The organism is Acidithrix sp. C25 (assembly GCF_904848545.2).
Map to the genome: position 1 here is coordinate 1,003,529 of NZ_CAJHCI020000006.1, position 230,686 is coordinate 1,234,214.

General features: G+C 48.6%; 162 protein-coding genes, 13 pseudogenes and 1 riboswitch (2 of these 176 cut by a window edge). Of the genes and pseudogenes, 93 read left to right on the forward strand and 82 right to left on the reverse strand.

Translation table 11 applies throughout. The features are described from left to right. The 3 genes from ACIDITHRIX25_RS73555 to ACIDITHRIX25_RS73565 all read left to right on the forward strand — a co-directional run. Nucleotides 1-1,885: the 3' portion of a bifunctional transaldolase/phosoglucose isomerase gene (locus ACIDITHRIX25_RS73555; protein ID WP_201732659.1), read on the forward strand. 947 nt of this gene lie to the left of the window's left edge; only the last 1,885 of its 2,832 coding nucleotides appear in the window; its start codon lies off the left edge, out of view; it ends in the stop codon at nucleotides 1,883-1,885. 132 nt (nucleotides 1,886-2,017) lie between these two features. Next, nucleotides 2,018-3,067 carry a class I fructose-bisphosphate aldolase gene (locus tag ACIDITHRIX25_RS73560; protein WP_052607062.1) on the forward strand — a complete coding sequence of 350 codons (1,050 nt, stop codon included), beginning with the start codon at nucleotides 2,018-2,020 and terminating at the stop codon, nucleotides 3,065-3,067. Between the two features lie 202 nt (nucleotides 3,068-3,269). Continuing rightward, nucleotides 3,270-4,679, forward strand: a complete 1,410-nt coding sequence (locus ACIDITHRIX25_RS73565; protein WP_201732660.1) for a sugar porter family MFS transporter — start codon at nucleotides 3,270-3,272, stop codon at nucleotides 4,677-4,679. Nucleotides 4,680-4,864: 185 nt separating this feature from the next. Here the strand turns inward: ACIDITHRIX25_RS73565 and ACIDITHRIX25_RS73570 are convergent, their stop codons facing one another. Together ACIDITHRIX25_RS73570 and ACIDITHRIX25_RS73575 are read right to left on the reverse strand one after the other, a co-directional pair. Then, nucleotides 4,865-5,341: a transposase gene (locus ACIDITHRIX25_RS73570; protein ID WP_201732661.1), complete on the reverse strand. Its 477-nt coding sequence runs from the start codon at nucleotides 5,339-5,341 to the stop codon at nucleotides 4,865-4,867. A 118-nt stretch (nucleotides 5,342-5,459) separates the two neighbouring features. Beyond that, entirely contained in the window at nucleotides 5,460-5,588 is a 129-nt protein-coding gene (locus ACIDITHRIX25_RS73575; protein WP_283770398.1) for a hypothetical protein, read from the reverse strand. 262 nt (nucleotides 5,589-5,850) lie between these two features. On the opposite strand from ACIDITHRIX25_RS73575, the gene ACIDITHRIX25_RS73580 reads away from it, so the two are divergent. The 10 genes and pseudogenes from ACIDITHRIX25_RS73580 to ACIDITHRIX25_RS000000104230 form a co-directional block, all read left to right on the forward strand. Next, nucleotides 5,851-7,413: an MFS transporter gene (locus ACIDITHRIX25_RS73580; protein ID WP_201732662.1), complete on the forward strand. Its 1,563-nt coding sequence runs from the start codon at nucleotides 5,851-5,853 to the stop codon at nucleotides 7,411-7,413. A 63-nt stretch (nucleotides 7,414-7,476) separates the two neighbouring features. After that, nucleotides 7,477-9,867, forward strand: a complete 2,391-nt coding sequence (locus ACIDITHRIX25_RS73585) for a glycoside hydrolase family 65 protein (RefSeq protein ID WP_201732663.1) — start codon at nucleotides 7,477-7,479, stop codon at nucleotides 9,865-9,867. Further along, nucleotides 9,864-10,682, forward strand: a complete 819-nt coding sequence (locus ACIDITHRIX25_RS73590; RefSeq protein ID WP_201732664.1) for an HAD family hydrolase — start codon at nucleotides 9,864-9,866, stop codon at nucleotides 10,680-10,682. Before ACIDITHRIX25_RS73585 ends, ACIDITHRIX25_RS73590 begins: the two co-directional genes overlap by 4 nt. A 244-nt stretch (nucleotides 10,683-10,926) precedes the next feature. Then, nucleotides 10,927-11,127 (forward strand): hypothetical protein, encoded by a 201-nt coding sequence (locus tag ACIDITHRIX25_RS73595; RefSeq protein ID WP_201732665.1) that lies wholly within the window; start codon nucleotides 10,927-10,929, stop codon nucleotides 11,125-11,127. A 38-nt stretch (nucleotides 11,128-11,165) separates the two neighbouring features. After that, nucleotides 11,166-12,590: pseudogene (gene zwf / locus ACIDITHRIX25_RS73600) on the forward strand (glucose-6-phosphate dehydrogenase). Nucleotides 12,591-12,689: 99 nt separating this feature from the next. Further along, complete coding sequence (locus ACIDITHRIX25_RS000000104225; RefSeq protein ID WP_502756212.1) at nucleotides 12,690-12,938, forward strand: hypothetical protein; 249 nt, start codon at nucleotides 12,690-12,692, stop codon at nucleotides 12,936-12,938. 1,948 nt (nucleotides 12,939-14,886) lie between these two features. Next, a complete protein-coding gene (locus ACIDITHRIX25_RS73605; RefSeq protein WP_201732668.1) occupies nucleotides 14,887-15,201 on the forward strand; it encodes a hypothetical protein in 315 nt (104 codons plus the stop codon). 61 nt (nucleotides 15,202-15,262) lie between these two features. Beyond that, entirely contained in the window at nucleotides 15,263-15,412 is a 150-nt protein-coding gene (locus ACIDITHRIX25_RS73610; RefSeq protein WP_249685650.1) for a hypothetical protein, read from the forward strand. Next, nucleotides 15,403-16,464 (forward strand): IS3 family transposase, encoded by a 1,062-nt coding sequence (locus ACIDITHRIX25_RS73615; protein ID WP_283770412.1) that lies wholly within the window; start codon nucleotides 15,403-15,405, stop codon nucleotides 16,462-16,464. The genes ACIDITHRIX25_RS73610 and ACIDITHRIX25_RS73615 overlap by 10 nt, the downstream gene beginning before the upstream one ends. A gap of 79 nt (nucleotides 16,465-16,543) precedes the next feature. Continuing rightward, a pseudogene (locus tag ACIDITHRIX25_RS000000104230) lies at nucleotides 16,544-16,696 on the forward strand (transposase); the annotation flags it as partial. Nucleotides 16,697-16,738: 42 nt separating this feature from the next. On the opposite strand, the gene ACIDITHRIX25_RS000000104235 reads toward ACIDITHRIX25_RS000000104230, so the two are convergent. After that, on the reverse strand, nucleotides 16,739-17,680 hold the full coding sequence (locus ACIDITHRIX25_RS000000104235; RefSeq protein ID WP_502756199.1) for a Mu transposase domain-containing protein: 942 nt from the start codon (nucleotides 17,678-17,680) through the stop codon (nucleotides 16,739-16,741). A 103-nt stretch (nucleotides 17,681-17,783) separates the two neighbouring features. Beyond that, nucleotides 17,784-18,308, reverse strand: coding sequence for a hypothetical protein (locus ACIDITHRIX25_RS73625; protein ID WP_201732669.1), 525 nt, complete (start codon nucleotides 18,306-18,308; stop codon nucleotides 17,784-17,786). Between the two features lie 105 nt (nucleotides 18,309-18,413). On the opposite strand from ACIDITHRIX25_RS73625, the gene ACIDITHRIX25_RS73630 reads away from it, so the two are divergent. The 8 genes from ACIDITHRIX25_RS73630 to ACIDITHRIX25_RS73665 all read left to right on the forward strand — a co-directional run bounded on the left by ACIDITHRIX25_RS73630 (nucleotide 18,414) and on the right by ACIDITHRIX25_RS73665 (nucleotide 34,831). Continuing rightward, a complete protein-coding gene (locus tag ACIDITHRIX25_RS73630; protein ID WP_201732670.1) occupies nucleotides 18,414-22,427 on the forward strand; it encodes a PAS domain S-box protein in 4,014 nt (1,337 codons plus the stop codon). 1,019 nt (nucleotides 22,428-23,446) lie between these two features. Beyond that, entirely contained in the window at nucleotides 23,447-23,959 is a 513-nt protein-coding gene (locus ACIDITHRIX25_RS73635; RefSeq protein WP_201732671.1) for an NADH-quinone oxidoreductase subunit B family protein, read from the forward strand. Continuing rightward, nucleotides 23,956-25,968, forward strand: coding sequence for a proton-conducting transporter transmembrane domain-containing protein (locus tag ACIDITHRIX25_RS73640; protein WP_201732672.1), 2,013 nt, complete (start codon nucleotides 23,956-23,958; stop codon nucleotides 25,966-25,968). Before ACIDITHRIX25_RS73635 ends, ACIDITHRIX25_RS73640 begins: the two co-directional genes overlap by 4 nt. 7 nt (nucleotides 25,969-25,975) lie before the next feature. Continuing rightward, the gene (locus tag ACIDITHRIX25_RS73645; RefSeq protein ID WP_201732673.1) at nucleotides 25,976-26,914 is read left to right on the forward strand and encodes a respiratory chain complex I subunit 1 family protein; all 939 of its coding nucleotides are present in this window, start codon (nucleotides 25,976-25,978) and stop codon (nucleotides 26,912-26,914) included. Between the two features lie 131 nt (nucleotides 26,915-27,045). Further along, complete coding sequence (locus tag ACIDITHRIX25_RS73650; RefSeq protein ID WP_201732674.1) at nucleotides 27,046-27,585, forward strand: hypothetical protein; 540 nt, start codon at nucleotides 27,046-27,048, stop codon at nucleotides 27,583-27,585. Next, nucleotides 27,585-29,117, forward strand: a complete 1,533-nt coding sequence (locus ACIDITHRIX25_RS73655) for a proton-conducting transporter transmembrane domain-containing protein (protein WP_201732675.1) — start codon at nucleotides 27,585-27,587, stop codon at nucleotides 29,115-29,117. Before ACIDITHRIX25_RS73650 ends, ACIDITHRIX25_RS73655 begins: the two co-directional genes overlap by 1 nt. A gap of 3 nt (nucleotides 29,118-29,120) precedes the next feature. Next, nucleotides 29,121-30,557: a hydrogenase large subunit gene (locus tag ACIDITHRIX25_RS73660; protein ID WP_201732676.1), complete on the forward strand. Its 1,437-nt coding sequence runs from the start codon at nucleotides 29,121-29,123 to the stop codon at nucleotides 30,555-30,557. 626 nt (nucleotides 30,558-31,183) lie between these two features. Further along, nucleotides 31,184-34,831: an MFS transporter gene (locus tag ACIDITHRIX25_RS73665; protein ID WP_201732677.1), complete on the forward strand. Its 3,648-nt coding sequence runs from the start codon at nucleotides 31,184-31,186 to the stop codon at nucleotides 34,829-34,831. Nucleotides 34,832-35,047: 216 nt separating this feature from the next. On the opposite strand, the gene ACIDITHRIX25_RS73670 is transcribed toward ACIDITHRIX25_RS73665, so the two are convergent. The 5 genes from ACIDITHRIX25_RS73670 to fdhF form a co-directional block, all read right to left on the reverse strand. Further along, entirely contained in the window at nucleotides 35,048-35,755 is a 708-nt protein-coding gene (locus ACIDITHRIX25_RS73670) for a hypothetical protein (RefSeq protein WP_201732678.1), read from the reverse strand. Nucleotides 35,756-35,765: 10 nt separating this feature from the next. Continuing rightward, nucleotides 35,766-36,164 carry a hypothetical protein gene (locus tag ACIDITHRIX25_RS73675; RefSeq protein WP_201732679.1) on the reverse strand — a complete coding sequence of 133 codons (399 nt, stop codon included), beginning with the start codon at nucleotides 36,162-36,164 and terminating at the stop codon, nucleotides 35,766-35,768. A 245-nt stretch (nucleotides 36,165-36,409) separates the two neighbouring features. Then, nucleotides 36,410-37,285, reverse strand: coding sequence for an ATP phosphoribosyltransferase (gene hisG / locus ACIDITHRIX25_RS73680; RefSeq protein ID WP_201732680.1), 876 nt, complete (start codon nucleotides 37,283-37,285; stop codon nucleotides 36,410-36,412). Between the two features lie 124 nt (nucleotides 37,286-37,409). Next, nucleotides 37,410-37,832 carry a helical membrane plugin domain-containing protein gene (locus ACIDITHRIX25_RS73685; RefSeq protein WP_201732681.1) on the reverse strand — a complete coding sequence of 141 codons (423 nt, stop codon included), beginning with the start codon at nucleotides 37,830-37,832 and terminating at the stop codon, nucleotides 37,410-37,412. Nucleotide 37,833: 1 nt separating this feature from the next. Further along, on the reverse strand, nucleotides 37,834-40,785 hold the full coding sequence (gene fdhF / locus ACIDITHRIX25_RS73690) for a formate dehydrogenase subunit alpha (protein WP_249685652.1): 2,952 nt from the start codon (nucleotides 40,783-40,785) through the stop codon (nucleotides 37,834-37,836). A 161-nt stretch (nucleotides 40,786-40,946) separates the two neighbouring features. Between fdhF and ACIDITHRIX25_RS73695 the strand changes: the two genes are divergently transcribed. Together ACIDITHRIX25_RS73695 and ribD are read left to right on the forward strand one after the other, a co-directional pair. After that, entirely contained in the window at nucleotides 40,947-41,432 is a 486-nt protein-coding gene (locus tag ACIDITHRIX25_RS73695) for a MogA/MoaB family molybdenum cofactor biosynthesis protein (RefSeq protein ID WP_201732683.1), read from the forward strand. A gap of 45 nt (nucleotides 41,433-41,477) precedes the next feature. Then, nucleotides 41,478-42,515: a bifunctional diaminohydroxyphosphoribosylaminopyrimidine deaminase/5-amino-6-(5-phosphoribosylamino)uracil reductase RibD gene (gene ribD, locus ACIDITHRIX25_RS73700; RefSeq protein ID WP_201732684.1), complete on the forward strand. Its 1,038-nt coding sequence runs from the start codon at nucleotides 41,478-41,480 to the stop codon at nucleotides 42,513-42,515. Nucleotides 42,516-42,580: 65 nt separating this feature from the next. On the opposite strand, the gene ribH is transcribed toward ribD, so the two are convergent. Next, a complete protein-coding gene (ribH, locus tag ACIDITHRIX25_RS73705; RefSeq protein ID WP_201732685.1) occupies nucleotides 42,581-43,051 on the reverse strand; it encodes a 6,7-dimethyl-8-ribityllumazine synthase in 471 nt (156 codons plus the stop codon). A gap of 232 nt (nucleotides 43,052-43,283) precedes the next feature. Further along, entirely contained in the window at nucleotides 43,284-43,910 is a 627-nt protein-coding gene (locus tag ACIDITHRIX25_RS73710; RefSeq protein WP_201732686.1) for a TetR/AcrR family transcriptional regulator, read from the reverse strand. A 78-nt stretch (nucleotides 43,911-43,988) separates the two neighbouring features. Here ACIDITHRIX25_RS73710 and ACIDITHRIX25_RS73715 point away from each other — a divergent pair, with 78 nt between their 5' ends. From ACIDITHRIX25_RS73715 to ACIDITHRIX25_RS73725, 3 genes are all read left to right on the forward strand, one after another. Next, nucleotides 43,989-46,208 carry an MMPL family transporter gene (locus ACIDITHRIX25_RS73715; RefSeq protein ID WP_201732687.1) on the forward strand — a complete coding sequence of 740 codons (2,220 nt, stop codon included), beginning with the start codon at nucleotides 43,989-43,991 and terminating at the stop codon, nucleotides 46,206-46,208. Between the two features lie 132 nt (nucleotides 46,209-46,340). Then, nucleotides 46,341-46,526, forward strand: coding sequence for a hypothetical protein (locus ACIDITHRIX25_RS73720; RefSeq protein WP_201732688.1), 186 nt, complete (start codon nucleotides 46,341-46,343; stop codon nucleotides 46,524-46,526). Between the two features lie 301 nt (nucleotides 46,527-46,827). Continuing rightward, nucleotides 46,828-47,058 carry a transketolase C-terminal domain-containing protein gene (locus ACIDITHRIX25_RS73725; RefSeq protein ID WP_283770414.1) on the forward strand — a complete coding sequence of 77 codons (231 nt, stop codon included), beginning with the start codon at nucleotides 46,828-46,830 and terminating at the stop codon, nucleotides 47,056-47,058. 286 nt (nucleotides 47,059-47,344) lie between these two features. On the opposite strand, the gene ACIDITHRIX25_RS73730 is transcribed toward ACIDITHRIX25_RS73725, so the two are convergent. Both ACIDITHRIX25_RS73730 and ACIDITHRIX25_RS73735 read right to left on the reverse strand, forming a co-directional pair. Further along, nucleotides 47,345-47,581, reverse strand: coding sequence for a hypothetical protein (locus tag ACIDITHRIX25_RS73730; protein ID WP_201732690.1), 237 nt, complete (start codon nucleotides 47,579-47,581; stop codon nucleotides 47,345-47,347). A gap of 982 nt (nucleotides 47,582-48,563) precedes the next feature. Then, a complete protein-coding gene (locus ACIDITHRIX25_RS73735) occupies nucleotides 48,564-48,881 on the reverse strand; it encodes a hypothetical protein (protein ID WP_201732692.1) in 318 nt (105 codons plus the stop codon). Nucleotides 48,882-49,286: 405 nt separating this feature from the next. On the opposite strand from ACIDITHRIX25_RS73735, the gene ACIDITHRIX25_RS73740 reads away from it, so the two are divergent. Then, nucleotides 49,287-50,624 carry a UDP-glucose dehydrogenase family protein gene (locus ACIDITHRIX25_RS73740; RefSeq protein ID WP_201732693.1) on the forward strand — a complete coding sequence of 446 codons (1,338 nt, stop codon included), beginning with the start codon at nucleotides 49,287-49,289 and terminating at the stop codon, nucleotides 50,622-50,624. Nucleotides 50,625-50,684: 60 nt separating this feature from the next. Then, a complete protein-coding gene (locus ACIDITHRIX25_RS73745) occupies nucleotides 50,685-51,617 on the forward strand; it encodes a UDP-glucuronic acid decarboxylase family protein (RefSeq protein ID WP_201732694.1) in 933 nt (310 codons plus the stop codon). A gap of 649 nt (nucleotides 51,618-52,266) precedes the next feature. Here the strand turns inward: ACIDITHRIX25_RS73745 and ACIDITHRIX25_RS73750 are convergent. Next, the gene (locus ACIDITHRIX25_RS73750) at nucleotides 52,267-54,030 is read right to left on the reverse strand and encodes an FkbM family methyltransferase (protein ID WP_201732695.1); all 1,764 of its coding nucleotides are present in this window, start codon (nucleotides 54,028-54,030) and stop codon (nucleotides 52,267-52,269) included. Between the two features lie 144 nt (nucleotides 54,031-54,174). Between ACIDITHRIX25_RS73750 and ACIDITHRIX25_RS73755 the strand changes: the two genes are divergently transcribed. Further along, the gene (locus tag ACIDITHRIX25_RS73755; protein ID WP_052604138.1) at nucleotides 54,175-55,116 is read left to right on the forward strand and encodes an IS1595-like element ISAxf1 family transposase; all 942 of its coding nucleotides are present in this window, start codon (nucleotides 54,175-54,177) and stop codon (nucleotides 55,114-55,116) included. 158 nt (nucleotides 55,117-55,274) lie between these two features. Here ACIDITHRIX25_RS73755 and ACIDITHRIX25_RS73760 read toward each other — a convergent pair whose 3' ends face one another. The 5 genes from ACIDITHRIX25_RS73760 to ACIDITHRIX25_RS73780 all read right to left on the reverse strand — a co-directional run bounded on the left by ACIDITHRIX25_RS73760 (nucleotide 55,275) and on the right by ACIDITHRIX25_RS73780 (nucleotide 64,099). Then, nucleotides 55,275-58,442, reverse strand: coding sequence for an alpha-(1->3)-arabinofuranosyltransferase domain-containing protein (locus ACIDITHRIX25_RS73760; protein ID WP_201732696.1), 3,168 nt, complete (start codon nucleotides 58,440-58,442; stop codon nucleotides 55,275-55,277). Then, nucleotides 58,439-59,278, reverse strand: coding sequence for a glycosyltransferase family 2 protein (locus tag ACIDITHRIX25_RS73765; RefSeq protein WP_201732697.1), 840 nt, complete (start codon nucleotides 59,276-59,278; stop codon nucleotides 58,439-58,441). The genes ACIDITHRIX25_RS73760 and ACIDITHRIX25_RS73765 overlap by 4 nt, the downstream gene beginning before the upstream one ends. A gap of 541 nt (nucleotides 59,279-59,819) precedes the next feature. Further along, nucleotides 59,820-60,929 (reverse strand): glycosyltransferase family 4 protein, encoded by a 1,110-nt coding sequence (locus ACIDITHRIX25_RS73770; RefSeq protein ID WP_201732698.1) that lies wholly within the window; start codon nucleotides 60,927-60,929, stop codon nucleotides 59,820-59,822. A gap of 3 nt (nucleotides 60,930-60,932) precedes the next feature. After that, nucleotides 60,933-62,999: a glycosyltransferase gene (locus ACIDITHRIX25_RS73775; protein WP_201732699.1), complete on the reverse strand. Its 2,067-nt coding sequence runs from the start codon at nucleotides 62,997-62,999 to the stop codon at nucleotides 60,933-60,935. Between the two features lie 146 nt (nucleotides 63,000-63,145). Further along, on the reverse strand, nucleotides 63,146-64,099 hold the full coding sequence (locus ACIDITHRIX25_RS73780) for a ligand-binding sensor domain-containing protein (protein ID WP_201732700.1): 954 nt from the start codon (nucleotides 64,097-64,099) through the stop codon (nucleotides 63,146-63,148). 840 nt (nucleotides 64,100-64,939) lie between these two features. Here ACIDITHRIX25_RS73780 and ACIDITHRIX25_RS73785 point away from each other — a divergent pair. From ACIDITHRIX25_RS73785 to ACIDITHRIX25_RS73795, 3 genes and pseudogenes are all read left to right on the forward strand, one after another. Next, on the forward strand, nucleotides 64,940-67,123 hold the full coding sequence (locus ACIDITHRIX25_RS73785; protein WP_213333410.1) for a hypothetical protein: 2,184 nt from the start codon (nucleotides 64,940-64,942) through the stop codon (nucleotides 67,121-67,123). 1,272 nt (nucleotides 67,124-68,395) lie between these two features. Then, nucleotides 68,396-68,764 (forward strand): annotated as a pseudogene (locus tag ACIDITHRIX25_RS73790) (MMPL family transporter); the annotation flags it as partial. A gap of 132 nt (nucleotides 68,765-68,896) precedes the next feature. Beyond that, entirely contained in the window at nucleotides 68,897-69,130 is a 234-nt protein-coding gene (locus tag ACIDITHRIX25_RS73795) for a hypothetical protein (protein WP_201732703.1), read from the forward strand. Nucleotides 69,131-69,414: 284 nt separating this feature from the next. Here ACIDITHRIX25_RS73795 and ACIDITHRIX25_RS73800 read toward each other — a convergent pair whose 3' ends face one another. The 9 genes from ACIDITHRIX25_RS73800 to ACIDITHRIX25_RS73840 all read right to left on the reverse strand — a co-directional run bounded on the left by ACIDITHRIX25_RS73800 (nucleotide 69,415) and on the right by ACIDITHRIX25_RS73840 (nucleotide 82,218). Further along, nucleotides 69,415-73,026 carry a beta strand repeat-containing protein gene (locus tag ACIDITHRIX25_RS73800; protein ID WP_201732704.1) on the reverse strand — a complete coding sequence of 1,204 codons (3,612 nt, stop codon included), beginning with the start codon at nucleotides 73,024-73,026 and terminating at the stop codon, nucleotides 69,415-69,417. A gap of 680 nt (nucleotides 73,027-73,706) precedes the next feature. Beyond that, nucleotides 73,707-74,828, reverse strand: a complete 1,122-nt coding sequence (locus ACIDITHRIX25_RS73805; RefSeq protein ID WP_201732705.1) for a galactokinase — start codon at nucleotides 74,826-74,828, stop codon at nucleotides 73,707-73,709. Then, a complete protein-coding gene (gene galT / locus ACIDITHRIX25_RS73810; protein WP_201732706.1) occupies nucleotides 74,821-75,810 on the reverse strand; it encodes a galactose-1-phosphate uridylyltransferase in 990 nt (329 codons plus the stop codon). The genes ACIDITHRIX25_RS73805 and galT overlap by 8 nt, the downstream gene beginning before the upstream one ends. Continuing rightward, entirely contained in the window at nucleotides 75,803-75,967 is a 165-nt protein-coding gene (locus ACIDITHRIX25_RS73815) for a hypothetical protein (RefSeq protein WP_201732707.1), read from the reverse strand. The genes galT and ACIDITHRIX25_RS73815 overlap by 8 nt, the downstream gene beginning before the upstream one ends. A 77-nt stretch (nucleotides 75,968-76,044) precedes the next feature. Beyond that, nucleotides 76,045-76,839 carry a DeoR/GlpR family DNA-binding transcription regulator gene (locus tag ACIDITHRIX25_RS73820; protein ID WP_201732708.1) on the reverse strand — a complete coding sequence of 265 codons (795 nt, stop codon included), beginning with the start codon at nucleotides 76,837-76,839 and terminating at the stop codon, nucleotides 76,045-76,047. Between the two features lie 52 nt (nucleotides 76,840-76,891). After that, a complete protein-coding gene (locus ACIDITHRIX25_RS73825) occupies nucleotides 76,892-78,913 on the reverse strand; it encodes a beta-galactosidase (RefSeq protein ID WP_201732709.1) in 2,022 nt (673 codons plus the stop codon). A 5-nt stretch (nucleotides 78,914-78,918) separates the two neighbouring features. Further along, on the reverse strand, nucleotides 78,919-79,815 hold the full coding sequence (locus ACIDITHRIX25_RS73830) for a carbohydrate ABC transporter permease (RefSeq protein ID WP_201732710.1): 897 nt from the start codon (nucleotides 79,813-79,815) through the stop codon (nucleotides 78,919-78,921). After that, the gene (locus tag ACIDITHRIX25_RS73835; RefSeq protein ID WP_201732711.1) at nucleotides 79,812-80,804 is read right to left on the reverse strand and encodes a carbohydrate ABC transporter permease; all 993 of its coding nucleotides are present in this window, start codon (nucleotides 80,802-80,804) and stop codon (nucleotides 79,812-79,814) included. Before ACIDITHRIX25_RS73835 ends, ACIDITHRIX25_RS73830 begins: the two co-directional genes overlap by 4 nt. Before the next feature lie 139 nt (nucleotides 80,805-80,943). Next, nucleotides 80,944-82,218 (reverse strand): ABC transporter substrate-binding protein, encoded by a 1,275-nt coding sequence (locus ACIDITHRIX25_RS73840; RefSeq protein ID WP_201732712.1) that lies wholly within the window; start codon nucleotides 82,216-82,218, stop codon nucleotides 80,944-80,946. 442 nt (nucleotides 82,219-82,660) lie between these two features. Between ACIDITHRIX25_RS73840 and ACIDITHRIX25_RS73845 the strand changes: the two genes are divergently transcribed. The 10 genes from ACIDITHRIX25_RS73845 (at nucleotide 82,661) to ACIDITHRIX25_RS73890 (ending at nucleotide 93,809) form a co-directional block, all read left to right on the forward strand. Next, on the forward strand, nucleotides 82,661-84,130 hold the full coding sequence (locus ACIDITHRIX25_RS73845) for a glycoside hydrolase family 36 protein (protein WP_201732713.1): 1,470 nt from the start codon (nucleotides 82,661-82,663) through the stop codon (nucleotides 84,128-84,130). 104 nt (nucleotides 84,131-84,234) lie between these two features. Next, complete coding sequence (locus ACIDITHRIX25_RS73850) at nucleotides 84,235-85,230, forward strand: aldose epimerase family protein (RefSeq protein ID WP_201732714.1); 996 nt, start codon at nucleotides 84,235-84,237, stop codon at nucleotides 85,228-85,230. 173 nt (nucleotides 85,231-85,403) lie between these two features. Continuing rightward, nucleotides 85,404-86,345: a UDP-glucose 4-epimerase GalE gene (gene galE, locus ACIDITHRIX25_RS73855; protein ID WP_201732715.1), complete on the forward strand. Its 942-nt coding sequence runs from the start codon at nucleotides 85,404-85,406 to the stop codon at nucleotides 86,343-86,345. Between the two features lie 335 nt (nucleotides 86,346-86,680). Continuing rightward, nucleotides 86,681-88,099 carry an aldehyde dehydrogenase family protein gene (locus tag ACIDITHRIX25_RS73860; RefSeq protein WP_201732961.1) on the forward strand — a complete coding sequence of 473 codons (1,419 nt, stop codon included), beginning with the start codon at nucleotides 86,681-86,683 and terminating at the stop codon, nucleotides 88,097-88,099. A gap of 324 nt (nucleotides 88,100-88,423) precedes the next feature. Further along, the gene (locus tag ACIDITHRIX25_RS73865) at nucleotides 88,424-88,789 is read left to right on the forward strand and encodes a hypothetical protein (protein WP_213333412.1); all 366 of its coding nucleotides are present in this window, start codon (nucleotides 88,424-88,426) and stop codon (nucleotides 88,787-88,789) included. A 50-nt stretch (nucleotides 88,790-88,839) separates the two neighbouring features. Further along, nucleotides 88,840-89,481 (forward strand): peroxiredoxin-like family protein, encoded by a 642-nt coding sequence (locus ACIDITHRIX25_RS73870; protein ID WP_201732717.1) that lies wholly within the window; start codon nucleotides 88,840-88,842, stop codon nucleotides 89,479-89,481. A gap of 238 nt (nucleotides 89,482-89,719) precedes the next feature. Further along, nucleotides 89,720-90,388 carry a haloacid dehalogenase type II gene (locus ACIDITHRIX25_RS73875; RefSeq protein ID WP_201732718.1) on the forward strand — a complete coding sequence of 223 codons (669 nt, stop codon included), beginning with the start codon at nucleotides 89,720-89,722 and terminating at the stop codon, nucleotides 90,386-90,388. Between the two features lie 433 nt (nucleotides 90,389-90,821). Further along, a complete protein-coding gene (locus ACIDITHRIX25_RS73880) occupies nucleotides 90,822-91,802 on the forward strand; it encodes an aldo/keto reductase (RefSeq protein WP_201732719.1) in 981 nt (326 codons plus the stop codon). 446 nt (nucleotides 91,803-92,248) lie between these two features. After that, nucleotides 92,249-92,737: a hypothetical protein gene (locus ACIDITHRIX25_RS73885; RefSeq protein ID WP_052604628.1), complete on the forward strand. Its 489-nt coding sequence runs from the start codon at nucleotides 92,249-92,251 to the stop codon at nucleotides 92,735-92,737. Nucleotides 92,738-92,747: 10 nt separating this feature from the next. Beyond that, nucleotides 92,748-93,809 carry an IS3 family transposase gene (locus ACIDITHRIX25_RS73890; protein WP_283770417.1) on the forward strand — a complete coding sequence of 354 codons (1,062 nt, stop codon included), beginning with the start codon at nucleotides 92,748-92,750 and terminating at the stop codon, nucleotides 93,807-93,809. Between the two features lie 122 nt (nucleotides 93,810-93,931). On the opposite strand, the gene ACIDITHRIX25_RS73895 is transcribed toward ACIDITHRIX25_RS73890, so the two are convergent. The 5 genes from ACIDITHRIX25_RS73895 to ACIDITHRIX25_RS000000104240 all read right to left on the reverse strand — a co-directional run bounded on the left by ACIDITHRIX25_RS73895 (nucleotide 93,932) and on the right by ACIDITHRIX25_RS000000104240 (nucleotide 96,820). After that, nucleotides 93,932-94,264 carry a hypothetical protein gene (locus ACIDITHRIX25_RS73895; RefSeq protein ID WP_152625793.1) on the reverse strand — a complete coding sequence of 111 codons (333 nt, stop codon included), beginning with the start codon at nucleotides 94,262-94,264 and terminating at the stop codon, nucleotides 93,932-93,934. A 531-nt stretch (nucleotides 94,265-94,795) separates the two neighbouring features. Continuing rightward, a complete protein-coding gene (gene istB / locus ACIDITHRIX25_RS73900; protein WP_201732634.1) occupies nucleotides 94,796-95,590 on the reverse strand; it encodes an IS21-like element helper ATPase IstB in 795 nt (264 codons plus the stop codon). Further along, complete coding sequence (locus ACIDITHRIX25_RS73905) at nucleotides 95,583-96,305, reverse strand: Mu transposase domain-containing protein (RefSeq protein WP_201732720.1); 723 nt, start codon at nucleotides 96,303-96,305, stop codon at nucleotides 95,583-95,585. Before ACIDITHRIX25_RS73905 ends, istB begins: the two co-directional genes overlap by 8 nt. Nucleotides 96,306-96,359: 54 nt before the next feature. Further along, nucleotides 96,360-96,632: a hypothetical protein gene (locus ACIDITHRIX25_RS73910; protein WP_052604141.1), complete on the reverse strand. Its 273-nt coding sequence runs from the start codon at nucleotides 96,630-96,632 to the stop codon at nucleotides 96,360-96,362. Further along, nucleotides 96,629-96,820, reverse strand: coding sequence for a helix-turn-helix domain-containing protein (locus ACIDITHRIX25_RS000000104240; protein ID WP_201732636.1), 192 nt, complete (start codon nucleotides 96,818-96,820; stop codon nucleotides 96,629-96,631). The genes ACIDITHRIX25_RS73910 and ACIDITHRIX25_RS000000104240 overlap by 4 nt, the downstream gene beginning before the upstream one ends. A 246-nt stretch (nucleotides 96,821-97,066) precedes the next feature. Here ACIDITHRIX25_RS000000104240 and ACIDITHRIX25_RS73915 point away from each other — a divergent pair, with 246 nt between their 5' ends. From ACIDITHRIX25_RS73915 to tpiA, 3 genes are all read left to right on the forward strand, one after another. Continuing rightward, nucleotides 97,067-97,360, forward strand: coding sequence for a hypothetical protein (locus tag ACIDITHRIX25_RS73915; protein ID WP_201732721.1), 294 nt, complete (start codon nucleotides 97,067-97,069; stop codon nucleotides 97,358-97,360). Between the two features lie 253 nt (nucleotides 97,361-97,613). After that, complete coding sequence (locus ACIDITHRIX25_RS73920; RefSeq protein WP_201732722.1) at nucleotides 97,614-98,297, forward strand: PRC-barrel domain-containing protein; 684 nt, start codon at nucleotides 97,614-97,616, stop codon at nucleotides 98,295-98,297. 118 nt (nucleotides 98,298-98,415) lie between these two features. Continuing rightward, nucleotides 98,416-99,189 carry a triose-phosphate isomerase gene (gene tpiA, locus ACIDITHRIX25_RS73925; RefSeq protein WP_201732723.1) on the forward strand — a complete coding sequence of 258 codons (774 nt, stop codon included), beginning with the start codon at nucleotides 98,416-98,418 and terminating at the stop codon, nucleotides 99,187-99,189. A gap of 470 nt (nucleotides 99,190-99,659) precedes the next feature. On the opposite strand, the gene ACIDITHRIX25_RS73930 is transcribed toward tpiA, so the two are convergent. Both ACIDITHRIX25_RS73930 and ACIDITHRIX25_RS73935 read right to left on the reverse strand, forming a co-directional pair. Next, on the reverse strand, nucleotides 99,660-101,522 hold the full coding sequence (locus ACIDITHRIX25_RS73930) for an HD-GYP domain-containing protein (RefSeq protein WP_201732724.1): 1,863 nt from the start codon (nucleotides 101,520-101,522) through the stop codon (nucleotides 99,660-99,662). A gap of 159 nt (nucleotides 101,523-101,681) precedes the next feature. Beyond that, nucleotides 101,682-101,873: pseudogene (locus ACIDITHRIX25_RS73935) on the reverse strand (ATP-binding protein); the annotation flags it as partial. A 178-nt stretch (nucleotides 101,874-102,051) separates the two neighbouring features. Here ACIDITHRIX25_RS73935 and ACIDITHRIX25_RS73940 point away from each other — a divergent pair. From ACIDITHRIX25_RS73940 to ACIDITHRIX25_RS73980, 8 genes and pseudogenes are all read left to right on the forward strand, one after another. Beyond that, nucleotides 102,052-102,486, forward strand: coding sequence for a hypothetical protein (locus ACIDITHRIX25_RS73940; protein ID WP_201732725.1), 435 nt, complete (start codon nucleotides 102,052-102,054; stop codon nucleotides 102,484-102,486). 170 nt (nucleotides 102,487-102,656) lie between these two features. Next, entirely contained in the window at nucleotides 102,657-103,244 is a 588-nt protein-coding gene (locus tag ACIDITHRIX25_RS73945) for a DUF6431 domain-containing protein (RefSeq protein WP_201732726.1), read from the forward strand. 26 nt (nucleotides 103,245-103,270) lie between these two features. Next, nucleotides 103,271-104,624: pseudogene (locus ACIDITHRIX25_RS73950) on the forward strand (DDE-type integrase/transposase/recombinase). Beyond that, nucleotides 104,621-105,433 carry an ExeA family protein gene (locus tag ACIDITHRIX25_RS73960; RefSeq protein WP_052604286.1) on the forward strand — a complete coding sequence of 271 codons (813 nt, stop codon included), beginning with the start codon at nucleotides 104,621-104,623 and terminating at the stop codon, nucleotides 105,431-105,433. The pseudogene ACIDITHRIX25_RS73950 and the gene ACIDITHRIX25_RS73960 overlap by 4 nt, the downstream one beginning before the upstream one ends. Nucleotides 105,434-105,467: 34 nt before the next feature. After that, nucleotides 105,468-106,559 carry an RNA-guided endonuclease TnpB family protein gene (locus ACIDITHRIX25_RS73965; RefSeq protein WP_201732728.1) on the forward strand — a complete coding sequence of 364 codons (1,092 nt, stop codon included), beginning with the start codon at nucleotides 105,468-105,470 and terminating at the stop codon, nucleotides 106,557-106,559. A gap of 34 nt (nucleotides 106,560-106,593) precedes the next feature. Next, nucleotides 106,594-106,788, forward strand: a complete 195-nt coding sequence (locus tag ACIDITHRIX25_RS73970) for a hypothetical protein (protein ID WP_201732729.1) — start codon at nucleotides 106,594-106,596, stop codon at nucleotides 106,786-106,788. Nucleotides 106,789-107,074: 286 nt separating this feature from the next. Then, complete coding sequence (locus ACIDITHRIX25_RS73975) at nucleotides 107,075-109,195, forward strand: putative transposase (protein ID WP_201732730.1); 2,121 nt, start codon at nucleotides 107,075-107,077, stop codon at nucleotides 109,193-109,195. 42 nt (nucleotides 109,196-109,237) lie between these two features. After that, a complete protein-coding gene (locus ACIDITHRIX25_RS73980) occupies nucleotides 109,238-109,843 on the forward strand; it encodes a GAF and ANTAR domain-containing protein (protein WP_249685707.1) in 606 nt (201 codons plus the stop codon). 87 nt (nucleotides 109,844-109,930) lie between these two features. On the opposite strand, the pseudogene ACIDITHRIX25_RS73985 reads toward ACIDITHRIX25_RS73980, so the two are convergent. Further along, a pseudogene (locus tag ACIDITHRIX25_RS73985) lies at nucleotides 109,931-110,249 on the reverse strand (reverse transcriptase N-terminal domain-containing protein); the annotation flags it as partial. A gap of 1,025 nt (nucleotides 110,250-111,274) precedes the next feature. Here ACIDITHRIX25_RS73985 and ACIDITHRIX25_RS73990 point away from each other — a divergent pair. Then, nucleotides 111,275-112,291 (forward strand): hypothetical protein, encoded by a 1,017-nt coding sequence (locus tag ACIDITHRIX25_RS73990; RefSeq protein WP_201732732.1) that lies wholly within the window; start codon nucleotides 111,275-111,277, stop codon nucleotides 112,289-112,291. A gap of 775 nt (nucleotides 112,292-113,066) precedes the next feature. Here ACIDITHRIX25_RS73990 and ACIDITHRIX25_RS73995 read toward each other — a convergent pair. After that, entirely contained in the window at nucleotides 113,067-113,309 is a 243-nt protein-coding gene (locus ACIDITHRIX25_RS73995; protein WP_052604213.1) for a hypothetical protein, read from the reverse strand. Beyond that, nucleotides 113,306-113,596 (reverse strand): type II toxin -antitoxin system TacA 1-like antitoxin, encoded by a 291-nt coding sequence (locus ACIDITHRIX25_RS74000; protein ID WP_052604214.1) that lies wholly within the window; start codon nucleotides 113,594-113,596, stop codon nucleotides 113,306-113,308. Before ACIDITHRIX25_RS74000 ends, ACIDITHRIX25_RS73995 begins: the two co-directional genes overlap by 4 nt. A gap of 903 nt (nucleotides 113,597-114,499) precedes the next feature. Between ACIDITHRIX25_RS74000 and ACIDITHRIX25_RS74005 the strand changes: the two genes are divergently transcribed. Next, entirely contained in the window at nucleotides 114,500-114,664 is a 165-nt protein-coding gene (locus ACIDITHRIX25_RS74005) for a hypothetical protein (RefSeq protein ID WP_213333414.1), read from the forward strand. A gap of 435 nt (nucleotides 114,665-115,099) precedes the next feature. Here the strand turns inward: ACIDITHRIX25_RS74005 and ACIDITHRIX25_RS74010 are convergent, their stop codons facing one another. Next, a complete protein-coding gene (locus tag ACIDITHRIX25_RS74010) occupies nucleotides 115,100-115,576 on the reverse strand; it encodes a LapA family protein (RefSeq protein WP_052604216.1) in 477 nt (158 codons plus the stop codon). Nucleotides 115,577-115,736: 160 nt separating this feature from the next. Further along, nucleotides 115,737-116,861 (reverse strand): zinc ribbon domain-containing protein, encoded by a 1,125-nt coding sequence (locus ACIDITHRIX25_RS74015; protein ID WP_201732504.1) that lies wholly within the window; start codon nucleotides 116,859-116,861, stop codon nucleotides 115,737-115,739. A 295-nt stretch (nucleotides 116,862-117,156) separates the two neighbouring features. On the opposite strand from ACIDITHRIX25_RS74015, the pseudogene tnpA (ACIDITHRIX25_RS74020) reads away from it, so the two are divergent. Next, nucleotides 117,157-117,594: pseudogene (gene tnpA / locus ACIDITHRIX25_RS74020) on the forward strand (IS200/IS605 family transposase). Between the two features lie 544 nt (nucleotides 117,595-118,138). Here tnpA (ACIDITHRIX25_RS74020) and ACIDITHRIX25_RS74025 read toward each other — a convergent pair. Continuing rightward, nucleotides 118,139-118,804, reverse strand: coding sequence for a GNAT family N-acetyltransferase (locus tag ACIDITHRIX25_RS74025; protein WP_200891318.1), 666 nt, complete (start codon nucleotides 118,802-118,804; stop codon nucleotides 118,139-118,141). Between the two features lie 785 nt (nucleotides 118,805-119,589). On the opposite strand from ACIDITHRIX25_RS74025, the gene ACIDITHRIX25_RS74030 reads away from it, so the two are divergent. Together ACIDITHRIX25_RS74030 and ACIDITHRIX25_RS74035 are read left to right on the forward strand one after the other, a co-directional pair. Beyond that, entirely contained in the window at nucleotides 119,590-120,861 is a 1,272-nt protein-coding gene (locus ACIDITHRIX25_RS74030) for a lactate racemase domain-containing protein (protein ID WP_201732735.1), read from the forward strand. Further along, nucleotides 120,854-121,366, forward strand: coding sequence for a gluconokinase (locus ACIDITHRIX25_RS74035; protein ID WP_052606921.1), 513 nt, complete (start codon nucleotides 120,854-120,856; stop codon nucleotides 121,364-121,366). Before ACIDITHRIX25_RS74030 ends, ACIDITHRIX25_RS74035 begins: the two co-directional genes overlap by 8 nt. 312 nt (nucleotides 121,367-121,678) lie before the next feature. On the opposite strand, the gene ACIDITHRIX25_RS74040 is transcribed toward ACIDITHRIX25_RS74035, so the two are convergent. Then, entirely contained in the window at nucleotides 121,679-122,719 is a 1,041-nt protein-coding gene (locus ACIDITHRIX25_RS74040; protein WP_349632149.1) for a LacI family DNA-binding transcriptional regulator, read from the reverse strand. 953 nt (nucleotides 122,720-123,672) lie between these two features. Next, a complete protein-coding gene (locus tag ACIDITHRIX25_RS74045; RefSeq protein ID WP_201732736.1) occupies nucleotides 123,673-124,797 on the reverse strand; it encodes a zinc ribbon domain-containing protein in 1,125 nt (374 codons plus the stop codon). 295 nt (nucleotides 124,798-125,092) lie between these two features. On the opposite strand from ACIDITHRIX25_RS74045, the pseudogene tnpA (ACIDITHRIX25_RS74050) reads away from it, so the two are divergent. Continuing rightward, nucleotides 125,093-125,530 (forward strand): annotated as a pseudogene (gene tnpA / locus ACIDITHRIX25_RS74050) (IS200/IS605 family transposase). Nucleotides 125,531-125,728: 198 nt separating this feature from the next. On the opposite strand, the gene ACIDITHRIX25_RS74055 reads toward tnpA (ACIDITHRIX25_RS74050), so the two are convergent. Together ACIDITHRIX25_RS74055 and uidA are read right to left on the reverse strand one after the other, a co-directional pair. Next, nucleotides 125,729-126,895 (reverse strand): PTS transporter subunit EIIC, encoded by a 1,167-nt coding sequence (locus ACIDITHRIX25_RS74055; protein WP_201732737.1) that lies wholly within the window; start codon nucleotides 126,893-126,895, stop codon nucleotides 125,729-125,731. Between the two features lie 469 nt (nucleotides 126,896-127,364). Continuing rightward, entirely contained in the window at nucleotides 127,365-129,164 is a 1,800-nt protein-coding gene (gene uidA / locus ACIDITHRIX25_RS74060; protein ID WP_052606798.1) for a beta-glucuronidase, read from the reverse strand. Between the two features lie 616 nt (nucleotides 129,165-129,780). On the opposite strand from uidA, the gene ACIDITHRIX25_RS74065 reads away from it, so the two are divergent. The 3 genes from ACIDITHRIX25_RS74065 (at nucleotide 129,781) to ACIDITHRIX25_RS74075 (ending at nucleotide 133,613) form a co-directional block, all read left to right on the forward strand. After that, nucleotides 129,781-131,052, forward strand: coding sequence for a hypothetical protein (locus ACIDITHRIX25_RS74065; protein ID WP_201732738.1), 1,272 nt, complete (start codon nucleotides 129,781-129,783; stop codon nucleotides 131,050-131,052). A gap of 547 nt (nucleotides 131,053-131,599) precedes the next feature. Next, on the forward strand, nucleotides 131,600-132,448 hold the full coding sequence (locus ACIDITHRIX25_RS74070; RefSeq protein WP_201732739.1) for an SDR family oxidoreductase: 849 nt from the start codon (nucleotides 131,600-131,602) through the stop codon (nucleotides 132,446-132,448). A gap of 538 nt (nucleotides 132,449-132,986) precedes the next feature. Continuing rightward, nucleotides 132,987-133,613 carry a class I SAM-dependent methyltransferase gene (locus ACIDITHRIX25_RS74075; protein ID WP_201732740.1) on the forward strand — a complete coding sequence of 209 codons (627 nt, stop codon included), beginning with the start codon at nucleotides 132,987-132,989 and terminating at the stop codon, nucleotides 133,611-133,613. Between the two features lie 54 nt (nucleotides 133,614-133,667). Here the strand turns inward: ACIDITHRIX25_RS74075 and ACIDITHRIX25_RS74080 are convergent, their stop codons facing one another. Then, the gene (locus ACIDITHRIX25_RS74080) at nucleotides 133,668-133,865 is read right to left on the reverse strand and encodes a hypothetical protein (protein WP_052606789.1); all 198 of its coding nucleotides are present in this window, start codon (nucleotides 133,863-133,865) and stop codon (nucleotides 133,668-133,670) included. 732 nt (nucleotides 133,866-134,597) lie between these two features. Between ACIDITHRIX25_RS74080 and ACIDITHRIX25_RS74085 the strand changes: the two genes are divergently transcribed. Further along, on the forward strand, nucleotides 134,598-135,026 hold the full coding sequence (locus ACIDITHRIX25_RS74085; protein ID WP_201732741.1) for an IS1634 family transposase: 429 nt from the start codon (nucleotides 134,598-134,600) through the stop codon (nucleotides 135,024-135,026). A 484-nt stretch (nucleotides 135,027-135,510) separates the two neighbouring features. Here the strand turns inward: ACIDITHRIX25_RS74085 and ACIDITHRIX25_RS74090 are convergent, their stop codons facing one another. Beyond that, on the reverse strand, nucleotides 135,511-135,843 hold the full coding sequence (locus ACIDITHRIX25_RS74090) for a DUF3024 domain-containing protein (RefSeq protein ID WP_502756200.1): 333 nt from the start codon (nucleotides 135,841-135,843) through the stop codon (nucleotides 135,511-135,513). Between the two features lie 337 nt (nucleotides 135,844-136,180). Between ACIDITHRIX25_RS74090 and ACIDITHRIX25_RS74095 the strand changes: the two genes are divergently transcribed. Next, the gene (locus tag ACIDITHRIX25_RS74095) at nucleotides 136,181-136,660 is read left to right on the forward strand and encodes a glutaredoxin domain-containing protein (protein ID WP_201732743.1); all 480 of its coding nucleotides are present in this window, start codon (nucleotides 136,181-136,183) and stop codon (nucleotides 136,658-136,660) included. Between the two features lie 320 nt (nucleotides 136,661-136,980). Here the strand turns inward: ACIDITHRIX25_RS74095 and ACIDITHRIX25_RS74100 are convergent, their stop codons facing one another. Both ACIDITHRIX25_RS74100 and ACIDITHRIX25_RS74105 read right to left on the reverse strand, forming a co-directional pair. Then, the gene (locus ACIDITHRIX25_RS74100; RefSeq protein WP_201732744.1) at nucleotides 136,981-137,571 is read right to left on the reverse strand and encodes an RloB family protein; all 591 of its coding nucleotides are present in this window, start codon (nucleotides 137,569-137,571) and stop codon (nucleotides 136,981-136,983) included. A 23-nt stretch (nucleotides 137,572-137,594) separates the two neighbouring features. Then, nucleotides 137,595-138,689, reverse strand: a complete 1,095-nt coding sequence (locus ACIDITHRIX25_RS74105) for an AAA family ATPase (protein WP_201732745.1) — start codon at nucleotides 138,687-138,689, stop codon at nucleotides 137,595-137,597. Nucleotides 138,690-140,430: 1,741 nt separating this feature from the next. Between ACIDITHRIX25_RS74105 and ACIDITHRIX25_RS74110 the strand changes: the two genes are divergently transcribed. From ACIDITHRIX25_RS74110 to ACIDITHRIX25_RS74135, 6 genes and pseudogenes are all read left to right on the forward strand, one after another. Further along, on the forward strand, nucleotides 140,431-140,706 hold the full coding sequence (locus ACIDITHRIX25_RS74110) for an SHOCT domain-containing protein (protein ID WP_152626139.1): 276 nt from the start codon (nucleotides 140,431-140,433) through the stop codon (nucleotides 140,704-140,706). 92 nt (nucleotides 140,707-140,798) lie between these two features. Then, nucleotides 140,799-140,951, forward strand: coding sequence for a hypothetical protein (locus ACIDITHRIX25_RS74115; RefSeq protein ID WP_160291890.1), 153 nt, complete (start codon nucleotides 140,799-140,801; stop codon nucleotides 140,949-140,951). Between the two features lie 33 nt (nucleotides 140,952-140,984). Beyond that, the gene (locus tag ACIDITHRIX25_RS74120) at nucleotides 140,985-141,509 is read left to right on the forward strand and encodes a hypothetical protein (protein WP_052606782.1); all 525 of its coding nucleotides are present in this window, start codon (nucleotides 140,985-140,987) and stop codon (nucleotides 141,507-141,509) included. Between the two features lie 447 nt (nucleotides 141,510-141,956). Then, nucleotides 141,957-144,140, forward strand: coding sequence for an IS1634 family transposase (locus tag ACIDITHRIX25_RS74125; protein ID WP_201732746.1), 2,184 nt, complete (start codon nucleotides 141,957-141,959; stop codon nucleotides 144,138-144,140). Between the two features lie 79 nt (nucleotides 144,141-144,219). After that, nucleotides 144,220-144,534: pseudogene (locus ACIDITHRIX25_RS74130) on the forward strand (cupredoxin domain-containing protein); the annotation flags it as partial. Then, nucleotides 144,523-147,180: pseudogene (locus ACIDITHRIX25_RS74135) on the forward strand (heavy metal translocating P-type ATPase). The pseudogenes ACIDITHRIX25_RS74130 and ACIDITHRIX25_RS74135, both read left to right, overlap by 12 nt. A 217-nt stretch (nucleotides 147,181-147,397) precedes the next feature. Here the strand turns inward: ACIDITHRIX25_RS74135 and ACIDITHRIX25_RS74140 are convergent. Then, a complete protein-coding gene (locus tag ACIDITHRIX25_RS74140; protein WP_152626138.1) occupies nucleotides 147,398-147,961 on the reverse strand; it encodes a hypothetical protein in 564 nt (187 codons plus the stop codon). Nucleotides 147,962-151,183: 3,222 nt separating this feature from the next. On the opposite strand from ACIDITHRIX25_RS74140, the gene ACIDITHRIX25_RS74145 reads away from it, so the two are divergent. Further along, complete coding sequence (locus tag ACIDITHRIX25_RS74145) at nucleotides 151,184-152,164, forward strand: aldo/keto reductase (RefSeq protein WP_052606776.1); 981 nt, start codon at nucleotides 151,184-151,186, stop codon at nucleotides 152,162-152,164. A gap of 742 nt (nucleotides 152,165-152,906) precedes the next feature. Here ACIDITHRIX25_RS74145 and ACIDITHRIX25_RS74150 read toward each other — a convergent pair. Beyond that, on the reverse strand, nucleotides 152,907-153,305 hold the full coding sequence (locus ACIDITHRIX25_RS74150) for a low affinity iron permease family protein (RefSeq protein WP_052606774.1): 399 nt from the start codon (nucleotides 153,303-153,305) through the stop codon (nucleotides 152,907-152,909). A 1,322-nt stretch (nucleotides 153,306-154,627) separates the two neighbouring features. Here ACIDITHRIX25_RS74150 and ACIDITHRIX25_RS74155 point away from each other — a divergent pair. Then, complete coding sequence (locus ACIDITHRIX25_RS74155; RefSeq protein WP_201732748.1) at nucleotides 154,628-155,437, forward strand: hypothetical protein; 810 nt, start codon at nucleotides 154,628-154,630, stop codon at nucleotides 155,435-155,437. A gap of 1,016 nt (nucleotides 155,438-156,453) precedes the next feature. Beyond that, a complete protein-coding gene (locus ACIDITHRIX25_RS74160; RefSeq protein WP_052607051.1) occupies nucleotides 156,454-157,233 on the forward strand; it encodes an SDR family NAD(P)-dependent oxidoreductase in 780 nt (259 codons plus the stop codon). A 660-nt stretch (nucleotides 157,234-157,893) separates the two neighbouring features. On the opposite strand, the gene folE2 is transcribed toward ACIDITHRIX25_RS74160, so the two are convergent. The 14 genes and pseudogenes from folE2 to ACIDITHRIX25_RS74230 form a co-directional block, all read right to left on the reverse strand. Beyond that, nucleotides 157,894-158,709, reverse strand: coding sequence for a GTP cyclohydrolase FolE2 (folE2, locus tag ACIDITHRIX25_RS74165; protein ID WP_052607052.1), 816 nt, complete (start codon nucleotides 158,707-158,709; stop codon nucleotides 157,894-157,896). Further along, on the reverse strand, nucleotides 158,709-159,065 hold the full coding sequence (gene queD / locus ACIDITHRIX25_RS74170) for a 6-carboxytetrahydropterin synthase QueD (RefSeq protein WP_052607053.1): 357 nt from the start codon (nucleotides 159,063-159,065) through the stop codon (nucleotides 158,709-158,711). Before queD ends, folE2 begins: the two co-directional genes overlap by 1 nt. Continuing rightward, on the reverse strand, nucleotides 159,065-159,700 hold the full coding sequence (gene queE, locus ACIDITHRIX25_RS74175) for a 7-carboxy-7-deazaguanine synthase (RefSeq protein ID WP_052607054.1): 636 nt from the start codon (nucleotides 159,698-159,700) through the stop codon (nucleotides 159,065-159,067). The genes queD and queE overlap by 1 nt, the downstream gene beginning before the upstream one ends. Continuing rightward, nucleotides 159,697-160,404 (reverse strand): annotated as a pseudogene (locus ACIDITHRIX25_RS74180) (7-cyano-7-deazaguanine synthase). Before ACIDITHRIX25_RS74180 ends, queE begins: the two are co-directional and overlap by 4 nt. A gap of 955 nt (nucleotides 160,405-161,359) precedes the next feature. After that, the gene (locus ACIDITHRIX25_RS74185; RefSeq protein WP_201732749.1) at nucleotides 161,360-162,589 is read right to left on the reverse strand and encodes a GGDEF domain-containing protein; all 1,230 of its coding nucleotides are present in this window, start codon (nucleotides 162,587-162,589) and stop codon (nucleotides 161,360-161,362) included. 41 nt (nucleotides 162,590-162,630) lie between these two features. Continuing rightward, nucleotides 162,631-163,056, reverse strand: coding sequence for a BLUF domain-containing protein (locus ACIDITHRIX25_RS74190; protein WP_201732750.1), 426 nt, complete (start codon nucleotides 163,054-163,056; stop codon nucleotides 162,631-162,633). Nucleotides 163,057-163,275: 219 nt separating this feature from the next. Further along, nucleotides 163,276-163,401 carry a hypothetical protein gene (locus tag ACIDITHRIX25_RS74195; RefSeq protein WP_268749160.1) on the reverse strand — a complete coding sequence of 42 codons (126 nt, stop codon included), beginning with the start codon at nucleotides 163,399-163,401 and terminating at the stop codon, nucleotides 163,276-163,278. A gap of 1,086 nt (nucleotides 163,402-164,487) precedes the next feature. Next, complete coding sequence (locus ACIDITHRIX25_RS74200) at nucleotides 164,488-165,312, reverse strand: N-acyl homoserine lactonase family protein (RefSeq protein WP_201732751.1); 825 nt, start codon at nucleotides 165,310-165,312, stop codon at nucleotides 164,488-164,490. A gap of 6 nt (nucleotides 165,313-165,318) precedes the next feature. Then, nucleotides 165,319-166,449, reverse strand: a complete 1,131-nt coding sequence (locus ACIDITHRIX25_RS74205; RefSeq protein WP_052606452.1) for an agmatinase family protein — start codon at nucleotides 166,447-166,449, stop codon at nucleotides 165,319-165,321. 104 nt (nucleotides 166,450-166,553) lie between these two features. Next, nucleotides 166,554-167,627, reverse strand: coding sequence for an ABC transporter permease (locus ACIDITHRIX25_RS74210; protein WP_201732752.1), 1,074 nt, complete (start codon nucleotides 167,625-167,627; stop codon nucleotides 166,554-166,556). After that, the gene (locus tag ACIDITHRIX25_RS74215; RefSeq protein ID WP_200891287.1) at nucleotides 167,627-168,475 is read right to left on the reverse strand and encodes an ABC transporter permease; all 849 of its coding nucleotides are present in this window, start codon (nucleotides 168,473-168,475) and stop codon (nucleotides 167,627-167,629) included. The genes ACIDITHRIX25_RS74210 and ACIDITHRIX25_RS74215 overlap by 1 nt, the downstream gene beginning before the upstream one ends. Continuing rightward, nucleotides 168,472-170,451, reverse strand: a complete 1,980-nt coding sequence (locus ACIDITHRIX25_RS74220) for a dipeptide ABC transporter ATP-binding protein (protein ID WP_201732753.1) — start codon at nucleotides 170,449-170,451, stop codon at nucleotides 168,472-168,474. Before ACIDITHRIX25_RS74220 ends, ACIDITHRIX25_RS74215 begins: the two co-directional genes overlap by 4 nt. A gap of 25 nt (nucleotides 170,452-170,476) precedes the next feature. Further along, nucleotides 170,477-172,231, reverse strand: a complete 1,755-nt coding sequence (locus tag ACIDITHRIX25_RS74225; RefSeq protein WP_201732754.1) for an ABC transporter substrate-binding protein — start codon at nucleotides 172,229-172,231, stop codon at nucleotides 170,477-170,479. Between the two features lie 76 nt (nucleotides 172,232-172,307). Continuing rightward, a riboswitch (guanidine-I (ykkC/yxkD leader) is annotated at nucleotides 172,308-172,401 on the reverse strand. Between the two features lie 1,552 nt (nucleotides 172,402-173,953). Next, nucleotides 173,954-174,859: an EamA family transporter gene (locus tag ACIDITHRIX25_RS74230; RefSeq protein ID WP_201732755.1), complete on the reverse strand. Its 906-nt coding sequence runs from the start codon at nucleotides 174,857-174,859 to the stop codon at nucleotides 173,954-173,956. A 263-nt stretch (nucleotides 174,860-175,122) separates the two neighbouring features. Between ACIDITHRIX25_RS74230 and ACIDITHRIX25_RS74235 the strand changes: the two are divergent. Next, nucleotides 175,123-175,500: pseudogene (locus ACIDITHRIX25_RS74235) on the forward strand (HipA domain-containing protein); the annotation flags it as partial. A 559-nt stretch (nucleotides 175,501-176,059) separates the two neighbouring features. Here the strand turns inward: ACIDITHRIX25_RS74235 and ACIDITHRIX25_RS74240 are convergent. Beyond that, the gene (locus tag ACIDITHRIX25_RS74240; protein WP_201732757.1) at nucleotides 176,060-177,715 is read right to left on the reverse strand and encodes a putative transposase; all 1,656 of its coding nucleotides are present in this window, start codon (nucleotides 177,713-177,715) and stop codon (nucleotides 176,060-176,062) included. Here ACIDITHRIX25_RS74240 and ACIDITHRIX25_RS74245 point away from each other — a divergent pair. Next, nucleotides 177,699-178,034, forward strand: coding sequence for a hypothetical protein (locus ACIDITHRIX25_RS74245; protein WP_201732758.1), 336 nt, complete (start codon nucleotides 177,699-177,701; stop codon nucleotides 178,032-178,034). The two genes, ACIDITHRIX25_RS74240 and ACIDITHRIX25_RS74245, sit on opposite strands and share 17 nt — an antisense overlap. Here ACIDITHRIX25_RS74245 and ACIDITHRIX25_RS74250 read toward each other — a convergent pair. Beyond that, nucleotides 178,020-178,253: pseudogene (locus ACIDITHRIX25_RS74250) on the reverse strand (helix-turn-helix domain-containing protein); the annotation flags it as partial. The gene ACIDITHRIX25_RS74245 and the pseudogene ACIDITHRIX25_RS74250 overlap by 15 nt on opposite strands. Before the next feature lie 30 nt (nucleotides 178,254-178,283). Continuing rightward, on the reverse strand, nucleotides 178,284-178,445 hold the full coding sequence (locus tag ACIDITHRIX25_RS74255) for a hypothetical protein (RefSeq protein WP_160291920.1): 162 nt from the start codon (nucleotides 178,443-178,445) through the stop codon (nucleotides 178,284-178,286). A gap of 1,232 nt (nucleotides 178,446-179,677) precedes the next feature. On the opposite strand from ACIDITHRIX25_RS74255, the gene ACIDITHRIX25_RS74260 reads away from it, so the two are divergent. The 5 genes from ACIDITHRIX25_RS74260 (at nucleotide 179,678) to ACIDITHRIX25_RS74280 (ending at nucleotide 183,978) form a co-directional block, all read left to right on the forward strand. After that, nucleotides 179,678-181,072, forward strand: coding sequence for a ferredoxin reductase family protein (locus ACIDITHRIX25_RS74260; RefSeq protein WP_201732760.1), 1,395 nt, complete (start codon nucleotides 179,678-179,680; stop codon nucleotides 181,070-181,072). Nucleotides 181,073-181,088: 16 nt separating this feature from the next. After that, the gene (locus ACIDITHRIX25_RS74265; protein ID WP_201732761.1) at nucleotides 181,089-181,631 is read left to right on the forward strand and encodes an FMN-binding protein; all 543 of its coding nucleotides are present in this window, start codon (nucleotides 181,089-181,091) and stop codon (nucleotides 181,629-181,631) included. 20 nt (nucleotides 181,632-181,651) lie between these two features. After that, on the forward strand, nucleotides 181,652-182,356 hold the full coding sequence (locus tag ACIDITHRIX25_RS74270) for an FAD:protein FMN transferase (protein WP_201732762.1): 705 nt from the start codon (nucleotides 181,652-181,654) through the stop codon (nucleotides 182,354-182,356). A 745-nt stretch (nucleotides 182,357-183,101) separates the two neighbouring features. Then, nucleotides 183,102-183,350, forward strand: coding sequence for a helix-turn-helix domain-containing protein (locus ACIDITHRIX25_RS74275; RefSeq protein WP_052605479.1), 249 nt, complete (start codon nucleotides 183,102-183,104; stop codon nucleotides 183,348-183,350). A 127-nt stretch (nucleotides 183,351-183,477) separates the two neighbouring features. Continuing rightward, nucleotides 183,478-183,978, forward strand: a complete 501-nt coding sequence (locus ACIDITHRIX25_RS74280) for a transposase (protein WP_283770399.1) — start codon at nucleotides 183,478-183,480, stop codon at nucleotides 183,976-183,978. A gap of 2,284 nt (nucleotides 183,979-186,262) precedes the next feature. Here ACIDITHRIX25_RS74280 and ACIDITHRIX25_RS74285 read toward each other — a convergent pair. Then, nucleotides 186,263-186,568 (reverse strand): hypothetical protein, encoded by a 306-nt coding sequence (locus tag ACIDITHRIX25_RS74285; RefSeq protein ID WP_201732374.1) that lies wholly within the window; start codon nucleotides 186,566-186,568, stop codon nucleotides 186,263-186,265. Nucleotides 186,569-186,849: 281 nt separating this feature from the next. Further along, nucleotides 186,850-187,704: a transposase gene (locus ACIDITHRIX25_RS74290; protein ID WP_201732764.1), complete on the reverse strand. Its 855-nt coding sequence runs from the start codon at nucleotides 187,702-187,704 to the stop codon at nucleotides 186,850-186,852. Between the two features lie 790 nt (nucleotides 187,705-188,494). Here ACIDITHRIX25_RS74290 and ACIDITHRIX25_RS74295 point away from each other — a divergent pair. Continuing rightward, a complete protein-coding gene (locus ACIDITHRIX25_RS74295) occupies nucleotides 188,495-190,135 on the forward strand; it encodes an APC family permease (protein WP_201732765.1) in 1,641 nt (546 codons plus the stop codon). A 1,670-nt stretch (nucleotides 190,136-191,805) separates the two neighbouring features. Here the strand turns inward: ACIDITHRIX25_RS74295 and arfB are convergent. The 5 genes from arfB to ACIDITHRIX25_RS74320 form a co-directional block, all read right to left on the reverse strand. Then, on the reverse strand, nucleotides 191,806-192,201 hold the full coding sequence (gene arfB / locus ACIDITHRIX25_RS74300; protein WP_201732766.1) for an alternative ribosome rescue aminoacyl-tRNA hydrolase ArfB: 396 nt from the start codon (nucleotides 192,199-192,201) through the stop codon (nucleotides 191,806-191,808). A 1,212-nt stretch (nucleotides 192,202-193,413) separates the two neighbouring features. After that, a complete protein-coding gene (locus tag ACIDITHRIX25_RS74305; protein WP_201732767.1) occupies nucleotides 193,414-194,742 on the reverse strand; it encodes a hypothetical protein in 1,329 nt (442 codons plus the stop codon). A 1,275-nt stretch (nucleotides 194,743-196,017) separates the two neighbouring features. Further along, nucleotides 196,018-196,986 carry an aldo/keto reductase gene (locus ACIDITHRIX25_RS74310; protein WP_052605952.1) on the reverse strand — a complete coding sequence of 323 codons (969 nt, stop codon included), beginning with the start codon at nucleotides 196,984-196,986 and terminating at the stop codon, nucleotides 196,018-196,020. Between the two features lie 343 nt (nucleotides 196,987-197,329). Continuing rightward, entirely contained in the window at nucleotides 197,330-198,307 is a 978-nt protein-coding gene (locus ACIDITHRIX25_RS74315; RefSeq protein WP_201732768.1) for a glycosylasparaginase, read from the reverse strand. 636 nt (nucleotides 198,308-198,943) lie between these two features. Further along, nucleotides 198,944-200,566: a hypothetical protein gene (locus ACIDITHRIX25_RS74320; protein WP_201732769.1), complete on the reverse strand. Its 1,623-nt coding sequence runs from the start codon at nucleotides 200,564-200,566 to the stop codon at nucleotides 198,944-198,946. 548 nt (nucleotides 200,567-201,114) lie between these two features. Between ACIDITHRIX25_RS74320 and ACIDITHRIX25_RS74325 the strand changes: the two genes are divergently transcribed. The 3 genes from ACIDITHRIX25_RS74325 (at nucleotide 201,115) to ACIDITHRIX25_RS74335 (ending at nucleotide 204,742) form a co-directional block, all read left to right on the forward strand. After that, nucleotides 201,115-201,810, forward strand: coding sequence for a hypothetical protein (locus tag ACIDITHRIX25_RS74325; protein ID WP_201732770.1), 696 nt, complete (start codon nucleotides 201,115-201,117; stop codon nucleotides 201,808-201,810). After that, the gene (locus tag ACIDITHRIX25_RS74330) at nucleotides 201,810-203,468 is read left to right on the forward strand and encodes a serine/threonine protein kinase (protein ID WP_201732771.1); all 1,659 of its coding nucleotides are present in this window, start codon (nucleotides 201,810-201,812) and stop codon (nucleotides 203,466-203,468) included. Before ACIDITHRIX25_RS74325 ends, ACIDITHRIX25_RS74330 begins: the two co-directional genes overlap by 1 nt. A gap of 341 nt (nucleotides 203,469-203,809) precedes the next feature. Next, entirely contained in the window at nucleotides 203,810-204,742 is a 933-nt protein-coding gene (locus ACIDITHRIX25_RS74335) for an LLM class F420-dependent oxidoreductase (RefSeq protein WP_201732772.1), read from the forward strand. A gap of 1,469 nt (nucleotides 204,743-206,211) precedes the next feature. Here ACIDITHRIX25_RS74335 and ACIDITHRIX25_RS74340 read toward each other — a convergent pair. After that, nucleotides 206,212-206,871 carry a TetR/AcrR family transcriptional regulator gene (locus ACIDITHRIX25_RS74340; RefSeq protein WP_052605958.1) on the reverse strand — a complete coding sequence of 220 codons (660 nt, stop codon included), beginning with the start codon at nucleotides 206,869-206,871 and terminating at the stop codon, nucleotides 206,212-206,214. Nucleotides 206,872-207,004: 133 nt separating this feature from the next. Here ACIDITHRIX25_RS74340 and ACIDITHRIX25_RS74345 point away from each other — a divergent pair, with 133 nt between their 5' ends. From ACIDITHRIX25_RS74345 to ACIDITHRIX25_RS74380, 8 genes are all read left to right on the forward strand, one after another. Then, nucleotides 207,005-208,528, forward strand: coding sequence for an MFS transporter (locus ACIDITHRIX25_RS74345; protein ID WP_082058692.1), 1,524 nt, complete (start codon nucleotides 207,005-207,007; stop codon nucleotides 208,526-208,528). A gap of 1,125 nt (nucleotides 208,529-209,653) precedes the next feature. Continuing rightward, a complete protein-coding gene (locus tag ACIDITHRIX25_RS74350) occupies nucleotides 209,654-211,765 on the forward strand; it encodes a DEAD/DEAH box helicase (protein WP_052605947.1) in 2,112 nt (703 codons plus the stop codon). Between the two features lie 1,448 nt (nucleotides 211,766-213,213). After that, nucleotides 213,214-213,819 (forward strand): hypothetical protein, encoded by a 606-nt coding sequence (locus tag ACIDITHRIX25_RS74355; protein WP_201732773.1) that lies wholly within the window; start codon nucleotides 213,214-213,216, stop codon nucleotides 213,817-213,819. Nucleotides 213,820-214,239: 420 nt separating this feature from the next. Next, nucleotides 214,240-214,821, forward strand: a complete 582-nt coding sequence (locus ACIDITHRIX25_RS74360) for a signal peptidase I (protein WP_152626046.1) — start codon at nucleotides 214,240-214,242, stop codon at nucleotides 214,819-214,821. A 1,420-nt stretch (nucleotides 214,822-216,241) separates the two neighbouring features. Further along, nucleotides 216,242-217,198: a carbohydrate ABC transporter permease gene (locus ACIDITHRIX25_RS74365; RefSeq protein WP_052605943.1), complete on the forward strand. Its 957-nt coding sequence runs from the start codon at nucleotides 216,242-216,244 to the stop codon at nucleotides 217,196-217,198. A 26-nt stretch (nucleotides 217,199-217,224) separates the two neighbouring features. Further along, nucleotides 217,225-218,124 carry a carbohydrate ABC transporter permease gene (locus ACIDITHRIX25_RS74370; RefSeq protein WP_160291836.1) on the forward strand — a complete coding sequence of 300 codons (900 nt, stop codon included), beginning with the start codon at nucleotides 217,225-217,227 and terminating at the stop codon, nucleotides 218,122-218,124. Further along, entirely contained in the window at nucleotides 218,124-220,538 is a 2,415-nt protein-coding gene (locus tag ACIDITHRIX25_RS74375; protein ID WP_201732774.1) for a glycoside hydrolase family 31 protein, read from the forward strand. Before ACIDITHRIX25_RS74370 ends, ACIDITHRIX25_RS74375 begins: the two co-directional genes overlap by 1 nt. A 214-nt stretch (nucleotides 220,539-220,752) precedes the next feature. Then, entirely contained in the window at nucleotides 220,753-222,129 is a 1,377-nt protein-coding gene (locus ACIDITHRIX25_RS74380; protein ID WP_201732775.1) for an ABC transporter substrate-binding protein, read from the forward strand. Nucleotides 222,130-222,352: 223 nt separating this feature from the next. On the opposite strand, the gene ACIDITHRIX25_RS74385 is transcribed toward ACIDITHRIX25_RS74380, so the two are convergent. Continuing rightward, nucleotides 222,353-223,348, reverse strand: coding sequence for a hydroxyacid dehydrogenase (locus ACIDITHRIX25_RS74385; protein WP_052605939.1), 996 nt, complete (start codon nucleotides 223,346-223,348; stop codon nucleotides 222,353-222,355). Between the two features lie 158 nt (nucleotides 223,349-223,506). Between ACIDITHRIX25_RS74385 and ACIDITHRIX25_RS74390 the strand changes: the two genes are divergently transcribed. Further along, a complete protein-coding gene (locus tag ACIDITHRIX25_RS74390) occupies nucleotides 223,507-224,547 on the forward strand; it encodes an Ldh family oxidoreductase (RefSeq protein ID WP_201732776.1) in 1,041 nt (346 codons plus the stop codon). Here ACIDITHRIX25_RS74390 and ACIDITHRIX25_RS74395 read toward each other — a convergent pair. From ACIDITHRIX25_RS74395 to ACIDITHRIX25_RS74415, 5 genes are all read right to left on the reverse strand, one after another. After that, nucleotides 224,544-225,452 (reverse strand): dihydrodipicolinate synthase family protein, encoded by a 909-nt coding sequence (locus tag ACIDITHRIX25_RS74395; RefSeq protein WP_052605937.1) that lies wholly within the window; start codon nucleotides 225,450-225,452, stop codon nucleotides 224,544-224,546. The two genes, ACIDITHRIX25_RS74390 and ACIDITHRIX25_RS74395, sit on opposite strands and share 4 nt — an antisense overlap. 391 nt (nucleotides 225,453-225,843) lie before the next feature. Continuing rightward, a complete protein-coding gene (locus ACIDITHRIX25_RS74400) occupies nucleotides 225,844-226,635 on the reverse strand; it encodes an SDR family NAD(P)-dependent oxidoreductase (protein WP_201732777.1) in 792 nt (263 codons plus the stop codon). Further along, nucleotides 226,632-228,350: an IlvD/Edd family dehydratase gene (locus tag ACIDITHRIX25_RS74405; RefSeq protein WP_201732778.1), complete on the reverse strand. Its 1,719-nt coding sequence runs from the start codon at nucleotides 228,348-228,350 to the stop codon at nucleotides 226,632-226,634. The genes ACIDITHRIX25_RS74400 and ACIDITHRIX25_RS74405 overlap by 4 nt, the downstream gene beginning before the upstream one ends. Continuing rightward, nucleotides 228,347-229,819 (reverse strand): NAD-dependent succinate-semialdehyde dehydrogenase, encoded by a 1,473-nt coding sequence (locus ACIDITHRIX25_RS74410; RefSeq protein WP_201732779.1) that lies wholly within the window; start codon nucleotides 229,817-229,819, stop codon nucleotides 228,347-228,349. Before ACIDITHRIX25_RS74410 ends, ACIDITHRIX25_RS74405 begins: the two co-directional genes overlap by 4 nt. A gap of 2 nt (nucleotides 229,820-229,821) precedes the next feature. Next, nucleotides 229,822-230,686, reverse strand: partial view of a UxaA family hydrolase gene (locus ACIDITHRIX25_RS74415; RefSeq protein ID WP_052605934.1) — the 3' portion only. Its footprint extends 293 nt past the window's final position; the window shows 865 of its 1,158 coding nt (coding positions 294-1,158); the start codon falls outside the window, past its right edge; its stop codon occupies nucleotides 229,822-229,824.

Below are 230,686 nucleotides of genomic sequence, written 5' to 3' on the forward strand. Positions count from 1 at the left end.
CTTGGATAGCTTGAGCGGCCAAGGGGTAGAGCTCTCAGAGGTGCTCGATCAGCTGCTCAAAGAGGGGGTAGAAAAGTTCTCGGTCGCCTTTCGTCAGCTCTTGTCCTCGGTGGAAGAGGCTCTCGCAGATAAAAGCGAAAGAAATAACTGGAATCTCCACCTTTCTTTGCCGATCGATATAGCCAATCAAGTGGACGCGACGATCGATGAGTGGCGAGCAAAAGGGAAGGTGGCCCGGCTCTGGGCTCATGATTCAACGGTTTGGACTGGCCACGGCGAAGACGCTTGGCTAGGTTGGTTAGGCATAGCACGTGACCAAGCTGCACATACCCATCGTTTTGAAGCGTTGGCCACAGAGATCCACAAAGCGAAATTCACCGACGCAGTAGTGCTGGGCATGGGTGGATCGAGCCTATGCCCAGACGTCCTGGCACACACTTTTGCCCCACTAAAAGGATTTCCCAAGCTCCACGTTCTCGATTCCACCGACCCCGAACAAATCAAGGCAATGGAGGAAAGCATCGACTTAGCCCATAGCCTCTTTATCGTATCCTCCAAATCAGGCACCACATTGGAGCCTAACATCTTTGCTGCCTACTTCTATGGGCGCATGATCGAAGCTGTGGGCATCGAGAAAGCCGGCTCACACTTTGTGGCTATCACTGATCCAGGCTCTCCTTTGGAGGCCGTGGCAAAGAGGGATGGCTACCGTAGGATATTCTTCGGCGTGCCTTCAATTGGCGGTCGATACTCAGCTTTGTCGGACTTTGGCATGGTGCCAAGCGCGGCCTGCGGGCTAGATGTTGGGCGCCTGTTCGCCTCGGCGGAGATAATGGCACATGCATGTTCTCCATCGATGCCAGTCCGCGACAACCCCGGATTGGCACTGGGCGCAGTGATAGGCACCTGCGTAAATGCCGGTTTCGACAAGGTCACCCTAGTCCTATCTCCTGGAATTGCTCATCTTGGCGCCTGGCTTGAACAACTTTTGGCCGAATCCACTGGAAAGCAAGGCAAAGGCGTTGTGCCGATCGACCAAGAACCACTCGGCAAGCCCTTGGTCTATGGCTCCGATCGTCTTTTTTGTTATATAACACTCGCCGGCGACGACGATCCTGAGCAAGCAAAGAAGGTTTCGGCACTCACAAAGGCTGGCCATCCCGTCCTGCGCATCGAGGTGTCCGACCCCTACAGTCTGGGAGGTGAGTTCTTCCGTTGGGAGTTTGCTACCGCGGTAGCTGGTTCGATAATCGGCATAAATCCCTTCGACCAGCCTGACGTCGAAGAGGCCAAGGTGCTCGCTCGTCAGTTGACAGACAACTACGACACAGAAGGTTGCCTACCCGTACTGTCGCAGTTATGGGATGGCCAAGGGGTGACGCTCTATGCCGACGACAGAAACGGTGCTGAGCTAAATTCCACTGTCAAAGGAAATCTGGATCTCGTCTCCTATCTAAAGGCACATATAAGCCGCGCTGGCGCTGGTGACTATGTAGCGCTGCTCGCCTATGTACAGATGTCACCTGCTCACCAGGCTATCCTAACGCAAATGAGGACGATGGTGCGAGATATCCTCTTTGTGGCTACATGTGGCGAGTTTGGACCCCGCTTCCAACACTCGACAGGCCAGGCCTACAAGGGTGGACCCAATACCGGAGTTTTCCTTCAGATCACCTGCGATGACGCCGTAGGTTTGGTTGTTCCTGGCCATCGCTATAGCTTCGGGGTTGCAAAGGAGGCCGAGGCCAGAAGTGACCTCGATGTATTGGCCACGCGTGAGCGGCGGGTTTTGCGGGTCCATCTTGGCCCTGAAGTGACCCGCGGGCTGGAACAGCTTCGTGACGGGCTAGGCGAAGCACTCAGGACGATCTCCCTAAATCAATAAATCCCTTATCTTTTTGATCCACCATCGCTTGACACCCGATGGTGGATCTCCAATTCGTACAAGTATTGAGGCAATGGACAGATTTTCCGAACAGGCCAGCATTCTCACTACCACAAAGACCAAGGAACTAAAATGGATATTCAACAGCTACTAGGGGATGAAGCTAATTCCCTGCTCGGTCACACATGCAAGGGGATTTCCAAAAAATCCCTCACGCTGCCAGGTCCGAACTACATTGACCGAATCATGGCACAGAGCGACCGCTCTATAGTTGTCTTGCGCAACTTGGCGCACATGTACAATCATGGTCGGCTTGGTGGCACAGGTTATCTATCGATACTGCCAGTTGATCAGGGGGTTGAACATTCTGGCGCCGCTAGCTTCGCTCGAAACCCAGCTTATTTAGACCCCTCAAATATTTGTGAATTAGCGGTCGAAGGCGGGTGTAATGCCATAGCCTCTACCTTGGGTGTGCTTGGCATGGTCGCTCGACATTATGCCCATCGAATACCTTTCATCGTCAAGCTCAACCATAACGAGCTACTTACCTATCCAAACCACACTCGCCAAATCTTCTTCGCCTCTGTGCAACAGGCCTTCGATCTCGGAGCGGTAGGTGTAGGGGCGACCATCTACTTCGGCTCCGAAGACGCCGACCGTCAGTTGGTCGAGGTGAGTGCGGCCTTCGCCGAAGCTCATCGACTGGGATTGTTTACCGTACTGTGGTGCTACCTACGAAATGATGCCTTCGAACATGACGGAATAAACTACGAGACCTCAGCGGACCTAACCGGACAGGCCAACTACCTGGGCGTGACCATCCAAGCCGACATTATCAAACAAAAACAGGCCACATGCAATGGAGGCTATTACGCGGTGGACTTCGGAAAAACCGACCCTATCGTCTACTCAGAGCTCACCACAGATCATCCCATCGACCTCACTCGATGGCAAGTGGCCAACTGCTATTTGGGTAGGATCGGACTCATCAACTCCGGAGGCGGATCGGACGGACCCAACGACCTAGCCGGAGCCGTGCGCACAGCGATCATCAATAAGCGTGCTGGAGGAGTCGGGCTCATTGTCGGTCGTAAGTCATTTGAGAGACCTTTGTCTGATGGCATTGAGCTCCTCAATGCAGTCCAAGACGTCTTTCTCGACCCCTCAATCACGGTGGCCTAGACTATGGATACCGTCGTATCCGTAACTATTGATCCGACCCGATTCAGTAGCTTTAGACAAAGGCGGTCTTCCTCAGTGGATTTTGCCTCCACCGCCACCAGTCGCACTCTGATTCCAGAGCGCAATAACACTCCAACTCTTGGCGCCTTGGACGAATCTTTAGCGCCTTTTATCCTCTGTCAGAACTTGAGAGGAAGCCGTCATGAAAACTAACCCATCTGCAAGAGTCACTTCTGAGATAACTACCCAAACGATACGCCGCCATGTCTTTTGGGCTGCTGCCATTACTGCACTTGGTGGACTCCTTTTTGGATATGACACCGGAGTTGTATCAGGTGCATTGCTCTTTTTGCACGTCGATTTTGGGAGAATATCATCTCTCGACAAGGAACTAGTAACAAGCCTCCTCCTTGTTGGAGCGATGGTTGGGGCATTTTTTGCGGGCAAGCTTGCCGATACTATCGGGCGGCGGCGAACTGTTCTTATAACAACGGTACTCTTTATGGTCGGAGTCCTTGGCGCTGGGTTCTCACCCAGTTTGCTAGTTCTGATCATTATGCGCTTTGTGATTGGTGTTGCTGTAGGTTCAGCTTCAATGGTCGTTCCGCTCTACATTGGTGAGGCGGCTCCGCCTAACCTTCGTGGCGCCCTTGTCAGCTTCAACCAGTTGGCAATCACCTCTGGTATTCTCAGCGCCTATCTAGTTGACTATGGACTCTCCTACACTCAGAACTGGCGGCTCATGTTTGGCCTTGCCACCATCCCCGCTGCTGCCCTATTTGTCGGCATGCTCTTTCAAGCGGAGAGCCCTCACTGGTTGATCGCACAAGGTCGAGAAGACGAAGCTCGAGCTGTACTAAAGCGAGTACGAGCCAGCGGTGAGATTGAAGCCGAGATTACTGAGGTACGAGAGCTCAGCCAAAAGAAGACCCATGCCAGAGATCTCTTGAATCCTAAAGTTCGCGGGGCATTAACCGTTGGGATTCTTCTAGCGGTCTTTCAACAGGTGACTGGTATCAATACCATCATCTACTATGCCCCTACCCTCCTTCACGGTGCGGGACTGGGTAATTCTGCATCACTGCTTGCTAACGTAGCAAACGGGGTGATAAACGTCGCAATGACTATCGTTGCTATTCGATTGATCGATCGAGTTGGTCGTCGACCCCTACTGTTGGTAGGAACAAGTGGTATGGCTATCTCCTTGGTTGTGCTTGCATTAGCATTTGTCGTAGGTGGGAATCACCTCACAGGTGCGACGGCAATTATAGCTATTATCGCTTTACTCCTCTACACTGGATCCTTTGCAGTTGGCCTTGGGCCTACCTTCTGGTTACTAATTAGCGAAATCTATCCGGTTGGTATCAGAGGTCGAGCCATGAGCGTTGCCACGATTGCCAACTGGGGTGCGAACTTTGTTGTTACGATTTCCTTCCTAACACTGCTAAATGCCATTCACGGATCGGGAACGTTCTTCCTCTTTGGCTTTTTGACCATTGTCGCACTTGTGTATTTCCAACGAAAAGTGCCAGAGACCAAGAATCGCAGCCTACAGGAGATAGAACGAGATCTCTTTGGAGGTGAGAGTTCCAAGGTGGGGGGAGAAAGATAACTAAACTACAGTGTTATGTCGATCGGTAACGACTCAAGCTGAACTTTGGTCCTCGATAGTTTGATTCACAACCTTTCCACACAGGTATGGTCGGTTTTGCATCTCTCGCGTCGAGGGGCAATGGTTGGTTTACAAAACGGTCATCATCGCTCCATGGTGAGTCGACAGAGATCAAGCTATAGGTTTTAAACATTATTTGAAGCAAATGGCGGTCTCCATTTAGTGGTCCAAAATGGGTCTTGCATCCAAAGAGTCTCCAATAAATAGGTCACCATCCCGATCGGCGCCGTGACTTGAGTCAATGACGGTATCAGCCTGAACCTCACCAAAGTGTTGCCAGCAACATAGGCGTAACACACGCCAGAATAGGCCAATACACCTACGAAGATTGAGGCTTCAAAAGTTACCTTCTCAGATGTCATGGAGCTATAGATTGGAACCCTATCTCCGCCAAAGTCAACGAACAACTTGTAACCAGGTAGATGTTCAAGATGCATAGTTAGAGAGTTGACCACCTTGAGCGAACGCATCAGAACACAAAACTGTGAGTAACTGTAACTTTGATCGCCAAATTGCTCTTTGTATTCATCCCAAAGCACTTTGCGTGTGAGAGATGGGTGTTTGGCCATCTCTTTGATCAGTCCATCGAAGTCAGGGGTCACCTTCTCCTTAGAAACTGGTCCTGATGCCTTTGGGTATTAGATCTCCTTCAGCTCTTGATCGCTAAGTTCAAGGCCTTGAGCGATACTTAGACCGCATTTGACAATTGCGTTTAGATGTTTAGATACTTCTCTGGTGTGAAATCGACAGCGATGTCCCGATTTCACGAAAGGTATAACGATCTTCGTTAGCCAAACGAAGAATATCTCTGATTACTTTCAAATCAATCTCCCATTTTTTCCTTATCATTTCCTGGTTTCTCCTGGTTTCTAAGCCATCGTTATTGATGGCTCAAAAACCGAGTCTTACCTAAGAAATTCACCTGGTCGCAAGTCTTGATATTCAGTGGTCGAAAGATTGAAAAATAGTCAATTCCAGTGATGGTGGTCACCACAATTACGACGAGATAGATTGACAAATCACATCAAGAGAGTTAGTATTTGAAAAAGGAAGCCCAGACCCCGCATCCCTTATCAACAGAAATTTCTTTCTCGATGGGACGGTATACGCGATGGCGAAAACGGAGTCCGAACCGATCAGCACGCTCATACCGGCGCGTATAGACCGCCTTCGCTGGTCGCCCTTCCATACGCGCATGGTGATCGCCTTGGGCGTTGCCTGGGTGCTCGACGGGCTCGAAATTACAATTGCGAGCGACGTGGCTGACCTCCTTCAGAGGAAGAGTACACTTAGCATGTCCCCACGAGCGGTGGGCGACATAGCGTCGGTCTATCTCATTGGCGAGGTGGTCGGAGCTCTTGTCTTCGGTCGACTTTCGGATAAGCTCGGGCGGCGGAAGCTCTTTCTCGTAACGCTAGGCGTGTATCTTCTGGGCTCAGGTCTCACCGCCGCCACGCTTGGTCACGGTAGTGGATGGGTGATTTGGCTCTACGCCACTCGATTTATCGCCGGCATGGGTATCGGCGGTGAGTACGCCGCCATCAACTCCGCCATCGACGAGATGATCCCCGCGCGATACCGAGGTCGAGTGGACATTGCAATCAATGGTACATATTGGGGTGGCGCCCTAATCGGCACCTTGGCCGAGCTCTATATCCTCAATTCTTTCTCCGCCACCGTGAGCTGGCGACTCGGCTTCCTCCTCGGGCCGGTACTTGCCGTGGCAATCATCTTCGTTCGACGTAATCTCCCCGAAAGCCCCCGGTGGCTAATCATGCATGGGCGAGAGAAGGAAGCCGAAGTAGCGATCAAGCGAATGGAAAAAGAGTCTTCGGGTGGCGGAGATCTGCCACCGTTCGACGAATCGAAAGCACTCGTCATCAATCCGATCTCCGACCTCGGATACTATAGGCTGGCGCGTGTGCTGTTCACCCAGATGCCGAAACGAAGCATCTTGGGTGCGACATTGATGATAACCCAGTCCTTCTTTTACAACGCGATCTTCTTCACCTACGCACTGGTCCTCGCGACGGTCTACCACGTGTCAAGCGGCTCAATACCGCTGTACTTCATCGCCTTCGCTGTCGGTAACCTTGCCGGCCCCCTCATCCTCGGTCGGCTTTTCGACACAATCGGTCGACGGTTCATGATCAGCTCTACCTACCTGCTGGCTGGCGTACTACTGGCGTTAAGCGCGTGGGCATTCGACGCCAACCTGCTCGACGCGCTGACCCAGACCATCGCTTGGTCGCTGGTCTTCTTCTTCGCCTCCGCGGGAGCTAGTGCAGCGTATCTCACCGTGAGCGAAATCTTCCCGTTAGAGGTTCGAGCGAAGGCGATCGCCGTCTTCTTCGCCATTGCTCAGGCCTTTGGCGCACTGGGGCCTAACATCTATGGCGGCCTGGTCAACAACCACCGTGGACTCTTTTTTGCTTACCTGGTTGGGGCCGGGGTCATGATCATCGGCGGCGTCGCGGAGTTGGTGTTCGGCGTCGCAGCCGAGCAACAGTCACTCGAAGATATCGCAATGCCGCTCTCAGCCGTGGGAAACAATAGTGGCGGGACGATCACGACTGCAGTACGACCAGGATTCGCCCGCGGCGGACCTCACGATTCCGTCTACCCAGAACGCACGCATCGACCGACAGATGATGGGGGACGGGATGATCGGTGACGCCAACCTATGGGCTGCCGACCTAGAGCCTGCACGCATGGTCTTCGATATACGAGCCCTCCGGTGATTCAACATCCGGCCTTTACAATTGAGCCATGGTGCCTGCGCGAAACCGAATTGAACCTCAATATCTTGGCGCAGACCGAGTCGCTGTTCGCATTGTCCAACGGACACATCGGCTGGCGGGGCAATCTGGACGAAGGTGACCCATACGGTCTTTCGGGAAGCTATTTGAACGGCGTGCACGAACTCCGACCACTTTCCTACGCCGAAGCCGGTTACAGTTATTCTGAGCGCGACCAGGTCGTGGTAAACGTCACCGACGGAAAACTGATTCGACTATTGGTCGACGACGAACCGTTCGATGTTCGTTACGGCGAGTTGCACAGCCACGAACGCGTCCTAGATTTTCGCGCGGGGGTCCTCGACCGACGGGTCGAATGGTCGTCACCGTCTGATCGAAGGGTGCGGATAGCTTCTACGCGTCTAGTGTCCCTCGTCCAAAGGTCTGTTGCGGCGATTCGTTACGAGATCGAAGCCGTCGACCATGAAGTACGTGTAGTGGTTCAATCCGAGTTGGTTACGAACGAACCGCCACCGCCGCCGAGCGGTGACCCCCGAGTTTCGGCGGTACTAGATAGTTCGTTGCAAGCGGTAGGCTACGCCAACGAGGGGACTCGCTGCGAATTAGTGCACCACACCAAACATAGTGAGATCACCGTCGCGGCAGCTATGGACCATGAGGTGGAAGGCCCGGATTCGACGGAAGTGGTTGCTGAATGCTCCGACGATCTCGGACGCTTGACGGTTGCGGTCACGCTCGAACCAGGAGAGTGTCTGACGATCGTTAAGTACGTCACTTACGGATGGTCGGCTACTCGTTCGGAGAAGGCACTGCGCGATCAAATAGATGCGGCTCTCTTGGTCGCCTCGAGGACCGGCTGGGAAGGACTCCTGGCGGAACAGCGCAAGTTCCTAGAAGATTTTTGGGATCGCGCTGACGTCGAGGTAGACGGCGACGATGAGATCCAACAGGCCGCACGCTTCTCGCTCTTTCACGTGTTGCAGTCGGGAGCTCGAGGTGGACGTCGCGCGATTCCCGGCAAGGGACTGACCGGCCCGGGTTACGATGGACACGCGTTCTGGGATAGTGAGACGTTCGTGTTATCGGTACTTACTTACACAATGCCTGACGCTGTGGCACACGCCTTGTCGTGGCGCCATGACACGCTCGCATCAGCGAAAGCTCGAGCATCAAATCTCGGTCTCAAGGGAGCACTATTTCCTTGGCGAACTATTACGGGAGCCGCGTGCTCGGCGTACTGGCCAGCGGGCGTGGCGGCATTTCACGTCAACGCCGACATCGCCGATGCCGTCATTCGATACGTAAAAGCGAGCGCTGACGAGAAGTTCGAGCGAGGCGTTGGTCTGGAGTTATTGAGTGAAACGGCGAGGCTATGGTATTCCCTCGGTCACTTTGTTCGCGACGGAGGATTCCGTATCGATGGAGTAACCGGTCCCGATGAGTACAGCGCGATCAGTGATAACAACATCTACACCAACCTCATGGCGCAGAGAAATCTACGGGCCGCTGCCGACGTGGCCGAGCGTTACTGTGAATCATCGCGCGCACTCGAGATCGAAGAGGCGGAGATCCTCGAGTGGCGTCGTGCCGCTGACGCGGTGGTGATTCCCTTCGACGCAGTTCTTGGCGTTCATTCGCAGTCCGAGCGTTTCACTGACCACCAGGTATGGGACTTCGCGACCACGTCGAAAGAGCAGTACCCACTCTTTCTCAATTTTCCTTACTTTGACCTCTACCGCAAGCAGGTCATCAAGCAGGCCGACCTGGTGCTGGCCATGTACTTACGCGGTGACGCATTTACCCTCGAACAGAAGAGACGAAACTTCGAGTACTACGAGAAGCTCACCGTGCGCGACTCTTCCCTCTCAGTTTGCTGCCAAGCCATCATCGCGGCCGAAGTCGGCTACCTGGCGTTAGCGTACGACTACCTCGCCGAAGCCGCCCTAATGGACTTAGAAGATCTTGAGCACGACACCCGCGACGGTCTGCACGTAGCGTCGTTAGCGGGAACGTGGATTGCGCTGGTGGCCGGATTCGGAGGGATGCGCGAAAGCAACGATACGCTAACATTCGCTCCCCGTCTCCCCGAAGGGATTACTCGACTAGCCTTCAACATGGAGTTTCGCGGCCGACGCCTACGCGTCGAGGTAACACCATCGATGGTGAGTTACGTCTTGACCCATGGGGACGATCTGGAACTCTTTCACTTTGATAGGGCGATGACCGTGTCCACGAGTGGTCCCACTGTCTTTACGTTGACTCACGACCACTCGCGTCAATCGACACCCTCGATGCCGAGCCAACCCTTCGGGCGGACGCCCCGGCATCGCGTCACTACCAGTTCTCACGAGCAACAGGAGGCACCATGAGCGCGCCAAAGAAGGATGATCAAGTCAAGGACGTAGACTTTGCCGCCTACCACGCGTGGTTGTTCGACATGGACGGCGTATTGACGAACACCGCGTCAGTACACGCAGGTGCATGGAAGCAAGCATTCGACGAGTTTCTCAAGACAGAGGCGACTAACACGGGAAAGACGTATGCACCATTCGACGCCGAGGGCGACTACGAAAAGTACGTCGATGGTGAACCTCGTGACGACGGGGTTCGCAACTTCCTCACCGCGCGTGGCATCACCCTGTCCGAGGGCGCTGACGATGATCAATCTGACGCAGGCACCATCAAGGGGGTGGGTAAACGCAAGAACGAGCTCTTCCTGGAGGCCCTGAAGAAAGAGGGGGTGAAGGTCTTCGATGGCGCGGTGGCGCTCGTGAAGGAACTTCGCCTTAAGGGCGCCAAGGTGGCTGTCGTCTCGGCCAGCGAAAACACTAAGACGGCTCTAGTGGCAGCCGGTATTATCGATCTCTTTGACGCGGTCGTCGACGGACACGTCGTCAAGGATCTCGATCTGAAGGGGAAACCTGCACCCGACAGCTATCTCCAGGGAGCGAAGGTCCTGGGAGTGGATGCAGATACCGCCGTGGTCCTCGAGGATGCCCTGGCTGGTGTCGAAGCGGGTCGGGCCGGACGATTCGGCTTAGTTGTCGGTGTCGACCATCACGACGCGCCCGGTGTGCACGACTACGCCGATGGACTTCGCGCCCACGGTGCCGACGTCGTCGTGACGAGTCTCGCCGAGCTGATGACCCATGGATCGCACGCCGCGGGCGACAACCCGCAGTAGTGGCGTGGGTGGAGAATCCCAGCCGTGCTGGGAGTGACACGATTTCTGCGCTTCATCGACCTAGATGCACGACGGTGGCGAAGTTGGTGCGCGAAGTGCGGACGTTCGCACGGCCCACCGATCTCAAAGTTCTTTCACCATATTTCGATAACTCGCATGAAACAATGATATACTCACAAAGGACGCCCAGACCTCGCATCTTTCTCGACCAACAATGGTCGGTTTCAAAATGAAAGTGTGCGGGATGGCCTACATGGACGGCGAACTTAATTCGGTAGCGACGACGTCGCCTTCACGTCACTTTCACTTTCCCAAAGAATTCCGCGAGTACCCTGACGACATGGGTAGGCCGTCGCAGTTCTGGGCGCGGAAGACCACTCGTCGACAGGAGTCCGCCCCCCATGGACTCCCGTCGACGACGATTACTCGGTTGGTGGCGACTTGACTAGAAGCTTGCGCGGAGTACGGCCCGATAAGCAAGGCATGGCTAACGTGAACCACCTTTCGCCGTGCGCCGCCGACTCCCTCGTCATATTCGGCATCACGGGAGATCTCGCCAAGAAGATGACCTTCCAGGCGTTGTATCAACTGGAGTTGGCTGGCGAGTTGAACGTTCCGATCATCGGCGTAGCCGAGGAGGACTGGTCCGTCGATCACCTGCGTTCCTCCGTACTCGCGGCATTGAAGTCGGGTGACGAAGTGGTCGACAAAGGGATATTTGACCGCCTAGCGAAACGGTTCAGGTACGTACAGGGCGACTTCAACAACCCCGCCACCTACCAGGCGCTCGCGAAGGATCTGCAGAGGAGTTCACACTCCTTGTACTACCTAGAGATACCACCCGGACTATTCGCTCCGGTGGTCGCCTCTCTAGACGAGGCAGATCTCCTCCAGGGCGCCCGGGTGATGATCGAAAAGCCCTTCGGTCACGATCTAGCGTCGGCCCGTGTACTTAACAACGATCTCCATCGTGTGCTCGACGAAAGTCAAATTCTCCGCGTCGATCACTTCTTAGGAAAGCAGCCGGTGACTGACATCTCCTACCTGCGTTTCGCGAACACGATCCTCGAGCCGGTATGGAACCGCGAACACGTGGCTGGTGTCTACGTCACACTGGCCGAGAACTTCGGAGTCGATGATCGCGGCGCATTCTACGATCCCGTCGGTGCGATGCGCGACGTGATCCAGAACCACCTCATGCAGGTCGTGGCGTTGATTGCCATGGAGGCGCCCGCAGGGCCGGGACATGCTGCGCTCTGGGACAAGAAGGTGTAGGTATTCCGAGTGATGGCCAACGTCGAACCGACTGCTTGTGTGCGAGGTCAGTACACCGGGTACCTCGATGTTCCCGGCGTCAAAAAGGGGTCAGAAACGGAGACCTACGTGGCCCTGCGATTGGCCATAGAGAACTGGCGATGGGCCGGGGTGCCGTTCTTCATCCGGTGCGGTAAGGAATTAGCCGAAGCGGTTACCGAAGTGAGGGTGGTCTTTAAACGTCCGCCTCGCTTGGCGTTTCTGGATACTCCCCAGCACACCGATCCGAACCAGCTGATCATTCGCGTCAGTCCCGATCCCGGCGTACGAATGGCTCTGTTGTCAAAGGGCCCCGACGGTAGGGCGACGAGGGACGTGCAGTTGGACCTTTCCTTTGTCCACGAGTTAGGCAAGCCGTCCGGGGCCTACGAGCGTCTCTTTCACGATGCGTTAAACGGCGACCAGTCACGCTTCACTCGGGAGGATGTCGTCGAAGAGACGTGGCGAGTCTTACAGCCGCTGATCGACCAACCGCCCTCGATCGATAGATATGAGCGCGGGTCATGGGGACCAAAGAGTGCCAACGACCTCCTGCGGGGTCACACGCCTTGGCAGTTGCCGTGGCTCGCGACTTCGAAATCCGGGAATTCATAACGAGGCTCGCTACGAAAGTTTGAAGGAGAAAAGGATAGTGATTACAGAGCAGCTATCGCAAATCAGCGTCGTCGGGCTAGGACGAATGGTACGAACATCATTCGAACACTGACGGGCGACGGCCATACGTGCGTCGTCTTCGACGTAAAACCTGACGCCATCAAGAATCTCGTGAAAGACGGGGCGGCTGGGGCATGTTCGGTGGTCGACTTCATGGAGAAGCTCACCGGACCCAGCGCGGTGCAGGTCAAAGTGCCCTCGGGGATGTCATCGGCGAGACCATCGATGGTTTCGCCTCCAACATGGAACGGGGTGACACCACCACTGTTGCCAGCAACCTATTTTTGACCCACGAGCAGCAACCTATTTTTGACCCACCCCACCCATTCATGGTAGTGCGTTTGAGCAGATTGAGATATCGCTGGTTGTAGATTTTTGAATTCTCTTGGGTCAAAGTCCAATGCGATAACCGACATTTGCCACTGGGTTAAATCTTGACTGGTTGAATTGGATTGCTTGGAAAACTTATCCATTTAGGCGTTAGGACTTAGGCAAGGCACTGGTTGTCGTATATCCATGGATCAACTCGAGGCTCTATGGCTTCATAGCTATAGTCTTTGGCCCAAACGGTCATGATCCATAAGTATTGGTCTTCGAATTAATTGGATTGTTGGTTCTAGGACGTGGGGCTAATGCTACGGCAGCATCTTGATGATTAGGAAAGAAAGAACTTTTTGTTGATTTAGTAGTAGCTACGGGCTGTGGGTCTTGTTGACCAAGAGTCGCCGATTTCAACTCGGTAGGCGAAAGTTACAAATTTGACTATCTGTAATACTCTTGGTCCACAAATCCACAGTCCATTAGGACTTGTTGTAGTCATAGGATCTTAATATGTAATAGAAATATCTCAGAGTGCATTTTGGCAATCACTGATCACCTGTGATTGGGATTGGGTTCTCAGCTTTGGAATGATCCTCTTGTTATCTCAAGGTCCATTAAATCATAGACCAAGTGCTCTTGGGGCTATTGAGTCGAATGACTATTTTCAATCTTGTGGTGACTATCAGGACGATTGATACATCCATTTAGTGTCTCGATTGATAGTTGCTGGTAGCAAGTGCCACCAACATCGGAGTGATCTCCGTTTCTCATGAATCAAATGACCAAACCTAGATCTCACATCTTTTCTGCCCAATCCCAGTGGAGCCAATATGACCGAGGTTGATAACCACGGCGCTTGAAGCCTAGGAGACAATTGCGAAAGTAGATCCTTAGCTGTTTTGGATTTAAAGCTCCGAACTTAATGCTAGATAAGGCATAGCAACCCCACTCCGAGTCAAAAAATGCCACCCGAAAGAGTTGATTTCCGAATTGTGCAATTGTCTCTTAGGTGATCTCGAAGGTGCGCTTCATCGACGATGAGTCACAGCACTGACTAGTCAGAAACCCGCCATGGCCATTGGAAGCAATCACGTAACCCCATCTAAGCGAAATTGAACTACTCCATAAAGCTGAACTTGTCGACATTGTCTTGATAATCGATAATGACTGGGCTACGGGGCCTACTGAGAGTTGAGTCCTTGTGGATAATCCTGATTCATTAATGGGCCTTGGGATCGATGGGAATCTGGCGGTAGTACTATAGCTAGCCCTATAGCTTTGGATTCCTCAGGAATCGACCGACACCAGCGCAATTGTGAGATCCTCAGATATCTACGTGAAGCTCTTGGCCCAAAGCCTCAAAGGTGAGGGTCGCTGTGGCGAATATGGTAGTGGCGAATATGGTTGTGGATCGGTATTCCTCAATCTTTAGAGGTCATGGACCACTAGTTGATAATCTAGAGGTGACTCAGAGACAAAAGTAAGATATTCTCTCCGGCTGCTTTGGCTGCTTTGGCCATAACGATTCACATCCACATTGTTATGGCCTAGGCATGGCCTTTGGCTAAAGCGATGACACTTTGAGATCGCCAAAGCCTAAAGGCTGCAAAGGGGCTATGGATTTGTGGACCAAGAATGCGGGCTAACCCAAAGCTATGGCTTTCACCCATCGATTTATCATTAGTTACTCTTGGTCAACAGGATCCACAGCCCGTCACTACTACCAATTAAACAAAAGATTCTTTATTTTTTGATCCTGCTCTAAATCGTCATAGCTAAAATTCCAGCTCAAAACAGCAACGATTCGATTTAGTTGGAAGGAAACCTAATCAGCTGAGAGTACTTACCCCTCTCTGCCAAGATTGTTGTCACCTAGCTTGATTTTTGTTTATAAGAGGGCGAAGATGGAATGGTCATGAAAAGGTACCCCAAAGAACTAAAGCAAAAAGTAGTTGCAGCACTATATGAGCTCGACAATTCAGGAGATGCTACACCTGGTGCTATCGCCAAGATTGCAAGGGATAACGAAATCAATGCAAACGTTGTCTACCAGTGGAACTCGGAACGCAAGGCTAGTGCAAATGCAGCCAGCGATAAGATCAACAAGATTAAAGCTGTTGTTGACACAGCTGCGATGAATGAGCACGAACTCGGTTCATGGCTGAGATCAAATGGAGTTCTAGCAGAAGACACAGCCCCTACGGCGAAATACCTTAGAGTCAGCTCTTGACAACAAGAGTGCTGCTAATAGGGCTCACCAGGCGGAACTTGATAAAGAGCGCAAAGCCAGAGTGCGAATTGAAGCTGAACTAGCTAGAAAAGAAAAGGCACTAGCAGAAGCTGCTGCCCTATTGGTTCTTCAAAAAAAAGTACAAGAGACAGAGCTTGTTATGATCCACGGGGGAAGAAGGGGACGTTTAGTCTCTCCCCTCTGTATCTAGATCACAACGTTCGAGCTCAAGCTGTAGCCCTCATCAGTGAAGCAATAGATGCAGGTGCTAGATGTTACAAAGCCTGTGAAGTTTTGAAGATATCAACTCGTACATTTCGGAGATGGGAATCTGGTGCTACAGATCGCCGGCGAGGAGCTGTACACAAACGTCGCTCTAATGCACTATCGGAGGAAGAGAGACATGAGATCATCGAAGTATGTACTTCGAGTAAGTTCTCCTCTCTTACTCCTGCCCAGATTGTGCCTAAACTCGGCTGTAAGGGCAGATACATTGCATCTGAGAGGACCTTCTATCGAGTACTAAAGGATAGCAATCTAAACAAGCACACGAGCAGGACGAAACCGCCGAAGAAGAGAGCTAGACCAGTGCACACAGCAGTAAAACCAGGTGACATCTGGACACTTGATATCACCTGGCTAAATGGACCAGCTAGGGGGATCTACTACGCATATGTGATCATTGATCTGTACTCACGCAAGATAGTCGGATGGGAGATATACGAATCTGAAAGCTCTGAGCAGCTAAAGAGAGTCGTAAAGCGAGCAATGGCTAGAGAGAATATGGTCCCGAAGGTGATCCATAGTGACAATGGATCACCCATGAAGGGGTGGTCACTAGTTGAGTACTTATATGAGCTAGATGTAAATATATCAAGGTCACGGCCTCGGGTATCTAACGACAATGCTCATATTGAGTCGCTCTTTAAGACGGTGAAGTACTTTCCAACCTATCCCTATGGAGGATTTGCAACCATCGATGCTGCACGCAGGTGGATGAGTGAATTCGTTGATCACTACAACAACGACCACCAGCACTCTGGTATCAAGTTCGTAACCCCACAACAGGCACACAGTGGAGAACACATCGAGCTACTAAATAGACGGCGCGAAGCTGTAGGTGGGAGCAACGCAAATCCAAACCAGGACTTCTGGATCTCAGGCAAATGCAGAGACTGGGATCCAGTATCAGAGGTACCAATTATTCCTACGAATAAGTCGGTTGGAGATGGACCAAAAGGGAGACGAAAGGAGGTAGCTTAGATGGTGCGAAAGTGACAACTTCCTTGGCAGGCTCCTTGCAGTTGAGTTCATCTCATTTCTAGATCTCATTGACAAAGAAATACCAAAAGATCTAGAGGTCCATCTCATTATGGATAACTACGTTACCCATAAGACCGATACAGTGTGTAAATGGAACCTTGAGCATGAACGCTTTCACTTTCACTTTACTCCCACCTATTCATCGTGGATGAATCTTGTAGAGCGATGGTTTTCTGAACTAACTACCAAGATGTTGCAGAGGTCAACACACAAGTCAGAAAAGCAACTTATTGCAGCTATTACAAAATGGACTGAAACCTGGAATGAGAATCCTCGTCCTTTTAGATGGCATAAGACGGCTGACGAGATCTTTAGATCCATGGAGAAGTACCTCGGACCATTTACTAAGTGAATTTATGACTAGTGACACTAGATATTCTCGAGCTTTGATCTCAACATAGGAAGCCTTGGGGCTATTCATCTCAAGTGCACAATTGATACCAGCTACTATTGCTACTTTTGGAAGTCTTCGACCAATGAGTAAAACCGATATCATCTCAAATACACCGTCGCGCTCCCCATACTTTTGGGTTGCAGCAGCTAGAAAGCTAGCGTGTTCAGCCCAAAAGGTACCTTTCTTTTTCGCTTGATCTAATGGCACCGCTGAGGCAAATGCACCTGGTTTACGGGTAAATGCCTCTAGGTAGTGATCGAGTATCAAGGAGGAGTCTCCCCTGTGGATAAGGCGATCATGACGTGCAACCACCTTGCCCTTATGAACTACTACTAGATCGCTAGCAGATAGTGCCACCTCGACTGACTTACCAATAAGGCTCACCGGTACTGAGTAATGACAGCTGCGGACTGAGATGCGCGATTTAGCATCGACTTTTGGAAAAAGTATCTTGGCGCACCCAAAGGGTTCGCTAACCAATCTCATCAGGTGTTTCTTCTCTTCAGTAAAATCTGTATGCACTGTGGTGCGACGGTAGCTGATATGGCGGGTCTTATCGTCGTTGTCTACTCGTAGATGAAGCTTGTCGTTGATCTCGCCAAGTGTTTGACCATGGGGAAGCGGTACGAAGTATCGGCGCCTTGCTCTCTTTACCTCTCCCTCGATTCCACCTTTTTCATGAGCTCCATCGATTCCAGGAGTACAAAAGGACGAGGTGAAACCATAGTGAGACCTAAATGCCACGAATCGTTCGTTCTCCATCCTCTCTTTACCAGATAGTACCTTTTGAACAGCACTTGTTAAATTGTCATATCTGATTACTTCAGGGATGCCCCCAAAGAATTCAAAGGCTTTTTCGTGCCCATCAAAAAAGCACTCTTCTAGACTCGCCGCTATAGACCATATGAAATGCTTTACCGGAGTGAGATAACCTCATAGCAAACATCTTCGCCTTGATCTTTTCTCCATTGACATAGACAAGTACATCACCAAAGTCAACATCTGCACTTTTACCCGGTAGGTGAATTTGGGGGATCATCGCTGTAGGAACTGGCAGGTCTATCTCAGCCCGTAGTGCCTTTACCATTACTCGTACGGCTGAGACTGAAACATCAGCTTGACATTCATCAACGAGGCGTTGCCAGACACGAGTTCCGGTGTGTCGCTGCTTGGGAGCTACATTACAATCGTCTTCGAGCCACTTACGAACTACCAGTTCGTATTGACCTAGCTTTGGTCGACTAACAGCGCTTACGCTTCTCTCGGGCGGCATTGCATTCATCAGAGCCCGTCGAACCACTCTTCGATGAACTTTGAACTTATTTGCAGCACCTCTAATCGAAAAGCCTTCTTTATTTACCGCAACTCTGATATTCTCGTAGAGTTCCACTCTTAGCATCCTTTTTCTGTCTTTTGAGTCGTTTTTCATAAACTCAATGATAGGAATTAATGTGTCTAAGAGTGGGGCCACTTGGTCAAGCTAACTGGGGCCAGTTTGGTCCGTTGTTTCCACCGAAGTGACTCCCCTTCAGGAATGGGGCCAAGCGGAAAGGCGTTCCGTTCTGGTCGAGTCGAAACCTGTGATTCAATTGCGACAGACCCAGGAATGGGCCCTTGGAGGTCTGATCTACTTTCGATCAATTTGCGTTCCGGAGTTGGCATTCCAGTTGTAGCTGCAAGTGGCGATGTCGTTGCTGTTATCAATGGATATTCGAAGGTACTCAGTTACTTTGGTGTAAATAGAAGACGGCGAACATTAGAGCATGTAGCACACATCTTTGGAGCTGCGCTGTCTCGTCTCGATACTGGTAATCAGATAATTTCCCATAGTGATCGAAGTCTCTTCCGATCCCTACTCTATGGTGGCGGGCTAGAAATCGTCTACCAGCCAATCGTCAATCTCAAAAGTGGTGACCTCTATAAGGTTGAAGCCTTAGCTCGGCTTAGAGATTCCAATGGGGATCTACTATCTCCTGCGCAATTCCTTCGAGCATTTGGATCAGATGACCTCTTCTATCTATTTGACCAAGGCCTAAATAAAGGCCTATCAGCCATTTTGGCTTGGAGAAGCCACGGATTATTTAGCGGTCTAGGCGTAAACTTCCCTCCACAGGGGATGTTCGATGATCGATATATCAGAAGTATCGAACGCAACCTTGAAGAGAGCGGGGTGGATCCATCTCTGCTTACCCTTGAACTTACGGAGGACGAGGAACTGCTTCAGGGCAATGGAACGTCGCCTACAGTACTTCAGCGTGCTCGAAATATGGGCGTCCATTTAGCGCAAGATGATCTCGGTGCTGGATATAGCTCTCTATTACGCCTTGAAAGCGTCGGTTTCGACGAGGTCAAGATAGATCAAGAGTTGGTTCGTTCTCCAGCCGAGGTCGCCCATTCCGTGGACCTAGTAGCTCACTTGACCGATTTAGCCCATGACCTTGGGATGAACGTCGTTGTCGAGGGGTTAGAAGATGATGCTTTGGTGGAGGCAGTTGCAATCTTAGGCGCGGACTACGGGCAGGGATATGGCCTTGGTAGGCCAGTCGATTTCGAAGCAATCATCGATTGGTACCACTCTTTTAGATACAACGAGCCGGTTAGTACCGTTCGAACTCCTCTTGGAGCATTGGCATATTTACGCAAATGGTCCCGTCGTATTATTGCGATGGAGACATTTCTATATTCAATTGACGTAACAGATCTAGTTGCAGATCTCAGGTTGATGATAGGAGGATCAAACGACTATCTGATTGATCAGCGAATTGCGCAATTTCTCGTCGACTCTAGGAAAAATGCAGGACTTGGTTCACTTTTGCGCTTAGAGGAAGACCTCGCACGCATTATCAATCTCAAATTGGATGGTGTTCGGCCCCTTCCTGTTGATGATGCCACAGAGCCTTCGGCTGCCAGGCCAAATGCCTTGAATTCGATTTCCCTTCGTCAAATGAAGGATATATATTTACTCCAAGGTCGCCTTTTAGGTGAGATCGAGAAGGGGCTTTCGGCTTCGGAAGTCATCAATAAGGCACTTATTGAAGTCGAGATATTGATTCCGCATTCAATAGGTTGCGTCTCGCTCCTCGATAGCTTTGGCAAAGCAAACATAGTTTGGGCTCCAAGTTTACCTTACGAAACATGGCCTTTACTTACGGATGTATCGAATGCGACGAGCAATGGTTCAGATGCGACAGCAGGCTTCAGTGAGCGGGCGGCCTTCGAAAGTATCGTGCGATATGACCCAAGATGGAGCCAATTTGGAGAGGCAGCACAGGAGCTTGGAGTCTCAGCGAGTTGGTCAATTCCGCTTCGGGATCAATCATTGAAAACAATTGGGATACTATCGGTCCTCAAGTCGCGGGAAGGTCTAGCTTCAGAGTTCGACTCGATGCTGCTTGAGACGATTGGCTCAATCATCTCGCTCTGTTTGAAGCTCAAGCAAGTTGACGAAGTTCAGACACGAAGGCAAGAATATCTCTCAGAACTCTTCGAACTTCCGACTTCCTATAAATTCTTGATCAACTCAGCCACCGGAGAAATTGCTAACGCAAATCGTGAGGCAGTCGATCGCTCAGGTTACAGCAAGGACGAACTACATAAATTATCGTTCTTCGACTTAGCTCCCCAATTAGACAGAGAAGTCCCACTTTATTTGCAGTTGAACTTTGATATCACTAATCAATGGGCTGGGGAGTTGACTGTTCGCGACAAGTTTGGTGAATTTTGCGTAATGCGATACCACGCCATGTTCCGAGGACTGGGAAGGGAGCCTGAACTTTTCGTTGCACTATACGAGGGTCGAGATGGCGACGAACTAGTAGTGCAACTTCGGCACGAACGAACATTGAACGATCGAATTATGGATTCAGTTGCGGCTGCGGTAATGGTGGTAAACGAAAAGGGGCAAATAACGCGGTTCAACCGCGGAGCAGAGCAGTTGACTGGTTTCACGAGTCTCGAAGTATTTGAAAATCCAACTCTTTGGAGATATTGGATCGACGAAGGCGACCAATCCCTCGTGGTGGAAACATTTTTAAGAGTACTTGAATTTGGGGGATCAGCCGTAAATGAGATTTGGCACCACCACCGAGATGGAAATAAGCGCCTAGTTGAGATGCACTACAGCTCTGTTGTGCGGGATAGAAGAGATACAAATGCGGCAGTTGTGCTCTACGGCGTCGATGTCACTCAAAGGAGCAGAGATGCTGCACTGGTACGTGAAGACCTTGACTTTGTCGCTCAAGTGATTGAGGCGATTCCAAGGCTGATCTATGTTCTAGATCGCTCATGTCGGGTAATACGTTGCAACAGAGCTGTCTTAGATTTCACCGGTGCGAAGCTCGCCGAAATAGGAGAGGCACCCTTTCAGATAGTGGAATACTTTGCTCCGGATGATCGACCAGCAGTTCGAGCTTGGTTTGCCGATGCATTGGCCGGAACCGTCCGCGAAAAGGCAATTTCAACTTGGGTTCGCAGAGACGGCGTTCATCGGATAATCGAGTGGCACAGTAGCATCATCTACGGCCACGATGGAAAAGCCTCATCCTTCGTTGTGGTAGGCACCGACATAACAGAGCAAAGGATCGCCGAGAGTCAGCTCAGGAAGGCGGCTGTAGTATTCGAACACACCGCCGAAGCAATCGTGATAATTGACGCTAACTCGCAAATAATTGACATCAATCCCGCCTGTATTCGGATGACCGGCTTTGAGCGGGAAGACGTGATCGGAAAAACATCCCGATTCTTCGCGCCCAACCCCGAGAACGAAGTGCTCTGGGAATCGATGAACGACGCATTGCGAACCGGTGGACACTGGAGTGGATCTGTGCAACAGCGCCGCAAGGATGGTTCGGTCTTCGCGACATTCGTCAATATATCTACAATATTTGGCAATCTAGGTCAGCCCGATTTCTACGTTGCCCTATTTTCTGACATTACCGACCTGATGGACTACCAGGATAAATTAGCGAAATTGGCCTACTTTGATTTTCTCACCGAGCTTCCAAATCGGAGCTTCGTGGGTGAAAAGATGGCTGACCAATTGGCAATAAATAGGCGCTTCGGAGGAATGACTGCATTGGCATTTTTGGACTTGGATAACTTCAAGCCGGTAAATGACAGATACGGCCATAAGGCTGGCGATACGCTACTGATCACCCTGGCTAGGAGGATTAAAGATGCGGTCCGTGAAATTGATACGGTAGCTCGCATTGGCGGCGACGAGTTCGTATGCATCCTTGGGTCAATCGATGAATTTGATACTGCTCGGGGCGTAATTGGACGGATAATGGAAGCAATTGCCACCCCAATCTCTATCAGTGAAGACCGCACCGAATGGGTTACTATCACCGCGTCGGTCGGTGTGGCATTTTCTAAAACCGCAAACGACGACCTAGATTCGCTACTGCGCCGTGCGGATCTTTTGATGTACGAAGCAAAGGCTCGCGGAGGCAACTGTTATGTACTTGAAGGGGAAGACCTAGGAACGGCTAGCCAAAACTTCTCTATCTAACTGTGCCTGCGCCGAACTATGTCTTCGCCTAAGGTTCTGTTTTGTTACGTTAGGATTCGGTCAGCAACACTTTCAATCTGGTCATTCGTGGCTCTCGTTCGATTTCTATTTGCGGGTGCGTCGGAGGCGAGCCAAATCCATGATTGGGTTATGCCCGATACTCCGATGATTATTGGAATAATGGTCTAAAGATTCCTGCGCGATCCTTGGCCTAAGAGTGGATACGGAACCTACCAATCAAGTTGCTACGTTCACGCAATCTAAACTATCTTCCTCATCGTCAAGGCGAACATGCCTCACAGTGAACATATGACAAGAACCACGAGGTCACACGACTACGTGCAATAGCCAATCGATCACCACATGCTTTAGCCGTAGTGCAATAGGCTTCGCTGATAGCGATCAAAGCCAAAACTAGTGCACTTGAGGTTGGCAAACCTACCGACACAAGAATTTTTGATGAAATTCCTTTCTATCTTAGGACCATAAACGGTTCCTAAAATGAGGACAATCTAATTTTTAATATATGATATGAACTAATTTAAACCGGGTGCATTTTGAAAAATCGTATCAACTTTAATTGATGATTAAGATTTCATATTTTTCAATTACAGATAAGGCGCTCCAGCGCACAGGCCCTAGAGCGCGACAAATTCACTAAATTTATAGCAATACGGCCAAAAAATTGAATTTCTCGCGAAAAGTTGATATATTTTTTATAATTGCGCGGAAGATTTTGTTTGGTTTTGAAGATGTTATGTTTTAGCCCTGGTTTTGATTATTTTTCAGATAACGACGACAATTTTGTGAAGCGAGGAATACCACCGCTCACAATGGTGAAAGATCAAAAATCTAGGCCTCGAGACAATTCCCTAGTTTCCAGGAAAACACCGAAAACCAAAGCCACACCGACTGAACCTAGCCCCATATTAAAGTTCAAAGAATTAATAAGTACAACTTCCGTTGCGATCCTCTACCCGCCGCGCGTCGCGGGCGACGACATAAGGGCGTAGCGGACAGTGACAGTACGCAAAGTTTCAACGATACTTCGCCAGAACCTTCGTCTGAGCAAAAATTATTTGCCGGTTCCAGAGGAAGCGACCCAAGTCACTTCCAACGTAGGCAATCGATCGGTACGCAACGCCCTCAATATTCGCTACGTCGACGTCGGTGGTGGTCAAGACTGCGCTAACGAACTCCTAGCCGCATTCGGACCAGATTACGACCTCGAGCAGTACGGAGTTCGCCTTGTAGCATCTCCTCGCCACGCTGACGTGTTATTAGTTACAGGATGCGTAACTAAGAAGATGGCTGATCCGCTGCGTAAAACCTACGAGGCGATCCCTAACCCCAAAATCGTTGTCGCCTGCGGGGATGCGGCTATCACAGGAGGCGTCTTTGCCAACGCTAAGTACTGTCTCGGTCCAGTTTCAACAGTGATACCAGTGGACCTAGCGGTGCCCGGAGACCCGCCAAGTGCGGCAACATTGGTCGAAGTTTTTCGACAAATCTCAGGGCGATATAAAAGATGAAATCCCTGTTCGCCGCAGCGTCAATACTTTATATCACCTCTATCGCTTCAACGATTTTGCCAATCCCTGCCCGAACTTCGCTCCGACTATCTTCGACACTTAACTTTTCGCTCGCCACGATTGGACTTATCGCAGGATGTGCACGAATCGCAGGAGTGGGATCGACCTCCGTCCTAATTCACCTTGGCAGCAGGTGGATGACCCTCTCCTACTCCCTCTCGTATCTTGGTGCCCTATTTTTGGTTCTACTCTCCTTTGTATCGGCAATTACTGTCGCTTACGGCGCCGCCCAGCCTCACACCGACGGATTTGCCTCATCGAAGTTGGCACGATCTACCTTCATATTTTCGATGATGACGGTAGTCGCAGCCGGGAACGCACTCTCATTTACTATTGGATGGGAGCTGATGACAATTAGCTCCGCACTACTTGTGGTTGTTGAGGTAAAAAAGTATCCGTCGGCTAAGAGCGCACTCATCTGGTACCTAACTATGTCGCAAGTTAGCGCTATCTCGCTGATTCTTGGTTTCTCATCACTTTCCTCAAACGGGTCCCTTGGGAGCTCACTGTGGTGGCCTGCTTTGTCAACAATTGGCCACAAGCCCATTTCTGCAATTGGTATCGGGCTCTTATTGCTTGCTTTCGGAATCAAAATGGGGCTGCTACCGGTTCATGTTTGGCTACCCAAAGCTCACCCCGCCGCCCCAGCCGAGATATCGGCCCTTATGAGCGGTGCCATGGTAGCAATGGGTGTTTACGGGCTCTTACTAACCGTGACCCAACTTGACAGAAGTTTGAACATACTTTGGGGCGAAGGGCTGATCGTCGTTGGAGCGGCGACCGCTGTCTACTCGATCATAAGGGCGGCAGTAGAGGATGACCTCAAAGTCTTACTCGCCCAGTCTACGAGCGAAAACATGGGTCTCATCGCAATTGCAGTAGGCACTTACATCTGCGCCCTGAGATCCCATGAGGACTACGTCGCTAATTCCGCCCTATTAGCTGCAGTACTCCTGACCTTCGCACACGCCTTCTTCAAGCAGAGCCTCTTCATGGCGGCTGGGTCGATCTACCAATCCAGTAAGACAAAGAGGATAAATGAGCTTGGCGGCATTGGCTCGAAGATGCGGTTCACGACCGCAACGTTCGCATTGGGTGCGGTTGGAGCAACAGCACTACCTCCAACATTAACTTTCGTCGCCGAATGGCTATTGCTACAGACGCTCTCTCACGCAACTTCAGTAAACGCCAAAGTTTCAATTGTACTCAAAACCCTCTTTCCAATCGCAGTTGCGGCGATAGCGCTAACCACCGGACTCGCCGTTGTAACGTTTGCCAAAATCGTCGGGGTTGCACTACTCGGTATACCTCGCTCGAAGACTGCATCAAAAGCTAGAGAGGTTTCGCCCAGCGTATGGATCGGTCCTCTCGTCGCATCAATCGCGATATTCGCACCGGCCTTATTGATCGGCCTCGTAGCTCGTCAAATCAATCGAATCCTCGACCTAAAACTGTCAATCAGTTCAACTTCGATCTTTACCCTTGACCTACCCGTGTTTCGGGCGTCGATAACACCTCTAGCGATAGTTGGGGTCTTCCTTGGAGCTGTTGCCTCACTCTGGATTTTCACAAAGGTCCTTACAAGAAGGGCTCCAAACCGTATCGTTGAAGTTCCTTGGGGATGCGGCCTTATTGCAGTCGATCCAATGTTTCAGTCGAGCGCTTCGGGCTTCACCGAGCCCGTACTTCGCATCTTTGACGATGTGATCAATCCCGGGCGAGATATTGAAGTTAGCCACGGATCAGAGTCCACGTATTTGAGCCAACGCCACCTCCGCGCCAACTTAGCCAAATCTGACCTCTTTGAAGATCGCCTTATGCGCCCAGTAATCTCAACGGTGGAAAAGGTAAGTTCGAGGGTGCGGGTAATCCAAGGCGGAAGCATCCACCTCTACTTGATCTACGCCTTCATAGGCCTTATCAGCGTCATAGCACTTTCGAGTCTTTGAGGGATAGATGATTACCAAGATCGTATCAGCACTTTTGCAAGCACTCGTTGTCGTGGCAATTTCACCGCTTCAAATTGGAACCATAAGGGCTACGAAAGCACTCTTAGAGGGGCGGCGTGGCGGTAGATTATTCCAACCGTGGCGCGAGATAGTAAAGCTACTTAGAAAAGAGACCTTGCGCTACCGAAACGGGTCAACCCTTGTCGCAATGGGATCGGTAGCAGTGCTCGCCTCATCCTTGACACTCGCCTTGGTCATACCGTCAGTTACGTTCGCGTCAGCTATTCCACCTGACCTTTTTGTAATAGTCTCAATTCTCACGGTCAACGCAGTGGCGCAAGGTCTAATCGGTCTAGCCAATGGAACATCTTTCGGCGGGATGGGATCGAGCAGGCACGTAACACTGCTCGCACTTGCTGAACCGACCTTGTTGATAGCTATCTACGCTCTCTCAATCGAAGTTCGTACCTCAAACCTCGCGTCGATCATTCAAATTCGAGCTTCGAACCCGAGTCAAATAGTCTCACCGGTTGGAATACTGGTCGTCGCATCTCTGGTAATTGCAGTACTCTCCGAAACTGGCCGACTTCCCGTTGACAATCCAACAACTCACCTTGAACTCACGATGATCCATGAAGCGATGACCCTAGAGAGTTCCGGGCACGATTTAGCGTTTCAAGAACTCGCATCTTGGATAAAGTTGACAGTTCTAACTTCGCTCCTTGCAAATTTGCTTCTCCCGTGGTCTATTGCCTCCACCCTCTCGCCAGCAATGATTCCAGCCGCACTATTCCTAATCGCTAAAGTGGCCATAATAGGGGCGACACTGGGGGTCGCCGAGGTCTTTCTAGCCAAAGTACGTCTCTTTCGCGTCCCTGAATTGCTCGCTGGATCGCTCGCCATAGCCTTCATCGCCGTAATCATCTCGGGAGTAACAGCAAAATGATCTTCACTCTTCAACTTTGTGCCGGAACCCTCCTCATCAGCACGATCGTTATCGTCTGGCGACGATCGCTAAAAAGCACGGCAAGGCTCCTTTCAATTCAAGGCTTAGCCCTTGGAGGGGGCTTGATGGTCGTGGAAGTAAACAGAAGCAAGTTAACCGGTGTAATGATCGCACTTTTTGTGCTCACGTTGAAGGCAATAGTTCTTCCCGTACTGATTCAACGGCGCTTAAAACTCATTAATGCAGAGTCAAAACAGGGGGGCAATCGCAGCGACGTGATGCGCGATGATACTTACCTCAATCCAACTGCAGGGATCTTCATATCATCACTCCTTATAGGAGGATCATTCGTAACAACAGGTCCGCTCTTCGTGAACGTTGGTTCGATATCTTCATCACTCTCGCCAACCGGAATTGCGGTCGTTCTCATAGGATTTCTTATCATCGCATCACGAAGGCGTGCAATTTCCCAGTTGATAGGGTTTGTCGTTGTCGACAATGGCATAACAGCCACCGCACTCTTTGTCTCAGGAGGTGTTCCGACGCTCGTAGAACTTTCGGCCTCAGTCGATGTACTACTCGTCGTCCTCATCCTCCAAGTCTTCACACATCAACTTCGCGGCCACTTTGGCCACACAGACATTAGCCAGTTGAGAGAGTTACACGACTGATGAATAACCTTCTTCTCCTGCCCCTTGCCGTAGCGATCGCCTCCGCGGCTACCACTTACCTAGTGTCCTCTGCCAAGCTAAATCGAATAGCGCCGACGCTTACAAGTGCAGTAATTTTCCTCTCTGGGATCACCCTTATCCACTCTCACTACCCATACGAAGTTGCTCTTGGCGGAGTCTTGAGAGTTGATCCCCTTAGTGCGTGGATGCTTACAACAGTTGGTGCAGTTGGCCTAACGGCTATTGGCGCTGGTCTCGACTCAAACGTAAGTCGTGAATACAGCGGACTCTTGAATGGCTTTATCTTCGCCATGTCCCTAGCGGTTGAAGCCGACAATATTGGCGTAATGTGGTTTGCGATTGAAGCTACGACAGTAGCAACCGCCTTCTTAGTGAGTAAATCTGGCACAAGAAAGTCCGCCGAGGCCGCTTGGAAGTATGTGGTAATCGCATCTAGTGGTATCGCAATTGCACTTTTGGGCGTGGTGATCATATTCGGAGCAAGCGGAGGAAAGACGCTGTCATGGATCTTGCTTATCCACGACCACCAGCTAAACCAAGGCTTGCTTCGACTCGGCATCGCCCTTACGGTTTTGGGCTTTTCCACCAAGGTTGGACTATTTCCTATGCACAGTTGGTTGCCGGATGCCCATAGTCAATCACCATCGCCGGTTTCGGCACTAATGTCGGGAGTGCTTCTTTCGGTTGCACTCTATGCAATCCTGCGAATGCGACTCTTGAGCGAAGTAGGTATGGCAAGCGCCGAAATTAAAGGGATTTTAATTGCGATGGGGCTAGCATCTGTCGCACTCGCCTCGCTCATGATGGTCAGGCAACGCGATATAAAAAGGCTTCTCGCATACTCGTCAATGGAACACATGGGAGTCATGGCCTTAGGGGTCGCGATCGGCAAAGGTGCGACAGCAGCAGTCCTGATTTACATCCTTGCCCACGGACTCATCAAGTCGTCGTTGTTTATACTTGTCGGCAGAGTTGTCAATAAAACTGGCACCAGTGACATAACCGAGATATCACTTTCGGGGAGTTTCGCAGGAGTAACCAAATACCTCACCATTATCGCTATGATCGGCCTTCTCGGACTACCTCCATTCGCAATCTTCTTCGCCGAAATTCAAATATCCGTAGCCGGATTCACCTCCGGCCTTGGGGCCTACATTGCTACAGCCTTCATCTTCGCCCTAGTGGCGTTTTCATCAATTATCCGTTTAATTGCAAATCTCGCCTTCGACGGAGCTATCAACGGCGTCAATAAGACGCCGATAGTCGAAAATCACCCCTTTACCGAAGTACTGGTAGTTCAAAGAAGTACAAATAGTGGACCAGAGGCCATAGAGTCCTCCCCAGCACTACTGCTGCCTGCAGCTAAGTCGACTACGTCACATTCGCCGCATCTTTCGAACTTTCTTATCGTTTTATCACTGGTAGGAGCAACGGTCTTCCCTCTATTCTCCCAAGCATCGCTAAATGCGATTCAATTTACAATCTCAACGATTACAGGAGGTAGGAGCTAGATTATGCGCCCGATATTCGTCGAAGCCGTTCCAATCGACCTCGTTAAGATCTCCACCAATTTGGCAGAGGAGGGCTATCGATTGATGACAATCACGTCTACCGCTGCGGATGAAACTTACGTCATTCACCACATCTTCATGTCCTTCTGCCATTCAGACGAACCCTTGATCGATATCAGGACCCAAATAGATTCCAACTGGGCTGGATTAATTCCAAGTGTGAGCGAAGTCTTCATTCAGGCAACTCGATTTGAATCCGACCTTACAGCTGCAACTAATGGTGATGTCCATTTTGAATCTAAATCGAAATCGGTTACCACGAACTCAGCCATAGAGGAGGTGGCCGGTGTATCTCAAATTCCAGTTGGACCAGTACACGCTGGAGTTATCGAGCCTGGACACTTTCGATTTTCAGTTATCGGCGAGTCGATCTTGAATCTAGATATCGAATTGAACTATCTCTCTAGGGGCGTCGAAGATACATTTATTGGCGCTAGAGCAGAAGAAGGGCTCAACTTAGCTGAGCACGTGACCGGTGATTCCATCGTCGCCCACGGTCTTGCATTCTTGAAAGCCTATGAATCCTCGCTTTCAATTGATGTAGGTGAAAACGAGAGAATACGGCGATCGCTTCTCCTTGAACTAGAGCGAGTGGCCTGCCACGTCACTGATATCGGAGGTCTTGCAAACGACACCGCCTTTGGATTGGCAAATACGCAAGCTCAGCGGATTCGAGAGTCACTTTCTGGGATCAACTACCGCCTAACGAACCACCGAATCTTACGTGGATCGTTGAGCCTGCACCAAACAAAACTCTTTGAACTACCGTCACAAAGCACAATCGATCAGATCAAACACCATGTGATTGAAGTTAGCCAGCTCATAGAAGAGCACGGAATTGTACGCGATCGCATGATAGGAACCGGAGTCCTCTCGCGCGACGATGCTCAACGACTATCTGCTTACGGATACGTCGGCCGAGCATCTAACCACCCTTGCGACGTGCGTCAATACTTGCCGTACAACCACATTGAAGCCGACTACCAGGAGATACTAGAGTCCTCCGGTGATGTAATGGGACGGTTTCTGCTTCGACGGAGAGAGGCTCTCTCATCGCTTGAGCTCATAAAGCGATATCTCAATTTTCTTCGCGATGATGGTACGAAACCCGACAAAAGCGCCATGCCATCGACCCCGAAATCTATCGATGACCCAGCACCTGCGGCAAATTTCGGATTTGGCTGCGTCGAGGGGTGGCGTGGCGCAACTTGCTACTTCGTCGAAACGAGTGAAAATGGAGCGATAAAGAAAGTCAAAATTACTGATCCATCCGTCAACAACTGGGCGGCACTTCCAATCGCTCTCCACGAAGCGATCGTGCCCGATTTTCCGCTCGTCAATAAGAGCTTCAACCAGTCGTATGCAGGAAACGATTTATAAAAAACACTCCTCAAAAGAGAGGAGCGCAAACCATCCTCGGTGCAAATAGGGCAATGGGTATCTAAACGGCACAATGCAACGTAAACCGCTTTTTTAACGAACGAACACGATCATTCCCCAAAAGCGTCGAATATCATTCCCCATCCAACACCTTAAATCAATATATCCAAATCGTAAATTTTTGATTTATTTAGCATTAACAAAGCGCAAATCACATGTGCTTCTAATACCTAAAATTTAAATATTCACAAAGAAACGATGCTTGAAATATTTCTTTAAACCTTGGTACGGGTGCAAAACTTAAAGTAGCGATTTTCAAATCGCTTCCAGATTCAAAGTACCGTAATTCGCAGCTATCACCAATTATCCCCCTTGAAGTGGTTAAACTTCCAAAACTATTTTTGGGGATCGGCATTGCACCCGCTTAAAAATGGAGAAATATGAACCAATTTTCATATTTCGCTACCGAAATTTGAACTAAGGCATCATAAAGTTTTACAATGAAACTCTGCCGTAATAAGGTAGTCTTTTGAAATATACACTAAATCCAACTAACGACCTTGTCGATTCAATAAAGTACGCACGATGAATTATGTAGATATCATTAGGGAAGCTGGTATAAAGTTTTGTCTGTCGCCAACCCATCCATTACTACTGCTCTAAATGATGCACCACTACGTCGCTTTCACCTACGAGCCGCGGCGATAACGAGCGTAGGATTTTTCACAGATGCCTATGACCTTTTCGTCATCGGAACTGCCATGGCACTTTTAAAAGCACCTTGGCACCTCACGCCCTCAAAAATTGCCCTAGCGAGCGCCATCTCCCTCCTTGGAACTGCGATCGGGGCGCTACTTTTGGGTTACCTAAGCGACCGCTTTGGAAGGACGAAGTTATACGGTATTGAATCGGCGGTAATGGTGATCGGCGCCGTTGCATCCTTCCTCGCCAACGGCATCGAACCACTCTTGATCGCGCGATTCGTACTAGGGATTGGAATAGGAGGCGACTATCCGGTTTCGGCAGTTCTAATCTCTGAGTACTCGAATTCAAAGGATAGAGGGAGGCTCGTTTCACTAGTATTTTCGACGCAAGCCATCGGTCTCGTCGTCGGTCCCACCCTCGCACTACTACTTCTAACAACTCACCTGTCTCACGTAATGGACGCCAAAATTCTCCTAGGCGCAGGGGCGATACCTGCTGCTTGCGTCCTATATTTTCGCCGCAAGATGCCAGAATCACCTAGATTTACGTCGAAGATTTTAGGGAAGAACGAACTTGCAATCCAAGACATTGAGTCTTTTTCTACGGGCACAATCAGAGCCTTTCCGACGGGTAACCAAATTCACCGCATAGGGCTACTCCGCTTCCTCACCAACCGCCACTACCTAAAGCTACTCCTTGCTACAGCCGGCACATGGTTCTTCCTGGACTACGCGTACTATGGGAACACCATCTCGACACCGTTAGTCCTTGCTAAGTTATCTCCGAACAGCACGATCTTCGAACACACTCTCACGAATCTCATCGTCTTTTTAGTCGTTGCTGTTCCCGGGTATCTATTGGCTACAGCCTTTCTCGACAGAATCGGACACCGACGCCTTCAAGTAATTGGCTTCTTTGCGATGGCAGTAATCTTTACTTCTCTAGGTGCCATCTCCTCGTCCCTAGCAAATGCTGATGTATTTTTTGTCCTCTTTGCCGCTTCATACTTTTTTATCGAATTTGGACCAAACGTGACCACCTTTGTCATTCCATCTGAGGTATTTCCAGTCGGTGCCAGAGCGACAGGCCACGGCATCTCTGCTTCGATCGCAAAGATTGGGGCATTCATCGGCGTCTATGCCTTTCCATTAATCACCAGAGACCTCGGTCTCAAGGGAGCGATTCTTTTTGCTGGTATGGCAGCCATGGTCGGCCTAGGCCTGACGCTCCTCCTACCAGAGCCAGCACGTCGCTCCTTGGAGGAGGTCTCAAATGAAGATGACGTTGCGGCGCTACTTGCCGAGAGCGCCTTTGCACTCGCTCTAGAGAGAGACGAGAGGCGCAGGGCAGAGCTACTAGCAGAAGCTGCGGGGGACTTCAGCAGGAGGCTGGAAGAAGATACCCTGATCTCAATCTTCGCAAATCATTCCAAATCCGCAATTGGAGCGACCTACTCTTTCTCATTACACCTCGACGCTCAAAGCGGCGCAATCATGAACGTCAGTGGTAACACCGAGATACTTATGCGCGATATCATCATGGAGAAGGTCGACCACCTCGGCCTAGTTTCTTGGAGCCTGATTCGCACGCCTCAATATCTGCGCCGTGACGAGTTCGCACCGGCGTTACATGGCCTCATTAATCAAGATGTCCTCGGTGCTTTCATAGTTAGCATTCGAACCACCCGTAGAAGTTACGCAATTACGATCTGTGCTGACCGTTTTGTTCGCAGAAATACCCAGCGCGAAATTGACTCGCTAATCGCCCTTCAAGGTCAAGCCGAGGCTGCACTTGAAAATGCAGCGCTTCATCGCCAAGTCTCCGAAGCTGAAATCCGTTATCGAACTCTCGTTGAACAAATACCTGCAGTTCTGTACATCGAATCGATTGATAAAGACGCACGGCTGACCTATGTTTCTCCTCAGATCGAACGCTTAGTCCACCTAGCTCCGGGAGAATTTCTCACTCAATCCGGGCTACGAAGTACTATTACCCACGAAGATGATCGCCCCATGCTTCGCGAAGCTCGAAGCTCCCTCAGAGGTGGGGAGGTTGACTATTCAATCGAATATCGGATCCTTGACGCCGAGGGGCATGAAAAGTGGGTTAGGGACGATGCGGTAGCAATTCGAAGCGCTGACGGAGAAATACTAGCTATCCAAGGAATCCTGACCGACATTACTGAGCGCAAGTTAGCCGAAGAGCAGGTAACCAACCTCGCGTTTTCTGATCCTCTGACTGGGCTAGCAAATCGCAGATCATTTATAGACGCCACAACAAAGGCGATCGAAGAGGCTCGACGAGCTAACCGATCATTTCTCGTTTTATTTTTAGACCTGAACCACTTCAAAGCTATCAATGACGGATATGGACATCGAGCAGGCGATGAGCTCCTAGTAGAGGTGGCGCGAAGGCTACGCGAAGGTGTTCGTCAAGGGGATGTGGTGGCGCGACAGGGTGGGGACGAGTTCTTAATCCTCCTTCACGACATCAAAACAGACGACACGGTAGACGGCCGAAATTTTGTGGTCATGACTTCTATCAGCCGCATAAGGGAACACTTCAACGAGCCCTTCGAACTCAGCGAAAGTACTGTAGCGATGACGTCATCGATTGGCGCGGCCATCTACCCATTTGATGGGTCGAATCCATCTGAACTGATCGAGAGCGCTGACTCGTCGATGTATCGAGACAAACAGACTGGCAACCCCACCAATGACAAGGGTTTCAAGGCAATCTCTTCGAATGCAAGAAGTACCCTCTCTATGGCGACGAGACTGCGTACCGCCTGTGCAAACGATGAGTTCGCACTCCTCTATCAGCCGATAGTTGACCTTTCAACCGACGTTACTGTTGCGGCAGAAGCCCTTATTCGCTTGAAGGACGGCTCAGGGGGGCTAATCTCACCTGTCGAATGGCTCACCATCGCCGAGGATATTGGAATAATGGACGACATCGTATCTTGGACTCTCGAACGTGTCTACATCGATCAGCAGCAGTGGATAGCAAAAGGAATCGATACCACCGTTAGCGTAAACCTCTCGCCGCGCCAGATTCGCAGCAACCAATCAATGCGAAGACTCAACGCCGACCTAGGAAACGTCAATCTGCCCGCGACGCGGCTCAGCTTCGAGATTACCGAGTCCTCTCTTCTAGATCACGATCCTTGCGTGCTCCAGACGATCAATGAACTTAGGGCCAATGGTTACACCTTCGCAATCGATGACTTCGGAACTGGATACTCCTCGCTCTATCGCCTCAAATCACTCCCGTTCGACTCGATCAAGATCGACCGCTCGTTCATAAGCGACATCGATGATCCAAAGGGGCAACGCCTCGTTGATGCAATCATTTCAATCGCTCACAGCCTCGAGATAAAGGCAGTCGCCGAGGGAGTTGAAAAGTCGGAACAGCTAATCCTACTTGAATCCATGGGGTGTGATCTAGCCCAAGGCTACTTCCTAGGTCTACCTTCAAACGCCTCTGACTTTGCCAAACTATTCGACACAAAGCCTATAAATTTGTCAAGCGAATACTCAGAGGCATCAGGCCAACTCGATAGGATTTGAACGAGGTAGCAATCTTTGCAGATATTAGCATTCACGGTTGACAAGATACTGCCCACCAGAGGGCTCCTCCGGTGGGCAGTATTGTAGTTCTTTATCTACCGTCGAAATCGATCTCCAACGGTCGAGGTTACAAATCGATCGTTCGGGTCTTTGCTTTTTTCAACCTAGAGTCAAATTAACAAACGGAGTATCGAGTTTTGCTGCGAACGAACCTGCTCACACATTTTTCATGATTGTAGAGATATCGCTTCGAGCTGTCTTAATGTTCGCCGAAGCACCCTTCAACTGTTGCCAGTCGTTAGTGATCGTGGTGTGAGTGCCAGTCGGATCAGTGTTGTAGATAGTTGGCGTAAGCGAGACAGCGTAACTCCCGAGTCCACTTGCCGTCGATTGTGCTTGGGCTGCACTCGTTACCAAGTTAGCGTACGCGGCAGTAGCGGTCGGATTATTTCCATTCGAGGCAATGAGCGAGTTCAAAGTTGGTTCTAAGTTGATCAGCTCGGACGAGATAGAGAGGATCTGATCTTGGGCAATCGTCAAGTCAACTTGAGGACCGACCACTGCGTAGATTCGATAGTTGTCATAAAGCGTCTCATAAGTCAAATGCAGTTGACCTTCGGTCGTAATCGATGGAACGCTTGCTAAAAGACTTTGCATTGCGGCGATGTCACCGCTACTGCTACTTCCCACCACACCTGCGAGGGTTGCTGCGTCACTTTGGGTGAGCGTCTTTGAACTTTGAATTCGGCCGCTCAACGTATCAAGGAAGGTAATTCGAGCGTTGATATCGCTTTGCAGCTGAGCAATCTGAGTCGGAGTTACCGCCGACGTAGGGGTTGAAGACGCAAACGCAGGCGCGGCTGTGGAAGCTACGGCGGCGAGAGACGCCAATGGTACTCCGATATAACGAATGATCCTTTTCATTTCTTTTCTCCTAATTTCCATTCGACGAATTTGCTATGTCGCCGTTACCGGCGCTCTGAGTATTGTTCAAGTTATTGATTTGGGAATCGATCTGGCTTAGCGCATTATTTACCGCTGCCACTTGAGAGCTTTGGCTAGCTGAAACCGGACTCGTAGTAGCGGGTGGAGTTTGGGCTCCTCCGCTATTGGCTAAAGACGAAGGGGTAGGTGGGACTTGACTCGAAGTGGATGGGGTCGTCGACTCAACGGCTGAAGAGGCCGTTGAGCTAAGCGAACTTTGATAGACCACCTTCGAAGCCGTAGCTTGGGAGGTTGTTGGCGCAGTCGAAGTCAACGCCTCTGTCGTCCCACAGGCACTTACCCCGACCCCCAGCAGTAGGGCTGAAATTGCCCAACGCTTCAAATTCATAACATCTCATTCCTTTCAACCGAGAGAGCTTCACACGGTCTGAATAAACGGGATCACGATTCCCGTCTTTATGAGGATGACAAGAGGATGTTATGGATCGATTATGGCGAAAATCTGACTCTAAAAAACCCAATTAAAGTTTGCAGCCCCAGTTGATGTTGGGGCTGCAAAGGTTATATAGGGCTTTGATATTTTTGCCTAAGAGGTGGAATTACTTCGATTCGCACCTCTAGATGTTGAGGTGGCTACTCGATTATCTTGCTCAGAGGTAACTCAAGAATTCCGGTGGCACCAGCATCTTTCAATTCTGGGATGAGCGTATTAATACCCTCGCGCGCTACGACAGTCTCAACAGCGTAGCCTGCGTGGCCGTGAAGCTCAGAGACCGTCGGAGCCTTCATCGAAGGAATAAGAGCTATCACTTTCTCAAGGTCATCGGCCGACACGTTGAGCTTAAGAAGAACCTTGCCCCGCGCCGTCAAAGTCCCCGAGAGCAGCGTAAAAATTTGCTTCATTGCGTGCAACTTTTCCGGATCATTGGCTGCTTCGGGATTCGCCAATAGCTCCGTATGCGATGTCAGGATCGTATCTATAATCCTTAGCCCCGCCGCTCGAATGGCACGGCCCGTCTCCGTAATCTCAACTACGGCATCTGCAATATCTGGGATCTTAGCTTCGGTCGCTCCGTATGACAGGAAGACATTCGCCTTTATGCCATTTTTTTCAAAGTACTTCTTCGTTAGAGTGGGATACTCGGTTGAGACTCTTACTCCATCTTTCAGATCGCTAACCGAGGTTATACCTGATCGTTCCGATACAGCAAGAACAACACGAATTGGATTCGTAGTCGCCTTTGAATAATGCAGCTGGCCAATGGAGACGAGATTTGACTCGGTCTCTTCAACCCAATCACGTCCAGTTATTCCAAGGTCGAAAAGACCATCTTCTAGATAGGTCGGAATCTCTTGGGGCCTCAAAATTCTAACATCTGTGATTCTTGGATCTTTGATGGTGGCACGATAGTCCACCTCTGAAGAGCGCACTATCGATAGATCAGCGGCTGAAAAAAGGTCGAAGGTCGATTTTTCCAACGAACCTTTTGGTAGCACCAAGCGCAACATCGCATTCCCTTTGCATAAGACTTCTCCTATACATTAGCGGAAGTTGTACACCGCCTAGAGCTACCGGTACCAGATCATCCACACCTACCGAAGGTGAGTGCGGATGATTCACGAAGCTTTGAACCTATCTGCTCTTGCCGATCCTAAATGCCAGCGAGAGCACTATGTCTAAGCTTCGCCTGACTTCGGGAGTCCTCACCTTTTTGAATAGCTGCCTTAGGGATGGGGGTTCGCTGCGATCCAGGGCCTCTGCTGCACCTCCCAAGCCATCGCTTAATGCCTTTAGAATCCTTGGGTCGAGATTTCCCGCTATCGACAGAAACCGAACGAGGTTTTCAATCCCCTGACGCGTCTTTTCGTTGTTCATCTTTTCGAGGATGGCCGAACCAGCGTCGCAGCCTTCTTCGAGAATGCCATTCAAAAGATCGATCAGGTCTGAGTCCCTGAGGTTCTCAAGCAACCTCGCTAACTGGTCTATTTCGACTTGATCGTAGTTAATCGACGGTCGAAGTTCAGCTACCTTATCCAAACCAATTGGTTGAGCCACCTTACAGTCCCCCTCGTCTACGCGGCGCTGCGACAAAGACGTAGTCTTGCCTCTGCCACTTTCGTTCCACCTCAACACCGTTTTGAGGATTCGAAATTGCATTTCTAAAATTTTTCTTCGGGAGAGGATTCTCTCCGGTGGCCGAAAGTACTTCCATTTTGACTGCTAGTTCCTTGTAGGCTGGCGTATGCGTGGTCCTGTCGGTGTGCGACGAAGTCAAAACGTTAATCGCAGATTCGTTATCTCCACTATTCATCGGCATGTACAACTCTTTGCCGCTAACACGGGTCGTCACGAGTGCACGTGCCTTGATCTTGCCGCGCCTAGATATCAACCGAACCAGAGATCCACTCTGTACGCCTCGCTCAGCAGCCAACTCAGGAGAGATCTCAATGAAGGTACCTGGAGTACGTGATCTAATCCCCTCCGACTTATAGGTCATATTTCCCTCATGAAAGTGTTCAAGAAGTCTTCCATTGTTCAAATGAAGATCGAACTCATCGTCGACTACCTCGCTTGGCTCTATGTAGCTGACATTGTAAAGTTTGGCTCTACCATTTGAAAAACCAAAACCATCCAAAAACAGAAGCGGTGTATCCTTGCCATCGCTTGACACGGGCCACTGAAGCGAGTCAAAACCTTCGAGCAGATCATAAGATACACCCGAGAAGATCTCTGCTAACGATGCTGCCTCAGCCATCACGTCTGCCGGACTCGAATAGTTCCACCCGGCTCCCAGCGCATTCGCAATCGCAATCGTCCAAATATAGTCAGGACGCGAATTGCCAAGCGGATCGAGCGCGGCGTATAAACGCTGAATCCTGCGTTCGGTATTTGTAAAGGTACCATCCTTTTCCAACGACGGAGATGCTGGCAAAATCACATCTGCAAACTGCGCCGTCTTCGAAAAGAAGATGTCCTGCACAACGAATAGGTCTAGACGTTCAAATGCCCCTTGGACGTGAAGGGCATTGGCGTCAACGAGCCCCATATCCTCGCCAATGAGGTAAAGGCCTCGCAAATTACCTTCGTAGATGGCATCGACCATCTCGTGGTTATCCAAGCCCTTATCTGACGGGAGTTCGACGTTCCAACCAGCAGACCACTTGGCTCGGGTGGCATCGTCGTTGACGAACTCATATCCAGGGAAGCGATCTGGCATTGCACCGAAGTCAGATGCACCTTGAACGTTGTTATGGCCACGCAATGGATACGATCCCGCCCCTTCACGTCCATAGTTACCAGTTACTAGCAAAAGATTCGAGATCGCGGTAGAGGTATCAGAGCCACCGTTGTGCTGGGTCACTCCCATGGCCCAACAGACCGCCACACCATCAGCGGCAACTATCTCGTCGGCGACCGCCTTTAATTCATCTACCGAAATCCCGGTCAACTTAGCGGTACTTTCCAAGTCAAACGGGGAAAGGGAGGCGTAGTAGTCGTCAAAGTTATCGACGTGACTATCGATAAAGTCAACGTCATGGCGGTTGGTATCGATAATGTACTTAGTAACCGCACTTAGCCAAGCGATGTCACTGCCTGGTTTTGGATGGATGAAGATATCGGCTCTTTCGGCCATTTCGTGGCGGCGCAGGTCGGCTACTATCAGTCGCTTTCCGCCGCTCTTGTGCGCTCTCTTGATACGTGTGGCGATAACTGGGTGGCTCTCCGCCGTATTCGAGCCAACGATTATCACTAGACCCGCCTTCTCCAGGTCCGTTATCGAGCCGGAGTCGCCTCCAATGCCAACCGTGCGCCAGAGGCCCATGGTTGCTGGAGATTGACAGTACCTAGAGCAGTTATCAACGTTGTTAGTACCAACAACCGCTCGTGCCAACTTTTGCATCAGATACGACTCTTCATTGGTGCACTTTGAAGAGGAGATAAAGCCGAGTGCATTCGGACCCGACTCTTCTCTGATCATCCTCATTCTCTCGGCGACGTAGTTTACTACCTCCTCGAATGTCACCTCTTCAAAGTGATCCCCTCGCCGTATCAATGGTTTGGTAATCCGCTCCTTTGAGTTAACGTAGTCCCATCCAAACTTTCCCTTGACGCAGGTTGAAACTGCGTTAGCCGGGCCATCTGAGGGCTCGATCTTTACAATTTTTCTACCCTTCGTCCAAACTTCAAAAGAACAACCAACGCCACAATAGGTACAAACGGTCTTTGTCCGCTTGATTTGAGCCTTCCTCAGGCGTGCCTCTGCCTCAGAGATCGCCATGACGCTTTGAATTGAGGTTGCAGGCTCGGCGGCCTTCGTAAGTGCGATCATGGGATCTTTCATCGTCTCAGGCAGGGAAGAGAGGTAACCAACTTCGCCGAGCATCGACTTTTCCATAAGCGCATTGCATGGACAGACAGTAACGCAGTGGCCACATCCCACGCACGAAGATTCGCCAGCTGGTACGTCTTTATCCCAGATAACCCTGGGACGATAACGCTCCCAGTCGATGGAGAGAGTCTCGTTTACCTGCAGCTCTTGACATGCCTGAACGCAGCGGCCGCAGAGGATACATTGATTCGGATCGTAACGATAAAAGGGGTGAGAAGCGTCGATCTCATAGGGCTTCTTCTCGAATTCGTAGGAGGGGTGCGCTATCTCGGAGGCTGCGACTGTATTGTGCACCACGCAATTGCCATTGTTATTTTCGCAAAGGGTGCAGTAAAGGTCGTGATTTTTTAAGATCCGACTGATGCCCTCGAGTTGAGCATCCTTTGATCGTACCGACTTTGTCTCAACGACCAATGAGGCGCGAACCTTCGTGTCGCAACTACGAACTAGCTCTCCTCCAACCTCAACAACGCAAGTGTCGCAGCTCCTTATTGGGCCAAGGACCTCGTTGTAGCAGATCTGAGGTAAGTCGCTCACGACTCTATTGATGGCCTTTATCAGTAGCTCGCCATCTTGAGCTACCACCCTCTCGCCATCGATAGTTATTTCAACGTCCAACTCAATACCTAACCTACTCATATCAGTTCAATTGCATTGTCTAAAATGCCATTTCAATTCACGTACCCTTAGAAACTATCAAAAACCTGCCAATAATCAAATGGCAATAGCGCATTCGCCTATGGCAATCACATCTTTGGCCTGTAATATCTCGACTTAGTATGACAAAACACTTTGCTAAAGTCCTCACAGTGTCGGATGGTTGCTACTACGGAAAGAGGCAAGACACCTCAGGCGAGGTACTACGTCAGCTCTTGCAAGATCACGACTTCGAAGTAGTTGAATCGCGAATAAGCCCCGATGGCATCGACTCTGTGAGCTCACGCCTAATTGAGATGAGCGGCAACTTTCATGGTTTGATCGTTACGACTGGGGGTACCGGCTTTACAAGTCGCGATCTAACCCCTGAAGCCACATTGAAGGTAATTGAACGTGAAGCTCCGGGGATCGCTGAATACTCTCGAAGCGTCAACAAGCTTGGAATACTATCGAGGGGGCGCTGCGGAATTCTCGGGCAAGTGCTCATATTTAACGTGCCTGGCTCACCCAATGGAGCACGTGAAATGGTGGAGTCAGTAATCGACACGATAGGCCATGCGATCGATCTACTGAGAGACGCAACCGCGGAACATCCGACCAATGAATAGTAACCTCGGCGACAAGTGCACCAAATTTGAGAATAAGGGTCGCAAATGAATCAATTAGCCCTCGACCGTGATAGACGAGCGATGCGATTAGCCATATTGGCGAGCAGAGAGGCTCGCAAGATTGCACGGCCAAACCCATGGGTCGGTGCTGTCTTCGTTGCCGCCGACGGACGAGTCTCTTCCGGTTCAACGAGGCCACCAGGCGGTGACCACGCTGAGGTCGTTGCACGGGATCGTGCAAAATTTGATTTGAGGGGTTCAACCCTTTACGTAACCCTCGAGCCGTGCTCTCATCACGGCAAGACGCCTCCCTGTGCTGAAATGCTCATACGTGAAGGGGTATCAAGGGTCGTAATCGGGTCATTGGATCCTGATGAACGAGTAAGTGGCATGGGGATAAAGGTACTGCAAGAGGCGGGCGTCCAAGTAGAGATTGGCCTCCTTGCCTCAGAAATCAAAGCCGACCTCGCGCCGTATTTGGTCCATCGACAGCTAGGGCGACCATTCACTTTTTTAAAGGTTGCCGCAACTTTAGACGGATACATAGCAGCTCGCGACGGCAGCTCTAAGTGGATAACTTCGGGCGCTTCGAGGGAGGAGGTTGCACGCCTTAGGGCTTACGCTGATGCGATAATTACCGGTGCTGGCACAGTCCGTAGCGATGATCCATCGATGAGAGCTCATGGATTAGAAGATAAATCCCCTCGCCGAATTGTCCTCGGCCAGATTCCGGAGTCAGCCAGGATTTTGCCCGCTAGAGCATATAGTGGCGATATCAGTGAGTTGATGACCTCTCTCGCCGATGAAGGTGTTGTTGTGGCAATGGTCGAAGCGGGGGCGAAGGTTGCCAAGTCGTATCTCGACGCGGGGCTAATCGACCAGATCAACCTCTTCCTCGCCCCCAAGTTCATTGGTGGAACTGATGGAATCAAAATCTTCGACGGTGTAGGCGCTGGCTCTATTGCCGAGGCCTTTGATTTTGAGATCGCCTATAGCAGGAGGTGGGGGCCAGATATCGAGTTGATATTGCGTTCAAAGTGGCTTGCTAACTTCATAGGCGATGAAGAGGCCGAAAAAAGCTAAGCACTTTTGAGCGATTTCGGTAGCAACTCTGCATATGAGCTTCGAAACTGGCGTAACGAATTAGATCAGGCCTTCGAACCTAACTGCCTTGTTACCGAAACCATCTCGATGGCACCAAGTGCTGCCTCATATCCTTTGTTTCCAGCCTTGATGCCAGCACGATTTAGCGCCTGCTCAACTGTGTCAGTCGTCAATATTCCCATTAATACTGGGGTACCAAAGTCCATGGCAACTTTGGCTAGACCGTTGGTGGTTATACCTACGACAACGTCGTAGTGTGAGGTGTCACCACGGATAACCGCACCTAGGGCAACGATCGCATCGTAACGCCCAGATTCTGCTCCCACCTTGGCTAGTAGTGGGAGTTCGGCTGCTCCAGGACAGTACGCCACGTCATAAGACAAGTCGGAGATTCCCACCATCGCGAAGGCTCCTTTGGCTCCTTCAACTAATTTGTCGACGACAAACTCATTAAAGCGGGATGCAATGATCAGGAAGTTACCTTCAACGATGTCAAAATTTCCCTTATAAATCATTCCCACTCCTACGAAATCGAGTCACATTCACTCGATAAACACGACATATGCAGTCTTAGCTTGTTATTGATAATAATCTAGGCAACAACTTCGACAACGTTTTCCACCAAACGCTTCAAAATCACATCTCTCCAGGCCAACGACGGACCTAGGCATAATGGCCACCTCAAGGAGGTTCAACGGTAGTCGCAAAGCGGAGAAATAGACCATATCGAATCTTCGACCAAAAAATCTAGGTCAGTGGAGGAAGTTCAGGATTTAGAAGCTTGATGATCCTATTCATGTGCTCTGGAACAGATGGAAGCGAGAGTTCGGCACTGGAATCCAATTCTTCCCGAGCGTTCATCATAGATCGAAAGGCATTGAAGATAAATCGAGCCAGGACCAGCGCATAGGTATCTCGATCCAGTTGTCCGAGGTAAGGATTGCTTATTGCAATTCTTCGACCTATCTCTGCGGCGAACTCAAATTCGAATTCGACGATCAATCGAACAACGTCGATAACGACTTCACCCGCAATTAATTGATTGGCAATCGCTCTCATATTTTTCATTCGGGGCAGCGATGCAAGATTGGTTAGTTCGACGGCCCTTGCGACCGCGTCCATTACTTGAACCTCGTCGTCGACACCGCGTAAATTGGACAAGAGGTCCGCAATTACACCTCTTAAATTTGGAAAGAGTAGCTCGTCTTTGGTTTCGAAGTAGCGATAAAAGGTACGCTCAGAGACTCCAGCGGCCAATGCAATCTCTCGAATATTAGTCTCACTATAACCCTTGGTCACAAAGAGTTGATGAGCCTCCTCAATCAACTTTGCCCGAGTCGCCTCTTTCTTAGCTCCCCTTAAAGATGATGTCATTAACCATCCATTCTACAACGTCAACGAAAGTTGACGCAAAAAAGTGTCAGTTATGCCATATTTATGTTATGATCATAAATGTCAGTTCTGCCAAATTCCAAGGAAACGATACCAATGGGTGTAGAAGAGATCGAAGCTTTAGAGACAAAGCAGGATACTACGGGTCTTATGTGGAGGATCGGCCATTTTATGGTCGTCCATCGCAAGAGTGCCATTACCATCTGGATTATTGCACTCATTGCAATTGCAACACTGTCGACAAAGTTCGGTGGCTCCTATGTCAACAACCTCTCGCTCCCAAATAACGAGGCTGCGACTGGACAAGCGATTCTTGCCGCTAACGATGCGGGCAAAGCAGCCGGATTTTCATCGCAAATAGTGGTCGTCGATAAGGCGTCGGTCGCATCTCTCTCTAACCAAATCAATGAGGCGGCAGTCAACCTCTCAAAATTACAGAACGTGACCGGAGTTATAACGCCGGTACAAAATCCTAAAGCCATCGATTCAAATGGTCAGAGTGGCTACTTGACGGTCCAATTTTCAGTAAATCCAGTAACGTTTGCGCCTAGTTACTTCAACATGGTTGAGACGGCGATGAATCCCGTAACGAAAGCTGGGGCCAAGGTTTACTACGCCGATCCCATCGGCCAACTTTCAAACCCAAAGGCATCTGATCTTCGCTCCGAATTGATCGGGCTGCTTGTTGCTATCGCGGTGGCACTTTTTGCATTCAGATCGCTATTTGCAGCAATCATACCGATCCTCACGGCCTTAGTGAGCGTGCTAGTTGGCTACTTCGCAATCTCCCTAATCGGAAGAGGTATCACCTTTGGCACCTCCGCTCCAACCCTTACAGTAATGATCGGACTGGGGGTTGGAATTGATTATGCCTTATTTCTCACCACTCGTCACCGACAACACTTGAGGGAGGGCTCCAACTCGATCGACTCTATCGCTAAGACCGTAGCCACCTCGGGGCGTTCAGTTATCGTTGCTGCTATTACGGTCGCCCTCGCACTCCTCGGCCTGTACGTCTCAGGGATCACATTTATCGGAAACCTTGGCCTTGCAGCATCCATCGGCGTTGCAACCTCGGCGATCGGGGCGCTAACCCTAGTACCGGCAATTTTGGGAACGTTCGCTGAAAAGATTGACAGGGTCAGCCTTGGCGAGGCGATAGCCGAATCCCACGGTGGCGACGACTTCTGGCACAGATTTGCCCGCAAGGTACAAAGTAGACCGATCGTTTTTCTCCTAATCGGAGTCGTCCTAGGCTCCGTGCTGGTTATTCCCCTCTTCTCAATTCAAATCAACCACCTCGACGCATCTACAAACCCCTCGACCTACACAGACGCAAAGGCTTTCAATGCGATCTCAACCGGCTTTGGGGCAGGTGCAAATGCACAGTTGACCGTCGTTGTTGAGATGAATTCGACCATCTACTCGAGTGAAAATAGCGTTCAAAGCCTGGAAAAAAGTGTTACAGGTGCCATCTCTTCACTTCCTAATGTGGTCGCAGTTTCCCAACCAGCACTCACATCCTCCGCCAAAGCATTCACATTGAATGTCATACCCAAGTTTGGTCCATCAGATCCCACAACTAAAACCCTCTTCGACTCGCTTACTACCAGTACACTTCCAAAGACAATAGTTAGTAGCGGCAGTGGTTACGTAATTGGCGCAACGGCATCTGCAATAATCTTCGTCGAAACCGTGGTATCCAAACTTCCACTAATCATCGCTTTCGTAATTGCAACTGCATTTATCGTTCTCCTTGCTGCATTTAGAAGCATTTGGATACCGATAAAGGCTGCGGTTCTCAACCTCTTTTCTATTGGTGCTGCCTACGGCGTCGTAGTCGCAGTCTTTCAATGGGGCTGGGGATCAAGCCTTCTCGGAATGTCTCAAAAGGTGCCAATCGAAAGTTACGTACCCATGATGATGTTCGCTATTACATTTGGACTTTCGATGGACTACGAAGTATTCCTGATCTCACGGGTAAAGGAAGCCTATCTCTCGGGTATGGATGCAGACGACGCCGTCGCAAGTGGCCTCTCGGCTACCGCTAGGGTTATTTCGTCTGCCGCCGCGATCATGATATCTGTCTTCTTTGCCTTTATTGGATCAACAGCGCCCGTCATCAAAATGCTCGGTCTTGGCCTTGGCGTTAGCGTATTGATAGACGCTACGATTATCCGCCTCACCTTAGTACCGGCAGTAATGACACTTCTAGGAAAGAGGGCATGGTACATGCCAAGGTGGCTCGATCGTATCGTCCCAACGATCTCTGTGGAATAGAGTTTTGTCCAGCCACTAATAACGGCTTCTCTGTTGAATCGAGGGTTCAATTCGATCGAGGCAACCCTCGAGTTACGAATGATGAAGCAATTGATCGTGCCACCTCAATCAAAGATGACCATGGAGGACTCCATGGTTAATGAAGGCGATTTCATTAAGGTCGCAAAAGAGGTCGGCGCACAAGGTGGTGTTTTCAAAACGACCTCTGGTTTGATTGAAAGATTCAGCCACTCGCGAGTAACCGAGATCCCACTCACAGAATCATCAGTAGTCGGATTTGGAGTTGGAATTGGCTTTTTTTTAGCACGAAGCCGATAATTGAGATTCAATTTGCAGACTTCGACTGCGCCGTATTCGACCAAATTGCCTCTGAAGTTGCGCAAATTTCCTACCGGACCAATGGCCGATTCCATCCGCCTCTAGTTGTAGTGCTCCATATGTTGCTGGAGTTCGCAGGGGACTTTAACACTCCCAATCCTTGAAAGCGATACTTGCACGCATATCTTTAATCGAGGTAGTGATTCCATCCTCAGTTTCGAACGCCTAACAGCTTCTTAGGTATGCAATTGACGATCCAAACCCTGTACAATTCATAGAGCCCAAAATAAGCTGCCATGGCATACGATCTGTTCGATACAGCGGGGACGAAGCAGCAAAACTAGGGAAAACACAGGTAGTGTGTACTGGGCGAGATCTAACGATCCTTACCCATGGAGCTCAGGCCCAACTTGCACTGTCAGTTGCCGAATCACCGAGTCGTCGCGCTTCGATTGAAGTCGTAGAACTTCAAACAATTTCTCCGCTGGATAAAGCCACATCATTGAATCCGCTAAGAGATACGCGAAGGTGACGGTTGCATGCGAGGACAATATGATCTTTGGGGGTTGGCGTAGAGGTAGCGACCATCGTCGCCAAAGTTGTCCTTAATGGACTTAGATGGTCTTGTTCGCTTCGCATCGCCGTATATTTCCCATATTCCTTACTCTGCATCACTAGATGCATTCATTAGCTATTACCGGGTCGTGATTGTCAGAACAAGTGCTGAAGCTTCTTGAATCGTAACAATAGATGCGGAGACTGCCATAAAGTTGTCACTTTTGCACGAACTAAGCTACCTCCATTCGCCTGCCTTTTGATCAACCTCCAACCGACTTATTCCTATGGATAATTGGACACCTCTGGGATAGGTTCCCAGTCTCCGCACTTACCCGATAATCACCGTTCAGGTGTAATTTTACGTTGCTCTTGCCTACAACTTCGCGCCCCTTAGCGAGTAGTTCGATGTGTTCGCCGCTGTAGGCCTGATAGGGAGTTGCAAATCTGAAGCTCTCGTATTGATGATCGTTGTTGTAGTGGCCAACGAAGTCATTCATCTACTTCCTTGCATCTTCATTCGTTGTAACGCCCCCGTGGGATCCGTTGGGAAGTATTTGGCTCCTACTAAATGGCGATTCTATGTGACCGTTATCGTTCGATACCCGAGACCGTGACCTCGATATATTTACATCTAACTCATACAAGTACTCAACTAGTTAACAGCCCTTCTTGGGAGGGTCGTTTATCCTATGAATAACCTTTGGAGCCATATTCTCTCTGGCGATGGCTCTATGCACAACGCGCTTGAGCTGCTCGGACGACTCAGATTCCGATATTTCCCAACGAAGAGATCTTCCTTGAGCGCAGTTCAATAATCACATGGGCATAGAAGTAGATGCCCCTGGCTGGTCCACTTAGCCTAGTTATATCAAGCGTCCAAATCTCACCTGGTCGACTTACCATGCGAACCGGCCTAGACCTCTTCTTCTATGGCTTTGTTCTGCTCCTCCGCTTATTGAGCTTACGGTCACTCAACACCGAAATGGAAGGTTTCTCAGAGGCAATATATCTGCCCTTGCCGCCAAGCTTTGGCACTATCTGGGCTGGAGTTAGAGACGAGTACTCTGTGGTCGCACTTACGTTTATGATCTCGTCTCTTTTTCTCCGATGACGCATTTGAGTCACGCCTACGTTAAGTCCCACTCCTACGATCTGTTAAACCAGATCCCCATCGTCTAAATGTACGAGTTGATATCTTCAGCACTTCACAGGCCTTGCAACTCCTTGCACCTGCATCTTTCGCTCCACCAATGAGAGTGACTGCTAATTGTCGATCCGAGGGAGAGACCAAACGTCCCCTTCTTCCCCCGTGGCTACTAGTAATCACAGTCTCCTCTGCTTTCTTCGAAGAATCTATTAGAGCTTCAAGCTTCTGCTAGTGCCTATTCTTTTCGAGCAATTTCAGCTTCTATCGCTATTCTGGATTTGCGTTCTTTATCAAGCTCTACCTGGTAACTTCTAACAAAGGCACTCTATGCCTCAAAGGCTGACGCTAAGGTGTTGCGCCATTGCTCTAGGTCGCCTGCTAAAACACCATTTGCTCTCAATCACCCTTCCATCGAGCTCATGCTCGTTCACAGAAGCAGTATCACCAACTGGCTTGATCCTATTGATTGACTCACTTGCGTTGAAGACTCTGGCTTTTCGTTCAGAATTCAACTGGTTCACGACATTTTCATCGACGAGGTGATCTCGCGCGATCTTGGCAATAGCGCCAGCTTTCGCTGGCTTTGAACCATCTAGCTCAAATAGGGGCGTTAGTACCATTTTTATTAGATCTTCTGGAGACCTTTTCATAGCTTCTAAGTCTTCACCCTGTTAGGAAACCAAATCAAGTTAGGTGGCAACAAAATTGCAGGAGACGAAACCGCTCGAGTAGACCGGAAGAGCGATCTCACATGTTCAGGCTAATTCGAGATAACGAGGAAGAGACAGCTACCTTCGGGCCTACTAGGAACATTGTAAAGCATCTTCCTACTACGTTAGATGAATTTATCCACTGAAATATACAGATCTCCAGTGCCTTGGGAAGAGGCACTTTTATCGGTACGAACAACTATTATTTAGCCCACTTGGTCGGATCAATTATTTCCGCTTTGGGCACGACAAAAATACGTCGATGTTAACGGTATTCCCACCTTGAACTCAGGTGGTGGGTGACGCAGCGGCGTAAATATAGTAGAGGGAAGCTGGTCAATTCGGATGAGAGTATCGGTTTTTGGCGCAGGGTACGTGGGACTCGTAACGGCTGTTGGCCTGGCAGAAATCGGTCACTCCGTGACCGTAGTTGATATCGACCCCAAGAAGGTTATGTCCGTTCAAGAAGGCCGTGTTCCTTTCTATGAGCCTGGCCTCAGCGAAATGCTCTTCCGTAACCTCCAGCAGGGACGGTTTCGTATAACCAGCGATTCATCTGAAGCTCTCAATGGGAATGCTCTTATCTTCATTGCAGTAGGAACTCCTCAATACGATGACGGTTCACCCAATCTCGATTACGTCTTCGGTGTCGCTGAACAGATTGGCAATCTTATCGCTGACGCGTCAACGATTGTCGTAAAGTCCACGGTTCCGGTTGGAACGTGTGACGTCGTATACTCCAAGATCAACGAGGCGATTCGAAAGCGTGGGCTTGAATTTGAATGCGACGTGGTCTCTAATCCTGAATTTCTCAAGGAGGGCTCGGCACTTGAGGACTTTATGAAGCCAGACCGAATTGTCGTAGGCTCAGACTCACCAAGCGCACTGGTTAAGATGCACGAACTCTATGAGCCATTTCAACGTCGGGAGCCGGTCCTTATGGAGATGCAGACGCGGTCTTCAGAGCTCACGAAATATGCCGCGAACGCAATGCTTGCAACCAGAATCAGCTTTATGAACGAGATAGCGCATCTCGCTGATGCAATTGGCGCAGACATTGAAGACATACGCATGGGCATTGGTTCAGATCCTCGCATTGGATCATCGTTTCTCTACGCAGGTGCAGGCTATGGTGGATCGTGCTTTCCCAAAGATGTCAAAGCCCTCATACATTCCTTTGATAGGGTTGGTCTTGATCCGATGTTGCTCAGATCTGTCGATACCGTCAACAACCTCCAAAAAGAACTTCTCTTCGAACTAGTGTCAGATTACTTTGATGGCAGCCTACTAGGCAAGACCATTGCCATCTGGGGTCTAGCGTTCAAACCAGATACGGACGATATGCGAGAGTCTGTCAGCATACCGCTCATTCAAAGCCTCGTCAATGGGGGTGCCCGGGTCAAGGCCTATGATCCTGTTGCAATGGAAAATGCTCGCACTATTTTCTGCGACGCGACGAATCTTGAGATGGTTGATGCCATGTACACAGCAGTTGAGGGTGCTGACGCTCTAATACTCGTCACCGAGTGGAAGCAGTTTCGTGCTCCTGACTTCGAACTCATAAGCAAGCTTATGGTTTCGCCAGTGGTCTTCGACGGGCGTAACCAGTGGAATCCTGCGAAGTTAGCATCACTTGGATTCACCTATAGAGGAATCGGCAGAGGCTCTAACACGCTGTCATAGGGGGGTTCCCTGCCAGAAGTACAGCTACCAAGGATATTGTCCAGAACCATCTAAAGGAGTATGACATTGAGAAACCTCGTCACCGGTGGCGCAGGATTTATTGGATCCCACCTCTGCGATTTACTCATTGCTCAGGGCGAGTCAGTCATTTGTTTAGATAACTTCAGTACAGGTCGGATGGAAAATATAGAACACCTGATTGACCACCCTCATTTTGAGCTACTGGAGTGGGACGTCGAAACCCCATACGAGGTTGAAGTAGGCAGGATCTATAACATGGCCTGCCCGGCCTCACCGCCTCACTACCAGAGCAATCCAATCAAAACGACTAAGACGAGCGTCTTTGGTGCGCTCAACGCTCTTGAGCTTGCGACTCGTACGGGTGCTCGAGTGCTCCAAGCCTCAACTAGCGAGGTCTATGGAGATCCCTTGGAACACCCACAGACCGAGTCGTACTGGGGTCATGTGAATCCAATTGGCATCCGTTCATGTTACGACGAGGGGAAGCGGGTTGCTGAATCGTTATTTTTCGATTACCACCGGACGCATGGGACTGACATCAGAGTGGTGAGAATATTCAATACGTATGGACCAAGAATGAGGGAAGATGATGGTCGTGTCGTAAGTAATCTCTTGTCTCAGGCTGCAAGAGAGCTTCCACTGAGCGTCTACGGATCTGGACAACAAACGAGAAGCTTCTGCTATGTAAGCGATCTCGTTCGAGGTATTTATGGAGTGATGGACGCTAGTCGTGTCCCTGGTCCCTTCAACGTGGGCAATCCCATTGAACGCACGATCCTCGAGATGGTTGAATATGCCAAGAAACTCTCAGGCAAGGATCTATCAACCACATACATGGACCTGCCACTCGATGATCCCAGGAAGCGGAAACCTGACATCTCCCTCATATCCAAAGAGATCAGCTGGGAACCAGTTGTCTCCCTTGAAGACGGCCTCGCACTCACATACGAATATTTTGCTGGAAGGGTTTGAAATGAAAGTTAGCATAATTATTCCCTGCTACAACGAGCTCGCGACGATCGAGGAGAGGGTCTTAGTCACAAGGATCAACAGAGGGCGGTTTCAAATAGATAGCGCAAGGAATTCTTCGCGGAGCTGGAGCACGCAATTTACCCCAGAAATGGTCTCGAGACTCAACGAGAGGAGACTATCCCTTATTGCGTCAGCCGCACCACGGTTCACTTCACCGCCGAGACCCTAGTTTTACTTGCTAAAGATAACCTCAACATAGGAAAACCGCTTTACACTCCTCGATCGAGCCATCGATCGATACAATGTCAACCGCCCTGGTTCTCAACCCTAGGCGGTTTTGAACCAGGTGCTTCAGTACAATCCGGTAGTTCGAAGCTTGATTTATTTTTTAACATAACAACGTTCACTAATAGGGTCAAGTCGAGCTTCATTGTGGCATCAGAAAGGTTAACCCATGTGTCTTTCATGCTCATCCATGCGACAAACGACCATGTCCCAAAATAAAGACGCTTCTCTACATGCACTACTCAGCACAGTGAGACCGACATGAAACAAATATCCGAGACAAGCGTTCCATAATCCTTCTTGGCCAAGAAGCAAGCATCAATGCATCGAGACTCTAAGGGCTGGTAGTTGAATAACAGTAACCTCAGAATCCAGCTTTCACCTCTTTCTTGCGGGTATAGTATGCTATACCCAAGCCAATGATCCTACTAGGTTGATGCCAAACTTGCATCAAGCCGAGATCGATAAGCCGCTTGTGAATGGTATCGAAATGTTGATCTGGCACCGGGTGGTATTCAATGAAGAGGTGGTTTACGCTTTCCCAACAGGAGTCGGGCGACGAATAAATCGCCTCGTATTCCCCTCCATCACAGTCCATCTTTACGATTTCAGGTGCCATCTGACATTGACTCACTGCGGTAGCAAAACTAATAGTTCGAATCGGCACAGGATGAGAACCAGGAAAAGCATACGTCGAGGAGATACAGGATGCCTCACCCTCCTCAAAAAATTTAGTCTCACCGTCCTCGGAAGCAATTGCGGCACCTAACACTCGCACGCGATCAGCAATACCATTTGCGGCAAGATTACGTTCCAGCCAGTGACGAGTCGAAACAGACGGCTCCACACATGTAAAACTCGCATCCGGTAGGTAGTCGGCTAGGACGCAAGTAAAAGCTCCGACATGCGCTCCGATATCAAGTACCGATTTCACGGAAGGAGGCAAATCAAGGTCTCGAAGCCGATAAACATCATTGCCAACAATTTCGTAGATCGGCTCGCAAGCGAGAGTATTTGGCGACCGTAATTCAACACCTCGACGGGTGCGCAATATGAAAACATCATCCGGCTTATTCCACCCAAAACGCCGTTGAATGGTCGATGACAGCACGTTTGGCCAGTTTCTAGTGTGCTCAACGATTTTGAGCGTAAGGCAGGACTTGGTGTAGAACAAAGCGGCACGCTGAACAATACCGCTCGCGTTTGCAGAATTCACCTTAGTAGAATCTGTAGGAATCCACTGGCTGGTGAATCGATTCCCACGGAAGTAATGTCTGAGCATGGCAACAAGCCTAGCAGCCGCATAGGCGACCGCCCAATGAGGCTTGCGAACTGCCCTGGTTGCCAGCACTATCCACCGGTCTCGAACTGCAGTCCTGAGTTTTTGTTCAGGATCAATTTCTCTAGAGACCGACACATCTTGGAAGAAGCGATATGTCTGAAGATAAAAATCCCTGTAATTTCCGGCCGGTGTTACCAAGACCTTAGCATCCCAGGCTGAAAAAACTTTTAGTTGATGACGCCGGACAAAGTCAGCCAATTGGACATCGTCCGTTATGACTGAGCTCGACCCCCACGAAAAATCCTTGAGTCCACCAACTCTATAGCCAAAGAACCTACCGTATACTCGGGGAGCAGTGTCCCCACTACGGCGAGCAAGTGCCGTAACCGCTTCAAGTTGGAAAAGTGAGCTCCACCGCCCAAAAACGGCGCCTTCTGGACGATCAACCCCCCACACAACTGCTAGCTCAGAATCAGTAGCGAAGGGATGCAAAAGGGCTTTCAGGCTCTCCTTCTCAATTCCGACGTCAGCATCAACCACTACCACAACATCCTCATAAGGTGCGGTAGCCACAAGACTCTTGTGCCAAGATCCAAGGTTCTCTGCTTTACCTCGTCTTCTAGGCGAAACGACAATCCGCACGGCAATTCCCGAATGGATAGACGACCATGCCTCAACTGCCTCTACCGTACCGTCATCGCTGCAATCGTCGAGTAGCACGAACTCAGCCCAGCTCCACCCAGTTGGTAACGCTGCGGAAACGGCTGAATCAAGACACCTCGTGATACTCGCAACTTCATTAAATGCTGGTATCACGAGATGACATCTCCGAGGCGTAATGTTCATGTCTTTACCACTTTCAAGTCCGAACATGGTGAAAACTCTAACAGCAAAAAGCATCATACTTATCAAGTTTCGTAAGTTTCGCCTCCACCGAGACCAGATTGGAGCTAATCTTTAGTAGAACAGATGTTCGATTAAGGAGGCATGGTGGATATCTCAGGCTTTATGGTACGCTTCGCTTCAGAGGAAGCATGTGAAGATCATTTGATCAAATTGCGGTGGAAAGAGGGATTTAGATGCCCAAAGTGTGACTCTGACCAGTTTACCTTAATCAGGCCAAACCATCGAAGAAATGCAGCATCTCGAGCTCCACTTTTTCAATGTAAATCTTGTCACCGTCAAACTAGCGTTACCTCCGGAACCATCTTCCATCGAAGCCATATCTCTTTATCCAAGTGGTTCTCCGCTATCTATCTATTGTCCAACGACAAGCGTGGTCTTTCGGCTACTACCATTGCTAAATTCGTTCAAGTATCTTATTCGACTGGCTGGTTGATGCTAAATAAGCTACGAAAAGCAATGGCTGACCGAAATGGTTTATATAAACTTGGAGGAAACGTCCAGGTAGATGAGTTCTTTTTAGGTGGTGAGAGCCATGGCGAAGGCAGAAGAGGAAAGGGAACAAAACAAACCAATGTCCTAATTGGAGTGTCGATTAGCAATGGTGCTCCTACTCATTGCTTCATGGAAGTAATCAAAGATACCACTGCTAAATCATTCAAAGATGTTTTTGTGAGACGTTTAGATTCCGATACCAAGCTGATAAGTGATGGTAACCCAAGTTACGGGGTATGTGCTCGAGACCTTGGACTAGCGCATTCGATCACTCTATCCAAAGACGAACAAGCACATGTAACATTCAAATGGCTCAACATCCTGATAGGGAACTGCAAGAAATTTATCGACGGAACATACCACGGACGTGAGGAACATAAGCAACTTTACCTCGAGGAATTCGCATACCGATTCAACCGAAGGCACTTTGAAATGTCCTTGGTAGAGCGACTTCTCAATACATGTGTGTTTGCGTCTCCACATCCGCTACTCCGCGAATCTGATTCCAAAATGGCTCTTGCTTACGAAACTTGATAAGTATGAAAAGCATTTCCAATCAACATAATAGTCATCGCCATTCAGCATGATATGCTCGCAAACGCGATTATAAGGAAGGTGAATTCATCCCGTTTCCTACAGATTCACAGCTGACAGTTACGACAAAGGCTCAACTCAGAAGACACCAACACCACCTATGCGCCTGGTGGTACCCCGTTCCGAATCTTTCGCCTACGTTCTCCCCACAAAAGCGCTGCGGCAGGGAATAACATCACGACCGTCAGCAGAATAGAGTCCTTGAGTTCAGCCCGCGCTGGAATACGAGAAACGATGGAGGCTATCACTCGCACGTTATCGGTTGTCAACCATCCATTCCGTAGTCCATCCACTATAACGTGTGTTGTGCCCAGAGGAGACGGAAATGACGAAGCATACCCTTCGTTTCCAATCACCAGGTGGAGAGAATTAGAAGGCCGCCTAGGAAGTCCTATTGCATATACAGACGGAACCTCACCGACTGAGCGCGCTATGAAGTTTGCATATTGAGTAACCGTTTGCGTACCGATCGTAGGTGCATCGGCATAGACGAAAAGAGAAATGGATTGAGCACCGGAGTCGGGTGTCACAATCGACGTATTCGAGCGCCAGGTAGCTCCCGGCGACACTACGGATGACGAGATAGCTTGAACAGAGGCACACCGTCCGATCGGCTCCTCCCAGAGGCAAATACGTGGAAGACTTCCCGAAAGCGATCGGGCCGTATACCGAAGGAAAATATTGCCGCCGTGCCAATTAAGTAATGTAGATTCACAAGCTGCGTCAATGGAAGCATAAAGGGTGAGGGCGGGCAATCCATTGGGTGTTTGATTCCTTACTACGTGTGCACCTAGTTGTTGAGCTGAGCGAACTGGCAGGAAATTGTCACAATTTCCCACCTTTCCCCATTCTCCACTTCTAAAGTCCCCGTTGGAGATCAGAGATTCTCCAAGCGGATACGAAACTGTAGCAGTTCGTTGACCGTGATTCAGCGCCGATATGTTCACGTTAGGAGAAGCAGCACGGGGCAGAGTTCCTACCAAGAGGGGCTTAAACGTCCACTCAGTTGGGCTAGGGAGTACGATCCTTCCGACCAAGTCCGACGATGTTACGACGTCCGAAGAAAGCGGAGGGAACTTCACGATTACGTCATGTCCAACGAGTGGCGACGAATTCACTAAAGCAATGTGTCTTGGCAACAAAGCTAATAACGCAAGATCAGGGGACGCAGATGAAATTGTAGCGAACCCAGTCGCAGGCTGGTCGAATGAATTGCTCAACCCATAAATTGAAAGCTGCCCAAAACGACGAATCAGGTGCATTGCAGGATCGTTTGCCAAAGCTGAGTTGAGTGCTCCTGGAGAAGAAATATTCCGACCGGAAAAATGACTTTCTATGTCACCTCTTACGAGAACGTTCGGAGTACCAACGGCCAAGAGGATACGAGCCGCTTCAGACCAATTATGAGCCAAGAGAGCAGAATTCTCGACCTTCACCGCGCTCAGAAGTTCGTTTGAAACGCTGAAGTACCCTTGCCCGCTCGGAACAATGACGTGCCTATCTAAAAGATTCACAATAAACCCATCATTTCCATAATACCACGTATAAGGCATTTGATAGAAATCGTCCGGAGGAAGAACTAGGAGGGAGCCTCTGGGTGCTGCCTTTGAATTCAAATAGGAAGCAGCCGTTTCCCAATATTTAGGGACAGCGACATGTGTCGATGGGAAACCCTGCCTAGGACCAGGCACAACAGAACCTGTCCACAGGGGGAAAGCCGACAATAATGCGACTATCACTGCTCCAATAGCAAACCAAGGTACGACAGATACTTGGAAATAACGTCTCCCAACCGTACTCCAATGAACAGGCAGTGCACGTACAGGAGCATAAGTTCGATCTATGAGAATGCCAATCAAAAGCGCATATCCCAGTGCTGCGACGAGCAAGAACCTGCCAGGCTCCCGAAGAAGCCATCCGTATGGAAGATGGTAAAGAGGGTCAAAGAGTATAGAGCCAGGCGGCCGAGTACCATTGCTAAGAAAAATAAGGCCAAGCACGGAAATCGCGAGTAAGCCTCCCAATCGAGTCAACTGCAAAACACCTAACCGGTCTCCAACTTTACGGCGCAAAGCGAGCTGCAAAAATGCCAAGCAAGGGATCAATGACCGAAGGAGCGATAGCGGGACATTCCTAAACAGATGGGAGTACGGAAAGTACGCGCTGTAACTCCACGCCCATGAAGTATTGAGCCAGAACGCATTTGCCAGAGTCGAACGAGACTCAGTAAAAGCCCATGCCGACAGCCCCGAAAGACCTCCTACATTAATCGACGAAGTCGATAATAAAGCAGGGATTAGCCAGTACGACGACGCCGCTCCAGCAAAAAATCCCGCAACAAGAAGACCAAATAAAGCTTTCGCCGCAGCTGAGCGGCCGAAGCGTACCCAGACCAAAAGCGGCGTCGCCATAAGAGTAAGTCCCAACATACCAACCAACGGTGGATTGGCGTAAGTAAATCCAATCAGCGGAGAAGCAATAAGAAAAGCCAAGATGAGTTGCCATCGCCTAAATGATCCTCGTCCGTAGGCAATTACAATGGCGGGAAGCCCTGCAGTCAAGACCATCGCAACAAGAAATACGACATTAATCCCAACCAGAGTCAGCGTCAGCGGGTTGAAGAAGTAAAAAATCGCAACAACCACTCCGGCCAACGGTGACATCCCTAGGCTCCGGGCAAGGCCCGAAGCAGCTACCATAATTCCTGCAACAAGAAGTGAGAGTCCTATTCGCTGAGCCAACGCCCCTGAACCGCCAGCTAGGTGCACAATCTTAAAGAGTGCAGCGTAGGGAAGCTGGTTTTGATTGGAAACTGGTCCGCCGAGGTTACTTCCTGACCAGCCGTAAGTATCAAAAATACGCCCAATCCAAGCCGTACCGATTGGCGGCGATATATCCCCTCCTGCAATCACAGTTCCCGCACGAAACCAGGCTTGGCTTATTATCAGACCAAAACCAGCCAGTCCCACAAAAGTCCAGCGCCAGGGGAGCGCTCGAGCTTGACTCTGAGGTAGCGAAATCTCTGAGGTTGGAACTTTATCAAGATTTGTTCTTCGAGCCACCAAGAGAACGGCCGAAACCAGCAGAGCAAAGAACCCCAAATCCGAAAGCGCATACTGTATCGGTCCGGATCGGAGTTGCTCAGAAATCACGATCGCAACAAGGCCAACAGCTCCGATAATCCGTCGAAAATAATCCTTATTTTCAACCAACCTAGCCCTAGGAGATTCCGGACTAATATCTATTGAAGTCTGGGTCGTACTCAACCATTGCCCCTAGCAAGGCGCCTCTTAACGACCTGAAGTGACACCGATAGCTTCCTGAATTGATGTATCGAAATCGCCACCAAGACGGCAAATGCTTCACCGATCTTTAGCGCAAGTAGTCCCAACCCTAGAAGAGAAGTGTAGGTACTTGGCTCCTTCAACCACGGTCGCCGCGAAGCCGTGACTATGCCAGAAGCACCATGCTTGGACGCATAACGCAACAGGCCGACCCCATAGTACGCCTTTTTCTTACAGGCATCGAAATATCGAACTCGCCCTTCGTCATGAAGAATTACAGTTTCCACTCTCGAGCGTGGTCCCTCGGAGTACGATCTAAGACCAAGGTCCCAATCCTCCGGGCCTGTCAACGATTCATCAAATCCCCCTACTAAGTCAAAGACATCCTTTCGATAAAATCTTGGTGCTTCGATGGCATCGTTCCCCAAATAGAAGCTACGTTCGTACTCCCTGACCTCCGTCCAATAGCCCTGGCCGATGGTTCGTTCCGGTACGGTCACGCTTACCGCACCTTTGCCGACTTCGATCAGCACTTTCTCAACGAGATCTGAGGGACAAATCATATCCGAGTCAATAAAACCCAAAATCTCCGCAGGTGCAGCAGATGCTCCAATATTTCGTTGAGCAGAACGTTCTGGTCCGCTATCGATGACGACATCTGCAAGCTCCAATGCAATATGCCGACTCGAGTCTAACGAAAAATTATCCACTACCACCAGCGTACAAGGGTTACTTTGATGGCGAATGGACTCCAGACAAGCTCGCAAAGTCCGCTCAGAATTACGAGTAGGGACAACGATCGTAACTTTTTCAACCACCTGGTCTCCTAGTCCTACTGATTTATCAAAGATCCAAAGAGATTGTTGCAACCGACCTTCGTTCATCAGATCATCAATATACCTTACTCCTTCGCAGAACGGGGCTTAGCAGGGCCTTGCTTACGAATTTTGTATTTCAGGAAAAGTAGCAGTAGCAAAATACTGGTCCTGATAGTCGACGATTGTTGAATTGTGTGTAAGCGCTGCGCGCTTATGCAAATTTCAATAGCCGTCCTTGAACAAATTGGCCGTACTATGAAGTAATCAAAGGGTTAAAGAGTTCACAATCGTCCAAAAATTACCCCAAAGTCGCTAGATCTTGCAACTACTCCGAACTTTATTCAAAATTGGTGAAATTACTACCAATTGGGCCTAGGAATTCAGCTATGTTGAAATCTGCATTGTTAAGCGGAGTGCCGTGTCGCGTTTGGTGAGTAGTTCCAATTTGTTATAATCAAGTGGTGAGTGGGGCCAATCCAGTCAAGCATTTCCAGGCAGCTTAGAATGTGTGAAGGAACTAATTTATTGGAAGGCTCCGTCGCTAATCCAACGGTGAGAAACTGTCCGCTTCAGGTTTCTGCTGCAACTCAACTAGAGCACCCTCACTATTGGCTAAAATCATTTCAGCCACCTTTGACCATTCGACAACACCATCGACGAAGACATTCTGGGCGCAATTTTCGTCGAAATAATGCCCAATTTTCATTGCTAGATCTGTCGTCTTCGGTTCAATTTGAAGACCACCAGAAGCAGCAATAGAATCCCTCAAGCCCGCCACATCGTAGCCGATAGAAACAGTTCCGACGGATGCCGCCTCTGTTACCACGAGCCCCCAGCCTTCCCTCACTGACGTTACTAAAAGTGCGTGTGCCCGACCCATAAGTTCGAACTTCTCCTCCTCGCTAACGCGACCATGAAATACAACATCCTCGGAAGCCCGTCGACGAAGTCGGCTCTCCATCGGCCCCGTTCCAACAACCCACATCTTCGCGGAAGGAATATCCCTCTTAACCCTCTCAAAAGCCGCAATAGCATGATCCGGCCTTTTATTTTTGGACAAACGCCCAACATAGATCAACGTTGGGACTTCTTCTTTCTCAAAGAGCTTGGGACTCACCCGCAACAAGTCCGAGCCTTCTGGCACCACAACAACATTTCGAAGCCCATACTCTTCAAGTGATTCCTTGGAAGATTCCGAAACCGTTATCGTCAAAACATCTCTATAGCTCGACAACCATTTTGGCTCTAAAATATATCGACCCACGGAGGAAATGGGGAATGGGTACTCATAACCCCACACTTCCTTACAAACTTGGTGTATCAAAGCCATAATTGGCACATTCTTTACAAATTTTGGCGTCATGAATGGACGTGTATTTACTTCGTCGATCACCAGATCAAAGTTACCGATACCCTCATTCAACCAAAAGCGTCGTGCCTCTCGATACACACTGTGCTTAGTTCCCCGACGCACAATGTTGTATCCGCCAGCAGCAAGATCATGCTCTAGCAGATCTTCAACAGCCGCACAAAATAGAGTTACATCATGGCCCATCTTGACCCACTCAGTCGCAACGCGGTCGGTATAAACCTCCGCGCCACCACTTCGAGGATTTGATAAGTCTTTCCAATTGAAAATAAGAACCCGCACGAATTAAGCCTCCGAAGGCATGATCAGTTGAGAATTTGATGATTCTCGATAAATTAATCCACGTTCCACTTGGTCGTAGTAGCGGACGAAATGAAGTCGATAGAAAATGCCCAGCGTGTCGAGTAGCATTCCTTTGACCGCACTCAAAGAAACGGTCGACGATATACGATCCCTAATGACGACAGGCATATCAGCCACATTGACGAATCCCAGTGTTTTCGCAACGACGAACATCTCTAGGTCGAATGAAAAACGCTTCTCTACCATGAGGGGGAGCACCGCTTCAACAACCTCACGCCGCGCAAACTTGATGCCAGTCTGAGTGTCAGGAACCGATATCTGGAAAAGAGCTCTAACTAGCTGTTGATATCCCCACGAATAGATTCGCCTTATTGGGGGATAAACAACCTGTGAATCCGTATGTCTTTTATTGCCGACTACAAAATCTACATCTGAGCTTCGCATTACTTCGACGAAATTTAATACCAATTCGGCTGGTATATCGCCATCTGCATCAATAAACCCTAGGTATTTTCCGACACCTCTCGACAGGCCAGCACGCAACGCATCGCCCTTGCCACAGTTCTTTACAAATTCAACAATCCGGACATTATCCAATGCGAGATCAGAGAGCGCTCTACAAGAACCATCTGTAGAACCATCAGACACCGCGATGATCTCAAACGATACTTCCGCACCTACGAGAACATTGACGAGCTCCGAAACGTGAGTAACGAGTGCGTTTCCTGGATTGTAAAAAGGAACCACAATGGATAGGTCGATCTCCGACGAATTGCTCAATGGGGCAGGAAATTCCTGCGTATCAGGATCCACCTTCAAAGGGGACGACAACATTGCGTGGATCAAAGGTACGAACATCGCGCCAAGAACAACAAGGGATACAATAAAAACCCCAAGCGCCAGGGAAGTCATTGTGGGCTTCACAAAGAACTGCAACAAAACATTTAGAGGAATCGCCGCCCAGGGAAGCAAGGCAAGGAGTGAACGTCGAGCTATAAACGTATAACTCAACAAGCCAATTACACCTAAGATGGCTGCCTCAAACGCCAGTAGGCGTAGTGCGGTCGTACCTACAAGAAATTGGTGACCAAACAAAACACCCAGAACCAACGACGGAAGCATGAAGATGACCAAGGCGGTTGCGAATCCCACCAAACTGACACCTACGAGCGCCCATCTAATCGCCCTACGTGCATCATGAGTATCTCCGCTTCCCCCCGTTATTCGAGGTAGGGCCACCATGGCGATTGCACCTGGCGCAAAGAGGGCAATTCGACTCGCAGTTGACGAAGCGGCATAGATTCCCGCTGTGTGGCTACCAAGGTAATGCCTCGCAAGAAAAGAGTCAACGCTTGCCATAGCCCAATAACCAGCTAGTGCTCCAATTGAAAGAAGTGCATCGACGACCGAAACCCTCAACTTAACGCCACTCTTTTTTCTCATCGAAACAGAGAGAACTGGTACGAGCAAAATTAACGTCAGCAAGGTTTGGCCAAGCACACTCGAGAACAAGGCGCCATCTAAGCCAAAGCCAAAGTGTACGAGCAGAACCCCAAAAAAGAGTCGACCGATAATCGTGCCGAGAAAATTAGCGGCTGCTACCCATCCAAACCGATTTTGCCCAATCATGACACCTTGTAAAGTGGCACCTAGAACACTCGGAGCCAACGAGGAGAGTGTCAAGAGCATCGGAAACAACGTTCCAATTTGGAGGTACCTATTAAAGATTGGCGCTCCTAGCGCTAAGACTAAGACCGAAACAATTCCAAGTGCAATTGACTTCAGAAGAAGAGGATTCGGGTTGAAGTCTTCTCCAGCGCGCACAGCCTTTGACACTCTTGAGGTCACTGCGACTTGCAGAGCACCAATTGGGACACTCAAAACTAAGGTCACATTTAGTAAGGCACCTAAGATGCTGTAATTAGATGGACCGATAGATCTGCTTATAACAGCGTGAAAGATAAAATTTGAAAGACCCACGGCGCCTGAGGCCGCAAAGAATGCCAAAGCACCCTTGTCTACGGTACGTAATCGGTTTAGGATAACCAATACATCCACTCCACTTTGGGAACAAAGATCTGAGGGTCCTTTTGTGAACCGTCTCAGGTAAGAATTAAGTTGTGATTCAGCATCGCTGAAATTAGCTGGCTTGGCATACGCCTCCTGCGGAAACGTATGCCAAGCAAACCGAAAAGCTAGTCAGCTATACCGACAACTGGAGAGTTAAGCTTGGTTCCGCCTTCGGAACCTGCATAAGGTGCATCACCAAAGGAGAAGATGCCGCCATCAGATCCGACGAGCCAGTAGCCCATTCCGTCTGAAGTTGGCAAAATCCCTTTTACGGGTGCATTCAAAGTCTTACCACCCATTGAACCGAAGTAGCCGGCATCACCAAAGGTAAATACACCACCGTCGGAAGCTACGAGCCAGTAGCCCTTGCCATCTGGGGTAGCTGCAATGCCTACGACTGGATTATTGAGCTTCGTGCCGCCCATTGAGCCCATGAATGGTGCATCAAAGGAGAAGACACCACCGTCGGAAGCTACGAGCCAATAACCGCCTGTGGCTGGATCGCTTACCATTCCAACGATCGGCTTATTGAGCGAAACGCCGCCCAATGAACCGTGAAATGCTGCGTCACCAAAGGAAAATACGCCACCGTCGGAAGCTACGAGCCAGTAACCCTTGCCGTCTTGAGTAGGTGCAAATCCTACGATTGGCTTATTGAGCATTTGACCGCCCATTGAGCCATAAAAACCAGCGTTACCAAAGGTAAATACGCCACCGTCAGAAGCCGCGAGCCAATATCCATTACCAGCAGAATTGGTCGTGGTCGAGAGTGTATCAGCCCCACCTACAACCGGCTTATTGAGCATTTTGCCGCCCATTGAGCCATAAAAACCAGCGTTACCAAAGGTAAATACGCCTCCGTCAGAGCCAAACAAACGATATGAAACCGTACTTTGCGTTGGAGCAGGTGGCGTTGCCGTCGTTCCATAACCATATGGCGAGCCGTATCCAAAGAAGGTAGGCGTAGCGGAAAATGCCCCTGTGAATATCAGCGAAGCACCGCTACCAATAACTAATGCTCCTCCAGCAATCGATAGCGCCACGTTTCGCTTTAGCAACTTGATCATACTATTGAACAAACGGTCCTCCCATTAACAAACGTCCGAGGGACAAATTTTCCCAAGAAACCAAAGACTGACCTTATACTAGCGACAAAACGCCTTTGCAACGTCCTAATTAGTCAGCAAATATATTTTAAAAAAGTAAACATTACACATCAATATGATTACATAATAAAACTTATGATCGCTCCTTTACGTTGGATCGAACAATGGGCGGGGCCCACCAACAAAGGCTTTACCTTAAACAATTAACCGCTATCTACAGTCGTCTACCTTTTAGGTAGCTTGAAGCCTCTTGGGCAACTGAAACAGCTGATGCGGGTTCCGAAAATCTGATCACACAATCCACACCTTCCGCCCGCGATGTCAAGACGGACCTCTAGAATTCCCCATTTACTCCAGCTGGTGGCCTTTGAGAGTGGAACTAACTTATTTTTCCAAAAACACTATCGCTCCTGACGTGGATAAACGGCTTAAGGCAATTATTTACGACGCCACTGAAGGCACCTACCTATTATCGACTGAATTCCTTCAAAGATTTAGCAAAGCCTTTCCTTATCTTTTGTTACAACCATCTACCAAAGTGATGAATCAGACGTCGAGCACTTCTTGATACTTCCATACTTGAAAATCGTCTGAATACACGAAATATTGATCATGACTAAAGGAAATGTTGACATTCGAAGAACCTTTCAACGGCCTAAAGTAAGTTCTCATTAGCAACTAACTTTGAAATGAAATAGAAACCTAAAAGAGGTCCTTCGATATTGACCGATTCGAAATCAAACCCACCCAAATACGCCATTTCACTACACGTGGATGGATAGGACGCCCCTCGACAATTAGCATTGGGCACAAATGACTCCCGATTTACAAGACATGAACCAAATTGACAGGGAAAAAAGACGGTTTTCCGATTATGTACTCGAAGGAAGCGGCGACAAGGGCATCGCACTCATAACTGCTCTTTTGCTTTTTATCCTCTTCGATGCACCCCTCTGGTTGCATTCGAACCTATTCTTGCTCGATTGGGTACTTCCAAAAAGACAGCCATTACTAGACCCGACACTCCTTGGCCTGAATACAACGGGCATTTCCAGCGGTGCGGTGTTTTCCACGCTCATAAAGGTAGTTCAAATCTTCGCTGGAGGCTACACGACGGATCTGGTCCTCTTAACCACTTTCATCTGCGGATCCTTAGGAATTTTTAAACTCATCAGCACTCGCTCGCCTTCAGCGAAGATAGCTGCCACAACCCTATTCCTCTATAACCCGTTTGTCTTTGATCGCCTTTACGTAGGGCAACTCTCGCTTCTTGTTGGATATTCACTTCTGCCGCTATCGTTTGTCTATTTGAAGTCAATCACCGACAAAAGGGGGTGGCTGAGGTTCGGAGTCGTATGGTCAATTATGATTCTTGCAAGTCCTCACTACTTTTGGATCGTTGGCATAGTCGTACTCGTCTTCATGATTGCGAGCATCAAAAGAGGCGAAGTCATCGTTGGCACTTTAAAGGCTGGGGTTTTTGTAGCCGCCTCGATGGTCTATCAGTTGATTACCGTCCTTATAAGTGGTGCAAACGGCGTCGTCACATCCGCAAATCTATCGGCGTATAGAACTTCCGGTTCGACCTGGTATGGCGCATTAGGCAACCTAATAGGACTCTATGGTTTTTGGCGGCGCGGCCCAAAACTCGCCCGAGATATCATCGTTGGCTGGCCGCTTATTCTCGTCTGCATCTTATCCATCGCGGCGTTAGGCATCTCTGTAATATTTGCGAAGAGAAAGTCGATCGATGATGGCAGGCCAAACCATGTAAATGTGCCAAACTACCGTTTCGAAAAAATCCTCCTACTATCATCGCTCTTTGCTATCGTGCTGGCTCTCGGGTCACAAGGTCCTTCAAAGCCGCTCTTCGACACGCTCTTTCGCTATGTTCCAACGTTTGGAGCAATGCGCGAAGCGCAAAAGTTCGATGTCATATGGGCGGTAACTTTGGCCTACTTCTTCGGTATCGGAGTCGATACACTGCTCCTGCGATACGAAGGTAAACACCGTTTCAAAGTAGCAATCGCAATTATTGCCGTCGCACTCCCCTTTGCATATGAACCAGTTGAACCATTCGCCCTAAATGGACAGATTGCATCTTCCAACTTTCCTTCCGATTGGTCGTCCGCTTACAACATTGTTTCAAAGGGAAGCGGCTATTCGTTGTGCCTACCATGGCACCTATACGAAGAATTCAAATTCAGCGGTGGGCGTGTGATAGCAAATCCGTGCGCCAACTACTTTGGGCCAAATACAATCTCGAGCCAAGACGCCGAGTTACCCGGCCTTCTTACTACTAACACCACCTACTACTACGCCTACCTCAACTACCTAATTACCAAAAGCAACTACTTCGCCAACTTCGGTGAAACCCTAAATTCGCTTGGAATCCAATTTGTGATTTTATTCAAGACGGCTGACTTCAAGAACTACTCCTGGCTCAATCACCAATCCGATATGAAACTAGTCTTTGATGGCCCCACGATAGAGATCTACAAGAACCTTGACTTTCAAACGAGCCGCCCCGTAGTCAAAGAGCCCGTCACTGTTAGTTCGTGGGGCTCACTCATCTCCATGGAGCAGACCCAACGCCTTGCCAATACTGTGACTGTGACATCGAGGTTTGAATCTGGTCCAATTACCCCACCAAAATCACCAACCAATCCACAAGTCGTTGGTCGGGCAAAGGTGCGGATCGACCCATACGGTTCAATCTCAGTATCGTCTTCGTCCAACGGATATGTTGAAGTGCCGTTGCCTTGGATAAGGGGTTGGACGTATCAAAACAATGAAGTGCTACCCTCGGCAAGTGGCCAGATCTACCTCTACGTTCACGCCGGTATCTCCTATATAACGTTCAAACCTAAGCACCTGTCACTGATCGGCGATGCAATTTCACTGATAACGTTTGCTTTCGGAGTTCTCTACTTAGTTGCGGATCGTCCGTTTAGGAAGAGACAAACTATTTCATCTGAAATACCGCAACCGAACTAATCTTCAAGTAAGTGGACCTCCCAAGCAAACTTTCGATATTCGACTATGTACCCCCAGTTCATAGAGGTGAAATTTGTCTATCGGATACTTCCAAATGGACGGCATTAGTCATTCGGCCGCGAAAGGAGTTCCGTACTGCGGGGATCCGATAGATCACTTTTTGCACAGGATCGGCAAGAGAAGAGACTTTTAGGTGATAGGTGGCGTCCGATACTTAGGTTAGAACGATGGCATTGCGCATATGGATTGAAAGTTTCCTCTTTGAGCGCGAACCACCTTCTCGTGTCGTCCCTTCGTCGCGCGGTTAACTCGGTTGCAAACAGCAGGCGATCGGCCACAGGCCACGGATCGAGATGAGGTGATATGTCTCTGTTTGCCTTGAAAGCAAGATGGTAGAGAGCGCTCTCACTCAGTCCAAGACGCCCTATGGCGCCCCAAATGGGTCTTGCCACTTTTGCAAGCGTCAATCGGTTTCTCATTGACAGCGACTTCGCTATGGGTAGTTTCGATCACACAGCACTCAGGATCTTCTTAAAAGGCAACGGGGTTATCTATCGACCCCAGAGGACTTCTTCGCCGCAACGTAGCTGATAACCTTGTCGAAACGCTCTCCCTTGATTATCTATCCGTGGTTTTCGTGACATATGAAGACAATCGCGTAGCTTGGCGCCACACTTGAGTACTCGGACATGGTCCGCCTTCGCCTATCATTAACTAATGGATTACTAGAGGTGACGCTTCTTTGGATTGGTGCATCTAGCGTCACGTATTATTCGCGGAATCTCAAAGAGACTGGCAATTCATTGCCGTCTCTTTCGCTTCTCTTCCTTCGCCCTTGTTGGAGTACCGCGGTGGCGTACCGGTGGCTTCAATCTGCTTGAGCGATCCATGCGAATCTGCAGCCTCTGTTATTTCGGCGAGGCAAGACGATCTTCAATAAAGTGGCTTCTTATTGCTCAATCAATGAAGAACTAAAACCCTATTATCTCGAAGCATTGCAATATTGGCTTTTAGAGACATTGATCTGCACGTGACAATGGTCGGGGCAACTTCGCCAAATAGCATTCTGACTTCCAGATCGATAAGGCAATTCAACGCATCGTCAAGACTTCTCGATTCAGAGGTGTCTCTTTCGAAGGCCACTGAATCTACGAGAATCTCCAACCATCTAACACGGGGCAAAGCGACACCAAAACACAACTCTAAGTCCCTCTCTTTGGCGTGGCAGTATCTGACGAGAAGGTTTGCTTTGTCACCGCCTTTGCAAGCTAAGTACCCATGATGATGTTAGCTATTACATTTGGACTTTCGATGGACTACGAAGTATTCCTGATCTCACGGGTAAAGGAAGCCTATCTCTCGGGTATGGATGCAGACGACGCCGTCGCAAGTGGCCTCTCGGCTACCGCTAGGGTTATTTCGTCTGCCGCCGCGATCATGATATCTGTTTTCTTTGCCTTTATTGGATCAACAGCGCCTGTCATCAAAATGCTCGGCCTTGGCCTTGGCGTTAGCGTATTGATAGACGCTACGATTATCCGCCTCACCTTAGTACCAGCAGTAATGACACTTCTAGGAAAGAGGGCATGGTACATGCCAAGGTGGCTCGATCGTATCGTCCCATCGATCTCTGTGGAATAGAGTTTTGTCCAGCCACTAATAACGGCTTCTCTGTTGAATCGAGGGTTCAATTCGAACGAGGCAACCCTCGAGTTACGAATGATGAAGCAATTGATCGTGCCACCTCAATCAAAGATGGCCATGAAGGACTCCATGGTTAATGAAGGCGATTTCATTAAGGTCGCAAAAGAGGTCGGCGCACAAGGTGGTGTTTTCAAAACGACCTCTGGTTTGATTGAAAGATTCAGTCACTCGCGAGTAACCGAGATCCCACTCACAGAATCATCAGTAGTCGGATTTGGAGTTGGAATTGGCGTAGAACCCTACGGTAAAAAGCCGATAGTGGCCTACTTCAGGTATAACTGTCTACGGTCGGAGTACCTCTGAAACTCAACCCTATAGGTAACTTCGATCAGACGAAGGTCGGAACGGGAAACAAAATGCAGTTAAACAGACCGATGGCCGAACCAAAAGTAGCTAAATATTCGACAGACAATCAACCCTTTATGAACCCAACTACAAAAAACTAGTATCTAGCTTCATCGAAAATCACCACGAAATCCACCAGCGATAAACAATGCTCACCATGTGCTAGAGGTCAGTAAAACACTCTATCGACTGCAAAAGAACCTTATCTATAGTTACCCAGCGCAGTTCTTCTGCTAATACACCTACCCAGCCAGTGCAACACTTCGTATGGAGTCTGCTGGCTGGTTGAGGTTGAGATTCGCTACTGAACCTAAGAAGGTAGCATCACCGAAGGAGAAGACTCCACCATCTGATGCAACTAGCCAGTAGCCTTTTCCATCTGGGGTTGAGGTGATCCCTACTATTGGTTTGTTGAGGGTCATGTTGCCGGTTGAACCGTAGAAGATAGCGTCACCGAAGGAGAAGACTCCTCCATCTGATGCGACTAGCCAGTAGCCCTTTCCATCTGGGGTTGAGGTGATCCCTACTATTGGTTTGTTGAGGGTCATGTTGCCAGTTGAACCGTAGAAGATAGCGTCACCAAATGAGAAGACTCCTCCATCTGATGCAACTAGCCAGTAGCCTTTGCCATCTGGAGTTGCTGTGATTCCTACTATTGGTTTGTTTAGAGTCATGTTGCCGGTTGAACCGTAGAAGGTAGCGTCTCCGAAGGAGAAGACTCCTCCATCAGATGCGACTAGCCAGTAGCCCTTTCCATCTGGGGTTGAGGTGATCCCTACTATTGGTTTGTTGAGGGTCATGTTGCCAGTTGAACCGTAGAAGGTAGCACCACCAAATGAGAAGACTCCTCCATCTGATGCAACTAGCCAGTAGCCTTTGCCATCTGGGGTTGAGGTGATTCCTACTATTGGCTTGTTGAGATGTGTATTAGCTAGAGAGCCATAGAAGTTTGCACTTCCATAGGTAAATACTCCACCGTCATTTGCAGCTATGTAGTATCCGGGGTTTGCTAGTACAGATGGGCTTTGGATAGGTGTTGCCGTGGTTGTTGAAACCTCATTTGAGGCTTTTGAGTTACCAGTTCCGTTTTTAGCTACTACGTCGAAGTAGTAAGTCGCAGATGGGTTGAGTCCTGTTACGGTACAGGTTGTCGTTGTAGTAGTTGTACAAACTGGAGATGTTGACTCTTTAGCAGGTGCTGTTCCTTCAAAGACTTGGTAGCTAGTAATTGCTGTTCCGCCATCACTAGATGGAGCTTCCCACGAAATCGTGATCGATGACGTTCCATTAGCGGTCGCATTTGGAATTAGTGGTTGACTCGGATAGTTGTTGGCAATCGTACTCACCTCACTAGATGGTACGGAATTCCCATAGGTAGCGCTATTTGCAACTACATAGAAGTAGTAGGTTGCACCTAGGGTACTTGGCGTAAAAGTACAAGATGTAGTTCTTGAATCTGCACACTTAATTGCGAATTTTAATTCATTGCCTGAAGTAGAACCTACATAAACCGAGTAGCTATCGGGGCTTTTGCCAAGTGCATTTGTAGATGGTGACCAAGAGAGATCTATCTTGTTTCCCGTTGGGATAGCTGTAAGGTTTTGTGGCTGAAATAGCGCAAGGGTTTGATCTTGATAGGAGCCAATTGAACAGTATGAAGCAGATGTCGTTCCATCTGTGACAATACGAGGGTTACCTACTTGATCTGTAGATGGGATGTTGATTCCAGGTTGACCCGTGACAAGGACAACGCTATTACCACCTGTACAGAGGAGGGAGGTCGATGGGATCACATCAAAGGCTGGAGATAGTGGTGCTATTGGGATTACTTGGGTGCTACCAACGGTGATAAGAGTTGGGAGGGTGATTGTGGTACTACTAAGTGAATGTTTTGATGAAGTTAGGCCACACGTTCCATCACTATCTAGGTTGTAGCCGGCATCGGTGATGGTGCCACCATTCACAGTACAGTTACCACCGGAGTTTTGATCGGCGATTATAGAGGCTGCGAGGGTAAGGGTACCGCCGCCGTTGTAGATGCCGCCGCCGTTGCCGTAGATGGCTGTGTTGCCGGAGATGGTGTCGTTGGTGGCGGTTAGAGTACCGCGGTTGTTGAAGATGCCGGCGCCTTGGCCGGCTGTGTTGCCTGAGATGGTGTCGTTGGTGGCGGTCAGGTTGCTGCTGTTGAAGATACCACCGCCGCTGGTGGCTGTGTTGCCTGAGATGGTGTCGTTGGTGGCGGTGAGGGTGGCGGTGAGGTTGCTGTTGTTGAAGATGCCGCCGCCGTCGCCGTTGGTGGCTTTGTTGCCTGATATGGTGTCGTTGGTGGCGGTGAGGGTGCCGGAGATGTTGAAGATACCACCGCCGTTGGGGGCTGCGTTGCCGGAGATGGTGTCGTTGGTGGCGGTGAGGGTGCCGGAGTTGTAGATGCCGCCGCCGTTGCCGGAGATGGCTGTGTTGCCGGAGATGGTGTCGTTGGTGGCGGTGAGGGTGCCGGAGTTGTAGATGCCGCCGCCGAAGTCGCCGGATGAGTTGCCTGAGATGGTGTCGTTGGTGGCGGTGAGGGTGGCGGTGAGGTTGCTGTTGTTGAAGATGCCGCCGCCGTCGCCGTTGGTGGCTTTGTTGCCTGATATGGTGTCGTTGGTGGCGGTCAGGTTGCTGTTGTTGAAGATACCGCCGCCGGCGCCGTTGCCGGCTGTGTTGCCTGAGATGGTGTCGTTGGTGGCGGTGAGGGTGCCGGAGTTGTTGATGCCGCCGCCGCCGCCGTAGATGGCTGTGTTGTTCGAGATGGTGTCGTTGGTGGCGGTGAGGTTGCTGTTGTTGAAGATGCCGCCGCCGTCGCCGTTGGTGGCTTTGTTGCCTGATATGGTGTCGTTGGTGGCGGTCAGGTTGCTGTTGTTGAAGATACCGCCGCCGGCGCCGTTGCCGGCTGTGTTGCCTGAGATGGTGTCGTTGGTGGCGGTGAGGGTGCCGGAGTTGTTGATGCCGCCGCCGCCGCCGTAGATGGCTGTGTTGTTCGAGATGGTGTCGTTGGTGGCGGTGAGGGTCCCGGAGTTGAAGATGCCGCCGCCTAAGCCGGCTGTGTTGCCGTACTGAATCGTCATTGCTGTGATGGTGGCTGTGATTCCTGAGCTTACTGTAAAGACTGATCCAGAGACCATGTTCGATGTTGAAGTTCCACCAACGAAGGTAGATGATGCACCTTGGCCAGTGATTGTTAGGTCTTTGTTGACAATCACTGTCTCTTGGAAGGGGCTAGTTGCAGTTGATGATCCAACGTTGATGGTGTCACCGCTTGATGCATTTGAGACTGCCTGACCAATAGTTTTACACGTGTTGCTATGAGTACCGCAAGTACTCGAATCTGTGCCACTTTGAGCGACGTAGAGGATTGGGGTTGCATTTGGGGTTGCAGTTACTTCATTTGAAGCAGCTGATGTATTTGAAGATGAATCTACTGCTTTGATGGTGAAGTAATAGGATTGCTTCGCTGTTAGTCCGGTTACTTGATAGCTAGTTGTGGCTTGCGATAACGGCGTCGTATTTACAGCCGTAGCTGACTCTCCGTTCGTTGAGGTACCTTCATAGACGTTGTATCCAGTGACAGTGGAACTTGCAGAACTACTCCAATTGAGGGTTACGGAAGTTGAGTTGTCTACAACTGGGGTTAACTGAACTGGTGCTTGAGGAGGATTAGTAGTAGTAGTAGGAGTAGCTGAAGCTGGCGTTATCCCTCCCGTAAAGAGTGGCAATATGCCAAGGCTAAGGATCGTAGCTGTGAGGATTGTAGTTAGTTTTACCAATCGATCTCTCATGGCAGATGAGATTCTTTTTCGGACAGAAAGCTGCGACACCTTGTAATGCTCCGTTTGTCTATATGTAACCCACAACCACTACACCCAAAGAGAAACAGGCTCTCTTTGGGTGTAGTGATCAAGTTGATAATTACGTGAAGAAAATTATTATTGCGACCAAAAAAATATATCAAACGTAAATTGACAGATAAGAGGTTTGGGGGAGAAATAGCAACAATTAGTTCAGATATACAGCGCTCAACCCAAAGTTAGCAGAATCCCAACGATGGGAAATGGTCGTTTAGCTCCACTTTCTAAAATTAGCGGAATTCGCATTCATTTCGAATCTCCACCATAGGTCATGGAATATGCCGATTCCTCGAAATGACCCTAACCTATAGTCGACGTTGTTACTTTCATTTTGATTATGACATAAGCGACGCATTCAGGAATTGCAAGCCTGAGACAGCGAATAATCGGAGGAAGGAGCATCTTCAAAAAAACCGGACAATCACTTAAAACTAAATTCAGGTGGGTTTTTTCTAACTAATGGCATCTACGGGGGCAAGTACGTCGCATCGATGACATCGGAGCGCATTAAATATCAGCCACCGCCGAGGAAAATCAACCACGGCGACCATGAAGTAAACCGAAATATCTTCAATAAGTTGAGATCTACATGATATCAAAAATGCAGATCGTACGACCTATAAAGGGTTAAACAGGGATAACTCTTCAAATCAATGCACTTGCCGCAAAACGCCACTCAAGCCGGCCCGAAAGAGAGTGGGCTGGGAAAAACCGCGGCTAGCGAAGTCATTAGAGACCACAGCCTCTAAAGCTTCAAAGTCACCGCCGACTACTATGCAAGATCCACCGAATCCGCCACCGACCATCCTTGCGCCTTCAGCGCCTGCCCTAAGCACACTTTCGACGATGAGATCGGTCTCGGCGCAGGAGACTTGAAATTGATCACGGAGCGATTCATGCGATTCAACTAGATAACTTGCACCGGTCTTCCCATCGTCAAAAGCCCTTGCCACACTTCGAACCCTTTCATTTTCAGATATAACGTGCATCGCACGCCTCCGTAGATCCAAATCCTCAAGGGATTGTGCCTCTTCGAGGGTCGCCTCTGAGATAAAGCGATGGTTCAGGGTTTTGGCAGCTAACTCACACTCGAGCCGCCGCTTGCCGTAACCCCCTGCACTTATTGAGTGGTGGACGTTCGAATCAACGACGATCAAGTCACTAAAGGGCATCTCACAGCTATGGTACTTCATGGTTGCAAAGTCAATTAGCGTAGCGCGATTAGGAGTTGCATACCCGATGGCAAAGTGATCGAGATAGCCAACGTTGGCTCCCGAATAGCTACTCTCGGCTCGATGGGCTAACTCGACAACTCTATCTCGAGGCAGATCGAGGCCATTGTGAAGGCTCAACCCGAAGATAACAGCTAGTAAGAGAGCAGCACTTGAAGATAGCCCCGATCCAAGAGGTAGATCAGACGATATAGCGATATCAGCACCCCGTAGGGCAAAACCCTCGTCTAGGAGGACCTTAACCGCACCTAGGAGATACCTCGACCAACCTTCGAAGGAGTCCATGCGAACTACATCGTCGAGGCCAACTTCTACCAGCGTTGATTGACTCTGAGATATCGCTCGAATCTTTGAACCTTGCGAACTCTTTGTGATCACCATAGATATACCGCGATCAATCGCGACGGGCAGTGCGAGGCCACCGTTATAGTCAGTGTGCTCTCCGATGTAATTGATCCGCCCTGGTGCTTCTACTACAATTTCGGGGCTGGATGAAAAGCTACTCCGCGCAAAGTCAATCGCATTAGCAGGATCAATCATTCACGGTGCTCCATCGCTCTCGGAGCAGAGTCGCCGCGCTCTCAGGGGCAACGTCTGAGATGAAAGCCCCTCCGGCAGACTCTGATCCTGCCAGAAACTTCAACTTATCCGCACTTCTGTGTGGTGGCGTGAACTCGACGTGCAGATGCGAAAAGTCGTTCCACCGCATATCACCGTCGGTCGGACTTTGATGGAACCCCATGATATAAGGTAGAGAGAATCCAAAGAGTAGATCGTAGTTCTTAGCTACACGCAGGAGTGCATCGGCAAAATCTTTCCGCACCTCATCTGACAAGGTCGCCAAGTTAGGTTCATGGTGTTTGGGGGCAACGTGGACTTCATAGGGGTACCTAGCCCAGAAAGGAACCCAAGCTACCACGAAGTTGTTTTGAAACACGATGCGGCTCCCATCGTGCAATTCACCTTGTATTGCATCGCACTCTACGCACCGATGGTTCTTTTCGAAGTAATCCTCCGCCGTCGTCAACTCTTTTAGCGGAACAGGAGGGATAAACGGGTAGCCATAGATCTGTCCATGTGGGTGAGATAAGGTGGTGCCAACCTCTTCGCCTTTATTCTCGAAGGGCATGACATAAGCTATATCATCCTCGGAACCAAGCACCTTCCAACGGTCAACCCATACGTCAACCAACATTCGAACCCTCGCTGACGTCAAATCAGAGAAGGTCAAATGGTGATCGTCTGAGTAGACGACAACTTCGCACCTACCATTGGCCGGAGCAACCGGATGAAATTGCGTAGACGATACACCTGGCTCCGGAGCCGTCGGTGAAAAGGCTGGGAAGCGATTATCAAAAGTTACAATCTCGAACGTCTCGCGATCGATCTCAGTCTTTCGCGCGCCACTCTTGGTAGGACACAAAGGACAAAAGTCGGCCTTTGGCTTGTAAGTTCGGTCTTGACGGTGGGTCGCAAATGTCACCCACTCATTTCTGGTAGGGTCAAAACGACGTTCAGTCACCGCTCTTACCAACCTCTAATCTCGTGTAAAACGTCATTCGCCTTCCATCAATTTTGAATGAGGTCTCACGCTTGATCAAAGATTCAATCCCACCCATTTCGATAACTTCCGTGGGTGGGGTCGCAGCTTTGCTACCTTCAGCTTGCTTTTCTGGCATTACTAAACTCCCGCTCATAGCCCAACTACCAACAACTTTTCGCTCTACTTGACCTAAATGGGGCAGCAATTCAATACTTAACTCGACAACTCCATACGTTCACCCTCGACCATCGCCACCGTAAGGTCCCCTACAGAGTCCGCAAGGGAGATCCGTGCCTCGTCTGAAATACCATCGTCAGTAATCAAAACGTCTGCGACAGATATGGGCGCAATCCTTGCCATTCCAATCTTTCTCCATTTAGTGTGATCAGCCAGGACAACGACTCGTCGAGCGTAGCGCAAAAGCGTCCTATTAGTCTGCGCCTCGGCAAGGTTAGGAGTAGTCAAACCTGCCTCTGGATCCATGCCGTGAACACCCAAAAACAGAACATCAACATAAAGTGACTCAATTGCGACGTCGGCGACTAGCCCAACGAGAGCACCCGATGGGGTAGGTACTCCGCCGGTCATTATCAACGGAAGCATTGGGAACTTGTCGTGCAACTCGACCCCAAGGCTGAGACTGTTGGTAACTACAGTCACATTTGGAACTGTCGGAAGCAACTTCGCAAGAGCCCAGGTCGTTGAACCCGCCGACACCGCAACTGAATTTCCCGGGGCGACGTACTTAATCGCCTCCCGTGCGATAGCCGCCTTTTCGGTGGCCATCTGCAATACTTTGACCTCAAAACCCGGCTCTTCGGCACTCTTATCCGATACCACGGCTCCACCGTGTACCTTCACAAGGAGACCAGACTCCTGCATGAGGTCCAAGTCTCTACGCACGGTCATCTCAGAGACACTGAAAAGGTCCGCGAGTTCTACGACACGAACCGAACCGCGATTACGCAGTTCTTCAAAGATTCGACTGCGCCTTTGACTAGGTATCATCAAACACACCTGCCAGAACTGCACGTAGAACCAAAACCATCTCAACCCCTACCTAGACGTCCTCTAGAACGAGGACATCGTACGGCTTCAAGCTAACACCTTCAGCGAGTTCCATTCCCGAAAGAAGATCCCTACATCTACGATTTAACGAAAATTCAACATGGCCGCCGTGGTTTATGACAAATGTGAATTCTCCGCGCTGAACGACCTCAACATTTTCGTTCGTAACGCCATCTCCGCCTTCGCCGAGCAACCTTTGAACCACTAGATCCAAGAAGTCGTCCTCAACCTCTGTCGATAAGTACAGCGCCCTACCGTTGCCAAATTGATTCTCAAAGAGAACACCACTCGTAGGGTCCCCAGGGATACTCTCGACATCTCCAAGCTGGACAGCTTTTGCTAACACACTCGCAGTAGTAGCTCTAACAATCTCACTCCAAATCGTTCCCCGCCGAACGACGGGGTTATTCGCGAAGGTAAATTCAAAACTTTCCCCTGGACGAAGGGGAGAAAACTCTTCCACAACAACACCAAATACATCTCTCAGGTAACCTGGATAGCCACCTAGAACGATGTGGTCGTTTTCGTCAACGATGCCCGAGAAATACGTTCCCAAGACAGAGCCTCCACCCTCGACGTAGCGCGCTATCCGTTCAGCAAAGTCATGAGAGCAAAGATACAAATTCGGAGCAACTATTGCTTTGTAACTGGAAAGGTCATCGCTAGGAGATACAAAGTCACAAGTTACACCTAAGCGTTGAAGAGATCCGTAGAACTTACGAATGGCCAGGAGGTAAAGTACGTGATCTGTTGGGTGACTATCGAGTTCAATTGCCCACCAATTGTTCCAATCGAATACAATCGCCACCTCAGCATTTACTTTGGCACGAACGACCGAAGAAAGTTTGGTGAGGTCTTCGCCGAGTTGGGTAACTTCTCTATAGATACGGCTATCTGGACCAGTGTGAGGCAACATCGCACTGTGGAACTTTTCTGCTCCCGCCTTTGCGGCTCGCCACTGAAAGAACATCACGCCATTTGCACCTCGTGCTACAGCTGACATACTCAACGCCCGCATCTGGCCAGGCTTCTTCACGCCATTTATTCCGCGCCAATTCACAGCACTTGGAGCCTGCTCCATCAAAATCCAAGGCTCACCCTCTGCTACGGATCGAGTTAGATCGTAACCCGCAGCGCAATCAACATGAACTTCTCCCGCGTGAGGATCGGGGTAGCTATCGAAAGAGACGAAGTCTCCCACGCCCCTCCACGCAAATTGATCAACTCCCTTGAAAAAGCCCATGTAGTTCGTAGTTATCGGCTTAGAAGAACGACGTCGAATGATCTCTGATTCCATCTCGTAGAGTTCTCTGATTGAGTCAGAAGCAAAACGGTAGTAGTCAAGCTGTTGCGTTGGATTCGCAAATGTCGGTGCTATTCGCGGAGGATTTACCTCGTCAAAGTTACCGTACAGTTGGCTCCAGAAGGCACTTCCCCAAGCGTGATTTAGTAGATCAATACTTCCGTAACGCTTCAAAAGCCAGGAGCGAAACTTTGCCTCGCAATTTTCGCAATAACACCTTGAGACGTGACAACCGTACTCATTACTAACATGCCACATCTTCAAACCCGGAAAGTCGCTATAGCGATCGACTAGACGTTCAACAAGTGACGAAGCTGCCGACCGAAAGCTCTGCGAATTGGGACAATACGACTGCCTAGCTCCAAAACTCAATCGCCGACCTTCATGGTCTACGGGTAGGACCGTGGGGTCTTTTTTGATCAACCACGCAGGGGGAGACGCGGTCGCCGTTGCTAAGTCAACGTAGACCCCACGGTCGTAGAGGAGCTGAAGTACTTCATCTAGCCAAGCAAAGTCAAAGCGGCCCTCTTCAGGCTCCAAGCGGGACCAAGAGAAGATACCCACCGAAACGAGGTTTACTCTTGCTCGCGCCATGAGTTCAACATCCTCAAGCCAGGTCTCTCGATCCCACTGCTCAGGGTTATAGTCTCCTCCAAAAAAGATTCCGTCATTCACCAAAGGATCTTTGACCCTACTCTTACTGCTCTCCATATCGATTATGCCTTTACGCTTCCTGAAGTTAGACCTGTCTGCCAAAAGCGTTGCAGTGATAGAAACGCAATGATCAGCGGAATCACCGATATCAGGGCGCCTATAACTACGTAAGCGATTAGCTGAGGAGCTTGCCCGTATTGGTTATCCCACGAATAGAGCCCAAGTGTCACCGGATATAGATTTTGGTTTGAGAGCATCACTAATGGCAAGAAGAAGTTATTCCAGATGGCCACAAATTGGAATAGGAAGATCGTTACCAGCGCGGGTGACATAATCTTGAGACCAATTGACCTAAAGATCTTAAATTCGCTCGCCCCGTCTATGCGTCCAGCATCTATCAATTCATCTGGGATAGATGCACCTGCATATACACGAGAGAGAAAAACGCCAAAGGGAGAGACGAACGCAGGAAGAAGCACAGACCAGTAGGTATCAGTCAAGTGCACCTTTGCCATCAACAGATATAGAGGAAGTGCCAACGCCGTGCCAGGTACTAGGACGCCTCCGAGTATCACCGAGAAGACCGCCTCTTTGCCGACGAAGTTATACTTCGATAGCGCATATCCAGCCATTGAAGCGATCAAGGTCGCGACTGTCGCACCGACGCCTGCATACAGCACTGTATTTAAAATCCAACGAACAAAGATTCCGTTGCTGTAGCTAAAGAGGCCCGAAAGATTCGAAAAAAATTGGAAGTGGCTAAACCAAAACCCCTGCGAGCCATAGAGGGTCGCCGGCCCCTTGGTAGACGATATGATTAACCAGTAGACAGGGACCAAAAAGTAGGTAGCCATCACGAAGAGGAAAGCCATAGAAATGATTGAGGTACGAGAGGTAAGCCTCTCTGCTCCGGTCGGGCCCTTCTTTCTAGTGGGCTTTTCGACGTCTAATATTGTCATAGCTCAACCTCACTAAATGCCCGCCTTTGAACGAGCTTCAGAAATCCAAACGAAAGAATAAAGGTGCCAAGTGCCAATATCACAGCTACAGCAGCAGCGGTATTGGGATCATTTTCCACAAATGCCTTGGTATAGGCGAGAAGATTAGGAGTAAATGATGACGAGATATTCGTCGTTACTGCGCGCAGCACTTGCGGCTCTGAGAAGAGCTGGAGGGTTCCAATGATCGAAAATACCGCTGTCAGAACTATCGAGGAAAAGATCAGGGGAAGTTTGATCCTAAGCGAAACCATTATCTCACTAGCACCATCGATCCGTGCCGCCTCGAAGAGACTTGGAGGAATTGCCTGCAGGCCGGCGTAGATAATCAACATGTTGTAGCCGGTGTACTCCCAGGTGATAATGTTTGCAATCGACCATAGGACACTGTGAATCCCCAAGAAGTTTTTCGTTCCAAAGCCTGCGCTTTTGAGGACCGAAACGATTGGACTAAGGCCGGGCAGATAGAGGAACGACCATAAGATCGCAGCGATTACACCTGGAACACCATATGGAAGGAAGAATGCGAGTCGAAAAAAGCGCTTGAGGCGAACCGTCGCTGAATCTAGAAGAAGTGCAAGCAGGGTTGCCAGCACAAGCATAATCGGCACTTGAACGATCCCAAAAAGGATAACTCTTCCAAGGCCTGAAAAAAAGCTGTGGTCATGAAGGACCGAAGAAAAGTTACTGAGTCCGACAAACTTCGTAACCGTGGAATTTGGACCTAGCCCCAATCCAGATACTTGACTGTGGTAAAGGCTTTGGTAGATCGCGTAACCGATCGGCAATAAGAAAAAGATCGCGAAAAGAACCATAAACGGCGTGAGGAACATCAAAGGTGCAACCTTGTTTCCCCTAGACCGCTTCATACGTTCCTTTCCCGCAACAGCCTTTCCTTGCTTTAAGTTCGCGGGTTCGCCTGCCCTTCCAGGAAGGTCTATTGTTGTCACTTGTATGCTCCCCCTCTAGCATTGAACGTGGCATGAAAAGCTCTCTGTCAAGGTTCAACCTTCCATGGGAGCTCAGGTAGCGGGTGGGGCCACCAGAGCTCCCGAAGGTCAACGCTCTAAGAGCCTGAGATCGTGGCGCCTATCCAGCCGCTACTGTAAATCCCTGCTGTTTCATAGTTGAAATCGTAGAGCTTTGCGTAGTGTTGACGGCATCTGCTAAGGTTCCAGACCCTGTGGTCGCCTTGGCAAAAGCGTCATTTAGCTGTGTAAAGGTCGTCGACATCACAGGACCCCAGAGGAAGCTTGTGTTGACTGCCTTCGAACCCTGAGAAAAGACCTGCCAGATGTTTTGACCACCGTAGAAGGCTACCGGCGTATTTGCCGCCGGCAATTTCTGGCCTGCGAGCGATGCAGGATAAAGACCACCAGTAGTAATCATGTTATTGATACTTCCGGAATTAGTATTCAGCCACTCTGCAAATTGAGCTGCTTGAGCTGGATACTTTGTATCTTTGAATACTGCGGTAGTAGAGCCACCCCAGTTACCGTCCACTGTCGTCGTTCCCCAGTTTGGCATCGGTGCAACTCGCCAATCGCCTGAAGTGGTTGCGGCATTAGTGGCAATTGTATTTTCGCCCCAGACCGCTGTTGGCCAAGTCAAAATCGTTCCGTCTGAAAGATCCTTATACCATCCGGTAGAAAAGTCAGGTTCGACCTTAACTAATCCCTGAGCGATCATGGTCTGCCAAAGATTCGCTACCTGCTGCGTCGCGGGATCAGCCATGTTGACCACCCATGAATTGCCTTGGGTATTGAACCACTTGGCTCCTGCCTGCCACGCGAGTGCAGAGAACCAAGCTGAGTCAGATGCCGGAAACGCCGCGATGTAGGCATTTGGATTTTGCTGATGAATCTTTTGTGCGTCAGTTAGATATTCGGCCCACGTCGTAGGTACAGTTAAGCCGTACTTGGTAAATAGATCTGCCCTGTAGAACAAGCCCATAGGACCGGTATCTTGAGGGATAGCGTAAACTCCACTACCTTGTGAAACTTGGTTCCACGTCCAAGGCACAAATTGGCTCTTAATGGAATTCGCTCCATATTGAGCCAAGTTCACGAGTCCACCCACATGCTCAAAGTTCGGAAGAATTGGATATTCAACCTGACCAAGGTCGGGTGCGTTACCGGCTTGCAAAGCGGAGAACATCTTCGCATATGTGCCAGCGGCGCCCGAAGTCACCTCGTCGAGCTTGACTTGAATGTTCGGATGTGAGCTATTCCACATGTTTACAGACGTCTGCAGACCGGGCACCCATGACCAGAAGGTCAAGTGCACTACACCAGCAGATGTAGTTGGTGCAGAGGTACTGCTACTTGATGCGGTTGAGCCGCAAGCGGCTGCCAATGTAGCCACTGACAAGCCTAAAGCTATGCCCTTACTACTGCGTTTGAAGAATCGTGAGATTGAGCCTTGATAGCCCATCTTGATTTCCCCCCTTTTACTTATCGCGATGCTAACCCCAGCATCGCAGCCCATTTAGAGCGTTGCCCCATTCGAAGTTAACACGTTGGAAAACAATTTGCAACGCAGAAGCAACAAATTTGTTACTTTTTCTAACATTTTCCCACATTTGCTCGAGGCTCCGCAACGTCTCATTGCCTCGCCAGCTGATCGCTGTATCTAGAAACACCACTACAAACGAGTATTTATGGGGAAATCGTCGGAAATGGATGCTCAATACTTCAATCACCCAGCTGAAAAATTTTTGGAAATGTCCATAATTCTCACAAAAAGTATCAAAGAGTAACATTTACTGATAGATTGAATTCAATTTCGCGCACACGAGGATCCACCTATGCCATCTGAGACGAAACCGGCCAACTTTCTTCTACCGATCGATTCCAATTCGGCCCAAGTCTTTGAATTAGGTTGGCAGTCCTGGAGCCCTTCGGCAAGCTACTCCACACTTTCAACTTCACCTAGGCCAAAACGAGAGATCTGGGAGACTATGGCCTTTCGCCCCGGATTTGTCGATCCTAGCGGGCCGGGAAGGTTCGTCTCAGACGGATGGCTTATTGTCGATCCAGGTGACGGTACGCCAATCCTTTCATTTGAAGGAGTTGACCTTCCGCGCTTGGTACCACACATCACCGCAACAGTAATAGAAGATAGTTCGGGCATTCCGCATGGTAACTTCACTGCACTTGGGCGTGAAATGAATACCATAGCCACCTCCTCAGCGCTTTTAGTGGAATCTACAAGTGCAATCGAAGTACGCGCTTGGCCAGCATTAACCTCAATTCCAAGTGTTTTAGATGCACTGTCACGCGACTACGCGCTGCGCCTTCAGGTTAACTTCAAATCCGCAATTGAGCCTGCTTGGTGTTCATGGTACTGCTATTGGACGAATGTGACGGCGGCAGATATCACCTCCGAGGCCGAAAAAATTGCCGCTCTCAAATTAAATGTAGATACCATTCAGATCGATGACGGATGGCAGATCGATCTCGGAACTTGGAGGCCCTCTAGCCGATTTGGGGACCTCGACGCCACGATAAAGACCGTAAAAGATATTGGGTACAACGTTGGAATCTGGGTAGCCCCATTTCTCATTGGGGAAAAATCTCAATCCGTGATTGACAATCCGTCCTTCATTGCACCAAACCAAAGTGCTGGCTACAACTGGCAACAAAGGCTCTTAGTTACCGATCTCAAAAACTCGAATGTGAGAAGCTCAATCTTCGATACGTTCAAGTACTTAGCCGATAAGGGGATTACCTACTTCAAACTCGACTACCTCTACGCTGGCTTAATTTCAGACGACCCAACAACAGAGCCTTATCGCGAAGTTCTCAGCGGAATCCGCGAAATCATTGGCAGTGAAGCGACACTAGTCGGCTGCGGAGCACCGATTCTTCCATCGGTCGGCCTATTCGACGCTATGAGGATTTCGCCCGACATCGCTCCGCATTGGAATCCCCCTCTTCAGGACGTTAGCCAGCCTGGAAGTCGGGCAGCGGTACTGAACGCTCGAAGCAGGGCTCCGCTCCATGGAAACCTATGGATCAACGACCACGACTGTGCGCTCACAAGGCCTTCAATCATGGCGCGGGAACTAATCGCTTCTGCAATGGAAGCAAATGGTGGCCTTAGAACCTTCTCTGATCCGATAGACACCCTCGACGAGTGGGCACTCTCTAGGTTGAAAGACCTACTTCAGACGTCGAGCCCTCGCAATACGGCTACGGCGACGACATTAGACATCTCAAACGCGGCCTACAACAGTTCAACTTCGACGATTGCCGATCACGAGAAGAACGTTTGACATCCCTAAGATGCAAATGAAATGCCCGCTAAATGACGAGGCGGGCATAACCTTCGTCGAAATAGAAGGTAATCGATGCGATTGAGTCAAAGAGGGAGTTCAAATTGACCACGAACAGAGAGACGTTCCACCCAACTGGAATTCAGTACCATCTCAAAAAGGGTGAAACCTCCGCGATAATTTCTTCCGTCGGGGCAACTCTTCGGTCATTTACATTCCAGAATGAAAGCTATGTAGAAGAGACTCCGATCGACGAGATGGTCTCAAAGGCCAGAGGTCAGATGCTCATTCCATGGGCAAATAGAGTCGCTGACGGCAGATACGACCACCAAGGAGTCTCGTATCAGTTACCGATCAATGAGATAGCGTTGAATAATTCAATTCACGGCCTTGTGCGATGGCAGGAGTTCGATCTTATCTCTCACAGTGTTGACACTCTCGCACTTCGCTATCTCCTAGTACCAAGTCCCGGATGGCCCTTCATTCTTGAGACGACGATCACCTTCGAGCTCAAAGATGCATTGCTACTTATATCGATAAACTTCGAAAATCGGGGAACCAACTCAGCTCCCCTTGTATTTGGATCGCACCCTTACTTAAAAATTCCAAATAGACCGGTTCAGGAGTGCTCTTTGTATATTCCAGCCAATCAACTATGGCTGGTGGACGAGAGAAAGAATCCAGTTGAGAAGGTATCGGTCGACGATTCCGCTTCACTCAAAGCACTCGTTGGACCCTCCGCCGACATCGTCGATCTCGACTTTAGATCTCCGCGAAGGATTGGGGAGACCTACCTTGACTATGCATTTACAGATCTCATCAACTCCAGCGGCCAGGCGCGGCAATCCACACCAGATCACGCAATGTTGGATTCATTCGATCGAGCCTACATAACTGATGGCACTCGCAAGTGCGGCATCTTTTACGATCAAAACTTCGACCATGTTCAGGCTTACTTTGACTCTTCAAACCCCTCAAATGCTTCGATTGCCCTTGAGCCTATGACCGGTCCACCTAACGCATTCAACCTCGAGCCTGATAGCCATTTGCTTGAACCATTTGAGACAAAAGATCTTCAATGGGGGATATTCATCGAATGACCAGCGACGACCTATCGAAACTTAGCCAAGAAATTGAGTTGCAGCTCTGACGTCGCCGTAACTCAAAATTACAAATTGGACCCAAATGGACACGAATCCATCTGAATTGAGTATCACAGGAAGTAGTTGTCCGTCCACACGCGAGACCAACACAAGAATGCCAGGAGGTAAAAATGGAGATCCTAATTACCGGCGGCGCCGGATATATCGGAAGCGTCATGACCGAGTACCTTGTCTCACAGGGCCACGACGTCGACGTTCTCGATAATCTTTCTCGTGGATATCGAGACGCCGTAGCCGTCAATGCGAACTTCATCGAAGGCGATATTTCCGACGCCCTCAACATATTCGATGAGGGGAAAAAATTCGATGGAATAATTCACCTCGCTGCACATTCGCGTGTCGAAGAGTCGGTTCAAAACCCAGCACTCTACTGGAAAAATAACGTAATCGGAACACAACGCCTCTTAGAGTTTGCTCGAATAAGGGAGATCCCACGTTTCGTCTTTGCCTCAACGGCGGCGGTATATGGGGTGTCAGCTGCTTCACCTATCACGGAAGATACTCCGCCATCACCGGCCAACACATATGGAATGACAAAGTTAACGATGGATATGGCGATTGAATCTTACGCCAAGGCGTACGGAATCACCGGTACCAGCCTTCGGTTCTTTAATGTCTCAGGCACCTTTAGAGGTCGAAGCGAACGACACCTCCCGGAGACTCACCTTATTCCGGTGGCGACAGCGCGAATCCAACGAAACGAAGCAGTTACCATCTTTGGCTCCGATTATCCCACCCGAGATGGAACTTGCGTAAGGGACTACATCCACGTTGTCGATCTAGCACGTGCCGCCGAGTTAGCGCTAGGGCGCTCAACGGATGGTTCGTACAAAGTATTTAATCTAGGAAATGGAAACGGTTACTCGAATTTAGAAGTGGTAAAGACTATTGGTGATCTACTGGGGGTAGCTCCACAGATTGAATTTGCCGACCGGAGGAGCGGTGACGCACCCGAGCTAGTCGCAAGTTCACTGCGGATCACAGAGGAGCTCGGTTGGACTCCTTCGATACCGGCCTTAATCGAAATCGTCAAAAGTTCACTCGAAGCATAGGATCGTCCACCTGAAGATTTCTACCTTCAATTTCAACGAATTGACACAATCGAACTTCAAGTGTGATCCAAGGCCGAAATTTGGCCCTGCGCTCGTCATACCCTGCTGGGCTCAACGATAAACCTTCCGTACTTCTAGAGCCATCAAAGAGTCGTTTTGATCTTCGGTAGCTACCTGCCCTTTTGACGACGAAACGAAATGCGCTATTTCATTACCAAATACGGATCTAGCCTCAAAATGATACGATTAGGGGAGAAATTAGCCCGAGGGGTCGTTGGCGTACGCCGCGACACGGCATATCTCCAATATTAAAAATTTTCAAGAAGGGGAAGATGATGATAACAAGAGACGCCATCTACGTCGATGGATCGTGGATTAAATCCACCTCAACATCGACTATCGAAGTAGTAAATTCCACGACCGAAGAGGTCATGGCGACGGTACCCGAAGGTACCGCCGAAGACGTCGCGACCGCTGTTCAGGCAGCCAAACGAGCATTCAATACGTGGTCAAAGGTGTCAGTTGAGGAGAGGTCTAAGTACTGCACCAGAATTGCTGAAGGACTTCAGGCTCGCCTCGACGAAATATCTACGATCGTCTCTCAAGAGGTCGGAATGGTCAAGAATCTAAGTTCTTTGATCCAAGTTGGCCTACCAATCAATTCTTTCAACACTGCTGCCGCGATCGCGTCAGATTTTGAATTCGAGGAGCGCTCGGGAAATTCAATCATCGTACGTGAGCCGATCGGTGTCGTCGGTTGTATCACGCCTTGGAACTATCCACTTCACCAAATTGCGGCCAAGGTTGCCTACGCGATCGCTGCTGGTTGCACTGTCGTGTTGAAGCCATCCGAAGTAGCACCCTTGAACGCCTTTCTTCTCGCGGAGATAATCGATGAAGTTGGACTGCCAGCTGGCGTCTTTAATCTCGTATGCGGGGTTGGACCAGTCGTTGGCGAGGCAATCGCCAAACACCCTGACGTTGACATGGTCTCTTTCACAGGCTCCACACGCGCGGGACGACGCATAGCCGAAATCTGCGGCTCGCGAATTGCAAAAGTCGCCCTCGAACTAGGCGGGAAGAGCGCAAATATTATTCTGGAGGACGCAGATCTCGATCGAGCTGTCGCAGATGGAGTGTCAAAGGCATTTCTAAACTCTGGGCAGACTTGCTCGGCGCTAACAAGAATGCTTGTTCATCGCAGCAAACTTACAGAGGCAGAGCAGATCGCCGCAAATGCAGCTGAAAAGATGACCGTTGGCGATCCATTTGCTAGGAGCTCGCGCCTTGGTCCCCTAGTATCACAGGCACAATGGGATAGGGTTCAGCGCTACATCTCAATCGGAATCGAGGAGGGCGCTACCTTGGTAACAGGCGGTTCTGGAAAACCCGAAGGGCTCGAAACTGGCTACTTCGTCAAACCAACGATCTTTTCGAATGTCACCTCAGATATGACCATCGCCAAGGAGGAGATCTTCGGCCCGGTTCTTGTGATCATGCCATTTGACTCCGAAGAAGAGGCTATTTCGATTGCAAACGACTCTGACTACGGTTTGGCGGGAGGAGTGTGGGCCTCGACTCAAGATCGAGCCAGGTCCATTGCGCGCGAGATTCGAACTGGTCAAGTGGAGATAAATGGAGGAGCTTTCAACCCCAACGCCCCCTTTGGCGGATATAAAAAATCTGGAATCGGTCGCGAGTTCGGCCACCATGGCTTTGAAGAGTTTCTCTTGGTCAAAGCTATACAAGAGTAGCCAACAAATACCTAAGCACATTTAATTTCAATTAATCGCGCCAAACAGACCGAGGCAGGTTCAAATTACCATTCCGCCTGCCTCGGACACTTTGGGTCGACTCACTTGCATCAGAAGGTTCAAATTATGCCAAGTCCACGCACATAGGAACCTGAAAAACCTTTGCGATACCTTCAACAGCCCAATTACTACGTTTGTGAGTCGTCAAGCACTCTCCCTTTGGACCTCCGCGCGCAACCTGAAGCTCTTCTGAAAATCCCTTTCATCACTATGGCTACGGTTAGGTCAGTCTAAGCAGATTCCTAACTTAGGGGTCGAAGCTTCATGTACAAAGTGGACTCAAAAGAGGCGGCAATAATTATGACAATCTTAATCTTCGTAGCACTCTTGCTACTTTTCATAACGCTCGCCATAGCTCCATTGATTGCTGATCTACCTCAAAAAAGTAGCGAACGAGCTAGAAGGCGCGCGAAGGCTTCCCATCCATCTTCACAAGGCAAGATAGTTGTAAAGGTCCATAATGTGCGAAGTGGAAGCTCTCAATCGAAAGATACGAATTCAAGGGGTACGAAATCAGATTTAACGACTGAATTGACGAACTACTATTCGAAGTTGTCATATCTCTCAAGCAACCAATCACCGACTAACAATCGGATAGAGCTCGACCGAGAGAAATTTATCAGCCTTTAGACGGTTATATAACTCTGATAATTGATTCGAAGTTTCTCCGGAGGTTTTAGTTGGCACTCGTAGACGACTTACTTTTTTACAACCAGAGGGCTCGAGAGAGAATTGATACAGAGACTCTTGCCGTGATGGATCGAGCAACTCAGCTGCTCAAAGATAGCGGCTTTGGCGAAGGAATTGTAAAGGTCGGCGACAAGGTTCCGAGCTTCGAACTAGACCTTAGCGATGGCTCGAAATTTTATTTGGAGGACGCTTTGTCCAAGGGTCCGGGAGTTATCAAGTTTTACCGAGGCGGGTGGTGTCCGTACTGCAACATGGAGCTTCAGAGCTACCAGCAATTGATTCACAAATTCGAAGAACAAGGGTTGTGGCTGCTAGCGATCGCACCAGAAGAGATCGACCGTATAGGTGCGACGATCCAAAAGAGGGAACTGACCTTCCCGATTGCCGCCGATCCAAGCCAAAGTGTAGCTAGATCGCTCAACCTAGTGTTTTCACTACCCAAAGACCTAATAGATGTCTACGAAAAGCTTGGCCTTGATATCATGCGTACAGGCGAAGGAATCGAACTACCGGTACCTGCAACCTTGATAGTAAACCGCGACTCCACCGTCGTCGCAAACTTCTTCGACCTCGACTACACCAAGCGCAAAGATCCGTCGGCAATTCTTGAAGCGGCTCGAGCGCTCGTATAAGTTCCGAGGGTCTTGAGAGCGCTAGTTTCGTAGTTCCGCAGTGACAAATGTTGCCTCTAACAATTACTCAAGGGGGCACACTTGTTGAACTTGAAGTCCTTCAGCCACAATCGATTGCCTAGGGGCTACATAGAGTCGATTTCGAAAGTATTCTTACAGACGAGAGCTAGTTAATTCGAGATTGTGACACTTACTAGAAGTAATGGTCCTCGACAATCTAGTTCGATCGGAGTATGAAATGAACTACAAAGTAATCGCCTTCGACCTTTACGGAACTCTGCTGAATACCGATGGCACCAAAGATGCATGCGTTCGCTACTTTGGCGACAAAGGTATAGAACTTGTATCACTTTGGCGGAGATTTCAACTGGAGTTCACTTGGTTACGATCACTTACCGGAGACTTCAAGGACTTCGATGAAATCACGGCCGATGCACTCGTCTATTCAATAGAACTTCTCGGCCTCGACCATACCAACGAATTAGTTGAGGACATTGCGCGATCGTATCTTGACCTTCCCGCATTCGACGAAGTTGGTACCGTTCTTGCCCGACTCAATAGAAACTTCGAAACGATGGTTGTATCCAATGGAACTCCGTCGTCTATCAAGATCGCCGTCAAGAACGATGAACTGCACTCCTCACTCAATTATCTTGTCTCGGCTTCAGCGGGAGGCGTCTTCAAACCTAGCCCAATCGCATATGACCAAATATTCGGCTTTACCGCATGTTCAAAGGCTGAAATCCTCTTTGTATCATCTAATAGTTGGGACATAAATGGTGCCTCCACCTACGGTTTTGACACATTTTGGGTAAATAGACGTCGAGCTCCATTCGAAAACCTTGGCGCAAGAGCAAAGTATGTTGGGCAAGATCTAAACGACCTTATGATTCTCCTCGACGCCTAGCAAATCAATCGAATAACTGTACTTCCAAGGTATACCGTTCAGCTCATAGCGCCGAAACTGTCTAGAAACTGAAATCGCGACCGACCTCCACGGTGCATGAATCAATACAGCCGTCGGTGACTCACTAAAGATCAAAGCTAAATCAAGGACCGCGGTGGAAGCCGAGATGAAGTTATGGTTTTCCATTGCACCGACGGCGTTTAAGGTAACCGCCTTTCACGGTCCGACCAAGTTTGGATGGATCGATAGCTATGAGCCAAAACCTCCTCATGAGAACTACCATCTCGAGCGTCTTCGCCCTAAGTGAGCTCCTCCGCATCAGCCGCAGTGGCCCCTTCCACAAGCAGATTCCATCAAATCCTCCTCTCCCTTTGTCACTTTCTAAAAAGGGCAGGAATCTGATCAATGGCTGCACTTCACTAGGGTATTAATCATGGAAAATAGACAGATACAGCGAGCGAATTTTACAGTTTCTGCACTTGGTCTTGGCACGTGGCAACTAGGCGGCGACTGGGGGGATGTATCAGAAGAACAGGCACTTGAAATACTAGGCAATGCCTATGGGGCCGGCGTCAACTTCTTTGACACCGCCGACGTCTACGGCGATGGAAGGAGTGAGCGCATAATCGGCTCATTCCTCAAGACTATTGACAAAGATAAGGTCATTGTGGCCACCAAGATGGGGCGAAGGGCTCCTCTCGACAGCTCCTTTTACACCTACGAAAACTTCTCCGCGTGGATCGATCGTTCGCGGACAAATTTAGGAGTCGATAGCCTCGACTTGACACAATTGCACTGCCCACCAGACGAGGTCTTCGATATTGAAAGTGTCTATGACGACCTTGATCGCCTCGTTGACGAAGGCGCTATCAAAAAATACGGCGTCAGCGTAGAAACTTGCTCTCAAGCCTTAAGAGCGATTAAGAGGCCGAACGTGGCAACAGTTCAAATCATTTTCAACGCCTTCAGACTAAAACCCCTCGACGAGGTACTTCCAAGCGCCAAAGAGGCTGGAGTTGGGATAATCGCAAGAATTCCACTAGCGTCAGGGCTATTGAGCGGCAAGTACACAAAAGAGACCATCTTTAGTCAAGACGACCACCGCAACTACAATCGGAAGGGCGAAGCTTTCGACGTAGGAGAGACCTTCTCGGGAGTGGACTACGAAGTAGGCCTCCAAGCAGCCAAGAGGTTTGCCAACCTACAGAACGCAGTTGCGCCCGCTACAGCGGCAATAGCTTGGATTCTCTCTCATGACGCAGTATCAACAGTTATCCCTGGTGCGCGAAATATCAGCCAGCTCAAGGGAAATTTAGCAGCTACTGACTATCTCGATCTGGGAGCATCAATAGATACCGGCGTAGTTGACATCTACGACCAGTATCTAAGATCATCTATTCATCCACGCTGGTAATCGAAAGAAGTACAACGGAGATGAGCGCCACATGAAAAATTCGATCTCATGTCGGCATCGCTGTCGTAATCTTCCGACTTACCTCACGAGCCTACGCATTTAACTTTGACTTCAAAAGACGTTCTCAGGCCACCTCTAATAGGTGGCCTGAATTGATTGCGGCAATAGCTAAAACGACCTACGTGTCCTATTCTCCCGACTTCCCACTTCGATCCTTAGCACTTTCACCGATCTTAGCGGTAGCTAAAAATTCACTGACGTCGCTCTGCTGAAACCGAAGTTAGATGGCAGATGTACAGCGGAGGCACCTTGGCACTAACACGCCTGAGGCTGATCTCAACCTTGGATCTTTCTACCACCCTCACAACCCTGAACTAGCCCTCTCTGCCAAGATTGTTGTCATCTAGCTTGATTTTTGTTTATAAGAGGGCGAAGATGGAATGGACATGAAAAGGTACCCCAAAGAACTAAAGCAAAAAGTAGTTGCAGCTCTATATGAGCTCGACAATTCAGGAGATGCTACACCTGGTGCTATCGCCAAGATTGCAAGGGATAACGAAATCAATGCAAACGTTGTCTACCAGTGGAACTCAGAGCGCAAGGCTAGTGCAAATTCAGCCAGCGATAAGATCAACAAGATCAAAGCTGTTGTTGACACAGCTGCGATGAATGAGCACGAACTCGGTTCTTGGTTGAGATCAAATGGAGTTCTAGCAGTAGACCTGGAGGAGTGGCGCAACACCCTAGAGTCAGCTCTTGACAACAAGAGTGCTGCTAATAGGGCTCACCAGGCGGAACTTGATAAAGAACGTAAAGCTAGAGTACGAATTGAAGCTGAACTTCGACGGAAAGAAAAGGCGCTAGCAGAAGCTGCTGCTCTATTGGTTCTTCAAAAAAAAGTACGAGAGATCTGGGGGGAAGAAGGGGACGTCTAGTCTCTCCCCTCTGTATCTAGATCACAACGTTCGAGCTCAAGCTGTAGCTCTAATCAATGAAGCAGTAGATGCAGGTGCTAGATGTTACAAAGCCTGTGAAGTTTTGAAGATATCCACTCGTACATTTAGGCGATGGGAATCTGGTGCTACAGATCGCCGGCGAGGAGCTGTACACAAACGTCGCTCTAACGCACTATCGGAGGAAGAGAGACATGAGATCATCGAAGTGTGTACTTCGAGTAAGTTCTCCTCTCTTACCCCTGCCCAAATAGTTCCAAAGCTCGCTGATCAGGGCAGATACATTGCATCTGAGAGGACCTTCTATCGAGTACTAGCCGATAGCAATCTAAACAAGCGCAGGAGCAGGACGAAACCGCCGAAGAAGAGAGCTAGACCAGTGCACACAGCAGTAAAACCAGGTGACATCTGGACACTTGATATCACCTGGCTAAATGGACCAGCTAGGGGTATCTATTACTACGCCTATGTGATCATCGACCTTTATTCGAGGAAGATAGTCGGATGGGAAGTATACGAATCCGAAAGCTCTGAGCAGCTAAAGAGAGTCGTAAAGCGAGCAATGGCTAGAGAGAATATGGTCCCGAAGGTGATCCACAGCGACAATGGATCACCTATGAAGGGCTGGTCACTAGTTGAGTACTTATATGAGCTAGATGTAAATATATCAAGGTCACGGCCTCGGGTATCTAACGATAATGCTCATATCGAGTCGCTCTTCAAGACCGTGAAGTACTTTCCAACCTATCCCTATGGAGGATTTGCCACAATAGAAGAATCGCGTAAGTGGATGAGTGAATTCGTTGATCACTACAACAACGACCATCAGCACTCTGGCATCAAATTCGTAACTCCACAACAAGCACACAGTGGCGAACATATTGAGCTACTAAATAGACGGCGCGAGCTCTACGAGGGAGCTCGCAAATCCAAACCAGGACGGTGGATCTCGGGCAAATGCAGAGACTGGGATCCAGTATCAGAGGTACCTATTATTCCTACGAATAAGTCGGTTGGAGATGGACCAAAAGGGAGACGAAAGGAGGTAGCTTAGATTGTGCGAAAGTGACAACTTCCTTGGCAGGCTCCGTTACCCTAAAAGCTGTGGTGTCCTGGTCCCTAATATTTACAGGAAAGCAATCCAACGCGCGATAGTAGCTTTTGGTGGTCTTATCCTCAAATGAGATCGATGAAGGCTACTACTTCATCACAAGAGGGACAGAGTCCACCTGTTCCGACCTTCTTACAGAACAAGCCACAGTCGTCACATCGCTGGACTCCTAGGTATCTTGTTTCACATTGCGGACATTCATAGACGGTGCAATCTTTTCTCTTATTGCCCTTTGGCAATTTCGCTATGGGGACCTTGTTTCTATTACGGAGCTTCCATGCATTTACTCGACATCTGTCGCTACAGTAGATTCTTGGCTTAGTACCAGTAATTGCATTCCCACAGTAATGACATACTGGCGTTGCCATAGCGTTGCCTAGGGGGATTTTATCTTCCACTTACATCTCCTTATGGATAGTTGTGATTGGGTGCCAAGGAAACGTCTCAAGTAATTCCTGGCCCTTGGTGATGGCTATTAGCAATCATGGGTGAATGCGGACAACTAAGGGTTTTTACACATTCACCCAGACTGAGATTGACTAAGAACATCCCACTGCAGCCATGGTGGTGACATCGGGGAGTTATCTGGGTGAGGCCCATGAAGATGCATATGGGTATGGTTACCCATATGCATCTTCATGGGTGCTAGCTATTGCTGGCAACACTAGCTAGGCGTTCTCAAATGGTCATTGACTAGAGCGAACTAATCGTCTGTGATCATTGGAGGTCACTAGCGCTAAATGGATCGCTTTATGAATTCAATCGTCAAAACAAGAGCCAGCCTCTCTGTCGTTGTCATTCGACGAAGGGCTGGCTGTGATCCTTGAAGCTCAAGTAGGCCTAAGAGTCAACCGTAGGATCCAAAGACCCACTAAAGAGGCTCGAATTGAAGATTTCTAGTCGCTAAGGTGAAGTTGGCTATCAACTAATCACCGCTCACTTGTCACTACTTCTCCTTGTCTATGAGCTGCAGCTGCCTGAGGGCTGGTGTAGATACCTTGGGCTACACGATCACGTAAGCGATAGGAGTTTCCTTTGATATTGATTACCGTGCAGTGATGTAACAGACGATCCAAAATTGCTGTTGCTTGGATGACATCAGGAAATATTTCACTCCATTCTCCAAATCCTTTATTTGAAGTGAGAATTATCGATCCAGTTTCGTACCTGGCGCTAATTACCTCAAAGAAGGCATTGCTGGCTACATGGTCGATGGCTCGGTATCCGATTTCATCGATAATTAGTACTTTTGGAGTGATGTATTTTCTAAATCTAGCTCCAGATGTCCCATATGACAGATCATCGGCGATTTTAGATAGCGTTGTAAAGTAGACGCTGTATCCGCCAATGATGGCTTCCATTCCAAGACCTATAGCGATGTGGCTTTTACCAACCCCAGGAGGTCCAAGTAGGACTACGTTTGACGAAGTTGCCACGAATGCCAATGAGCACAAGCCATCGATTACTGCTTTATCGAGCGAAGGACAAAAGGAAAAGTCGAAGTCAGATATACGCTTTTTGGAAGGTAAGCCTGCCGTTCGCATTCGAACTTCAAAGGCTCGTTCGCGCCTAGTCGAGAGCTCATGGCTAAGTAGATCTTTACCAAATGCCAAATAGGAGTAGTTCGCCTCAGTGGCACTTGTAAGCTTGGACTCTAGGATTTCTGCTGATCGGCTCAGTCCTAATTCAATAAGAATCAAACGAAGTTCTTCTAACTCAAGCATTTAGGCTAACCTCCTCGTAAACCCCAAGTGAACGTTGTTGTACTTGGGTGTTAACGTATTGCCTAGCAATTGGAACAGGCCCTATGAAAGATCCATGTCGCTCTATGCCTTTATATTGTTCGGGCAGATAAACCATGGAGCGCTTTTTGTAAGAGAGTGCGTGAGTAGCAATTAGCTCTTCATCTAAAAAGACCAAAAGAGCATTGTTCTCAACAATCACGCTGACAACCCTATGGGAAAACCGCCAAGGAACTCCATATCTAACTCCGGCGAAAGAAAAGAATCCGTCAGCACCAACTTTTCTAAACTGACGTTCAAATTGATAAAGTTCACTTCGTTTCGGAAGAGGCCGAAGATAGGGCGACTCATTGGCAAATGCTTCTAGGGGAGTCTCGCCAAGGCCATTATGTACTCTCGTATCAGTTTGTCGACACCAAGAAAGAGCCTGTTCATTCAAGTCGGCTAAGTTGGTAAAAGTACGTGCTGGCCAAAAGTTATCCTTGGCGTATCGTATTCCTCGTTCTACTTTGCCCTTTGTCTGGGGTCTTCTCACTGGAGCTAACTTGATTGATATACCTAAATATTTAGCCAAGTCGCTCGTGTGACTATTTAGGTCCCATCCTTGAGTGGTTGAGCCACCAAGGACAACTGTTTTCATGTGATCGGTAAGAAATGCATCGGTTATGCCACCAAAGTAATAAAGAGCATTGATCAAACAGGTAGAAAAGCCATAGATGTCAGCTGTTAGGGCAAACTCTAGATAGACCCTTTAGCTATAACCCATTGTCACCATAAGTCCAGCGATGTTTCTCCTTGTTCCTCGGTGATCGTCATAACCAAAGAGTCCCCAATCAAGTTGAATCTGAGCTCCCGGTTTGCTTTCATAGCGAATGGTCGCCTTGGCGTGAGGTCGAATATTTGGTTTGATAGATTTTACGTAATTACGGATCGTCGTTTCTTTAGAGCTATAGCCCAAAGGTTCTATTCGAGAGAGTATCGCTGGAGCACTGATCAATCCGTCTTTGACAAAACCATCAATCATCTCCTTATAGAGGACCTAAGTTTTGATCCCCTAGGGGCTCTAGGTGGTTTAGTTTCGCACATTGCTCCATCACGAACGTACTTGCGTACAGTATTCCTAGATACACCGGCAAGTTTAGATATTTCGTGATAGCTGTGTCCTTGTGATCTTAATTCAATTAAATTCATTAATGTCCTGCCCTTCAGCATTTGATGACTCCTCCGTGGTTTTGAATGTTCCACAGACAAGTCTTACTGGAGGGTGGGTCAATTTAATGTTGCTGATCCTGGGTCAATTTAATGTTGCTGGCAACAACCATCATCATCATCGACGGCGGAAACTCGTAATACCGAGTTGATACGACCCGCGCCACGAATCTATTCAGCCAAGGAATTCATCGCACTGATCGCGGAACGCGTGGCGGCGTGTGGGACATTGAACGGGGCGACTGTCTCATGATTGAGGGTGAGACCGAAGTAGTCAAACGCCTCGAGCCGATCTTTTTAATCGTTGCGCCCGGTATGGACTCTGCGCCTCGAACGCTAGGACGAACCGGCAGGTCCACCACGCAAGAGCACGGGTACCTGCACTGTGGCCACAACGGCACAGGACACTTTATGAAGATGGTCCACAATGGGATTGAGTACGGGATGATGGCGGACCTCGCCGAGGGCCTCAACGTTTTGCATAGCGCCAACGCCGGTCAGCGCCCAGCCGACAATGAAACAACCGGTGAGGCAAATAAATGAACAGCTTCTACGACGATTATTCAATAACTCTGAACGGACTACAACTACGACAACGCCCAATGCTAACTATCAGCCAAAGGCCAAGGTCTTTGAAAAATGGAGTCAGTTCGAGACATTCAAATCGGATCAATCAGAAAATTACTTTGGTCCGATTTGTGTCTACCAACCATTCGGCTACTACTGAGTCGGAACCACTACAGAAAGGAAACAATATGACAACTCTTCAAGACTACAGAAAGACGAGGTGCCTATCATGAGCGAGAACACGGAGTTCATTATTGGAAGCAACGTGTCGTGTAGCGATGGCACATGCGGAGAACTGCGACGTGTCGTCGTCGATCCCGTCGCCCGAACGCTCACTCATTTGGTCGTCGAGGCGAAGCACCGGACGGGAATGGGCCATCTCGTTCCGATCGATCTCGTCAGCTCTTCTGGAGCCGAGATCAACCTAAACTGTACCGTAACTCAGTTCGAAAATCTCGAGGATGCTGAAGAAACCCAGTTCCTGTCTGGAGCATATGGACCGTGGGACTACAAGCAGGACCAGATGCTCTCTCATCCCTACTACGGACTTGGCATGAGTGGGATGATTGGGACGAGCACAATGGATGGAACGAGCACAATGGATGGGGTGGGCGTGAACGCTAGTCCTCAGGTAATCGTCTCCGACCGTGTTCCAGTTGGTGAGGTTACGGTGCGCCGTGGCGAACCCGTACGCGCCACCGACGGATCTATCGGACAAGTACAAGGACTGGTCGTTGATCCCCATGATCATCATGTGACCCATGTACTTCTCAATGAAGGGCACCTTTGGGGCAAAAAACAGGTCGCCATCCCGATCGGCGCCGTGACTGGAGTTAATGACGGTATCAGCCTAAACCTCACCAAAGACGAAGTGGGCGACCTGCCACCGGTCGAACTCGCCGACCAAGGGTAAGCTCCATCGACATCGGCGCCAACCCGATGGTCGCCTATGGACAGGCCGAAGCCCGGCGTATGAGGGCGAGAAGAGGATTGACGGCGGCACTCATTTCAGATATAGAAAGGACATGACAATGGGCGACCAGCGTGTGATACTCATAAGCGCCAACTGGAAAATGCATCTGAACAACGTCGAGGCGCTTAGTTTGGTGCAACAGTTCGCTGCGCACTTGAGTGCCTCGCCTATTCCGCCAGGGCGCGAGGTGAGCATCCACCCGCCGTTCACCTCCTTGGCCACGGTGAAGGCCGCCATCGAAACCTACCGCCTTCCTGTTGTGCTCGGTGCGCAGACCTGCCACTTCGCCGACTCAGGTGCCTATACCGGTGAGGTGAGCGCAGGAATGCTTGCCTCGCTGAACGTTCGCTACGTGATTGCCGGGCACTCCGAACTGCGTGCGCAGTGCGGCGAGACCGACGAGGTCGTGCGTGACAAGGTCAGCGCCATCTATCGGCACGCAATGCGGCCGATCCTCTGCGTTGGTGAGACCACCGCAGAGCGTAACAGTGGCGTTGCTGAAAGGAAGGTTCGCCGGCAGGTGGCCTCGGCGCTCGGCGACCGGCCAGCTGAGTTGGTTGCCGCGGCAGTCATTGCCTACGAGCCGCTCTGGGCTATCGGTGCTGGGGTGACCGCCACGCCCGACGATGCGGCGCAGATGTGTACAGCGATTCGAAACGAACTCGGAAACTTAGCCGGAGTAGATGAAGCCGCGATGGTTCGCATCCAGTATGGCGGCTCGGTCACAGCTGAGTCCTCCGGGGCGTTACTCGGTGCGGAGAACGTAGACGGGTTCCTCGTAGGTGGGGCGAGCCTCGACGCCGAGCAGTTTAGCACCATCGTGACCGGTTGATTCGGGCCGCGATGCTGGACAACTCGTCCCTCTCCAGGACAGGGTCGAGGCTGGCCTTGTGAGCAGCGCAACGACGATGGTCGTGTCTCCCGACGCCGTCAAGCCAATTGCTCTGATGGTTGCCTGGCTGGCCTGTTTGCTCCTCGGCACCCAAGTGCCATGTGCCACCTGGAGATCGCACCGCTCTCTGCCCGCGCCTGAGTACTCCAAAAATCTGTACCAGTCATTCCAGTAATTATTTACCAATCCTTTCAACCTACCACAGGAGCCATTGCGGAATGGCCTGACTATTCCATAACTTGCGACCACGCAATATTGAAAACTGCGACGTGCGTCACGAATAGGTGGCGTGGGTCAAAAATATCTTGCTCGTAGTGAGTCAAAGATAGGTTGCTGGCAACAGTGACCAGGGAGATGCTCGTCATTCAGCTGAATCTCGCGGCCCATCCGTCTTCGGTGAATGGGTAGCGTTAGCTTTGGTGCCTTGGCGTCACAGTTTCCGGCGATGCTCCAGCCGGTAACGACGCTGCATGGCTGACCGCCGCGTTCCCAGATGTCGTTGTGGTCGCTATTGTGCCCGCTGTTGTCGCCGGTAACGACGCTGCATGGCTGACCGCCGCGTTCCCAGATGTCGTTGTGGTCGCTATTGTGCCCGCTGTTGTGCCCGCTGTTGTCGCCGGTAACGACGCTGCATGGCTGACCGCCGCGTTCCCAGGTCTTGTGCCCGCTGTTGTCGCCGGTAACGACGCTGCATGGCTGACCGCCGCGTTCCCAGGTCTTGTGCCCGCTGTTGTCGCCGGTAACGACGCTGCATGGCTGACCGCCGCGTTCCCAGGTCTTGTGCCCGCTGTTGTCGCCGGTAACGACGCTGCATGGCTGACCGCCGCGTTCCCAGATGTCGTTGTGGTCGCAGGATTCAAGTCGGAATATGTCGGGCGACCGTGAGTCGTACCTGAAGAGCTTGCAGACGCAGCGCTGCCGTTTGATGTGTCTGGCGGTGCTACCACCGAACCTCGGTCGAGTTCGTATCCCTGGTACTCCTGAGCTGGGAGAGAATTCTCCTGTGAGCTCGTTCTGGACGCTGGAGCGGGAGTCATAGTGCTACCTGTTGCGCTTGCAGTCGTGTTCGCAGTCAGTGCTGATGCTGCAACCTTGCTTGCAGGGCCTGCTTGCGTGACGAGTACCGACGGAGCAACACCGTGCACGAATGAGACGAGTGCCATCGTTTTTCCGACAGTTCCAACCACGGCGGGGAGACCCACAGGGGCCGTCCATCCGAGGAAGGGCAGTTGAGCAATCCAAGCAGCAGGGCCCGACATAAACCGAAGGCGCCCAATTGAAATGTTTAGAAAGGCACGTACTACATCAGGATCAAAGTGCGTCCCAGCACATCTCACTACTTCTTGACGGGCCTCCAATATAGACATTGGCCTCTTGTAGGACCGTGCGGCTGTCATGACTTCGTAGGCATCGGCAAGTGAAACGATGCGCCCAGGGAGGGAAATATTGTTCCCGGATAGACCTAACGGATAGCCTTGGCCGTTCCATTTCTCGTGATGCTCCCATACGGCGTTCGCAAATGGACCCATCCACCCCAGAAGTGGCTCCAAGAGTTTCTGGCCCTCAAGGGGATGTCTTCGTATTTCTTCCCACTCGGCAGGCGAAAGAGCCCCACCTTTGTTCAGGATTTTAGTGGAGACAGCCACCTTCCCTACGTCATGAAGCAGTGCGGCCCACACGAGTTTGTTGCAGTCACTCTTTGATAGGCCGACTTCCTGTCCTATGAGCAGTGCATAGGCTTTCACTCGTTCAGCATGACCTCTGGTTCTACGGTCATGGTACGTGAGTGAAGCGACCAGTTCGATAACTGAAGCAGCATCTGTCGGCGTCTTGAATTCCTGAGCCTTCATGTCGACAGCCTTGACACGCTCTTCGAGTTTTCTCACGGATCCAGCACGCATTGCTGACTTGAACCGAGACGGTGCCTGGTCAGGAAAGATCATCGTCAGTTTCAAGAGGGCGACTAACGGTAGAAATCTCCGGGTCTGCCTCTCCACCACCAACAAAAGTAATGACGAGGAGAGCAATAGCGAAGCCAACCATGCCAACTGCGAGATTGTCGTATGTGGCTCTCGGATGATGTGGCTGAAGACGATGCTGCTCATCACTGCGCTCGCTATAGGTATCAGAAAGAGACCTAGATGTAACAGCAATGCATGCCGGGGCTTCGCTGCCCATTCACGGGGTTTTGCTGGCTTGTTGGGCTCAGTCGTCGTTCCCTGATCTATTAGTGCTGCCGTTGCTTTTCCGAGGCCGGTATCTCTTAGTGGCAAAATATTTCGCCTTGATAACACTACTCTGAGTGACATGACGTGTATATCGGTCTTTTTAGTGAATTACTTTAAGTGATTTGTAACGATGGACGATGCTCGAAAACTAAACACTTACAACGCTCGAAAAGTGAACAGTTTCAGACACCCCAGCTCTTGTCTTCAGCGGTCAGCATCACGCTTGGTAAAGCTTTCGATGCCTCGTTCCCTCAATCGATAATTAGCGCCTTTGAGGGCGAGCACGGCGGCATAATGGACGATGCGGTCGATCATCGCAGCTGCGACTACTTGGTCCCCAAAAACACCACCCCAGCCTGAAAACGCCAGTTTGCTGATGAGAATGAGTGAGGCATGCTATTGATGCGGTGTGCTCATGATCGCAGTAATGCGGACAAAAGCACAGGCTCAGAAAGTGTCCGAACTAACTGGGTGTAAAGTTCTTCTTGACGAAGGTAACCCAACAAGGAAGATATCGCTCACCGGAGATTTCGAGCAATACCGAGATATGCACTAGAGTCAGTCAGCGTACTATTTGCAGCTATGTGACGATACCGGCGAGAAGGTTCCAACTGGTTGGACGGTCACAGGGGCTTCGATTGAGGTCGAGTGGCCAAAAGATCCACAGGTAGCATCTGGTATCCGTTCTCACTTTGGTGCTAGACGCTTCGCCTACAACGGAGCGCTAACCAAAGTAAAGTCAGACATGGAAGCCAAGAAAGAGAACTCAGACCATAAATCGACGCCGTGGACTCTTGAGGCACTTCCTAAACAGTGGAACCAAGGAAAGAACGGGATCGCTCCTTGGTGGGGTGATAACTCCAAAGAGGCATATGCCTCTGGCATAGCTGACCTCGTACAGGCGCTATCTAACTGGTCTAGCTCTAAACACGGCAAACGAAAGGGCAGGAAGGTCGGCTTCCCTCAGTTCAAGTCCAAGAGAAAAGATGTAGGGCGACGCTTTCGTTGATTACGCGGGGGTATCAAGGCGTCACTGAAGCTGATGATGACGTAGAGGTGGCTGTGTAGTTGCGTTGTCGCTATCTGTTAGGGCAAACTAGGGAGTCCGAATAAAATGGGACCCCCTCGCTGTTTTTTGTCCGAACTACAAGAGGGTCCCCCAGAGATGCCAGAGGCACCATGACCTTAATTGTATCTAGTGATCCCGACGTTGTGGAAGCTGAATTGTTGGGTGGAAAACTTTTTTGTCCATCCTGTAACGGAGTGCTTCGGAAATGGGCACATGCGAGGTCGAGAACCATTCGTATGCGTGACTGCACTAAGACGCTTTGTCCACGAAGATCGCGCTGTAGTGATTGTTTTAAGACCTCGGTTCTCCTGCCCGATTACCTTTTAGTTCGCCGGGTGGACGAAGCAGCGGTAATCGGGTCAGCTTTAGTTCAAAAGGCTGAGGGACTTGGACATAGAAAGATCGCTGCAAATATCTGTCGTCCCGAGACAACCGTCCGAGGCTGGCTCAGACGTTTTAGAGAAAAGTTGGAGATACTCCTAGAACGCTTCACCAATTGGGCTCTGGTTTTAGATGTCACATTGTCTGAGATTGCCCCAGCGGGATCTCTATTCGCAGATGCCCTAAGTGCAATTGGGATTGCTGTTCGTTCTCTAAGCATCCGCTTTGGTCCTAGTCCCCCATGGTCCCAGATGTCAGTTATGTGCGGAGGAAGACTTCTTTCCAACACCAACTCACCCTTTCCAGCACCTTCATAATCAGTAATGATTCTTTTTGTCATTTATTGGCACGACAAAAAGGAGAAAAAGTGACAACGGATCCACTGGAAGAGCCAAAACATCACCGAGCGGAAGATATAGCACTATTTCGCTACGGGATAGTTCGTGAAGCAGCAGATGAAACCCTCTCTAAAACAAAGCGGGGGCAACTTGTACGCGAGTTGGCTTATACCACCCATATTGGTATTGACGGAGTTCCGGTAGTGGTATCGCGCCAAAGCATCGACCGCTGGATCCGTACCTACAGAAAAGGCGGCTTTCAAGCTCTTCACCCTTCAGCACGCCATGTTGAGCCCCGTACCCCGGAGCATCTGCTTTCTTTAGCATGTGAGCTTAGAAAAGAAGATCCTTTTAGAACAGCAGCCCATATTGCCCAGATCATCAGAACTCAAAATGGATGGTCACCTAATGAAAGAACTCCACAGCGTCATTTCAAAGCTTTAGGACTCACAAGATCCCAGCTGAGCGGTCAAAACATTGCATTTGGGAGATTTGAGGCAGACTATCCAAATGAGCTCTGGGTGGGAGATGCTTTACACGGCCCGGTAATTGCCGGAAAGAAGGCAATCTTGTTTTGTTTTTGTGACGATCACTCCCGATTGGTTACAGCTCACCGCTGGACATATTCTGAAGATACTCTTTCAGCTCAGGCAGCGCTACGACGTGGAATACTCTCAAGAGGTATACCGGGTACCGTGTATCTCGACAACGGGAGTCCATTTGTCTCGCGTCAACTGCTAAGAGCCCTGGCAGTTCTCGGGATTCGGCTAGTGCACTCGAAACCTGGGCGTCCAATGGGTCGTGGAAAAATTGAGCGTTTTTTCATCAACGGTAAGAGACCAGTTCCTAGTAGAAGTAGCCCACAGCGATATCTCTTCGCTGGAAGTTCTCGAAGAACGCTTCCAGGGGTGGGTGGAACAGGTCTATCACCGACGGATTCATTCTGAAACCGGCCAGACACCACTTGAACGGTTCTCCATTCTGCCAAAGATACCAGATCTTTCTCTTGTGAGGGAGGCATTTCTATTCTCTGAATCAAGAACTGTTACAAAAACTGCAACGGTTTCCCTCTATGGGAACGACTACGAAGTAGACCAGGCTCTGGTAGGTAGGAAAGTAGATCTGGTCTTTGATCCATTCGATCTCTCAGCTATCAATGTGCGGTATATGGACAGAGACTTTGGTAAGGCTGTTATTCATAAAATCTCCCGCCATTCGCATCCGATGACCATTGCCCACTCGCCAGAAACCATAAAACCAACCGGAATTGACTATCTATCCCTGGTGGATAAACAGCACAGGAAATACCTTGGATCTCCAATTGGCTACAGGGAGCTAAACGCAGAGGAAGAGAAATGAGCATAGATCAGATACGTTCACATTTTGGATTTACAAAGATGCCATTTACAAAAGAAATATCCCCGTCTGATCTCCACCCCAACCAGGGGCACTTAGAAGCAGTTGCCCGGATTGGCTTTTTAGTTGATGAATCAGCTATTGGAGTGATAACCGGAGAAGTTGGATCTGGCAAAACAGTAGCAGTGAGAAAAGCAGTGTCACTGTTAGAGCCATCGAGACACAGTATTATCTATCTGGCTAATCCGGCACTTGGAACTAAAGGGATATATTCAGGGATCGTCTCTCATTTAGGCGAGAGTCCCTGTTTTTACAAAACACCGCTTATCTCCCAGACAATCTCGCTGCTTGCATCTGAATCGGAAAAGGGACGAAAGGTGGTAGTGGTATGTGACGAGGCTCATCTCTTGGAAGGTTCCCAGTTAGAAGAGCTGAGATTTCTTACCAATAGCGATATGGATTCATCCAGCTCTTTTGCTCTGGTTTTAGTTGGTCAGCCAAATCTAAAGGCACGGCTGCGACTTTCAACCTTTAGCGCACTTGAACAGAGAATATCGCTTCGCTATAGCGTTCCACCAATGAAATCGGAGGAAACCAAAAGCTATACGCTACATCACCTGAAGCTGGCAGGTCGAACGGATGCTCTATTTTCAGATGAAGCGTTGGGACTGATTCATCAGGTTTCCAGAGGTCTGCCGAGAGCGGTCAACAACCTTGCCCGTCAAGCACTGATAGCCACATTTGCAAATAAAAGCGCAATCGTAGATGAGAAATCGGCACGCCAGGCAATATCAGAAGTTGATTCAGAGTGAGAATGAGAAAGTTAGCGACAACCAGAGGACCGCCGTGACCACCATCAGTGTCACTGGCGACATAGCGATCACACAACATGATCAGTTACTATGTCGTCTGCATGATCAGCTTGGCTGGTGGGCAACAAAAGACCGCAACAGAGTACGTTTTACGACTGGCACTATGGGTTTTGAGGACGATCATCGAACAATCGTGCTGCCGATGATAGGTGCGCTACGCTCTATGGAGAACACGCGCAGAATACAGCGTCACCTAGCTAAGAACAATGCTCGTCTACTCAAGCGCACTCTATCACAGAGATGGGGTCGGTTGTTCGTCTCCTGCCAGCTCGCGATCAAGACAAGCGTAGTTACTCCACCGTCTGCAACTATGTCCAAGAAAGACCCCCGCGCCGGTGTCGATCTAGGACTAAGGTCACTTGCTACTATCGCAGACAGCAATGGTAGCATGACAGCTATTCCTAACCCCGCTCCGCTCAGAGCTACTATGAATGAGCGTCGTAGGGTTGGACGCAATCTCATCCGACGGATACCCGGATCACACGGTCACAGGCAAGCGAAAGCCAAGCTTGTCAAGTTAGACCGTAAAGCCGTATACGTCCGTCGTGAAAGTATCCATCAGTTAACCTGTTACCTGGTGGATAACTACAGCGAAGTTAAGATTGAAGACCTTAACATCGCTGCCATGGGTCGAAGTATGGGAAGACGGGCATTGCGCCGTTCGGTATCTGATGCCGGACTCGGAGCCTTCAAACCAACGCTTACCTATAAGGCCGAACGTGCCGGAGTCAAGGTAGTCGTTGTAGATCGCTTCTTTCCCTCGTCGCAAATCCACCACAACTGCACAGGCAGACTCACGGGTGCAAAGCTCGCAAAGAGACTTATCTGTGATACTTGTCATGTTGAGGTGGATCGAGATGAGAATGCTTCATTGAATATCCGTGACTGGTCGGTTATCAGTTGTGGGCCAGTTGGGTCCAGCGCCCTGCCCGTTCCCAGGCCATTTGGTACAGGCGGCAGTTGCGATGATGGGATGACTCATCATCGGCCGCGCTGTTCTTGTGATGCAAGCCGGTGTCCCCAGAGGCGCCATCGCCAACGAACTCCAGGGCCAGTCCACCTTTGATTTCTCCGTGCACCAAGCCTCGGGGATACTTTCGGTGCAGACTAAGCTTTCGGTGAAAGACGCCCTGATCATGCTTCGCGCACACGCGTTTGCTGTGGATATATCTCCATCCGAACTCGCGCATCGAATCATCGACCGTGGCACTCGGTTTGACTTTCAGTCTAGGGTCTGGCTAGAAACAGACCCGAAAAACAGGGAATATGAGGAATACGAGGAATATGGGAATTAGTGTAGAGGCATCCGGTAGTTCATCCTCAAGGGTCGCCGACCGTTCTTGGGGGAACCCAGCAAGACGAGGGAATTATGAGTAGAGAATCACTGATAGTCAGCACGCTGGTCGAGTTGGCCGACAATCTCGTTGACAGCTTCGACATCATCAACATCCTCACGACCCTGAGTGATCGCTGCGTCGAAGCCTCAGACCTCCGGTAGTTGAGCCACAATCCCTGTTTTGAACAGGGATTTCTTTTATGTTAGGAATTGCATAAGTCGTTCAATAGTGCCATGATAAGGAGATGAGAAAACGCCGAGAACAAATCGAATTGCTTCCGGGTATGCCTGCGCCATTCAAGCTCACTAAGACGATGGTAAACGGCGAGATGGTGGTGAGCTGGGGGCCTCGGGCAGTTTTCGTCTACGATCCAGCGGACCTAGGAATGCGAAACTTGGCCATCGTGGCACTTACTTCGGCAGGAGCCTCGGGCTTAGAGGTGGCTGCTCTCTTTGAGTTGCGACCCGAATACATCTCGAGATTGCGGGGCAGAGCATCCAAGGGCGGTTCCGCCGCTTTGGTCCCACCTATGGGACGACCCCGGCTTCTCAGTGATGAGGCGATTGCTCAGGCCTATGCCATGGCGGATGCAAACCGTCCAGGGACCGAGATCGCCGCTGCAATTTCGGTCTCGACCGCCACTGTGAGCCGTCTTCTGGCACGGCGAGTTCGCCCTGAGTCCGAACAACTACGCCTCAGTGTCATTGATGGGGTTGAAAAGCCCGATCAAGCAAACATAGAAGCCGAATCCGCCATAGTAAAGCCCGATCTTGGAAACAGTAGCGACACCGACAATCTAGTAGTTACCCGCATCAGCGATGGGATCCGCCAAAGTGCCTATGCAGGGGCGATGCTTTTGCATGGCTTTTTTGATCGAGTGGGTGCCAGTGCTGTGTTCGGTGTGTTGCCATCAGGTAGCGCACGCCGCTACGACGTGAGCGCCACGTTGCTTGTTGCAACCTTTGGATTCGCACTTGGTGCATCGTCACTAGAGGGAACCAAGCACCTATTGGACACTGACGCCGGAGCACTGGTCGGCTTGGAACGCTTTCCTCATCTTCGAACCCTGCGCCCCCGGCTCGCTGGCCTTGCCGATGAGATTGATCCTCTTAGAGTACAAGTAGCTCTAGCCAAGGCAATGCTAGAGGCCGACGATAGCGCTCCGGAAGTGTTCTTTGTTGACGATCACTTCGTTGCCTATACCGGGTCTGCTCCACTGGCTAAAGGTTGGAATACCCGCCGACGACACGGCGAGCCAGGTAGGAACGACACGTTAATCGTCGATGAGAATTGGCGGGCCATCTGTTTTTCATCTGGAGCACCGTCGTCGCTCTCCAAAACCATGTGGGGTCCTCTTGAACAGCTACGGGTCATCTGTGGGGACCGCCCGGTGATGGTCGGCTTTGACCGGGGTGGTGCCTACCCCAAGGTCTTTGCCGAGTTGAACAAGGCCGGCTTCGACTGGGTCACCTATCGCCGTGCCCCTCTTGAGGTACCTAGTGTTTTACCTAAACACTCATGGGTAACCATAGATGGATATCGACACTACATCCAAGTAGCATCAGAGACTCTTCATCTAGAAGATGTCGGAGCGCTCCGCCAGATCAGCATCTATGAGGATGGTCAGGTGGCATTGCAGATCCTCACCTCTGATTTGGTGAGCAGTGCTGCTCGCCTAGCACACACCCTGAGATCGCGGTGGCGCATCGAAAACAGCTTCAAGTACTTACAAGACCACCACAGCATTGGTTGGTTGTGTGACTATCGCATGGATCGCCGCCCTAATGTAGCCAAGGTAACCAATCCCATGCGCACTCAAGCCCATAACGCACTCAAGAGCGCTGAATTAGCTGTTGCAGAGCTTGAGAGATCTATTGGAAGAAACGCTACTACCCAAACTGTCGACATCAAAGAGAAAAACAACACTCTTGATAGTCTCTCGCGTCAACTCGAGGTGGCACGTGTGGTCTTCGAGGAAGCAAGAGTTGCACTCAAAGCTATCCCCGCCAAGATCCCCGCTACCGATATCGATCCCAACGCCACTAGAGCTTGGCCTGTCACCAATCGCCGGGCCTTACAGATGGTCTGTAGATTGCTCGCTTACAACGCAGAACTTGACTTGGCTCGAACGCTCAACAACTATCTCTGTGATCTAAATGAGTACCGGAGCATTACTCGTAACTTGCTTCATCAGCCCGGTGAGATCCGCTATAGCCCAAGAGCAATTACCGTTACCATTCGTCAGCCTGATGCTCCCCGCATCAATCGAGCCCTTAGTCTGCTCATAGAACAACTCAACGCTAACCCACCGCGCCTTAGCGGTGACAACCGACCAATTACTTATCAGATCGAGCCAAAATCTTGACATCGATGTACTTCGCTATTACCGGAGGTTTGAGGCTTGGAGGTGGACGCCGCTGGGGTCTTGCTGGCTTCACCCGGTGGAGAACTGCAGTTCGTAGCTTCCTCGAGCGAATCGATGCGCGTGCTTGAGCTCTTCCAGATCCAAACGAATGAAGGTCCGTGCATGGACTGCTACCGGAGCGGTGTAGCCGTAGTGAATGTGGCCCTCAGCGAGGCGAACGGACGTTGGCCGCTCTTTGCACCGCGAGCAATCAAGCACGGCTTCCACTCGGTGCACAGCCTTCCCCTGCGACTGCGGGGACGTACCATTGGCGCTCTCAATCTCTTTCGAACATTGCAGGGACCGATGGAAGACGGAGACATTGCCGCCGCGCAAGGCCTCGCTCACGTGGCGACCATCGCCATCCTTCAACACCGCGCGATGCTCGACGCCACCTCGCTCAATGAGCAACTCGATCACGCTCTCACCAGTCGCATAGTCATCGAACAAGCGAAGGGCATCATTGCCGAAGCGACGCAGTGCAGAATGGACCAAGCGTTTGGGCGACTCCGTGCTCATTCACGCAATCACAACGAAGGTATCACTTTGGTCGCCTCGGCCATCGTGGCGGGAACGCTTCAAGCGAATGATTTGGACAATCCGACGTAACGAAGTTCGGGGTACTGTGGAGAGTTCGCAAGATGTTTCGCATCACGGTAATCGTCAGTGTATTTGCTGGAAGTGACAATTATATATCTCAGCTACTGGGTCGAGGGCTAGCTTGTATCGAGCCCGCATAGTCCTATCTTTCATAGGAGGAATACCGAAAGGCCTCGTTTTGCTGCTTTTCTTAGCTATATATAACCGGCGAAGTGGCAGATGCTGATAGCCCCGGTGCGTCACCTGTGTTATGGCATCTGCCTTTGATTTGGGTGTTGACCAGATTATCTTGTCCACACCCGGGGTTTTATTGCCTTTATTTGTTGTCACTAATTTAGCAGCAAGTGCCTTGCTGCTAAATGAGTGAGTGAGGAATCAGATGTTGAAGGACTTTCACCTTGTTCCATCTGCCTTGGAAAGTGTTGCCTTTACGACGTAGGCTTCGTCAGTAGGGCCACACTGTGGCGTTAGCCATTTTCATTTGCCTTCCTAGCCTATGAGGTTCTACGGCCCATCTCGCAACTCTGGCTATTTCACAACTGCGACCAAGGAGAAGTCTGCTTGGCTTTGCACCTGGTAATCTCTCAACAGGTAATGTCTCAAGGTGTATCCGTCTCATTAACAAGAGCGCGTTTCGCGCTTTCTCTCCAATCCTTGTGCCCCCCATCCCCATCGGCCTTCCTTAGCTTTGGCTTGCCCAATTGCTTGGGCTGGGATACGGGCTTAGAAATGTTCCGCCGAAATAACATACGTTGGGGTTAGGGCCTGCCTTTTCACCGGAGGGAATTGTTGTCAGCGCGCATCTATAGGACAATGATGCGACCGTTCCAGATACCTTTTGGTCCAAGCCCATCAGCAACTTTGGCTTGTTTGCAATAACGATCTTTAACCAGCAGTTCACATATGTTGCTCATACCCAGCTAGGCCTACCTCCGTGCCGCCTGGCCCTTTAGGGCCTTTTGGTTGAAAGTGTTGGCTTCTCCTCACGGATTTGGCCTATTAGATTTCCCGCGGGTACTTTTCCGACAGCTCCATACCAGAGAATTACTCCTCTGGCATGTGTCGGTGGGCTTTGCCAGCTGAATGACAAGTTCCTCCTTTTGGAACAGTTTTACCAGGCAACTACATTTCGCACCTATTTATTGATGCAAGAATCAAAGAGGTCCCTAAGCCCAAGTTTCTCAGCAAGCGCGATAAGGAAGTATTAATCCGCCGTTGGAAACTGCGTTCGAATCGTCAAAGGTGGCCTTCAAACGGTCTAAGCTACTAGTAGATGCTTGCATCTAAAAGGTGCTACTTGAACTGGTTGTTTTTAGTCTATTTTAACCTAAAGTTTACCAGTTCAAGCAGCACCTTTTCCACGCCAAAATCAAAGTCGATTGCCTAAATTTTCGGTGTCTCCAGGATTACCGCCAAAGGAAGGTGTGAGGTCAGGCAACTTTGAAGCATTTACTCGCGAAACTAATCTCATCGAGCCGTCGAGTCATTGCTACTGAGGTCTCCGTTGTCGTTGTCATCATTGCGGCAATCGGAGTGAGTCTCAGCTTCGGTGGCTCGGCACGGATTCCACCACCGAGTCGGACTACCACGACGAAGTCGTTACCCACGACAACGGCAGTTCCGCCTACTACTACTAGTACTACAACGACGATGCCACCAACTACGACAACGCCGTTAGCCGAACCAGGAGGTGGCCTGACCTTGTTCCCAGGAAAGCGCATCGTTGCCTTCTACGGTGCTCCCGGCGGTGGGGTGCTTGGAGTGCTCGGGCAGACCTCGCCAGAAGTTGCGTGGACGGCTCTCGCACAACAGGCAGCGCCATACGCACAGCCGGGAGTACAAGTGATACCGGCCTTTGAATTGATTACCTATGTGGCCCAACATGCCCCCGGCCCCGGTGGGACCTACTCTCAGGAAATCTCTCCTCAGGCTATTCAGCAGTACCTCGACGTTGTCCAGGCACACGATGGACTTTTGATCCTAGATATTCAACCCGGTCGCGGGGGATTCTTGGCCGATGCAAAGACGCTTGCCCCATTCCTAAAGCTACCTGACGTCGCGTTAGCTCTGGACCCAGAGTGGGAAGTAAACAATACACAAGTGCCCGGTCAGGTTATTGGTCATACGACGGCAACTGAAATCAACCAGGTTGCAAGTTGGCTACAGTCCCTCACGACCGCCTATAATTTACCGCAAAAGCTGCTCCTTATTCATCAGTTCACGCAGACCATGGTACAGAACAAGCAGGATGTACAACCGCAGGCCAACGTGCAGATTGTCTTCAACATGGATGGATTTGGGAATTGGCCCGTGAAGGTCTCGAGTTATCATCTTTTGGCATCTGACCCGCGTTTCGGTCTTGGTATAAAGCTCTTCTACCAACAAGACAAACCGTTGCATCCTCCATCCGACGTTCTTGCTCTCGTCCCTCAACCCGATGTCATTGAGTACCAGTAAGTTCGATCCACCTTATGTGAAGTAAACGATTATGCGAAGTTGAAGGACATACCCGCATTTCTCAGTGTACCTACGGGTGCACTAGCTTCGCGTAACCGGGTATCAGTTCCTCAAGAACATGTCAAGAAGGCAAGGATATCGGCATAGTCCTTCCATCCGGGCAAATCTAGCGAGATCATGTTGGGACACGCCTTTTCGAGCGCTTCGCATTTAAACTCGGTATCGGCTCGGGCATAAATCTCGGTAGTGAAAATATCTACATGTCCCATGCGATCACAGATGTAGATCAAGTTCACTCCTGCTCAGAGCAAGTGCATTGCCTTAGTATGACGAAAAACATGGGGCATTATAGCTTCCGAAACGATTGGTTGCACCAATCGTTTCGGAAGCTGCGTATTTGTCGAGAATATAAGCCATCGCTACTCGAACTGCCATCGCCTCTTCATGTCGGATCCCCCTATCATTGTTCACGACGGGGGCGGCAAACAGGTCAACCGTTTACCTTAATTCTGTAAATCACTATTTTTCAGAGCAGTATTCACTTCGCTGGTTTTGCGTACCAGGCGGCGGGGATTAGGGCAGGACCGAAAACCATAGCGGCGGTAGAATAGCATCGCCGCATCATCGATGGCATCGACAACTATAAACCGTGCCGCAGCTCTAGTGGATGCGTCCACAGCCCTCTCCAGTGAATCAAAAAGAACTGACCACCCAGCTCCTGACCTTGAAGGGAGTGATCTAAAGCCAGTGGAGCCAACAAGATCGCTGGGATTACCTAGGACGAACCGTGTGCGATTCCCTTCGGTGCCTCGACTCGACGCAGGAGATGGGCAGCCAAAGTGAAGTAGCCGACAACCACCGAAGATGTCGGATCGACCCACACAAAGGTTCGTCCGCTGTTGGTGGCCTCGGCATGACGGGCGAACCGTCGGAGCCAATCATCGAGAGCCGAACTTCCACAATCAAAAACATCGAGTTTATGATCAGCCGAAAGGTGCTCCGACTGGTATTGGATCACCTTCGGATAAAGTAGCGAGGATGGCTTGTAAGCTCATGTAGAGCACTTGGCACTTCGTCAGGAGCATCGAGTGCTGCAATAAGACTGTCAAAGAAGTCCGCGGGTATGAGTGTCTCCCGTTCAATAACAAGCTCCTCCTCCTCTGCTGCCCTTGTCGCTGCTTGCACAACGAAACTGGTCACTGACTCACCCCGAGCTACTGCAGCTCGGCGAATCAGTTCCGCTCCTCTGACGAGACTCGCATCTCCATCCGTTCCATAAATGCCATACCGTATAGCATACGGCACCTTTTTAGCCTGCTGATATTGTTGCGGCAGAATCCGCTAATAACTAACCATGAAATACATCGAGAAACCTCCGCAGGCATAAATGACCTTGCCGATAGCCGGATTCCCACTATCGCTATGCACTTGGTTAGGCAGAATCCCCACATGACGCATCCAGGGAAGAAGATGGCCAAAGGTGAGGGATAGATTGGCAACTCTGCACCAAGACGAGTCTTTCTTCTTGGATCCGGCTTTTCAAAAGCAATTTCTAATCTAATGCCTGATACAAATGAATTGGGATGATTGCTTGCGGAAAACCTGGAGATACCGTCGAATTTTACGCGCGGAACCTTCGAGGACTGGCTATCGCGACTTGTTGAGTTTCAGCCAGATGTGCCACATGCAGATAACTTTCAACGCCAAAACTACTTTCACCAGATAGTCGAGACCATCGGCATCCCACTCAAGGAAAACAAAATGAGGTTGTCGTCAGGAGGGAGCTTTACAATCGTGGTTGTCCCGATTCGTTGTCCTTAAGCGCTTCTGGCAATCAACCTTGATTTCGTTCACAGTCAGGAACGCAGCAACTGACATCGTTGGACGCAGGCCTATTAGGCAACTACAAGCCTCCAATTAGAGCTAGACCACGTTAAAAACTGAAGAGCCATAAATGAGATCTCGGCCTTGCGGGCAGACGTAGGAAACCTAGAGGTGAAGCATAATCTCGACTCTTTTCTCAACTAGTGCTCCCACGTGGAGACAGATTTCTCCATGGTCAAAAGCATCTGAATCGGTTGGGATCAAACTCTTAGCTACCACACATGGGACGACCCCGAATGTACAAGTCAAGATCCCGGAATCGAGATTGGTTGCACACAAAGTGGGTCTATCAACAAAGAGACAGTGAATACAACGATCTGGGCTGTGAATAGGCAGATAGGGGTAGCTACGGGTAATACGTATTTTGCGATCTGGCAGTGCTACGCCGGGGAAATTAGTGCAGAACAAGAGAGAGACTCCTTGTTGCTCCCTGTGAGTGATGATACTACCTGTGTAAGGGCTCGTATCGCCTGTTTTGCACTGACCTGAGCTGGGAAAGGACAAGGTTCAACAGGTATTGGGACCGGTATTTCCCTGTTGCCATTTTGACAGAGAACGGATCGTTCGTACTAGCATCGTTCATCTACCAGGAGTCCTACCATTTGTCTTCGATGCGTCAGGTCTTAAGCGAATTGGATGCTCTGGAGATAAATAGGGACGAGCCACTTCCCTCCACGGGCGACTGAAGGCATGACTATCGCACCGGGAACACCAATGGACGCATTGGCATCTATCGGGCATCAGGAGAAAGCGGCACCAAAACTTTGACGCCATAACGACGCAATAGGCCGCCTGGTTACAGGGATCCCGGTCAAACAGACCCTTTGGTCAAAATTTTCTACCTCAACCCATGGATCAGCCAAAACGCAACTTTTCCCAATAGAGCCAAACATCCCAAACTAGCCACTTTATGTCAGCCAAATGTCATCCAAAATGACGGCCACTGCCCTTGGACTCCTTTGTCTTACGACGAAGCTGCCGCCTAAGTTGGAGGATACGAACTGAACCCAACGCTAGCGTCATCAACACGCCCAGGATAACTGAGCCAAGGATTGCCACCGAGAGCGGGAGTGTGCCAGAAAAGGTGAGAATGCTCACCTTCACGTCCTTAGGATTCTGAAAGACAAACACCAAGATAACCACCAAGACGACCAGTGCGGGGAGTAATCGTACCCACGCCCTCGACGCTCGAGTCGACAAGATAACCTCGGAAATAGGAGTTACGTGTGAACTAGGCTCAACTACATCCTGGCTTTGGACAACTTGTTGCTCTGGCTCAACTGCAGGTATGTCATCCTCATGATCTGATTGGTTTCCCATCAAAAGCCCCCAATCTGCCCCTAAGGCGAGACGCATCAAACCAAAAGAGCCTCTGCGACCGTTCTTGCGGACGAACGACATTTACACTCCTCATTATACGGCATGGATGACCCGATCAATGAGGTTGTCCCTATCTTTTGATGATTGACAGCAGCCCACTTTTACCACGTGAACCTCCCCGCCCTTACGGACGGGGCTTCTGGCTCCGCCGTTTGGTTGGGGTTACCAAGCATCGCTCCCGTCACGCCACCACGACCAACTGGTCTGGTACCGATGAATCGGTACTGGTGGATGAGTTTGCTAGCTTCGGCTTGCTAATCTGAGTTGCCTCAGACAAGGCCCGGTTCTGGGCACTACTTCGGGCTCTGGCCTTGCGGCACTGCACCTTGGGGTGTGCTTCACGTTGATCAAGTGACCAGCGCTCGACAGCCCGGAGATACGTGACTCGGACTTTTATGTCCGGTCCAATTGGAGTGTATTCCCCGCATAACGCCTTCTGGAGGATATTGATCGCTCCTACAGCGTCTCGATGACAAGTAAAACCACAAATAGGGTTCTTGCATCGGTAGGGCCGACCTGATGGTCGATTGCGTGTCAAGCACGCTGGACAGGTCTTGGTTGAACCTGATTCGTTCAGGAAATCTAGGTCTAATCCGGTCTTGTCTTTGAGGTAGCGTTCCTGTCGACCCCTTGACCACTGGGAGAGTTGTTGACGACCGTGGCGGCCCATGCGCCGCTTGGACTTGGTCTCCTTCTCAATACCCCTCACGTCACCAACTATAACTCTGGCGGTGTTGTGGCTAATGACGTGATTGGCCGCCTTGTTGGAAACCTGATGATCAAAGTCACGAAGCGATAGCTTTGCTTTGGAGTTGATCTTCTTCTTCGCAGTTACCAGCCTTTTATGCTTCTTAGATCCATTCTTGCACTTGCTGATCTTGTGCTGTAGTTGACCGACGGCCTTGTTTCTTTGTCGTTTGATAGCTGGAGCTTCGCGTCCATTGATAATCGTTACGTCTATGGTCTTGTCATCTACCCAAGTAGCTAGCGCCATAGAGTTGATGATTCCTTCGTCGATGGCACTCAAAGCATCACCCACCGAGACTTCTCGGAGAGTCTCATAAGGGATATGCAGACTGAATCGTCTTTTATCTCGATCCCAGCACAGTTGAATCTCACCCCATAGCCCAGGGTCAACCTCTTCGCCAGTTGCAGAATCTAAAACGGTGGGAATAGAAAGATCTATACGCGGACGGCCCCTACCTAGTGACAGGTGGAGTTGACCTTTGGAGATACGCCAGCCAGAGTTCTTCGAGAACGATAGAGGCCGGTAGTTCTTCTTACGCCAAGGAGATCGGATCTTCATACCCTGCATGCGGTTTACCCTAGCTGTGGTTATGGCCTCTGAGAGATCGTGAGCGATTGTCTAAAGTGGTATGGGCGTGTAATGGACGGTCTTGGCGAGGTATCGAGTTGAGAAACCCTTGAATGTCGTACTTATTAGGAGAGCGCTTGGCTTTCCATTCGCCATGGACCCAATTGACCGCTTGGTTCCATAACAGTGCTGCCCTATGGCACGAGTCATGGGCTAGACGATAAGAGGCCCCTGTCAGAGTGACGGGCACGATAGCTGTTGTATACTCTGTGCTTCTACTAGCCATTTGATAACTAATATAGCATTATCTACTAAGGACTATATTTCACTACATGACGATGATTGGCGCAATGGAAGGCATGTGGTATATCAATTACATGCACACATCGTCTTGGTACCTAAATATCGACGTAATGTCATGACCGAGAGAGTTAGTGACGAGATCAGATCTGCCCTCATTGAGGTGTGTACTCGTTTCGATTCCACCTTCGATGCTTTCGAAACAGACGGCGATCATGCCCACCTACTGATCACCAACGCAGCTACTGATCACCTACCCACCTACTGATCACCTACCCACCTACTGATCACCAACGCAGCTAAAGTTGCCCTGTCGAGACTGGTGATGTCCATGAAGACACTTATCGCCATGAGAGTAAGGGCAAAGAACTGGCCGGAAGTCCGAGAGGCTTTGTGGGGGGAGCACTTTTGGTCGCCCTCCTAGTCGATAGTGTCTTGTGGTGGAGCCCCATTAGAGGAAGTGAAACAGTACATAGAAGACCAGAAACTCCCAAGAGGTAAATCAGGTAGACCGAAAAAGAATTAGGTCGCTTGACCCCTCCCTTACGGAAACCGATTGCGCTCCCGTTGGTTCAAAAGGATCGACTACGAAAAAGTGTTCATACCCCCGGAGAGCTCGCGATAAAAAAGCTTTATCATCAATAAAGGGCGTTTGGAAATCGCAAAACCTATCTGACGCGTTTGTAAATCTCCACAAGATATCGACCCATCGACCAAGTTGATTGATCAATCAAGTAAGTGGCACCGTTTGATTAGAAATTGAGGCCGTTCGAATTCTGACCACTCAAACCACTTTCCACAGCCAGTATTTAGAGCCACAGCCAATATCTAGAGCCAATAATTCGGCGAGGGATTGAGTTGCCCTAAAGCTTCTCAGCCCAGTAGCCCTCCACTCGCATCGTCAAGACAGAGGTCACTAAATCTCATTATAGTTTCAAAATCCCACTCAATATCAAACGATAAGAATCTCAGCTATATGATTTGGCGGGCCGCCACATTGTCGTTACAACATGCCCCGATGGAACAATGAAACTACCATGAACGCTAAAGCCGACACTCTTATAACGTTCATTGTTGGCTGGATTAGTCGACTCAAGGTATGCACAAGCACCAAGCTCATCTATTCGAGCCAAGTTCTCGCGCAGAAGAGCCATTCCCATACCGTGACCCCTGTGTTGATTGTGCGTGGCAAGCAGGCTTAAGTAGTAGTGTGGCTCAATGGGATGAGATTCTGCGAATAATTCGTTGATAGCAATGATATTGTCTGCATCTTTACGGCCCGCAATCTCAACAAGGAACTCTTCGAAGGCAGCTTCCTCCTCGCTCGTGAGCTCTACGCCGCCTGGAGGAATCCAGATCGCAACCGATTCGATGTGTTCAGTGACAAAGGTCCAGGGGTATCGTCCCGCCGAAGCGCTAAGTAGTCGCCAGAATAAAGCCGCCTGTTGAGCTCGGCGTGTAACATCTGGGAAAACGGGACCCCATAACGGATCGTCGAAAAAAGCTAAGGTGAGGGTTTCTACGATCCCATCGAGATCAGACAAAGAAGCTACACGGACGCTACTGAGGCTGTTGACCATCTCTAAATCAACTTGTTCATCTCTATCGATTTGGCTGCTATCTTTTCCTTGCATCTCTAAATCCTACCTCTTTGACCGTCGACGTCATGGGAAACTTGCAGTTGGATCTAGACCAGCGACTCCCCTCTCTAAAGAAAAACCAAAACCAATGAGAAGCAACTACGCGCTTTCAAGGCTGATGCCGATTCATAATCAAGCTGAAACCTAGGTCACCCCAAGCCACGACTCAACCACATCAACTACAAAACAATCCTTAGAAAGCCTGACCAACATCTACGAATTGACCTGTTGTGCAAGTTCACCTATTGCACGAATTGACCTGTTGCACTTGGAGTTCCTCACCAAATTCCTTCGCCACTATGGACGCTCCCCTACTACATGTCCATGGTCGCTCGCTCTAGCCAGTCGTCGAGAAGAAAGAAAGATCCAAACGTTGTTATTTCTTGTACACGTTCGATAATTTCTGTATGAATCAGCCCTCTGCGTGAGTCAACCTTATGCGTGTACGACTAGTTCGCGCGTATAGCCAGTTCACGTCAACCTTGTCACCGTAAGCCTTGTCCTCAAGGAAGGACCAGTGAATCACAATGCTCAAAACTGCTAGCCGGCTTATCGAAGCCTTCTCAATGACAAGAGTGATGAACGTGGCTAAATCTTGCTCAAAACACCAACTAGCTTTGTTTACCTTTATCCCGTTGGAGAGATCGCAGCTGGAGAAATCGCAGCATTTTTAAGATCTCCCATTCAAAAGAACACTCATGAGATGAATCACAATCTCAATCAAGTGCGCTCTCTTTGGATTAGACTATTAACTAAAAATATCTACAAAATGAGAAATTATGGATAATGATAAATCAATAATGATTTCTAACCCAGGCGGGATAGAAAGATCTGATTTGATATCGCTAATTAAGGAATTAGCTGCCAAAATCAACCACCGATCAATCGCAATAGTTGGACCGGACTTTTCTCGTCTGCACTCTAAAAGTGGCGAAATTACTGATATTATTCACCACATCTTTGGAGATCGAATCAAAGCGATAATTCCGGCTCTTGGCACTCACGTTGGAATGAGTAACTTCGAGAAAGAGACGATGTATCGCTCCTTTGAACCAGCGAGCTTTATCGATCATGACTTTATCCATCAGACAGAAGTTGTTGGTTCCATCTCTCAAGACGTCGTTGAGGAAACTATGGAGATGGAAGGGCTCTTTGATCTTCCAATTTCCATCAACCGCCACCTCCTATCAGACGAATTCGACCTCTTCATCTCTATCGGTCAACTATTGCCACATGAGGTCATTGGAATATCGGGTGGGGTGAAAAATGTCCTGGTCGGACTCGGAGGAAGGCCAACTATTGAGGCTAGCCACTTTCTTTCAGCCCTTTGGGGAATTGAAAGGACTCTAGGAAACCCAAAGACAGCTGTACGCGACCTTCTAAATAATGCAATTGAAGTATTACTACAAAAGAGCGCTCCGATACTCTTCGTAGACACTGTGCTCAACCCACAGGCGGAGGAGTCCAAAAAACTGACCTATATCTCTTTGTCGTTAGCCACTGGGGATAGTCCGAGGGATCGAGGCTTCGAGGAAGGAGCCCGGATCTCAGCTCAAACGAATATCTTTGATCTCCCGCAAAAGCAATCGGAGATCTACGCCTACCTTGATCCTGCGATATACAAGTCGACTTGGATAGGCAACAAGGCGATCTATCGAACCAGACTTGCCCTAGGAGACGATGCAACTCTTAAAATATTTGCTCTGGGTATCGATCGATTTGGAGAAGAGCAAGGGTTGGAGTCGATCATCAAGAGATATGGCTATCATGGCAATGAAGCGATAGAGTTGATGCGCAAAGATGGCGTGCTCGAGGGCAACCTTGCAGGTGCTGCTCATATATTACACGGCTCCACCTTTGGTAGATTCAAAGTCGAGTACTATGCACCGCTTCTCGGACGCAAGAAGGTAGAGGGCGTAGGCTTTAGCTTCATCGACAGTGATGAGGGGTTCAAACAACCGAGCGAGAGCAATCTCTTTGAATACGACGAGAACGGGTGCATCCATATCTTTCAACCAGGAGTCGCACTCTGGAGGGCTAAAGATGTCTAATCGTCCTTCAATCTTAGTTATGGGTGTTAGCGGCGCAGGAAAGTCAACTATAGGCAATGTCCTAGGTGAGCGTCTTGGATATCAATTCATCGATGGCGATGACCTCCACAGCCCAGATGCTATCGCCAAGATGCAAGGTGGCACGCCCCTTAATGACGACGATAGAACAACTTGGTTGCGAAAAATCCAGGCAAAGATTACCCAAGCGAACCAAAGCGGCACCCCTGTGATAGTTGGTGCATCGCTTTTGAAGAAGAAATATCGCGATTTAGTAGTTAGCCAAGCCGACCCCAGACCGTTGATGGTTTTGCTCTCAATTCCAATCGAGGAGTCGCTCTCAAGATTATCCGCTCGATCCAATCACTTCATGCCCGCCACACTAGCTCAATCCCAATTTGAGATATTAGAAGAGTCAGATGATCTCTTGAAGATCGATGCAACTTCACCAATAGATGCCCTACTCGACTCCATAACCACCGAATATAAAATGAGGATGGTGAACTAGTCGAAAAAATGTCAATATGGCAATCTAAACAACATTACTGACAAATGGAGCAATAACGCGAAATTCGACTAACCGTCACTCTTTTGACGAGAACTCTATATTAACGAAAGATCGACAATCTTCATTTAGCCACAGCCCCGCTACGACGAACCTTCACGGATGGACGAGCCATGGCGCATGATCGAAATGCGATTATGGCGGAACCCATCCAGCACGGCCCTTATTCGGTAAGTCTCTTATTCAGCACAGCCAAACCGACGTCACTGTCTCGCTGAAGGTACCATTCAACGACTTTCATCGAAATGAGCCAAGCTAACCCACTGCGCGAACGGATTCCCTGGCTATAAAGCGCGTTGCGATGAAGATCTTTTCAGCATCTACCTGGTTACCATTGAGAATCGACATGAGGCTAGAAGTTCCAACCCGACCCACCTCGGCTATCGATCGTCTCACCGTAGTCAACGATGGAGTCACATATGAAGAAAATTTGCTATCATCAAATCCAACCACAGAGAAGTCCTCTGGCACACGATAGCCAGCGTTGACAATCGCCTTCATGGCCCCAATGGCCATCTCATCATTTAAACAAAAGACAGCAGATGGAGACACGCCAACAGATAGCAATTTCGTCATTGCGCTAAACCCACTCTCCATAGTGAAGTCACCATCGGCCATTAGGTCACCTCGAATTGGAATGCCGCTATCCGAAAGAGCGCTAAAGTATCCTTCACGCCGCTCAGTCGTTGCCTGAAATCCTGGAACGCCGCCTATTAGAGCGATCTCACGATGACCACGCTCAATTAGGTGCTCTACTGCGTTATATGCTCCAATTCGATCGGCAGAGAGAATATTTACGAGATTATCTACGGCGACATTTCTATTGAGAACTACCAATGGAATCCCTCTGTCCATCGCGTAGAAGATGAAGGCGTCATCCTTATCGGTCTGACTCACCAAGACAATACCATCGAAGCGCTTCGAATCCACCCAATCGAGTTCAGTGTGCGAATCCACCCCATTTACCACCAAGTTGTATCCAGGCTCCATGGCTAAGGTAACTCCGCTTATGGTTTCATAGAAAAAGTCAGGTGAAGTAGAACCCCCGATCGTCGAGAAGATAAGGCCGACGTTATACGACTTATTTTGGACAAGGCTACGTGCACTGTAATTTGGGACGTAGTTGAGCATCTTCGCGGTTTCTACGATCTTCTTCTTTGTTGCAGGACTAATCAAGGGACTGTCGTTCAGGGCACGAGAGACCGTGGTATGGGAGACGTCTAGCAACCTAGCGATGTCTTTTATAGTTATGCTAATTTGTGATCCAACTTTAAACTTGTAGAGATCCTCAACTATATCTCCTTAACAACGAGACCATCTTACCTAAAACCGCTGACCTAATTCCCCGATCCATTCGCTACAACACTCCATGCGCTGGCCAAATAGTCTCGAAATAACTACCTAGCCTCTAACGCCTAAAGCCACAGTAGTCCACCGGTTCAGTCGATCTCTTTGCGTCAAACCCTCTCTGTCACTTTTGACCTGTAGTTCATTTAAAGGATTAGAACTTTCAGGGAAAAATCAAAGATCAATCCCTCCAGCCCACAAATCAAAAAGACTATCGCGAAAGGCTCCCACAAAATTGAAAATCCGACGGCGTCGTTCAAACCCCAAAGATCGAATTGGCCCTATCCAACCTTTTTTATAACCGGAAAGGTCACCACATCCCGCCAAAACCACCCGCCAAAATGATCATTCTCATGCCAATCACGCAATCGATCCAGCCAAACATCGCCCTTAGTGTTGCCGCTACGAACCAGATCGTGACTTGGGGATGTAGACAGTGGCATTCTACCCTTAGACCAGGTTATCTACAAACTTCGGCGCTCTATAAAATTCGGCGCTCTGCTACCAAGAGGTGTCGTTCTAAGATCAAGATGAGTCCTTAAGCTAACCACAAACTCCCCTCAGATAACCCATGAGGAGCCGACCGACCTCAACCCTTACAAAGCACTTGGCTCATGCAAGCACTTGGATCATGCCAGCGCCAGGTCTCACTTGGTAGTAAAGGGCTAAAGGAACCGAGGCTCGCGGGGTATCCAAGCTCGTTAGGTGATTAGGCTAAGACGGCAGTTCTACCAAATGTCTAAGACCACCACCACCCTTGGTGTTCGAGGCCAATTATCAGAGTTTCTTCAAGGATTGAAGTGATACTTGATCAATCCTAAAGTATCACGTGAACCTCCCCGCCCTTACGGACGGGGCTTCTGGCTCCGCCGTTTGGTTGGGGTTACCAAGCATCGCTCCCGTCACGCCACCACGACCAACTGGTCTGTTGCCGATGAATCGGTACTGGTGGATGAGTTTGCTAGCTTCGGCTTGCTAATCTGAGTTGCCTCAGACAAGGCCCGGTTCTGGGCACTACTTCGGGCTCTGGCCTTGCGGCACTGCACCTTGGGGTGTGCTTCACGTTGATCAAGTGACCAGCGCTCGACAGCCCGGAGATACGTGACTCGGACTTTTATGTCCGGTCCAATTGGAGTGTATTCCCCGCATAACGCCTTCTGGAGGATATTGATCGCTCCTACAGCGTCTCGATGACAAGTAAAACCACAAATAGGGTTCTTGCATCGGTAGGGCCGACCTGATGGTCGATTGCGTGTCAAGCACGCTGGACAGGTCTTGGTTGAACCTGATTCGTTCAGGAAATCTAGGTCTAATCCGGTCTTGTCTTTGAGGTAGCGTTCCTGTCGACCCCTTGACCACTGGGAGAGTTGTTGACGACCGTGGCGGCCCATGCGCCGCTTGGACTTGGTCTCCTTCTCAATACCCCTCACGTCACCAACTATAACTCTGGCGGTGTTGTGGCTAATGACGTGATTGGCCGCCTTGTTGGAAACCTGATGATCAAAGTCACGAAGCGATAGCTTTGCTTTGGAGTTGATCTTCTTCTTCGCAGTTACCAGCCTTTTATGCTTCTTAGATCCATTCTTGCACTTGCTGATCTTGTGCTGTAGTTGACCGACGGCCTTGTTTCTTTGTCGTTTGATAGCTGGAGCTTCGCGTCCATTGATAATCGTTACGTCTATGGTCTTGTCATCTACCCAAGTAGCTAGCGCCATAGAGTTGATGATTCCTTCGTCGATGGCACTCAAAGCATCACCCACCGAGACTTCTCGGAGAGTCTCATAAGGGATATGCAGACTGAATCGTCTTTTATCTCGATCCCAGCACAGTTGAATCTCACCCCATAGCCCAGGGTCAACCTCTTCGCCAGTTGCAGAATCTAAAACGGTGGGAATAGAAAGATCTATACGCGGACGGCCCCTACCTAGTGACAGGTGGAGTTGACCTTTGGAGATACGCCAGCCAGAGTTCTTCGAGAACGATAGAGGCCGGTAGTTCTTCTTACGCCAAGGAGATCGGATCTTCATACCCTGCATGCGGTTTACCCTAGCTGTGGTTATGGCCTCTGAGAGATCGTGAGCGATTGTCTAAAGTGGTATGGGCGTGTAATGGACGGTCTTGGCGAGGTATCGAGTTGAGAAACCCTTGAATGTCGTACTTATTAGGAGAGCGCTTGGCTTTCCATTCGCCATGGACCCAATTGACCGCTTGGTTCCATAACAGTGCTGCCCTATGGCACGAGTCATGGGCTAGACGATAAGAGGCCCCTGTCAGAGTGACGGGCACGATAGCTGTTGTATACTCTGTGCTTCTACTAGCCATTTGATAACTAATATAGCATTATCTACTAAGGACTATATTTCACTACATGACGATGATTGGCGCAATGGAAGGCATGTGGTATATCAATTACATGCACACATCGTCTTGGTACCTAAATATCGACGTAATGTCATGACCGAGAGAGTTAGTGACGAGATCAGATCTGCCCTCATTGAGGTGTGTACTCGTTTCGATTCCACCTTCGATGCTTTCGAAACAGACGGCGATCATGCCCACCTACTGATCACCAACGCAGCTACTGATCACCTACCCACCTACTGATCACCTACCCACCTACTGATCACCAACGCAGCTAAAGTTGCCCTGTCGAGACTGGTGATGTCCATGAAGACACTTATCGCCATGAGAGTAAGGGCAAAGAACTGGCCGGAAGTCCGAGAGGCTTTGTGGGGGGAGCACTTTTGGTCGCCCTCCTAGTCGATAGTGTCTTGTGGTGGAGCCCCATTAGAGGAAGTGAAACAGTACATAGAAGACCAGAAACTCCCAAGAGGTAAATCAGGTAGACCGAAAAAGAATTAGGTCGCTTGACCCCTCCCTTACGGAAACCGATTGCGCTCCCGTTGGTTCAAAATCAATTGAAAGTGGCCAAACTCAAAAGATAGGCCAAGCCAACTACTAGAGCTGAGACTTCGCTTCGTTTCTATCGTATCCGAAGATTACTGTCATAGCGAAGGCTCCTGTCAAGGCAACGGCCATGCCAATCAGGTACGGAACCATAGGCGAAAAGAGTGGTATTGACATAAAGCTTGGAAAAGCGAGAGAGACCATCTTGACGCCACTAGCACCAGCGATAGCGCCGCCAACTGCTCCGGCTAGAGCAACATAGATGAACGTCCTGCGATAATAAGGAAGAAAGAAACCGTAGAGGATTGGGCGGGTTTCACCCGAGAAGATAGCTGGAACCAAGCTCGCGCCTGCAAGTGCCTTGATATCACCCTTTCGACCTCGAATGACCATACCAAGTGCGAAACCGATCTGAGCAAATACGCCAGCTGATGCGGTTGCAAGGATGGGATCTCCGCCTTTAGCCAGATCCAAAATGACAATTGGAACGAGAGCTATATGCAGTCCGATTATCGTCAGAAACGTCCATGCTGCCCCCATAACGCCACCAGCGATGAGTCCATTGCCCCTAAATAGTGCAGTTACAACGTCACTAACCAATTTCCCCGCATAAGTTCCAAACGGGCCAACCACAATAGACGCGAGAGGAACAAAAACGATGAGCGACAGCATTGGGACCAAAAAGATCTTCAAGTCCTTCGGTACAACTCGGTTCAACCATCTCTCAACGAGGCCATAGAGAGGTATGGCAAAAAAGATCGGTAAGATCGTCGAGGAATAGTTAGCAAGCACCACTGGAATCCCGATAAAGGAGGTTCTGGCTCCGTGGGCGAGGAGCGAAGTGAAGTTCGGCTCCATAAGAGCTGCGCCAATTGCACTACCGATATACCCATTTGCACCCAGTGCGATTGACGCGCTGTAACCAAGGAAAATCGGTAGAAAGTAAAAGATAGCATTCCCGGCTGCCGCCAAAATTAGGTAGGTGCCAGATTTAGGGTCTATCCAATGAAACTTCAAAAGTATTGCAAGCAATGCTTTGATAGTTGCTGATCCCGCAAAGAGGGGAATCAGCGGACCGAACGAGGTCGAAATAAATTTAAAGATCCTCTGAACCACACTGCTGGCCCCGCCATCTTCAGCTTTTGATACCCCAGCATCGATTGTCCCAACCGCAATTTCCTCGTCCGCCTTTGCATCCGGACCGTTTTCTAATTTCATAGTAGAACCCCCTCGACTAAATACTTAATTTATCTATTCTTATCCCAGCCAATAATGAAAAATATTCAAAAATGAACAGTCATCTCCAAGGGATCAATTAGCTGCAATATGAAAAATGACATGGAAAACTAAAGGAGATGATATATCTCCATATTTTTATAATTTATAGTGTCGAATAGGTCAATTATGTTTAATCAAACCGATACACTAATTTGAATATATTGTTGACCTTGTAATCCACAATATCGCCATAAAAGAGATCCACATAGGCCACAGATGACTCTCGATAGATTCCATAGATTCGATAGAATCAAAAAGAGACTTCGTTACTTTCTCTTTCCGAAAGATCTCCTTGGTCGTCTTGTGATGCCTACCTAGACCGAAGAATCACAGTGGCCCACAGTGCTTCACGGTGCTCGACAGTGCCCCGCAACGCCCCAGATCGCCCCAACATCCCAGGCAAGATCTATCACTTGTAGTTGTAGTTAGCCATAGAACTCCATCGGCGCCTCAATTCATGGGCCGCGGCCTTCGGCTTTCTATCTCTCGTAAATACCCCCTTTTTGTTACCCTGTACTCGCAGAACACCTTGACTAGTCGCAAAGTCTGCAAAGTTCCAAACTTGTTCGCCTACCACCCAGGAGCACTTGTCAAAGACCTCGTGATAGGTAGATAGAAAGAGCGATTGAAACTCCTCGGTAAACATCACAGGATCTACATCGTGAAGGCCAGCCACAGTATCGGCTCCATACTCAGTCATTAGGATCGGCTTTTGTGGATGCAGATTATGCCAATCGATCAACTCTTGATGGAGATGCTCGCCAGCGGCCTCTAGATCTCCACTGTCGACGTACCATCCGTAATATCGATTTAGAGCAAGAACATCGACTAACTCTGCAACTTCGCACACCCCCGGCGTGGCCCACTGATGGGTAACGATCGTTACCGGACGCTTCTGAGGATCACACTTTCTAGCGAGTTCCACAAGGGGAGCAAAGTATTGCCGAGCGCCAGCCTCCTCAGAAGCTGGCTCATTAGCTATCGACCACATGACCACTGATGGATGATTTTTATCGCGCGCAACGAGCTCCTCGATAACCTTTTGATGATTAGCGAAGGTCCCAATGTGCTCCCATGTATTCCGATGCTCACGCGAACCAAATAGCACAGCGGCGAAGTTGAGGTGAAGGCCCACTGCAGGGGTTTCATCTATCACCACTATGCCTTGGCGATCGGCGAGGCGTAGTATCTCCTCTGAATATGGATAATGGGCGGTTCTAAATGAGTTTGCTCCAATCCACGCAGCCAGATTGAAGTCGGCAACATTTAGGGCTTCGTCGAATCCACGCCCATGAATAGAGGAGTCCTCGTGCTTACCAAAACCCTTAAAGTAAAATGGCTTTCCATTTATAAGAAACTGTGCATCTCTCACATCAACGGTTCGAACTCCAACCGGAATCGAATAGGTGTCCAAAACGACACCGTTCTCGCAAAGGTCAACTTCGAGATTATACAGATACGCATCTAGAGGTTCCCACAGGACCACATCGCCAATCTCCAAGGTCTTAGATGGCCCATCGCCGCTAGCAGCCAAATTGCCATCCTCGTCGCGCAGTCGCATCTTTAGGTGATTAGCACCGCCAACAACCTCCACGTCCACTTGAACATGACCAAGAGATCCAACCGTCGAAGTCACAACACTAAGATCGGAGATATAAGACCTCGGTGTCGTATAGATCTTCACAGGTCGATGTATGCCTGCGTAGTTGAAGAAGTCAAAGTTCGGTGTGTTTTTCACAACACGACCAAGGCCACTTATCTCTTGGTCAAAATAAGTTCCAACCGGCAGAGTTGTCTCATCAACGACATTATTTACCATTACGCTCAAGCGGTTTGGGCCCGAAATTAAGAATTTATTTATCTCGAATTCGAATGGTGTGAAGCCACCATTGTGCTCACCTACATATTTACCGTTGATGAATACTCGCCCAAAGTGCGTAACCGAACCAAAGCGAAGAACCACTCTCTCACTTAGAAGAACGCTCGGTACGCTAAATGTCGACTCATAACAGACCCACCCAACATGGTTGCGTATCTTTGAAGTTACCCCCAAATCGTTATAAGAGGCTGGAACTGCCATAGGCATAGCCCCAACGAGTGGGTGGTCGACAAATGTCTCATCGAACTCATCGCTTGTGCCAAGCACAAAAGACCAAATTCCACTTAGATCAATGACAGCTCTGGTGTCAGTACTTATTGGATACAACAAACCAAAGCACCCCCTATCTCTTATCTCGAGCCCCAAGAGTGCGGCGGTAGGTGATTAATCTCCTACGCACACGCTCACACAAAATCATTGATTGTTGAAAAAATAACTCATCAATATGAATGATTGTATAACATTTTTTATGCACACGTTCACATTGGGTAGAATTATTTTAAAAATCTGGAAATTGCAGGCCCAGAGCCCCACCAATACGAAGATCGAAAATGCGACACTTACGACAGCTATAGCGAGCACCAATAGTTGAAGATGTATCGATCACCCAAAATCGAAAAAGTACACACTTGCCATCTTTTCTTGTCCAACTAACCACTTCAGAGGCTATTTACCACCTCTATCTAGGCGCATGCAGGGATAGATTTGTGCGAGCTGTAACGCCGGTTGCACAAAGTAGGATCCCTACGTCAGATCCGTGCCTTCAACGTCATCACACCCACTATCCAGCCCAACGATCCCAATAGGTGGAATAGAGCAGTTGACCTGTGAATGTGACAAATCTAAAAAAAGTAATGTTATCGTGTGCATAATATGATTACAATTACTAGAAGGCACTGATAAGACCATTAAACGTCGCATTTGAAAACAAAGGGGAGGATCTAAGTTGTCCATCTTGATCACAAATGGAACCGAACTCCGAAATGCCGTGAATAGGCTCGTTCAAAATACGCCAGCAACCGATGTTCACACGCACCTCTACCCCGCAAGCTTTTCGGAACTGATGCTCTATGGAATCGACGAACTGCTCACCTATCACTACTTAGTAGCCGAGACCTTTCGCCATTCGTCCCTTAGTTACGATGAATTTTGGGGATTAGAAAAGCACCACCGAGCAGATCACATTTGGTCGACTCTCTTTTTGGAGCATACCCCGATAAGCGAGGCCACCCGAGGGGTTCTAACTACCATCAACAAATTGGGTCTCGTTAGTGATGAGCCAAAGCTTTCCCAATATCGAGATTGGTACGATCAAATCCAACCACAAGAACTTGTGGATCTCGTCTTTGATTTGGCAAAGGTAAAAGATGTTGTAATGACCAATGACCCCTTCGATCAAGACGAACGTGACAAGTGGAATTCAAAGGCCAATGTTCGCAGTAGCCTCGACAACAGGTTTCACTCGGCATTGCGCCTTGATCCCTTGTTGAATGATTGGGAGACGACCGCTAAAAAACTAAACCAATGGGGCTATAGGGTAGATGCGCAACTAGGCGAGACAGATGATGAATCATTAGGTGAGATAACTCGCTTTTTGTGGGAGTGGATCCAAAAGATCGATCCGCTCTATCTCGCGGCTTCGCTTCCTAGTGACTTTAAATATCCAAATTCCGACATTCGAACCATCTTGATCCAAAAGTGCATCCTACCCATCTGTGCTAAGGCTAAGTTACCACTTTCAATAATGGTTGGCGTCAAAAGAGGAGTCAACCCAAGCCTCAGGCTCGCTGGAGATATGTTGGCATCTGCAGACGTCACCTCGATTGAAAATCTGTGTCGCGACTTTCCCAATCAGAAGTTTTTGGTAACATTCCTATCGCGAGAGGATCAGCATCACCTAAGTGTCCTTGCACGAAAATTCAAAAACCTTATGATCTTTGGATGCTGGTGGTTCCTGAACACACCCTCCCTAATCAAAGAGACAACACAGATGAGATTTGAACTCCTTGGAACGAGTTTCGTTCCACAGCACTCCGACGCCAGAATCTTAGAACAACTTATCTACAAGTGGTCACACTCTAGGGCGGTCATAGCTGATGTGCTAGTTGACCAGTACCAAGGGGTCCTGGACACCGGATGGAAAATCACCCATGACGAAGTTGAGAGGGATGTAAATGACCTCCTCTCTGACAACTTCTGGAGGTTTATAAAGAAATAAGTTCTTCAAATGACTAAATATGAAAAATCATCTCTTTGACATGGTGCCTGGCCTTGGGCGCTAGCCAATACCACACCCAAGACTAAACCAGCAGTGCCATCATTGTCATAGCGTCTGAACTACCAAATCTAAGACGATGAAGAAAAAGCGGCGGTTGAAGATATAGATGCAACTTTGGATGACGATGCCACTTCATAGTGGGCAAATTTTATAGGTCAAAATTGCAAGTTATCCTGGTGGTCGTATAGACCTAGCAACGATCGAAATTGGGATCAAGAAATTGATCACTATGAAGCGAGAATAAAAGTGAAGAACTGGCCCAAAAAAAATGGACTAGCAGAATTGCTATTGCGGTCGCCGAGACAACAAGAGTATTTATCCAGCAGCCACAAAAACAACATTGACAAGGGTTTCGACTAATCAGATCGTTCTATCATGGCGCCCAATATAATCCCAAGATAATCCTCATAGAAGACCACAGCAGGTTTAGGCGCCCAGTGGCAGTCCAGATACATCCTACATAATCCAGGAATGACTAAAGGCGACGATGATCCCTCTGAATGAAAATCTAAAAGGCAAAACCGCGGTCATTACCGGTGGTAGCGGCGTTCTCACTAGCGCTATGGCCAAAGAGCTTGCACGTCACGGAACAAATATTGTGATTTTGAATCGAAACAAAGCTACAGGCGAGTCAATCGTGGCGGAGATCGAACAAAGAGGAGGAACCGCCATTGCGATCTCCTGTGACGTTTTAGATAAAGATAGCGTCAAAGCGGCAGAGGCATTGACTCTATCGATGTTTGGTTGTTGTGACATTTTAATAAATGGAGCGGGAGGCAATCATCAAGATGCCACTACCTCGGATGAGGTCCTAAGTGAAGCTGACCTTCTCGATGTGAATTCTCGAACATTATACGACCTTGAGATCGAAGGGATCGAGCGCGTAATCAATTTGAACCTACTTGGAACGATTATACCTTCTCAGGTTTTCTCAAAAAATATGATCGGTCTCCATGGCGCCACCATAATCAACATCTCATCGATGAGCGCATATACGCCACTTACTAAAATTCCTGCTTACTCTGCATCCAAAGCGGCGATAAACAACTACACCGCTTGGCTTGCGGTCTACCTATCAGAGGTCTCAATTCGAGTAAATGCAATAGCACCTGGTTTTTTCCTAACAAATCAAAATCGCAACCTACTTATGCAAGAGGATGGGTCGCTGACCCAAAGATCTAAAAAGATTATCGATCACACCCCTATGAAACGATTCGGCCTGGCCGAAGACCTCCTCGGCACTGTTATATGGCTGGCTGACGACAATCTTTCGGGCTTTGTCACCGGTGTCACAATACCGATAGACGGAGGTTTCATGGCCTACAGCGGAGTTTGAATCAAGCAACGAGCCCCCAAAAAATTGGAATTTATACCAAAAGACCCAGAGTTGCTGGGAGATCGCTATTTAGCTCAGGCCAATCGTAACTAATCCCAGGTCGCCGGCAGTAAGGCATTAGTCGCATTTGAAAACAGCCCATCAATCATCGAGCCTGGCCCTTCATTAACAGTTCCCCAATCGATGTGGAGCTTGTCGACACTACAACGACTGAGGAGGCGCCCAGTTCCCGATTGGCACATAGTTCGTCGGCGCGCTCATCGCGGCTTGGCTTTGTCGATCGGTTGAGCCATACCTGTGACAGCCAAGTGGGTGGACATCTTTTTTATTTGGCAAGAGAGCTTCGATCGCGACCCGGATCGTATTTGCAGCCTCCGAGTCAAGTGCATGCATAATGGTATCGCCTGCAATGGTATTGGGTTTTTGTATAACCTACATTTGCCCAGAAAAAAGTCAATTACCGATAGATGTTATCTTCGGCGCCTAACTATCAGCTCATAGGTACACTGCCTGTCTGCGCGGCCTCTAACCTAAAGAGATGACTAATCAACCAAAAGCGTCCTCCGTCCCGCGCTGGTTTACCGACCACCAGGAAGGCCATTCCGAGTGGTACATCGAGCGGTTCCGCAAAATGGCGGCCGAAGGCGCCGACCTGGATGGCGAGGCAAGATTGATAGATGCACTGGTAGCCCCCCACGCACGGATCCTCGACGCCGGCTGTGGTCCCGGCCGGGTAGGCGCAGCTCTCTTTCGGCGGGGCCACCAGGTCCTGGGCGTCGATGTCGACCCACTACTAATCGATGCTGCACGGCAAGATCACCCCGGCCCGACATGGTTGGTGGCGGACCTGGCGGAGCTAGACCTAGCAGCGATGGAACACCCCGAAACCTTCGACGGGGCCGTTCTCGCCGGAAATGTCATGCTCTTCTTAGCGCCGGGCACCGGCGCTCAGGTGCTCGGTCGGATAGCACGGCACCTTCGCTCGGACGCTCCTATCGCCGTCGGATTTGCCCTGGATCGCGGCTACTCAATCTATGACTTCGATATGGACTTGGCACTTGCCGGGCTCACGGTAGAGCATCGCTTTGCCACCTGGGATATTCGTCCTTGGACAACATCGTCCGATTATGCCGTCAGCGTGCTGAGGACCAGTGCAGGCGGTTGAGACCGATTACCCTACCGCGGAGCCGCTACGGTCGAAAGACCGCACAGTTCAAGCTCAGTCCTGGGTCAAATCGCCAACAACCGGAGTCGACGTAAGGAATTTTTCAGAGATCGGGGGATCAAGGATCCACGGGGCGCATTCAAGACCTGCCACGGCAGCATTCAAGACTTTCGAAGTGCAATGACCTACGGCCAAGATCGCGAACGGACCACGCTTGGAATTGAGCGCCGAGCGCACCTTTGGCGTCGACACAATGCTCGCCGATGAACGTCAAGTTGAAGTACTTGTCGAGAGTGTTTCCAGAACGTCCACGGTCACCCTTCAGCGTCCAGATTTGTTGGCCGGACAATGTGGGAGTTCGGATTTAACGGTGGCTAGGGGTCAAAGGTTCTTTTAACGAAGTCGATTTCACAGTGGTAACGGCGTTCTATCAAAAGGCGATTCGAACCGTCACGCGATGAAGGAGCTTCTGTGAAAAAAGTTTGTCGGTTAGGCACGGCTCAGCAATGAGCTGTAGCTAACCCGCCACGCAATATGACCCTGGGCCTCCAAAAGGCTGACCTTAACGGAGTAGATCCCGAATCGTCTCTGTAGCCTTGTCAACTACCATACGACGGCCATTATAGGGTTAGAGGTTTCTTATCGCCAGATCCATAAACATTGCGATATCAAGAGATAGGTCAGCAACGATGCTCTTTAGGCGACGGTTCTTTAGATTCAAGTCCAATGAGTAAGCTTCGCTTTAGTCCCCTTCATAGCGGCGTAGGTACTCTTACCAAGATGCCGAGTCGTATCGGTAACTGCAGCACCTTAGGCTTTTTTAACAAAGCGACGACGTCACTATGGTTGCACCTTCGTTGAGCATCTTGTCCCCTTCGACGATCTTCTTGCGCACCTGTTCTGGGGTATGCCTTTGCGACTTCACAATAATTTCCTCCATCTACATTATGGATACAAAGCTCACATTGGTATCGGATCATCCAATTGGGAGCCTACGTAATAGACACCAGCCATAGCGAGCTAGATGCAGGTGAGATCTGGAATATCTATACGACTCTCACTAAAGTAGAAGATGCCTTTAGATCCCTCAAGAGTGATCTTGGACTTCGACCGGTCTATCATCAACTAGCTAGCCGAACAGCTGCTCACCTTTTCATCTCAGTACTTGCCTATCACCTCCTTAGTGCTATTGAGCTGACCTTGAGGCAAAATAACGATAAGAGAAGATGGTCAACCATCAAAGAGCAACTCAACAGTCACCGCCGAGCCACCATAGTTCTTACATCAGATAAAGGCGTTGTCTATCACATCCGCACTAGTGGTGTTTCTGAGCCGGTTCACAAAGAGATCTACCGTCTCTTAGGAGTTAGTGATCCCCCTAAACGGATAAAGACCATTGCGACGCATTTGTAGTGTCCCAACGTAAGACCACATACTCAACTAGCTGGGAGAATGGTTTGATTTTTGGAAAGATGGGTCAAGAGAATTTGCGTAGAATTGCTGATGCTCTAAGTAGGCTAGCCTGAATCGATTGGGCCGCAATTGATAATCATTGCAGCTCCCCATTACAAGCATGAGAAAGTCCCCATCAAAGATGGCTGGGTCAGCTTTTGATTCTCAATAGTCGATGCCTGATTATTTCGATATTGCATCCTAAAGGATCCAAAAAGATCCAGAGCTAATTCACATATTAACCAAAGTGGAATCTATCGCCTTAAATCAGCCAGTGGGTTCAATGAACCTTCCCCAAGCTAGATGGCCGCTACGGCCATTGAGACCAAAATGGTTCAACATATTGAAGTTTGCTTCCTCGCCCATGAAGGATAGAAACTACCGCAGCGCTCATCTTTGTACCCTCAAAAACCCGAAGGGTCGAATTTTGACCAACTGCGCGCTCTCAACCCCAAAAGATACAGGTAACGTCTTCATCGATTGCCGCCAACATCTCATCGAGCGTACCGGCATCGACAAGGTCATATGGATTCCACTTGTTATTACGGTCACGCCAGAAAAGCGACCACTTACCGGTAGAAACATTGACGCGAAGGCGAGCAACTTCATGCTTCGTCCACTCCGTAAGCGACTCATGCCAAGGCGCCCGACACTCAACGATTGTAACCGTATTGCCTCTGACTGACGACTCAACCCGCACTTGGTCACGCGCCCTAGTTGGCACTCTTTGATCGCAGTACCGATTAATTTTGAAAAGCTCAAATTCCGAAACAGCCATACTTCAAGCTTAGATTGTGGGCCTTAAAACCAAGAACTATGATGATAGTGAGATCCCTAGATCGAAATCGCCATGGACAACTCGCAAATTCCGCTCAAAAAAACATCCAGAGGTGAAATTGGTTCCAAGGGGACCAAGCCGGGACAATTGCGTAACCCGATCTAAAGCTCAAATTCGAGCCAAAAATGGCAATCCGGAACTCCCATAGAGGCGATTTCAACCGTAGCGTAATATTTCGCGCCAAATCAAACGATTAAAATACAACATATTAGGTACGACAAATAAATCTATAAACCAATACAGGGAATAATCAAGCTCAACCCGGGCTTTGCATGACATGTCTAAACAACCTCAATTGACTCTTTACTGGCGTCAAGGATGTCCATTTTGCTCATCCCTGCGACGAGAACTCGCTTTAGCTGGCGTTTCCCTTAGCAAGGAAGTCAACATCCGGAAAGACCCTCTGGGAGCGGCATTCGTACGACAAGCCGCCGGGGGAAACGAAACCGTCCCGACGCTTGTGATCGACGATGTGACTCTAGTAAATCCAAGCATTTCACAGGTTGTAAACGCCATAGGGCGCGCTCACCCCGACTTCGTTCCCAACAAGCCTCTCGATCCCGCGCCAAAATCCTGGCTACGTGGGATTCAGCTAGGTACGGTTGCAGTCCTAATAGTGGTGAGCTTCATAATTGAACGCCAGATCAACAGCATCGCATCGTATGCGGTCGATATAGCAAATATTGCGATCTACCAATTATTCAATTGGCTGCGACGTCGCAAGGTAGTCACCTACTCAGTTAAGGCTGACAGCTAAGCCCTATCCTTTTTGGCTACCCTTCAATCTTCAATCTTCGCGGCTTGGAACAGCGCTTTGTGGTCGGCAACGTCAAAAATACACCAAATCTCATCAATTTCACCATCGTTGCTGTCCTGCGAGACAAGTGCGAAATTTCAGATCCATGAGAATTTAAGCTGGGATTTAGATGAGCAATTAGGCGCAGATACTCAAACTTCGCATTCCAATAAAATGAGATCCTTGACCGTCTGTATTGGATTAAATTGAATCATGTGACACCAATTTAGATAATATAGCTTCACGCAATTGCCCGCAATCGATCCTAAACTTCTACCACGTTAAAGGCGTGATACCAACCGATACATTCCCGAAGATGGGTTATTGTTGGGGAGCTCTGAACCATTCTGGTCGTACATCTGATCGAGCCTCTCACTATGTTTAATGGCAGTAGCAAGGCGTGGTAGATACAGGTTGGGATTAACCTCTTTGCCTTTGGAATTATCGAAAACCATTCGGATATTGGATGCCTTTGAGCAATTCAGCGTACTGCGATGATCACAAAAGTGCAGGATTAACCAAAGTTCGAAGCAAGGATTCGAAATCGCGAGTTCAATATTGTTATCTTTCGCAAGCTTGATAGCTTGGTTTATCGTTTTGTGATCATCAACGTCAAAAACACACCAAATCTCATCAATTTCACAATCGTTTCTTTCTGCAAGCTTAACCGCCTTTGAAACCAAATTCAAAGGTGCAGAATCACCGGTTCCAGAAATTACCTTCAAATCAACTACAGAAGTTTTGCTACCTAACCTCCTAAGCGCATTGAGATAGATAGGTTCGGTTCGTGCTCCTTCACAAAAGACCACAAAGGTCCTTTTCGGCTTCAAATCTCCGACTTTACGACCTAGACTACCTTTGTCAGCTCTCATTCGATTGGATGTCGCCTTAGCCATTAATCCGAGGACGCCACAGGGCCAAGTAAACGAAAAAACGCCAATTGATCGAGATATGGAATTCCACCAAATCTCCCTTGGAGATATGCCTTTTCTAGATTTAACGACCTTCGAACCATGTCACCGCTGAATTCAGCCAAAGCTTTCAGAGACGTTGATCCATTTGCACCCTTCTCGGTAAACCACACTTCATCGCGATTTAGATGATTCAACAAACTAGTGTCATGAGTCGTAAAGATCAACTGTGCATTGTTAGGATTAGCAGATGGATCCTGAAATAGTTCAACAAGTCGCGCCGACAAGTTCGAGTGAAGGCCCGCATCAATCTCATCTATAATTAGAACCTGACCAAACTCAAATGTCTTCAAAATTGGACCAATGAGAGAAAACCACCTTCGCGTTCCTTCTGACTCCTCTGCAAAATCAAAAGCAAGCTCCTGTCCTGGTGCTCCATGAATTAATTTCAATTGCTTCCCGGGGGCATTACTGCGTAGCCGTGGCGTATTAGGAAGATCCTCAAGCACATTCTGCGGTATTTGCACCTCGATGATTCCAAGATCCGCAAAGCGCAATAGGGCCATGGCCATCTCTCGAGACGTGAATCTTCCGGGAACAATGTCATCAAATAGGGATTGTGTTGCGATCCCGTCGCCCTCTTCGAAGATTCTCTGAGTGGATCGATGCCATGTTGGCCTAGAGAATCTGCTCGTATTCCATGAAACGTTCCCGACGAATCCGAAGCCCGAAAGTGCACTAGCGAACGAAGAAATTTCCCGAACCTGAAGCTTTGCAGCTATAGAAAGGACCATCATGGTATTAGTCAGCAACTCTCGGATCCCAGATAATGAAGTAATCCCACGCCGTAGTTCCAATTGACCACCCTCACGCCTAAAAAGGAGTCGCCGCCGGCGCTCTGGATAGCTATACAGAGATTCAGCGCGAATACCATTGCGATCGAATTCAATTTGATAGACGTATCGAACTTCTTGCACCAACATCTCTACCTCGAATTTGGTCGAACTTATTGGTCCAGTTCCAAATCTAAACGGCTCATAGGCTATTTCGTCGTCCCAAAACCTTAGCGAAACCCGCACCGCGTTGAATAGCCAATAGAGCGCGTCGATAACGTTTGACTTTCCAGATGCATTAGGCCCATGATTTCGGCGGTCGTCAATACCACCTGTGAAATAGATTCGAATTTTCGCACCGCGTTACGATCTTCGTCGACGGCAATCACGAACAGTTCGGCGGGCTCGAAAATGGACCTGTAATTTGAGACTTCAAATCTAAGAAGCACATGCCACATGATGGCCGAAAAACTGCACTTAGAACCGCTATTTCGTCAAATAATTACGAAACCCCATCTAAAAATACAAAAGACCGAACAACAAATTCCAAAGCGGAAGCTGAATGGCTTAGCGTCATCTTTATGATCACTTTTGTGTGTATGAACGCCTTTTGATTCCCGCCAAAAGCAAGAGGATATCAATTAAAAGTGATGATGACTGCTCGGTCAGGTTCTGCAATAAATACAATAAACAGGGGTCAAAGATCAAAAACGACTCGAAGAGCGATCTTTGGGCGCCTTCCTTATAAATTTGAGATAATCGTCGGCAATATCGTTAGCTCGTGAACCCTTTACCCTGTCGTCAATCTGACCAGAAAACAATTCACCCGATGTGACATGAAAGTTCCAGAGATGATCAAAGTTGCGCCAAAGCAAGCACTTAGAGCCCATGAGAGACCCGGTTCTGCGTAATCTCTTCTTAAAATTAGATCACACGTTCGCAATGACAGATCTATCGATCACGATCTCAGTCGTAGCGTTACCTCTAGCGCAAACCCACAATGAACACGAGCTCTAATTCTGATCCTGGCGTGCTTTACAAAATGGCATCTTCATTTAGACGAGAAACCTCCAGGATGACTCAAAGTTCTCCCTGAGGTCGATGGAACATATCTATGCGAAAAACGCCAGAGGTAAAACATTCTCAATAAATGAGGTGAGGGACAAATTGATCGACAGTAACGACGAACTGTCGCAATTGGCAAAAAACGCAGAACCGATTCATTTCTGAAACCCCGGAAGGCTGATATTGAGCCAAACCTAATAACGGTTATCACCGAAACAGGTCTGCAGCGTGCGGAGTAAAATTAATGAGTCGCCTTCGCACAGATTGTCAGTATTGTATAGAGGCGCACGCCAGTAGCCACGACAGAGCGACCAACGGATCCCTACTCGATCCATAGAGAAGATTGAAGGTTCAAAGGCCTTTGTCGCTGAGACTTCAAATCAAAAGATCCTCCTTGTCTTCGCGAATAAGACAGCATCCTTCTCATACACCGTGACGCAGCGACTCAAAAGATGACTCAATGGAAGCTCATCCGTGACTTTCAATCTCGCAATTGACCCAACAAACTCAGCTCCCGTCCATATCGATCGTCAAATCTGGCTAGTTCAATCAAGTGATCCGGACTTCAGATTTAACGGTGACTACGGGCCACTAGTACATTTTATGAAGCTCGCATAGTCAGTATGGGTTTTCAGATGGCAGACCATTTCCGCAAAGGGCTAGTTTTCAAATGTCGGACCTGTTTCCAAATGTCGAGAGTTTTCATTTTCATATACCCTACAAACAAATGGTAGAAATCCTCAGCCAATGTAATATTGGCGGCCATGTGAATTTAGACAAATAGCCCGTAAAACAATTGGACCTTCGCGAAACGAGGGCCGATAATCGATGGGAGCGTGGACAAAAGCCTCTAATCCATTAGTAACTTCATAGCGATACTTAGCTTGAAAGCCCGAAATTTCGGGCCAAGGAGGTGGTCGTAATGATGTTCTGGTATGGAGGTCATTTGGTATTTTGGCAGGCGAGCCTAATGTGGGTCGCAATGATAGCTTTCTGGGGGTTAATTGCTTGGGCAGTCTATGTCCTGTTAGCACGAGCAACCCAGGGACCTGGACACGCGGATCATAGCCTCGAAGCACATCACACCATCGATCAACGCCTTGCTAATGGTGAGATCAACCTTGAGGAGTATCAAAGCCTTCACGAAGCGATCGGCCATAGAGAGCGCACCTCAATGGGTAGCGGAATTAAAAGATGATCGCAAACTCGCTGGCTAGGTGGTCAGCGAGTTTGTTTCGATCTCGAGGAGCCTTATCATGGTGCTGACTCGTTTATCACCGATAAAAAAAGATGAGAAACGACGAGTGGCGACTCCAAATCGTCATTTGGATCTCTTTCGCTCAAATCTACTCCACCCACGTAATGGCTGCACAGGAAATAGCGACAAAAGGTGCGACTGTACTAGGTATCGCTGCAGGAGGTATCAGCGATACCGCTCGATAAGGCGACCTGAGCTAAGAGATCGCTCCGACCACGATGAACTTCAACACTGACAGTCCTACAACGCTCGATGAGATCCCCAAGCTACCTGAGGCCTTCTTTATCTTGGATCTGGAGCACCTAGGGTATCTTCACCTATTGCCTCCCAGATATTACAGATGTGATGAAAAGTTAATTTTTGAAAAACTACAACCAAGAAAAGAGAGACGAGATGAAGCAATGGCGACAACTACCCAATCCCCATCGAGGCCAAGCCAAGATCTCGACCTCGGGGCCAACTGGTTGCGACCGCGAAGCATCAACATCACACCCGGCGATAAAATCAGTCGCGTGGCTATCGGCCTTGTGTCCATCATTTCCAGCGCCGTTCTCCTGACCTCTGCCGGGGGCGTGCTCTCCGCAGTTCTCAAAGTACTACCGATCGGTATGGTGCTCGATTTCGCTTTAGCCGATACGCTCAGCCAAAGCGCTTTGTATGCTAAGTGCGGTTGTGTTCCTGCCTCGTTTGGAAGGTCACAATTAAAGCTACCGTGGACATTAGAAAGCCAGGCGCCTCGATAGGCTACAGCCACCCAAATCATAGTAGCCATAGTTGGATGATGATCGCAAGCTGGGTCCCCATGTTCTTCATAGTGGTCGTGCTCTTGATGACAGATACCCTTGGCATCAGCTTCCTATTCGTTCCGCTCGCCTGCATCGCGGTGATGGTGATGACAATGCGCACATGGGCCACAAGCAATGGCAACATTTGACTATTTCAAAACAGAAAGGTACCGCAAATGAATATTAATGATGTCACGGTCCTAGCCCATCTTTCGCAGAATTCCCGAAAAATCGCCCCAATTGGCCCCTTTTGAGTTGATTTTTGAGGATTTTCGGCTTGGGTGATTTATAGATTTCCTGGTAGATGGGTATTAGGTCTTTTTGGGTCGCGAATGTAGTGTCCTAATTTTTGAGTAGTTTTGATTATAACTTGCATTAGCTCTGACATGGTGCTATTGTCTTGTTGTGTTTATCCGTGAAACTCCAACAGTTAATAAAAAGACCGGCGTTAGCTACAGTAAGTACCAACTCGTTGAGTCCTACCGCTGTGAAAAAGGTCCCCGTCAACGTATAGTAATGACCTTGACCGAACTGGACCTGGATAAGTCATTGTGGCCAGCTCTGGCCAATGCAATTGCCCAGAGACTCTCTGGAGTAACCTCACTCTTTGAATCAGATCCTATTATTGCCAGATACGCAGATCTAGCAATCACTAAGTATGCAATTCGTTCCGAAGTTGCAGCCGCTAAAGAAACAAGAGCTACTGAGGCTGACCTTGAGATGGTGGATCTCTCTAGTGCTAAGACTATCAATAGTAGAAGTATCGGTCCAGAACTCATAGGAAACTCGTTCTATGAAGCTCTTAGCTTCGATAAGATCCTAGAGAGTGCAGGTCTATCGGGTGAATCCCTTGGTATTGCCAAGGCAACGATAATAGCTCGTCTTATTCATCCTGGATCTGATCGAAAGACCTATTCGTATATCAACTCCAACTCTTCACTACCTGAGATATGTGGTATCGATCTCTCTAAGTTTCACAAGGATAAGGTCTATGCAATTGCAGATAAGCTCTATGACGCTAAAGGCGTCATAGAGCCAGCACTCTATAGAGCTAGCTCTGATCTCTTTAGGACGAATACCAGGCTCTTTCTCTTTGATCTAACCAACACCTACTTCGAAGGTTCTACTAAGGGGAACTCCCTAGCTAAACATGGACATTCCAAAGAGAAGCGTTTTGATTGCACATTAGTTTCTCTGGCACTACTTGTTGATCACAGGGGACTACCCATCTACTCAGAGATACATGAGGGCAATACCTCTGAGCCTAGAACTCTCATTAGCGTACTTGATGCCTTGGAGTCTCTATCGGATGGATCTCTCTTTGGGGATGTTGTTCCTACCATTGTGATGGATAGGGGAATTGCTACCAAGGCAAACCTAGAACTTCTCATTAAGCGCAATCTCAACTACGTAGTAATTGAGAGAGCTAACAAAAAGAGTCTCTATCGAAGCCATTTCATGGAGATGGAAGGCTTCACCGAGATCTACGATGCCCAAGGATCCCCAGTACTGGTGAAAAAGCTCCAAGTGGAACCACAAAAGCCACAAGGGCGAGTGAGAACACAAGTACAAGGACAAGTGCAAACGCTAGAAGAAGACACCGGCACTGACGACAATAGCAGTAATGGTGCCACCAGCAAGAATACCGGCGACAGCAGCAGCAAGGGCGACAGCAGCACCGACACCAAAATCATCAAGAGCGACAGCAGCACCGACACTGACGACTATATCCGTAATGGTGCCACCGGCAACAATATCAGCGACAGCACCGACACTGATACTAACGCCACCTCCATCTCCTCCTCTTCCACCTCCATCTCCTCCTCTTCCTCCAACAACAACACCACAACCGTGGTGTTGTGTCGTTCTTTGGGGAGATCCAAGAAGGAATCAGCGATCTCTAGTCAAGCTAACGAGAGATTCTTAGTAGATATCACTTCGTTGAATACCTCAATCACAAAGGGTTCTATATCTAAGACCACAGTTGTCTCAGAGCGTATCGGACGCATCAAGGCCAAGTACCCAAGTATTGCTTCCAAATACGAGATATCCCTTGAATATCATCAAGACCATGGCAAGATCATCAAAAAGAGACGCTTTGACAAAGTAATCAATCTCACTATTACAGAAAAACCCACTAAAGCCAAAGATGATAATCTCCAAGGAGCCTACGTCATAGACACCAGCCATAGCGAGCTAGATGCAGGTGAGATCTGGAATATCTATACGACTCTCACTAAAGTAGAAGATGCCTTTAGATCCCTCAAGAGTGATCTTGGACTTCGACCGGTCTATCATCAACTAGCTAGCCGAACTGCTGCTCACCTCTTCATCTCAGTACTTGCCTATCACCTCCTTAGTGCTATTGAGCTGACCTTGAGGCAAAATAACGATAAGAGAAGATGGTCAACCATTAAAGAGCAACTCAACAGTCACCGCCGAGCCACCATAGTTCTTACATCAGATAAAGGCGTTGTCTATCACATCCGCACTAGTGGTGTTTCTGAGCCGGTTCACAAAGAGATCTACCGTCTCTTAGGAGTTAGTGATCCCCTTAAACGGATAAAGACCATTGCGACGCATTTGTAGTGTCCCAACGTAAGACCACATACTCAACTAGCTGGGAGAATAGGTTGATTTTCGGAAAGATGGGCTAGCAGCAGACGTCTTGGTCGCAGGCGGTCTAGGTTGGTGGTTCTTTGGACCAAAGCATGTCACCGCTACCGACGTCGTCGCCGGAATCCAGACCGTGCGAGTCACCGTGCGAGGTGGGTACACCCCGAATCGAATTCTAGCTCACGCTGGCGTACCTCTGCACTTAGTCTTTGACAGACAAGAGTCCGGCGATTGCACGTCGAGGGTTATCTTCCCTGACTTTGGAGTCTCAGCTGAGCTACCAACATTTGGTGAGGCGAGCCTCGACTTTACCCCGGCTAGACCTGGCGAATACGGATTTGTATGCGGAATGAACATGATCCACGGGTTCCTAATCGTGGAAGACCAGGCCACTCAAGATCAAGGCGATACCCTAGAGACCACCGTCATTGACGCGACCCACACTGACAATGGCGCCACGAACGACAAAAAAATAGTAGTAACCGAAATCGCATCCAACAAAGACAAACAGATAGCCACCATAATCGTTGATGGTGGCTATCGTCCGGACAAGGTGGGAGCCCTAAGGGGACTCCCCCTCAGTTTGATCTTTGATCGACGCGAAGACGGAGCATGTTCGGATCGAGTTGTGCTTGCCTCCCTTGGGATCGACCTGGTGCTCCCAGCACATGAAAAGACCACGGTAGATCTGGGCGTGCTGGAGGTGGGAATCCATGAAATCTCATGCGGTGAAAACATGCTCCACGCCACTATCGAGGTAATCAACGACGATGGCAGTTGGACACGCGACGATCTTAAATCAGCGACCACCACGAAGATACCAGTCGAAATGGACATGGTCAAAAAGCCATCCCCTCCACCATCTCAGACACCGGTGATCGTTCCACCGGTAGTTCGCGACGGCTCAGGGCACCCAAGTGCTTCAGAATCCGAAGTCGATGAAGATTCTGAGGACGCGGAGCGACTGGCCGAGATCACCGACCTCTGACGCAGAGTTGTTATCGGAACCGTGCTTACCGTTCCAGTGCTCTTTGGCGTAATGACCAAAGACTTTCTAAACGCCACTTGGCTGCCGGGAATCTTTGTCAATCCATGGTTCGCTCTCGTATTAATCACACCGGTCTTTATCTACACTGGATGGCCGATCCACCGAGCCGGGTGGCTTGGTCTCGCGCATCGCAGCCCCGATATGAACTCACTAATCACCCTCGGAACTTTCGCCGCGTTCCTCTACAGCCTTACAATCACGCTCGCACCATCGATCGCACCAGTGCGCCTACGTGGCGTCTACTACGAGGAAGTTGGATTCATCTTAACCCTGATCCTCTTCGGACGTCTTATTGAGATCCGGGCCAAGGCTGGCACGGGCCAGGCCATCAGGTCATTACTCGGCCTCCAGGCGCGGACTGCGCGGGTCATTCGCGACGGGATCGAAGCCGAACTCCCCATCGAGGACGTGCTCCCTGGTGACCTCGTGCTCGTACGCCCAGGCGAAAAGATCCCTGTCGATGGCGAAGTAGTTGAGGGTCACTCAGCGGTCGACGAATCAATGGTGACCGGCGAGCCGATCCCGATCGAAAAGGATCTCGGCGCCATGGTAGTCGGAGCCACCATGAATGGCACAGGGTCGCTTCGGATCCGCGCGACGCGTGTGGGAGCCGACAGCGTTCTCGCCCAGATTGTCGAGATGGTGCGCCGTGCACAATCTTCTAGTGCTCCTATCCAACGCCTCGTAGATAAGGTATCATCGGTATTCGTTCCCGTGGTGGTCTTTAGCATACTAGCAGCCTTTGCGATCTGGTACATCGCTGGCCCCACGCCCGTGTTTACATATGCATTAATCACCGCGGTTACCGTCTTGATCATTGCCTGTCCATGTGCTCTCGGGCTTGCTACACCGCTCGCAGTAATGGTTGGCACCGGCAAAGCTGCTACTTCGGGAATTTTAATCCGCTCCGCTGAGGCACTTGAGACCGCTGGAAAGCTCGATACAATCGTACTAGATAAGACCGGCACTATAACTGCCGGCCATCCATCTCTAACCGATGTCGTTGCCTTCGGTGATACCAATCCCATGGTAATGTTGGGCCTCGCCACTGCTGCTGAAGCCGATTCCGAGCATCCCCTCGCCTCTGCCATAGTTGAAGGTGCAGCCAACAGGCATGCCGAGATGACCAAGGCTCAGAGCTTCGAATCGATAACCGGCCAAGGCGTGCGCGCCATCATCGACGGTCGAGTCGTTCTCGTAGGAAATGCCAGGCTACTCCAGGGCGCGGGCGTCGACGACTCTGTCTTCGCCGATCAGGCGAGAACGCTCTCTTCGAATGGCAAGACCGCCATGCTTGTGGCCATTGACGGCAATCCAGCGGGTCTTCTCGGGGTCGCCGACTCTATCAAAGAGGACTCCATCGAGGCAGTCGCAGAACTGCGACGACTTGGCCTTGAAGTTATCATGCTCACTGGCGATGCTCAACTCACCGCACAAGCCGTTGCACGACAAGTCGGGATCGACAAGGTGCTGGCCGAGGTGCGCCCTGAGGACAAGGCCGCAGAGATCGGGCGGCTTCAATCTGAGGGTCGACGAGTGGCGATGGTAGGCGATGGAATAAATGACGCCCCGGCACTCGCTAAAGCCGATGTGGGATTAGCCATTGGTACCGGGACCGACGTCGCTATCGAGGCCGCTGACGTAACACTGATGTCTGGATCACTAGCTGGAGTCTGCATCGCCATCGGCGTGTCAAGAGCAACAATGCGCAACATCCGACAGAATCTCACGCTCGCCTTCGGATACAATATCATAGGTATCCCGATCGCAGCAGGACTACTCTACCCGTTCTTTGGGATCGTGCTATCTCCGATGATCGCGGCTGCCGCCATGGCGCTCTCATCGCTGTCAGTTGTCACCAACGCCAATCGGCTACGCCGCCTTCGTTTCCCACAGAGCGTAGCTGTTCCCCACGAGGTCGGGGAGGCAAAGCCACGCCAAACAGACGCCACTGAGTCCGTTTGATCTCGGCAAATGACAATCACCCGTCCCATCTTCTCAATTCGGAATGGATAACGGTCACACTAGTTACCATGTAGTACTTCGCCCATTGGCCTCCACCACAAATAAGACAAAACATCCCTAGAGTGAAGGCCAATGGGGGCCAAATCGACCCCGGATTATCTGTTGAAAGGCGGTGCATTCTTCGGGAAGGCAATACGGCTATTCATATCAACGCCTCTTAGCCAACTGACGCAATCCTTGAGATAATCGAGCCGACATCAGGGAGTTCACTCGGCTCGAGCCGCTCGAGAGAGCAGATTTCATCCATGTAGTGATCTGGGTTCAAACTGCACTGTGACTCCGGTATGTTCACCTTAGCGTTGGTCAACATGCGTCGGTATTCACCGGCGACCTCCTGACATTGCAGTACTTCTACTACGGGTTCGCTGGATTCCTTCCCTTGTAGACGGCTTTCCCGTCCTCTGACTACTACGAATCCTCCGCCCCATCTCAAGGCCATCAGCCGACGGTGGGCCCGCCCGTCTTCGCACTGGATGTGCGAGAGCGAGGGCGACCTCGGAATGGTTCCCATGTTCACCATGTTTCCTTTGACAGGATGGGTGCCCAGCTCTTCCGCTGCGGCCTCGTCATGGTTACGCCGGCGGCCTTCACCATGACCTCGTACACTGGCGTCAATAGTCATTGCACGAGTTATCCCTCCTATTACATAAGAACGATACGCACCGCTGCCCGACCCATATCTACCAGATTTGGGGTCGGTTCCATGCTTAAGCGGGTTCAACCACTGGTTCACTTTCGTTACACCACATTGGCTTGTTAGCCGGACCTGCGCTGTCTGGTAGTACCAACTCGTCCCGTCTTTGTCAGCTCAGGGATCGATGGGACATGGGGATATCGTGCGCTGTCTGGTAGTACCAACTCGTCCCGTCTTTGTCAGGACTGCTTCTCTGTTGCCAGCAACATTAAATTGACCCAGGATCAGCAACATTAAATTGACCCACCCTCCAGTAAGACTTGTCTGTGGAACATTCAAAACCACCCAGGTGCAATCAAATGCTTCAAGGGCAGGACATTAATGAATTTAATTGAATTAAGATCACAAGGACACAGCTATCACGAAATATCTAAACTTGACGGTGTATCTAGGAATACTGTAGCTAAGTACGTTCGTGATGGAGCAATGTGCGAAACTAAACCACCTAGAGCGCCTAGGGGATCAAAACTTAGGTCCTCTATAAGGAGATGATTGATGGTTCCCTAAAAACTCGGTCTATCTAGCACTTAACACAGACTCCCTGTGGAGTAATAGGCCACTTCCGGATGACACGCCGTTAAAAATACCTACGGTTGGAATTGAAAACTGACAACCGACCTTGAGCAGCGAATGCACACGAAGCTACCTTTGTTTTCGATTTCTGATCGCACCCTGGGAGTTCTTCTCCGGGTAACACCAATGGTATGAGAGCCATAAATCATTACCGATCGGCTCCGGGTATCCAGAGCTGATCGCTATCAAACATAGTTATCAATCACGGCATCAAAATAATAATCAATGTTGGGTTCGATTAACTCAAGGTGACGATATCACCCACAAAAGAAGCCGGCTTGCGCCTTAGTTTTCCTGTAAATAGATACAAAGAAATCGTTCTCGCTTAGCTAGGCTGGCGCAAATGGATTGGGCGTTGGACGAATCAACTGATCCGAGGTAGCCACTGGATTGGCTTTATTGATTTAAGTAATATCGATAGGATCTATCTTTCTTAGGAAACGATTTAGCATCTTTAAGGGTTGATATCTTGGCAACAATTAGGAAATTAGAGTAATACAGCACCGCCATATAGCTAAAGGAACAATTACATGCCTGAGCTTGACTACTTTCGAATCTATTCTCGCTGAATTTCCAACACTTGTTATCAAACGTCGCACCACGGCCCTAACCCTAGCTATCTACCTTGCGACCCTATCTATATTGCTGGCCGCTACTTTCAAATGGAGTGATAGAAAGCCCCAGAAGAGATTGTAATTTTCAAAGAGAGCTCATTTAGGATCTGCAGGATACAGCGGTGACCCACACTGGCGTACCCGAATTCTGACAATCATTGCGATCGTCTCAGCGGTGAGTTACGTATCGGGTTCCGCTCACGAGACGTAGTTCGCCCGCGAAATTATGGGGGCTATAACTATTCTCGTTTTTATAGCATTGGAAATTATGGTCGAGTGAAATTAGCACCTCAGTACCATCGCATCATAAGAACCGTAGGACGAGTTCATCGGTCGCTCAATTAGCAAATCAGCTCTCTTTCGGTAGCTCAAAAGCTCTAATCAAAGCCCCTACGTCAACGCCCAATAACGAATAAACTGACCGTTGATCCCCAATAGTTGCCCCTCAGAACTGATCCACACCAACCCGGTGGAATCGATAAAATGGCTTTTGAAAACCAGACACTGCTAGAGATGAAATTAGTCAAACACCAAGCGGCCTTTGGTGGAAAATTTGCCAGTATCAGTTTCAATCATCATCTTCCAAATTGACCTGTCGTTTGATTTAGGAAGCTCGATTTGCCCATTTGAAGAGGTATAGTCAGTTACGGCTGGGCCAAAAGCTACCAGTCGCCTAAGCCCTATGGCAACCGAAGGTAACACGAGAACCCTACAGCCCTCGATCCTCCTGGCATCTAACTCTAAGCCCGGTGATTTCCTTGGTGATCAACTTAAATTACCTACTTCAGCTGTGCTCTTACCATTCATTCCCATAGCTCACTATGCACCTTGAACCTGCCACAAAAGGGCAATTGCGAGTTGATCGTTATGGTGCATTCGACGGTAACGAATTTGCTAGAAAGGGTTTCCTCCAAATCGATACCTCCGTAAAGCACTTTTCTGGAACAAAAAAGCCATTCTCACAATTGGATCGGAGAGTCACCTTCGTCTTGCAATGAGGATTATGACTAACTATGAGCTGAGAGTAGGGCTAAGGAGAAATACTGATTTAATAAGTAGTTTTGGAATCAGGCTCGTTTATTTTTAATACTTTATTGAAAATTGCCAAGCCATGTAGCAACCGACTCTCCATTTAGGCAGCTCTCCCATTTAACGGCACTTCGGATTTAACGGTCGAGATCTGACACCGACGTCCAAAAAGAGAAGCAGCTTGCACGTGTGCTAATTTGTTTGCGAGGTACTGCTCGATGAGTCACCCGCGCAATAAAGTTCAGCTGTCTTTATTTATTAGATTGGCACAACTCACGGTAGCTCTCTATAGGCAACTGAGCTATCGTAATGGGTTTTATATCTCCAAAAACGAAGCGAAGCATGACGTTCTGATACTCTTGACACGGTTTTGCAAACGTTTGCCTAGGGCAAACTCGCCGCCATTTGCCAACCGCTTCGCCATATAACCGCTGGCTTCGCCACAGCCTAGCGCCTTTGTTTTGGCCCCAAAACTACTGAAAGCGATGCCTATCGCATCACCGAGCGGAATGAACGACAATGCTATAGCCTAAACATTAAAGGCATGCAAGTAATCAGGACGCGTAGAGGCAACCCACTAAAGTTGCTCCCAGCATTTAGGCGTGCCAAAATTTCAATTGCGCTCTCCCTTTAGTTGCAGCTATATCGATACGGCGCTACCGTGTCACAAAGTTGGTCTTGGCGAGGCTTGGCGATGGCGGGAGTCACCCATATCGTGAGTAATTATATTTTAAAGATATTACCTAAATCACCAGTTGGTCAAAGAGCTCAACTATCATCAAATATCTTGACTTTGGTGATCTCGGCATCATTTTTCGGCGCACTGACACCTACCCCACTGAACCAATTGACTCGCACGAAATTAGAGTCTCTCTAAAGCCCGAGCGGATCAAGCATTCTAGAGAGCTACCCATCAATGATTAGATGGCGAGGAAATTTAGCTTGTAAACTTAGGCGAATCACAATTGGAACGATTACACAGCGAACCTAGTCAGCTAAAAAGGATTCATTCCGCAGGACTATAATCAAAGTCATGGAAACACGCCGTCTTGGACGAACCAAAAAAAATGTATCGATTATCGGCCTTGGAACGTGGCAGCTCGGCGCCGACTGGGGCGATGTCACCAAGGAAAGTGCAACTGCACTCCTTGAAGCCGCATACGAAGGTGGGGTGACCTTTTTTGATACCGCTGACGTCTATGGCGATGGTCGAAGCGAAACTATAATCGGCGACTTTCTAGCCAAGATCGATAGAGAAACGATAACCGTCGCAACAAAGATGGGGAGAAGGGCATCGCAATCAATCGGAGAGTTCAATCGGAAGAATTTCGTCGATTGGATAGATCGATCTAGAACAAATCTAGGAGTCGATCGACTAGATCTCACCCAACTTCACTGTCCACCCGATGACGTCTACGATAGCGACCACATCTTCGATGAACTTGACTCCCTGGTGGAAGAGGGACGGATTGGCGCCTATGGAGTCAGTGTCGAAACTTGTTCCCAAGCCCTTCGCGCAATCTCTCGTCCCAACGTGGAAACCATCCAGATCATCTTTAATGCGTTTCGACTCAAACCACTTGACGAGGTTTTCGCGGCCGCTAAAGAAAACGGCGTTGGAATCATCGCGCGAGTACCGCTAGCATCGGGATTACTTTCAGGACGTTACAATTCAAAAACGCAATTTGCCCCCGACGACCATCGTACTTACAACCGCCACGGAGAGGCATTTGACGTCGGCGAGACCTTTTCAGGCGTTGACTACGAGGTAGGTCTAAGAGTATCGACGCAATTTAGCTCGCTTCAGAATGAGATTACACCCTCCAAAGCCGCTATCGCCTGGATAGCCTTCCATGAAGAAGTGTCAACTGTCATTCCTGGTGCACGCAATATTGAACAGCTGATGCAAAATATTGATAGCGCAAACCATTTGGAGGTGGGTAGATCTATCGATCGCGATGTACATGAGATCTACGACACTTTCTTGCGCAAAGCAATTCACTCTCGCTGGTGACCAAAGCAAAAAGAGCTAGTTGTAATTCCGACGCACACCATTTTGCTTCAAAGAATTCCCTAGCGACCAAAGGATCGAGAGTGCCAATTTCACCCGCTGCTGTGGTTACAGACGCAATGAATCATATAGATCGACCTAAGGTCAACCCTTGCCTTTCGTGGCATTTGTTTAGCCACAAGCGTACGCTTTGCAATCTAGTTTTATAAGTTGATTTTGCTCATCAGCGATCGAGGAAATTGACTCATCGGTACTAAAAAATCGACTAGTCAAATATCAACCACTGTAATTATCGACGGCCGACCTATCCTGTCTCCCACAAGTACGACCATCCAAAAACCGACCACTGATCGCTCTGCAATGGAGACTAGCGTACCTCTTTTGCTCTGGCTTATCCCAACCAAACTTTCGACCACTACCTCGCTTGGCCGACAGAAAAGAGTCGGCAAGCTGGTAACTTAATCTATCTGGTTCTAACGATTACAGCAAGTAAAACGAAAAATGCACGACCGACCAGGCTTAAGAATGAATAAATCGGTGCCGACCAATCAAATCCATGCAATGGTGCACCATCTTCAATCTTCAATCAAGCCTCAGTCTTTAGTCGAAGCACTATAGCTCACCAGGCCACCTCAATGAATAAAATCCACCGTTAAGCGATCCGATCTATCCTTTGCTTTAATGGGGGCCAAGCCAATTTACCATTCAAAGCAAAGTACTGTTGGACCCCTAGTAGCGATATTAGTTAGTATTCCGTATCGTCTCTAAAACCCCTAAGTGATTGATGCACGGAGATTTGCTCCTTCTCCCGGGCTCCGAATTCGTTCTCATCAGCACGTTCAATTTGAACGAGGTGGTCGTCCGCCGTTGGTATTGCACGAATGACCTCGTCAAGCTTGAGCTGGAGTGCCGCTAGACCTCGGTGTTCGGTGTGCTTGAAAGAAAACAGGAAAATCAACACCACACTGTTTGAGATGGTGGCAAAGGCTGCCTGCCACGACGTTGGGAAACCTTGGACCGCCAAGATAACATTGAAAGTTAGTAATACGATCACCATAACAACGGTGGCACTGACTCGCGAAGTAATTGCATCTAAACGCTGCAAGACTCGACTCATATTCTCGTGAAAAGGGGATAATTGCATTCAATTCCAATCGATAAGGATCAGGATCAGTGCTAATTAAATACAGCACTGCCTATTTGAATAAAGAGATTAACGAACTCAGAAGGCAGCGTTTGATCCTACTGCACCGGCCATGAGCAAATGGTTGTCATCAAGGAGAAATCTTGACCCACTCTGCCTACATCGTAGTGTCTTTGGGCAGCATTCGTTACACCTGGGTTCGCGGTATCGGAACGCAGTGACCTTTGAACTGGGCTTTAAAGACAACGTTTTGGAGAGGATTTCACTTTAAAACAAGTGAGATGGTTGATGGTTGCGCCCATCCAACTTCAGACGAGAGCTAATTCGATCTCCAATCCAAGCGACTCCAACTGGCCTCGCAAACATCCTTCAAAATCAATTCCATTGCATTGCATTGCAGATCCATCGAAATGTCCACCGGAGGGAAGCCGCCTCGCCATCTCCTAAATAGCATTTTTTCAAAACCACTCGCAATAACGAGCTACATATCGACATCTGCAACTTTTTATTTATGCAAAAGGGACATTGACTCCTCCCTTGCGCTCGGTTCTCCGATCAAACCTTCTAATTATTCAATCCAAGACAGCACCCCCGCGCCGTTTTGTGGTTCAATTACACAAACAAGATGTATCGGTAGGCAATTGAGCACATTTGACTCTAACCCAAGCAGGTGCTCGCAATCAAAGCGGAGATAGCACCTCGAATTACGTGTATCTGAGCCTGGGGTTTTTCGGGCCTGGAAGGTCTTGGACTCGCTCGATGTCGCGTAGTAGGACTCAGCTAGGAGACAATTGCACAATTCGAAAATCAACTCTTTCGGGTGGTATTCTTTGACTCGGAGTACGCTTGCTATGCCTTATCTAGCATTAAGTGCGGAGCTTTAAATCCAAAACGGGTAAAGATCTACTTAAGCAATTGTCTCCTAGGACTCAGCTCGATACGCACTTGCGAAATTCAATCGAACGATAAAACCGCAGTAATTTGCCGTTGCTCCCAAAAGCTAGTGAAACCCATCTAGGTCGCACAGTCGTAATGAGGCTACCTTCGAAATATAACCTGGCCTGACCATGTAATTTACCTGACATCAAGCTTCCTACTTTACAATTTAAGAGTATCGGGTTAGAGCTATCAATGTCTTCGATCGAATGATTTAGCGGCACGTTGCAAAGCAACTTGGTCAAGAAATAAGGGAGCAAGATACAATGGTATCTCAACCCTCAGTAATCATCCGCCAACTCCAAACCAACACTCGAAATGTTCGTTTGCTGGTGGATCGCAGCTCAGCATAAGCGGCCTTAGAGATTATAGAAAAGGACTTTCAAATGAGCCGATGGACTTCGCAAGAGATCTTAGAGGCACTTTCCGGCCTTGATGAAGCCAGACTCGACGATGACTTTTTGGACCTTAGGACCGATGAATATCGACTTATTCGTTATCCTCAGCATCTGCTTTCACCGACACTACCAGCGGCACAGGTCGTTTGGTCAAATACATCGCGACTACTCGATCTTGTCTTTAGTGAAGTTTCATCACAAGTTGCCAACTGGGACTTAGATGCGATCCATTGGTGGGTATCCAATGGAACACTCCCCCTTGAAACTGAAGCTTATCTGATAAGCCATGGTGGAACCATCACCGACACCTATTGGGTTTTGGCCCGGGATCTTGATGAAGACATAGTCGCTCAAAGGAGGCGTTCAATAAATATAGATGTGAAGTTGGTAGATGATGAAGCTAAGTTGCGGGACGCAATTGCTCTTGAAACTGTGGGTTGGGGTCGAACCGCCCCTGACGAAGTGACAATAGATATCTCCCTCAGGGAAACCCTCCGAAATCTTGATAATTCAAGTGAATTTCAGTTTCTGGCCTACCTAGATGGTCATCCTGCCTCTACCGGGTATTGCCAAATAACTGGTGAGATCGCTCGCCTTTACGGCGGCGTTACATTGCCTCAATTTAGATCGCAGGGTTGCTATCAAGCCGTCCTCTTCAATCGATTACATCAAGCCCGTGTACTTGGCGCCAAAATTGCCATTACCAGAGGACGGCCATCCACTTCGGGTCACATCCTAGTGGATGCGGGCTTTAGTGTTCATAACATAGAAAACTGCTACCGTATGCCCATATGCTAAGCGCATCGCGCAGGACTGTAATGCGTTGGTATGGTGTCTTAGTATGGTGCAGCTCGCGGAGCCTGCCAAGGAAGTTGTCACTTTCGCACCATCTAAGCTACCTCCCTTTGCCTCCCTTTTGATTCATCTCCCACCGATTTATTCGTAGGAATAATAGGTACCTCTGATACTGGATCCCAGTCTCTGCATTTGCCCGAGATCCACCGTCCTGGTTTGGATTTGCGAGCTCCCTCGTAGAGATCGCGCCGTCTATTTAGTAGCTCGATATGCTCTCCACTGTGTGCCTGTTGCGGCGTTTGCCCTTGGCGTTGTTCTCGTCAAACCAGCAACCGCTACTATTTGTCAACTCAATACATCGCGACAAAAAACCTATGCGAACCATTGGTCTATTCAACCACATAACAAACCTCTTTCGAGCCAATCACAGCTAGCCCAGCTCCTCGCGACTCATGGCAGTTGGCGCGACTCATGGCAGTTGGCGCGACTCATGGCAGTTGGCGCGACTCATCAGTTGAAAAATAAGAAGGGAGCCTCACTCCGTAAGGGCAACATCGCGCCCATTCATTCAAGGTGGTCGCGCAAAAGGTTGTCGCCCTCTCGGTCTCTTTGACGAGTAGTTAAATTTAGTTTTAAAGAGAATCACCCAAGCAATATTTGCCCTGACCTTATGAGTTGATTTAGTCCCGAACCCCCGAAACATGCGTTACTAGGTCGGGCTCAGTTCGATTGGGCTCAGTTCGATTGGGCTCAGCTCAACAGGACGCTGAATTAGCTCTGAATCTGAGAAGCCACCTCGATCAGTCAGCCAAAATAGATCAAGCAGAGGCTAATCTTGTCGAAGTCGACAGGGCCTCTTTCGAATCGACTCATCGTGATCACATCTATCAGAGATCGAAAAAAAATAATGTTGCACCTGATTTTGATAATCATTTTCGAATTCAAAAGATACTTGTGATCCAAAAGATTAGGGGCAACGAAGGTAGAAGAAATCATCTTCGTGTAATAGGATTAGCCCTATGGAAGAATTAAATGGCACCAAAGTCGTAATCACAGGTGCAAGTAGCGGTATCGGTCTGGCTATGGCCGATGCACTACTAAATGCCGGATCCACGGTAGCATTATCGGCACGCCCATCTAACCGATTGGTAAAAATCGTCGAAGAACGACGAGCCAAGAACCTTGACGCACACATTTTGCCAATGGACGTTCGAGATCAAGAGTCCGTAGCAGCTGCGACGGATGAGATATTTGATAAATTCGGTACAATAGATGTTCTCGTGAATAACGCAGGTGTTGGAATGATCAGCGTCAATCACTCCTTTTTAACCAATCCAATGCCCTTTTATGAGGTCGCTCCAGACCGATTTAGGGACGTAATCGCAACAAACCTCACTGGCTATTTTCTCGTCGCATCGCAATTCACACCGCGGTTTCTTGAACAGGGTCACGGCCGTATCGTCAATATCTCCATGAACCATGAAACCATGAAAAGAAGTGGTTTTGTACCCTATGGACCTTCTAGAGCTGGCGCTGAATCACTGAGCCACATCATGGCCCAAGATCTCGCCAATAGCCCGATTAGGGTCAACATGCTTCTACCAGGAGGAGCCACGCGAACAGGAATGATTCCAAGTGATATCTCTCCTGAACTAGAGGCAAAGCTGTTGTCACCAACCATAATGGATCGACCAATCATCTTTCTTTGTTCAAAGATGGCACAAGAGATCACAGGGGAACGAATCGTGGCATCGACGTTTGATCAATGGCTTCTGGAGCATCATATCTCAGCAAAATAGACGATAAGTCAAAGAGATGAATGTAAAAACATTCCAATCAATACCATCGAAGTACGACAAACACACTCGGCCAACCATCCAAAATGTGCTTGCTCGAAGACACCTCAGGAGGAGATTGCTCCGATGGGGTGCCAAACCCACAAGCGAAAGATACTTAAATATTCCTTGTACTTATTATCGAATATCACACTTGGAAATGACCGCTCACCTAGCTTTGGGCTTGATGATACCGATCTCATTCGTGAAACCCGCTAAAGTTCGTAAAATCTCACGAATCAGCTAAGATTCCAGTGCTTTTGGTCCAAGATTATCAAAGATCTTCCTACTCGTTCGTAATAGCACTTGTCACCCAACAAAAATCAATTCCCACCTGAATCAACTGTAAACAAAACGTATTGAAACCCTTGGTACTTCTGATACTTTTAATAATTATCTCAACGTTTTGATGCCAACGGGTTAGCTACTCCGTTAGCTCTCCGCGGTGCTTTGTCCATACCCGTTCATGTACCTAATGCGAGTCCTTCATCAATCTTGTCCCCTTCGGCGATCTTCTTGCGCACTTGTTCTGGGATCTGCCTTTTGGACTTCACGATAATTTCTTCCATCTACATTATGGATACAAAGCTCACATTAGCAGCGGATCAATTTAATAGAGGGCCTTCACATCCGACCATATTTCCAGTTCCAATCAGAAGACGCAAAAGACGCGAAAGCATTATGATCATGAATTGATTCGTCGTTTACTGCCGAAACCATGAATGCAGAACTATTGTTTTGCCTCAATCTTAGAGTTGCATTTCGTACAATATCTTCGACAAATGCGGGATTATCAAATGCGAGCATAGTTATGAATCGCTCATCGCTTCTTTTGACAAGAGTATACAAAGGAGCGGACCCGCAATCTTCTGCAATGTTGATTGACTCCATTATGCCGAAATCCTGGTCCAGTTTGGCCCCGGGAGGTCCTTGGTATTGGATCGCGATTTCGACGGTACCTCTCTGGTTATGTGCGCCATAGTCGCTAATCTCTTTGGAACACGGACACAGTGAAGTTATGCGCACGGTCACCCCAACTGTCGTTATGAAGGTACAGTCTCTTTTGAATGAATTTAGATTTACTTTGTACCTCATTGGCGATCTCTTTTTTGAAATAGGAGATTCTTTATTTATGAAATAGTCAAACTCAATTCGTACGGTAGTGTCAACTGCATCAAGTTTGCTGGCTATCTCTTTGTGACATTCTTCGATTGAACATGGCGATAAATCAGAAAGGTGAATAATTGCACTCTCGACTAGCCGACTCATATGAGTACCCCGAAGATTCTCCGCTACGGATACGCCAATGGATACTTTTGCTACGGTTGATATCAAAGTTCCAGATTCAGCGGATACCGAAACAGGAAGAGTAAGGTTATTGATGCCGACTTCTTCAAGGGCTATGCCGCGGAGGTCGTTTTCTGCTTGAATATCTCTCATTATGGATGGCCCGTGTAGATGCATCCTGAAGTGCACGTCTCGTTCACCATAATCTTTGAAACAGGCATCACAAGAATCAACTTTTCAAAAATCCATCGTGAGATATTTTCGCTCGTTGGGTTTTCGAGTCCGTCGATGTCGTTCAAGTAGCGATGATCTAGTTCGTCGATAATTGGCTTTACACACTCTTTAATGTCTCCAAAGTCAAGAACCCATCCCAGCTGGGGATCGACATCACCTTGAACGTAGACCGTGACTTTGAAGGTGTGGCCATGGAGTCGTGAACACTTGTGACTATCGGGAAGGTTGGGCAAGCGATGTGCTGAGTCGAAGGAAAATTCTTTATAAATTTCCATTAACGAATTCCTATCATTTTATGCGTTTGAAGCGAAAGATTCCATACAGGGTTTTCTAGGCAGTAGGCGATCGCGAACTTGATATTCGAGTCAAGGTTTTCATTTTCCATCGGTTGCAAATAGAAGTTCTCAAAGTCGAGCTTACGCAAGTACTCAAGGTCAATACCAGATTGAGGCACGACAACCTTGAGTTCGTTTCCGTAGGTAAGGTTTAATTCTGCACCAGCTTTAGGGCTTACGCATATCCAATCAATACCTTCCGGAGGAAGTTGCGTCCCATTCGTTTCAATGGCGATTTCAAAACCGCGTTCATGTAAAGCATTTACAAGTTCGGCATCGAGTTGTAAAAGTGGCTCTCCACCTGTGCAAACAACGTATTTACGGTCGCTGAAATTGTCGGGCCAAATTCTGTCAACCATATCACCCAATTCCAGGGCTGTCTTATAGATGCCACCATCAGTCCCATCGGTACCTACGAAATCGGTATCGCAGAATTGGCATATGGCCTTCAATCTGTTCACCTCTCTCCCTGTCCATAGATTGCAACCTGCAAATCGAAGGAAAACCGCAGGACGCCCGCTTCGATGTCCTTCTCCCTGCAATGTGTAGAAAATTTCCTTAACGACGTAACTCACCTGAGGACCGCCGGATCTAACATTCCATGTGCAGGAAATCCTCTATCACTCAATACACAAGAGTCACAAACTCCGCACATTGTTCCATCGTCTTTGAGATTGTAGCAACTGTGTGTTATGTCATAGTCGACGTTCAATTTAATACCCAATTCGATAATCTGTACCTTTGCTAATTTGATCAAGGGAGTGTTGATGGCCGTGTGCGCCCTGCGCTCGACTGCCGCTTTGCTAGCTAAATTCGCCATGCTCTCAAATGCATTAATGAACTATGGTCTGCATTCCGGATAACCCGAATAATTCAAGGTGTTCACACCAATAAAGATATTAGTGGCCTCAATTGTCGCTGCCAACGCTAGGACAAAGGTAAAAATAGTATGTCGTACAGGTACGTAAGTAACAGGAATGTCTTCAGTACGATTTTGAGATCCGAAATCAGTAGGGACGGGTATGTCCGCAGTCAGTGCCGAACCCCCAAAAACTCTTAGATCAATATTCGCAAGCACATGTCGCAGAACAGCATAGAAAGTACCTACACGACGAGCAAATTCAAGTTCAACCGAATGTCGTTGACCATATTGAAGCCATTGACCGTATTGAAAGCTTTGGCCACAACACTCATATTCGTCTGCTTTGACAAGCACAAGACAAGTGGTAGTATCTAGGCATCCACCAGGTAAGATAACTGGCTCTTTGCGCCCAAAAATCCTCCCGTGTGCAACGTGAAATTCAGTTACTATAAATATCTCACCTAATTACTCACAATTGCTAACGGCTGTAACAGCTTAGTATTTGATATCAAAAATGAACTCTGCTCTTTTGAGTTTTTTTTCATTGTATTAGTAGTACCTGTTTCGAAGGGTAAAGCTCATATTCCATAGTAGAGGGGACTCTAGGTGTCAAGGGAGATGCCTTATATTAAAATAGAATATCAACTATAGGGCGCAAGAAGTAGAAGAACACGATGAAGGCTTATTCCAAGAGTCAAAAAAGGCTTTAGTCAAGAGGCGAGAATCTGGACTACTCCTCCTAAGGATAAGTCGGCTCTGAGTGCTAGCTTATCTGCGTAGTTCTAAGTCGATCGACCCAACAGGTAGAGATCCAAGATCTTAGAGTCTTAAATTTATTTAGCACTAGCACGTTAAAAGAACCTCGTGGGCGAAGGTTATTGGATTGTGCGTAAACGCGAAGCGCATTGCACATTCCAATGATCGCTCGCGTGATATTGAGCCACAACTCAATAACCCCTCATGGTGGCCCTGAATAGCTAGAAGTCTGAGATCCCAGAGGGAAGGTGAGCATAAAGCGCGCCACAAGTTCGTCATCAATCAACACAGTCGGAAGGTTTCCTATTTATCAACTCCACTCCAATCGCCCGTTGCATGACGATAATACGACGATGGCGAGTCCTTGTCCACATGGTGGCGATCTCGTATCCATCTTCGATCTCATGAGCCCAAAGCTATGGAGGATCATCAATTACCGTCTAAACCAAATGACTACCACGGGTAAGTCGATCCATGAGAAACCGGAATTGACTAGATTTTGGTGGCACTAAGGTGCCAAAAAACCATTAATCTTGAACTGAGCAAATGTGCCAACGATCCTAACACTCACAGAAAAAACCACGACATTGGCTCTACTATGGTGTGATTCTGACCTCTAAAGCGTCTTGGACACCCATCTGTCCTTGCCTTCATGTTTAGCTTCATAGAGTGCTTCATCCGACTTAGACAGGAGGTCCACCGATCGACCTGGATCCTTCAAGAAGGTTGTGGTCGCAGTGCCCACAGAAACACTAAAATTCCAATCGGATGCCTGGGAAAGCTTGATCTTTCTGATCTCGCGCACTATCTTCTCGCCGACCTTCTTCGCACCGTCAAAATCAGTAGCCGGAAGAATCATTGCGAACTCTTCACCGCCAAATCGGGCCACAAAGTCGCCTTCCCGGTTTAGGAGCGCTAACAGGGAAGAGGCAATAGCGCGAATTGCTTCGTCACCGACAAGGTGACCGTAGGTGTCATTGAACATTTTGAAATTATCGATATCAATCATTACCAAGGTGATTGGATCCAATGCTCGTTTGCAACGGCGCCACTCGCTCCTGAGGGATCCATCAAACGATCTCCGATTTGCTATTCCGGTAAGGCCATCGCTCATAGCCATGCTAAGCATCCGCTCTTCCATCGCCTTTTCAGCGGTCTTATCGATCAAGAGGCCAATTGCACGCAATGCCTTACCACGTCGGGTTCGGTCCAAGACCTTTCCTCTCACCGATAGATAGCGACCACCAACGGATTGTCCGATCCAAATTCCGACCTCAATTGAGCCATTTGATTCAAGGGTGGCCATTGCCAGGGCCAATAACGCTCTATCCTTGGGATTGACCACATTTAAAAATTGATCAAGATCTTGAGGAACCAACTCCAAGGCGAGCCCCAAGAGAGCCGCTATCGTAGGCTCCCATGTAATCCTCTTAGTCTTAAAATCAAACTCCCACATGGTGGATATTTCGAGACCGATCGCTAATTCCAATCGAAGCCGATAGTCTTGACTTTCGGCTAGAACTCTATGAAACTCGGATGTTTCACGTCCAACTGCCCAAAAAAGAGTTGAGTCAGACAACTGTCTTCCCACCCATTGAATGTGTCTAAATACCCCATCGCTGGGAGCAAATCGCGTCTCGAATGCAACCTCATTTTTTCCCGATTCAAGCGCGAATAGGCTGGCAACAGTCCTTGGAATGTCATCTGGATGAATCAAATCCAGAAGCGAGCGTCCTTCAACCTCTTCAATAGTGAGACCCAAAAGTTGCGCGAGAAGCGAATTGACCTCCCTAAATTTTCCATCGGCTCCAAAAATAGCTAGAAATTCGAAAACAGATTTGCGCACCGCATCAACCATCGCGCAGCTCTCTGGTATACCAGCATCCATTATCGCTCGCGATTTTTAGAATATAGGCGAAGTAGCGTTTCGGCAATCACTGAATTAGTTACTAAATTTGAATTTACCAAAGGATACTCAATCGCTGGGGTGAATCCTTCTAGCTCCAATGCCAATTGCTCATCGTTGACATCTTCAAAACCCATAGTCCAGTCGGGAAACATTCGTTCAGAGACTGCATGGTTTATGAGAAGTCGAAGATTGGTATGCCTTTTGTCCCTCTGGATAGCCCTATAGGTCACCTCAAGCTGAACTTCATTTCCCTCAATCAATTGGAGAAAACTCTGACTTGCGTACAAAAGCATTCCACTTAAACCCCTCTGTTTGTTGTTTTTCCTAGCAATCTCGAGCAGCGAAACTAACTCCTCTGGCGAAAGACCATGAGTTGCCTGACTACAGTAAATCAATCTATTCACGTTACCTCTTTGTCAACCTGACAACGGACCGCAAGCGCTTGGGCAAAAGTCCCAGCCTCGTGAGAAGCGGGCTAAAACTCACATAAAGTATTATCGATAGAGATATCTAAAGACTAAAGTCGGGACAGGACTAGTTGCTTGATTTGGCAAAGATAATCAATCAGATAATCAATTTAGAGCACCCCACTAATCGATCTTTCAGAACGACCACCCAACCGCCTATGCCTCGACACTAGCTAAACGAGCGACCCCGTCTAGATGAGCGATACTTCCAAGTATCTCCTTTCCTATATATAATACTGCACCTACGCTTGAATCAAAATCGCACAGAACTCTTGGGGCCAATCCTTCCTCCTTTTCAGCCTCCGAACTAGAATCCAAATCAATGAATCTGATCTAGCTTCAAGGTGGTCGCGCTTATTTTTGGAACAGGCCCCAATCCTTAGTACAAATACCAAGTGAGCTTTGGATTGCGTTCTTGGCTTGGCCGTTACAACTCCAAAAAGTCCACAAGCAATTGTCAAATAGCACTTCTAATGAATTGAAGGAGCACCATAGTTGAATCTTGATCATTGAAGTTCAAGTCGAGGCGAAGGGTCTTTCAATCACCATTATTGCCATTCTCGCCATGCTCAAAAAGGTCAGTTATTCTAGCCAAATCAGATATCGTCCCCGTCTAGATCTATAAAAAGAGGTGGTGGCTAGTCGCATGTCAACGTGATATTTTCATTGTGGTATTGCAATGTCAGCGGCAAATGGCTAAAGATGGAACTTCTGTCTTGAAGGTTTCGATGATGACCATCGACCACTTGAAACGGTTGAAAGCCAACGCCTATATAGCTATGGTTTCACGAGGGAAAATAATGATCTTTTGTGTTGTTCTTTGGGATCGTCATTTGCAAGCCCAAAGAACAACACAAAAAGTTCGGGAGATCACGAGTTGTCAATTGTCCTCAGCTCGAGATATGTCCGAATTAGCCAAACCAATATTCCGGGTCACAGCAAACCACGATATCATGAGTTCACGGCCAACTTACCATCGTCAAATAGGAAGAGGGTACGTTTTGGAGATTATGCCAAAAGACTCTGACCAAAGGCGACCCGAACTCAGGTTCTTGATGAAGCAAAGCTTGGCTTCGCTTCACCAAAACAACTATTGCATTGCCAAACCTCGATAGATGTAGTCGATTTCATCCAAGGGCCTCAACTGAACTAATTGGCCTCTCTGGACCCTTGGTGCTTTGATATTCACAATTGAAATTCAAAAGCACTCAAGGGCGGACTTTGAAAAGCCATGGCGGGCCAATAACGATCACATCGATTTATCCTTGAATATTCAGGGTTCACCCTTTAGTGAAACCACAACACCAATCCACTGACGGAAACAATGTGTACGAACCCCATAGCTCCATGAGAAGCAGAAAACGCATCTCAGCAGATTCTAGAGAGACCTTCTTGTGTAGTTGGCCAAATATCGGGGTCGTGACCAGGTACGATGGTCATATTATTTTTAACTGCTAACGACTTTAGCTTCCTAATCTGATCGATCGTCTCACCTGCATCTACATCGATAAAGCCACCGATTGCCAACTCTAATTCAAAGTTCTCCACCAAATCCCCAGCATCAAAAGCAAAGATGAATCCTTTTGATCCATTACTTTGGGGGTAATCGACCATAAAACTCTGATGCCCTGGTGTATGGCCAGGTGTTGAGATTGCATGTATCCCAGGTGCAATCTCAACATCCCCAGATATCACTGAATAGTTAAGTCTTGGATCGTCATAGTCAACTCGAGCTAAACCATGATTCTGAGCCTTCGTAATGTCCCCCAAGCCAAATTCCAACTCCTTGGATTGGATATAAATGGGAGTTTTGCTCCTTCCAAAGTGGCGCAAGCCACCGGCATGGTCGTTATGCAGATGACTTACACCAACGGCCAAAAGCCGATCGATCTCTAGTCCATGACGCTCAAGGGCATCCAGGAGAGGATCTAGTTCATAGGCCGGAAGAATAGGTTTTATCTCATAAAACTCTGAATGAAAACGGTCATAAAGAGCGCTGTCTTGGATCAAAGCCTTATTGAAGCCAGTGTCCAAAAGCACCCAACCGTCAATCGTCTCGATCAAAAGAGCTGGCACTGGCTCGATGAGCCTCTCCTTAGGATCACAACCATGAACAGACCAGGCCTTTGGTAACTCCTCCCATCCCAGGGTGAGCATTATTACTTGCTTTACAGCAGAAGAATGTCCAACCATTATCACCTACTTTAACCTAGGAAGGTGGCCCGAGCGCACCTGGCACGCCAAGGTATCACAGATTACTCGGGTAGCAATAAGAGAAGTGATATCTGCGTTGTCATAGGGAGGCGAGCACTCAACCACTTCGATTCCAGCGAGTTTTTTAGAGCCGATAATCTGAATCATCTTTAATACTTCTCGCGGTAGGAATCCTCCCGGCTCTGGCCAACCCGTCCCTGGCACAAAGGCTGCATCCAAACAGTCCACGTCGAAGGAGAGCCATACCGCCTCGGCGTCATCGAAGGCAACCTCTATTGCAGCCTCAGCCGCTTCTACTACCCCCATTTCCACACAATCATTTACCGTCATAATGGTGGTTTGACGCTCACGACCAACTGCTACGCCCGGTCTAGGTGCCTGCCACCCACCGATTCCGATCTGGACCAAATTCTTAGGTGGAACATTTGGGATATCTGTTGCATGAAACCATGGAGTGGTGTGCATGCGTTCGTCGAGATCGTACTCTTGAGTATCGACGTGACGATCAAAGTGAATGATCCCCAAATTGCCATCCAAATGCTCAGCCACCCCTCGCACCGTCGGGTATCCAATTGAATGATCGCCTCCAAGTACGACCGGGAGAGCTCCGCTGGCATAGACGTGTGAGACCGCCTTTGAGATCTGGTCAAAGCTCTTTTCGATGTTGGCTGGAATTGTAAAGATGTCGCCTAGGTCAGCAATGGTGATCGATTCTCTAAGGTCCACTCCAAGCTCAAAGCTATAGCTTCCATAGAGAGCAGAGATACGCCGGATTCCCTGAGGACCAAAGCGAGTACCAGGGCGGTAGGTGGTTCCAGAATCCAAAGGTGCGCCCAGGACAGCAACATCATATCGTCCGCATTCCCTAACATCTTCAAGATAAGGAGCCTTTAGGAAGGTGTTGATCCCAGCAAAGTGAGGTAATTCACCTCTAGAAAAGGTGGGAATAGACTTGTCACGCAAGCTATCTGCACCTTGAAGTCCAACTTCGAGAGCCCAGGCCTTTTCCTTCTCCCACATGGTAGTTGGAAGCTTCGCCTCGGCTTCGACCGCGAACTTTGCCTCCTTGCCATATCGAGGCTGGTAGTGGTCGTGATTATCATGTGAGTGGCTCATTTTAGATACCCTTTCTTATTGATTGTTATGTAGTTTTCCCATGACGAACCAGAGGGTGAAACCCTCGAATTCCGCCTGGGAGGGGGATTTGAAACTTTGGGGAGTTACCCTTGATTGGCACTAAGGCCAAGCAGTGGTTTCTTGGTTTTGACGTTAGCCATCTCAAGATGACGGAGCCGAGGATCGGCAAAGAGCTGAGCAAGGTCAACGATTGTGTTGATGATGACATATCCCACGCCAAGCACCAGCGTGACACCTGCTATAGCCGGGAAGTCTCCACTTGGAATCGACTGAGCGGTGTAATATCCAATCCCAGGCCATGCAAAGACGTCCTCGATGACCACCACGCCAGCAAACATTAGCCCCGCCTGCAAACCTGTCATAGATAGTGCTGGCCCCAATGAATTCCTTAGAGCATGGACAGTAAGGACCCGAACCCGCGAAAGACCCTTGGAGTTAGCCGTCTTCACAAAATCTAAGCTGATCGCTTCAATAAGTGATCCACGCAAGACCCTCCCGATTGAGACAGCTGGACCAATCGCAACTGAAAAACTCGGAAGAAGAAGGTACTTGAAGGCGTCGATCGTCACGCCAAAGTTGCCATTTAGTATGCCATCGATAGTGTAAAAGCCGGTTGGCCCACTTGGGGGATTGGCTATTCCAATACGACCAGTTGCTGGAAGGAGATTCAATTTGCCATAGAAGATCAAAAGTCCCCCAATGGCTAGAAGGAACTGCGGCGTAGATGCACCAGCAATCAGAATTGCACGCAAAACACCAGTACCCCTAAACTCTCCGGCAGAGAGCACTCCTAGTAGCAAACCCAATACAACCGCAAGTAACAGTGAATAAAAGGCTAGCTCCAAAGTTGCTGGGAGATAGGTCGCAAGATCAGAGGCAACTGGTCGCCTCGTCCTATAGGACATACCTAAATTTCCGTGAATCAATCCATAGAGATAGTTAAAATACTGGACAAAGACAGGATGATCAAGCCCTAATTTCACCTTTTCGGCAGCGATAGCACTTGGTGTCGCTCCCGCCCCCAACATCGCATGGACAGGATTGGAATGAGAGATACTCTGAAGGAAAAACAAGACTGCTGTCAATCCAAGAACGATGACTACTGCTGCGGCTATTCGCCTAAGTATAAATTTGATAAAGAAAAATGAACCTGACATTATTGTCCTCTTGAACCAAAATCTCTAAGGGCATCACCGGCGAAGTTGGAGATGATAGCCATTACAGCTATCGCCAGCGCCGGCATCACACAAACCCACCACTGTTGAAGAAGATATTGAAGGTTTCTAGCAGCCATCGCACCAAGCTCTGGCGACGGCGCTGGGGCTCCCAATCCTAAGAACGAAAGGCCCGATAGTGCAATCACCAGGTTGCCAACATCTAGAGAAGCCGTAACAATCACCGCTGGAACTACCCCTGGTAGGACATGACGAAGAGCTAATCTAAAATAACCAACACCAAAGGTTTTAGCCGCCTCTATGTGAGGGCGAGACATTATCGCTCGAGCCTCAGCACGCACTATTCGTGCATAGAACGGCCACCAGACAATGGCAACTGCGATCAAAGTGTGGAGCAGAGAAGCTCCCAAGGATGCGACGACCGCAATAGCCAAGACAGGTCCAGGAAAGGCTAAAAAGCCATCGGTGATACGCATAAGAATCGAATCGATCTTGGAGCCAGATACTCCAGCGATCATTCCAATGGTTCCGCCCAATAAGACTCCGAAGGAAATTACAGCGATCGCCGAGAGCCAGCTCGAACGCACACCATATAAAACTCTAGATAGAACATCACGTCCAACTGAATCAGTACCCAGAAGGTGAGCTGCGCCAAAGGGAACCATGAAGGGTTGATCTACAGGAACAAGCGGGTTATAGGGTGCTAATACCGGCGCCAGGAGAGCGACAAGAGTCACCGCAGCCAAAGCCAAAACTGCGATTTTATGTCGATCCCACCTAATAGATTGTATGGCACCGCGTTTCGATAAGGCGGGTGCAAGAGTTGTCACTTGGTACCTCCTTTGACTAGATGACAGGCAGCATATCGGTTCGATGAGATATAGGTAGCGACGGGCGTGGTAGTTCGACAGATCTCAATAGCATTGGGACAGCGATTAGCAAAGGCACAACCGACCGCACTGAGTTCATTGTCCACGCCCGAGATATCGGGCTGCCTACCTAGGGCTTCTTGGGGAGAGTTTCCTCTCCGCTCACCGGGAAGAGAGTCCAAAAGCATCCTTGTGTAGGGATGAAGCGGATTCGAACAGACCTCGTTCGAGTCGCCAGACTCAACCACCCGACCACCTAACATCACCATGATCCGACTAGAGACATAGCGTGCGACCGCTAGATCATGGGTGACAAAGACCATGGCCATCTCAAGAGATTCAGATAACGACAGAAGCAAATTTAGGGCGCCAGCAACCAAGGAGGCATCTAGTGCACTCGTTGGCTCGTCGCAAAGGAGCACCGAAGGCGGAGAGATAACGCATCGCGCGATGGCTACGCGCTGGCGTTGTCCTCCCGATAATGAGGCTGCCCTGGAGTTGAGCACTTGTGTACTCAGATCCACCTTTGCAGCCACATCTTCAACCTCTTTAGCTATCTCGGCCTTAGAAAGGGTCTTAGAGGAAAGGGCCTCCTTCAAAAGTTCTCGCACGCTAAGCCAAGGAGTCAAAGACGATCCGGAATCTTGAAAGACCATCTTTGGCATTGTGTCGTCGTGTCTTATTATCGTCCCAGAGGACTCTTTCTCAAGGCCCGCTAAAATCCTAAGAAAGGTTGACTTACCCGATCCGGATTCACCCACCAAACTCACAACTTCACCCTGATGAAGCGTAAGATCGACATTAGTTAGGACCTGACGAAACCCCGAGCGATTTGTGCGTGATTGAAAGCTCTTCTCAATAGCTATGGCCTCTAAGACCACCTTTTTATTCAAATCTAGATCGCTTCGTCGCTCCATGGTTTTAATCTCAACCGCAACGGCTTTTGGCGAAGGTGAAGGGTTATGGCAAGCAATGGTCCAATTATCTTGGACCATGCTCACCCCAGGGAACTCGACCAAACAGAGATCAAGGGCATTCTCGCACCTATTTACATAAGGACAGCCATCGCTGCTAAAGCCAGCAAATTGATCCTTAGGATTTGTTCGCAATCGCAAGCTTTGATCTTGATCCATTGTCAGTCGAGAGGCAATCAGCTCTTTTGTGTAGGGATGAGCCGGAAAAGAGAGGATCTCTTTGGTGGGACCTTTTTCTAGGACCCGTCCAGCCAATAGAACAACGACGGTATCAGCTATCTCTGCAGCTACGCCAAGGTCGTGTGTTACAAATAAAAAGCCTGTACCAAAGTCTGCTCGAAGCTGCTTAATCAAATAGAGAATCTGAGCCTGAACGCTCACATCAAGAGCAGTAGTTGGCTCATCCGCCACAATTAACGCTGGCTCCTTTGCCAAGGCCATAGCGATCATGACTCGTTGACGTTGTCCGCCCGAAAGCTCAAAAGGATACCTACCAAGAACAGATTCTGGCTCCTTTATGGCCACCTGCCTAAGGGCGAAAAGGGCACGATCTAACTCCTTGGTAACCTCTTTCATCTGGCTTGCAATCTTCATCGATGGGTTTAGCGAACTCATCGGGTCCTGAAAGATCGCACTTAGTGAGTGACGCCGTAACCCTTGAAGCTCCTTTTGGGAGATCGAGGTAATCTTAGAGCCAAGAATAGAGACCTCGCCTTCGATTCGAGGGCGTGAACTCTTAGGAAGAAGGCCTAAAAGTGTCATCCCCAACACTGACTTGCCTGATCCCGACTCCCCTACTAGTGCTACTATCTCTCCTTTTCCGATCTTTAGATCAACGTCTTTTAGGATATGGCTCTCTTGTCTTGCGCGCCTAAGCCATACGTTGAGACCGACGACGCTGGCGATCTCATTATTGCCTCGGGCGATTTGAATATCTGGTGGACTTACCAAAGTATCTTCCATCTCACATCTTCATTCGTCGTTAGATCTATGGGTGTAGATCAGCCAATACAAGCGTTCGGGGTACTGGAACTTGATGCACTAGACCCTTCATCCAAGTCGGTGCAACTACGGTATCTCCCCTATTGGCAATGGGATCCCAACAGCCCGAAGCAGCAAAGGCGGCACCGGCCTTAGCGTCAAAGCTTTGCGCCGTCGAAGCTGATGTTGTATAAAGGCCCTGATTGAGGTAGCTGGTTCCAGTTGGAACTGAACAATTTAGGTAGTTCAATCCACCGGTTGGCGTCATTACAATTCGCGCCCAGGTGTCTGGAGCTTGAGCATCTGGCCAGTTTGTCACAGCTAGAAGATCAGGAGCTCCAGCTGGGTTCCCAGCATATCCATACAGCGCTGTTGAGGTATAGCTTCGAACATTCACGTGAAGGCCAGCGGCCGCTAATTGCGTTTGGATCAAGGCAGCCATTTGAGCATCCGATGGAGATGGAGCATCATAACCTAGAGTTAGCGTCGTAGAAGCAGCACTACTCGGAAGTACTTTAGCCAAGGCCTTCGGATTGTAGGTCGGATTGTCGACCGCTAGGTTCGAGGGCAACTCTCCTACCGGGTAGATCTGTTTTGCAACACTTGCCCGTCCGGGATAGATGAACTTGACAATCTCCGCCCGATTGATCGCTTGGGCTAAGGCGTTGCGAACCACGGAGCTAGAGAGCAACTTCGAATTAGGGTTTACCCATAACATCGGCGTCTCAAGCGTTGGTACCGCATAGACGTGAAAAGACGGATCCGAGCGGAAACTTGCAATAGCTGAGGTGGAGAGGCCATGCAAAAGCATGGTGATTTTACCAGATCTAAGTTCTAGCTCTTGAGTTGAGATACTCGGAATGATCTTTATATTAATTGTCGTGTAGTAGGGTTTAGCTCCCCAATATTTAGGGTAGCTCTTTAGAACGTATTCCTGGCCTGGAGTTACAGATGAAATATAGTAAGGCCCCGTACCTGCGTCGTGGGTAGCCAACCATGTTTGAGCGTTATCTTTACCGGCGTGTTGACTAAGGACCGTTGGCGACTCCATCTTAGGACCATAAGCAGAAGCCAGGTAATCCAAAAATGCACTCTCGGGTTGCTTTAGGTGAACCACAGCAACATAAGGATTGGAGGTATCCACGCTGGCAACATCCGAGACCATGTAGGCAGGACCTTGATTTACCGCTTTCCTCCTAGCGAAGGAGGCAGCGACCGCGGTTGAGGTAAATGGAGTTCCATCGTGGAAGGTTACCCCTTTTACCAAATTGAAGGTGTAAGTTAGGCCATTTGGTGAAACAGTCCAAGAAGTTGCCAAGTCACCTACGATCTTCGCGCGTGTCGCAGGAGGGGTAAAGGTGAGATCGCCGGTATAGTTGACTGGTACTTGCTGGTATTGTACCAATCCCTCGTAGACCGAATTGGTGATAGCGAGACCTTGGCCTGCATAAAAGACGTCTGGATCTGGCGGTTGCGTATCAGCAGTAAATGCGAGATTTAAGGTCTTGGAGGTCGGTGATCCCACAGTAGCAGCCACTGCCGAAGAAGAAGAAGTGGAAGAGGCCGCAGAACCACAGGCCGCTAAGAAGATCGAGGCTACAGCCGCAAATATTGCACCTCTCTTGTAACCGCCCGTCTTGTAACCGCCCGTCTTGTAACTGCCTGATCTCGGGAACCTCGATCGAGGGTTCTCCTTTTGATTATCATTATCAATACCGCTTAGAGTAAAAGCTGCTTGGAATAATATAGGTTTGCTTGGCATAAACAAAGCTCCTTTTAAGTTTTAATTTATCCGTAGAAATAGCGCTCCCAGAGTTAATTAATCCGGAAGCTATTAGACCTCCCGGGCTTTTATCCCTCCGTGTAGCGGCACTATACCGCTCGCATCTCTCGGACCAAACCGGAAACCGTGGAACCCTAGACGCTTATAATTGTCAAATCTGACCTTATCACTCCCTATTAAGCCAACTTTACCCTTCCGTCCTAATCAGTTTTACAAAAGTACTTTGATACCACAGGTAGAGACGATCCAAATTAGATTGACCTCAAACAGCTGCACCTCGATAACTTCTTCAATGCAAATAATGTTAGATCGCTACTGGTCTAAACCGTATGCACATTCATGAACACGATGTTAAATCACCCGTTCCAATCGATGCATCTACGACTTGAAATGGTGTAATCTGAAATCACCCTGATGATGAAAGTTATATTTAGCTATTTTCTAGCCCTTACCTCATGATGCCACTTACTTAGAGTGACACCCAGCCAGGAGGCCAAGATCCCACCAGTGAGTTCGATTGGCGAACCCGCTCAACTGAAAAAAAGAATTTCAAATGATTGATCTAATTAGATAATCCAATTTCAATCAAAATCGATTCTTTGAGTTATACCTTGCTATCATTTGGTAATATCAAGCTATCCGCAATAGATCAAAGCACAAACAACACAAGTCAATCGAACTACGAAATGATATTACCCAATCCAAATGCCAATTAGCACCTATAACAGGCTAGAGAGTACATTTGAATTTGAATCTTTTTGAATGCAAATCTTCTAGGATATCCGTCACCAAGCATGGCAATAGACTTTCAAATGAGGTCAGCTATAGAAGCAATTTATGGAAAATTAAGCAAAATTAAATGGGCGAACGTAAATGGAGACGACCAGGATCTAGTCATTTAGCACTTCATCTTCTGCAACACTTAAAAGCAAAGCCAAGTTAGCCTCAGCGCAAAAAAGTAAGACCACCTGAAGGTACCTCGGACTAAAGGGCTAGCGATCCATAGGCTTACTAGCCCAGGAACTCAGACCAGGTTGGTCAATGGGCCAATACAAATTGGCCATTGCGCCTAGTCAGAGATAGCCAAACTTATGATTGGAATTTCCAAGGGCTGCAGTCGGACAATTTTGGTTGGTTGAGAACTGGTTAGATAGGTTGGAAAATGATCCTTTCAATGAAATAATATTAAACGATCTAGCCAGGTCGGATATCGCATATAGGCTCAGTATCTTTGTGTTCCACAAGCCAAGCAACGAAAATTCACTTGGGCGCTCGATAAATTCAAACTTCATCAATCCCAAAAAATACCATCGATGGAGGTTGACTTATTCGATATCACTGCTGTCTTTTTCCATTGGTGCCCCGTCAATGCGGCCACTGGTCGTCATGTCTTTGATTGGCCAACGCCATAGAGCTCCATGAACCAGAAGATAACCAATAAATCGAAGACGATACACTAAAAATCTCAAATAAAGAACGCCATCTTCCAGGCACAGTTGTCAACTGCACCCAAAACCCAAAAGTCTGTCGCTACTCTTACCCTTGAACCGATTCTTGATCTCCAAAACCCATCTTTTATTACACCACCGAGAAGATGTTGGCCTTTTGAGTTCGGTAGGGCGGTCAAGACTAGATGTAAGAACCTATTAAAAAGAAATATTCATAAGGGCAATAAATCGAGGCGATGTTGCTCTGTGGACTCTATATGTCGACAACAATTGCGGACCTATTGGAGTCAAACCACGCACTTCCCAGGTTGGCGACTATGACCATGACAAGAGCAGCCACTTCTACCATATCTAGCCTCTGCCCCAGGACCAAAAGACCAGCAAGTGCGGCAAAGACCGGCTCCAGACTCAGCAATATGCCAAAAGCACGAGATGTCACCCTTTTAAGGGCGTACATTTCTAAGGAGTACGGTAGAGCTGAAGAAAGTAGTGCCACCAAAAATCCAACCCAGAGGCTATCTAAGCTTAGAAGATGCCACCCGCCACGAACGATACCAAAGGGCAAGATCACGATCGTCGCTGCAACCATCGCAATCGATAGTCCGGTTGTACCTCTAAATCGCCGCCCTGAAGCAGAATTTAGAAGAATGTACCCAGCCCAACATAGGCCTGACAAAAGTGCATATCCGACACCGAGGAGGTTCAGGTGGCGAATCTCGCCGCCCAACAGCCCCCTACCTGCTAGAAGAGCTACACCAATACCCGCCAAAGCTGCCCATGCGAGATCCATCAACCGTCGAGACCCACCTATGGTAACTCCAAGGGGACCCACAAACTCTATCGTCACGGCTACGCCTAATGGAATACGAGCAATCGCCTCATAAAAGGTCAAATTCATAGCCCCTAGCACCACACCAAATGCTATTGCAACCCAAATATCTCGACCCCGCCCTTGCACCTTCGCAAGCTTGTCTCTATTAGGCAAATTCACGACCAACAAAGCAAGCGCTGCAAATCCAATTCGAAGAGATACCGCACCAGTGGGCCCTATGGAATGAAACAGACGAGTAGCGAATGCCGCACCAAATTGCGTAGAGATCGCACCGCCAGCCACCAAAAATCCGGCCTTCGAGGTATTGCCCGTTCTGAAATTACCCACTTATTAAATCCTTAGATGAAATGGCATTTCATTTCTACATTCGCCCAAGATTCACGCTAGTATGCTTGGTTTCTTGGCCATCCATGCCGATCAAGGTAATCCGATTCGATACCGTCGTAAAGCCAAGAGACAACTATTTCTCACAAAAAGTGATAAACGACATCACAACCACTTAGAGGTCGACTATCTGTACCTCAAGCGTCATTGACTAAAATCAACAGCACCCCAAAACCTACCAGGTAGTTAAGCGGCTACGGACCGTAAGAACATCTTTGGAACAAATTGGCGGAGTTGTTACCGTGGTTTCCGATCGTTACGACCGCTACGTCGATGGTGGAATTATAAAGAGGATCCACCAAGAAGATCTGTGTCAGGCTTCTGGAGGCATTCCAACAAAAAAGTACCAAAACGAAGGTGGTCAGTCGCCCCAAGATATTGCAAAACTCCTTCGCAGGGCACTTAGACCAACAGCAGCGGAAGAAGCAATATGGCACATCGTCGAGGCATTGATATGGAATTGGTTCATTGGAGGAACTGATGCACATGCAAAGAATTACTCGATCATGGTCCGCGGACAAGAAACTAGGTTTGCACCACTCTATGATGTGGCTTCAGGCCTTCCATACAGCGAGCATGAGTGAAAACTCCGCTTCGCAATGAAGATAGGAGGGTCATATCACGTTTGGATAGATCAAAATCGAGATCCTTGGCCCTCAGTTGCGGGGGAGCTAAACCTCGACACCGACTCGGTCATCTCAAGAGCGAGAGAGATTGTAGATCGCATAAGCAATTCCTTCTATGAAGTATCGCAAAGATCAGAGGTATCTAACCTAGGCAGCTCGTTACCTTCGCGGCTCGTAGAGAAAGTCCACGAGCGGCCTTTCGTTGCATGGCAGTTCTCAAACAACGTAAGCTCAATGTCGTTTTAATCCTCTCACCCAGGGGCCTTTTTTTAACTAGTTATTGAGCCAAAAGATGCACCAAACAATATTTGTTATGTTGGATCGCGTCAGTTCCACGGGGAGTTTCTGCAAGTGTTTACGAATGCACTTCATTCAAAATCGCCAGATTAAATCAATTACTGGTCATAACAGTTCGGTGATTTGTTTAAACCGTTTTAATTTCCTTTACAGTTGGTGCTCAAGAAACAAATACCGACACCGCTTCCGACTCCAGGGCGCCTGACATGGGGGATAAAGTTCAGGAGATGCCAGGTCGATCTTTGACCGAGAATCGCATGACCAAATTGGTCTCCGGATAGCAGGTTTTTGAGGACGTAAGTTGTTCACACAATGAAACAAGTACACTGGTGCGTCGAGGGGCAGATAACGGGTCGATCCGGATCTCAAGTGCTCCATCGACGATTTGGAGATCACCAGCGCAATTGAATGCTTCACGTAGCAATGCCCTCGCCTCGTCCATCGGACAGATGGGTGCGATCATGCGGGCTAAGGCCGACTCCGCTTTGTAGGTAGACATGCGGATTGCGTGAGTCACGAGCTTTCTCTCCTCGTCCATGAGTACCTCCTCTGGGCGAATGCTACTAAGTGGTACTCGGGTGGGGATATCATGGACCTCTTGGCCGAGGCGGTCAACTTCGCTTCGTGCCTTTTCTGTTATTGCTGTGAGTTTTGCATTTTGTGTCTTGAACTTCACCAAAGATGTCCGCTTCGACTCCTCGAGTGCGATACCTATCGCTGCTTCTGCCTGAGATAGGGCGAGACGTGCTTTGCGTAATTCAGCCTGGGCTCTCTTTTTCGCAGGATTTGGGACCATGCGAAAAGGGTCGTCTCCTACAAAACTGTAGGAATCGAGTGCATCGAGTGCGAAGTGTTCTCTTGCATAACGGAAGTAGTTCTCCTGACGCCAGCGGGCAAACATACGATGAGCTATCTCTGACGCACTGGCATCGGTGCGGGAGGTTACTATCTGGGTTTGGCGACCACCTTCCCTACGTCTGGTGATCTGACGACAGCTAAGGGTCTTTTGGCCGTCAACTTCCTTTGTGAGATTCAGACAGATACTCCGATCAGCCAGCTCATAGAGGTATGAAACGCCATCCTCAGAAAAGGACTCTTCGAAAAAGGCATCATCTGGCTCTTTCGTGCGCTTGTTTTTGACGTAGGTGACAAAGTCGATCTTGTTTCGGACCATTTCTGCGAACAGATTTGGTGACCATCCGCCACGGTCGAACACCACGGTCATCGTGTGGCCCTTTGCCAAGGCTTTGAGTGATGGGAGTAGGCGCCTGATCTCCGAGACCAATGAGGCGCTAAGTTCAGAGGTCACGACAAAAACAGGGTCACCCCTCTGATCGGTCGCCCAGGTCTCAACGGTTGCTGGTGCTGCAATCCTGGTTCTGGTCACGTGTGCTTTTTGTAGGTCTCGTTTCCCTGAATAGACTCGGACGTGGCCATCGAGATAGAGGTAACCCATTACGTCGGGATCTTGTTCTGCGTGATACTCACTAAGGGCATTTACGAATTCAGATCCTTTGTTAGGTCCTGCGATCTCGCTCAACTTTCGTCGGATGGTCTTTACCTCATGGGCACGGTCGAGTCCGAGGAGTCGACCGAGGTCTGAGGGTGGGATACGGGTTGCACCTTCTGCGAGTGGCTCTCTAAAGACCGCTAGAAAGACCATGGTGAGAATCGTTGCACTCAGGCTGTAGAAACCGTCAGACAGGCTGTGATAAGTCTTCTTTGCCGAGCTAAAGAGTCCAGTCTGTGCCAATGTCGGAAGGATCAACAGTGATCCCAGCCTCGCTAGTCCAGCACCTTGGGTGAATACAGGCGTTGCACTTTCAAGAAGACCAAAGCGGGCAAGGACTCGTTCTTTGGTGCGTGGTTCAGGCAATGGAACCGGAAGAAGTCCAGTACCAGAAGATAGCTCTGTTTCAGAAGATAGTTCAGTACCAGAAGATAGCTCAGTCTCAGAAGATAGTTCAGTTTCAGAAGATAGCTCGGCTTCTGCAAAAGAGTCATTCTCTATGTCATCTGTCGACGGATGGATTGCACGGGCAAGCTCTATCTCGTCACCTTCGGTGTCTCTTTCATCCAGATCACCTGTATCCGACGGATCGATTACCGCTGATACCTTCGATTTCGGACCAAGGCGGCCAAGTGCTTGGCGGGCCGGACAGGTAGAAATACCGAGCTCATCAGTTATCGACTGAATCGTTCTTCCGTCGAGCCGCAGTTCCTTGATGTAGGAAGAGACTTCTTCGGGTTACTAGGCGCTGTGACTTCGGACCTCTCTTCGCATCGATGAGGCCGGCTAGACCGAATTCTGCGAAGTCTCTGCGCCAACGCCACAAGGCATTGGGTTTGATCTCAAACGCACGAGAAACATCAATCGGTCGTGAAGCGCCAGTTTCTACAAGTTGCACTGCAGCAAGTCGCCGAAGGGGTTCGTCACCCGGTCCCTAGGTGTAGACGACATTGCCCCAGATAAAGACCGCACCTCCACGCTCGTCTTCGTAGATGCCAGCAGAATCACCGATTGGGAGGGTTTCTTTGGGAACCAGTGGCAATGGTGGCTGACCGATCATCAGCCCGGAATTCTGGTTGCCTGAGGTGGTTTCCATCTCATCAATTATATCATATTCAAGCTCCGAAACAGGTCACCTGCAGAATTATTTATCCAGCTCAGAGGCTAATTTACAGAAACTTGCTGGGTACCATGTCAGGAGGCCTGGACTCCAAACTTGGTTTTGACGCTGGTGCGGTGCAAGAGCTATCTTTTGCTGACATGGATCACACTTCCTGTCAATAATATTGTAAGCCACCATGATTTTTAGTTACAAGGGGACGAAGGGGGAACGGTTATAATTATAAAAGGTATCTAGAAGGACTAAAGAAAAGAGTATTTTCGACTCTTTTTATAGGTCCGGAAGCTCAAAGTCGACTAAAGCCGCCTGACGTCAAGATTGAAAGAGATCACTCAAATCTATGTAAATATTGATCTAGATGGGAGACTCCCAAACTATTGATCCACTGCTGAGGCAGATGCGATTTTAGGGTCATTTGAGCTTCGTCCATCAAACACAAGTCCCAGACAACCTAAACTTGCGACCAAAGCTCCACAGGAGAGCCATTGCGGTGGAGCAAATAATGCTACGCCGGAGCCCATAGGATATAGACAAACTCAAAAAGCTACACCGACATAATTCACCTCAAGACAAAACACCACTACGCGAAGGACAATAGCAGCGGTGGATTGCCTACTCAATATGCCTGAATGCTCCGTTTAAGACCGCTCCGAAGCCAGAGAGCTCACTCAATCCTCGAACCGGCTGAAATCAAACGCGCCAAACCGACTTGGATCCCATCCAAACGAGAAATTAAAACAGTCCATTTATTAGAACAAAGAAACTAATTTCATAACCATTACACAGAAATTACTCAGGTAATTATTACCTAAAGATGGTCGGTCAACTTCTCCAATTAGAAAGACTTGTCAAAGCTACCACGGCACGCCCTCCCTTGCGAATTCCTACCATAAATCCTCCATGCCGATCTCGAGGGTGACTGTTTCATTCGATCAAGTGACATTAAACCCCAAGTGGAGCCACCATCGCTCAAAAACCACCTCCGGAAACTGAGGTTGATTCTGTTAAAGACTCCTCCCATCGAAGGAAAATTTAGATCGACTCCCAGGAGAAATTGGAGTAAATAAATCAATTGCAACCATCACAAGGCCGATGAAACGATATTAAGAGCACCACGCCTGTTAACAAATTCGGCACCTTTAGCCTTTTGTTTCAGAAAGGATTCATTTAGAACCGCTAATGTTTTGCCTAGAAAGACGGAGTTTGTAATGGAAAATACTACATTTTTCCCTGTGACCTCGCAATCTGATAGGATTGCGAGGGAAACTGGTGAGACTATAAGGACAACGCCCACGCCCCCATCTCGCTGGGCATACAATGCGACGCTGTTACTCCTTGGACTTGGTCTAGGAGTATTTGTAGCTTTGCCAATTGTCGATGGCACACAAAGCGAGTTGCACGTCACTGGTGGACTCTCGATGTTTGTCGGATCAGTTACAGGGCTAGTCGGGACTTACCTAGCTTTGCTGATGGTAATACTGGCCAGTCGAATGCCAGCCCTCGAACGGGTTCTGGGTCAAGGTGGCGTTATACACTGGCACAGAAAATTAGCCCCATGGCCAATCTTGCTTATTCTAGCTCACGCGATCTTCCTCACATTGTCATACGCCGAAGCTGCCAAGACTGGCGTACTCTCAGAAGTTGGGGTCGTAGTAAATACCTTTCCTCATCTTCTAAGTGCAACCATCGGCCTTGGCATTATGGTCCTAATCGGAATAATATCAGTTCCCCAGATTCGAAGAAATATCTCTAGGGAGAACTGGTGGATCCTTCACCTTCTCATGTATGTAGCCCTTGCCATCTCGTTTGCTCATGAACTCGCCCTCGGGCCATCTTTTGTAAAACATCCACTTACTCAGATTGTCTGGATAGGAGGTTGGCTCATAGCGGTTGCGCTGATCGTGATATTTCGCATTGGAGTGCCGATCTACCGAACCGTCCGTCACCAATTGCGAGTTGCTGAAGTCCACCGCGAGAGCGAAGGTGTGGTCTCAATAGTTCTGCAAGGAAAAGACCTGGATCGCCTGCAGATATCAGGCGGGCAATTCTTCGAATGGCGCTTTCTTACCAAAGGAATGTGGTGGCAGGCTCACCCCTTTACAGTCTCGGCAATGCCAAAGCCACCCTACATGCGACTGACAGTAAAAGCTCTTGGGGATTTCTCCTCATCACTCTCTGAGATCAAAGTCGGCACCGCGGTGGCCATAGAAGGTCCATACGGTTCATTCACTGTTGGGGCTTCAAAGAGACCCCAGGCTCTTTTGATAGCCGGTGGAATTGGTGTCACGGCCGTAAGAGCCCTTCTAGAAGAGATCCCGCTGAAATCTCGTCCTGTTGTTGTATTACGCGCCAACAAGGAATCCGAGCTCGCTCTAGTGGAAGAGATCACAGAGCTCGTGAAGCACCGAAAGGGCGTAGTCCATAAACTGATCGGAAAACGCGAAGCCGTAAATATGGCCGCCATAGTAAAACTCGTACCCGATATGAAACGTCGAGACGTATTCATCTGCGGGCCCGAAGGCTTTGTAAATCAAGTTGAGTCAATAGTCAAGAGAAATGGCGTCCCACCTGAAGCCATTCATCACGAAGCTTACAGTATCTAGTCAGGAATAGAATCACGTGAAACCATCCCTAAAACTATTAGGCGCAGCCTCAGTTGGCTTTGTTGGAGTTATCGCAATTCACGGGCCAGCACCCTCAACTCAAAGCTCTGCATTGGTAAAATCTAGCGCTCCAGCCCAATCTGCGACTACAACCACAGCAGCCACTGCTAGTTCAGGAGCGACTACAACCACAGCAGCCACTGCTAGTTCAGGAGCGACTACTACCACCGTCGTAAAAGCCGCTCCCACGACAACTGCAGCACCATCATCATCTATAGCAAATGCCACTATGGTTGGCAAATTGGAAAACTATGGTTATGGACAGATGGCGGTCAAAGTTACGATCACGAATAATAAAATCACCGACGTAACCGTCAGCTCTCTACAGACAGCTGAGTCCTATTCCTTGCAGATAGAACAGCAAGTAGTTCCCATCCTAAAATCCGAGGTCCTCAAAGCACAAAGTACGCGAATCATGGGTATCACTGGTGCTACCTATACAAGTGAAGCGTACGCCTATTCAATACAGAGCGCGTTGACTAAACTCCATTTCAAATGATCTCTAACGTTCACCATGCAATGGGTACCGTCTTTACGTTTCTAATCGTCGATGAGGAAAAGTCAAAATCACAGATCGAAGCAGCTATCTCTTTCGCGTGTGCTGAGATCGATCGGCTAGACAACCAATTCAGCCTATGGAAGCAAGACAGTGAGCTCACACTCTTCAACTGGGGAGAAATCGAACACCCTTCTCCCCTTTTCATTGAAGTAATGCAGGAATGTGAAAGAGCAAAGACCATAACAGCTGGCCACTTTGACCCATGGGCATTGGGGACAAGCTTCGACCCAACAGGTCTTGTAAAAGGATGGTCGGCCAAACGTGCCTTATCAATTTTGATTGAAGCGGGAATTCAGGGTGGCCTTGTAAATGCGGGTGGCGACATATGTGTTGTTCCCGGTCGAATCTACACTATTGGGGTCCAGGATCCCTTTAAACCAGGGGAGCTCCTTGGGGTCGTCGATGTCACCGAGGCAGTTGCCACCTCAGGAAGCTATGAACGCGGAGATCATATTACTAGCGTCAAAGGATTGCCTATCACTACGGTTGCCGCAACCGTACTCGGAACAGACCTAACTCGTCTTGATGCGATAGCCACTGCGCTTATTGCTGGAGGCACTGAGGTCCTTGGCATGGTTTCAAAGATGAGAGGTACCGAAGCTATGATCGTGAAAAGTGATGGATCAATGCTGGCCACTCCAAATTTTGCGTTTTCAAAAGGCTAAAACCTGTTATCGTTTCCCGGTTAGCGACCGTTATTAGTCACCTCTACCATTTTCGATCAACAGCCCTTGCCCGGTAGCTTTAGTTACCTAACCTAAATAATCTTACGTTATCGAAATCCAAGCTATATAACTCCTGCCCATATGTGGCAGCATCCATACCGATTGTCGGTCAAAATGAAAGCCTAGGAGACAATTGCACAATTCATAGATCAACTCTTTCGGGTGGTATCTTTTGACTTCGAATGCAGTTGGGGGGGCCTTATCTAGCATTAAGTGCGGAGCTTTAAATGGCTCTCCTAACCCTCATGTGGGTCACCAAGACCCCATAACTGATAAGTAACGCCTGTACGATAAGAACTTTTGGGTCTTTAAAAGCATTGAATGAAACCTGCACGGTTTGTGACCTCTAAATTTGAAGTTACTAACACACAGATTTAGGAGATCTAACCGTGCACGCTAACTCTCTAGTCAAGCAGTTGCTTGACGTTAAAGGTGTCATTGTCAACGATATTTTTATCTCAAAAGATGAAATTGTTGTAGATGTCAAACTTGCACGATCCAAGCTCGCATGTCCAAAGTGTTGTTGAATAAGCCGTAAATTCAAAACAAAATACCGCTACGACATCAGAACTTATCAACTCTCGCTGGAGACATCTTGACATGGGAATACGTCGTACTTGGATCTCTTGTGCCCTACGGAGACCGAAATGCCCCAATCATGGAGTAATCACTGAGTCAGTGCCATTTGGGTGACCGGTATCGCAAATCTCGCTTCACGAGAGACTTTGAACATCTAGTTGCCGGCTCAACCGCAAAGATGGATAAAACAACAGTTACGAAGCTCACCCGGATTGCTCAGAAAACAGTTGGTACGATCTGTGAGAGAGTAGTAGCCAAAGAGATCGATCCAAAGCGACTAGAGAAGCTCTCAATAATAGGGGTAGATGAGATTGCCTATCGTAAACACCATAAGTACATAACCCAAGTTATTTAGAGCCCGTAACAGATCATGAAACTGGAAAGATCGTCTATGGAGCAGAAGGAAAAAGCGCTAAGAGTCTAGATGGGTTCTTATGTGAGCTTGGTTCGCAACGTTCCAAGCTCTCACACAAGTAGCAACAATGGACATGGGACCAGCTTTTGCTAAAGCTTTCGCTGATCGCACACCAGATACTCAAATCGCACTCGATCCTTTTCATGTCGTTAAATTGGGCACTGAGGCCCTGGAGGAGGTAAGATGCGACCTATGGCGCCAGCTGAGAAAACTTCCTACTCCAGATTACGCCCGTAGGTTTGTGAGTGCAAGATGGGCATTACTAAAGAATCCTGGTGATTTGACTCAACGCCAAAATGAGACTCTACGTCAAATAAAGTCAACCGCTGCAATACTTCTAAAGCCCTTAGAGATGAAAGAATCCCTAAGAGGGATATTCGGTAGTGGATTATCCAATGACGAAGTAGCTGAGTTCTTGGATTCCTGGTGTGCTCGTGCTTCACGATCACAGATACCTAGCTTTGTCAGATTGTCAAAGACAATTCGAATCCATAAAGCTGGAATTATGGCTGCTATTGAGCCCCCTAGCTTGAAAAGGGTGTCTCTAATGGAAGGCTTGAGGGTCTAAACAATATATTAGATCCGCCATTGCTAGATGCTATGGTCTTCACTCTGCAAAATCAACACTTGGCTTGGTGATGCTTTCATGCGGTCCGATTGATCTCAAGCTCCCCTACGAAAGGGTTGCTTGATCCACATCTATGTTAGGAGAGCCCTTTAAATCCAAAACAGCTAAAGATCTACTTATGCAATTGTCTCCGTGCGACATGAGATCGCCGAATTTAACGCTTCGAAAAGGAGGAACTTGCCATTCAGCTGGCAAAGCCAACCGACACATGCCAGAGGAGTAATTCTCTGGTGTAGAGCTGTCGGAAAAGTACCCGCGGGAAATCTCATAGGCCAAATCCGTGAGGTGAAGCCGACACTGCCAGCAACAAGGCCCTAAGGGGCCAGACAATAAGGAACCAGGCAATAAGGGACCAGGGAGCATGGAGGTAGGCCTAGCTGGGTATGAGCAACATATGTGAACTGCTGGTTAAAGATCGTTATTGCAAACAAGCCAAAGTTGCTGATGGGCTTGGATCAAAAGCTATCTGGAACGGTCGCAGCATTGTCTTATAGATGCGCGCTGACAACAATTTCCTCCTGTGAAAAGGCAGGCCCTAATCCCAGCGTATGTTATTTCGGTGGAATATTCAATTGGAGGCAAAGCGAAACGCGCACTTGCAATGAGACGGATATACCTTGAGATATTACCTGGTGAGACATTACCTGGTGCGGAGCCAAGCAGACTTCCCCGTGGTGCCAAGGTGTGAAATGGTCTTAGTTACGAGACGGTCTTAGTTACGAGACGGTCTTAGTTACGAGACAGTCTTAGTTACGTGATTCATAGAACCTCATAGGCTAGGAAGGCAAATGAACATGGCTCACGCCACAGTGTGGTCCTACTGACGAAACACATTGGGATAAGATCGATCGGTCGGAACTTTAGTAGTAACGTCAGAAGGTCACAAGCCTACGTCGTAAAGGCTATACCTCCATGGCAAATTGGTAACTGTATGACCGGGTCCCGAAAGGGTCCTTCATAAGGCTTGAGCCTAGTGGGATGAAAGTTGCCCGCTAGGATCTTAAGGGGGCACGACCCAGCAATGAGTCGTGCCTACCCGACTAGCTATCCTGGAAACACCGGATTGAATTGGCCTCGATGAACTTGATCAGGTGGCCCACTCTAAGAAACCCAATATCTCCTGTCATTGAATTTATGATTAAAAACTCCAAAGATACAAAAAAGATACCAAGAGTAGAACCTTACGGGAATACCAGCGCACTATCAGATCACCGAAAAAATAATTGAAACTCTAATTTATCTAACCGAACGCTAAACTTCGGCCCAACTATTAGGACGCACAAAAGGGCTCGTAGTCGCAACAAACTAGCGTACTTAAATACCTGAAGCCACTGCAATATTTGATACCGCTGCAGTCATGAACGGTTCGCGTATTCCAGACTGCGATACACACCAAAGGGCTTCAAGTTACTTGCTGGAGCTTCCAACGGAAGCCACATAACCAATATTCATTGAACAACGACTCAAGGCACGACGACTGAAGATATTTATCATGTAATATCGGGACTTTCACGCTATAACATGCAATTTAAAAACTGCCGCTATTCGACAATAACCCCCATGGACAAAATTAAATCTTAATCAATAATCTTTTTTAAAGTATATCAACTAAATGATCGATAATTATAGGTTTAAATTTGCAGTCTAAATAATTCATCAGATAAACCGACTTTTTAAAAAGCTCAACTGACTAAATTATGCATTTAATATTTCATGGATTCAAAAACCACCAGCGATTTATCAAGACAGCCTGTCTCTCAATTAAGTCTTATCAAGAACGAACCATTTCTCAGCTTTCTTATTTGAACATTCATCCATTCTCCCAAAAACTAGAAATTCGCGCCGATTGCCCAAATCCACGCACTCCGATGAAAACTACTGTACTGCTCTCTCAATTAGATCGATCCGGAGCCACTTCTATCTCGGCTACAAGTAGAGATCTTTTCATAAATAAAGTCAAGTAATCCTGAATCCACAGAATTGGACCAGCTTGAGCCCCTCGGTGTGACTTCAAGTCGGTTTTTTGGAACTGATTTAGGTTTGACGGAGGGTCTATAGATTAAATCTGGTTTCAGAGTGCCAAATATGACCTATTCCCTTTGTGGTTGAGCCTGTTTGGTCATTTTTGAGATTCTGAAATCTCATTTTGGGTATAGTGACCTAATCCCTTGTCTTCTAGAGCAATTCCTTCAAGTAATATTCAGTGTGTTAGGTAACCAGATGTTCAGGTGATGGCGATCTCAAACTTTCTGATCCGATCAAGAGCCTCTAAGAACTTATCCTTATAGTGCCAGTGTTCTTCAAGATGCAGTATTACTTTTCTAGCTGAACGAGTGATATGTCCTGCGATCTGAAAGTAACACCGTCGAAGCTTTGGTGTGGTTATTACAGTTTCTGTAATAGCACCTATTCGCGCCAGGTTGTGCAGTTGCACCGCGCCAGGTTGTGCAGTTGCACCGCGCCAGGTTGTGCAGTTGCACCGCGCCAGGTTGTGTGCAGTTGCACCGTGCCAGGTTGTGTGCAGTTGCACCAATGGCTAATTAGACCAGAGCCAACCAAACGGCATTAGCGTTCATGTATCTGGATGGAACATGATTCCATCTAGAACCTCCTTTGAGATCCTTGATGACTAGTTCGATCTGGGCATGTGCTCGGTGATCAGCCTCAAGGAAAAGCGTTTCGCCTTGTCGATCGGTAATAAATGCGTGATAGTCATAGTCTCTAAATAGTGCCAGCTGAGACCCTGGAGTAGGCTTTGTTCTTCCTACGATAAGACGAACGTCTTGTCTATCTCTTGCAAATGCGCGATATTTACTGTATTTGACGGTATTTCACTTCTGCTACATCAGCTCCACCTTCAAGCCAATAAGGAATTGAAGTCCATGTTTCTTCTGGTATGGCTGCAATAACCTGCTTCAATCGTTTTGACATCCGTGTTGTAATGCAAATGCGAACATTGCCTTGGCTGGCTGTGTCTCTTACGGCTCTTGAGTAGAACCCAGAGTCAAAACGCATGGTTATTTCACCAGTTGCTCCAGCGGCTCTGGCATTGTTGATTACCTGGGTTACAAACTCCCCGGCACCACGAGCGGTATTGGCGTTGCCTTCACGTGTCACTATTCCAAGAATGTCACCTGTTTTACCAACAGCTGCTAGGTGTGGGTGATACCCCCTTACTTTGGTATAACCAAAGTAAGCTCCTTCTTTTTTGTTTCCATATACCTGACATATTGTGGAATCAACATCAATGGTGAGTGACTCATCACCTGGACCTGCTCCAGCTAGCCAGGCTCGTTTTAGCAACAAAGCTGCAACTCGTTCAACATCTGCGATGTCACTGGTCTCAAAACTACGCAAGAAGACACCAAACCTAGATGGTGCTGGCATTATCTGACCAAGAATCACTTGTGCATTTGGGCTTTCAAGGATTGCAGTGTCATCAATGCAATCACCACCGGCCAAGATAGATGCGACGATAGCCATAGCTTTTCTGCCAACATTTGCTCGTCCAGGACGATCCTCTAGGTCAATGTGTAAATCAAAGAGATCCCTAAGGCCAAGTCTCTCAGCAAGGGTGATAGGGAGTATTAATCCACTGTTGGAAACTGCGTTCGAATCGTCAAAGGTGACTATCAAACACTCTAAAGCACTAGCAGATGCTCGCATCTAAAAGGTGCTCCTTGAACTGATAGATTTGAATTGTCTTCAAACATCATTCTACCAGTTCAGAAAACCTTTTCTATGCCAAAATCAAAGTTGAGCGGCTAAATTTTCGGTGGATCCAGGGTAATGCATAAATCCTGGTCATAAAGACAGCACAAGGCCTTACTCCCTGTGACCACATTCCTTTAACACTCCAAGTAGGAGATGCGATCGAAACCTAGATGATACTTCAAACTAATCGATTGGCTGGATATTCGGTCTCTGCATCTCCGTGATTTTGACTTCAGAAAAAGTCATCCCAGTTTCAGTCCTTGCACGCCTTGTGAAAAAGGACTACCAAAAAAATCTCAGTTTTATTCCAAGAGGACCGGTAAAATAGATCACTGCGACTCACATTGGCGAAACATTAATAAAACAGTTGCAAATGTAATGACATTTTCACAATGTTAAGATGAAAAAAACTAGCCATAAACACAAGCATCAACATTTATACAATGTTCGCATAAATGTTCGTCGATCTTTGAGATCGCCGCCCCAAGTGAAAACTAAGATAATACCTGCTCAAGAGGCAATTTGTACCGAATTGGATCGAGCAGAATCGGCCAAAGAGCCCTGAGGATAGTTTCCCGAAGAGCACTTAGGGTGACAGCACGCGGAATAATCTTTCGGCAACTTTCGTCACATTTGTAACATTCGGGTGAAAAATACCCAATTCGGGCCTTCCGACCCTAATTTGCGTGATATTTTCTAACAAGTTACATTCAAACGATTCCTTTCAAAGGGGTGATACATTATGAGCATTAAAGTTCCATCGCCAATCAAGCTGAAAAAGGACATGTCCCGACTCGACTTGACTATGGCCGGTCTTGGAGCCATCATTGGGTCTGGTTGGCTTTTTGGAGTGCTCTATGCAGCCAATGACGCTGGTCCGGCTGCAGTAATAGCGTGGCTCATTGGAGGTGTTGCGGTCGCCTTGATCGCATTGGTTTATGCCGAGCTCTCCGGGATGCTACCTCAATCGGGCGGTATCGCAAGATACCCTCACTTCACGCACGGATCCCTAACCGGATTCATGATGGGGTGGGCCGCCTTCATTGCTTACACTACGGTGCCAGCAATTGAAGCCGAAGCTGTTATTCAGTACTCACAGCACTACATCAGCATTTTCGCCAATAGCAAGACAAATAGCTTCATCGCCGAAGCAATCCTTATGGTGCTCTTTTACGCAATTAACGCCTTTGGTGTAAAAGCGTTTGCGAAGACCAACACGATTGTGACGATGATCAAATTTATCATGCCATCGGCTACGATCTTGATCTTCCTCTTCGCTGCTGGCCACTGGGGCAACTACACCATAAAAATGGCTCCTGCTGCTAAGGTGCCAGGCGGATTTGCACCATTTGGAGTTGCCGGTATCCTAAAGGCCGTCGGCCTCTCTGGAATCGTCTATTCCTTCCTTGGCTTCCGGCAGGCCGTGGATCTTGCTGGTGAAGCAAAGAACCCACAGCGCGACGTACCCCGTGCTATTCTCATGGCCGTTGGAATTGCCATAGTCCTTTACACCCTACTTCAGGTCGTCTTTATAGCTGGCATTGCACCTTCGGCTTTAGCCAAGGGTTGGGCAGCGTTGAACTTCACTGGCCCATTTGCTCAGGTTGCAAGCGCACTAGGACTTGGTTGGTTGGCAACTCTGCTCTATGCAGATGCTGTTCTTTCACCTGCCGGAACTGGAAACGTATACTTGGCATCCACTGCACGCGTCCTCTACGCGCTTGGAAACAACAAGTACCTTCCTGCTCCCTTCCGTAAGCTGAATGAACGCACTGCAGTTCCAGCAGTCGGTCTACTAGTTACTCTCATCTTTGGAATTGCAGCACTTGCTCCCTTCCCAACCTGGAGTAGCTTGGTTGGCGTCATCTCCTCCGCTACAGTCTTAACCTACATGATCGGACCAATCAGCATTACCGTCTTGCGAAAGACCCATCCTGAAGCCAATCGTCCATTTAGGTTAGGTGGGCTAAATATCGTCGCTCCGTTGGCCTTCGTAATCGGCACAATGGTCATTTACTGGACCGGTTGGGCAATTGACTGGAAGCTCATTGTAGCGGTTCTCGCTGGCGCCGCGGTCTATGCAGCTGCGGCCTCAGGCAAGAATTCAACTCTCAATAAGGTTGACTCTGCGTCCTTCAAGAGCGCTATCTGGCTAATTGTATACCTGCTCGCCATACTTGCCATGACCTACTTCGGCTCAGCAACCTTCGGCGCTCAATACAACCATGGTAAGGGCCTAATCCACTACCCACTCGACTTGGTTATAGTGGCTGCTTTGGCACTTGCCTTCTACTATTGGGGTGTTGCTTCTGGTCGAAAGACCGAAGATGGTATTGCGGCACTCAAGCAGATCACCGACGATCAACTTGCGTCGGGCGTCTAGTAACTAGCGCTAGTTCGCCACTAGATCACCCAATTTTTCATAAAGGTGATCTCGAAGATAAGAAAATCTAGAGAATGAGCCCTACCTGCAAAGGTGGGGCTCATTTTGTTATTACCCAATCTGCCCGCCACTATCAGCCATAGGTGCGGCTCCCCGTGCGACTTCATGGATACATCTATGGACGAACGACCAGTGAAAATAACCGAAGTCGCCTATTTCAAATACATGATCACGCTCAAGCAACAATCTAATGATAGGCCAATCAAAGACCCATATCTCATAAAATATGGTCCTCCTACACCTGTTGTCGAATCACAGGAGGCCACAATCCATACAAGTAAAACTATGACAAACGTCACAACAATAAAATGAAATCCATACTAATGATGGCACCTTAGCCGAAATTTATTCTTGATCAAAGAGTTGCCCTTCATTCAAAACTCCCCATACCTCAATTACAACTTTCTATCTACCTCAAAGTTTCATTGTGGGCCCACTGAAAAAATGCAGGATTGATAGAAGATCAATAATGGTAACAGTTGCCCGGACAAAGGGTAAAAGTCCTGGGCCACTCTATTACGACCGCGTTCATCACATTTAATAGACAAAAAGAAACCACCGAACCAGAGCTTGAAGCGAATTACCCAAGTTGTCCCAAGCTAGAAAACATCTCAAAAGCAGCGAAATACAAAATCAAAGAGCGACGGACCTTGAGATTGGAGGGGCTTTCAAAAAAAAGAGGTGGGGCTATGCCCATAGATCGACGAGGCTCTAGTGGCCAGGATCTAACAGCCATCTACACCACAACCCTAAGCTTGTAAAAAATACCCAGTAAAGCTCAACCGTGACTCAAGTCGACAACGGCGCCCAATAAGCACCGATATCACTTAGATAACTTGAAATTTACGCAATGGGAAAGCAAGATTACCTGGAACCGAAAAGATACTTGCCACCCGCCAAAACCCTTGTCAAAATCAAAAAGTGAATCTCCCACTTGCTACGAAGGAATATTCTCGGGCTAATTGACTATATAAACCCGCAATGAGAGCTTGACCTAAAATCCAACAACCATGTACCGCTGAAATTCAAATCCGAAACAGCCCTCCACCAACCAGGCCGCTGATTAAGTTCAGGCCACAAAGTATCCCAAGTAGGTAACCTCTCGATCGTTATAGTTAAACTCCCCCCCCTCAAATTCCTACTAAAATTGAGGACTTCTTTGCGTGATCACCTTATTGCTGCATTTGAAAGTGTATTTGTCCTTTTGGGGAGATTCTTTCGAACCAAAAGCGCCCACAATCCAAATTCACGCCTCAATTTGGTCACGGCCATCCATTGCAGTCACTTGCTCGCCCCTTTACAGGACGCCAATCGAAAAGAATCAATATCGAAATCGTAAACCCCTACGTTGCCCTATCTAAGAGGAGAATGGAGCTTCATCAAAAGCCGTAAATCAAAAAGAAGAGAATCCTCTAGCCCACCTTCTCTCCTTTAGCAAAATGGCTCGAGATCTCTCTAGAAAGCAGTAGCTGCCATCAATCTCAATCCCACTAGGAAGCGAACTAACGAGAGACCGAACAGATGAGATACCAACCAATTCGAATTCAATCTTAAGATAACCCGGCAGATTTGCCTAGGCCCACTAGAGCTCTAGAGCACATAAGGTCGATCTATTCATCGACGTTGATCGCCCTTTGAAGCTTCTTGTTCGAAAGCGCCCTTTTGTCATCTAATCGAGCTTGATTAGCACCGCGAGTCGGACGAGTAGGCTTTCGAATCTTTGGGGTTTTGCAGGCATTCTCCAACAGTTCGTGTAGACGATCAAGTGCAATTTTGCGATTTTGACCCTGAGACCTTTGAGTTGATGAAACAACGCGTATGCTGTCTCCATAACGTCGCATTATCAAGTCGCGGTTCACGCTGGAGCAATAGATTCCGCTAAGATCACAGATCAGTTCGACGCGTGAATCGGTAGTATTGACATGCTGACCACCGGCACCTGAGCTTCTAGAAAAACGCCACGTCAGAGACGAAGTAGGTACTGTAATTTTCGGCGACAAAGCCATTTTTATAACGCCTTTTGTGATACAAATAAACCTATTAAATTACGGAAAAAACTATTTGATAGAACCTGAATCCCCTCCAAGCACCATCTACCAAATTGCACACATACAAATAGGATACTTCTTCGAAAGAGACATAGCCTATGACATATTCCCATAAAGTGAAGCATTCCTTAGAGACAAAGTGACCACGAGGAATTACTTATTACGCAAAGCACCCTAGGTGTTAGACAACTGGCGCTTTGTCCTGACCTTCGATTCTTCGCTGTTACTTACAGTAGTGGTGCCAAAGTTGGGACGGCTACAGTTCCATTTGGCTTACCATGCTTATTACGCTCAGATCTGACAGTTTAGATTGCGAATTGAATTCTCTTTGATCTCCTGGCCCCTTTGTCAGAACTCTTGGTCCATAAGATTATAAAGGTACCTGTTAGCCAAAACGAAAACCGAACGTGACGCGAAGACTAATTGCTATGGCCAATCACTTGACCAGTCAGCGTCAAATAAGCTCCAAATCTGTCGAATCGCATCTTCAATTCACCATCCTCAACTTTGAAATCTCCTTTGGCCCCCAGTATCTACATTACTATGACCAAATCTCAGAGATACGATCTTGTGGTCGAGACTATGGTCGAAAATCGAAAAGGCGCGAACACTACATGCGCTATTTCCGGGGTAAATTTAACAATAATGAACGCTGCTAAGATGGTTTGAAAAACTCAATTCCACAACCCCACCGTAATCAACCAATACAATGGCGACATCCCGGCGACGACGTGGGAATCACTATTGACCATGGGGTTATAAGCTACCTTGTTTATAGAAAAACTCGACGAATAATCATACCGATGCTTGGAACAAAAATGCCAAGTCACTGCAAGTGACCCTATCGACCAAGAGGGACAGCCGCTCCTAAAATAGCTTTCCTGGGTCTTTTTATGCAGACTGTTCCCTGGAATCTCTTTGTCCGAATTTCATGGCCGAGACCAAGCCAGCATCTTGGCACGAATATTGTCGAAGATCCCTAATGATACTGTTCAATCCCTCAAAATGACAACCTTGTTCGCAGAGACTCCGGTGAATTCCCTGTGCCATCACATCTTAGGCGCAGGGAATTCACGCCCAAGACCCGTTGGCATCTACAAGATCAGTATTGATAGTTACCCCCTATTACAGTCAATATTACAAATTAAAAGCCAATAGTACAAGTCAGATCTAGAGCGGCTGTGTTAGGACTCGTCCGCGACTGTCGTAGCGATACTGGTTAGGAAGTGGCAGTCGACCGGTCTCAAGATCCTCCATCATGCTGATTGGAATATCATATTGCGAGGGCATTCCGTTTTCTCTAAAAGCTCGAAACTTCCTTACAAAGATCACACCTGGACGTTGCGTTGAAGTGAAGGTGATCTCTATGGTTGTATCTGGCCAACTGTCAACCGCCTCAATCTCGAGAACTTTCACTCCCTCAATAGCATCCTTGGAAGGATTTCTGGGTGGCGCCGCACTCCATCCGCTTTGCTTGAGAACTTTCACTTCCTCAATGGCAGCTGCTGGAGGATGTATTTGTTCAGACGAACCCCATCCTCTCTGAAAGAAGGCTTTCACTTCGGCAAGTTGTTGTAGCACTTCCTCCTCTGGAGAATGATCCAAACCAAACCATTGTGGCCGCTGGAGGAAGGTTGAAACATCGAAGTCATGCTCGCCAATGATGGTCATGACAGATGGTTCCGATCCGTCATGGCGTACTATTTTTATGCCATCATCGCTTGCGATGCTGCAATAGAGGCTGTCATCTATGGATTGGGTATCCAACAGTGTTCCGCCTAGTGGAACACTTGCGATGATGTTTCTTTGATCTTCATTGAGTGGCCAAATCACCATACCATTTAAACGGCGAATCTCTTCCGCTTTGGCGTTGGTGTGACTCAGCCGTAGGAGGAGATGGGCATCTAATCCCAATGGAGTAACGCCCGTTAGATCACGACGGTAGAGCCGCGGTAGATCACGAAAACTCCTCCATGGCGTCGAGGACCATGTCGCGCTTTCTAGGGAATCTAAATTAGGTTGACCTCGTTCGAAGTTCCCTTCTTCTCTATCTTGGTGCCACCAGACTGTTTTTGTACCCTGGCAATCTTGATCCTTATGGAGTGTTGAGACCCAGCATTGGCCACCAATCAGCCCAATTCCATGGGGTATCCCCGCCAGGAGAAAAGATCTTACCATCGAAGTCTCTTTGTCGATGAGGAGCAGTTCGGTCGTTGGATTTTCATCTTGCCCATGAGGTAGCCTAGTATCGTCGATCTCTGAAAGCACCCAGCACCCACCTGTATCGGCGAGCAAGCTGTGGACAGAATAACCTATCTCAATGCAAGCGACTTGGCCACCTTGTTGCACATGATAAAGAGTCCTTTGTGCCGATAACGACCAGATCCAAAGGCTTTTTCCATAGGCAGAGGCGAGCCAATACTCATTTGATGGGATCGGCACCGAAACTAGAGATTGAAGCTCTGGTTTGGTAATATCAATAACGACAACGACCGACACACCCTAATCGCACGCGAAGAGCACGTGGGGTGTAACAAAGATCTGCGATGGTCGAAAATACCTCTTCATGAGGTTAATCTAATAGAAAACCCCAAAACCCAACTGCTAATCGCATAGTTGGACGTCAATCGTCAAGCTACAGTACCTTACCTACAACATCCGTTTCTATAGAGATAATTAGAGGAGTCGCAGTGTTTGGTCTCAAGAGGAATCCTCTTCGTTCTTCGCCCAATAGCACGGTGAGCCTCGCGATGGTCGGCACCTTTGCTCGTTCCGTAAATTAAAGGTCTTCTTCTGCCAACCTAATCCCGCCAAAAACTGGCCAATTTAAAATTCTCATCAATCGATATATCCGTGTCGGTTACTTGAGCTAGAGAACTATTTGACGTCTCCCACAACTCTTAGCCTATGGAACCGAAGATGGATCTAGGATCATCATCGAACAAAGGTCACCGACTCCAACTCTTACCATGAAGCTCTCGCAGAAGGGGTATCGAACCTCCCTGTATCCGCTCCCTCAATTCGCTCCTGCAATTGGGATAGCCCCAATAACTCTGGGCGAGCGGCCAACTCAGCATTCAATCATAAAGACATACATTGTGGATCAAATGACTCAATAGAAATCCACGTGGCAGCTTTCACTTTCGACCACATCTCTTTGCTGAGCGCTACCAACGGCTATGCCGATTGGATAAATTCGACTCCTAAACGTGCAATTTCACAACCCGTCCAAACCAATCGTGGAGGCGTTGTCTTTGATAATCTTTGAGTTGGTTCTTGGGCCGAATCTCATATTGCCTGGTCGCAAAATTTAGGAATCGTCATTTTGGCTAATTTGATACAATTCAACCATGGGTCCAAATCACACAGACAACAGCCCCCTTTGATACCTCGGGCTTTCTGCCTTGGCAACACCATCTTTTGATCTTTAGGATATGCATTTCTATTAAAGTTCTCGTCGCTTACGGTCAGTGGCGTTGCCGAATTGACATGGCAACACCCTTAATAGCTAGTGATGCCATATCGATAGAGCAGTTCGCCATCGAAAGTAAAAAGATAATTCATTTCGGATAGCCCCACTATTGAACGCTAAAGCAGAACTAGTCCAAATCGTTACGGCTAATAGATCTTCTAGAAGTTCCGATCAATTTGACTCAAGGCTACTTATCCTTTTCGCCACATTGTGCCGAAATTGGACTCCATGAGTTACAGCACATGAAGCCCAAAAAGGTTCTTGGTATTAGATTTAGCCGCCAATGGAAATGGCCAGCAGAATCAATGGCCAGCGATCGCGTGTGGCTTATATGGCGCCTCGAGGCGCTCGATCTCCGTCGGGGAGAGTTCTAGGCCAATGGCATCAACAGCATCCATAAGTTGAGTCAACTTAGTCACTCCGAGAATTGGCGCAGATACAACAGACTTAGAAAGGATCCATGCCAGAGCCACTTGAGCTGGCTTAGAGCCTCTTTCATTGGCGATCGCTACGACCTGGTCTACAATTTCATTATCATAATCTCTATAGAGCGACTTTCCGAATTCATCGGTATTTGCACGTTCTGTGCTCTCATTGACAGGTCTAGTCAAACGTCCTCGAGCGAGTGGGCTCCATGGAATTACCCCAATTCCAGCGTCTTTACAAAGCGGAAGCATCTCCCTTTCCTCTTCTCGATAGATGAGGTTGTAGTGGTTCTGCATAGAGATAAACTTTGTCCAGCCGTTTTGAGTTGCGACATGCAACATCTTAGAAAACTCCCAAGCATACATCGAAGAGGCCCCGATGTATCGAGCTTTACCCGCTTTGCAGACATCATGCAACGCCTCCATCGTCTCTTCAATCGGAGTGTTATGGTCGAGTCGATGAATTTGATAGAGATCGACATAGTCGGTTCCTAGACGACGAAGACTATTGTCGATCTCGGCCATTATCGCCTTGCGTGAAAGGCCCGCTCCATTGGGTCCAGGCCTCATCCGACCGTGAACCTTAGTGGCTATAACGACCTCATCTCGATTTGCGAAATCCGCCAAGGCTCGACCCGTAATCTCCTCACTGGTTCCATCCGAGTAGACATTTGCGGTATCGAAGAAGTTAATTCCTGCCTCAAGTGCGCCCTTGATGATCGTGCGGGAACTCTCCTCGTTCAAAGTCCAAGTGTGTGAACCTCGATTGGCTTCGCCAAAACTCATACAACCTAGACATATCTTTGATACTTCTAATCCGCTAGATCCTAGCTTTACATATTTCATCTCTTTGTCGACCTCCTAAAAATACCGTAGTTGAATCCCTCGAAAAGTCGTCCACTTGTACAAAGGCAAATCAAATGCTGCCAATACCTATTGTCTATAAGTGACAAGTGTCCAGATCCCAACTTCTAACTCTCACCCAATCACAAATGCCAATAAAGTCAACTCATTAAGATCAACTAGTTGGGTTTACATGGCGAATCTAAATTGAGCCCGGACAACATAAAAGCCATCATCAAAAAACCCAATCCGTCCCCATCGATTAAAAAATGTACCGTCGCATTCTCGATGGATTGAACAACTTCAACGGGAAAACGGGCGTCAAGGAATCAATTCAACGCTATTCCTACTTCGGAACTATCTGAATTCGAGGAGTTATTTGACATGAATCAACCGATTCATCTCGCCAGGCATAAAACTTTGAAGGCTGGGTCGATAGACCGGCGTGATTTCCGGCCTTGTCCAAAACCACAACGTGCATGATGAGGTTTTCAACTGGCTCTCCCAGATTGAAGATATCTGAAAGAGCTTCCGATCCGGCCTCCATTGGTGAGGCTCCGCGAGCCAGAAGTGAGACAATCGTTCTCGCTAGAGAAACCCTTATAGACAATTCACCATATCCCGTACAAGCCGCCGCGCCATAACGCGAATCACAGTAGTTCCCAGCACCAAACACTGGAGTATCGCCGGCACGTCCCGGCCACTTCCACGCCCACCCGCTAGTTGAAACCGCTGAAGCAATATTTGAATCGCCATCAAGACCCAAGAAATTTACTGTACCCACTGCACGCTCTGGATCCATGGTAAGCGCACGCGCACGCGCTAGAGTATCCGATGCGATCTCGGCTGGAACCTTAGCGACACCCTCGCTCCATATTCGTTTGGATTCGTCGCTAAGAAGCTCACCTCGAAGGGCGCCGATCTCATCAGCGAACTTAGCAGCACCTTCCCCGACTAAGAGCACGTGCGGCAAGAGTTCCATAACACCGCGCGCAACAGTTATTGGATTCTTGAAGCCCTTAAGTCCTGCAACGGCACCGGCCTGTCTGGTAGTTCCGTCCATTATCGATGCATCGAGCTCTACCTCACCAACCAAGTTTGGGAGGCCACCGCTACCGACACTATGGTCATTGGGGTTGTCTTCAACCACCTTGCATGCTTGCTCCAAAGTAGAGATTAGATCTCCCCCATTTGAGATGAAATCCCACACGGCATCGATGCCAATTCCGCCATTTTCGCTTGCAACTAATAACATGTCACTCTCCGAATCGAACTCATTGAGCCACAATACAGCCCCAAGGGCTCTCACAGAGACAAAAACCATGGAATTGCTAAAGGCGTACTCCTATGATTCTTCAACTGATTCTTCAACTTCCATCTTTGAGCTTTCGACAAGAACAAGGCAAAAGCTCAAATACAAATGTGAGCCACGCAAGGTTCGATCGCCTCAAAGACAGCCCCCGCCAAAGCCACCGTAATACTTGGCCAATCTGGAACGATCGCCTCAAAGGCAGATAGAGCCAATCAAACAAAGCTAAGGCCACCAACAAAAAAGGGCTAGGCAGTGTGACCCATAAAGCCAAAAAAAGACAAGCTAGGTATTTTGGCCACAACACTCGAGAAAAACGCAGTTCTATCCTTTTAGGTGCGAGATTTAGGGGGGTACTACCTGGTCAGAATCGACAAAAGCAAATGGTCGACGCCACTCCATAGATAAAACGACAATCATAGCGACAACAATAAATTACTTTTATATAAACCTCATCTGACGATAGGCTTCATCTGACGATAGGCTTCATCTGCCAGTAGTGCCTTCAGAGTCTCATTTGAAGACCATGCCACCTGAAAAACCAGTCTGTCATCTGCGTTCGCTCTTCAGGTACTACTCGCCAAAATGAAAGCGATGACATCTCCAACTTATGACGAATAATAAGACCACACGCCTACTAAGTGGTGCTATTTAAATGGTGCTCGTGAGCTTGAGCGAGAACTTGTAAGGTCCGCTGCTTCCATGGAGATTTCCAAGGCCTAAGGCAATCACATAGACTCCAGGCTCCTTCAAATTCCAGGTATAGCTGCCAGCACTGCTTATGTGGCTGCCATCTGGAACGCCACTAAAGTTGAGACCACTTGCGCTAGCAATAGCGTGATTGGCTATGTCAGGGCCAACGAGTTGCAAAAGTGGAACAGACGATGGGTCTGGGGTTACATAGGTGAGCGTCAAAGTGCTGCTTGTTGTCAAGTCGACCTTCCAATATTCTGATTCCATCCAGTTGAAAGGGACAGAGTCAAGGGCAAAGATATTTCCAAGCATTCCGGGATCAGAAGTAGTATTCCCTATCACCGTAGAGCCCGAGACTAAAAAACTCGCTGAGGAAACAGTCGGTGCGCCGCCAGCACCACTTGAAATCTCAATTGAAGGCGCCGGGGAAGACGATGATCGTGTTGCTAGAGGAACGAATGATCCTAATGCACCAGAACTCAATGTCGAAAGCGAGTAGTTGAAAACCCGACTTACAAATGATCTGCCTTTGTTGTCGATCAGAATGCAAAGGTTCGGCCCAACACAGGTAACCCCATTAAGCGAGGCGCCCTTGGCAGCGTCCACCCTGACCCTTTGGTGCCAGCGGCCAAAAGCGTATCTATAGACAAAGCCGCCACGATCGATCGCGATACAGAAATTGCGACTCGAACAAGAGATCCCCATAATTGCAGCTCCCTTCGATCCGGAAATGTAGGTAGGACCATACCAAATGCCATTCACGAAGCTAAGACTTTGACCGGAGGAATCGGTAGCCATGCAAAAGCTAGAGTTGGCACATGAAAGCCCATTGATAACAGTACCTTTGGGAAGATTAACCTTTTCTACAACGCCCCATTTGTCGTTGTTCGATAAAACACGGGTATTACCGAGCGAATCTATCGAAAGACACAATCCAGGAGAAAAACAAGAAAGATAGCGCTTGGCATTATTTGGTAAATTTTGGCTAGTTCCCTTGGTCCAAATGCCGCTTGAGAAAATGTAGGTTCTGCCGTATCGATCAACGCCCAAGCAGTTAGCTGCTCCCGAACAAGAGATCGAATTCGAGCCCAAGGGGCTAGGCAGCACGCCTTGACCCACCTTGGTTAGAACACCACCGGTGTTATCGAAGACGACAAACCCTCGGTCTGCATTCTGGCTTAGGCATAAGCCCTCCAATGAACAACTTATGCCAGTTACTGCGCTTTTGTCGAAGGTACTGACGCTTTGGCTTTTATTGATAGTTGAGTTGAACTCATAGAGAGTTCCCCTATTACCCCCAACAAGACAGAGCGAAGGGGAAATACAGGTAAGAGCCGAGACCTTCTCATCGACGCCCTTTGGCAGGATGGTGGTGGCTATCCATTTCGCGGCAGAGGCTGAACTGCCCCCAAACCGCACCTGTGACTGTCCTTGAAGGGTCAATACAGTCGAACTTGCTATCGAATTTGCCTTTGCTCCTGTGGCAATCCCGCATGAACTCAAGAGAGATGTAATCACAAAGAGAAGGATCAGCCCGGTCGCACGTCTACGACTCCGAGAGAAAAAAACAGAAAGAGGCATGGCATCTTTTCCTAAGAAGACCGAATTTTATGAAATGGCAGTCACTACATCAACATCGTCAACGATCGCAATATATTGAGACTACAGCAACACCAAGATTACATGGCTATCTACTACCAATCTTTTGCGCTAAGCCAATAAATAAGGAAATTATTGCAGGATTGCAAAAATGCTAGCGCAACTTTCAAATGACTCTTGTTCCAGATCTAATCGGTCCTGACCTTCACACAATCATTGCTCGTATCCAATCGTAGTTCTTCTAGAGTCCGGAAAAACAACTTCGTAAAAACCCTGCCAACAGATTCCCAAAAGCACAACTTAACCAGGTCTAAATGCCAGTATAAGATGCTTATAGGAAGAAGTACTCATGGATCCAACCAACGAATAGAACTTCATGTATGATAAAAAGAGTTCACATAAATTAGCAATAGTTCCCCAGAGATCAAAGGTGAGCCGAAGTCATATGTCAAGATTTTTGAATCTAAATTCCGAAATAACAAATCTGTTGATACCTGTCCTCACTTAGAGTATGTATAATACCAATCACAGTGAACAATGGACCTAAAACCGATACAGCAGCAGGTGTAATTTTTCAAGCTCCCCATGGAGTTGATTCTGTAACTATTTATGCTGGTAGCCGGGTCGCCTTTGGAAGATCAAGCGAATGTCAGATACGTTTTGGATACGCTCCCCTGCCTGATCGTACGGTGCCACGAGTTGCTGGCCATCTCTTTGTTAGCGACCGCAGGATCTACATCGAAGCAAATGATGAACAAGGCAATCGTGCTTTGGTTGTCAGAACTGGAGCAATTGAAAGACAGGTTCCAATTGGCGAGGGGTTTAGTCCTCGTGAACCAAAGTTCGACGTTATTATCCACGGAACAAATGCTCCTTGGGTCCTAAACGTTGCAGGACGGTTCTCTTATCCATCAAAAGCAGACGTTCCATCGAGTGATCCGCCAACTCAACGATTCAAGTTACAGCTGAGCGAGATCCAAGTGCGCGTTCTGACCGAATACTATCGACCAATAAGCCGGGGGCGACTCGAACCCGCCACCCATTCCGAGGTTGGAGCAATTCTAAACCGACACCCAAATACTGTCCGCGAGATCCTATATAGTATTTGGCTACGAATGTTCGAACTCGATATACCGCTTCCAGACATTGCAGACAAGAGAGTCGCAGTAGTCGAGGCGATCCGCGTCCATGCGATACCAGTTGAGAACCAACAGGTTGACCTCTGATGTCATATGATCAATTGTGGACCGGGCCAATTGGAGATCACCGTCGTTATCGAGTTGAACTTGAAAAAGGCGTCCCAGTTGCAATCGCCCAGGGAGGCGAGGGACTCATCTATCGTGGCGTTCGTGAGATCGAAGGGGTATCTCATGAAATAGCCCTTAAACTTCAGTCAAATATAACCTTCAATGAATACGAACAGTTTCTCGCGCGAATGTCAACACTGGCTGGAATTAACCACCCAGGGATAATGCACTACTACGAAAGCTTTATAGGAACTGCTTTAGTTGATATCGACGATCCGAGAGACGAAGATTTTGACGTCATCTATAGCGCTTCAGAGTGGATACCCGGAGAGACCTTCGCGAATGCAGTCAAGCTCAGTGGACTCTCACAAGGGTTTCTATGGGTCGCACAGGTCGCACGATCGGTCGCCTATCTTCACTCCCTCAAGACACCCTTAGCTCCAGAAGGTATCGTCCATCGAGATATAAAGCCATCAAATATTCGAATTTCGGAGTCGGGCGAAGCGATCCTAATTGACTTTGGAACTGCACGTCCACATCTGGGCTCCGATCAAACACGTGGTGTCGGTACCTATCGATGGCGTGCTCCTGAGATGACTGGAGGAATTGGAGAGCCGGGAAAGGTCTCTGACGTCTGGAGCATAGGCGCGCTTGCCTATTGGATCCTCTTTGAAGAACCACCTGCAGTCGAAAGTTCCGCATTTACCCAAATGAAGATTCAGGAACGTGCTCAAGATTTAGAGTTCTTAGATCCAAAGTTATTGGCACAACACCTCACCTCTCTACTTGAAATAGACCCTTCACTGCGTCACCGCGATCTAACTCGCTGGGCTGACCGCCTCGAACAACTCATCGACCCTAATTTCCTCGAATGCCATCGACGTAGACGACGGCGTATCATCACTTCTACCTCTGGTGCTGCCGTTGTCGTTCTGGCGTTACTTAGCCTTCCACTAGCAATCCGCGACGGATCGACTTCAAAATTGGCCGCAGAAGTTCAGCCAAAGCCCCTAAATCAAGTGATCACCTGCGATGGCATCAATAGTGCCGTAATCGGTACAGGAGCAAAAGCCAGAGAGACACTTTCGGTCAAGATTCTCGGTGGCACTACCCCATTGCTATATCCCAAAAAAGTCATAGCCGATCCCACTGGTAACTTCATAATCCCCTTGACCTGTCCCGCTGGGACAAAGGATTCAAAATGGAAACTCAGTTACCACGGGATAAAAGGTGAAACTACCGGAAGCCTGACAATTATCGGCACGAACAGCCAAAGTTCTAACTCAGGCCTACAGTCAACGATAGTCCCCATAGCGCTCACGACCAAGCAGAGCCTACTTACTGGTCAAACACTCTACCTTGAGACTCCAGGAGGTGCCGCTCAGACTATAGAAAACTACCAGACAGCAAACGGAACGCCAGGTCCCAGTCTAAAGATTGGGGAAACACTTGCAATCAGTTGCAGAATCGCTGGATTTCAAGTTCAAGACTCCAATGTATGGTGGTATCGCATCGTCTCACCTCCGTGGAACGGAAAGTTCTATGTGACGGCTGACGCATTTTATAACAACGGCAAAACGTCAGGTCCACTCGAAGGAACCCGCTTTTACGACCCAAGAGTACCCATCTGTCGATAACACTTTCCGATTTCATCAATGGTCCAGTTGCCAAAACAGCTCAACAACAAAGTGACATCAAGTAATACCAATTTGCTTTTGGAACTCGTGGTTCTAACCCTCAAACCAATGCAGCCGCGCCCGGCAAGACTCTCCCTTAGGTAATCGCAAATCTTACCTAACCTAGATCTAATACACGCATGCTCATGGCAAACAATGAAATCCATCTCCGAATATCTCATTAAAAAGCTAAAAAAAACAGAGGCTGATATCTTTAGCCACCTCGGGGTTCTTTTAGCCAAGACAAAAATGGATTAATCAGCTCCAACCAATAGACGCCGAGCATCAACTAACGTAGAACAATGCAACTACGAATCTTTATAGAGCCCCAACAAGGGGCTACTTACTCGACGCAACTTAGAGTTGCTAAGAGTGCTGAAGCACTTGGCTTTGACGCCTTCTTTAGATCCGACCACTATCTAAGGATGGGCGACAGCAAACCGAACCCAGGTCCCACAGACTCTTGGATTACACTAGGTGCAATAGCACGAGAGACCTCTACCATAGCACTCGGCACCCTCTTGACTTCAGCGACATTTCGAACACCCGGTGTAACTGCAATATCAGTTGCCCAAGTAGATGAGATGTCCAATGGTCGCGTGGAATTAGGACTCGGAGCTAGATGGTTTGGGCAGGAACACAGCGCCTATGGAATCAACTTTCCAGATACCGCCGAACGCTTCGACCGTCTCAAGGAACAACTAGAGATCATCATTGGGCTCTGGAGCACAAGTCTCGAGGAAACATTTAGTTATCACGGCCGCTACTACTCACTTGAAAACTCACCAGCATTGCCCAAGCCAGTGCGAAAGCCACATCCTCCGATAATAATAGGTGGACGTGGCCCCAAAAAAACACCTGCACTAGCTGGCGCCTTCGCTCAGGAATATAACGTACCATTTGCTTCAGTTGAAGATTGCAAAGTACAATTCGACGCGGTGAGCAATGCGGCCGACCAAGCAAATCGATCTCCATCGGAAATAATCTATTCAGTGGCACTCGCGACCTGTCTTGGCAACAACTCCGAAACTCTAAAGCGAAGAGCCGCATCAATTGGAAGAAGTGTTGACGACTTGAGCGAAAATGGACTTTGTGGATCGAGCGCTCAAATAATTGAAAAGATCGAAAGCTACAGGGCGATAGGTGCGAAGCGCATCTATCTGCAAATCCTAGACCTCAACGACTTGGATCACCTCGCTGACCTCAGTGATGGTCTAATAAAACAGCTAGCATAGCTAGCAACAAGAGAACATTCCGGGCTATTTTTACCTAGACAAGATTACACAATTTGGCCAGCTTTACCCTCAAAGTTGGCCAACCCAAGGGTTCTCCTCCGCGAATTCCACATTCGGATACAATAACCAGACCCTAGTTCCTATTTGTTCACCAAACAGATGATGATGTTAGCACAGATACAGCTATACGAATCAGTGGTTTTACCAATCATAAGTACCACACCTCGATTGAAACACGCCTCATAGGTCCTCTTATCGTGAAATCATCAAAGCTATTTGGCTCCTTTATACCTACAAACATCTAAATTGAAAAACTTAAAAAACTATAATCATAAACATATTGCCACATTCATGCCGCACCACATCTCTTATCGCAACCCAATATAGGGTTAGTAGTAATCGTTTATATCGCACTATTTATACCAAATATGCTCTTTGCTAATGTGTGCAGCCCCTACATTGATAAGACGGGATAACGAAATCGTTAAAAAATCGAATAGTCCCAAGCAATAGTCCTCGTTGAAGTTGTGCCCGCAAAGTTGGCTTGGACTGTCATGGCAAGACTCAAAACGATAAATTTCAAATCAATTAATTGGCTCGGATCAGCTTTATTACACCAAGCAACATCTATTTAGAGATCGCCTTCGATGAGTCTGACCACCTAAACTCAAAAAATCTAAACAGGTTCAAGATCGACAATGTCTGTCAACCAACAATCATCTACGTCAACCCTCAAGGCGCCATGCTTGAAGTCTAGACTGATAGGTACCCTATCGGTAGAGCCAATGAACAGCTGATAAGACGCCAATTAGTACATGAATCACAAGACCCATGGTAATGTCACGCCACGCTCTAAAAGCTTAGGGCAATCTAACGATCTCCTTGAGATCTCTCAACAACCACCAAACCTCTCATAGCGCGACATTATGATTGAAAGTTGAGTGGGGCCACCAACTCAAACGTGTTGGGGCCATTGTGGCCAAGTGTTTCCACATCCTGTTTGAAAAACATAAAAAACTAAATTATGAAAAAGCAATAGAGCTGGAATGTCTATCAGCCACCAAAAAAATCTTTGAGATAAAAGTATTGGAATTTCTCGAGATCGATCGGATAACCGATACCTCTATCGCGAGCTAACCTATCAATTGATCGAGACAATGGTCGACCGAATTATTTAATCATCGAAGCGAAGAACTCTTCGCAAGTCTCTTGGTAGACGGGTATTTTAGTGCCCTAGATATTAGGTGCTTTAGCACTCGAGCACCGGAATAAATTGCTAGGATACGGATAAGAGATTTCTCAACATCGATACTAAAAGATTTCGGTCAAATTAAAGCAATAGGATCTAGACAATATCCAAATTATATTAAATCCAATTCCCAAAACCAAAATACTCTAAGAGCGATATTTTTAATTAGCTAAAAGACGATATCTCCGAGACTTGAAGATTAGCTAGATACAAGAACTTGCTACTTACGAGCTTTCCAATTTATCATTGCATGGATAAGCTGATCCTGGTCCAGAGCCTCTTCTGACATCGGAGTAAGGCTGGGCCGATCCACACGTAATCCGTCTAAAACTATGGCAACATAGCGTTTCCAGAGATTGGGCGAAACACTCTTACTATATTCTTGTGCGGCGCCCGCCATCGCGGCTATAACAGGAACATCATTAGCATGGAAATCCCCTCTGAGACCTCCTTGATCCTGCGCTCTACGAACTATCTCTTCGATCAATGGACCGACCTCTTTTTTAAGTTCGGTAATTCGACCTTCTATGTAGTCATTTCCTAAAATAACTTCGCGAAGGCCTCGATCCTTTGTCTCCATGTCCAACATGGTCTTCAGCAAGAATAAAAAGCCCTCCCAAGCATCCTCAAATTCCAGAGCATGACGGCCGACTTCAATTAACTCTAAAACAGCCTCTTCAAACAGAGCCTGCACCAAGAGATCCTTGTTAGGAAATCGTCTATAAACGGTGCCCACCCCAAGGTTGGCGTTATGTGCTATATCATCTAGGGTGACACCTAAACCTCGTTCAGCAAAGAGAGATCTGGCAGATTCCAGGATCCGCACGCGGTTTTCGCTGGCATCGCGCCTAAGGGATCGCTCAACATTGCGGCTTTCCAAGTCGAAGGAACATTCAGGGTCTTTTTCCACAATTAACAATCTAGTCATAAACGGAGGGAATATCTCCATTTACGTCTATGTTGTTGTTAGTAAGTGGAGATAACTTCTCCATATGCTTTAATAAGGAGTTAAATTGAAGTCATCCATAGATGCTCCGGGTAGCCCCGGATACGCTCTGGGACCAGATGCAACCCACGCAGAGAAGCTAGCGCACCATATTTACAACAGACGTTGGTGGATCCTTGCGGTAGTTGCTCTTGCACAGTTGATGGTAGTTCTAGATTCAACAGTCGTAAATATCGCCTTGCCATCAGCTCAAAAGGCGTTAGCCTTTTCAACCGCAGACCGCCAATGGATCGTAACCGGATACGCCCTCTCGTTTGGTAGTCTCCTTCTGCTCGGAGGACGTGTCGCTGACTTCTTTGGTCGCAAGAGAGTATTCCTCGTCGGATTGATAGGCTTTTCCGTAGCGTCAGCAATCGGTGGAGCCGCTACGGGGTTTCCGATGCTAGTAAGTGCACGTGTAGTGCAGGGAGCCTTCGGCGCCCTTCTAGCTCCAACAGCGCTTTCCTTACTTACGACCACCTTCTCTGATCCAAAAGAGCGAGGTAAGGCCTTTGGTGTATTTGGGGCAATTGCTGGTGGTGGAGCAGCTATTGGCTTATTACTGGGTGGTTTCTTGACCCAATATCTCTCTTGGAGATGGAGCCTCTATGTAAACCTAGTCTTTGCTATCGCCGCAACATTTGGTGCAGTTATATTTCTTCGCCATGATGAAAAACTCGAAAAGAAGAAGCTAGATCTCCCCGGAGTCCTTAGTGCATCTATTTCAATGTTCTCGTTGGTCTATGGCTTTTCTCATGCCGAAACAGCTGGTTGGTCAAATGGAATCACCCTCGCTTTCTTGGCAATTGGCGTCGTACTGCTCGTTGCCTTCGTGCTTATCGAGAAGAGAGTCGAGCACCCCCTTCTTCCGATGAGAGTCGTCTTGGATCGAACCAGAGGCGGATCCTACATTGCAGTCTTTTTGGCAGCAGTTGGGATGTTCGGCGTCTTTTTATTTCTGACCTACTACTTGCAGTCGACGCTTGGCTATTCTCCAGTCAAGACTGGTGTCGCCTTCCTGCCTATGGTTGCGGTCCTAGTGGTCGTCGCAGCAGTTGGAACCGCAGTCCTTTTGCCTAGGGTTGGGCCAAAGCCCATGGTTGTTGGTGGAATGCTAATTGCAGCTTTAGGCTTAATGCTCCTGACTAGGATTTCGCTCCATTCGGGCTATGTATCTGTGATCCTACCTGCGCTACTGGTTCTTGGAGCCGGGATGGGATTCATCTTCGCACCGTCGATGAACGCAGCAACAGCTGGAATCGACCCCGAAGATGCAGGAGTTGCCTCCGCAACGGTAAATACCTCCCAGCAGATCGGTGGATCCATCGGAACAGCGCTTCTTAACACTCTCGCTGCAACTACAGCAACTGCGTATTTGGCTCATAAGGTTCCAAACCAGCTTTTGCTAGCTCAAGCAGGAATCCATAGCTACGTAACAGCGTTCCGTTGGTCTGCAGTGATCTTTGTTGCAGGTGCAGTCGTCTCGCTAATTGTTCTACAGTGGGGAAAACAAGAGCTGTCCGAAGGCGAGTTCGTACACGCTGGCATTTAGTGCTCTATGCAGATCTGCAAGACCGAGCCATTGGCCCATAGTGTATTCCAGTTCAAAGATTTCCAATTCAGAAAATGGTCAACCATGGCGTTATTGATACTAATTTCAAAGGCGACATCAAGCCTAAAATAAAGCAAACGTAACCATAACCTCATCAACTTAACCTTTTCGCATACAGTTCATCCAGAGGCAAAAGACCCACTGAGAGATAATCGATCTCTAGGTGGGTCTTTTGTCGTTTCTTGCAAGAAACTGGCTACCAAATCCAAAAAGGATAAAAAGTGCGATCAGATCAATGAACCAGACCTACGATCGAGGCCTAAGAACCAGGTCAAGAGGCACTTGGAATTTAATTTGTTTAGCAATTGTCCATTGAAATCCTACGAGTAAATAGATTTAGGGGACGTCCATAAACCTATTATCTACCTCAGATAGACAAAGCTCCCCTATTGAGTCCATAACTCAATTGGCCCCAAAATGGCAGGAACCGTTTAAAGCTCAAAATTGAATAAGAACTCTACATCGTCACAATTTGTTTAAGGGCGAAGATTATCAGCCGGGTTTTCTTGCAAAGGGGAAAGCCGGCCATGCTAAGCCAAAATAATGCCCGTGTGATAGGTGAAAAACGTCTCCGACTTGAATTAGGTCTGGAGGAGACTCAAGAATCGTCTTATGTCTACATGGTGCATTTTCAAATGGTGATTTAAATTGTTAATTACTATTTGGAGCCACCAAGCTTCATGGCGATCTGCAGCCTCGGATCGTAATCCATTACTCCTCGGCTATTTAGATCTAATTGAACCACACCGCCAAACCACTCATCACGCTGAAGTATCAATTCGATGTGATCGACAAGGCTAACCGCAAAAGAATCCTACACCAGGTAATCATTTAGAAAAAACGATCCGAGCGCGAGATGGGAATTGACCTAAAACGAAACTGCCAAAGTACCTTGCTGCACCTTCTGAGCGACAAGGCGCTTCCTCGTGCAGGCAATCAACCGAAGTAATATTCAAAATGTAAAACCCAATCGGGAACCCTATCTCCTGGTGAGATTCAAGTTCGCAAGCGATCCCAAAGACTTTGATTAGGGTTCAACTAGTTCATTATGGATCTAGCATCACTATGGTGCCAATTGAATTAAACCCCCAACAAAAAGAGATTGCTACCCAAGTCATAAAGCTGCTAGCTGGGCCAGATGCAACCCTTCGCGACGACCAAACTACAGCCATAGCCTCCCTTTGCACTCCAGGAGCGCGCGTCTTAGTGGTTCAGGCGACTGGATGGGGGAAATCTGCAGTCTACTGGGCTGCAACCTCAATCATACGGGCCGCCAACCACGGCCCTAGCCTTGTGATCTCTCCCCTACTATCGCTGATGAGAGATCAAGTTTCAGCGGCACAAAAAGCAGGCCTCCGAGCTATCACCTTGAACTCCTCCAATAGTGAGACTTGGCCCGAACTTGAAGACGAAATAACCCACAACAGGGTCGACGTTATCTTGGTCTCTCCAGAACGACTCGCGAATCCAGCCTTCTCAAAGAGGGTCCTGGCGGCACTCGCAAAGGATATAGGACTTTTAGTGATCGACGAAGCCCACTCGATCTCAGATTGGGGCCATGACTTTAGACCCGATTATCAACGAATTGCAAAGATCCTAAGCACGCTAGAACCTACAACCCCGATCTTGGCAACTACGGCAACAGCTAACCAAAGAGTCACAAGTGACATCGCAAAGCAGTTGGGAAGTTCCACTTTGGTCATGCGTGGACCACTTGCCAGAAAAAGTCTTCAACTGGCCGTTATAGATGACCTCTCCCCTATCGAGAGATATGCTTGGGTCGCAGATCATCTCCCGATACTTCCTGGATCAGGGATAATATATGTCCTGACCGTTTCGGATGCAATCGCACTATGTGACTCCATTCGGGCTGTACATAAAGATACCATTCAAATAGAGGCCTACCACGGCCAAATGCCCTCGTCTGAGAGAGAAGTCATCGAAGATGACCTTCGCAACAACAGACTAAAAGCCGTAGTTGCCACCTCGGCACTTGGAATGGGTTACGACAAAGCCGATCTTAGCTTTGTTATCAATGTCGGATCGCCTTCTTCGCCTGTCTCCTACTACCAGCAGATTGGACGAGCTGGCCGAGCAATAGAACACGCATTGGTGGTTCTGCTGCCATCCAAGAGTGATGAGAGGCTCTGGGAATACTTTGCTACATCAAACCTTCCCAAGGGTGATCAAATCGAAAAGCTCCTCAAGGCGCTCGAAGAATCTCCCAATCAAGAGTCTATGACGATACCAGCCCTAGAGGCAGAGACTGGAATTAGACGTTCCATGGTCGAGCTCCTCCTAAAGCAGATGAATGTAGCAGAGGCTGTTGAAAGAAGCGAAAAAGGTTGGCGCTCGACCAATAAGGGCTACGACTTCGATCAATCTCATATCGATGAAATCATTTCAGCTAGGCGACGCGAATCTGCAATCATGAAAGCCTATGCCCGACAGGAGCGCTGTCTAATGCAGCTCCTACAGGAGTCATTGGACGATCCTGAAGCAAAGGCGTGCAATAGATGCTCGGTCTGTATCAAAAAACTACCCGAGCCGCTTTCGATGGAGGTGAGTCCAGAGGCCATCTCTATCATTACCCAATTTCTGAGGCGCCAAACCCTGATCTTAGAACCCCGAAAGATGTGGCCAGGCGGAGTCTTTGGAAAACGAGGGAGAATTCCAAGCCATCTATTACCAGAAGCTGGACGTACCCTAATCTTTGCAGATTCACCGCAATGGCAAGAGATACTTACCGAGGCATTTGGAATCGATCAAGGACCAAGTGAAACACTTTGTAAATTAGCGATCGACACGATGGTCGAATGGAAGTCAAGCTGGAGATCTCGACCCCAAATAGCTGCATCGCTACCTGCCGGGGGTTATCCGGCGCTGACTGATGGCCTAGCAGACCATATCGCCAGAGTCGGAAAGCTAGAGAGATTTCAATTCAACCAATTAGTCATCCCTAAATTGTCGCCCGATGCATCCTCTTCCCAAGAGGCAGCTCTATGGCAAGGCGAGATACAATTGACCCTCGAAGAAAAGACTTCCTTGACCGGTAAATCAGTGCTTTTAGTCATAGATGCAACATCATCGATCTGGCCCATCACTATCGCCGCAGCCAAGATCCTCGAAGCAGGGGCAACTATGGTTTTGCCGATGCTGATTCATCGAAGAGCATGACAAATAAAGCTGGGAATTATTCCAGAACCATTGCCATTTGGATTAGCGACGAGCGTCTCGAATCGTACCGAGGCGCCATATCCCGCACTTCGCTCCAAACAGTGGCCATGTGTAGCCAGATGATCACAAAGTGCTTTTATCTTTAGGAGGATACAAACCATCTGAACTAATCAAAAATGCTTGCCCATAAAAGGCTTCGCTTTATCTCCAATCTTGGCTGCGAGCAGAAAACTATATCTCCCGGCGCCAGGAAACGTAGATACAGGCCCAAAGCGGTCGAACTAAAACTTGATATTTACTTAACACTTGATTTTAAAGTGCAAATACAAGAAAATAGCGTTAGTCAAAGATATGACTCCCAACCCTACAGTTACAGATTGGTACGGGTTAGTCTAAATTGATCAAGGCTTTGGCCTGACTATTTTGATTCTCTGGACCACCATTGGCAGAATCTTTGGACCACAACATACATTCAAGTGCATTCACCGCTCGTCAATTAACGACCTCCACATAGGGCCGCCAAAATGGCAAACTCCCATAGTCCCGCTGGGCGTTCCCTTTAGTAATAAAACAGATCGTGCCAAAACACCTAATGTATGCATGATAAATAGGTGCGACTTTGAGCATGCGCCGAGGAATCTTACTTTGGCAGATAGCCTACAAGCATTTAAAAGTACCACCACGCGCTTTATGTACGACCCCAATCCGAATGTCATTTTTTGAACTCTCAGAATAAACAAGTCAACTCGGCACTAAAGATAGATACCATGGATGAAAACTTTCGGATAGCATATTCAATCAAATACATGAAATTTCAAATGCTTAGTTCTAGTTTTATAAATAATTAAATAAATCGAACTGATACGTTATATAAATATTCAAGCAAATTCTGATGAATACACGATTAAAATATCAAACATTTAGCGTCCATTTAGCAAGTGGGATTACTGTTAATATGCAAGGGTGCCGTCCAAGTATTTGGCATGTCAGGCACTACATCGATAAATCATCCTCGAGTGCGTCTATCCAATGCAGCAGAGTTCCATCCTCCTGTTCTCATCAAATCGCTACCTTTTTATGAGAAACATGCACTTCAAACATATGACCATTCAAATTTCGACGCGTATTTTCTCCATCTCAATATCGGAAAAATCCTCGATCTCCCGGGATAACAGTTCATGTCACCCCTGCCGGGTCCAGATTAATCATTCTATGATTAGACTTTTATCTCCACTTTTATCTTCTACCAAGTTGCATTTAGGAAAATACACTACGAGAATACTGAATTTAATAATTTCACAGTAATTTGTCTCTATGTGTAATATATATTCGATATAATCTCTAATGGGTGAAGTATTTACACAGTATACATAATTGGTCGCTCTAATTCTGTGTAGCGAATAGCGAAACCGGCACCCACTCATCCATTTATTTAAAGGGGTAGCTAAATGTTTATTATTAATCATCTTGCACGAAAAGTAGCTGTATTAGCAGTTACAGGTGGCACTGCATTTGCACTTTTCGGGGGCGCGCCAGCCCATACACAATTCTCCGCCAACTCAGCACAGACTGCAACTTTCACAGGTGGGACCGTGGGAGAGGCGGTAACTAACGGAAGCTTCAGTTGTAGCGGCTTAATTCCACCAAGCAATAGGACGACTTATTCCGGAAATCCCTGCACAGAGACGATCACTCTAAAGAACACAGGGAACACCCGAGAGAGCTTTGATGTCACCATTGGAACGCCTACTGGGACCACGAGCGCAACCAACAACCTAGACCAACTCATGGTTACTTACCCAGACCCCACTAGCGCGAACTCAGCTAATACGGTTACAGAAAGTTACAAATCGCTTCTTTCTGGCAATACCGGGAATAATGTGCTTCACATTGCCACCTTACCCGCATCTAGCACTGGAAGCACGGCTAATTCTTTGAGCGTGACTTTGAAGTTCTCGCTGGCAGCCGAAACTGGTAGCACTGCAATCCAAAATGCATGGTACGGAGCAACCGTTCATATCCCTTACACCGTCACTGCTACGCCTTCCGCTTAGTCAGCTGCTACAGTTACCTACGACGCCATCAGCCCTTCGGAGTCAACATCCGGGGGTAATGAAAGTGGTTGATTAGTCCTAACCAACTCCAGTTTAGGTGCTAGTTGGGACTACCTAGACTAGCTCTCCAATCGACGAAATTCATCATCTGGAGAGCTAGTCGCACTGATGAAAATCGATAATTTTCCATCCCGACCAAGAAGGCTGAGATAGTCCTAAGTTCAATCGCTTTCAAACTACCATTATGGCGAAAAGTTAGAGAGAAGCCAAATACTTTGCCTATCAAGATCCAAAATTCCTCCGCTTTCAAGGTCGATGCGATCGAATGACAAAATAATTTCGTCTTGAACCGAATTATCTCTAGCCAAAAGAGCGCAAGACCCGAGAATTCATACCTTTGCTTTGACAGGAAGTCCTAAGTTGCAAATTGAGAACACGCCCCAATGGAAAATCACGAAATGGCTGTCTTTTTTCGGAGTAGCCGTCTTGATTGGTGCGTTTATTTTCTATCCTCACGCATATATAACCACGCCATCGATGTATCCAACAATCAATCCTGGGTCCATGGTCTTCATCTCGCACGAGAACACTTACAAAAAAGGAGATGTCGTCGAATTCCATGGCAATGGGCTGCTTTGGATACACCGCATAGTGGCAATTCGAAGCAACGGCCAAATCGTAACCAAGGGTGACAATCCTCAAAATAAGATCGACGTCTTTGTGCCACCGCGTACCCTTAATAACATCGTAGGTAAGGTCGTACTCGTCATACCCTATCTTGGTTTTCCTCAGGTAATATTCAATTCCCCCAGCTACGGACTCTACTGGCTACAACTAGAGCTAAGTCCTGGATTGAAGGTCACACTGCTGGCAGCACTACTTATCTTTGGATGGGGAAGTGCAAAGGGAAGAAGAAAATCCACACCAAAAGTTCAATTTTATATGGAAGACATGAACCTCATTTCAAACTCCTCCACAAGAAGATCGGCCCTTCACGAGTAGATACAAATTGATGTTAAATCGCAAAAAGATCAATTGAGCAATCACACTTGGCCACTTTGATACCTCACAAATATCCACAAAGATCGAATAGCTCCAGAAACTTTTACCAAAATGTGAACCTTACTCAAGCTAGAACCCTGTAAAGATTTGCTGCACTCTTCTAACTTCATTCAAACAACTTCATTTTAAACAAGGCTCACCAAAAAGATTCTCGTTCCAACATGCCACGAAGCTAGCCAACGCCCCCGAAAAGATCGCCCATAACTCGCACTTCAAACAATCATTCCTAAAACCCTTCTATACGGGCGATCTAGAGAGAGCCGCCAATGCTAGCCAAGAAAATTCTTCCTAATCCAACCATCATCGACCTGTTCTAGCCTTGAAGTTCGCAATTTACGGCATTACAAAGAAAGCTGATCATGTAAAACTAGATGGTTCAAAGATTTTAGCGAGGTGGTCCAATGACTTAAGAGAAGTCCCCAACCCCTCGGTTTCGACAGAGACCCTACGTATCACAGCAACTCTGACTCTTTGAAAAGCAAGTAGGCATTTGGAGTGAGAACTTTGATGAAGCGATGATAGTTCCGTCCAAAAAAAATAGCCCGAAGAATAAAGAAAAGCTACCTATCAAAAGAAAACTAGCACTACGATCCTAAAAGAGTTGAACGACGACCCAAAATACGCCCAAGAAAACATCGTCTAACAATATTTCAATCTAGCGAACTGGCCATAACAAATTCTACGAAGAGGTACCTCTCTTAGGTTAGGTTCGACCGCCCAGTCAAACAACAGCGATGGCCAGAAAGTCGCAAGCAACCAAGAGCTACTGGATCAAAAAGACGTTTGAGGTGAAAGTCAACAGGCATCTTTCTTTACTGATTCCGCAGAATCATTACACCTTCGGTGAAATCGTAGCCTGCTGACGATTTCGAACCAACTAGGCAGACAGTCGTACAAAAGCGATTTCCAGATATCGCCTATGTCAAGCTGGCACTCAATCGAGGCGATCCTCGAGCAAAAGAATTCCTTCACCTGTTCGTTTAGGGTCAGAATTCCGATAGGGACCCTCTGAGCGCAAACACTGGTATTTTAGTGCATGCAACCGAAACCCGGCTACCCGTTAAATAACAACATATCTTTCAAAACATAAAAATCAGCGTCCTGCCGGTAGGGTTTGGCATAACATTAGTGATGTCCCAAACTGGTTTCAAATATCTCAATGATAAATTCCACGAACCAAGCCAAAGTCGTTTGACAGTGAACCATGATTCGTCTATGCTCAAAGGACAGAGGTCATACCAACGGAGGTCAAGATCGAACTCCGCTGGATGATAACCTCTAATTGATCATAAAACAAGATCAACAACGCGGTTGCCTAACCGCATCATAAAAAATGCGGTTTATGGTAGGAGGGGAATCGTTGAAAGAAATTACTCGTAGTGAACCCAGGACTTTGTCTGGTTCCATGGTAAGTAGCGGCAAAAAAAAGCGAGGAAAAAGTCTCGGTGCTAGGGAGCGAAGATTTGCCTTTTGGCTTATTCTCCCTACAATTCTTGGACTCTGTGCGATCTTGTTGTATCCATCGCTTCAGACTATTACATGGTCATTCCAGCACTATATTCTAACTGACCCACTTCAACATAACTTTACCCTCTCTAACTACACTCAATTGATCCACGACCATGTCTTTTGGTTGGCCCTCAAATTCACCCTCTTTTATGCGATTTTGAGCGTGCTTGGCCAAACTTTGGTAGGCCTTGGAGTAGCACTTATGGCTAATCGAGAGTTTCGAGGTCGCGGTCTATTTCGAGCAGCCCTGCTCTTTCCGTGGATGATGCCGACAGTTATCACCGCAGTTGTATGGCGCTTTATGTACGACCCCAACTATGGACTATTCAACGGAGTACTACAACGCCTTGGATTACCACACTCTTTTGTCTGGCTTGGTTCACCTACGTTAGCGGTAATCGCCCTCTTTCTCGTGGCGATCTGGAAGGTCAACTCATTTGCAGCCTTAGTATTCTTGGCCGGTCTTCAATCGATTCCTGCCTCTGTCTATGAGGCGGCAGATGTCGATGGTGCCACCGCTTGGCAAAGGTTCACCAGGATTACAATGCCGATGTTGCGCCCCACCATCTTGGTTGTTCTAGTACTTCGTACCGTTGAAGCCCTTCAAGCATTCGACATAATTTATGGCCTCACCCTAGGAGGACCAGGCTACTCAACTTTGAACCTTCCACTTTACCTATACCAACAAGCAATACAGGGCCTCAACTTCGGATATGGTTCTGCAATGGGGGTTATCCTTGCGATCATGATCTCGGCCTTTGCATTCCTATATGTAAAAGTCCTATACCGCCCAGAGTCCCTGGGTTAAAGAGCGAATTGAGCAAATAGATGTCAATGACAAAGATACCAAATCAAAAGATCTCTAAGCGGGCCTATAAAAGTGGCCCAGTTCGTCGATCAAAAAGAGGAGCGTGGGCGAAAGCTCGAATGGGCCTATTCAACGCTAGTGCAATAGTTCTAGGCTTCTACGCCCTCTTTCCAGTCCTTTGGATCCTGATAACATCCCTAAAGCCACAGGCCCAGTTGACAACTCAGCCGGTCACCTTGATACCATCATCGCTGACACTGGGTAGCTACCGAACGGCCCTTGGCCAGGCACCCTTTGGTCGCTACTACATAAATTCCCTAGTCGTCAGCGTAACTGCCACCTTGGCAAGCCTGATCTTAGGTACCTTTGCTGGATATGCAATAGCGCGTCTACGATTTAGATTTAAAAAGGTGATCTTGCTGGTCATCCTTGCATTTTCATTCCTGCCACCTATAACGCTTGTCGTTCCACTCTTTAACCTATTCCGCCACTTCAACCTCCTAAATACCTATTGGGCTCTTATCATCCCCTATACCTTTTTGAGCCTTCCAATCTGCGTATGGCTAATGAATGCCTACCTTCAAGACCTCCCCAAGGAGCTTGAAGAGGCGGCAATGGTCGATGGTCTTGGCTATTTTGGCGCCTTCTTTAAGATCATCTTGAGGGTTTCGGTACCTGGAATCGTCACAGCGGGCCTTATCATCTTCGCCGGCGACTGGAATGAATTTCTCTTAGCTCTAACTTTCATGACCAACAACTCAATGCGAACCCTTCCAGTAGGTATCGCTTTGTATCCTGGCCAATATACCTTCCCATGGGGAATTATCTCAGCCGCAACGGTTTTGGCACTCGTTCCCGTCGCATTAGCAGTCTCAGTCTTTCAAAAGCGTCTAATAAGTGGAATGACACTAGGAGCAGTAAAGTAATGACCAACGTTGAGAGATTAGATACCAAAGAGCTCGAGGGCGACTTTTTGATCAGAACGATCGAGAGCTATAGCCAAGATGCCAGTGGCGTCCAGCTACGTCTCGGGGCCGTAAGTTACCAACCATTAGGAAACGTTGCAGGAATCATAACCTCGGAGCCCCCAAACAAGCAGGGGCTCGAATCACTACTGCCAAATGCTCCGAGCATCAATTCAGATGACGACGCACCAGACCCCACGGTAAGAGCAAGCGCGAGCCTCTATATTCGTGCATATAGCCCAAATACCATCCGAATCACAATGGTTCCTGACCATCTCAAGACAAATGACTACGATGGTATAGAATTTGGGATTCTCATAGATCGACTACTGCAGCTCGTACCAGTTACACTTGTCGAGACCGGCACCCACTTAGATATCTCGACAACCCAGCTAACTTTGCGCCTTACCAAAGAACCTTTTAGCTTCGAACTTCTCGACCTATCTGGAAACGTAGTGACCATGGGCGGTGGCAATCGCCGTCAAGTAGCTGGCTTTCCATTCGAACCCACCATCGGCTTTAGCGATAACGCATCGACCTTCTCGCTTGAAATTCAACCCAGCGAATACATAGTCGGCCTTGGCGAGCAGTTCACACCCTTTATCCACAATGGCGCCTCATTCGAGTTAATAGCCAACGATGGCCTAGGGGTTGGGACGGGGCTCGTCTATAAACCAGCTCCGATCTTTCACTCCTCAAGGGGCTATAGCGCCTTTGTTCATGGCCCCGGACCGATGAAAGTCGACGTTGGAAATCCATATCCAAGCGTTCTTAAGGTGGCAAATGAGGAGGCCCGCCTTGATCTCTTTTTGATAGCTGGCGTCGATCTGCCAAGTCGCCTTAGCCTCTACACCGAACTAACTGGTCGCATGCGAGTCCCACCTCGATGGGCATTTGGCCTATGGATGTCTAGATGTCGTTATCCAAATCGAGCTTCTCTCGAGGAAGCAGCCCATGGGATGAGAGACCATCAGATCCCATGCGACGTCTTGCACATTGACCCCGACTGGCTTGTTTTAGACCGATTGAATTGTGACTTTATCTGGTCGCAGGAGAAGTATCCAGATCCCAAGGAGATGATGGCGACTCTTTTGGAGGAAGGCTTTCACATCTCACTATGGGAACTCCCCTACCTAGATGAAGCATCACCCATTACCGCCGAAGCCAAAGAAAATGGGTACTTGGTCCGCGACTCTAGTGGCGCACCTGCCAAAGTCGATCGAACCTTCTCCAGAGACGGTCGACCTAGACGCCTTTTAGACTTTTCAAATCCCGCCGCACGCCAATGGTGGAAAGAAAAGAACAAGGAGTTACTTGCACTTGGTGTCTCAGTTCTCAAGTGTGACTTCGGCGAAGGACTTCCCGACTCTGCTTTAATGTCAGACGGGAGGACGGGTAGAAATTGGCGCAACCTCTACCCGTTTTGGTATTCACGCACTGTATCTGAGGCTATCGATGAAGAGCGTGACTCAAACCCATTGGTCTGGAGTCGTAGTGGATGGGCATCTTCCCAGCGCTATCCAGCTCAGTGGGGCGGAGATCCAGAAGCAAGCTTTGCCGGCCTCGCTAATAGCCTAAGGGGTGGTTTGAGCTGGGCACTATCTGCTCCAGGAATGTGGTCACATGACGTCGGCGGCTTCTATGGAATGGGTCCCTCTAAGGAGCTATATATAAGATGGGCACAGGTTGGATCCCTATCTCCCTTAACTCGCTTTCACGGTCTCACGCCTAGAGAACCATGGCACTTTGGAGAAGAAGCCTGCGATATCGTAAGACGCTTTGTAAACCTTCGATATCAACTTATTCCCAACTTGATCAGTGCGGCATTCGAAGGCGAAAAGTTCGGGTGGCCAATGCTAAGGCCACTTATCTTCGCCGACGAGACAAATCTAGACCTCTATCGAGTTGAACATGAATTTCTAATCGGATCAAACCTACTGGTTGTCGCAGTCCTCTCAAACGACGCACCAACTGCGACGGTCGAGGTGGTACTTCCATCTGGGCATTGGTCAGATTTTTGGAGTGGAGAGTCGCACCTTGGTCCAAAGAAATTTGAGATGGAGGTTCCGCTGGACAAGATTCCCATCTTTGTACGAAGCGGCGCAGCCATAGCATTCGGACCCCTAGGCCAACACACCGGAGAGATCCCAAGCGATACTTGGGAGATCGAGATTTGGGAAAGCCCTCAATGTGAGAGCACCATCTACCAAGAAGGTCACGAATTTAGATACCGCTATATTCCATCAAACCCAGAGCTTGGGACCGCGCCAAAGCTCATCTGTGACGAACCAATGCCTAGGACTACTCAGGCCCATCTGCATAAAACTGATGGGACAGTAGTGAATCTAGAGATCCAACTGATTCACCAACACTAGTTGGACAGTTATGAGATGGATAGATATCAGCTAGAGTCATATAGCACATATCTATCTTCGCAACCACTTCAATACTTGACATACATGTAAAGAACTGTTAGAATAACTGGTCAGTGGACAGGCCACTGCTTAGTTTATAAACTTCACTATCGATGTGGGAAATCTCGCGATTTAGTGAATATGTGCACCTGCACGGGGGAAAGGGAGCCAAACGATGGGTTCAGAAACTGAAGGCAATGAGATAATCTCAGATGGAGGAATTGGAAGGCGAAAATTTCTTGGCTTTGGAGTAGCGGCCGTTGGTGGCGCAGTTTTAGCAGCTTGCGGTAGTGGAACCTCATCGAGTACCACAACTGCCGCTGCAGCTGCTGGAACCACAACTTCAGGTGCACCAGCGCGCCAGACTGGACCGATTGTCATTGCAGGTCCTCAGGATAACTCAGGGACCACCACTATTTTGATCAATCAGTGGAACAATGCCAACCCAGACACTCCTGTGACCTTCCAGACAATCCCGCCAGTGACCAACGACGTCTATAATCAATACGTAACGGCTTTAGCTGGTGGGGCATCTACTCCGGACATATTGACGATGGACGTTACCTACCCAGGCACCTTCGCTGAAGCGGGATGGGTTACACCACTTGATCAATATGCAAGTGCGGCATTCCAATCGGCATTTATCCCAACTGCTCTAAATATAGGCAAGTATAAGGGTAAGCTCTATGCAATTCCACAATCGATCGATGTCGGCCAGCTCTACTACCGAACCGATCTATTGACAAAGTACAATGAGACCGTTCCGACGACCTACGCGGAACTAGTTCGAATTTCACAAAAGATTCAAACTGCCGAAAGGGCAACCAATCCTAACTTCTGGGGTTACGTCTGGGAAGGCGCACAGATTGAGGCTATTGTCGATGAATTCTGTGAGTACACCTGGGGTTACGGCGGAGAAATCTCCTCCGGATCCAAGGTTACCCTAAATACTCCAGCCGGGAATAAGTCGCTACAGTTTCTCTATGACACCGTCTATACTACCAAGATTTCGCCTCCTGGAACCTCTACAATGAAGCCAAACGATGCTTTGGTATTGATGCAAAATGGTAATGCTCTCTTTATGAGAAACTGGACTTATGCCTATACGCTGGCCAATAGTCCAACGCAATCCAAGGTACCTGGTAAGGTCAATAATGCTCCTCTTCCTGGTCTGACCAATGGAAGCGGCCATGGCTGCACCGGTGGCTGGATGTATAGCATCAACGCTAAGTCAGCTCGACCAGAGGCGGCTTGGAGAGTAATCCAGTATCTAACCTCCCAAGCCCAGCAGATTCAGCTCACCTCCGGAGCTGGCCTTTTATCTGCTCGAAAAGATGTTCAGACCGATACACAACTAGTGCTCAAATCACCAAATCTAAAGAATCTACCTACGATTCTTGCAAGTGCTAAAGCCCGTCCATCGATTCAAAACTACCCTGCAGTCTCAGCTACGCTACAAGCTCCGCTCAACTCGGTAATGGCGAACCAATCTTCGGTCTCAGCAGGACTCGCAGCGATGCAAGCAGCAGTAGCTAGCGCAGTAGTCGCCTAACAAATAAGTTCCCCCTCACGGTGACACCCCCAAAGACTCCCCAGTTACGCGTCCAAAAGGTTGCGAACTGGGGAGTCTTTGTTATGGATGAGATCTTTTATAAAGCGAACCTTGGCACAGAGAAAATGCCCCCTTGATTCCCCAGCCTAGGCAGCGGAATCAAGGGGGCTATACAAATAGGATCTCTCTAATTATCTAAAGATGAAAGATCGAGATACTAGGTCTATCTATTGGCGATCTGGTGAATTCCTACATTCATCGTCGCTGGTTCTCCTCCAAGAACAGTATCAATCTCAAAGGCCAAGATCTCAGTGATTCGATCTTGCGACTCATAGGTCAACCCCGCCACATGAGGTGAATGAATCACTTTGGCATGGGAATTCAAAGGATGCAAAGCAGGAGGCTCACTAACTCGAACATCTAGGGCTGCCCCAGCTAAATGGTCGTTGTCAAGGGCTTCAAGAAGAGCATCCTCATCTACCAAGCCACCTCTTGATGAATTGATCAGATAAGAGCCCCTCCGCATCTTAGATAAAAAGCCAGAACTAACCATCTTTGAAGTCCCTGGGGTAAGGGGGACATGTAATGAGATGAAATCACACGAGGCGAGCGTTTCTTCGATAGTATCTACCCTTGTGTCAACGCCCTCGATGAATCTATCGATTGGGATATTTGGATCATAGCCATAGACTTTCATGCCAATAGCATGGGCAATTCGAGCCGTCTCGCGTCCGGTGGCTCCAAGGCCGATAACCCCCCAAGATCGATCTTGAAGTTCAAAGCCAAGGCGCCTATCCCAACCTCCCTCTTTTGTCTTGAGATCTTGGCTGATAAGGTTTTTGGAAAAGGCAAAGGCCATACCAACGGCGTGTTCACCTACACTTGTGGCATTTGCTCCCAGGGCAGCTACCACAACAACACCTGCCTCATTAGCTGCAACAAGGTCGATATTGTCGAGACCGACACCAGCTCTGGCGATGACCTCTAACATTGGAGCGGCAGCTAGGAGGTCTCTAGTAACTTGGGTCCTATTGCGAATTACCAGCGCTCTGACGTTGCCAATGTAGTCTTTAAGGGCCGAATCATCCTCCCAAAGTTGAGGCAAGTAGGTGATGGTTAGTCTCTGACCAATCTCATCAAATGCACTACCCCAAACGTCTTCAACCACCAAGACGTCCATGGGTAGCGATGACGTCGACTCTTGCGACTTCTCATTCAAGGCGATAACTCCTTATTCAATTGCACTCCAAGGGGTTTTCATCTAATGCCCTAGAGAGCTGGTCTATTCCTATCTCTATGCTAATCGTCAATTTTGGCCAATTGGTCTTACCACTGCTAGGATTAAACCACAAATAATTACCATACCCCGGGGGTAAAATGCAATCAAATTTTTCCGAGTCACAATCGGTCGCCAAAGCACTTCTATGCGAATATGGATTAAGTCCAGAGGTGGCAGAACGATCCTCACATGAGATAACTATGGCGGACGCCTGGGGTCGCGGCTCTCATGGATTGCTCCGCCTCCCCCACTACCTTAGGCGTCTCAAAGCAGGCGGAATCAACGCTAAGGCAGAACTTAGCGTGATAAAAGAGACTGGAGCCGTCCTTGCTCTCGATGGCCATGGTGGGATGGGCCACTTCCAAGCCCATCGAGCTAGCGTTCTAGCCACCCAGCGAGCACAAAGATATGGTGTTGGAGTCGTCTCAGTCGCCGACTCCAACCACTGTGGCGTCTTGGGACTATATGTTTTAGAGATGTTAGAGCAAGGGCTGATTGGATTGGCTTTCACAAACGGTCCAGCTGTCATGCCGGCATGGGATGGAAATCGACCACTCCTTTCGACTAGCCCCCTAGCTGCTGGAATTCCAAGTCAGCCACGACCAACCATTATCGACATGGCAACCTCAACTGTCGCACGAGGTAGAATCGCCCAGGCAGCAGCCGCCGACGAAGAGATCCCAGATGGCTGGGCCTTCGATTCCAACGGGATCCCCACAAACGATCCCAAGATAGCGCTAAATGGGATGTTGGCTCCAATGGCTGGAGCCAAGGGCTTTGCGTTAGCTTTGATGGTCGAGGCACTCACTGGCGGTCTAGTCGGGCCATCCCTCTCAACACAGGTCGCTGATCCGCTCTCTTTGGATGCCATAGCTACTCCGCAACGATTGAGTCACCTTCTCATGGCGATCGATCCAAGTGCCTTTGGGATAGATAGCTCCTCAACCGAACGCCTAAACGAGATGGCTCATCAAGTTGTATCTTCCAACGGACGCCTTCCTGGTGCAGGTCGACCGCTACCCAATGAGATAACGCCACAGACAAAGATCCAAATCGCGGACTCGGTGGCAAACGAGATAGTCCAAATGGCAAAAACAGCAAATATCGAGTTGCCACCGAGTTGGGATCTAGCTCTTTAGTCAAGCACTCCAAGAGCCACTAGGGCGACTCTCAAGGTCTCAATTTGCTGATCCTGGGCCGTTCTAGCTGGCTTGGCGGGCGTCGCTCCACAAAGGCCCATGAGCGAAAGGGCCGCCTTCCACCCTGCCGGAAAACCCGGGACTCGACAGGCTTGGACGATTCTAAGTAGTCGTGCCTGATCTATGCGAGCCTTGTCTAGGTCACCACTCTTACTAGCTAGATGAAGATCTACCACCAATCTTGGCACCAAATTAACCGATGCAGCAATTGTCCCAGAACCACCCACCAAGTTACATGCACTAAGCATGGTATCAGAGCCTGTTAGGACACTAAAGTTCTCCGGCTCTAGCAAGGTCACCTGATCACAAACGCTAGAAAAGTATTCAAAGTCCCTACTTGAATCCTTGATTCCGATAATGTTTTCATGCCTCGCCAGCTCACCAACGATCACTGGAGCTACAGCTACCTTGGTCATTTGAGGGATGTTATAGATCACTATTGGAAGCGGCGACTCGTCTGCCACCCTAAGGAAGAAGTCTTTGGTAGCATTTGCATCTAAGGGATAGTAAAACGGGGGTGGCACCAAAGCACTAGTTGCACCGACTTCGTGGTATGCAGCCAAATCGGCCATTACATCACCAGGCGTAACACTAACGGTAGCAGGGATGAGGTGAAGCTCTTGGCCAATTTGTGCCCTTACGTGGCGGGTCACACCAATGCGATCCTGACGGTCAAGCAGGGGTCCCTCTCCGGTTGAACCAACCGGACAGATTCCATCTGCGCCTCCGCTCACCATGTGAGCCACAAGACTCTCAAGCGAGTCGTAGTCTATAGTTCCATCTAAATTCAACGGGGTAGCCAAGGCTCCCAAAACGCCCTCGGGCGCCTTTTTTAATTGCTTCACCTGATCAAATTCCTTTTCTTAAACAAATTTCGTTCGCCACCTGTGCAAGTTAGGTCCGTCATCTCACACCACATCAAACCCACGCCCTATCGAATAAGCTCGCCTAACTTTCAAAAAGCCAACTCTTTCTAATTGTGCATCTAATTGTGCACATCTAATACTTGCGGATCTAATACTTGCGCGCGACTAATGTCGCCAGCCAATCTACAAAGACACAGGGCGAACAAATGGTCCGATATCCTCCCAAAAACAGGAGTTAGTCGGAGATTACCATAGGTCATCAACTAAAAGGCCACCCAATGGGTTTCTTACGATCCAAAATCCTCGCGCTACGACCACTTAGATACCCAAGGCGATCTTTAGTTTTTACCCCTTCGAAAGCGAATTAAAGTTACGTCCGACTTCCAAAAGAGGAAAATGGATCGGGATCCCTAGAGAGGGAGCGGCCCCCATCCACCACCAAATTCTCCCCTGTGATAAAAGATGAAGCTGGTGAAACCAGGAATAAGACGCCATTAGCAATGTCGCGGGACGATCCCATCCTCCCCAACAGTGTGGGAGCCTTCTCGGTGGTACCAATGTTCGAAAGAGCACTCTGTGTAGAAGGAGTGGCAATGGCTCCTGGCGATATAGAGTTCACCCTAATTCCATGGGGAGAAAGCTCAACCGCTAAAGCCTTGGTGAGTGAGATGATGCCGCCCTTAGTTGCAACGTAAGAAACATAGGTTGCAACTGGAAGCGACGCTTGAATAGCACCGAGATTGACGATAGCGCCACCTTGGCGCTCGATCATCGATCGGGCCACCAATTGAGAAAAATGCCAGGTAGCACCTAAGTTAGTGGCTAGGATTCTCTCCCACTCATCGATTTCGATCTCTAAAAAACTAAGGCGGGACCCATGATCGGCGGCGTTATTCACTAAGATGTCAATCTCACCCAAAGCCCCCTTAGCGCGATTGTAGATCTCGATACGCTCGGGCGAAGTTGCTATGTCGCCAACAAAGCTACTAGCTACTCCGCCAGCCTCTAGGATCGCCCCAACTGTAGCATCAGCTCCAACCTGGTCCCGATCAACGACGGCTACCTTAGCTCCGGCCATGGCTAGCGTCATCGATATAGCTGCACCGATACCTCCACCTCCACCGGTTACCAGAGAGACTTGAGAGTCAAGGAGGTTATTCATGTCGATCTCCTTGGTACGTCAGATCCTCTACGTCCGCGAAGAAAATCAAAGTCCGCTCCTGTCTCGGCCCCCATCACATGAGTGCGATACAAGCTGACATAACCGCCGCTATCATCTGGGTTAAATGGGGAATTTTCTTCTCTACGTTTGAGCAACTCCGCCTCAGATACCTCAAGTGACAAAGTTCTATTTGGCACATCTAAAAAGATCGAATCGCCATTTTGGACCAGACCAAGAGGACCGCCACTAGCCGATTCCGGCGCTACGTGCAGTACCACTGTTCCAAAAGAGGTACCACTCATTCTCGCATCAGAGATTCGAACCATATCCCGAAGGCCCTGTTTTACTAGTGACTTTGGAATTGCAAGATTGCCCACCTCGGGCATTCCGGGATAGCCCTTTGGGCCCGCGTTTCTAAGGATCAAAACGCTGTTTGGATCCACGATAAAATCTTCCTGGTCGATCGTAGAGTTGTACTCTTCAATTGAGTCAAAGACCAAAGCTGATCCTCGATGAACACAAAGATTTGGATCAGCGGCCGAAAGCTTTAGGACTGCCCCGTTAGGAGCTAGATTCCCAAAGAGAACTACACTCCCATTCCCAGGCGGTAAAAGAGGTGCATCCACCTTTCGAATTACCGTTTGATTCCAATTCTTAGCATTAGCTATATCTTCACCAAGTGTCCTAGAAGAAACGGTCCGTGCCCCAAGATGCAAAAACTCCGAGATCTCGCTCAGAAGGGCAGGCAGACCACCAGCACCATGGAAGTCTGCCATTAGAAAACGGCCACTCGGCTTTAGATCTACAAGGGTCGGAATCGCCAAGCCCAGCCGATCAAAGTCCTCCAGCTCTAGGTCGATCTCAGCGCGACCGGCAATTGCCAAGAGATGAATGATGGCATTTGTTGAGCCACCCAAAGCGACATTGGCAACTATCGCATTTTCAAAGCTCTCGCGACTAAGTATCGAAGAAGGGCGAAGATCCTTAGCTACCAGTGAGACGATCTGCCTACCTGCCAATTGTGCAGCGCTTCTTCTAGCACCATCTGTCGCTGGAATTGTGGAAGTTCCACTTGGAACGAGTCCAAGCGCCTCAGCCAAACAGGCCATCGTAGAAGCTGTACCCATGGTGGTACAATGGCCCACACTTCGAGAGACACACGCCTCCGAGGAGACGAAGTCCTCCTGGGTCATCACTCCTGCGCGGACGTCTTCGGAGAATCGCCAAAGATCGGTCCCAGAGCCCACGGTCTCACCACGAAAGACTCCGTTCATCATCGGTCCGCCGGTCAAAATAATCGTCGGGAGATCGACGCTTAGGGCACCCATGATCGCAGCTGGAGTGGTCTTATCACAGCCGGTAAGGAGAACCACTCCGTCTAGAGGATTAGAACGAATCAGCTCCTCGATCTCCATGGCTGCGAGGTTGCGATATAGCATCGCGCTAGGGCGCATAAGGGTCTCACCGAGAGCCATGGTTGGAAATTCAAAAGGAAAACCACCCGCTTCGTAGATTCCAGCCTTTACCGACTGGGCAAGATCATGGAGATGGGCGTTACATGGAGCTAGATCAGACCAAGATGCCCCAATTCCTATGACGGGTTTCCCAGAGAACATATCATCGGGAAAGCCCTCTGATTTAGTATGTGACCGATGATAGAAGCCCAGCTTACCGGTTTGGGCGAACCAATTCGAACTGCGTAGTTGATCGCTCACTTTTCCTCGATGCCTATAGAGATATATTTGGTCTCTAGATATTCTAAGAGACCGTCATGGGCTCCTTCACGACCGAGTCCACTACCTTTGAGGCCACCCATTGGGGAGTAGACCACCGACGGAAGTGGATGGTTCAACCCCAAAATACCAACCTCTAGCTTTTCGGCTAGGCGCCAAATTCGACTTTGATTATTCGTATAGGCATAACCCGCTAAACCCATCTTGGTATCGTTTGCCCGATGGATAACTTCGTCTTCGTCTGAAAAAGAAAATACTCCAGCAATTGGACCAAAGACCTCTTCTTTGGCGAGAGCAGAGTCAAAAGCCGCATCAACTAAAAAGCCAGGGCGCATAAAGTTAGCGCCATCAGGAACAATCGGAGATTCACCTAGAAAACTAGCACCACTATCAAGAGCATCTCTACAAATTCGATCGACATCACGAACCCGACTACTATCAATCAACGGACCTAGGTCGACTCTTTCGTGCCCTAGGGGATCACCAATTCGCATCGAGGAGGTGAGCTTTGCGAGCCTCTCGCAGACCTGATCCATAATGGAGTCCTCCACAAAGACACGATTTGCAGCAATACAAGACTGGCCATTATTTCTAAACTTAGCGATAGCTAGCCCCTCAATGGCTCGATCTATATTGGCATCGCTAAAGATGATATAGGGGGCATCTCCCCCAAGTTCAAGGGCGCATCTAACGATTCGGTTAGAGGCTTGACGCATAAGGGCCGACCCAACCGGAGTGGAGCCAGTAAAGCTGATCACGCCTATGCCATCGTGGTCGATTAGCGCATTGGACTGTATTGATGCTGGGCCATAGATAAGGTTCGCCACTCCTGGGGGAAGACCCGCATCGACTAGAGCTCTAAATAGCTCCCCAACAGCCAAGGGTGCCTTTTCGGACGGACGAGCCACTACGGTGCATCCAGCAGCCAGCGCCGGAGCCACCTTTCGAGCTTGAATCGAAAGGGGGAAGTTCCAAGGAGTCAACGTTGCAGCTACACCAATTGGACGCGAGATCGAAAGTTGTTTGCGGCTCCTATCTTCACTAGCGAAGACCTCACCTTGAGGACGGCGAATCTCTTCACTAAACCATCTGAAATATTCGGCACTAAAGCGAGTCTCGCCGATCCCCTCTGAGAGGAGCTTGCCGGTCTCTAAAGACAAAAGCGCGCCTATCTCATCGGCGCGCTCGAGAATCAATTCGTATGTTCGCCACAATATATCAGCTCGATAGCGGCTCGAGGTATTAGACCAACTCTCAAATGCCGCTGTTGCTTGGTCGGCGGCACTTTGAGCTTCGCTGACACCACCGTAGGCGATCTGAGCAATAACACTATCATCTACTGGGTTGGTGACCTCTCGAAGATTGGAGGCGAACGAAGGAACCCATTCGCCTCCAATCAACATCGGAACTACCGCCCCCGCATCTAAAAGTGCGCGAGTTGTAATTGCCATATTTATGCGCTCCGATAAAGTTTCGTAATCACGAACTCTTTGTGGCCAATCGCCTCAGCAGCTGTAAGGCGACCGTTGATGGTTCGATCGATCAACTCCATGATCTGATCCCCCGCCTCTTTTAGGCCATAATCACGGCGCAAAAGGCCAGAGACGTCTAAGTCTATGTGCTCTGTCATCGTACTAGCAGTAAGAGGATTGGCGGTGATCTTGATTACGGGCTCGATTGGGTTGCCAATAATATTGCCCTGTCCAGTTGGAAAAAGGTGAATCACGGCTCCCGCAGCGGCCATAAGGGTGATGCATTCCGCAGCGGCCGAAGAGGTATCCATGAAATTTAAGCCTTGAACACTAGGTGCAACCGCGGGCTCAAGGGCATCTACTACTGGCACCGAACCGGTCTTAGCAATATTTCCCATCGCCTTCTCCTCAATGGTAGATAAACCACCTCTGATGTTGCCCTGGGTAGGTTGCGAACCCAATAGATCTACGCCTTGTTCTTCTACCGTAGCCATATAGTCGTCGAAGAAAGCCATAAACTTATCCCTTACAGCGTCATTGATACAACGCTTGGCGATAAGATGCTCTCCTCCTGTCAGCTCGGTGGTCTCTCCAAATAAAACAGTTCCACCGGCGGCCACAGTGCGATCAACAGCCTGAGACGTCGTAGGGCAAGCCCCGAGGCCACTTGTGGTATCGGATTCCCCGCACTTGATTGACATCATCACTTCATGTCGTTCAACAGGTGTTCTTTGAATCTCGCTGGCATCCTGGAGAAATTTAGCAGCCATACGAGCTCCTGAAGCGATAGTGTTGAGATCTCCATTTCGCTCGATCGAGAGGCGCCCAACTGGCTTTTGAGTTAAG

What these genes read in the sequence shown, in the direction of transcription:
- ACIDITHRIX25_RS74225 (WP_201732754.1), bottom strand. Translation starts at nt 172,231, where the DNA reads ATGCCAAGCAAACCTATATTATTCCAAGCAGCTTTTACTCTAAGCGGT.
- ACIDITHRIX25_RS73595 (WP_201732665.1), top strand. Translation starts at nt 10,927, where the DNA reads ATGGCCTACATGGACGGCGAACTTAATTCGGTAGCGACGACGTCGCCT.
- ACIDITHRIX25_RS73865 (WP_213333412.1), top strand. Translation starts at nt 88,424, where the DNA reads ATGTACAAAGTGGACTCAAAAGAGGCGGCAATAATTATGACAATCTTA.
- ACIDITHRIX25_RS73860 (WP_201732961.1), top strand. Translation starts at nt 86,681, where the DNA reads ATGATAACAAGAGACGCCATCTACGTCGATGGATCGTGGATTAAATCC.
- ACIDITHRIX25_RS74255 (WP_160291920.1), bottom strand. Translation starts at nt 178,445, where the DNA reads ATGGAAACCACCTCAGGCAACCAGAATTCCGGGCTGATGATCGGTCAG.
- galE (WP_201732715.1), top strand. Translation starts at nt 85,404, where the DNA reads ATGGAGATCCTAATTACCGGCGGCGCCGGATATATCGGAAGCGTCATG.
- ACIDITHRIX25_RS73640 (WP_201732672.1), top strand. Translation starts at nt 23,956, where the DNA reads ATGAAATCCCTGTTCGCCGCAGCGTCAATACTTTATATCACCTCTATC.
- ACIDITHRIX25_RS74335 (WP_201732772.1), top strand. Translation starts at nt 203,810, where the DNA reads ATGCAACTACGAATCTTTATAGAGCCCCAACAAGGGGCTACTTACTCG.
- ACIDITHRIX25_RS73815 (WP_201732707.1), bottom strand. Translation starts at nt 75,967, where the DNA reads ATGCCAGAAAAGCAAGCTGAAGGTAGCAAAGCTGCGACCCCACCCACG.
- ACIDITHRIX25_RS74045 (WP_201732736.1), bottom strand. Translation starts at nt 124,797, where the DNA reads ATGAAGATCCGATCTCCTTGGCGTAAGAAGAACTACCGGCCTCTATCG.
- ribH (WP_201732685.1), bottom strand. Translation starts at nt 43,051, where the DNA reads ATGATTTATAAGGGAAATTTTGACATCGTTGAAGGTAACTTCCTGATC.
- tpiA (WP_201732723.1), top strand. Translation starts at nt 98,416, where the DNA reads ATGGGCGACCAGCGTGTGATACTCATAAGCGCCAACTGGAAAATGCAT.
- ACIDITHRIX25_RS74120 (WP_052606782.1), top strand. Translation starts at nt 140,985, where the DNA reads ATGAACTTCAACACTGACAGTCCTACAACGCTCGATGAGATCCCCAAG.
- ACIDITHRIX25_RS74150 (WP_052606774.1), bottom strand. Translation starts at nt 153,305, where the DNA reads ATGCAATTATCCCCTTTTCACGAGAATATGAGTCGAGTCTTGCAGCGT.
- ACIDITHRIX25_RS73915 (WP_201732721.1), top strand. Translation starts at nt 97,067, where the DNA reads ATGATTGAGGGTGAGACCGAAGTAGTCAAACGCCTCGAGCCGATCTTT.
- ACIDITHRIX25_RS73645 (WP_201732673.1), top strand. Translation starts at nt 25,976, where the DNA reads ATGATTACCAAGATCGTATCAGCACTTTTGCAAGCACTCGTTGTCGTG.
- ACIDITHRIX25_RS74330 (WP_201732771.1), top strand. Translation starts at nt 201,810, where the DNA reads ATGTCATATGATCAATTGTGGACCGGGCCAATTGGAGATCACCGTCGT.
- ACIDITHRIX25_RS73740 (WP_201732693.1), top strand. Translation starts at nt 49,287, where the DNA reads ATGAGAGTATCGGTTTTTGGCGCAGGGTACGTGGGACTCGTAACGGCT.
- ACIDITHRIX25_RS73660 (WP_201732676.1), top strand. Translation starts at nt 29,121, where the DNA reads ATGCGCCCGATATTCGTCGAAGCCGTTCCAATCGACCTCGTTAAGATC.
- ACIDITHRIX25_RS73875 (WP_201732718.1), top strand. Translation starts at nt 89,720, where the DNA reads ATGAACTACAAAGTAATCGCCTTCGACCTTTACGGAACTCTGCTGAAT.
- ACIDITHRIX25_RS74350 (WP_052605947.1), top strand. Translation starts at nt 209,654, where the DNA reads ATGGTGCCAATTGAATTAAACCCCCAACAAAAAGAGATTGCTACCCAA.
- ACIDITHRIX25_RS74070 (WP_201732739.1), top strand. Translation starts at nt 131,600, where the DNA reads ATGATCCCTCTGAATGAAAATCTAAAAGGCAAAACCGCGGTCATTACC.
- ACIDITHRIX25_RS73715 (WP_201732687.1), top strand. Translation starts at nt 43,989, where the DNA reads ATGTCAGTTCTGCCAAATTCCAAGGAAACGATACCAATGGGTGTAGAA.
- ACIDITHRIX25_RS74155 (WP_201732748.1), top strand. Translation starts at nt 154,628, where the DNA reads ATGAGCCGATGGACTTCGCAAGAGATCTTAGAGGCACTTTCCGGCCTT.
- ACIDITHRIX25_RS74035 (WP_052606921.1), top strand. Translation starts at nt 120,854, where the DNA reads ATGTCTAATCGTCCTTCAATCTTAGTTATGGGTGTTAGCGGCGCAGGA.
- ACIDITHRIX25_RS74095 (WP_201732743.1), top strand. Translation starts at nt 136,181, where the DNA reads ATGTCTAAACAACCTCAATTGACTCTTTACTGGCGTCAAGGATGTCCA.
- ACIDITHRIX25_RS73960 (WP_052604286.1), top strand. Translation starts at nt 104,621, where the DNA reads ATGAGCATAGATCAGATACGTTCACATTTTGGATTTACAAAGATGCCA.
- ACIDITHRIX25_RS74370 (WP_160291836.1), top strand. Translation starts at nt 217,225, where the DNA reads ATGACAAAGATACCAAATCAAAAGATCTCTAAGCGGGCCTATAAAAGT.
- ACIDITHRIX25_RS73795 (WP_201732703.1), top strand. Translation starts at nt 68,897, where the DNA reads ATGGTTAATGAAGGCGATTTCATTAAGGTCGCAAAAGAGGTCGGCGCA.
- ACIDITHRIX25_RS73845 (WP_201732713.1), top strand. Translation starts at nt 82,661, where the DNA reads ATGCCATCTGAGACGAAACCGGCCAACTTTCTTCTACCGATCGATTCC.
- istB (WP_201732634.1), bottom strand. Translation starts at nt 95,590, where the DNA reads ATGCTTGAGTTAGAAGAACTTCGTTTGATTCTTATTGAATTAGGACTG.
- ACIDITHRIX25_RS74315 (WP_201732768.1), bottom strand. Translation starts at nt 198,307, where the DNA reads ATGGTTTTTGTCTCTGTGAGAGCCCTTGGGGCTGTATTGTGGCTCAAT.
- ACIDITHRIX25_RS74160 (WP_052607051.1), top strand. Translation starts at nt 156,454, where the DNA reads ATGGAAGAATTAAATGGCACCAAAGTCGTAATCACAGGTGCAAGTAGC.
- ACIDITHRIX25_RS73720 (WP_201732688.1), top strand. Translation starts at nt 46,341, where the DNA reads ATGGTTAATGAAGGCGATTTCATTAAGGTCGCAAAAGAGGTCGGCGCA.
- ACIDITHRIX25_RS74380 (WP_201732775.1), top strand. Translation starts at nt 220,753, where the DNA reads ATGGGTTCAGAAACTGAAGGCAATGAGATAATCTCAGATGGAGGAATT.
- ACIDITHRIX25_RS74295 (WP_201732765.1), top strand. Translation starts at nt 188,495, where the DNA reads ATGAGCATTAAAGTTCCATCGCCAATCAAGCTGAAAAAGGACATGTCC.
- ACIDITHRIX25_RS73710 (WP_201732686.1), bottom strand. Translation starts at nt 43,910, where the DNA reads ATGACATCATCTTTAAGGGGAGCTAAGAAAGAGGCGACTCGGGCAAAG.
- folE2 (WP_052607052.1), bottom strand. Translation starts at nt 158,709, where the DNA reads ATGAGAGATATTCAAGCAGAAAACGACCTCCGCGGCATAGCCCTTGAA.
- ACIDITHRIX25_RS73805 (WP_201732705.1), bottom strand. Translation starts at nt 74,828, where the DNA reads ATGATTGATCCTGCTAATGCGATTGACTTTGCGCGGAGTAGCTTTTCA.
- ACIDITHRIX25_RS73820 (WP_201732708.1), bottom strand. Translation starts at nt 76,839, where the DNA reads ATGATACCTAGTCAAAGGCGCAGTCGAATCTTTGAAGAACTGCGTAAT.
- ACIDITHRIX25_RS74075 (WP_201732740.1), top strand. Translation starts at nt 132,987, where the DNA reads ATGACTAATCAACCAAAAGCGTCCTCCGTCCCGCGCTGGTTTACCGAC.
- ACIDITHRIX25_RS73745 (WP_201732694.1), top strand. Translation starts at nt 50,685, where the DNA reads ATGACATTGAGAAACCTCGTCACCGGTGGCGCAGGATTTATTGGATCC.
- ACIDITHRIX25_RS73885 (WP_052604628.1), top strand. Translation starts at nt 92,249, where the DNA reads ATGAAAAGGTACCCCAAAGAACTAAAGCAAAAAGTAGTTGCAGCTCTA.
- ACIDITHRIX25_RS73945 (WP_201732726.1), top strand. Translation starts at nt 102,657, where the DNA reads ATGACCTTAATTGTATCTAGTGATCCCGACGTTGTGGAAGCTGAATTG.
- ribD (WP_201732684.1), top strand. Translation starts at nt 41,478, where the DNA reads ATGAATCAATTAGCCCTCGACCGTGATAGACGAGCGATGCGATTAGCC.
- queD (WP_052607053.1), bottom strand. Translation starts at nt 159,065, where the DNA reads ATGGAAATTTATAAAGAATTTTCCTTCGACTCAGCACATCGCTTGCCC.
- ACIDITHRIX25_RS74090 (WP_502756200.1), bottom strand. Translation starts at nt 135,843, where the DNA reads ATGGCTGTTTCGGAATTTGAGCTTTTCAAAATTAATCGGTACTGCGAT.
- ACIDITHRIX25_RS73730 (WP_201732690.1), bottom strand. Translation starts at nt 47,581, where the DNA reads ATGAATGACTTCGTTGGCCACTACAACAACGATCATCAATACGAGAGC.
- ACIDITHRIX25_RS73830 (WP_201732710.1), bottom strand. Translation starts at nt 79,815, where the DNA reads ATGACAATATTAGACGTCGAAAAGCCCACTAGAAAGAAGGGCCCGACC.
- ACIDITHRIX25_RS73735 (WP_201732692.1), bottom strand. Translation starts at nt 48,881, where the DNA reads ATGAAAAGGTCTCCAGAAGATCTAATAAAAATGGTACTAACGCCCCTA.
- ACIDITHRIX25_RS74055 (WP_201732737.1), bottom strand. Translation starts at nt 126,895, where the DNA reads ATGAAATTAGAAAACGGTCCGGATGCAAAGGCGGACGAGGAAATTGCG.
- ACIDITHRIX25_RS74355 (WP_201732773.1), top strand. Translation starts at nt 213,214, where the DNA reads ATGTTTATTATTAATCATCTTGCACGAAAAGTAGCTGTATTAGCAGTT.
- ACIDITHRIX25_RS74210 (WP_201732752.1), bottom strand. Translation starts at nt 167,627, where the DNA reads ATGTCAGGTTCATTTTTCTTTATCAAATTTATACTTAGGCGAATAGCC.
- ACIDITHRIX25_RS73975 (WP_201732730.1), top strand. Translation starts at nt 107,075, where the DNA reads ATGAGAAAACGCCGAGAACAAATCGAATTGCTTCCGGGTATGCCTGCG.
- ACIDITHRIX25_RS74310 (WP_052605952.1), bottom strand. Translation starts at nt 196,986, where the DNA reads ATGAAATATGTAAAGCTAGGATCTAGCGGATTAGAAGTATCAAAGATA.
- hisG (WP_201732680.1), bottom strand. Translation starts at nt 37,285, where the DNA reads ATGTTGCGCTTGGTGCTACCAAAAGGTTCGTTGGAAAAATCGACCTTC.
- arfB (WP_201732766.1), bottom strand. Translation starts at nt 192,201, where the DNA reads ATGGCTTTGTCGCCGAAAATTACAGTACCTACTTCGTCTCTGACGTGG.
- ACIDITHRIX25_RS73785 (WP_213333410.1), top strand. Translation starts at nt 64,940, where the DNA reads ATGACTCCCGATTTACAAGACATGAACCAAATTGACAGGGAAAAAAGA.
- ACIDITHRIX25_RS73590 (WP_201732664.1), top strand. Translation starts at nt 9,864, where the DNA reads ATGAGCGCGCCAAAGAAGGATGATCAAGTCAAGGACGTAGACTTTGCC.
- ACIDITHRIX25_RS74410 (WP_201732779.1), bottom strand. Translation starts at nt 229,819, where the DNA reads ATGGCAATTACAACTCGCGCACTTTTAGATGCGGGGGCGGTAGTTCCG.
- ACIDITHRIX25_RS73910 (WP_052604141.1), bottom strand. Translation starts at nt 96,632, where the DNA reads ATGATTGATGGTTTTGTCAAAGACGGATTGATCAGTGCTCCAGCGATA.
- ACIDITHRIX25_RS73825 (WP_201732709.1), bottom strand. Translation starts at nt 78,913, where the DNA reads ATGGAGAGCAGTAAGAGTAGGGTCAAAGATCCTTTGGTGAATGACGGA.
- ACIDITHRIX25_RS74320 (WP_201732769.1), bottom strand. Translation starts at nt 200,566, where the DNA reads ATGCCTCTTTCTGTTTTTTTCTCTCGGAGTCGTAGACGTGCGACCGGG.
- ACIDITHRIX25_RS74205 (WP_052606452.1), bottom strand. Translation starts at nt 166,449, where the DNA reads ATGAGCCACTCACATGATAATCACGACCACTACCAGCCTCGATATGGC.
- ACIDITHRIX25_RS74375 (WP_201732774.1), top strand. Translation starts at nt 218,124, where the DNA reads ATGACCAACGTTGAGAGATTAGATACCAAAGAGCTCGAGGGCGACTTT.
- ACIDITHRIX25_RS73675 (WP_201732679.1), bottom strand. Translation starts at nt 36,164, where the DNA reads ATGAATTTGAAGCGTTGGGCAATTTCAGCCCTACTGCTGGGGGTCGGG.
- ACIDITHRIX25_RS73750 (WP_201732695.1), bottom strand. Translation starts at nt 54,030, where the DNA reads ATGAACATTACGCCTCGGAGATGTCATCTCGTGATACCAGCATTTAAT.
- ACIDITHRIX25_RS74145 (WP_052606776.1), top strand. Translation starts at nt 151,184, where the DNA reads ATGGAAACACGCCGTCTTGGACGAACCAAAAAAAATGTATCGATTATC.
- ACIDITHRIX25_RS74115 (WP_160291890.1), top strand. Translation starts at nt 140,799, where the DNA reads ATGAGAAACGACGAGTGGCGACTCCAAATCGTCATTTGGATCTCTTTC.
- ACIDITHRIX25_RS73695 (WP_201732683.1), top strand. Translation starts at nt 40,947, where the DNA reads ATGACAAAACACTTTGCTAAAGTCCTCACAGTGTCGGATGGTTGCTAC.
- ACIDITHRIX25_RS73580 (WP_201732662.1), top strand. Translation starts at nt 5,851, where the DNA reads ATGGCGAAAACGGAGTCCGAACCGATCAGCACGCTCATACCGGCGCGT.
- ACIDITHRIX25_RS74270 (WP_201732762.1), top strand. Translation starts at nt 181,652, where the DNA reads ATGGGTACCGTCTTTACGTTTCTAATCGTCGATGAGGAAAAGTCAAAA.
- ACIDITHRIX25_RS73655 (WP_201732675.1), top strand. Translation starts at nt 27,585, where the DNA reads ATGAATAACCTTCTTCTCCTGCCCCTTGCCGTAGCGATCGCCTCCGCG.
- ACIDITHRIX25_RS73560 (WP_052607062.1), top strand. Translation starts at nt 2,018, where the DNA reads ATGGATATTCAACAGCTACTAGGGGATGAAGCTAATTCCCTGCTCGGT.
- ACIDITHRIX25_RS74010 (WP_052604216.1), bottom strand. Translation starts at nt 115,576, where the DNA reads ATGTCGTTCGTCCGCAAGAACGGTCGCAGAGGCTCTTTTGGTTTGATG.
- ACIDITHRIX25_RS74290 (WP_201732764.1), bottom strand. Translation starts at nt 187,704, where the DNA reads ATGCGAGCATCTGCTAGTGCTTTAGAGTGTTTGATAGTCACCTTTGAC.
- ACIDITHRIX25_RS73575 (WP_283770398.1), bottom strand. Translation starts at nt 5,588, where the DNA reads ATGATAAGGAAAAAATGGGAGATTGATTTGAAAGTAATCAGAGATATT.
- ACIDITHRIX25_RS74025 (WP_200891318.1), bottom strand. Translation starts at nt 118,804, where the DNA reads ATGCAAGGAAAAGATAGCAGCCAAATCGATAGAGATGAACAAGTTGAT.
- ACIDITHRIX25_RS000000104240 (WP_201732636.1), bottom strand. Translation starts at nt 96,820, where the DNA reads ATGCTGAAGGGCAGGACATTAATGAATTTAATTGAATTAAGATCACAA.
- ACIDITHRIX25_RS73565 (WP_201732660.1), top strand. Translation starts at nt 3,270, where the DNA reads ATGAAAACTAACCCATCTGCAAGAGTCACTTCTGAGATAACTACCCAA.
- ACIDITHRIX25_RS73880 (WP_201732719.1), top strand. Translation starts at nt 90,822, where the DNA reads ATGGAAAATAGACAGATACAGCGAGCGAATTTTACAGTTTCTGCACTT.
- ACIDITHRIX25_RS73605 (WP_201732668.1), top strand. Translation starts at nt 14,887, where the DNA reads ATGAAAAGGTACCCCAAAGAACTAAAGCAAAAAGTAGTTGCAGCACTA.
- ACIDITHRIX25_RS74110 (WP_152626139.1), top strand. Translation starts at nt 140,431, where the DNA reads ATGATGTTCTGGTATGGAGGTCATTTGGTATTTTGGCAGGCGAGCCTA.
- ACIDITHRIX25_RS73670 (WP_201732678.1), bottom strand. Translation starts at nt 35,755, where the DNA reads ATGAAAAGGATCATTCGTTATATCGGAGTACCATTGGCGTCTCTCGCC.
- ACIDITHRIX25_RS74390 (WP_201732776.1), top strand. Translation starts at nt 223,507, where the DNA reads ATGCAATCAAATTTTTCCGAGTCACAATCGGTCGCCAAAGCACTTCTA.
- ACIDITHRIX25_RS000000104235 (WP_502756199.1), bottom strand. Translation starts at nt 17,680, where the DNA reads ATGGAGAACGAACGATTCGTGGCATTTAGGTCTCACTATGGTTTCACC.
- ACIDITHRIX25_RS74400 (WP_201732777.1), bottom strand. Translation starts at nt 226,635, where the DNA reads ATGAATAACCTCCTTGACTCTCAAGTCTCTCTGGTAACCGGTGGAGGT.
- ACIDITHRIX25_RS74260 (WP_201732760.1), top strand. Translation starts at nt 179,678, where the DNA reads ATGGAAAATACTACATTTTTCCCTGTGACCTCGCAATCTGATAGGATT.
- ACIDITHRIX25_RS73920 (WP_201732722.1), top strand. Translation starts at nt 97,614, where the DNA reads ATGAGCGAGAACACGGAGTTCATTATTGGAAGCAACGTGTCGTGTAGC.
- ACIDITHRIX25_RS74030 (WP_201732735.1), top strand. Translation starts at nt 119,590, where the DNA reads ATGGATAATGATAAATCAATAATGATTTCTAACCCAGGCGGGATAGAA.
- ACIDITHRIX25_RS74015 (WP_201732504.1), bottom strand. Translation starts at nt 116,861, where the DNA reads ATGAAGATCCGATCTCCTTGGCGTAAGAAGAACTACCGGCCTCTATCG.
- ACIDITHRIX25_RS74280 (WP_283770399.1), top strand. Translation starts at nt 183,478, where the DNA reads ATGGACATGGGACCAGCTTTTGCTAAAGCTTTCGCTGATCGCACACCA.
- ACIDITHRIX25_RS74200 (WP_201732751.1), bottom strand. Translation starts at nt 165,312, where the DNA reads ATGGTTGGACATTCTTCTGCTGTAAAGCAAGTAATAATGCTCACCCTG.
- ACIDITHRIX25_RS74100 (WP_201732744.1), bottom strand. Translation starts at nt 137,571, where the DNA reads ATGAGAGCTGACAAAGGTAGTCTAGGTCGTAAAGTCGGAGATTTGAAG.
- ACIDITHRIX25_RS74220 (WP_201732753.1), bottom strand. Translation starts at nt 170,451, where the DNA reads ATGGAAGATACTTTGGTAAGTCCACCAGATATTCAAATCGCCCGAGGC.